This is a genomic window from Blastococcus saxobsidens, assembly GCF_010682065.1.
In the GTDB taxonomy this organism is placed as follows: domain Bacteria; phylum Actinomycetota; class Actinomycetes; order Mycobacteriales; family Geodermatophilaceae; genus Blastococcus; species Blastococcus saxobsidens_B.
In genome coordinates, this window is record NZ_JAAGWG010000008.1 from 1 (window position 1) to 193,805 (window position 193,805).

Annotated in this window: 181 protein-coding genes, 4 tRNA genes and 2 pseudogenes; 101 read left to right on the forward strand and 86 right to left on the reverse strand. The window is 74.0% G+C overall.

Annotated features, from left to right (window positions below):
- Positions 1-108: 108 nt before the first annotated feature.
- Complete coding sequence (locus GCU60_RS06360; protein WP_163203364.1) at positions 109-876, reverse strand: endonuclease/exonuclease/phosphatase family protein; 768 nt, start codon at positions 874-876, stop codon at positions 109-111.
- Between the two features lie 81 nt (positions 877-957).
- Between GCU60_RS06360 and GCU60_RS06365 the strand changes: the two genes are divergently transcribed.
- The gene (locus GCU60_RS06365) at positions 958-1,524 is read left to right on the forward strand and encodes a nucleotidyltransferase family protein (protein WP_163203366.1); all 567 of its coding nucleotides are present in this window, start codon (positions 958-960) and stop codon (positions 1,522-1,524) included.
- A 10-nt stretch (positions 1,525-1,534) separates the two neighbouring features.
- Here the strand turns inward: GCU60_RS06365 and GCU60_RS06370 are convergent, their stop codons facing one another.
- A complete protein-coding gene (locus GCU60_RS06370) occupies positions 1,535-1,852 on the reverse strand; it encodes a DUF202 domain-containing protein (protein WP_345770428.1) in 318 nt (105 codons plus the stop codon).
- Entirely contained in the window at positions 1,849-2,208 is a 360-nt protein-coding gene (locus GCU60_RS06375) for a DUF202 domain-containing protein (protein ID WP_163203368.1), read from the reverse strand. The genes GCU60_RS06370 and GCU60_RS06375 overlap by 4 nt, the downstream gene beginning before the upstream one ends.
- Before the next feature lie 139 nt (positions 2,209-2,347).
- Here GCU60_RS06375 and GCU60_RS22050 point away from each other — a divergent pair, with 139 nt between their 5' ends.
- A complete protein-coding gene (locus GCU60_RS22050; protein ID WP_163203370.1) occupies positions 2,348-2,740 on the forward strand; it encodes a cold-shock protein in 393 nt (130 codons plus the stop codon).
- Positions 2,741-2,752: 12 nt separating this feature from the next.
- Here the strand turns inward: GCU60_RS22050 and GCU60_RS06385 are convergent, their stop codons facing one another.
- Entirely contained in the window at positions 2,753-3,202 is a 450-nt protein-coding gene (locus tag GCU60_RS06385; protein WP_345770429.1) for a DUF2771 family protein, read from the reverse strand.
- Entirely contained in the window at positions 3,199-4,785 is a 1,587-nt protein-coding gene (locus GCU60_RS06390; RefSeq protein WP_163203374.1) for an MFS transporter, read from the reverse strand. Before GCU60_RS06390 ends, GCU60_RS06385 begins: the two co-directional genes overlap by 4 nt.
- A gap of 107 nt (positions 4,786-4,892) precedes the next feature.
- On the opposite strand from GCU60_RS06390, the gene GCU60_RS06395 reads away from it, so the two are divergent.
- On the forward strand, positions 4,893-5,708 hold the full coding sequence (locus GCU60_RS06395; RefSeq protein ID WP_345770430.1) for a DUF3027 domain-containing protein: 816 nt from the start codon (positions 4,893-4,895) through the stop codon (positions 5,706-5,708).
- 12 nt (positions 5,709-5,720) lie between these two features.
- Here the strand turns inward: GCU60_RS06395 and GCU60_RS06400 are convergent, their stop codons facing one another.
- A complete protein-coding gene (locus GCU60_RS06400; protein ID WP_163203376.1) occupies positions 5,721-5,948 on the reverse strand; it encodes a DUF2530 domain-containing protein in 228 nt (75 codons plus the stop codon).
- A gap of 145 nt (positions 5,949-6,093) precedes the next feature.
- Here GCU60_RS06400 and GCU60_RS06405 point away from each other — a divergent pair, with 145 nt between their 5' ends.
- From GCU60_RS06405 to thpR, 5 genes are read left to right on the forward strand one after another with little or no spacing between them, the layout of a single operon-like run.
- Positions 6,094-7,647: an NCS2 family permease gene (locus tag GCU60_RS06405; protein WP_163203378.1), complete on the forward strand. Its 1,554-nt coding sequence runs from the start codon at positions 6,094-6,096 to the stop codon at positions 7,645-7,647.
- 27 nt (positions 7,648-7,674) lie between these two features.
- Positions 7,675-8,109, forward strand: a complete 435-nt coding sequence (locus GCU60_RS06410) for a MarR family transcriptional regulator (RefSeq protein WP_163203381.1) — start codon at positions 7,675-7,677, stop codon at positions 8,107-8,109.
- A gap of 44 nt (positions 8,110-8,153) precedes the next feature.
- Positions 8,154-9,488 carry an MFS transporter gene (locus GCU60_RS06415; protein WP_163203383.1) on the forward strand — a complete coding sequence of 445 codons (1,335 nt, stop codon included), beginning with the start codon at positions 8,154-8,156 and terminating at the stop codon, positions 9,486-9,488.
- 56 nt (positions 9,489-9,544) lie between these two features.
- Positions 9,545-9,928: a hypothetical protein gene (locus tag GCU60_RS06420; protein ID WP_163203385.1), complete on the forward strand. Its 384-nt coding sequence runs from the start codon at positions 9,545-9,547 to the stop codon at positions 9,926-9,928.
- Entirely contained in the window at positions 9,844-10,500 is a 657-nt protein-coding gene (gene thpR / locus GCU60_RS06425; protein ID WP_345770431.1) for an RNA 2',3'-cyclic phosphodiesterase, read from the forward strand. Before GCU60_RS06420 ends, thpR begins: the two co-directional genes overlap by 85 nt.
- Positions 10,501-10,516: 16 nt before the next feature.
- Here thpR and GCU60_RS06430 read toward each other — a convergent pair whose 3' ends face one another.
- Positions 10,517-11,485, reverse strand: a complete 969-nt coding sequence (locus GCU60_RS06430) for an aldo/keto reductase (RefSeq protein WP_163203387.1) — start codon at positions 11,483-11,485, stop codon at positions 10,517-10,519.
- On the opposite strand from GCU60_RS06430, the gene GCU60_RS06435 reads away from it, so the two are divergent.
- The gene (locus tag GCU60_RS06435) at positions 11,484-12,335 is read left to right on the forward strand and encodes an acyl-CoA thioesterase (protein ID WP_204261567.1); all 852 of its coding nucleotides are present in this window, start codon (positions 11,484-11,486) and stop codon (positions 12,333-12,335) included. The genes GCU60_RS06430 and GCU60_RS06435 overlap by 2 nt on opposite strands.
- Here the strand turns inward: GCU60_RS06435 and GCU60_RS06440 are convergent.
- The 4 genes from GCU60_RS06440 to GCU60_RS06455 form a co-directional block, all read right to left on the reverse strand.
- On the reverse strand, positions 12,332-13,033 hold the full coding sequence (locus GCU60_RS06440) for a TetR family transcriptional regulator (RefSeq protein ID WP_345770432.1): 702 nt from the start codon (positions 13,031-13,033) through the stop codon (positions 12,332-12,334). The genes GCU60_RS06435 and GCU60_RS06440 overlap by 4 nt on opposite strands.
- Positions 12,949-13,722 (reverse strand): ABC transporter permease, encoded by a 774-nt coding sequence (locus GCU60_RS06445; RefSeq protein ID WP_163203389.1) that lies wholly within the window; start codon positions 13,720-13,722, stop codon positions 12,949-12,951. The genes GCU60_RS06440 and GCU60_RS06445 overlap by 85 nt, the downstream gene beginning before the upstream one ends.
- The gene (locus tag GCU60_RS06450; protein ID WP_163203391.1) at positions 13,719-14,438 is read right to left on the reverse strand and encodes an ABC transporter ATP-binding protein; all 720 of its coding nucleotides are present in this window, start codon (positions 14,436-14,438) and stop codon (positions 13,719-13,721) included. The genes GCU60_RS06445 and GCU60_RS06450 overlap by 4 nt, the downstream gene beginning before the upstream one ends.
- 151 nt (positions 14,439-14,589) lie before the next feature.
- Positions 14,590-16,683 carry an EAL domain-containing protein gene (locus tag GCU60_RS06455; RefSeq protein ID WP_163203393.1) on the reverse strand — a complete coding sequence of 698 codons (2,094 nt, stop codon included), beginning with the start codon at positions 16,681-16,683 and terminating at the stop codon, positions 14,590-14,592.
- Between GCU60_RS06455 and GCU60_RS06460 the strand changes: the two genes are divergently transcribed.
- Positions 16,675-17,586, forward strand: a complete 912-nt coding sequence (locus GCU60_RS06460; protein WP_345770433.1) for a TrmH family RNA methyltransferase — start codon at positions 16,675-16,677, stop codon at positions 17,584-17,586. The two genes, GCU60_RS06455 and GCU60_RS06460, sit on opposite strands and share 9 nt — an antisense overlap.
- A gap of 21 nt (positions 17,587-17,607) precedes the next feature.
- On the opposite strand, the gene GCU60_RS06465 is transcribed toward GCU60_RS06460, so the two are convergent.
- The 4 genes from GCU60_RS06465 to sepH form a co-directional block, all read right to left on the reverse strand.
- On the reverse strand, positions 17,608-18,081 hold the full coding sequence (locus GCU60_RS06465) for a general stress protein (RefSeq protein WP_163203395.1): 474 nt from the start codon (positions 18,079-18,081) through the stop codon (positions 17,608-17,610).
- 36 nt (positions 18,082-18,117) lie between these two features.
- The gene (locus tag GCU60_RS06470; RefSeq protein ID WP_163203397.1) at positions 18,118-19,950 is read right to left on the reverse strand and encodes an ABC transporter ATP-binding protein; all 1,833 of its coding nucleotides are present in this window, start codon (positions 19,948-19,950) and stop codon (positions 18,118-18,120) included.
- The gene (locus tag GCU60_RS06475; protein ID WP_204261568.1) at positions 19,947-21,731 is read right to left on the reverse strand and encodes an ABC transporter ATP-binding protein; all 1,785 of its coding nucleotides are present in this window, start codon (positions 21,729-21,731) and stop codon (positions 19,947-19,949) included. Before GCU60_RS06475 ends, GCU60_RS06470 begins: the two co-directional genes overlap by 4 nt.
- A 74-nt stretch (positions 21,732-21,805) precedes the next feature.
- Complete coding sequence (gene sepH / locus GCU60_RS06480) at positions 21,806-22,720, reverse strand: septation protein SepH (protein WP_163203401.1); 915 nt, start codon at positions 22,718-22,720, stop codon at positions 21,806-21,808.
- Between the two features lie 247 nt (positions 22,721-22,967).
- On the opposite strand from sepH, the gene GCU60_RS06485 reads away from it, so the two are divergent.
- Both GCU60_RS06485 and GCU60_RS06490 read left to right on the forward strand, forming a co-directional pair.
- Positions 22,968-24,896 carry a prolyl oligopeptidase family serine peptidase gene (locus tag GCU60_RS06485; protein ID WP_163203403.1) on the forward strand — a complete coding sequence of 643 codons (1,929 nt, stop codon included), beginning with the start codon at positions 22,968-22,970 and terminating at the stop codon, positions 24,894-24,896.
- On the forward strand, positions 24,893-26,368 hold the full coding sequence (locus tag GCU60_RS06490; RefSeq protein ID WP_163203405.1) for a circularly permuted type 2 ATP-grasp protein: 1,476 nt from the start codon (positions 24,893-24,895) through the stop codon (positions 26,366-26,368). Before GCU60_RS06485 ends, GCU60_RS06490 begins: the two co-directional genes overlap by 4 nt.
- A 7-nt stretch (positions 26,369-26,375) precedes the next feature.
- On the opposite strand, the gene GCU60_RS06495 is transcribed toward GCU60_RS06490, so the two are convergent.
- From GCU60_RS06495 to GCU60_RS06505, 3 genes are all read right to left on the reverse strand, one after another.
- A complete protein-coding gene (locus GCU60_RS06495) occupies positions 26,376-29,072 on the reverse strand; it encodes an ATP-binding protein (protein WP_345770434.1) in 2,697 nt (898 codons plus the stop codon).
- Positions 29,073-29,177: 105 nt separating this feature from the next.
- Positions 29,178-30,290: a phosphoserine transaminase gene (gene serC / locus GCU60_RS06500; RefSeq protein WP_163203407.1), complete on the reverse strand. Its 1,113-nt coding sequence runs from the start codon at positions 30,288-30,290 to the stop codon at positions 29,178-29,180.
- 95 nt (positions 30,291-30,385) lie between these two features.
- Positions 30,386-31,504 carry a citrate synthase 2 gene (locus tag GCU60_RS06505; protein ID WP_163203409.1) on the reverse strand — a complete coding sequence of 373 codons (1,119 nt, stop codon included), beginning with the start codon at positions 31,502-31,504 and terminating at the stop codon, positions 30,386-30,388.
- Between the two features lie 162 nt (positions 31,505-31,666).
- On the opposite strand from GCU60_RS06505, the gene pdxH reads away from it, so the two are divergent.
- Together pdxH and GCU60_RS06515 are read left to right on the forward strand one after the other, a co-directional pair.
- Positions 31,667-32,320: a pyridoxamine 5'-phosphate oxidase gene (gene pdxH / locus GCU60_RS06510; RefSeq protein WP_163203411.1), complete on the forward strand. Its 654-nt coding sequence runs from the start codon at positions 31,667-31,669 to the stop codon at positions 32,318-32,320.
- Positions 32,321-32,396: 76 nt separating this feature from the next.
- Positions 32,397-33,749 (forward strand): MFS transporter, encoded by a 1,353-nt coding sequence (locus GCU60_RS06515; protein ID WP_163203413.1) that lies wholly within the window; start codon positions 32,397-32,399, stop codon positions 33,747-33,749.
- Positions 33,750-33,757: 8 nt separating this feature from the next.
- On the opposite strand, the gene GCU60_RS20155 is transcribed toward GCU60_RS06515, so the two are convergent.
- Positions 33,758-33,937, reverse strand: a complete 180-nt coding sequence (locus GCU60_RS20155) for a hypothetical protein (RefSeq protein WP_239520542.1) — start codon at positions 33,935-33,937, stop codon at positions 33,758-33,760.
- A 32-nt stretch (positions 33,938-33,969) separates the two neighbouring features.
- Positions 33,970-34,104 (reverse strand): annotated as a pseudogene (locus GCU60_RS21520) (uracil-DNA glycosylase family protein); the annotation flags it as partial.
- Positions 34,105-34,224: 120 nt separating this feature from the next.
- Here GCU60_RS21520 and GCU60_RS06525 point away from each other — a divergent pair.
- Complete coding sequence (locus GCU60_RS06525; RefSeq protein WP_163203415.1) at positions 34,225-35,499, forward strand: ATP-binding protein; 1,275 nt, start codon at positions 34,225-34,227, stop codon at positions 35,497-35,499.
- Between the two features lie 119 nt (positions 35,500-35,618).
- A complete protein-coding gene (locus tag GCU60_RS06530; protein ID WP_163203417.1) occupies positions 35,619-36,377 on the forward strand; it encodes an HNH endonuclease in 759 nt (252 codons plus the stop codon).
- 26 nt (positions 36,378-36,403) lie between these two features.
- Here GCU60_RS06530 and GCU60_RS06535 read toward each other — a convergent pair whose 3' ends face one another.
- Positions 36,404-37,087 (reverse strand): UdgX family uracil-DNA binding protein, encoded by a 684-nt coding sequence (locus GCU60_RS06535; protein WP_163203419.1) that lies wholly within the window; start codon positions 37,085-37,087, stop codon positions 36,404-36,406.
- 171 nt (positions 37,088-37,258) lie between these two features.
- Here GCU60_RS06535 and GCU60_RS21525 point away from each other — a divergent pair, with 171 nt between their 5' ends.
- The 7 genes from GCU60_RS21525 (at position 37,259) to GCU60_RS06565 (ending at position 45,345) form a co-directional block, all read left to right on the forward strand.
- On the forward strand, positions 37,259-38,176 hold the full coding sequence (locus tag GCU60_RS21525; RefSeq protein WP_163203421.1) for an ATP-binding cassette domain-containing protein: 918 nt from the start codon (positions 37,259-37,261) through the stop codon (positions 38,174-38,176).
- Complete coding sequence (locus GCU60_RS06545; protein WP_163203423.1) at positions 38,173-39,372, forward strand: ABC transporter permease; 1,200 nt, start codon at positions 38,173-38,175, stop codon at positions 39,370-39,372. Before GCU60_RS21525 ends, GCU60_RS06545 begins: the two co-directional genes overlap by 4 nt.
- Before the next feature lie 38 nt (positions 39,373-39,410).
- Complete coding sequence (locus GCU60_RS06550; RefSeq protein ID WP_163203425.1) at positions 39,411-40,391, forward strand: TIGR03557 family F420-dependent LLM class oxidoreductase; 981 nt, start codon at positions 39,411-39,413, stop codon at positions 40,389-40,391.
- Positions 40,392-40,519: 128 nt separating this feature from the next.
- Positions 40,520-41,380: a tetratricopeptide repeat protein gene (locus GCU60_RS06555; RefSeq protein WP_163203427.1), complete on the forward strand. Its 861-nt coding sequence runs from the start codon at positions 40,520-40,522 to the stop codon at positions 41,378-41,380.
- A gap of 55 nt (positions 41,381-41,435) precedes the next feature.
- The gene (locus GCU60_RS20165) at positions 41,436-41,696 is read left to right on the forward strand and encodes a hypothetical protein (protein ID WP_239520543.1); all 261 of its coding nucleotides are present in this window, start codon (positions 41,436-41,438) and stop codon (positions 41,694-41,696) included.
- A 60-nt stretch (positions 41,697-41,756) separates the two neighbouring features.
- A complete protein-coding gene (ppc, locus tag GCU60_RS06560) occupies positions 41,757-44,243 on the forward strand; it encodes a phosphoenolpyruvate carboxylase (RefSeq protein WP_345770456.1) in 2,487 nt (828 codons plus the stop codon).
- A complete protein-coding gene (locus tag GCU60_RS06565) occupies positions 44,236-45,345 on the forward strand; it encodes an inositol monophosphatase family protein (protein ID WP_163203429.1) in 1,110 nt (369 codons plus the stop codon). Before ppc ends, GCU60_RS06565 begins: the two co-directional genes overlap by 8 nt.
- 21 nt (positions 45,346-45,366) lie before the next feature.
- On the opposite strand, the gene GCU60_RS06570 is transcribed toward GCU60_RS06565, so the two are convergent.
- The gene (locus tag GCU60_RS06570; protein WP_345770435.1) at positions 45,367-46,773 is read right to left on the reverse strand and encodes an NADP oxidoreductase; all 1,407 of its coding nucleotides are present in this window, start codon (positions 46,771-46,773) and stop codon (positions 45,367-45,369) included.
- Between the two features lie 83 nt (positions 46,774-46,856).
- Here GCU60_RS06570 and GCU60_RS06575 point away from each other — a divergent pair, with 83 nt between their 5' ends.
- Positions 46,857-47,165 (forward strand): antibiotic biosynthesis monooxygenase, encoded by a 309-nt coding sequence (locus GCU60_RS06575; RefSeq protein WP_163203433.1) that lies wholly within the window; start codon positions 46,857-46,859, stop codon positions 47,163-47,165.
- A gap of 18 nt (positions 47,166-47,183) precedes the next feature.
- On the opposite strand, the gene GCU60_RS06580 is transcribed toward GCU60_RS06575, so the two are convergent.
- Genes GCU60_RS06580 through GCU60_RS06590 form a run of 3 tightly spaced genes read right to left on the reverse strand, consistent with a single transcriptional unit; the run spans position 47,184 to position 49,241 of the window.
- Positions 47,184-48,017, reverse strand: a complete 834-nt coding sequence (locus GCU60_RS06580; RefSeq protein ID WP_163203435.1) for a hypothetical protein — start codon at positions 48,015-48,017, stop codon at positions 47,184-47,186.
- Positions 48,018-48,075: 58 nt separating this feature from the next.
- On the reverse strand, positions 48,076-48,885 hold the full coding sequence (locus GCU60_RS06585) for an Fpg/Nei family DNA glycosylase (protein ID WP_163203437.1): 810 nt from the start codon (positions 48,883-48,885) through the stop codon (positions 48,076-48,078).
- A 35-nt stretch (positions 48,886-48,920) separates the two neighbouring features.
- Positions 48,921-49,241 (reverse strand): GNAT family N-acetyltransferase, encoded by a 321-nt coding sequence (locus GCU60_RS06590; protein ID WP_163203439.1) that lies wholly within the window; start codon positions 49,239-49,241, stop codon positions 48,921-48,923.
- A gap of 183 nt (positions 49,242-49,424) precedes the next feature.
- On the opposite strand from GCU60_RS06590, the gene GCU60_RS06595 reads away from it, so the two are divergent.
- The 9 genes from GCU60_RS06595 to GCU60_RS06635 all read left to right on the forward strand — a co-directional run bounded on the left by GCU60_RS06595 (position 49,425) and on the right by GCU60_RS06635 (position 57,051).
- Positions 49,425-49,500, forward strand: a tRNA-Arg gene (locus tag GCU60_RS06595).
- 180 nt (positions 49,501-49,680) lie between these two features.
- The gene (locus GCU60_RS06600; RefSeq protein WP_163203442.1) at positions 49,681-51,087 is read left to right on the forward strand and encodes a CNNM domain-containing protein; all 1,407 of its coding nucleotides are present in this window, start codon (positions 49,681-49,683) and stop codon (positions 51,085-51,087) included.
- Positions 51,084-52,115 carry a hemolysin family protein gene (locus GCU60_RS06605; protein WP_163203444.1) on the forward strand — a complete coding sequence of 344 codons (1,032 nt, stop codon included), beginning with the start codon at positions 51,084-51,086 and terminating at the stop codon, positions 52,113-52,115. Before GCU60_RS06600 ends, GCU60_RS06605 begins: the two co-directional genes overlap by 4 nt.
- An 80-nt stretch (positions 52,116-52,195) precedes the next feature.
- Positions 52,196-52,867, forward strand: coding sequence for a DNA alkylation repair protein (locus tag GCU60_RS06610; RefSeq protein ID WP_345770436.1), 672 nt, complete (start codon positions 52,196-52,198; stop codon positions 52,865-52,867).
- 113 nt (positions 52,868-52,980) lie between these two features.
- Positions 52,981-53,862, forward strand: coding sequence for a S1 family peptidase (locus tag GCU60_RS06615; protein WP_163203446.1), 882 nt, complete (start codon positions 52,981-52,983; stop codon positions 53,860-53,862).
- 221 nt (positions 53,863-54,083) lie between these two features.
- The gene (locus tag GCU60_RS06620) at positions 54,084-54,794 is read left to right on the forward strand and encodes a LuxR C-terminal-related transcriptional regulator (RefSeq protein ID WP_163203448.1); all 711 of its coding nucleotides are present in this window, start codon (positions 54,084-54,086) and stop codon (positions 54,792-54,794) included.
- Positions 54,795-54,952: 158 nt separating this feature from the next.
- Entirely contained in the window at positions 54,953-55,810 is an 858-nt protein-coding gene (locus GCU60_RS06625) for an NAD-dependent protein deacetylase (protein ID WP_163203450.1), read from the forward strand.
- Positions 55,807-56,106: a biopolymer transporter Tol gene (locus GCU60_RS06630; RefSeq protein ID WP_163203452.1), complete on the forward strand. Its 300-nt coding sequence runs from the start codon at positions 55,807-55,809 to the stop codon at positions 56,104-56,106. Before GCU60_RS06625 ends, GCU60_RS06630 begins: the two co-directional genes overlap by 4 nt.
- A 30-nt stretch (positions 56,107-56,136) precedes the next feature.
- Positions 56,137-57,051: an MSMEG_6728 family protein gene (locus tag GCU60_RS06635; protein WP_163203454.1), complete on the forward strand. Its 915-nt coding sequence runs from the start codon at positions 56,137-56,139 to the stop codon at positions 57,049-57,051.
- Here GCU60_RS06635 and GCU60_RS06640 read toward each other — a convergent pair.
- A complete protein-coding gene (locus tag GCU60_RS06640; protein ID WP_345770437.1) occupies positions 57,048-57,461 on the reverse strand; it encodes a PaaI family thioesterase in 414 nt (137 codons plus the stop codon). The two genes, GCU60_RS06635 and GCU60_RS06640, sit on opposite strands and share 4 nt — an antisense overlap.
- Positions 57,458-57,817: a VOC family protein gene (locus GCU60_RS06645; RefSeq protein WP_204261569.1), complete on the reverse strand. Its 360-nt coding sequence runs from the start codon at positions 57,815-57,817 to the stop codon at positions 57,458-57,460. The genes GCU60_RS06640 and GCU60_RS06645 overlap by 4 nt, the downstream gene beginning before the upstream one ends.
- Before the next feature lie 117 nt (positions 57,818-57,934).
- Between GCU60_RS06645 and GCU60_RS06650 the strand changes: the two genes are divergently transcribed.
- Positions 57,935-58,639, forward strand: a complete 705-nt coding sequence (locus GCU60_RS06650) for a YbaK/EbsC family protein (RefSeq protein ID WP_163203458.1) — start codon at positions 57,935-57,937, stop codon at positions 58,637-58,639.
- 10 nt (positions 58,640-58,649) lie between these two features.
- Here GCU60_RS06650 and mscL read toward each other — a convergent pair whose 3' ends face one another.
- The 7 genes from mscL to GCU60_RS06685 all read right to left on the reverse strand — a co-directional run bounded on the left by mscL (position 58,650) and on the right by GCU60_RS06685 (position 64,784).
- Positions 58,650-59,084 carry a large conductance mechanosensitive channel protein MscL gene (gene mscL, locus GCU60_RS06655; RefSeq protein ID WP_204261570.1) on the reverse strand — a complete coding sequence of 145 codons (435 nt, stop codon included), beginning with the start codon at positions 59,082-59,084 and terminating at the stop codon, positions 58,650-58,652.
- Positions 59,085-59,121: 37 nt separating this feature from the next.
- On the reverse strand, positions 59,122-59,745 hold the full coding sequence (gene cpaB / locus GCU60_RS06660) for a Flp pilus assembly protein CpaB (RefSeq protein WP_163203460.1): 624 nt from the start codon (positions 59,743-59,745) through the stop codon (positions 59,122-59,124).
- Between the two features lie 95 nt (positions 59,746-59,840).
- Complete coding sequence (locus tag GCU60_RS06665; RefSeq protein ID WP_163203462.1) at positions 59,841-60,161, reverse strand: FmdB family zinc ribbon protein; 321 nt, start codon at positions 60,159-60,161, stop codon at positions 59,841-59,843.
- A gap of 126 nt (positions 60,162-60,287) precedes the next feature.
- Positions 60,288-60,587: a hypothetical protein gene (locus GCU60_RS06670; RefSeq protein WP_163203464.1), complete on the reverse strand. Its 300-nt coding sequence runs from the start codon at positions 60,585-60,587 to the stop codon at positions 60,288-60,290.
- Positions 60,588-60,700: 113 nt separating this feature from the next.
- Positions 60,701-62,230 carry a carboxyl transferase domain-containing protein gene (locus GCU60_RS06675; protein WP_163203466.1) on the reverse strand — a complete coding sequence of 510 codons (1,530 nt, stop codon included), beginning with the start codon at positions 62,228-62,230 and terminating at the stop codon, positions 60,701-60,703.
- Positions 62,227-63,432: a CaiB/BaiF CoA transferase family protein gene (locus GCU60_RS06680; protein WP_163203468.1), complete on the reverse strand. Its 1,206-nt coding sequence runs from the start codon at positions 63,430-63,432 to the stop codon at positions 62,227-62,229. The genes GCU60_RS06675 and GCU60_RS06680 overlap by 4 nt, the downstream gene beginning before the upstream one ends.
- Before the next feature lie 14 nt (positions 63,433-63,446).
- Positions 63,447-64,784, reverse strand: a complete 1,338-nt coding sequence (locus GCU60_RS06685) for an SLC13 family permease (protein WP_163203470.1) — start codon at positions 64,782-64,784, stop codon at positions 63,447-63,449.
- 138 nt (positions 64,785-64,922) lie between these two features.
- Here GCU60_RS06685 and galU point away from each other — a divergent pair, with 138 nt between their 5' ends.
- The 5 genes from galU (at position 64,923) to GCU60_RS06710 (ending at position 69,086) form a co-directional block, all read left to right on the forward strand.
- Positions 64,923-65,843, forward strand: a complete 921-nt coding sequence (galU, locus tag GCU60_RS06690; protein ID WP_163203472.1) for a UTP--glucose-1-phosphate uridylyltransferase GalU — start codon at positions 64,923-64,925, stop codon at positions 65,841-65,843.
- Between the two features lie 115 nt (positions 65,844-65,958).
- Positions 65,959-67,407 carry a molybdotransferase-like divisome protein Glp gene (glp, locus tag GCU60_RS06695; protein ID WP_204261572.1) on the forward strand — a complete coding sequence of 483 codons (1,449 nt, stop codon included), beginning with the start codon at positions 65,959-65,961 and terminating at the stop codon, positions 67,405-67,407.
- A gap of 10 nt (positions 67,408-67,417) precedes the next feature.
- Complete coding sequence (locus tag GCU60_RS06700; RefSeq protein WP_345770438.1) at positions 67,418-68,050, forward strand: GNAT family N-acetyltransferase; 633 nt, start codon at positions 67,418-67,420, stop codon at positions 68,048-68,050.
- Between the two features lie 190 nt (positions 68,051-68,240).
- A complete protein-coding gene (locus tag GCU60_RS06705; RefSeq protein WP_163203474.1) occupies positions 68,241-68,942 on the forward strand; it encodes a hypothetical protein in 702 nt (233 codons plus the stop codon).
- 70 nt (positions 68,943-69,012) lie between these two features.
- Positions 69,013-69,086: transfer RNA gene (locus tag GCU60_RS06710), tRNA-Ala, on the forward strand.
- Positions 69,087-69,147: 61 nt separating this feature from the next.
- Here GCU60_RS06710 and GCU60_RS20170 read toward each other — a convergent pair.
- From GCU60_RS20170 to GCU60_RS06720, 3 genes and pseudogenes are all read right to left on the reverse strand, one after another.
- Positions 69,148-69,612 (reverse strand): enoyl-CoA hydratase-related protein, encoded by a 465-nt coding sequence (locus GCU60_RS20170; protein ID WP_345770439.1) that lies wholly within the window; start codon positions 69,610-69,612, stop codon positions 69,148-69,150.
- 58 nt (positions 69,613-69,670) lie between these two features.
- Positions 69,671-69,943, reverse strand: a pseudogene (locus tag GCU60_RS20175) (enoyl-CoA hydratase-related protein); the annotation flags it as partial.
- A 79-nt stretch (positions 69,944-70,022) separates the two neighbouring features.
- Positions 70,023-71,552 carry a dolichyl-phosphate-mannose--protein mannosyltransferase gene (locus GCU60_RS06720; RefSeq protein ID WP_163203476.1) on the reverse strand — a complete coding sequence of 510 codons (1,530 nt, stop codon included), beginning with the start codon at positions 71,550-71,552 and terminating at the stop codon, positions 70,023-70,025.
- A gap of 52 nt (positions 71,553-71,604) precedes the next feature.
- Here GCU60_RS06720 and rsmI point away from each other — a divergent pair, with 52 nt between their 5' ends.
- Entirely contained in the window at positions 71,605-72,444 is an 840-nt protein-coding gene (rsmI, locus tag GCU60_RS06725) for a 16S rRNA (cytidine(1402)-2'-O)-methyltransferase (RefSeq protein ID WP_163203478.1), read from the forward strand.
- 78 nt (positions 72,445-72,522) lie between these two features.
- Here the strand turns inward: rsmI and GCU60_RS06730 are convergent, their stop codons facing one another.
- Both GCU60_RS06730 and corA read right to left on the reverse strand, forming a co-directional pair.
- On the reverse strand, positions 72,523-73,395 hold the full coding sequence (locus GCU60_RS06730; protein WP_163203480.1) for a DUF559 domain-containing protein: 873 nt from the start codon (positions 73,393-73,395) through the stop codon (positions 72,523-72,525).
- A 127-nt stretch (positions 73,396-73,522) separates the two neighbouring features.
- Positions 73,523-74,644 (reverse strand): magnesium/cobalt transporter CorA, encoded by a 1,122-nt coding sequence (corA, locus tag GCU60_RS06735; RefSeq protein ID WP_163203482.1) that lies wholly within the window; start codon positions 74,642-74,644, stop codon positions 73,523-73,525.
- Between the two features lie 193 nt (positions 74,645-74,837).
- Between corA and GCU60_RS06740 the strand changes: the two genes are divergently transcribed.
- The 7 genes from GCU60_RS06740 (at position 74,838) to GCU60_RS06770 (ending at position 82,554) form a co-directional block, all read left to right on the forward strand.
- Positions 74,838-75,515, forward strand: a complete 678-nt coding sequence (locus GCU60_RS06740; protein ID WP_163203484.1) for a hypothetical protein — start codon at positions 74,838-74,840, stop codon at positions 75,513-75,515.
- Positions 75,516-75,659: 144 nt separating this feature from the next.
- Positions 75,660-77,459: a methionine--tRNA ligase gene (gene metG / locus GCU60_RS06745; RefSeq protein ID WP_163203486.1), complete on the forward strand. Its 1,800-nt coding sequence runs from the start codon at positions 75,660-75,662 to the stop codon at positions 77,457-77,459.
- Positions 77,456-78,346: a TatD family hydrolase gene (locus GCU60_RS06750; protein ID WP_163203488.1), complete on the forward strand. Its 891-nt coding sequence runs from the start codon at positions 77,456-77,458 to the stop codon at positions 78,344-78,346. The genes metG and GCU60_RS06750 overlap by 4 nt, the downstream gene beginning before the upstream one ends.
- A gap of 106 nt (positions 78,347-78,452) precedes the next feature.
- Entirely contained in the window at positions 78,453-79,292 is an 840-nt protein-coding gene (locus GCU60_RS06755; RefSeq protein WP_163203490.1) for a hypothetical protein, read from the forward strand.
- Between the two features lie 361 nt (positions 79,293-79,653).
- Positions 79,654-80,745, forward strand: coding sequence for a ubiquitin-like domain-containing protein (locus GCU60_RS06760; protein WP_163203492.1), 1,092 nt, complete (start codon positions 79,654-79,656; stop codon positions 80,743-80,745).
- Complete coding sequence (gene rsmA / locus GCU60_RS06765) at positions 80,675-81,622, forward strand: 16S rRNA (adenine(1518)-N(6)/adenine(1519)-N(6))-dimethyltransferase RsmA (protein WP_345770440.1); 948 nt, start codon at positions 80,675-80,677, stop codon at positions 81,620-81,622. Before GCU60_RS06760 ends, rsmA begins: the two co-directional genes overlap by 71 nt.
- Positions 81,619-82,554 (forward strand): 4-(cytidine 5'-diphospho)-2-C-methyl-D-erythritol kinase, encoded by a 936-nt coding sequence (locus tag GCU60_RS06770; RefSeq protein ID WP_163203494.1) that lies wholly within the window; start codon positions 81,619-81,621, stop codon positions 82,552-82,554. Before rsmA ends, GCU60_RS06770 begins: the two co-directional genes overlap by 4 nt.
- A gap of 3 nt (positions 82,555-82,557) precedes the next feature.
- Here the strand turns inward: GCU60_RS06770 and GCU60_RS06775 are convergent, their stop codons facing one another.
- Complete coding sequence (locus tag GCU60_RS06775) at positions 82,558-83,166, reverse strand: TetR/AcrR family transcriptional regulator (RefSeq protein ID WP_163203496.1); 609 nt, start codon at positions 83,164-83,166, stop codon at positions 82,558-82,560.
- A 74-nt stretch (positions 83,167-83,240) separates the two neighbouring features.
- Positions 83,241-84,233: an acyl-CoA desaturase gene (locus GCU60_RS06780; protein WP_239520545.1), complete on the reverse strand. Its 993-nt coding sequence runs from the start codon at positions 84,231-84,233 to the stop codon at positions 83,241-83,243.
- 207 nt (positions 84,234-84,440) lie between these two features.
- On the opposite strand from GCU60_RS06780, the gene GCU60_RS06785 reads away from it, so the two are divergent.
- The 15 genes from GCU60_RS06785 to GCU60_RS06855 all read left to right on the forward strand — a co-directional run bounded on the left by GCU60_RS06785 (position 84,441) and on the right by GCU60_RS06855 (position 107,655).
- A tRNA-Gln gene (locus GCU60_RS06785) sits at positions 84,441-84,513 on the forward strand.
- A 31-nt stretch (positions 84,514-84,544) separates the two neighbouring features.
- A complete protein-coding gene (glmU, locus tag GCU60_RS06790) occupies positions 84,545-86,056 on the forward strand; it encodes a bifunctional UDP-N-acetylglucosamine diphosphorylase/glucosamine-1-phosphate N-acetyltransferase GlmU (RefSeq protein ID WP_345770441.1) in 1,512 nt (503 codons plus the stop codon).
- Between the two features lie 14 nt (positions 86,057-86,070).
- Positions 86,071-87,051, forward strand: a complete 981-nt coding sequence (locus GCU60_RS06795; protein ID WP_163203500.1) for a ribose-phosphate diphosphokinase — start codon at positions 86,071-86,073, stop codon at positions 87,049-87,051.
- 332 nt (positions 87,052-87,383) lie between these two features.
- The gene (locus GCU60_RS06800; RefSeq protein ID WP_163203502.1) at positions 87,384-88,097 is read left to right on the forward strand and encodes a 50S ribosomal protein L25/general stress protein Ctc; all 714 of its coding nucleotides are present in this window, start codon (positions 87,384-87,386) and stop codon (positions 88,095-88,097) included.
- A 56-nt stretch (positions 88,098-88,153) separates the two neighbouring features.
- Complete coding sequence (gene pth / locus GCU60_RS06805) at positions 88,154-88,753, forward strand: aminoacyl-tRNA hydrolase (protein ID WP_163203504.1); 600 nt, start codon at positions 88,154-88,156, stop codon at positions 88,751-88,753.
- A 324-nt stretch (positions 88,754-89,077) separates the two neighbouring features.
- Positions 89,078-90,460 carry a sugar transferase gene (locus GCU60_RS06810; RefSeq protein WP_345770442.1) on the forward strand — a complete coding sequence of 461 codons (1,383 nt, stop codon included), beginning with the start codon at positions 89,078-89,080 and terminating at the stop codon, positions 90,458-90,460.
- 157 nt (positions 90,461-90,617) lie between these two features.
- Positions 90,618-91,862 (forward strand): DUF1972 domain-containing protein, encoded by a 1,245-nt coding sequence (locus GCU60_RS06815; protein WP_163203508.1) that lies wholly within the window; start codon positions 90,618-90,620, stop codon positions 91,860-91,862.
- Between the two features lie 83 nt (positions 91,863-91,945).
- Positions 91,946-92,590 carry a hypothetical protein gene (locus GCU60_RS06820; protein ID WP_163203510.1) on the forward strand — a complete coding sequence of 215 codons (645 nt, stop codon included), beginning with the start codon at positions 91,946-91,948 and terminating at the stop codon, positions 92,588-92,590.
- A gap of 293 nt (positions 92,591-92,883) precedes the next feature.
- The gene (locus GCU60_RS06825; RefSeq protein WP_239520547.1) at positions 92,884-97,380 is read left to right on the forward strand and encodes a PKD domain-containing protein; all 4,497 of its coding nucleotides are present in this window, start codon (positions 92,884-92,886) and stop codon (positions 97,378-97,380) included.
- A gap of 237 nt (positions 97,381-97,617) precedes the next feature.
- Complete coding sequence (locus GCU60_RS06830; RefSeq protein ID WP_163203512.1) at positions 97,618-102,129, forward strand: PKD domain-containing protein; 4,512 nt, start codon at positions 97,618-97,620, stop codon at positions 102,127-102,129.
- 283 nt (positions 102,130-102,412) lie between these two features.
- Complete coding sequence (locus GCU60_RS06835) at positions 102,413-103,174, forward strand: CDP-alcohol phosphatidyltransferase family protein (RefSeq protein ID WP_163203514.1); 762 nt, start codon at positions 102,413-102,415, stop codon at positions 103,172-103,174.
- The gene (locus tag GCU60_RS06840; protein ID WP_163203516.1) at positions 103,171-104,385 is read left to right on the forward strand and encodes a glycosyltransferase family 4 protein; all 1,215 of its coding nucleotides are present in this window, start codon (positions 103,171-103,173) and stop codon (positions 104,383-104,385) included. The genes GCU60_RS06835 and GCU60_RS06840 overlap by 4 nt, the downstream gene beginning before the upstream one ends.
- Complete coding sequence (locus GCU60_RS06845; RefSeq protein WP_163203518.1) at positions 104,382-105,125, forward strand: polysaccharide deacetylase family protein; 744 nt, start codon at positions 104,382-104,384, stop codon at positions 105,123-105,125. The genes GCU60_RS06840 and GCU60_RS06845 overlap by 4 nt, the downstream gene beginning before the upstream one ends.
- 14 nt (positions 105,126-105,139) lie before the next feature.
- Positions 105,140-106,411, forward strand: coding sequence for a hypothetical protein (locus GCU60_RS06850; protein ID WP_163203520.1), 1,272 nt, complete (start codon positions 105,140-105,142; stop codon positions 106,409-106,411).
- Positions 106,408-107,655: an O-antigen ligase family protein gene (locus GCU60_RS06855; protein WP_163203522.1), complete on the forward strand. Its 1,248-nt coding sequence runs from the start codon at positions 106,408-106,410 to the stop codon at positions 107,653-107,655. The genes GCU60_RS06850 and GCU60_RS06855 overlap by 4 nt, the downstream gene beginning before the upstream one ends.
- A 619-nt stretch (positions 107,656-108,274) precedes the next feature.
- Here GCU60_RS06855 and GCU60_RS06860 read toward each other — a convergent pair.
- Positions 108,275-109,474 carry a YveK family protein gene (locus GCU60_RS06860; RefSeq protein WP_163203524.1) on the reverse strand — a complete coding sequence of 400 codons (1,200 nt, stop codon included), beginning with the start codon at positions 109,472-109,474 and terminating at the stop codon, positions 108,275-108,277.
- A gap of 341 nt (positions 109,475-109,815) precedes the next feature.
- Here GCU60_RS06860 and GCU60_RS06865 point away from each other — a divergent pair, with 341 nt between their 5' ends.
- The 10 genes from GCU60_RS06865 to GCU60_RS06910 all read left to right on the forward strand — a co-directional run bounded on the left by GCU60_RS06865 (position 109,816) and on the right by GCU60_RS06910 (position 121,014).
- On the forward strand, positions 109,816-110,274 hold the full coding sequence (locus GCU60_RS06865) for an adenylyltransferase/cytidyltransferase family protein (protein ID WP_163203526.1): 459 nt from the start codon (positions 109,816-109,818) through the stop codon (positions 110,272-110,274).
- Between the two features lie 102 nt (positions 110,275-110,376).
- Positions 110,377-113,946 (forward strand): transcription-repair coupling factor, encoded by a 3,570-nt coding sequence (gene mfd, locus GCU60_RS06870; protein ID WP_345770443.1) that lies wholly within the window; start codon positions 110,377-110,379, stop codon positions 113,944-113,946.
- A gap of 85 nt (positions 113,947-114,031) precedes the next feature.
- Positions 114,032-115,018: a peptidylprolyl isomerase gene (locus GCU60_RS06875; protein WP_239520613.1), complete on the forward strand. Its 987-nt coding sequence runs from the start codon at positions 114,032-114,034 to the stop codon at positions 115,016-115,018.
- Complete coding sequence (locus GCU60_RS06880; RefSeq protein ID WP_163203530.1) at positions 115,015-115,230, forward strand: hypothetical protein; 216 nt, start codon at positions 115,015-115,017, stop codon at positions 115,228-115,230. The genes GCU60_RS06875 and GCU60_RS06880 overlap by 4 nt, the downstream gene beginning before the upstream one ends.
- 81 nt (positions 115,231-115,311) lie before the next feature.
- A complete protein-coding gene (locus tag GCU60_RS06885) occupies positions 115,312-116,226 on the forward strand; it encodes a MazG nucleotide pyrophosphohydrolase domain-containing protein (RefSeq protein ID WP_163203532.1) in 915 nt (304 codons plus the stop codon).
- Between the two features lie 79 nt (positions 116,227-116,305).
- Entirely contained in the window at positions 116,306-117,589 is a 1,284-nt protein-coding gene (locus GCU60_RS06890) for a mechanosensitive ion channel family protein (protein ID WP_345770444.1), read from the forward strand.
- 33 nt (positions 117,590-117,622) lie between these two features.
- Positions 117,623-118,900 (forward strand): phosphopyruvate hydratase, encoded by a 1,278-nt coding sequence (gene eno / locus GCU60_RS06895; protein WP_163203534.1) that lies wholly within the window; start codon positions 117,623-117,625, stop codon positions 118,898-118,900.
- Between the two features lie 10 nt (positions 118,901-118,910).
- On the forward strand, positions 118,911-119,540 hold the full coding sequence (locus GCU60_RS06900) for a septum formation initiator family protein (RefSeq protein WP_163203536.1): 630 nt from the start codon (positions 118,911-118,913) through the stop codon (positions 119,538-119,540).
- Entirely contained in the window at positions 119,537-120,067 is a 531-nt protein-coding gene (locus GCU60_RS06905; RefSeq protein WP_163203538.1) for a DUF501 domain-containing protein, read from the forward strand. Before GCU60_RS06900 ends, GCU60_RS06905 begins: the two co-directional genes overlap by 4 nt.
- Positions 120,064-121,014, forward strand: a complete 951-nt coding sequence (locus tag GCU60_RS06910) for a Ppx/GppA phosphatase family protein (protein ID WP_163203540.1) — start codon at positions 120,064-120,066, stop codon at positions 121,012-121,014. Before GCU60_RS06905 ends, GCU60_RS06910 begins: the two co-directional genes overlap by 4 nt.
- A gap of 30 nt (positions 121,015-121,044) precedes the next feature.
- On the opposite strand, the gene GCU60_RS06915 is transcribed toward GCU60_RS06910, so the two are convergent.
- Positions 121,045-122,229 (reverse strand): GNAT family N-acetyltransferase, encoded by a 1,185-nt coding sequence (locus tag GCU60_RS06915; RefSeq protein ID WP_163203543.1) that lies wholly within the window; start codon positions 122,227-122,229, stop codon positions 121,045-121,047.
- 195 nt (positions 122,230-122,424) lie between these two features.
- Here GCU60_RS06915 and GCU60_RS06920 point away from each other — a divergent pair, with 195 nt between their 5' ends.
- The gene (locus GCU60_RS06920) at positions 122,425-123,246 is read left to right on the forward strand and encodes a uracil-DNA glycosylase (RefSeq protein WP_239520551.1); all 822 of its coding nucleotides are present in this window, start codon (positions 122,425-122,427) and stop codon (positions 123,244-123,246) included.
- Positions 123,247-123,250: 4 nt separating this feature from the next.
- Here the strand turns inward: GCU60_RS06920 and GCU60_RS06925 are convergent, their stop codons facing one another.
- A complete protein-coding gene (locus tag GCU60_RS06925) occupies positions 123,251-124,156 on the reverse strand; it encodes an alpha/beta hydrolase fold domain-containing protein (RefSeq protein WP_204261574.1) in 906 nt (301 codons plus the stop codon).
- Positions 124,157-124,300: 144 nt separating this feature from the next.
- Between GCU60_RS06925 and GCU60_RS06930 the strand changes: the two genes are divergently transcribed.
- From GCU60_RS06930 to GCU60_RS06950, 5 genes are all read left to right on the forward strand, one after another.
- Positions 124,301-124,374 (forward strand) — tRNA-Leu (locus GCU60_RS06930).
- 84 nt (positions 124,375-124,458) lie between these two features.
- Positions 124,459-125,055: a TetR family transcriptional regulator gene (locus GCU60_RS06935; protein ID WP_163203545.1), complete on the forward strand. Its 597-nt coding sequence runs from the start codon at positions 124,459-124,461 to the stop codon at positions 125,053-125,055.
- Between the two features lie 5 nt (positions 125,056-125,060).
- Positions 125,061-127,247 (forward strand): MMPL family transporter, encoded by a 2,187-nt coding sequence (locus GCU60_RS06940; RefSeq protein ID WP_163203547.1) that lies wholly within the window; start codon positions 125,061-125,063, stop codon positions 127,245-127,247.
- Between the two features lie 51 nt (positions 127,248-127,298).
- Positions 127,299-127,589, forward strand: coding sequence for a hypothetical protein (locus GCU60_RS06945; protein WP_163203549.1), 291 nt, complete (start codon positions 127,299-127,301; stop codon positions 127,587-127,589).
- Between the two features lie 147 nt (positions 127,590-127,736).
- A complete protein-coding gene (locus tag GCU60_RS06950; protein WP_239520559.1) occupies positions 127,737-128,597 on the forward strand; it encodes a Bax inhibitor-1/YccA family protein in 861 nt (286 codons plus the stop codon).
- Positions 128,598-128,893: 296 nt separating this feature from the next.
- On the opposite strand, the gene GCU60_RS06955 is transcribed toward GCU60_RS06950, so the two are convergent.
- The 3 genes from GCU60_RS06955 to GCU60_RS06965 all read right to left on the reverse strand — a co-directional run bounded on the left by GCU60_RS06955 (position 128,894) and on the right by GCU60_RS06965 (position 132,908).
- Positions 128,894-130,414 carry an HNH endonuclease signature motif containing protein gene (locus tag GCU60_RS06955; RefSeq protein ID WP_163203550.1) on the reverse strand — a complete coding sequence of 507 codons (1,521 nt, stop codon included), beginning with the start codon at positions 130,412-130,414 and terminating at the stop codon, positions 128,894-128,896.
- 104 nt (positions 130,415-130,518) lie between these two features.
- On the reverse strand, positions 130,519-131,739 hold the full coding sequence (locus tag GCU60_RS06960; protein ID WP_163203552.1) for an acetyl-CoA C-acetyltransferase: 1,221 nt from the start codon (positions 131,737-131,739) through the stop codon (positions 130,519-130,521).
- A 134-nt stretch (positions 131,740-131,873) separates the two neighbouring features.
- The gene (locus GCU60_RS06965; RefSeq protein WP_239520561.1) at positions 131,874-132,908 is read right to left on the reverse strand and encodes an SGNH/GDSL hydrolase family protein; all 1,035 of its coding nucleotides are present in this window, start codon (positions 132,906-132,908) and stop codon (positions 131,874-131,876) included.
- Positions 132,909-132,997: 89 nt separating this feature from the next.
- On the opposite strand from GCU60_RS06965, the gene GCU60_RS06970 reads away from it, so the two are divergent.
- On the forward strand, positions 132,998-134,350 hold the full coding sequence (locus GCU60_RS06970; RefSeq protein ID WP_345770445.1) for a DUF2252 domain-containing protein: 1,353 nt from the start codon (positions 132,998-133,000) through the stop codon (positions 134,348-134,350).
- On the opposite strand, the gene GCU60_RS06975 is transcribed toward GCU60_RS06970, so the two are convergent.
- From GCU60_RS06975 to GCU60_RS06985, 3 genes are read right to left on the reverse strand one after another with little or no spacing between them, the layout of a single operon-like run.
- Positions 134,304-134,768, reverse strand: a complete 465-nt coding sequence (locus GCU60_RS06975; RefSeq protein ID WP_345770446.1) for a GNAT family N-acetyltransferase — start codon at positions 134,766-134,768, stop codon at positions 134,304-134,306. The genes GCU60_RS06970 and GCU60_RS06975 overlap by 47 nt on opposite strands.
- A 14-nt stretch (positions 134,769-134,782) precedes the next feature.
- A complete protein-coding gene (locus GCU60_RS20955; protein ID WP_163203557.1) occupies positions 134,783-136,765 on the reverse strand; it encodes a VWA domain-containing protein in 1,983 nt (660 codons plus the stop codon).
- A gap of 26 nt (positions 136,766-136,791) precedes the next feature.
- On the reverse strand, positions 136,792-138,270 hold the full coding sequence (locus tag GCU60_RS06985) for a sigma 54-interacting transcriptional regulator (protein ID WP_163203559.1): 1,479 nt from the start codon (positions 138,268-138,270) through the stop codon (positions 136,792-136,794).
- Positions 138,271-138,341: 71 nt separating this feature from the next.
- On the opposite strand from GCU60_RS06985, the gene ilvA reads away from it, so the two are divergent.
- From ilvA to GCU60_RS07005, 4 genes are all read left to right on the forward strand, one after another.
- Positions 138,342-139,568, forward strand: coding sequence for a threonine ammonia-lyase (gene ilvA, locus GCU60_RS06990; protein WP_345770447.1), 1,227 nt, complete (start codon positions 138,342-138,344; stop codon positions 139,566-139,568).
- A gap of 130 nt (positions 139,569-139,698) precedes the next feature.
- A complete protein-coding gene (locus GCU60_RS06995; protein ID WP_163203561.1) occupies positions 139,699-140,700 on the forward strand; it encodes an ATP-binding cassette domain-containing protein in 1,002 nt (333 codons plus the stop codon).
- Entirely contained in the window at positions 140,697-141,503 is an 807-nt protein-coding gene (locus GCU60_RS07000; RefSeq protein WP_163203563.1) for an ABC transporter permease, read from the forward strand. The genes GCU60_RS06995 and GCU60_RS07000 overlap by 4 nt, the downstream gene beginning before the upstream one ends.
- 146 nt (positions 141,504-141,649) lie before the next feature.
- Positions 141,650-143,707, forward strand: coding sequence for a M3 family metallopeptidase (locus tag GCU60_RS07005; protein WP_163203565.1), 2,058 nt, complete (start codon positions 141,650-141,652; stop codon positions 143,705-143,707).
- A gap of 174 nt (positions 143,708-143,881) precedes the next feature.
- On the opposite strand, the gene GCU60_RS07010 is transcribed toward GCU60_RS07005, so the two are convergent.
- Both GCU60_RS07010 and greA read right to left on the reverse strand, forming a co-directional pair.
- Positions 143,882-144,214: an RNHCP domain-containing protein gene (locus GCU60_RS07010; protein WP_345770448.1), complete on the reverse strand. Its 333-nt coding sequence runs from the start codon at positions 144,212-144,214 to the stop codon at positions 143,882-143,884.
- A 7-nt stretch (positions 144,215-144,221) separates the two neighbouring features.
- The gene (gene greA, locus GCU60_RS07015) at positions 144,222-144,725 is read right to left on the reverse strand and encodes a transcription elongation factor GreA (protein WP_163203567.1); all 504 of its coding nucleotides are present in this window, start codon (positions 144,723-144,725) and stop codon (positions 144,222-144,224) included.
- Positions 144,726-144,968: 243 nt separating this feature from the next.
- On the opposite strand from greA, the gene mca reads away from it, so the two are divergent.
- Both mca and GCU60_RS07025 read left to right on the forward strand, forming a co-directional pair.
- The gene (mca, locus tag GCU60_RS07020) at positions 144,969-145,856 is read left to right on the forward strand and encodes a mycothiol conjugate amidase Mca (RefSeq protein WP_163203569.1); all 888 of its coding nucleotides are present in this window, start codon (positions 144,969-144,971) and stop codon (positions 145,854-145,856) included.
- Complete coding sequence (locus tag GCU60_RS07025; protein ID WP_163203571.1) at positions 145,853-146,191, forward strand: hypothetical protein; 339 nt, start codon at positions 145,853-145,855, stop codon at positions 146,189-146,191. The genes mca and GCU60_RS07025 overlap by 4 nt, the downstream gene beginning before the upstream one ends.
- A gap of 27 nt (positions 146,192-146,218) precedes the next feature.
- Here the strand turns inward: GCU60_RS07025 and GCU60_RS07030 are convergent, their stop codons facing one another.
- Positions 146,219-146,785, reverse strand: a complete 567-nt coding sequence (locus GCU60_RS07030) for an AMIN-like domain-containing (lipo)protein (protein WP_163203573.1) — start codon at positions 146,783-146,785, stop codon at positions 146,219-146,221.
- A gap of 307 nt (positions 146,786-147,092) precedes the next feature.
- Between GCU60_RS07030 and GCU60_RS07035 the strand changes: the two genes are divergently transcribed.
- Complete coding sequence (locus tag GCU60_RS07035) at positions 147,093-147,704, forward strand: hypothetical protein (RefSeq protein WP_163203575.1); 612 nt, start codon at positions 147,093-147,095, stop codon at positions 147,702-147,704.
- 41 nt (positions 147,705-147,745) lie between these two features.
- A complete protein-coding gene (locus tag GCU60_RS07040; RefSeq protein ID WP_345770449.1) occupies positions 147,746-148,996 on the forward strand; it encodes a geranylgeranyl reductase family protein in 1,251 nt (416 codons plus the stop codon).
- A gap of 199 nt (positions 148,997-149,195) precedes the next feature.
- Here GCU60_RS07040 and trhA read toward each other — a convergent pair whose 3' ends face one another.
- On the reverse strand, positions 149,196-150,008 hold the full coding sequence (gene trhA / locus GCU60_RS07045; protein ID WP_204261575.1) for a PAQR family membrane homeostasis protein TrhA: 813 nt from the start codon (positions 150,006-150,008) through the stop codon (positions 149,196-149,198).
- 136 nt (positions 150,009-150,144) lie between these two features.
- Between trhA and GCU60_RS07050 the strand changes: the two genes are divergently transcribed.
- From GCU60_RS07050 to GCU60_RS07080, 7 genes are all read left to right on the forward strand, one after another.
- Positions 150,145-150,921, forward strand: coding sequence for an isoprenyl transferase (locus GCU60_RS07050; RefSeq protein ID WP_163203577.1), 777 nt, complete (start codon positions 150,145-150,147; stop codon positions 150,919-150,921).
- 22 nt (positions 150,922-150,943) lie between these two features.
- Positions 150,944-152,161: a DUF885 domain-containing protein gene (locus tag GCU60_RS07055; RefSeq protein ID WP_163203579.1), complete on the forward strand. Its 1,218-nt coding sequence runs from the start codon at positions 150,944-150,946 to the stop codon at positions 152,159-152,161.
- A gap of 3 nt (positions 152,162-152,164) precedes the next feature.
- The gene (locus GCU60_RS07060; RefSeq protein ID WP_163203362.1) at positions 152,165-152,593 is read left to right on the forward strand and encodes a hypothetical protein; all 429 of its coding nucleotides are present in this window, start codon (positions 152,165-152,167) and stop codon (positions 152,591-152,593) included.
- A 69-nt stretch (positions 152,594-152,662) separates the two neighbouring features.
- Positions 152,663-153,658 carry an ATP-binding cassette domain-containing protein gene (locus GCU60_RS07065; protein WP_163203581.1) on the forward strand — a complete coding sequence of 332 codons (996 nt, stop codon included), beginning with the start codon at positions 152,663-152,665 and terminating at the stop codon, positions 153,656-153,658.
- Positions 153,655-154,413 (forward strand): ABC transporter permease, encoded by a 759-nt coding sequence (locus GCU60_RS07070; protein WP_163203583.1) that lies wholly within the window; start codon positions 153,655-153,657, stop codon positions 154,411-154,413. The genes GCU60_RS07065 and GCU60_RS07070 overlap by 4 nt, the downstream gene beginning before the upstream one ends.
- A gap of 276 nt (positions 154,414-154,689) precedes the next feature.
- Positions 154,690-155,988 (forward strand): PhoH family protein, encoded by a 1,299-nt coding sequence (locus GCU60_RS07075; RefSeq protein WP_345770451.1) that lies wholly within the window; start codon positions 154,690-154,692, stop codon positions 155,986-155,988.
- A 162-nt stretch (positions 155,989-156,150) separates the two neighbouring features.
- A complete protein-coding gene (locus GCU60_RS07080; RefSeq protein ID WP_163203585.1) occupies positions 156,151-157,086 on the forward strand; it encodes a type IV toxin-antitoxin system AbiEi family antitoxin domain-containing protein in 936 nt (311 codons plus the stop codon).
- Between the two features lie 74 nt (positions 157,087-157,160).
- On the opposite strand, the gene GCU60_RS07085 is transcribed toward GCU60_RS07080, so the two are convergent.
- From GCU60_RS07085 to GCU60_RS07240, 32 genes are all read right to left on the reverse strand, one after another.
- Complete coding sequence (locus GCU60_RS07085) at positions 157,161-157,427, reverse strand: hypothetical protein (protein WP_163203587.1); 267 nt, start codon at positions 157,425-157,427, stop codon at positions 157,161-157,163.
- Positions 157,424-160,708 (reverse strand): hypothetical protein, encoded by a 3,285-nt coding sequence (locus GCU60_RS07090; protein WP_163203589.1) that lies wholly within the window; start codon positions 160,706-160,708, stop codon positions 157,424-157,426. The genes GCU60_RS07085 and GCU60_RS07090 overlap by 4 nt, the downstream gene beginning before the upstream one ends.
- A complete protein-coding gene (flhA, locus tag GCU60_RS07095) occupies positions 160,689-162,734 on the reverse strand; it encodes a flagellar biosynthesis protein FlhA (RefSeq protein ID WP_163203591.1) in 2,046 nt (681 codons plus the stop codon). The genes GCU60_RS07090 and flhA overlap by 20 nt, the downstream gene beginning before the upstream one ends.
- A 120-nt stretch (positions 162,735-162,854) precedes the next feature.
- Positions 162,855-164,003, reverse strand: coding sequence for an EscU/YscU/HrcU family type III secretion system export apparatus switch protein (locus GCU60_RS07100; RefSeq protein WP_163203593.1), 1,149 nt, complete (start codon positions 164,001-164,003; stop codon positions 162,855-162,857).
- 22 nt (positions 164,004-164,025) lie between these two features.
- Entirely contained in the window at positions 164,026-164,790 is a 765-nt protein-coding gene (gene fliR, locus GCU60_RS07105) for a flagellar biosynthetic protein FliR (RefSeq protein ID WP_163203595.1), read from the reverse strand.
- 5 nt (positions 164,791-164,795) lie between these two features.
- Positions 164,796-165,071 carry a flagellar biosynthesis protein FliQ gene (fliQ, locus tag GCU60_RS07110; RefSeq protein WP_163203597.1) on the reverse strand — a complete coding sequence of 92 codons (276 nt, stop codon included), beginning with the start codon at positions 165,069-165,071 and terminating at the stop codon, positions 164,796-164,798.
- Positions 165,072-165,073: 2 nt separating this feature from the next.
- Complete coding sequence (fliP, locus tag GCU60_RS07115) at positions 165,074-165,919, reverse strand: flagellar type III secretion system pore protein FliP (RefSeq protein WP_163203599.1); 846 nt, start codon at positions 165,917-165,919, stop codon at positions 165,074-165,076.
- Positions 165,916-166,365 carry a FliO/MopB family protein gene (locus GCU60_RS07120; protein WP_204261577.1) on the reverse strand — a complete coding sequence of 150 codons (450 nt, stop codon included), beginning with the start codon at positions 166,363-166,365 and terminating at the stop codon, positions 165,916-165,918. The genes fliP and GCU60_RS07120 overlap by 4 nt, the downstream gene beginning before the upstream one ends.
- The gene (gene fliN, locus GCU60_RS07125) at positions 166,362-167,108 is read right to left on the reverse strand and encodes a flagellar motor switch protein FliN (RefSeq protein WP_163203601.1); all 747 of its coding nucleotides are present in this window, start codon (positions 167,106-167,108) and stop codon (positions 166,362-166,364) included. The genes GCU60_RS07120 and fliN overlap by 4 nt, the downstream gene beginning before the upstream one ends.
- Positions 167,105-168,157, reverse strand: coding sequence for a FliM/FliN family flagellar motor switch protein (locus GCU60_RS07130; protein WP_163203603.1), 1,053 nt, complete (start codon positions 168,155-168,157; stop codon positions 167,105-167,107). Before GCU60_RS07130 ends, fliN begins: the two co-directional genes overlap by 4 nt.
- 150 nt (positions 168,158-168,307) lie before the next feature.
- Complete coding sequence (locus tag GCU60_RS07135) at positions 168,308-168,796, reverse strand: flagellar basal body-associated FliL family protein (RefSeq protein WP_163203605.1); 489 nt, start codon at positions 168,794-168,796, stop codon at positions 168,308-168,310.
- On the reverse strand, positions 168,793-169,695 hold the full coding sequence (locus tag GCU60_RS07140; protein WP_163203607.1) for a flagellar motor protein MotB: 903 nt from the start codon (positions 169,693-169,695) through the stop codon (positions 168,793-168,795). The genes GCU60_RS07135 and GCU60_RS07140 overlap by 4 nt, the downstream gene beginning before the upstream one ends.
- Positions 169,696-169,699: 4 nt before the next feature.
- The gene (locus GCU60_RS07145) at positions 169,700-170,470 is read right to left on the reverse strand and encodes a MotA/TolQ/ExbB proton channel family protein (protein ID WP_163203609.1); all 771 of its coding nucleotides are present in this window, start codon (positions 170,468-170,470) and stop codon (positions 169,700-169,702) included.
- A gap of 3 nt (positions 170,471-170,473) precedes the next feature.
- Positions 170,474-170,755 carry a flagellar FlbD family protein gene (locus GCU60_RS07150; protein WP_163203611.1) on the reverse strand — a complete coding sequence of 94 codons (282 nt, stop codon included), beginning with the start codon at positions 170,753-170,755 and terminating at the stop codon, positions 170,474-170,476.
- A gap of 218 nt (positions 170,756-170,973) precedes the next feature.
- A complete protein-coding gene (locus tag GCU60_RS07155) occupies positions 170,974-172,194 on the reverse strand; it encodes a flagellar hook protein FlgE (RefSeq protein WP_239520563.1) in 1,221 nt (406 codons plus the stop codon).
- Between the two features lie 57 nt (positions 172,195-172,251).
- Positions 172,252-172,689 carry a flagellar hook assembly protein FlgD gene (locus GCU60_RS07160; RefSeq protein WP_204261580.1) on the reverse strand — a complete coding sequence of 146 codons (438 nt, stop codon included), beginning with the start codon at positions 172,687-172,689 and terminating at the stop codon, positions 172,252-172,254.
- Positions 172,690-172,707: 18 nt separating this feature from the next.
- Positions 172,708-174,144 (reverse strand): flagellar hook-length control protein FliK, encoded by a 1,437-nt coding sequence (locus GCU60_RS07165; RefSeq protein ID WP_163203615.1) that lies wholly within the window; start codon positions 174,142-174,144, stop codon positions 172,708-172,710.
- The gene (locus GCU60_RS07170; protein ID WP_163203617.1) at positions 174,141-175,088 is read right to left on the reverse strand and encodes a transglycosylase SLT domain-containing protein; all 948 of its coding nucleotides are present in this window, start codon (positions 175,086-175,088) and stop codon (positions 174,141-174,143) included. Before GCU60_RS07170 ends, GCU60_RS07165 begins: the two co-directional genes overlap by 4 nt.
- The gene (locus GCU60_RS07175; RefSeq protein ID WP_163203619.1) at positions 175,076-175,531 is read right to left on the reverse strand and encodes a flagellar FliJ family protein; all 456 of its coding nucleotides are present in this window, start codon (positions 175,529-175,531) and stop codon (positions 175,076-175,078) included. The genes GCU60_RS07170 and GCU60_RS07175 overlap by 13 nt, the downstream gene beginning before the upstream one ends.
- Complete coding sequence (locus GCU60_RS07180) at positions 175,528-176,838, reverse strand: FliI/YscN family ATPase (protein ID WP_345770452.1); 1,311 nt, start codon at positions 176,836-176,838, stop codon at positions 175,528-175,530. The genes GCU60_RS07175 and GCU60_RS07180 overlap by 4 nt, the downstream gene beginning before the upstream one ends.
- Positions 176,835-177,674, reverse strand: coding sequence for a FliH/SctL family protein (locus GCU60_RS07185; protein ID WP_163203621.1), 840 nt, complete (start codon positions 177,672-177,674; stop codon positions 176,835-176,837). The genes GCU60_RS07180 and GCU60_RS07185 overlap by 4 nt, the downstream gene beginning before the upstream one ends.
- A gap of 223 nt (positions 177,675-177,897) precedes the next feature.
- The gene (gene fliG, locus GCU60_RS07190) at positions 177,898-178,947 is read right to left on the reverse strand and encodes a flagellar motor switch protein FliG (protein WP_163203623.1); all 1,050 of its coding nucleotides are present in this window, start codon (positions 178,945-178,947) and stop codon (positions 177,898-177,900) included.
- Positions 178,948-179,020: 73 nt separating this feature from the next.
- Entirely contained in the window at positions 179,021-180,616 is a 1,596-nt protein-coding gene (gene fliF, locus GCU60_RS07195) for a flagellar basal-body MS-ring/collar protein FliF (protein ID WP_163203625.1), read from the reverse strand.
- Positions 180,616-180,930 (reverse strand): flagellar hook-basal body complex protein FliE, encoded by a 315-nt coding sequence (locus GCU60_RS07200; protein ID WP_163203627.1) that lies wholly within the window; start codon positions 180,928-180,930, stop codon positions 180,616-180,618. The genes fliF and GCU60_RS07200 overlap by 1 nt, the downstream gene beginning before the upstream one ends.
- Positions 180,930-181,334, reverse strand: coding sequence for a flagellar basal body rod protein FlgC (gene flgC / locus GCU60_RS07205; protein WP_163203629.1), 405 nt, complete (start codon positions 181,332-181,334; stop codon positions 180,930-180,932). Before flgC ends, GCU60_RS07200 begins: the two co-directional genes overlap by 1 nt.
- A 2-nt stretch (positions 181,335-181,336) precedes the next feature.
- Entirely contained in the window at positions 181,337-181,684 is a 348-nt protein-coding gene (locus tag GCU60_RS07210) for a flagellar basal body rod protein FlgB (RefSeq protein WP_163203631.1), read from the reverse strand.
- A gap of 463 nt (positions 181,685-182,147) precedes the next feature.
- Positions 182,148-182,504: a hypothetical protein gene (locus GCU60_RS07215; protein ID WP_239520565.1), complete on the reverse strand. Its 357-nt coding sequence runs from the start codon at positions 182,502-182,504 to the stop codon at positions 182,148-182,150.
- Positions 182,501-182,887 carry a flagellar export chaperone FliS gene (fliS, locus tag GCU60_RS07220; RefSeq protein ID WP_163203633.1) on the reverse strand — a complete coding sequence of 129 codons (387 nt, stop codon included), beginning with the start codon at positions 182,885-182,887 and terminating at the stop codon, positions 182,501-182,503. The genes GCU60_RS07215 and fliS overlap by 4 nt, the downstream gene beginning before the upstream one ends.
- Before the next feature lie 43 nt (positions 182,888-182,930).
- The gene (gene fliD, locus GCU60_RS07225; protein ID WP_163203635.1) at positions 182,931-184,334 is read right to left on the reverse strand and encodes a flagellar filament capping protein FliD; all 1,404 of its coding nucleotides are present in this window, start codon (positions 184,332-184,334) and stop codon (positions 182,931-182,933) included.
- A 110-nt stretch (positions 184,335-184,444) separates the two neighbouring features.
- Positions 184,445-185,626, reverse strand: coding sequence for a flagellin (locus GCU60_RS20965; RefSeq protein WP_163203637.1), 1,182 nt, complete (start codon positions 185,624-185,626; stop codon positions 184,445-184,447).
- 152 nt (positions 185,627-185,778) lie between these two features.
- Entirely contained in the window at positions 185,779-186,852 is a 1,074-nt protein-coding gene (locus GCU60_RS07235; protein ID WP_163203639.1) for a glycosyltransferase family protein, read from the reverse strand.
- Between the two features lie 66 nt (positions 186,853-186,918).
- Positions 186,919-187,812 (reverse strand): sigma-70 family RNA polymerase sigma factor, encoded by an 894-nt coding sequence (locus GCU60_RS07240; protein WP_345770454.1) that lies wholly within the window; start codon positions 187,810-187,812, stop codon positions 186,919-186,921.
- A gap of 334 nt (positions 187,813-188,146) precedes the next feature.
- Here GCU60_RS07240 and GCU60_RS07245 point away from each other — a divergent pair, with 334 nt between their 5' ends.
- The 7 genes from GCU60_RS07245 to GCU60_RS07275 all read left to right on the forward strand — a co-directional run bounded on the left by GCU60_RS07245 (position 188,147) and on the right by GCU60_RS07275 (position 193,738).
- Positions 188,147-188,641, forward strand: coding sequence for a flagellar protein FlgN (locus GCU60_RS07245; RefSeq protein WP_345770455.1), 495 nt, complete (start codon positions 188,147-188,149; stop codon positions 188,639-188,641).
- A gap of 73 nt (positions 188,642-188,714) precedes the next feature.
- A complete protein-coding gene (gene flgK, locus GCU60_RS07250) occupies positions 188,715-190,112 on the forward strand; it encodes a flagellar hook-associated protein FlgK (RefSeq protein WP_163203643.1) in 1,398 nt (465 codons plus the stop codon).
- Positions 190,113-190,117: 5 nt separating this feature from the next.
- The gene (flgL, locus tag GCU60_RS07255) at positions 190,118-191,008 is read left to right on the forward strand and encodes a flagellar hook-associated protein FlgL (RefSeq protein WP_163203646.1); all 891 of its coding nucleotides are present in this window, start codon (positions 190,118-190,120) and stop codon (positions 191,006-191,008) included.
- Positions 191,008-191,457, forward strand: coding sequence for a flagellar assembly protein FliW (gene fliW / locus GCU60_RS07260; RefSeq protein WP_163203648.1), 450 nt, complete (start codon positions 191,008-191,010; stop codon positions 191,455-191,457). The genes flgL and fliW overlap by 1 nt, the downstream gene beginning before the upstream one ends.
- Before the next feature lie 87 nt (positions 191,458-191,544).
- Entirely contained in the window at positions 191,545-191,856 is a 312-nt protein-coding gene (csrA, locus tag GCU60_RS22055; protein ID WP_430537410.1) for a carbon storage regulator CsrA, read from the forward strand.
- A 201-nt stretch (positions 191,857-192,057) separates the two neighbouring features.
- Positions 192,058-192,564: a hypothetical protein gene (locus tag GCU60_RS07270; RefSeq protein ID WP_163203650.1), complete on the forward strand. Its 507-nt coding sequence runs from the start codon at positions 192,058-192,060 to the stop codon at positions 192,562-192,564.
- 70 nt (positions 192,565-192,634) lie between these two features.
- Positions 192,635-193,738, forward strand: coding sequence for a flagellar biosynthesis protein FliA (locus GCU60_RS07275; RefSeq protein ID WP_163203652.1), 1,104 nt, complete (start codon positions 192,635-192,637; stop codon positions 193,736-193,738).
- Positions 193,739-193,805: the final 67 nt, after the last annotated feature.

The following is a 193,805-nucleotide window of genomic DNA, read 5'->3' on the forward strand; positions in this document are numbered from 1 at the left end:
CCTCACTCGGAGGTCTTCCTCATGTCATCGACCCACGCCGTCCGCCGTCACCAACGTCCGTGGTCAGTACACCTAGCCGGGCGTGGTTCGCGAGTCGTCCGGTCACACTCAGGTCGGCTCGACGCGCACGGCCAGCGCCCGGTGGTCCGACAGCGGCAGCTGCACCGCCTCGGCCGCGCCGGACGCGCGCAGGCCGCCGCGGACGAGCACGTGGTCGAGCTGACGGCTGGGTCGCGGGGCCGGGAAGGTCGCCGCGGTGGCGATCGGCTGCAGGCCGCTGTGCCGCGCGGCGGCCCGCTGCTGCATGTTGAGGTCGCCCATCAGCACCAGCGGCTCCCGCGTCCCCTCCAGCGAGCGCACCAGCGTGCGCAGCTGCCGGGTGTTCCACCGCGGGATGAACGACAGGTGCGTGTTGCACACGGTGAACTGCCCGAACGGCCCGTCGATCACGGCGGCGACGGCGACCCGCGGCTCGTCCCGGGCCAGGAACGGCCGTCGGGAGTCCGGCGACCAGAGCGGCACGCTGGCCCGCAGCGGCGCCAGGCGGACGACCCGCCAGGAGAGGACCGGGTAGCGGGAGAGCAGCGAGATCCCGTAGCTCGCCGACCCCGGCTGCTCGTCCCCGGTCGCGGCCATCCAGGTCCCGCCCGGGGTCCCAGCCAGGGCGGCCACGAACTGGGAGTCGACCGCGCCCATCGCCTCCGCGGCGACGGCGGTGAGGTCGGCCCCCTGCGAGCGGGGCTGGTCCCGGTCCACCTCCTGGAGGCCGAGCACGTCGGCGTCCAGGGTCTTCACCGCCGCGGCCAGCCGGTCGACGTCGACCCGGCCGTCCTCGAGGGAGCGTCCGTGCAGGATGTTGAAGCTCGCGATGCGCACGTCAGCCCTGTGCCCCGGTCGGGAACGGAACTACCGCCGACCGCATGCGTGCGCGCGCTACCGGCGGGTAGCGAGGCCCCCGTGCAGCCCTCCCCCCGCGACCAGGTGCGCGACCTGCTCAAGCGCACCGCCGTCGCGCTCAAGCAGGGGGAGGTGCCCTTCGCGCTCTGCGGCGGCTACGCGGCCTGGGTGCGCGGTGCCCCGGAGCCCGACCACGACGCCGACTTCCTCGTCCCTGCGGCGGAGGCCGAGCGGGCGGCGAAGGCGCTGGCCGACGCCGGCCTGCAGGTGGTCGATCCCGCCGAGGACTGGCTGCTGAAGGTGGAGCGGGACGACGTCTTCGTCGACGTGCTGTGGCGGACCTGCGGGCGCCCCGCGGAGATCGACATGGTGGAGCGGGCTGCGGTGCTGCCGGTGCTGTCGGTGCAGATGCCGGTGATGGACCCGACCGACATCCTGGTGACCAAGCTGATGGCGCTGGACGAGCACTACTGCGACTTCGCGCGGATGCTGCCGGTGGCCCGGGCGCTGCGCGAGCAGGTGGACTGGGCCGAGGTGGCCCGGCAGGTGGCGGACAACGACTTCGCCGTCGTCTTCCTCGTCCTGCTCGAGCGGCTCGCGATCATCACCCAGGCCGAGGCCGCCTGACGGCGCGGGATCAGACGAGCGCGACGGCGGCGGCCGCGGCGAGCGCCGTGAGCACCACGACGCCGGTCGCGGCCCGCGCCGCCCACGGGTCGCAGACCGCGCTGCCGTGGGCCACCCGCCGCTGGACCTGCCGGTTTCGCAGCGGGGCCAGGGCACCGAGCACGGCCAGCCCGAGCAGGGCGGCGAGGCCGGCGGCCACCAGCATCGCCGGCCGGTCGGTGTGCAGTGCCCGGTGCCCGAGCAGCCCGGCCACGGCCAGGACGCCCAGACCGGTGCGCTGCCAGGCCAGCGCGGTCCGCTCGGGCTGGGTCTCCACCGGCGGCGTCACCCCCGCATCACCTCGACGCCCACCAGCACGCCGACCACGACGACGACCGCGGCCACCCCCGCGGCCACCGCCGGCACCAGCACGCTCGACGGCAGGGCCCGCCCGGCCTCGATCGCCGCCTCGTTCGCCCGCCAGCGGCGGTACCCGGCCAGGGCGGTGAGCAGCCCGATCAGGACGAGCGCGAGGGCGACGGCGGCGCTGCCCCAGCGGACCCCCAGGTCGGGCGCGTAGGTGGCGACGGCGACCCCGCCGGCCACCAGTGCCAGCCCGGTGCGCAGCCACGCCAGCAGGGTGCGCTCGTTGGCCAGGGTGAACCGGTAGTCCGGGTGGTCGGGCGACTCCGGGGATGCGGGCACCCGGCCAGGGTAGGGACGCGCGCGAATCGCCGGGCCGGTCGGTGACCACGGACGGTTAACCTGTGCATCGAGCGGTCCCGTGCCGCAGTCGTCGTTCCCCGGCGCGAGCCGCGTCACACCGAGAACTGAGGGATCCACCGTGCCCACCGGCAGAGTGAAGTGGTTCAACGCGGAGAAGGGCTTCGGCTTCCTGTCCCGCGAGGACGGGCCGGACGTCTTCGTGCACAAGGACGCCCTCCCCGCCGGAACCGACCTCAAGCCCGGCCAGCGCGTGGAGTTCGGCATCGTCGCCGGCCGCCGGGGCGACCAGGCCCTGCAGGTGCGGCTGCTCGACCCACTGCCCTCTGTCGCGGCCACCGTCGCGGCCGCCAGCCGCAAGAAGCCCGACGAGCTGGTCCCGATCATCGAGGACCTGATCAAGCTGCTCGACGACGTCTCCGAGGGCCTGCGGCACGGCCGGTACCCCGACCGGGGCCACGCCCGCAAGGTCGCCTCGGTGCTGCGCGCCGTGGCCGGCGACCTCGAGGGCTGACGCCGGCGCCGCTCAGCCGCCGGCGCGCAGGAAACCGACCGGCCACGCGCCGGTCCACTCGCCGCAGTCGCCGCCCTTGTCCTCGACCACCACGAGGTAGAAGGCGGGCGGCACGACGTCGGAGGAGTTGATCCCGTCGAACGTCGTCGTCCCCTCCGGGACGTCGACCTCGCCGAGAACCTCCTGCAGCTGGTCGTCGAACACCTGCACCTGCCACCCGCGCTCGGCGATCACCTCGGGCACGGTGAGGCTGATCGCCGTGTCGGGGGAGACCTCGACGATCGGCGGGGTGGTCTCGTAGAGCTGCGGTTCGCCGTCCACGCAGTACTGGGTCGGCCGGGCGGTGACGTCCTGGACGCCGGTCTCCGCACGGACGTTCCCGGGCCCCTCGGTCCCGCCGGCGCACCCGGCCAGGGACGCGGGGAGAGCGAGGGCGAGCAGGGCGACGGCGGGCGTTCTCACGACCACGACGGTCCCACCGGCGCCGTCGGCGGTTCCGGGGCCCCCGTCGCGGAGGCCGGCCGGCGGCCCCGGTGCAGGGTCCACAGCACCAGGCCGACGGCGAGGGCCAGCAGCGCCGCGGCGACGGTGAACCCCAGCCAGCCGGTGGGCGGCAGCGAGATCCCGAGCGCGCCGCCGGCCACCCAGGACAGCTGGAGCATCGTCTCGGAGCGGGCGAACGCCGAGGCGCGCAACCGCTCGGGCAGCTCCCGCTGGAGGATCGCGTCCAGCGACACCTTGCCGATGGCGTTGGCGACGGCGGCGACGCCGGCGACCAGCACCGCCATCCAGAACCCGTAGAAGACCGCCGCGACCACGGTCACCCCGGCGGCCGTCGCGGCGGCGTAGAGCACCAGCCGGTCGGGCGCGGCGGTGTGCAGCCGGGAGCCGACCGCCGTGCCGACGAAGCTGCCGATGCCGGCCGCGGCCGCGATCGCGCCCAGGGCGAGGGTGGCGTCCCAGCCGTCGGCGAAGGTCGCCTGCACGAGGAACGCCGAGAAGATGGTGAGGAAGCCGCCGAGCCCGCGCAGCGCGGCGTTGGCCCGCAGCGCCAGCACCACGTGCGGGCTCACCCGGCGGCGCCGGCCGGGCACGCGGATCTCGGTGGTGCTGAGCACGTCGGCCGGTTCCTCGCCGGTCGGCACGTCCACGTGCGCGGGCAGCCGGACGGCGAGCACCCCGCCGGCGACGAACACCGCGGCGGTGGCCCACAGCTCCCAGTCGAAGCCGAGGACGGCGGCGATGCCGGCGGCCAGCCCACCGGCCACACCGGCCGTCGCCAGGCCGAAGACCGACAGCCGGGCGTTCGCCGAGGTCAGCGACATCGCGGCGGGCAGGACCCGCGGGACCACCGCCGCGCGGAGCACGTTGTGCGCCTTGGACAGCACGAGCACGCCCAGGGCCGCGGGGTAGAGCCACAGGTCGTCGAAGTGGGCCGCCATCACCAGCGCGAGCACCGCCCGGCCGATCAGCGAGGTGGCCATCGCCCACCGCCGGCCGCGCTGCAGCCGGTCCAGGGCCGGGCCGATCACCGGCGCCAGCAGGGCGAACGGGGCCATCGTCACCAGCAGGTAGAGGGCGACGTTGCCCCGCTGCGCGTCGGTGGTCGCCGCGAAGAACAGGGTGCCGGCCAGGGAGACGGCGATCATCGCGTCCCCGGCCATGTGCAGGGCGTTCACCCACAGCAGGTGGGACAGCCCGCTCTCCTCGGCGCCGTCGGCCCGGCTGGCGGCGCGCACCCGGCGGGCCGCGGCGACGGTGAGCTCCCGGCTGCGGGCGGCGGCCACGCGGGTGACGGTCACCTTGGGCCGGCCCGGCAGCGCAGGTGGTGGCAGCGCGGCGGGCGGGACGGGGTCGGGCGCCGGGATCGACGTCGTGGGCCGGTCGTCGCCCGGGGGCTGGGCGGCCGCGGCCGGCAGAGGCCGTGTCTGCGGCCGGGGGACGGCGACCGGGGTGGTGTCCCAGCGGTCCGGCGGGGGCGGGGCCGCGCGCCGGGACAGCCAGGAGCGCCGGGGTGCTCCGGGCGGACGGCGGTCGGCGGACACGTGACCATGGTGCCGCACCGACCTGGCAGTCCGGTCCCGGCGCCCGGCGCCGCGGCCCGGGGGATGCGCTGTCCCCCCGTCGGCCCGGCGTCCGCCACAATGGGGGAGTGTCCGATCCCCTCGCCGCAGTCCGGCCCGCATCCGCCCCGGACGACGCGCTGAACGCCGCGGTCGAGCAGGCCCGCGCGGCCGCGGTCGAGACGGCCGGTTCCGCCGATCTGGTGGGCGAGCACCTGGGCTCCGGCCCGGAGCAGGTGGCCGCCGCCGACGGTTCGGCCGCCGAGCTCGGCGACGTGCTCACCCACACGTTCGCCAGCCGGCTGCCCGGCTACGTCGGCTGGCACTGGGCGGTCACGCTGGCCCGCGTCCCGGGGGAGGAGCAGGTCACCGTCGACGAGGTGGTGCTGCTGCCCGGCGAGCAGGCGCTGCTGGCCCCCGCGTGGGTGCCCTGGCACGAGCGGCTGCGGCCCGGTGACCTCTCCGTCGGCGACGTCCTGCCCTCGACGGAGGACGACGTCCGGCTGGCGCCGGCGTACACGGTGGACGACGACTCGGCCGACGACCCGGAAGGGCGGATCGTCGCCGGCGAGCTGGGTCTCGGCCGCGAGCGCGTGATGTCGCGGGAGGGGCGGACCGACGCGGTGGGCCGCTGGACCGCCGGCGAGTTCGGTCCGTCCGCGCCGATGGCCCGCCAGGCACCCGGCTCCTGCGTCACCTGCGGTTTCTACCTGCCCCTGGCCGGCTCGCTGCGCCAGATGGTGGGCGCGTGCGGCAACGCCTACGCCCCGGCCGACGGGCGGGTCGTGACCGCGGACTACGGCTGCGGCGCGCACAGCCAGGCGACGCTGGTCCCGCTCGACGAGACCGAGGTCGTCACCTCCGCCCGCTACGACACCTCGGACTACGACGTCCTCGGCGACTGATCGCCGGGGCCGTCACCGGTCGTCGCGCGAGCGTCCCTGGCCCTGCCAGCGCATGATGCCCAGGCCCAGCGTGGCCAGGGCGAGGGCGGCCACGCAGGTCCAGGTCCACAGCCGGTCCACCCGGTCGCCGAGCAGCAGCAGGACGACCAGGGCCACCGCCCACAACGCCATCCCGGCCAGCACCACGCGAGCGGTGTCGATCTGCAGCGGGGGCGGGGCCTGCTTCTGGGGACCGGGCACGAGGGCACCCTAGATTGCGGGTCGGTCACGGGGGGAGCTGCCCGGCCGGGGCGTGTGGCACGCTGTCGCCGCTCGTTGCCTCCTCGGCCGGGCGCGGGCAGGGCCGCCCGCCACGTCCCGCAGCCTCGTCACCGAAAGAGACCGCATGCCCGACAAGTCCCACCCGTCCGCGGACGCCTCCGCTACCGCCGTCGGGGACACCCCTGCTGACGTCGCGGCCGGCACGCCCACGCCGCGCCGCAGCGAGGGCCCCCGCACCAGGCCGAAGAACGGGCTGGACCGGTACTTCGAGATCAGTGCCCGTCGCTCGACGATGAGCCGTGAGGTCCGCGGCGGCCTGACCACCTTCTTCACGATGGCCTACATCGTGGTGCTCAACCCGATCATCCTGACCAGCATCGTCGGCCCCGACGGCGTCCAGGGTGCCGACGTCGAGGGCACCGTCCTGCCCTTCGAGTCGATCGCCGCGGTCACGGCCCTCCTGGCCGGCGTCCTCACGATCCTGATGGGCGTCGTCGGCCGGTACCCGTTCGCGCTCGCGACCGGTCTGGGCATCAACGCGATCGTCGCCGTCTTCGCGGCCACCCAGCTGTCCTGGCCGGAGATCATGGGCCTGATCGTGCTCGAGGGCCTGCTGATCACCGTCCTCGTGCTCACCGGCTTCCGCCGCGCCGTCTTCGAGGCCATCCCCGCCCAGCTGAAGACGGCGATCGCCGTCGGCATCGGCTTCTTCCTCACCATCATCGGGCTGGCCGACGCCGGGATCGTCCGGGCTGGGCAGGGCACGCCGATCAGCTTCGGCGACCAGGGGCAGCTGGCCGGCTGGCCGATGCTCGTGTTCGTCGTCGGCCTGCTGCTCAGCGCGGTGCTCGTCGTCCGCAAGGTCAAGGGCGCGCTGCTCATCGGCATCGTGGCGACGACGGCGCTCGCCATCGTCGTCGAGGCGATCGCCGACGTCGGACCGCGCTTCAGCGAGGACGGCGAGAACGCGCGCGGCTGGTGGCTGCAGGCGCCCGTGCTGCCCGAGGACGTCGTCAGCAGCCCGGACTTCTCCCTCCTGGGCAACTTCTCGCTGTTCGGGGGCTTCGAGCGCATCGGCATCATCGCCGCGCTGCTCATCGTCTTCTCGATCATGATCGCCGACTTCTTCGACACCGTCGGCACCGTGACCGCCGTCGGCGCCGAGGGCGACATGCTCGACGGGAAGCGCAATCTGCCCAAGTCGCAGCCGGTGCTGCTCGTCGACTCGCTCGCCGCGGCGGCCGGTGGCGCCGGGAGCGTCTCGTCCAACACGACCTACATCGAGAGCACCGCCGGCGTCGCCGACGGCGCCCGCACGGGCCTGGCCAGCATCGTCACGGGTGTGCTGTTCCTCGTGGCGGTCTTCTTCACGCCGCTGGTCGGCGTGGTCCCGGCGGAGGCCGCCGCGCCGGCGCTGGTGATCGTCGGTGCCCTCATGATCACCCAGATCCGGTACCTGGCCTGGGACGACATGTCGCTGGTCATCCCGGCGTTCCTGACGATCGCGCTGATGCCGTTCACCTACTCGATCACCAACGGCATCGGGGCCGGCGTGGTCAGCTTCGTGCTGCTCCGCCTGGTCGTCGGGCGGCGCAGGGACGTCCACCCGCTGATGTGGATCATCGCGGTGATGTTCGTCGTCTACTTCGCGCTGGAGCCCCTGCAGCAGCTGTTCTGACCCGACTACTGAGTTAGGCTAAGCATCGTGAGCCGGACGACGCTGGACACCGCCGCGCTCGCCCATGACCTCCGCCTGGCGGTCATGCGGTTCTCGCGCCGGCTCCGCAACCAGCGGGTCGACACCTCGGTCACGCTGACCCACCTGGCGGCGCTCTCCACGCTCAAGCGGCACGGGCCGATGAGCCCCGGGGAGCTCGCCGGCCACGAGCGGGTGCAGCCGCCGTCGATGACCCGTGTCGTCGTCGCGCTCGAGGGGATGGGTCTGGTCACCCGCACCCCGCACCCGACCGACGGGCGGCAGGTGGTCATCGAGCTCACGCCCGCGGCCGAGGAGATGCTCTCGGCCGAGGCCCAGGCGCGAGAGGCCTGGCTCGCCGGGCAGCTCCAGGAGCTCACGCCCGAGGAGCGCACGGTGCTGCGCGAGGCGGCGGAGATCATCGACAAGCTGGCCAGTGGGTGACCTGAACGAGCACTGACCAGTCGACTCCCGATCCCGGCAACGGGATGTTCCGCGCCCTCCGGGTGCGGAACTTCCGCCGCTACGCCTCGGCGAACCTCTTCAGCCTGACCGGCACCTGGATCCAGCGGATCGGCCAGGACTGGCTGGTGCTCCAGCTGTCCGACGACAGCGGCGTCGCGCTCGGGCTGATCACCGCCCTGCAGTTCGGGCCGTCCCTGCTGCTGAGCATGTACGGCGGCGTCCTGGCCGACCGCTACTCCAAGCGCCGCATGCTGTTGATCACCCAGGCCTGCATGGGTCTGCTGTCGCTGGTGCTGGGCCTGCTCGTCGTCACCGACGTGGTGGCCCTCTGGCACGTGTTCGTCCTGGCCGGGGCGCTCGGCGCCGTCTCGGCGATCGACGCGCCGGTGCGCCAGGCGTTCGTGTCGGAGATGGTCGGGCCCGCGCTGCTGACCAACGCCGTCAGCCTCAACTCGACGATCTTCAACGGCGCCCGGCTGGTCGGCCCCGCGGTCGCCGGGCTGCTCATCGGGGCGGCGTCGGGCAACACGGCACCGGCGTTCCTGCTCAACGCGGCCAGCTTCGCCTTCACCATCACCGCGCTGGCCGGCATGCGCACCGACGAGCTGCAACCGAGCCCACCGGTGGCGCGAGGCCGCGGGCAGCTGCGCGCCGGGCTGGCCTACACCTGGGCGCACCCCGACCTGGTGCTGGCGATGACGCTCGCCTTCGTGCTGGGCACCTTCGGGTTCAACTACCAGGTGACCATCGCGCTGATGGCCCGCGAGACCTTCGACCTCGGGGCGCAGGCCTTCGGTCTGCTCTCCACCTGCTTCGCCGTGGGCTCGCTGTCGGGCGCGCTGCTCTCCACCCGGCGCAGCGTGCGGCCGCGGCAGCGCTTCCTGGTCGGCTCGGCGGTGCTGTTCGGCCTGCTCACCGTGGTCGCCGGCCTCATGCCGACGTACGTCACCTTCGCCCTGATGCTGGTGCCCACCGGAGCGGCGGGGCTGATGTTCAGCGTGGCCGCCAACAGCTTCGTCCAGCTCGGCGTCGAGCCGCAGATGCGCGGCCGGGTGATGGCGCTGTACTTCATGTGCTTCATGGGTGGCACGCCGGTCGGCGCGCCCCTGGTCGGCTGGATCTCCGAGCACCTCGGCGCGCCCTGGGGGCTGATCCTCGGCGGCGCCGTCTGCGTGGTCGCCGGCCTGGCGGCCGCCGCCTGGCTGGCGCGACGCCGCACCGTACGGCTGGAGCTGAGCCGCGCGCCGCTGCGCCTCCGCCTGCGGGTGGGGCCGCAGCGCGCCGCCGTCCCGTCCCCGCAGCTGCGGGCCGAGGAGGAGAAGATGGCCGAGAAGGCGCCGGGCCAGCAGTCGCTCTGACCGGGCCCGTGCGCGTACGGTCGGCTCCACCGGTTCCGCTCGCGCAGGGGCATCCCATGGCCGCACTGATCCAGCTCGTCGCGCTGCTCGCCGCCTTCGCCGGGGTGATCGTCGGCTTCGGCCCGCTCACCCGGTGGCTGGAGCTCCGGGCGGCCCGCCGGTCCGCGGCGCGGGGCCCCGCTCCCTCGGGCCGCCCGCTGGAGCGCGTGGCCGCCGACCTGCGTCGGCTCGGGCGCCAGGTGGATCTGGTGCCGGCCGGGGCTCCCATGGCCCGGCGCCGAGGGCTCCTCGCCGCCTACGACGACGTCCTGCTCGAGGCCGCCGGCATGCTCGGCGTCCCGACGTCGCTGACCTCGTGTCCCGAGGGCCGGGCGCGCGAGGTCGAGCGGTTGCGGCTGGTCGCCGAGCTGCGGGGGGCCGGCCTGCGGGTGCCGGTCTGAGCCCCGCACCGACCCGGCGGCTGTTCTTCGCCGTCGACCCACCGCCGCCCGTCCGCGAGGACCTCGACCGCGCTCTCGCCCCGCTCCGGAACGCCCCGGGCGCGCCGCGGTGGAGCACCCCGGAGCGGTGGCACCTGACGCTGCTGTTCCTCGGCCGGGTGCCCGAGGCGCAGCTGCCCGCGCTCGTGGCCGCCGCGGAGCCGGCCGTGGCCGCGACCCCGCCGCTGACGCTCCGGCTGGCCGATGGTGGGCGGTTCGGGTCGATCCGCCGTCCGCAGGTGGCGTGGGCGGGACTCGACGGCGACGTCGACCTGCTGGTGGCGCTGGCCGGTCGGCTGTCCGTCGTCGCACGGGAGCTCGGCCTGCCGGTGGAGGAGCGCCCCTTCCGCCCGCACCTGACGCTGGGCCGGTGGCGCCCCGGCCGGCCCGGCGACGGCTCGCTGACCGACCGGCTCGCGGGCTACCGCGGGCCGGAGTGGCGCGTGTCCGAGGTCCGGCTGGAGGAGAGCCGGCTGGGGCAGGCGCCCACCTACGAGGTCGTGGGCTCCTGGCCGCTCGCCGACGGGCCATAGTGGCGATTTCGGCCCGTCACCAGGCGTACTCCATAGGGGCCGCCCGGTAGCCGGGGAAGATCTCGTCGAGCCTGGTCAGGGCGGCGTCGTCGAGGTCCACGGTGAGCGCGGTCAGCGCGCCCTCGAGCTGTTCCATCGTGCGGGGCCCGACGATCGGCGCGGTGACGGCGGGCTGGTGCAGCAGCCAGGCCAGCCCGACGTCGGCCGGCGCGTGCCCGAGGTCGCGGCAGAGCTTCTCGTAGGCCTCCAGCGCGGGCCGGTGCTGCTCCACCCGCTTCTGCTGGCGCTCCTCGTGGCGGCGTCCGCCCTCGCCCTTCGCCAGGACCCCGGCGAGCAGACCGCCGGCCAGTGGGCTCCACGGCAGGATGCCGACCCCGGAGTGCTGCGCGGCCGGCAGCACCTCGAGCTCCACGTGCCGGGTGAGCAGGTTGTAGTGGGACTGCTCGCTGACCAGGCCGGTGAAGCTCCGGCGGGCGGCCACGGCGTTGGCCTCGACGATCTGCCAGGCGGCGTGGTTGGACGAGCCGACGTAGAGCACCTTGCCCTGGGCGACGAGCGTCTCGCAGGCCTGCCAGATCTCGTCCCACGGCGTCTCCAGGTCGACGTGGTGGAACTGGTAGAGGTCGATCCAGTCGGTGCCCATCCGGCGCAGCGACCCCTCGCAGGCGCGCACGATGTTGCGGGCGGAGAGGAACGTGTCGTTGGGCCAGTCGGACATGCCGCCGTAGACCTTGGTGGCCAGCACCGTCTTCTCCCGGCGGTCCCCGCCCTGGGCGAACCAGCTGCCCAGCACCTCCTCGGTGCGGCCCTTGCCGGCGTCGAAGCCGTAGACGTTGGCGGTGTCGAAGAAGTTGACCCCCTCGGCCAGTGCCCGGTCCATGACCGCGTGGGAGTCGGCCTCCTCGGTCTTCCAGCCGAAGTTCATGGTGCCCAGGCACAAGCGGGAGACCCGCAGACCGCTGCGACCGAGGTGCGTGTACTCCATGGAGGACCACCCTGGCACCCTGTTCGCCGTGCCGCAGAACGATCACTCGAGCGCCTTCGACGTCGCCACCGCCGTCCGCCGGTCCGAGGGGGGTGGGCTCGTCGCCGAGCTCGACCCGGGATGGGACGTCGGCGGCGGGATCCTCAACGGCGGCTACCTGCTGTCGGTGGCCGGGCGGGCGGCGGTGCTGGAGAGCCCGCACGAGCACCCCGTCGCCATGTCGGCCAGCTACCTGCGGGCCGGGGCCGGCGGGCCGGCGACCCTCGCGGTGACGCCGGGCCCGGCCGGGCGGACGCTCGCCCACTCGATGGTCACGCTCGCCGACGACGGCGGCCCGCTGATCACCGTGCAGGCGACGACGGCGACGCTCACCGACGCGCCGTCGGAGTACTCGCGGCCCATGCCGGAGGTTCCCTCGCCCGACGAGTGCCTCGACATGGCGGCCAACGCGCACCTCGCCGCGGTGCCGATCCAGCTGCCGGGGCTGACCCAGCACGTGGACAGCAGGCTGGACCCTGCGACGGCGATGTGGGCGCTGGGGCAGCCCTCGGAGGAGCCGGTGCTGCGCGCCTGGGTGCGCCTGGCCGACGGGCGCCGGGCCGACCCGCTGTCGCTGCTGCTGTTCGCCGACGTGCTGCCGCCGACCAGTTTCGCCACCGGCCGGATGGGCTGGGCGCCGACCGTGCAGCTGCAGGTCCTCGTCCGGGCGATCCCGGCGCCGGGGTGGTGCCTGGTGGAGGCCCGGGCCAGCGAGGTCGCGGGCGGCTGGAGCGACGAGGACTACCGGATCTGGGACTCCACCGGCCGCCTGGTCGCGCAGAGCCGGCAGCTCGCCCGGACCGCCCGCTAGCGAGGCGGGAGTGCGACGTCGCCGGTGAGGTAGCGCTGCACCGTCGGCCCGATCGCGGCGACCAGGGCCTCGGGGGAGCTGCCCGCCAGCGGCTCGATGCGCAGGACGTACCGCCCCATCACCAGGCCGATGAGCTGCGAGGCGACCAGCGCGCCGCGGACCTCCGCCTCGTGCCGCGGCAGGTCCAGGGTGCCGACGACGCGGCGCAGGACCTGGGTCACCAGGAACTCCCGCAGCAGCTTGGCGCCCCACTCGTTGCCGACGGCCGAGCGCACGAGCGCCAGCCCGGCGGGCTGCATCGGACCGTCCCACACGGTCAGCAGCAGCCGGACGACGCCCTCGCCCAGCCCGTCCCGGCCGCCGGCCAGCAGCTCGGGGAGCAGCTCCGCCGGGTCGGCCGGCGCCTCGATCGCGGCCAGGAACAGCTGGTCCTTGCTGCCGAAGTAGTGGTGCACCAGCGCCGGGTCGACGCCGGCCGCCGTGGCGATCTGGCGGATCGTGGCGCCGTCGAACCCGCGCTCGGCGAACGCGGCGCGGGCGGCGGCCAGGACGGCGTCCCGGGTGTCGGGGCTCCCCGGACGCCGTCCGGTCCGCCGACGGGGTTCCTCGGTGCTCAGTCGGTCCTCCTCCGCAGGGTGGCCGCCGCCAGCGCGAGGGCGAGCAGGGCCGCGCCGGAGACGATGCCGACGTCGGTCCACATCGTGCCCGTCGCCTCCACCGAGCGCCCGACCTCCCGCAGCGCCTCGACCGCGTAGGTCAGCGGCAGGGCGTCGCTGATCGCCTGCAGCCAGCCGGCCATCTGCTCGCGCGGCACCAGCAGGCCGCAGAGGAAGAAATGCGGCAGCACGACGACGGGCATGAGCTGCACGGCCTGGAACTCGCTGCGGGCGAAGGCGCTGGCCAGCAGTCCGAGCGCGACGCCCAGCACCGCGTCGACGACGGCGATCAGCACGACCAGCCACAGCGACCCGGCGACGTCCAGGTCGTAGAGCGTCGTGGCCACCGTGACGGTCCCGATCGCCTGGAGCGCGGCGGCCAGCCCGAAGGCCAGGCCGTAGCCGAGCAGCAGGTCCAGGCGCGACAGGGGAGTGGTGAGCAGCCGCTCCAGCGTGCCGGAGGTGCGCTCCCGGAGCATCGCGATGCTCGTGACCAGGAACATCACGACGAACGGGAAGACGCCGAGCATCGTCAGCCCGACCCGGTCGAAGGTGTCCGGCTGCCCCGGGACGGTCGGCACGTCCCGCCACAGCAGGTACAGCAGCCCGAGCAGCAGGCTCGGCAGCACCAGCATCATCGCGATGGTGCGGTGGTCGTGCCGCAGCTGGCGCAGCACCCGGGTGGTGGTCGCGAGCGTGAGCCCCGCGGTGAGGTGCCGGGTGGCGCTCATGCCGGCACCCCTTCGCGGGCGCGGACGACGTTCAGGAACGCCTCCTCCAGGTCGTGCGAGCGGCCGTCGCTGCGCAGCTGCGCCGGGGTGGTGTCGGCGAGCAGGGCGCCGTCGCGCAGGAGGAGGAGCCGGTCGCACCGGGCGGCCTCGTCCATCACGTGGCTGGAGACGACGAGGGTGGTGCCCGCGCGGGCCAGGGCGTGGAACATGTCCCAGAGCTCGACCCGCAGCACCGGGTCGAGGCCGACCGTCGGTTCGTCGAGCACGAGCACCTCGGGTGCGCCCACCAGGGCGCAGGCCAGGGACGCCCGCCCGCGCTGGCCGCCGGAGAGGTCGGCCACCAGCTGGCCGGCCGCCTCGCGGAGCCCCACGTCGGCGACCGCGGCGTCGGCCTCCCCGGTGCCGCGCCCGTACAGCGCGGCGAAGTAGCGGGCGTTCTCCCGCACCGTCAGGTCGCCGTAGACGCTGGGCGCCTGGGTCACGTAGCCGACGCGTGAGCGCAGGGCGGGGGAGCCGGCCGGGTGGCCGAGGACGTCGACGGTGCCGGAACGGACGCGCTGGACGCCGACGATGGCGCGCATCAGCGTGCTCTTCCCGCTGCCGCTGGGTCCGAGCAGGCCGGTCACCTGCCCCTCCGGGACGGCGAAGGTGAGACCGGGGAGCACGCGGCGTTTCCCGCGGTCGACGACGAGGTCGGTGACGGTGACGGCGTCCATGACGCGCTCCTCAGAACTCAACGGCTGATGAACTCAACGCTAGATGAGTTAACCAGCCGCGGTCAACGGGGCGGTCGACGAATCGACGAGTCGCCGTGTCGGGATGTCGACACCGGCCCCCGGCCGACGGTCCGGCGCGGCCGGTCGCGGATCAGCGCCGGGCGCCGGCGGAGCTCGCCCGGCGGTCGATCAGCCAGGCGGTGAGCTCGGCCGCGGGCGCCGGCCGGCCGAAGAACCATCCCTGGCCGACGTCGCACCGCAGCTCGGTCAGGGCCGCCACGGTGCCGGGCTCCTCGACCCCCTCGGCGACCACGGTGAGCCCCAGCTCGTGTCCCAGGCGGATGACCGACCGCACCATCGCGGCGTCCTCGGCGCAGGCGGTCATCGCGGCCGTGTAGCTCCGGTCGATCTTCACCTCGTCGACCGGGAGGTTCCGGATGCGGCCGATCGAGGAGTAGCCGGTACCGAAGTCGTCGATCGACAGGCCGATCCCGGCGGCGTGCAGCCGGCCGAGCACGTCGCGGGCGGGTCCGGGTTCGGCGACCAGAGCGCTCTCGGTCAGTTCCAGCCGGAGCATGCGGGCACCGACCCCGTGCTTGGCCAGTGCGGAGAGCACCCGGTCGGGAAGGTCGGGGCGGTGCACCGACCGCGCCGACAGGTTGACCGCCACCGGAACGTCGATCCCCTGCTCCGTCCACGCCCGGACCTGGGCGAGTGCAAGGTCCAGGACGCGGTCGGTCAGCGGCTCGATCAGTCCGGTCTGCTCGACGGCGGGGACGAAATCGCACGGCATGAGCAGGCCCCGGGTCGGGTGCACCCAGCGGACGAGGGCCTCCACCCCGACCACCTCGCCGGTGTGCAGCGAGACCTTGGGTTGGTAGTGCAGCGTCAGGTGGCCTTCGGCCAGACCGCGCCGGAACTCCGAGAGCAGCATCAGCCGCCCGCGGTCGTGGCCGTCCAGGGCGGGGTCGTACAGCTCCACCCCGCTCTGCCGCTCCTTGGCGGTGTACATCGCGATGTCGGCCTGCCGCAGCAGCGAGTCGATCTGCACCGGACCGTCGGCGGAGACGGCCACGCCGATGCTGACGTCGACGTCCAGTGCCAGGCCGTCGACCAGGAACGGCTCATTCAGCGCCGCCCGGGCGCGGACGGCGGCCGCGTGCGCGCCCTCCAGGGTGACGTCGGGCAGCAGGAGCAGGAACTCGTCGCCACCCAGCCGGGCGACGACGTCGACGTCCCGCACGTGCGGGCGCAGCCGTGGGCCGATCTGCGCGAGCAGCCGGTCGCCGTAGCCGTGCCCGAGGGTGTCGTTGATCTCCTTGAACCGGTCGAGGTCGAGCAGCAGCACGGCGACGCGCTCCGTCCCGCGACGCCCGGCCAGGAGCTCGGCGCCCCGGGCGAGGACGGCGGCCCGGTTGGGCAGGGCGGTCAGCTCGTCGTGCGTCGCCTGGTGGACCAGGCGTTCCTGCAGCTCGATCCGGTCGGTGACGTCACGGGCGGTGAGCAGCAGGCCGCCGATCAGCGGGTCCGCGCGCCGGTCCGAGGTGGTCATCTCCAGGTGCCGCCACGTCCCGTCGCGGTGCAGCACCCGCATCAGGAAGACGTCGGGCAGGTGGGCGACGACGTCCGGGTGCCCGACCGGCAGGCCCTTGCCGAGGCGCTGCTGGTCGGCGGGGTGGACCAGGTCGCGGGCGACGTTGCCGAGCAGCTCGTGCGGGGAGCGGCCGAGCAGGCCGACGACGGAGTCGGAGACGAACGAGATCTGGCCGGTGGCGTCGACGAGGAAGATGACGTCGCTGGTCGCGTGCACCACCGACCGGAAGCGGCGCTCCCGGTCCAGCGCGGCCAGCATGGCGTTGAAGGCCGCGGCAGTCCGGCCGAGGTCGTCGGCGGCACCGACCGGCAGCGTCAGGTCCGCCCCGCGCGTGCCGGGTGCGCCGGAGGTGCCCAGCGGTGTGTCCACGGCCTCGGCCACGTCGGTCAGCCGGGTCGCCAGGACCTGGAGCCGGCGGCCGATCACCCGCCGCGCCAGCAGCCAGTTGGCGGCGCCGAGCGCGATGCCGGCGGCCAGGCAGGCGAGCCGGAACGTGACGGCACGGGAGTGCACCGTCGGGACACCGAGGAGCTCGGCGAACCAGGGGAAGATCGCGCCGACGGCCACGCCGAGCGCGGCCATGCCCAGGGCGAGCCGGGGGAACGCTCCCCACCGGGGCCGGCCGCTGCCGGGCGTTGCGCTGTGGATCACCTCCGCAGCATCGGCACGGCGCGGGACCTGCTGAATGCCTTCCCGGAGGACTCCCTCCCGCGGGTGGCCGGGGTGGACCAGGCAGAATCGACGTCCGTGCCGGAACCCGTCGTCATCACCGATCCGGCCGACCCGCGGGTGGCCGACTTCCGCGACCTCAAGGCCGGCGACCGGCCGGAGGGGACCCCCCGGTGGGGCGGCCCGGTGATCGTCGAGGGCGTCTCCGCCGTCGAGCGGCTGCTCGCCTCGCCCTACCGGGTGCGTGCCGTGTTCGGGGTGCCGGGTCGCGTCGCGGCCCTCGACCTGCCGGACGACGTCGCCGCCTACGAGGCGGACAAGTGGGTGCTGTCGGAGGTCATCGGTTTCCGGCTCACCCGCGGGGTGATCGCCTCGGCGGACCGCTCGTCGCCGGCCGACCTCGACGCGCTGCTGGCCGGGCCCGATCCGTCGGCGCCGCGCCGCCTGGCCGTCCTGGAAGGCCTCAACGACGCGGAGAACCTGGGCTCGATCGCACGCTCCGCGCTCGCGCTGGGCATCGACGGACTGCTGCTCGACCCGCGCTGCGCCGACCCGTTCTACCGGCGGTCGGTGCGGGTCTCCATGGGGCACGTCCTGGCGTTGCCGTTCACCCGCCTGATGGACTGGCCGGCCGACCTCGCCCGGGTGCACGAGGCCGGCTACCTGACGGTCGCGCTGACCCCGGCGGACGACGCGGTGGACCTCAGCGACGTCGACCCGCGGGAACACCCGCGCACCGCGGTGCTGCTGGGCGCCGAGGGCCCGGGGCTGACGCCCGAGGCGCAGCAGGCGGCCACGGTGCGTGCCCGCATCCCGATGCGCGCCGGCGTCGACTCGCTGGGGGTGGCGGCCGCCGCCGCGGTCGCCTTCGCCACCCTCCGCTGAGCCCGTCCCCGGAAGGGACGGTCAGCCGCGCAGCGAGAAGCGGGCGAGGATCGCCCGCGCCTCCTCGGCCTGGGCGGGGTTGCACATCACGTCGTAACGGCTGGCCGTGATCTTGCTCGTGCTGGTGAAGTCCCGCCGGCCCTGCGTCGCCGCGTACCCCATCCCGCCGAAGGCGGCGCCGAACGCCAGACCGATGAGCAGACCGGTCAGCACCGAGCCGAACCAGTTGCTGCCGTCCTCGGCGAAGATGCCCAGGAGCAGCCCGACGAACAGACCCCACCACGCACCACCGGCGGCACCGGCCGCCACGGCCCGGCCCGTCGTCATCCGGCCGGTCACCTTCTCGACCATCCGCAGGTCGGTGCCGATGATGGTCACGTTCTCGACCGGGAACTTCTCGTCGGAGAGGTGGTCGACGGCGGCCTGCGCCCGCTCGTAGCTGTCGTAGGAACCCACCTGGACGCCGCCCAGGGGCATCGACACTGAAGCACTCATGCCTGGTCAACGACCTGCCCGACCGGGCTGTTCCGCTCAGACCAGGCTGTCGGCCCAGGCGCGGTGCAGCCCGGCGAACCGCCCCGTGCCGCCGACCAGCTCGGCGGGCGTGCCGTCCTCGACGATCCGGCCGTCCTCCATGACCAGCACCCGGTCGGCGATCTCCACGGTGGAGAGCCGGTGGGCGATGATCAGCGCCGTCCGGTCGGCCAGGAGCGTGCGCAGGGCGCGCTGCACCAGCCGCTCGCTGGGCACGTCGAGCGAGCTGGTCGCCTCGTCGAGGACCAGCACCGCCGGGTCGGCGAGGAACGCCCGGGCGAAGCTCACCAGCTGGCGCTGCCCGGCCGAGAGCCGCCCCCCGCGCCGGTGGACGTCGGTGTCGTACCCCTCGGGCAGCGCGGCGATGAACTCGTGCGCCCCGATGGCCCGGGCGGCGGCCTCCACCTCGTCGCGGCCGGCCTCGGGTCGGCCGAAGGCGATGTTGTCGGCGATGGTGCCGGAGAACAGGAAGCTCTCCTGGGTCACCATCACCACCGCGCGGCGCAGGTCGGCGTCCGACAGCCGGTCCAGCGGCACCCCGTCCAGCCTCACCTCCCCGGCGGTCGGGTCGTAGAACCGGGCCACCAGCCGGGCGAGCGTGGACTTGCCGGCGCCGGTCGCCCCCACGAGCGCCACCGTCTGCCCGGCCGGGACGGTCAGCCGCAGCTCCGGCAGCACGACCCGGTCGGTGTAGCCGAACCGGACACCGTCGAGGACGAGCTCACCGGCGGCCCGCGGGTGGGGCGCCGGGTCCACGGGCTCGGCGACGGTGGGCTCCTCCTCGAGCACCCCCGACAGCTTCTCCAGCGCCGCGGTCGCCGACTGGTAGGAGTTGTAGAACATCGCGACGTCCTGCAGCGGGTCGAAGAACCGGCGCAGGTACAGCAGGAAGGCCACGAGGGTGCCGACGGCCAGCCCGCCGTCGATGACCCGTGCCGCCCCGATGCCGAGGACGGCGACGGTGACCAGGTTGCCGATCAGGGTCACGGCCGGGATGAACACGGCGATCAGCCAGAACGCCCGGTGGTGGGCGCGCCGGTTGTCCTCGTCCAGCGCGGCGTACAGGACGTCGTTGCGCGGCTCCCGGCGGAAGGCCTGCACCGCCCGGATGCCGCCGAAGGTCTCGGTGAACTGGACGATCAGCGCGGCGATCGTCTCCCGGGTGCGCCGGTAGGCGGCGGTGGAGTGCCGCTGGAACCAGCGCGCGACGAAGAACAGCGCCGGGAAGCCGAGCAGTGCGACCAGGCCCAGCGGCAGATCGAGCACGAGCAGGACGACGCCGATCGTGAACACGCTGAACAGCGCGGTCACCAGGCTGTCCAGCCCCTCGTCCAGCAGCTCGGCGAGGGCCTCGACGTCGCTGGTCAGCCGGCTGATGGTCTTGCCCGAGGTGTAGCGCTCGTGGAAGGACAGCGGCAGCCGCTGCACGTGCCGGAACACCTGCCGCCGCAGGGCCAGCAGGACCGCCTGCCCCATGCGCCCGGAGCGGGTGAGGAACACGTAGCGCAGGCCGGTGTCGACCAGCGCGGCGGCGACCATCGCCCCGGCGATCCAGACCAGCGGCCAGGGGTCGGACTCCTCGACGAGCGCGGGGACGGCGACGTCGATGCCGATCCCGATGAGCAGCGGGCCGGCCAGCCAGGCGGCGTTCTGCACCACGATGGTCAGCAGCAGGCTCCACAGCGTCCGCCGGTGCGGGCGCAGCAGCTCACCGAGCAGGCGGCGGGAGCGGGCGCGCAGGAAGACGCCGGCCCCGGCCGACAGCTCCTCGGTGTCCTCGGTGGCGACGCCGCGCCACTGCTGGGCCGGCGGGGGAGCGGCGGTGGTCATCGGGCCGTCTCCGTCAGCTCGCTGTCCTGCGCGAGCAGGTCGCGGTAGGCGGGCACGCCGGCGAGCAGCTCGCTGTGCGTGCCGACGGCGACGATGCAGCCACCGGCCAGCAGCGCCACCCGGTCGGCGAGCAGGACCGTGGAGGCGCGGTGCGCGACCACCAGGGCGGTCGTGTCGGCCAGCACCTCGCGCAGGGCCCGCTCGACGAGGGCCTCGGTGTGCACGTCCAGCGCGGAGAGCGGGTCGTCGAGCACGAGCACCGACGGGCGGCCGAGCACCGCGCGGGCCAGCGCCAGCCGCTGCCGCTGCCCGCCGGACAGGGACAGCCCCTGCTCGCCGATGCGGGTGTCCAGGCCCCACGGCAGGTCGTGCACGAACTGCGCCTGCGCCACCCGCAGCGCCTCGGCGACCTCGTCGTCCCCGGCCTCGGGCCGGCCCAGGGTGAGGTTCTCCCGGACGCTCATCGAGAACAGCGTGGCGTCCTCGAAGGCGGTGGCCACGACGCTGCGCAGCTGCGCCAGCGGCATCTCGCGGACGTCGGTGCCGTCGAGGGTGATCCGGCCGCCGGTGACGTCGTGCAGGCGGGGGACCAGCGCGGTCAGGGTGGTCTTGCCCGATCCCGTCGCCCCGACCAGCGCGACCGTCTCGCCGGGCCGCAGGTCCAGGTCGACGCCGTCGAGCACCGGCTCGGCCGAGCCCGGGTAGCCGAAGCGCACGCCCTCGAAGCGCAGCCGGGCCGGGGTGCCGACGACGGCGGGCCGCACGCCCGGGCGGTCGCCGACGGTCACGGGCGCGTCCAGCAGCTCGCCGATGCGGTCGCAGGCGCTCGCCGTCTCCTGGGCGAAGGCGAACAGGAAGCCCAGCGACAGGATCGGCCAGAGCAGCACGGTGAACAGCGCGACGAAGGCGACCAGCCCGCCGATGGTCAGCGCGCCGCTGCTGACGGCCAGCGAGCCGCCGACGAGGATCATCGCCAGGGTGAGCTGCGGGTGCAGCTCGAACAGGCACCACAGCAGCGCGAGCGTGCGCACCTTGTCCAGCTCCAGCCGGCGCAGCCGCGTGGCCTTGGCGTCGTAGCGGTCGAAGACCAGGCCGCTGCGGCCGAGCGACTTCACCACCCGGATGCCCTGGACGGCCTCCTCGACGTCGGTGGTCAGCTCGCCGTGGGCGTCCTGCACCCGCCGCGACTCGGTGTTGTACCGGCGCTCCCACCGCATCCCCAGCACGGTGAGCGGGACGGTGGTGGCCGCCACGGCCAGCCCGAGCGGCCAGTAGGTGACCAGCAGCAGGACCAGGACGACGACGCAGGTGATCAGGTTGACCACCAGGAACACCGCGGCGAAGCCGACGAACCGGCGGATGGTCGACATGTCCGTCGTGGCCCGGGACAGCAGCTGGCCGGAGGCCCAGCGGTCGTGGAAGCCCACCGGCAGCCGTTGCAGGCGCTGGTACAGGGCGTCGCGCAGGTCGCGCTCCAGCTGCAGGCAGCTGCGGTTCATGGCCACGCGCCGGACGAAGAACAGCGCCGCCTCCGCCACCCCGAACAGCAGGGCGAGCCCCAGCAGGGGGAACAGTGCCGACCGATCGCCCTCGGCGATGGGGCCGTCGACGACGGCAGCGGTGATCAGCGGCAGGGCCAGCTGGGCCAGGGTGGCCAGCAGGGCGGCGCCGAAGGTGAGCGCGATCAGCCCCCGGTAGGGCCGGGCGAAGGGCCACAGGCGGGCGAGCGCGGAGAGCTTCCCCGCGGGGGGTGGACCGGGGGAGTGCGCGGCGTCGTCCATGGCACCGCTCACGCTAGAGGCAGGTAGTGACCGAGGCGAACGAGTTTCGCCCCACGGGTGGGCCGGCCCGCGGCTCAGCGGTTGCGGCGGACCCCGAACACGATGTCCTCCCACGCCGGGATGCGGGCGCGCGGGTCCTCGTCGTCGCCCTCGCCGCCGTTGCGGCCCAGGACGACGGTGTCGTGCTCGGCCACCTCGTCGAGCAGGGCGGTCATCGCGTCGTCGTCCGGCGTGCCGTCGGGGGCGTGCACGTCGCGGACGTGCTCGTCGGCCGGCTCGGCCAGGGCGTGCGGCACGGGGGAGTGCGGCTCGGCGGCCGGCTCCGGCGTGGGCGCGGGGTCGGGGACGACCTGCACCGGGCGGCTGCGGGGCGCGGGGGTCACCTCCGGGACCACGCGGACCAGGCGGGTTCCCTCGGCGAAGTCGGTGGTCGCCGCGTCGGACGGGGTGACCGTGCGCGAGGGCAGGTCGAAGCGCCACCGGGTGGTGCCCGACTTCGCGCCGGCCCGCCAGGCGCCGGTGACGACCCAGGAGCCGTCGTCGCCACGGAAGGCGTCCCAGCGCACGGCGTCGATGTCGGTGTCGATCAGCCGGAGCCGCTCCACCATGAACTGCTGCAGCGCCACACCCGGGGCGCTCTCCGACAGCCGCACCCGGGCCTCGCGGGCCTGGTCGGCCACCCGCTCGCGCTCCTGCAGCACGGGGTGGGCGAACCGCATGATCCGCTCGACGCGCGTGCCCGAGGACGCGGCCACCTGCTCCGGGGTCTCGCCGGCCCGGATGCGGGACTGGATCACCCGCGGCGGCAGCTCGGTGCCCATGTCGACGTCGATCTGGATCAGCCGGCGGGCGTCTCCCCGGGCGGCCGCGCGGACGCGGTCGTCGACGGGGAGCTCGAACTTCTCGCCGTCGGCACCGTCGGGGCCGTCGGCCATCAGGATCAGGTTCTTCCCGTCCTCGGAGAGGGCCACGAGGCGCAACATGCGCATGGGGGCATCCTCCTGCAGGCGTCGGGGCGGGCTGATCGCCGAGCCCGGCCACCGAGGCTATCCGGGGACGGCGGGCAGCGCCCGCAGGCCGCCCGGCGTGGCGCGGCCGGAGCAGTGGCGCAGCTCCCTCCCGTGGGGGGTGTCGATCCCGGCTTTGCACGCCGATGACAGGGCTGACACACGACCGCAACGAGCGCCCTGCACGGTGGGAGGCTCAGCGGACCGACACCCGAGCCGAGGAGGCGCGATGGCCAGCCCGGTGACCTCCCGGCGGACGGCCGTGCCCGCAGTGCTCGCCGTCGGCGCCCCCGGGACGGCGATGCCCGCGCTCGAGGCGCTGGCGCCGCCCGAGGCGCTGCCCGCGCACGTCCGCGCCGCCGTCTCCGCCATCGGCGGTGCGACCGGCGCCTGGTGCCCCGCCCCCGCCCCGGACGGCCGGCGGATCGCCTACGTCTCCGACCGGTCGGGGCTGCCCCGCCTCGAGGTCGCCGACCTCGGCGGGGCCCTCCCGCCGGCTGTTCTCTCCGACCCCGACCAGGAGGTCATCTCCGTCACCTGGTCGCCCGACGGCGCGTGGCTGGCCTACCTGGTGAGCCCGGGCGGCTCGATCTGCGCCGAGCTCCACGTGGTCCGCCCCGACGGCACCGGTCACCGCGTCGTCGCCGGCCCCGATCCCCGGGCCACCGTCTTCGCCGGCTGCTGGGCCGGACCGCGGCACTACGCCTGCTCGATCGCACCGGGGAACGGCCCGGACGCCGACGTGGTCCTCGTCGACGTCGTCACCGGTGAGCTGCGCACGCTGGCCTCCGGCGGCTTCCTGTCGGTCACTGCCGTCTCCGCCGACCACCGCACCGTGCTCGCCCGCCGCGGACCGCGCGCCTTCCGGCACGTCGTCGTCATCGACGTCGCCACCGGGATCCAGCGCCGGGTTCTCCGGCTGGACGCGCCCGGCGGCATCGCCTCGGAGGACGGCCGGTTCACCCCCGACGGGCGAGCCGTGCTGGTCCGCGCGGCGATGCCGGGGCCGCCCGGCACCGACCGGGCCGGGCTGGTCGAGGTCCCCGTGGACGGCGACGGCGTGCCCTCGGCCGGCCGCCGCGTCCTGTACCGGCCCGACGCCGACCTCGACGGGTACGCGCTGCGCCCGGACGGCACCGTGCTCGCGCTGTGGAACGCCGGCGGGGTCAGCCGGCTGTGGCTGCACGCCTTCTCCGACGGTGCGCTCGTGCGGGAGGTGGAGCTGCCCGAGCCGGTGCTGTCGGCGTGGGCGCCGCTGCCCGGCGGCGACGCGGTCGTCGCCGAGCTCAGCGGACCACGGGCCCCCCGCGGGCTCTGGCGGGTCCCGCTGGACGGCGCCGGTGCCCCCGAGCTGCTGGCCTGCACCCCGCCCCGGCCCGACCCGGGTCTCCTCGTCGAGCCGGTGCTGCACGAGTACGTGGCCCCCGACGGCCTGCCGTTGTCCGGCTGGCTGTACACCCCGCCCGGCGTGCCGGGCCCCAACCGCACGGTGGTCAGCTTCCACGGCGGGCCGGAGGGTCAGGAGCGCCCGTCCTGGTCCCCGGTGACCCAGTCGATGGTCGCCGCGGGCCTGACGGTGTTCGCGCCGAACGTCCGCGGCTCCGGTGGCTTCGGCCGCGCCTTCATGACCGCCGACGACGGCCCGGCGCGGGAGGCGTCCTTCGCCGACGTCCGCACCACGGTCGACGAGCTGGTGACCGCCGGGGTCGCCGCCCCGGGGCGGATCGGCGCCCACGGCTGGTCCTACGGCGGCTACCTGACGCTGGTGGCGCTCACCCGCTGGCCCGAGCTGTTCGCCGCGGGGGCCTCGCTGGCCGGCATGAGCGACCTGCGGACCTTCTTCGCCGGCACCGAGCCGTGGATGGCCGCGGCCTCGGTGACCGAGTACGGCGACCCGGTCACCGACCGGGACATGCTGGCCGAGATCTCGCCGATGACGGCGCTGGACCGGCTCACCGCGCCGGTGCTGCTGGCCCACGGGGACCGGGACACCAACGTGCCGGTCGCCGAGTCGGTGCAGGCCCACCAGGCCCTGCAGGCCCGCGGCGCGTGCAGCGACCTGCTGCTGTTCGCCGGGGAGGGCCACGCCGTCGTCGGCCGCGAGCACGTGGTCGAGCTGGGCGGGCGACTGGCCGCCTGGTTCGATCGGTGGCTGTGAGCGGGGACCTCTTCGCCGGATACCCACCTGTGCGCACCGACGAGGCCGTCGGTCCGGACGGCCGGCTGCGCAGTGGGTGGGTGTCCCTGGCGGCTGCCCTGGAACGGACCGGCCGTGACGGGCTGACCGAGGCCGCCGAGCGCCTGGCGGCGCGCCGCCAGGCGCTCGGCGTGGCCACGTCCTCCTGGGTGGACGGCCGGCAGCAGCTGCGTCCGGTCCCCATGGACCCGGTCCCGCGGCTGATCGGGGCGCGGAGCTGGGCGACGCTGTCGGCCGGCGTCGTGCAGCGCCACCGCGCGCTGGACGCCTTCCTCGCCGACGCCTACCGCCCGGCCGGCCGGCGCAGGGGCGACAGCGACCGCGCCGCGGAGATCGTGCGGGCCGGCGTCCTGCCGGAGTGGGCGGTCGCGCACAGCCCGGGGCGGGACCCGGAGTCGGTCTCCCGCGCCTGGCCGGGGCAGCGACGCGCGACCCTGGCCGCCACCGACGTGGTCCGCACCACCGACGGCCGCTGGGTCGTGGTCCGGGACAACCTGCAGGTCCCGTCCGGCATCGGCTACGCGCTGGCCAACCGGGACAGCGCCCGCACGGCGGCGCCGGAGCTGTTCGGTGCCGCCGGGCGGCCCGTCGCCGACCCGGGCGAGGCGATCCCGCTGCTGGCCCGCGCCCTGGCCGACGCCGCGCCTCCCGGGCTCCCGGGGCCGCCGCGGATCGCGGTGCTGACCCAGGGCGAGAGCGACGGCGCCTGGTTCGAGCACCAGGTGCTCGCCGCCGCCCTCGACGTGCCGCTGGTCCGCGCCGGTGATCTCTGGCCGCGGGGGGACGGCGGCCTCGAGGCCGCCGTCGGCGGGCAGCGGGTGCCGGTGGACGTGTTGTACCGGCGCTTCGCCGACGCCACGTTCGGCGCGTACCGGATCGGGGCGGACGTGCCGCTGGACCTGGCCCTCACCGAGGCGGTGCGGTCCGGACGGCTCGGGCTGGCCAACGTGCCGGGCAACGGGGTGGCCGACGACGCCGCCGGCTACGCCTGGGTGCCGGCGATGATCCGGTTCTACCTGGACGAGGAGCCGCTGCTGGACTCCGTCCCGACGTGGGTGCTGGCCGACCCCGCGGCGTGGGACGAGGTGCGCGACCGGGTGCACGAGCTCGACGTCGAGGAGGTCGCCGGGTACGGCGGCCGGCGGATCGTGCACGGCGCGGCCTGCTCCGCCGTGGAGCTCGAGGCGCTGCGCCGCGAGATCGCGGCGGCCCCGCACCGCTTCGTGGCCCGGGAGCCGGTGGAGCCCTCGACCGTCCCCACCCTGGTCGAGGGGGCGCTGCGCCCCCGCCCGGTCGACCTGCGGATGTTCTCGGTGGCGGGCGCGACGACGACCGTCCTGCCGCTGGCGCTCACCCGGGTCGCTCCCGACGGTGGACCGGGACGGCCCGGCGTGCCGGGTGGCGGCAGCAAGGACACCTGGCTGCTGCGCTGACGGCGGCTCAGCCGGCGGGGCGCCTGCGCAACCGGGGTGAGCGGATGCGGACCACGGTGCCTTCGGGGCTGGGCGTCGCCGTCACGTCGGCGAACGCGCTCATCAGGGTCGAGCCGCGGCCGCGGTCCATGCTGGGCACGCGCTCGCGCCACTGACCGTGGTCGCGCACCGTGATCTCGACCTGCTCCTCGCTCACCCGCGCCGCGACGTCGATCACCGGCTCCGTCGGGTCTTGGGCGTGCTCGATGGCGTTGCTGGCCGCCTCGCAGGCCGCCAGCAGCAGGTCGTAGGACTGGTCCGGGTCGACGCCGGCCCGCTCGAGCAGCGCGCGCAGCCGGCGGCGGACCAGGGTGGTGGACTCGAGCTCGGCGGGCAGCCGCCACTCCGCGGCGTGCGGGTCCCCGGCCGGCGGCGCGGGCGCCGCCACGGGCTCGGCCACGGGCTCCGGCCGGGCGACGGTCAGGGCCGGCAGGGGCACCGTGGGCAGCGACACGGCCGGCGGCGGCGGGACCGGCGCGGGTGCGGGCTCCGGCCGCGGCTCCGGAGGCGCGAGGGCCCGGCCGGCGGCGCGGTCCAGCACGACGCGGACGCGGGCCAGCAGCTCGGCGGCCCGGAACGGCTTGGCCAGGTAGTCGTCCGCGCCGGCCTCCAGCCCCTCGACCGAGGCCTCCTGGCCGGCCCGGGCGGTCAGCATGATGACCGGGATCGGACGGGTGGCCGGGTCCGTGCGCAGTGCCCGCAGCAGCTCGAAGCCGTCGACGCGCGGCATCATCACGTCGGTCAGCACCAGGTCCGGTGGCCGGGTGGCGACGGCGGCCAGCGCCTCCTCCCCGTTGGCGGTGGTGCGCACCGAGTAGTGCGGCGCCAGCAGGCGGGTCAGGTACGCCCGCATGTCGGCGTTGTCGTCGACCACCAGCACGGCGGCGCCGCCGGCACCGCCGGCCACCTCGCCCTCGGGCCGGGCGGTGTCCTCCTCCCAGCTGGCCGCCTCGCCGCGGGCGGCCTCCGAGGGGACCGCCGTCGGGCCGGACGCCTCGGCGTCGGGCGCGCCGAAGGGCAGGGTGACCGTGAAGGTGCTGCCCCGGCCCGGCTCGCTCACGACGGAGACGGAACCGCCGTGCAGCGCGGTGAGCTCGTGCACCATCGCCAGGCCGATGCCCGAGCCCTCGCGGGTGCGGGCCGCGGCGCCGCCGACGCGGTGGAAGCGCTGGAAGAGGTTCGGCAGCTCCTCGGCCACGATGCCGACGCCGGTGTCGGAGACGGCCAGGGAGAACGAGTCGCCCTCGGCCCGCAGGGTCACGTCGATGCCGCCGACGAAGGTGTACTTCACCGCGTTGGCCAGCAGGTTGACGACGATCTTCTCCCACATGCGGGGATCGACGTGGGCGGGCCGCTCCAGCGGGGGGCAGTCGACCGTCAGCCGCAGACCGGCGCGTTCGGCGGCGGAACGGAAGATGCCGGCGAGCTCGGCGGTGAACGAGGTGAGGTCCGTCCGCACCCGGACCGGGGTCACCCGGCCCGCCTCGATGCTGGCGAAGTCCAGCAGGTCGTTGACCAGCCGCTGCAGCCGCTGGCCGTTGCGCATGGCCAGCTCCAGCTGGTCCCGCACGTCGGCGGGCAGCGGTTCGGTGCTGCTCTCCAGGACGTCGCCGATCGGGCCCAGGAGCAGGGTCAGCGGGGTGCGTAGCTCGTGGCTGACGTCGGAGAAGAAGGTCGTCTTCGCCCGGTCGAGCTCGGCCAGGGACTCGGCCCGCCGCCGCTCGTCCGCGAACGCCCGGATGTTCACCACGACACCTGCGAACTGCCCGGCCACGAGCTCGTAGAAGGACCGGTACTCGTCGTCCAGCGCGCGGTTGGGGCTCCTGCCCGCGAGCAGCAGGCCCAGCGGCTCGCCGTTGCGCGCGGCGGTCAGCGGGAGGACCACCGTGTCGGTCACCCTGTCGCCGAACGGGCCGCCGGTGACGTCGAGCCCGCCGACGACGCCGGCCAGTTCGTCCTCGCTGCCGGCCGTCTCCGGCAGGAGGCCGGGGTCGCAGCCCACCGTCGCGGTGCGGCGGAACCCCGGCTCACCGGGCGCCGACAGGTAGACGGCGGCGAAGGGGACGTCCAGCGCGTCGCCCCCGAGCGCGCGGCACATCGCCGCCACCGTCTGCCGTTCGTCGTCGAGCTGGCTGCCGACCGTCGCCAGCTCGTGCAGGAGCCGTTGCCGCCGCTCGCCGAGGACCTGGCCGGTCACCTCGGTGCAGACGCCGTGCATGCCCGCGACCCGGCCCTCGTCGTCGAACGCCGGTGCGTGCGAGACGGTGAAGTAGGTCTCCTCGACGTACCCGGAGCGCTCCAGCCGGAGGAGCAGGCCGGGCAGCCACGAGGCCTCGAGCGTCTCCATCGCGTGGGCGATGGGCGGGCCGAGCGCGTCCCAGCCCTCGGCGAGGGTGACGCGGATGTCCTCGCCGATCGCCGGGTGCTTCGCGCCGATGAAGGGTGCGTACGCGTCGTTGTAGAACTGGGTGAAGTGGGGGCCCCAGGTGAGGACCATGGGGAACTTGGACACCAGGACGGTCCGGACGGCGTGGCAGAGCCCGGCCGGCCAGGAGGCGACCGGCCCGACGGGGCTGCGGGCCCAGTCGTGGGCCGCCATCAGCCGGCCGGCCTCCCCGCCGGCGGCGAACAGGTCGGTGACGGAGGCGGACGCGTCGGGGGACACGCTCACCTCCTACCGATCGACTGAACCTGACCACACGAGCTGCGCGCTCGGCCTCGTCCCGGGCCCGCCTGAGCTCGCGAAGGGTGGGGAGGACGAGGTCCTTCTTCAGAGACGCTCGACCACGTGGTCGATGCAGGCGGTCAGCGCGCTCACGTCGTCCGGGTCGACGGCCGGGAACATGCCCACCCGCAACTGGTTGCGGCCCAGCTTGCGGTAGGGCTCGACGTCGACGATGCCGTTGGCGCGCAGCGTGGTGGCGAGGGCGGCGGCGTCCACCGACTCGGCGAAGTCGATGGTGCCGACGACCAGGCTGCGGTGGTCGGGGTTCGCGACGAACGGCGTCGCGTACCCCGAATTCTCCGCCCAGCCGTAGAGCCGGCCCGAGGAGTCGCGGCTGCGGGCGACGGCGCCGGACAGCCCGCCGAGGCCGAGCATCCAGTCGATCTGGTCGGCGAGCAGGAAGAGCGTGGCGACGGCGGGGGTGTTGTAGGTCTGGTCCTTCGCCGAGTTGTCCACCGCGATCGAGAGGTCCAGGAAGCCGGGCACCCAGCGCCCCGAGGCCTTGATCTCGGCGATCCGCTGCAGCGCGTCGGCCGACATCAGGGCCACCCACAGCCCGCCGTCGGCGGCGAAGGACTTCTGCGGCGCGAAGTAGTAGACGTCGGTCTGCGAGACGTCGACCGGCAGGCCACCGGCGCCGCTCGTCGCGTCGACGAGCACCAGCGCGTCCTCGGTGCCCGACGGTCGGGCGATCGGCGCCATGACACCGGTCGAGGTCTCGTTGTGCGCCCAGGCGTAGGTGTCGACGCCGGGGGTCGCCGTCGGCAGGGCGAGTGAGCCCGGCTCGGCCGTGACGACCACCGGCTCGCCCAGGAAGGGGGCCTCCTTGGCGCCGGAGGCGAACTTGGCCGAGAACTCCCCGTAGGTGCCGAAGGCCGCGCGGTCGCGGATCAGACCGAACAGGGCGGCGTCCCAGAAGGCCGTCGTCCCACCGTTGCCCAGCACGACCTCGTAGCCGTCGGGCAGGTCGAACAGCTGCGTCAGGCCCTCCCGGACCCGGCGCACCAGGTTCTTGACCGGGGCCTGGCGATGCGAGGTGCCCATGAGCTCCGCGCCGTCGCCGGCCAGTGCCCGCAGCGCCTCGGGGCGGACCTTGGACGGACCGCACCCGAACCGGCCGTCGGCGGGCAGGAGCTCGGCGGGGATGGTGATGCTCATCCGGGGGGATGCCTTCCAGTGGGTGTGCGTGGAACGACCCCGCTGCAGGGCCCCACCGCGAGCCTGCGAGCGGTGGGGGGCAGCGGGGTCCTTCTTCAGATCGAGGCGGCCTGGTGGTTGATGGTGTCCCAGCCCTCGACGGCCTCGGGCTTGCGGGAGTCGGGGCCGACGTAGCGGGCCGACGGTCGCACGAGGCGGCCGGTCTCCTTCTGCTCGAGGATGTGCGCGCACCAGCCGGCGGTGCGGGCGCAGGTGAACATCGAGGTGAACATGTGGCTGGGCACCTCGGCGAAGTCGAGGACGATCGCCGCCCAGAACTCCACGTTGGTCTCGACCGGCCGGTCCGGACGCCGCTCGCGCAGCTCCTTGAGGGCGGCCTGCTCCAGGGCGAGGGCGGCGTCGAAGCGCGGGGCGCCGAGCTCCTGGGCGGAGCGGCGCAGCACGCGGGCGCGGGGGTCCTCGGCCCGGTAGACCCGGTGGCCGAAGCCCATCAGCCGTTCCTTGCGGTCCAGCAGGTCCTTCACGTACTTCTCGGCGTCGCCGGTCTTCTCGACCTCGTCGAGCATGTGCAGCACCCGGGAGGGGGCGCCGCCGTGCAGCGGGCCGGACATGGCGCCGATGGCCCCGGACATGGCGGCGGCGACGTCGGCGCCGGTGGAGGCGATGACGCGGGCGGTGAACGTGGAGGCGTTCATGCCGTGCTCGGCGGCCGAGGTCCAGTAGGCGTCGACCGCGGCGACGTGGCGCGGGTCGGGCTCGCCGCGCCAGCGGACCATGAAGCGCTCGACGATGGTGGAGGCCTCGTCGATCCGCTTCTGCGGGACGGCGGGGGTGCCGATGCCGCGGGCGGACTGGGCCACGTAGGACAGCGCCATGACCGCGGCGCGGGCCAGCTGGTCGCGGGCCTCCTCGGCGGAGATGTCCAGCAGCGGGCGGTAGCCCCAGAACGGCGCGAGCATGGCCAGCGCGGCCTGCACGTCGACGCGGACGTCACCGCTGTGCACCGGGATGGGGAACGGCTCGGCCGGGGGGAGGCCGGGGCCGAACTTGCCGTCGACGAGCAGGGCCCACACGTTGCCGAAGGTCACCTTGCCGACGAGGTCCTCGATGTCGACGCCGCGATAGCGCAGCGAACCGCCGTCCTTGTCGGGTTCGGCGATCTCCGTCTCGAAGGCGATGACGCCTTCCAGGCCGGGTACGAAGTCGTCGGCCATCTCGCATGCTCCTCTGCGCACGGACCTGCACACGCCCGTAGGGGCGCACGATTGCCTGCCGACCCTAGGCCGTCGTCCGCCGCGCGGCACACGGGGGGCTGCGCGACGTCCCGGCGGGGGCCCTCCCGAGCCGCCGGCGCCGGCCGGTGTCAGCATGGCGGCGTGCCCGACCTCGCCCGCATGCGCCGTGACTACGACGCCGGCCGCTTCTCCGAGCAGGACCTCGCGTCCACGTGGCACGAGCAGTTCGACCGCTGGTTCGCCGACTCCGTCGCCGCGGAGCTCCCGGAGCCCAACGCCGTCGTCGTCGCCACCGCCGACGCCGACGGCGCACCCGACGCCCGCATCGTGCTGATGAAGGGGTACGACGCCTCGGGGTTCGTGTTCGGCACCAGCTACGCCTCGGCCAAGGGCGCGCAGCTGGCGGTGAACCCGCGGGCGGCGCTGGTCTTCCCGTGGCACGCCCTGCAGCGCCAGGTGCGGGTGGCCGGCCGGGTGGAGCGGATCGGCGAGACGGCGTCCGACGGGCTGTGGGACCCGCGGCCGCGCGGCGCCCAGCTGGCGGCCGCCGCCTCGGTCCAGTCCACCGTCGTCGACTCCCGCGAGGAGCTCGCCGGGCGGGTGCGGCTGCTCGACGAGCAGACGCCGGATGGGCCGCTGCCCCGGCCGGCGACCTGGGGCGGGTACCGGGTCGTCCCGGAGCGGGTGGAGTTCTGGCAGGGCGGTGGTGACCGGCTGCACGACCGGCTGCGGTTCGTGCTCGACGAGGCCGAGGCCGAGGGCGGGGGCTGGATCGTCCAGCGGCTCGCGCCGTGAGCGAGCAGGAGCGTGAGCATCGCAGCGAGGAACGAGCGAGGAGCGGAGCGGTCCGCGGGAGCGAACCGATGACACCGTGAGCTCCCCGCAGGACCCGCTGGATCCGGTCGACCCGGTCGAGGGCGGCCGCGCGATCGAGGAGCCGGTCCCCGAGCCGGTGCACCGGCGCCGCGGCTGGGCGGTGGACACCACCCCGCTGCAGATCCCGGCCTACCGCCGGCTGTTCGGCGGCGTGGCGCTGACGATGATCGGCCAGCAGATGACGCTGGTCGCCGTCCCGTTCCAGGTCTACGCGCTCACCCGCGACAGCTTCTTCGTCGGCGTGACGTCGCTGGTGGCGCTCGTCCCGCTGATCGTGTTCGGGCTGCTCGGCGGCGCGATCGCCGACGTCATGGACCGGCGGCGGCTGATGCTGATCACCTCGACCGGTGCAGCGGTCACCAGCGCGCTGCTCGCCGTCCAGGCGCTGCTGCCCGGCGGCGGGAACCTGGCGCTGCTGTGGGTGCTCACCGCGTTCGTGTCCGGGTTCGCCGCGGTGAACCAGCCGGCCCGCAGCGCCGCGATCCCCGCGGTCGTCGGGATCCCGCTCGTGCCGGCGGCCAACGCGCTGGCGATGACGGTGCGCCAGGTCGGCGTGATCGCCGGGCCGCTGCTGGCCGGCGTCCTGATCGCCAGCGGGGAGCTGTTCCTCACCTACGTGATCGACGCGGTCGGCTTCCTCGTCGCGGCGCTGCTCCTCCGGGGGCTGCCGCCCCTCCCGCCCGGGGGCCGGGCAGGGGTGGTGCGGCTGGGCGCCGCGGTGCGCGGCGTGGGCGAGGGCTTCGCCTTCCTGCGCACCCAGCCGGTGCTGCTCATGACGTTCGTCGTCGACATCATCGCGATGCTCTTCGCCTGGCCGCAGGCCGTCTTCCCGGAGCTGGAGGCCACCCGGTTCGAGGGCTCGCCGAACGCCCTGGGCTGGTTGTTCGCCGGGATCTCGATCGGCGCGCTGGCCATGGGGCTGACGTCGGGCTGGGTGTCGCGGATCGACCGGCAGGGCGCCGCCGTCCTCGTCGCCATCGTGGTGTGGGGCGTGGCGATCATCGGGTTCGGCTACGCGGACTCGCTGTGGCTGGCGGTGCTCTTCCTCGCGGTCGCCGGCGCGGGCGACATGGTGAGCGCCGTGCTGCGCTCGTCGATGCTGCAGCTGGCCGCCCCCGACGACATGCGCGGGCGGATGCAGGGCGTCTTCCTCGTCGTCGTCGCCGGTGGCCCGCGGCTGGGCGACCTGCGGGCCGGTGCCCTGGCCAGCGCGGCCGGGGTGACCGTGGCGATGGTGTCCGGCGGCGTCGTGGTCGTGCTGTCGATGGTCGTCGTCGCGCTGCTGGTGCCCTCGTTCTGGTTCTTCCGCGCCTCGCGGTCGACGGTGGAGACCGACCCGGCCCGCTGACCCCGCCCTCAGGCGAGGGCGTGCGCGACCAACCGGAGGTCGGCGACCAGGGCGGCGTAGGCGGCGTCGCGGGCCTCGTCCGGCGTGCGCAGGATCGCCGACGGGTGCGTGGTGGCCAGGATCCAGGTCTGGTGCGGGGCGTCCTCGTCGTCGTCCTCCGCGGGGTCCGGCGCGCCGGGCGGGGCCACGGCATCAGCCGGCCGTGGTCCCGGGTGATCCGGAACGACGGCGAGATCAGCGCCTTTGCCGCCGTCGCGCCCAGGGCCACGACCACCTCCGGCTGCAGGACGGCGAACTCCGCCTCCAGCCACGGCCGGCAGGCCCGCAGCTGCTCCGGCCGCGGCGTCTGGTGGATGCGCCGCTTGCCCTCGAGCGTGTGGCCGAGGTGCTTGACCGAGCAAGTCCTAGTAGGCGTGCGTCCTCGGAGGTCGCCAGTAGCTCCTGCCTGCCGCCGTCAGCACCTAGAGTCACCCCCATGGCCGAGCGGTATCTGACCCGGAACGTGTTCGTCGCCGGCGGAGAGCCCGAGGTGACGTACAACCCGCGGGACGAGTTCAAGCTGGAGCAGGAGGTCCGGGAGTACCTGGACCAGTCTGGGAAGGCTCTCTCGATCTCTGGCCCCAGCAAGTCAGGGAAGACGGTGCTCATCGGGCGCGTCCTCCCCAAGGCGGAGGCGATCTGGATCTACGGCCAGGACCTCACGTCTGTGGACGTCTTCTGGGAGTCCATCGTCGACTGGCTCGGTCTGTACGACGAGGTGGAGATGACCGACGGAGTCCAGAACCAGGGCTCCGCCCAGATCGGTATGGAAGTCGGCTTCGCAGGCTTCGGTAAGGCCACGGGCAGCGGCACCGTCGGCGGTGCAACAACGCACGGGCGGCGGTTCGCCCGCCAGCGGTCGATCGCCGATGTCGCACGTGGTGGTCTGGCTACGCTCGCCGTCCCGATCGTGATCGATGACTTTCACTACGTGGACGACGCGGTCAAGCGCGACATCGCGCGGGCGATCAAGAGCCTGCTCCCGACCACTCACGTGATCATGATCGCCGTGCCTCATGAGGCGTTCCAGATCGTCCGCGAGGAGCCCGACATGGGTGGGCGCGTCTGGCACCAGCAGATCCGGCACTGGGACGAGGATGAGCTCCGGTTCATCGCGCGGATGGGCTTCGAGGCGCTCGGCATCATCGATGACGGCGAGGTGGTCGCCGCCAAGCTGGCGGAGAACAGCTTCGGCGCCCCCTTCCTTATGCAGCAGCTCTGCTACGACTTGACAGTGGGGCAGCACATCCAGCAGACGCAGGACGAGCCCGTGGCGCTCACCGAACCGCCCAGCGGGTGGGACGACTTCTTCAAGCGCATCGCCATGCGGACCGCTCCGCCCATCTTCGAGAAGGTGCGCCGGGGCCCCAAGGTGCGCGGCCAGGAGCGCATGGAACGGCAGCTGAAGGATGGATCGGCGACGGACATCTACCCAGCCCTCCTGATGGCCATCGCGCACACGGGCCCGCAGACCGTCCTCACGCAGCCCCAGATCATGAAGTCCCTGGACGGCATCCTGGTGGAGAACCCGCGCGGGCGTGACGTGGCCTCGTCGCTCTCCAGCATGGCCGACATCGCGGAAGAGGAGCGTGGTACCGCGGACCCGGCGCTGGTGTACAAGAACGACGAGCTCCACATCCTCGACCCGTTCCTATGCTTCTTCATGCGCTGGGGAACCTGGGCCACGGACAGCTACACAGGTACCCGCTGACGACCTGGCCTGCTGCAATCTTGAGGTAGTCACCGTTTTCAGGCCTGCAGTCCTGCAGTCCTCGTCAGAAAGTCGACTCAACTCTCGGCCTTGGCACAGGAGGCGATGAGGACATGGGCATGAGTGACGAGGAGATGGTTCGGCTCCGCGATGCCCTACAGTTTGTCGACCCCGATTCGACCTACTTCGCCCTCACGTTCACGGCTTCCGATGATGGCCGCATCGAGTGGTCAATGGAGACCGGTCTAGTGGGTGCCGGGTCCAAGCCCTACTGGGAATTGCGGGCCCCCGTGCCCGTGCGTGCTGAAGTGATGCGACGCATTTGGATCGATCTAGGGCAAACGTGCGTCGTTGTGAACGATAATGAGACGCTCTTCTACTTTCTGCGACTCGGTGGTAACGGACTGATCGAAGAGTCGATAGCCAAGCGGCGGTTTCCTCAGTTCTTTGACCCTGTGGAATGCGTCCCGACATGGTGGGGTGTCCGTCAAGCTCACACTCTTCCCTCCAAGGCCTTACAGCATGCGCCTACGCGCAAGTTGCGGATGGAGGTACTGAGACGCGATGACTTTCGTTGCCGCTCTTGCGGTCGTCGGGCATCGGACTACGTGGACATCGAACTACACGTGCATCACATCTTGCCGCACGGAAAGGGTGGCTTAACCGAGGCGGGTAACCTCATCACCTTGTGTCACACGTGTCATCAAGGTCTCGATCCCCATCTTGAGTTGAAACTGTTCGAGATGGTTCCTGGGGGAATTCCCGGGCCTGATGTAGATATTGAACGTGATGCTGAAGACTACAGGCGAGGGGTGAAAAACTACCGGATCATTTCGGAGCGCCAGATTGAGATGTTGAGGTTGCGACGGAAGGCGTGATCTCCATCTGAGATCCAAGAAGGCTTCTAAGCCAAGGCGTCGCGCACGACAGTCAGGTCGGCGACCAGGGCGGCGTAGGCGGCGTCGCGTGCCTCGTCCGGCGTGCGCAGGATCGCCGAGGGGTGGGTGGTCGCGAGGATCCAGGTCTGGTGCGGGGCGTCCTCGTCCTGGTCGGCCTCCGGCAGCGCGGCCTCGGCGGCGCGCACGCCGGGCGGGGTCCACGGCATCAGCTGCCCGTGGTCCCGGGTGATCCGGAACGACGGGGAGATCAGCGACTTCGCCGCCGTCGCGCCGAGCGCCACGACCACCTCGGGCTGCAGGACGGCGAACTCCGCCTCCAGCCACGGCCGGCAGGCCCGCAGGTGCTCGGCCCCCGGCGTCTGGTGGATGCGGCGCTTGCCCTTCAGCGTGTGGCCGAAGTGCTTCACCGCATTCGTCACGTACGCCGTCGCCCGATCGATCCCGGCGTCGTCGAGCGCCTTGTCCAGCAGCCGCCCCGCCGGGCCGACGAACGGCTCGCCCTTCCGGTCCTCCTGGTCGCCGGGCTGCTCGCCGACGAACACGACGCGGGCCGTCCCGGGTCCCTCGCCGAAGACGGTCTGCGTCGTGTCCTGCCACAGCTCGCACGCCCGGCACCCCGCCGCGGCACCGCGCAGCTGCTCCAGGCCGACGCCGGTGGGCGGCTGCGCCACGCCGTTGCGCTCGCTCATGCCTCGATGACACCGCACCCGGGCGGCCCCCGCGAGGCGGGCGTCCACCCTCCGTTCACCTGCGTCCGGCAGCGTCCGCGCGGGCGGCGCGCCCACCGCGCGGAACCGGTACGTCAGAGGTCCTGAGCACCGCTACGGTTTCCGCGACGGACGACGACGGCAGGAGGACAGGTGCTCGAGTTCGACGGGCTCCGCAAGAGCTACGGCGCGAACCAGGTGCTCGACGACGTCGGCTTCGCCGTGCGGCCGGGCTCGATGTTCGGGTTCTGCGGCTCCAACGGCGCGGGCAAGACCACGACGATGCGCATCGCCATGGGACTCGTGATCCCCGACGCCGGCGAGGTGCGCTGGCAAGGCCGCCCGCTGGACCAGCAGACCCGGCGCCGGGTCGGCTACATGCCGGAGGAGCGCGGGCTCTACCCGAAGATGAAGGTCGGCGAGCAGATCACCTACTTCGCCCGGCTGCACGGCCTGGACGCCGCCGCCGCCGCGCGGGCGTCGGCCGAGTGGGTGGAGCGGCTGGGGCTCGGTGCCCGCCGCGGCGACGCCGTCGAGAAGCTGTCGCTGGGCAACCAGCAGCGCGTCCAGCTGGCCGCCGCGCTGGTCAGCCGGCCCGAGGTGCTCATCCTCGACGAGCCGTTCTCCGGCCTGGACCCGGTCGGCGTCGACTCGCTCGCCGAGGCGCTGCTGGGCCAGGTCCGCACCGGCGTCCCGGTGGTCTTCTCCAGCCACCAGCTGGACCTGGTGGAGCGGTTGTGCGACTCCGTCGGCATCCTCGCCCGGGGCCGCATGGTCGCGACCGGGACCGTCGAGGAGCTGCGCCGCCGCGAGGCCGGCCGGCTGCTGCGGGTGGTCGTCCCCGACGCCGCCCCCGGCTGGGCCGCCGCGCTGCCGGGTGCCCGCGTCGTCTCCGAGCAGGCGGGGGACACGCTCCTGGAGCTCGCCGACGGCGCCGACGACCAGGCCGTGCTGGCCGCCGCGCTGCGTACCGGCCGGGTGGCGCACTTCGCCTGGCGCGAGCCCAGCCTGGTCGAGCTCTTCCGCGGCGCGGTCGCGGCCCCCAGCACCGACGAGGAGGTGGCGGCGTGAGCGCGCCGAACAGCACCGGGCGCGCCCCGGGCAGCAGCGAGCTCGTCCGGCTCGTCGCCGGCCGGGAGATCTCCACGCGGCTGCGGGACAAGAACTTCCTCGTCGGGCTGGGCGTCACCATCCTGCTGCTGGTCGGGCTGATGGCCTTCCAGATCGCCACGGCGTCCGGCGGCGACGAGGGCCGGCTGGGCATCGTCGGGGACAGCTCCGCGCTCGGCCCCGCCGTCCAGGCGCAGGGGGAAGCGGTCGGCATCGACGTCACGGTCGTCGAGCTCGACGACGAGGACGCCGCCCGTGCCGCCGTGGAGGCCGAGGACGTCGACGGCGCGCTGCTGGCGACCGGATCGGCCCCCGAGCTGCTCGTCCTGGACCGCGACTCGACGATGGAGGCGGTGGTGAACGCCGCCGTCGCCGGTGTCGCGGTCACCGAGCAGCTGGCCGAGGCCGGCGTCGAGCTCACGGCCGTGCCCGAGGTCGAGGTCACCGCGCTGAGCGGCGAGGACGACGCGGCCGAGCAGGAGCAGGTCCTCGTCGCGATCATCGGCGTCGTCCTGCTCTACGGCCTGCTGATCATGTTCGGCCAGTTCATCGCGCAGGGCGTGGTGGAGGAGAAGTCCAGCCGGGTCGTCGAGCTGCTGCTCGCGACCATGCGCCCCTGGCAGCTGCTCGCCGGGAAGATCATCGGCCTGGGCGTCCTCGGGCTCGCCCAGATCGTGATCATCGGCGTCATCAGCGTCGCGGGGGCGCTCGCCTTCGACCTGGTCGCGGTGCCGGGGGACCTCGTCGGCACGGTGATCTCGGTGGTCCTCTGGTTCGTGCTGGGCTACGCGTTCTACGCGGCGATCTTCGCCATGGCGGCGTCGCTGGTCAGCCGGCAGGAGGACCTGGGCAGCGTGCTCACCCCGATGATCCTGCTGCTGGTCGTCGGCTTCTTCATCGGCCTGCAGGCCGCCTCGGAGCCGGCCGGCACGATGGCCGTGGTCACCTCCTACGTGCCGGGGCTCTCGCCGCTGGTCATGCCGGTGCGGCAGGCCGCCGGAGAGGTCGCGGTCTGGGAGATCGCCGTCGCCGTCGTGATCATGATCGTGGCGATCGTCGCCGCGGTGCGGCTCGGCGGGCGGATCTACGCCGGCGCGCTGCTGCGCACCAGCGGCAAGACCAAGCTCCGGGAGGCGCTCCGGGCCGAGCGCGGCTGACCCGGTTGGGCACGATCGACCGGGGGTAGCCGGGCCGCATGGGCATGCAGCTGGGCTACACGATGATGACCGAGCAGGCGGGGCCGAAGGACCTCGTCGGCCACGTGGTGGGGGCGGAGGAGGTCGGGTTCGACTTCGCCGTCAGCAGCGACCACTACTTCCCGTGGCTGAACGAGATGGGCCACTCCCCGAACGCGTGGGTGACCCTCGGGGCGGCGGCGCAGGCCACCAGCCGCATCCCGCTGATGACGTACGTGACCTGCCCGATCTTCCGGTACCACCCGGCCGTGGTGGCCCAGCAGGCCGCGACGCTGCAGATCCTGTCCGGCGGCCGGTTCACCCTGGGCCTCGGCGCGGGCGAGAACCTCAACGAGCACGTCGTCGGCGCCGGCTGGCCGCCGGCCGACGTCCGGCACGAGATGATCATGGAGGCCCTCCAGATCATCCGGGACCTGTTCGACGGCGAGGGCTACACGAACTTCCGCGGCGAGCACTTCGACGTCGAGTCGGCCAAGCTCTGGGACCTGCCGGAGAAGCGGGTGCCGATCGGCTTCGCGGCCGGCGGGAAGCAGGCGGCGACGATCGCCGGTGAGCTGGCCGACGTGCTGGTCGCGACCGATCCGATGTCCGAGCTCGTCGAGGCGTTCGAGGCCGCCGGTGGCGCCGGCAAGCCGAAGATCGCCCAGATGCCGATCAGCTACGGCACGGACAAGGCGGCCGCGGTGACCCGCGCCCACACCCTGTTCCGCTGGTTCGGTCTCGGCTGGAAGGTCAACGCCGAGCTGCCCGGACCCAGCGCCTTCGACGCGGCCAGCCAGTTCGTCCGCGAGGACGACGTCGAGAGCAGCATCCCGTGCGGGGACGACGTCGAGGCCGTGATCGAGGGCGCCAAGGCGTACGCCGACGCCGGCTTCACCCACCTGGCCCTCGTGCAGATCGGCGGGGACCAGCAGCAGCCCTACCTGGAGTGGACGAAGGACCGGCTGCTGCCGGCCTGGCGCGAGGCGTTCGGGAGCTGACACCACGCGCCGTCGCCGGTCCCGGGACAGTCGATCGGGTGACCGATCGGCCCCGGGGCGCTCCCTTGGGGTGAGGCGGGGCCGCAGGGGGGCGCGCAGGGGGCCCCGCGGCCCCGATCATCGGCGGCATGACCGAGGACCTGGACGTGCGGCTGCAGCGGCTGCTCGCCTCCGATGACGCCGATGCGCTCATCGACCTCGGCTGCGATCTGGCCGACGCCGGCCGGCAGGCCGACGCCGAGGCGTGCTTCCGGCGCGCGTTCGACCTGGGCGACACCGTCGGGGCCTACAACCTCGGCAACTCGCTGGCCGCGCAGGACCGCTGGGAAGAGGCGGTCGACGCCTACGAGGTCGCCCTGCGCGGCGGCGAGGCCGACGCGTGGCGCAACCTCGGGCTGGTGCTGGAGGACCTCGGCGACCTGGCTGGCGCGATGCGGGCCTACCGGGGCGCGGCGGCCGCCGGCGACATCGAGGGTGGGCTGCAGCTGGCCTTCCTGCTGCGCGACCAGGGGGAGCGGGAGCAGGCCATGGCGGTGGCCGAGGAGTTCGCCGCCGCCGGTGACCTGGAGGCCGCCGCCGTCGTCGCCTGCTGGCGCTGGTGCTCGACCCTCGACCCCTCGCTCGAGGAGGACCTGCGCGCCGGCCAGCACCACTTCCCGGCCGCCCGCGCCGACCTCGCCCACCTGCTGCGCGAGACCGGCCGCTCGGTCGAGGCCCGCTCGGTCCTGGAGCGCGGCGCGAAGCTCGGCGAGCAGGTGGCCTGGCTGCCGCTGGGCAACCTCTACCGCGAGGAGCTGGGCGACGAGGAGGCCGCCGAGGAGGCCTACCGCAGCGGCATCGCCGCCGGTGACCCGTACTGCCACCAGAACCTGGCGGTGCTGCTGGCCGACCGCGGTGACCTCGAGGGCGCCGTCGAGCAGTTCCGGCTCGGGGCGGCGGCCGGCGACCAGCTGGCGGCCCAGTGCCTGCAGGAGCTCGAGCGCGAGTGAGCGGCCGGGGCGGACCGGACACGAGTTCGTAACCGCCCTGCCGGATACTCCATGTGTGTCCGAAGCCACAGTCGACGTCGCCGACCTCCGCCACCACGCCGACGGCCCCCAGGCCGACGAACGCGCCGACGAGCTACCGCTGCGCGAGGACATCCGCCTGCTGGGCCGGGTCCTCGGTGAGGTGATCGGCGAGCAGGCCGGCGCCGACGTGCTCGACCTCGTCGAGTCCACCCGCGTGGAGGCGTTCCGCATCCGCCGCTCGGAGGTCGACCGGGTCGAGCTGGCCCGCCGGCTGGCCGAGGTCGACGTCCGGTAGGCCAACCACGTCATCCGCGCGTTCAGCCACTTCTCGCTGCTGGCCAACCTGGCCGAGGACATCCACCACGAGCGACGCCGCCGGCACCACCGCCGCGCGGGTTCCCCGCCGCAGCAGGGCAGCCTGGCGGCGACCTTCGCGCTGCTGGACCAGGCAGACCTCGATGCGGACGACGTCGCCCGCGAGCTGGCCGGGGCGCTGGTCTGCCCGGTGGTCCCCGCGCATCCCACCGAGGTCCGCCGCAAGACGGTCTTCCAGGTGCAGCGCCAGGTCACCGAGCTGATCCGGCAGCGCGACCGCGCGGGCGACGGCGACGTCGACGACGCGTGGTCGGCGCAGCTGTGGCGCTCGGTGCTCACCCTCTGGCAGACGGCGCTGCTGCGGCTGTCCCGGCTGCGGCTGACCGACGAGATCGACGAGGCGCTGCGCTACTACGAGCTGTCGCTGTTCGACGTCGTGCCGGCGATCAACGCGGAGCTGCGCCGGGCGGTGGAGGAGCGCTGGCCCGGGGCGGGATTGCTGCGCCGGCCGATGCTCCTGCCGGGGTCCTGGATCGGCGGTGACCGCGACGGCAACCCGTTCGTCACCGCCGAGGCGCTGCGGCGGGCCACGACGCGGCAGGCGGAGACGGCGCTGGGCCACCACCTGGCGGAGCTGGCCGAGCTGCGCAACGAGCTGTCGATGTCCGACCGGCTGGTCACCCCCACCCCGGAGCTGTACGCGCTGGCCGACGCCTCGCGGGACGACTCCGCGTTCCGGGCCGACGAGCCCTACCGCCGGGCGCTGACCGGCATCTCCGCACGGCTGGCGGCGACGGCCGCCCAGGTGCTGGGCTCCGTGCCGGGCGGCGGCGAGCCGGCGCCGGCCCTGCCGCCCCACGACAGCCCCGACGAGCTGCGGGCCGACCTCGACCTCGTCGACGCCTCGCTGCGCAGCCACGGCGCCGGGCCGCTCGCCGACGACCGGCTGCTGCGGCTGCGGGAGGCCGTGGAGGTGTTCGGCTTCCACCTGTGCGGGCTGGACCTGCGGCAGAACTCCTCGGTGCACGAGCAGGTCGTCGGCGAGCTGCTGGCCTGGGCCGGGGTGTGCGAGGACTACGCGGCCCTGGACGAGGCGGCCCGGGTGGAGCTGCTGGCCGGGGAGCTGACCCTGCGCCGTCCGCTGGTGCGCCCCGACGCGGAGCTGTCGGAGGAGACCCGCAAGGAGCTCGACGTCCTCCTCGCCGCCGCCGAGCAGGTGGCGCTGCTGGGCCCGCGGACGATCCCGAACTACGTCATCAGCATGTGCGAGTCGGTCAGCGACGTGCTGGAGGTCGCCGTCCTGCTCAAGGAGGTGGGCCTGCTGGACCCGGCGGCGGCCGACGGCCCGACGTGCCCGGTGGGCATCTCGCCGCTGTTCGAGACGATCGGGGACCTGCAGGGCGCGGCCACCACGCTCGGTGCGGTGCTCGACCAGCCGCTCTACCGGGCGCTGCTGGCCGACCGGGGCGACGTGCAGGAGGTCATGCTCGGCTACTCCGACAGCAACAAGGACGGCGGCTACCTCGCCGCCAACTGGGCGCTGTACCGGGCGGAGCTCGAGCTGGTGGAGCTCTCCCGCCGGGAGGGGGTGCGGCTGCGGCTCTTCCACGGCCGCGGCGGCACCGTCGGCCGCGGGGGCGGGCCCAGCTACGACGCCATCCGGGCGCAGCCGCCCGGTGCGGTGGCCGGCGCGCTGCGGATCACCGAGCAGGGCGAGGTCATCGCGGCCAAGTACGCCGACCCCGACCTGGCCCGCCGGAACCTGGAGGCGCTGGTCGCGGCCACCCTGGAGTCCACGCTGCTCGACGTCGAGGGGCTCGGCGACGACGCCGAGGACGCCTACGCGCTGCTCGACGAGCTGGCGGCGGGAGCGCAGCGGGCCTACCGGGAGCTGGTGCACGAGACGCCGGGCTTCGTCGAGTGGTTCCGGGCCGCCACCCCCATCGGCGAGCTGGCCGAGCTGAACATCGGCAGTCGCCCGCCGTCGCGCAAGGCCGGGAACTCGATCACCGACCTGCGGGCGATCCCGTGGGTGTTCAGCTGGTCGCAGACGCGGATCATGCTGCCCGGCTGGTACGGCACCGGATCGGCGCTGGAGGAGTGGGTGGGTGACTCCGACGAGCGGCTGGAGCGGCTGCGCGACCTGCACCGGCGCTGGCCGTTCTTCCGCACGATCCTGTCCAACATGGGCATGGTGCTGGCCAAGACCGATCTGGGGCTGGCCGCGCGCTACGCCGAGCTGGTGCCCGACGAGGAGCTGCGCGCGCGGGTGTTCGACCGGATCACCGCCGAGCACGAGCGCACCTGCCGGATGACCCTCGCCGTCACCGGGGACGACCACCTGCTGGCCGACAACCCGTCGCTGGCGCGGTCGATCCGCAACCGCTTCCCCTACCTGGAGCCGCTGCACCACCTGCAGGTCGAGATGCTGCGGCGTCGCCGGAACGGCGAGGACGACGAGCTGACCAGCCGCAACATCCAGCTCACGATCAACGGCATCGCGACCGCACTGCGCAACAGTGGCTGAGCACTGGTTCCTCCGGCGCCGGCCCGTGCCCGACGGCGAGCTGCGGGTGGCGGTCAGCGGCGCGGACGTGCGGAGGGCTGCGCTGTCGCTCGGGATGCCGCCCGAGGCGCTGGCCCCGGCCGTGCACGACCCGCGGCTGCGGGTGCTGGTGGACGGTGGGCAGGCCGCGGCGCTCGTGCGCCGGCAGTGGCACCCCGAGGGCTTCGCCGAGGCCGTGGTGCTGCGGCGGGCCGGCGTGCCGCTGGAGCACCCGGCCGTGCGCGCGCTGGCCGTGGGCTGGGGCTGCGCGCAGGTGCGGCACGGCAGCACCGACCGGTCGCGTGCCGTCGCCGGCCCGGGGGAGGGGTCCGCGCTCGCCGACCGGTTCCGGCACCTGGCGGCGCTGGCGGCCAGCCGGGTGGAGATCGCCATCGGGCTGGCCCGCGACATCGGCGTGGAGCGGATCAAGGACGACGGCAGCCCGTCGCTGGCCGCCGACGAGGCCGCGCACGCCGCCGCGGTGGACGTGCTGGGGGCGCTCGGGGTGACCGTGCTCAGCGAGGAGCGCCGGGACAGCCCCGTCGGCGCGTCCGCGCCGTGGATCGTGCTCGACCCCCTGGACGGCACCGGCAACTTCTCCGCTGGCCTGCCGCCGTGGGCGTTCTCGGCGGCGCTGGTCCAGGACGGGGTGCCCGTGGCGGGTCTGGTCGCCGACCTCGCCTCGGGCCGGCGGTGGACCGGCGTGCACGGCATCGGGGCCGAGCGGGACGGGGTGCCGATCACCCCGCGGCCGGGCAGCACCGTCGTCGTCCCGAGCGGTCCGGGGGGTGGTGCGGTCGCCGTCCCGTCCACGGTGCGGCGGGTGCGGGTGACCGGCTGCACCGCGATCGACCTGTGCCTGGTGGCCGACGGCGCGGCCGCGGCGTGGCACGACCTGGACCGCAGCGGCACGCACGTGCACGACGTCGCCGGCGGGCTCGGGGTGCTGCTGGCCGCCGGCGGTGCCGCGCTGGACGCCGACGGCCGCCCGCTGCGGCTGGAGCCGGACACCGTGGCGAGGATCCGGTTCGTCGCGGCGTCCTCGGCGACCGACGCCGAGGAGCTGATCCGCGCGGTCGGCTAGCTGCCGCCCGCCCGCGGCCGGCTAGCTCTGCGCAGCGGCGGCGGCGCGGGCCGCGGCCAGGAGCGCCTCCCGCTCGTGCATCGTGGTGCGGGCCCGCCCGCGGGTGGCGCCGAGCGACTGCTCGGCGGCGTCGATGGCCCGCCAGTTCTCCAGCAGCACCGGCTCCGCGCCGCCGGCCTGCAGCGTCTCCACGAGGTCGTCGACCGGCCCGCGCACCCGCAGCGTCCCGTCCGCGGCGTCGGCCAGCAGCCCCGCGATCGTCTCGCGGGCGTCGTGCTTGTTGTGCCCGACCACCCCGGTCGGGCCGCGCTTGATCCAGCCGGCCACGTACTCGCCGGGCGAGGGGCGGCCGTCGCGCAGCACCCGGCCGGCCTCGTGGGGGACCGTCCCCGAGCGCTCGTCCACGGGCAGCCCGGGCAGTGGCGTGCCCCGGTAGCCGACCGAGCGCACCACGAGGTCGGCGGGGACCACCTCCAGCTCGCCGGTGCCCATCGCCCGGCCGTCGCCGTCGACGGCGGTGCGCTCCACCTCGACGCCGGTCACCCGGTCGGTGCCCAGCAGCCGCACCGGCCGGCGGAAGAAGCGCAGCCGCAGCCGCACGCGGCCGGCCGTGGCGGAGTGGTCGGTCCAGCCGCGGAGGACGGCGAGGTTGCGGCTGACGTTGCGGTCCGCGGCGGCGCGCTCCTCGCTGCCCGGGTCCAGCTCCAGCTCGGCCGGGTCCACCAGCACGGTCGCGTCGGCCAGCCCGTCGAGCTCGCGCAGCTCCTGCGTGGTGAAGGTGGCCTGGGCCGGGCCGCGCCGGCCGAGCACCGTGACCTCCTCGATCGGGGCCGCGGCCAGCGCGTCGAGCACGTGCTGCGGCATGTCGGTGGGCTCCAGCTCCTCGGCCGTGCGGGCCAGCACCCGGCCGACGTCGAGGGCGACGTTGCCGACGCCGACCACCACCGCGGAGCGGGCGCCGGCCAGCGCCGACTCCACCCGCTCGCGGTCGGCGTCGGGATGGCCGCAGTACCAGGAGACGAACTCGGTGGCGGCGAGGCTGCCGGGCAGGTCCTCGCCCTCGATGCCCAGCTGCCGGTCCAGCGCCGCGCCGTAGGTGTAGACGACGGCGTCGACGTGCCGGCGGAGCTCGTCGAGGGTGATGTCGGTGCCGATCTCGACGTTGCCGACGAAGCGGACCAGCGGGTGGTCGAGGCTGCGGTGCAGCGTGTCCCGGATGGCGCGCATCTTCGGGTGGTCCGGCGCGATGCCGTGGCGCACCAGCCCGAAGGGGGTGGGGAGCCGGTCGATGAGGTCGATCGCGACCGGGACGTCGCTCTGCCGCGTCAGCGCGTCGGCGGCGAAGATCCCCGCCGGCCCGGCGCCGATGACGGCCACGCGCAGCGGGGAGGCGGCCGAGGGGGGAGGGGGAGTTCCGTCGTCGGCCACGACTGGCATCCTGGCCTCGCCGGGGCCGCTCCACCAGACCTGGCGCCCGCGCACCCCGATCCCCGTCGCTCCAGGAGGCCCCCGTGTCCGTCGTCGTCGTCGCCACGATCACCCCGCGCCCGGACGCGGTGGACGCCGTCCGGGAGGCCATCCTGGCCGCCGTGCCGAAGGTGCATGCCGAGCCCGGCTGCGAGCTCTACGCCCTGCACGAGGGCGACGGGGTGTTCGTCATGGTCGAGCGGTGGGAGAGCCCGGACGCGCTGCGGGTGCACGGCAAGGCCGAGGCGCTGAGCACGCTGGGTGCGGCGCTGGCCGACAAGCTGGCCGCTCCGCTGGACGTGCGCCGGCTCTCGGCGCTGCCGGCCGGTGACCCGGACAAGGGCGCCGTCTGACCTGGCGCCCCGCCGCGCTCAGCGGCAGGCGTGGTTGCGGTCGAGGTCGTCCGGGACGTACTGGGTGAGCTCGACCTCGCCGTCGGGCACCAGCGGCGCCCGGTCGCACGCCGCGACGGCGCCGGTCAGGGAGGTGGCGCCGGCGAGCCAGCTGGGCAGCCCCGCCAGCGGGCTGTCGTCGGGGACGTCGCCGACGATCCGGCCCCACTGGTAGCCCGTCGAGTACAGCCCCACCCGGCCGTCCTCGTCGGTCAGGTACTCGGTCATGCCCTCGAGGGTCGCCCGGTTGCGGGCGCGGGCGTCGGCGGAGCCGGTCTGCCAGGTGTTCATGGTCTCGACGTCCAGCCACCAGGTGTAGTGGTCCGGCCGGCTGTCCAGCCGCGCCGCCCGCGCCGCGGGGCGGAAGAACGCCTCGACGCTGGTGCGTGCCCGTTCCCAGCCGTACTGCCACGAGCAGGCCATCGAGTTGCCGCCGTCGCACCGGCCGTAGGGCGTCTGGCCCGCCGACGGCCAGGTGGAGACCTGGTCGCGCAGCTCACCGGGGTTGGCGGTGTTCAGGTAGAGCTGCAGCGCGGGCTGGCCGGGGATCACGCCGGACGAGCCGGCGGCCCACTCCAGCTGGTCGGCCAGGCACGGGTTGGTCCGGGTGGCCAGGCCCCCGTTCACGCCGACGACGGCGAACGCGGCGTCGTCGGGCAGGTCCGTGCCGCACTGCGGGTGCGAGACGTCGTAGCCGGCGGTCCGCAGGAACCCGGAGGTCTCCACGGGCGCCGCGGCAGCGGTCGCCGGGGCACCGAGCAGAGCGGTGCCGACGGCGAGAGCGGCGACGACCCACCGTGATGCCTGTCTCATCGGCCGCGAACGTACACGCCGCGGCTGTGCGGCCCCCGCGGGCGGTGAGCCGGCCCGGTCACACCGCCTGGCAGACCGGGCACCAGTACAGGTTGCGGCCCACCAGCACCTGCGTCCGCACCTCGGTGCCGCAGATCCGGCAGGGGAGGCCGGTCCGCCGGTACACGTAGTGCGCGTCCTCGCGCCGGACCGCGCCGCTGCGCCGCGACCGGTCCTCGGGCCGGGTGGTGACGATGCGGCCCATCCGGACCCCGGCGCGCAGCAGGACGACCAGGTCGGCCCACATGGCGGCCCACAGCTCGGCGTCGATCTGCCGGCCCGGGCGGAACGGCGAGACGCGGTGCCGGAAGAGGATCTCCGCCCGGTAGACGTTCCCGACGCCGGCCAGCACCGACTGGTCCATGAGCAGCGCGCCGATCGCCGTCCGGCTGCCGGAGATGCGGCGCAGGGCCGCGGCGCCGTCGGCGCGGGGGCGCAGCGGGTCGGGGCCGAGGCGGTCGAGGATGCGGTCCACCTCGGGGGCGGGGAGCACCTCGCAGGCGGTGGGGCCGCGCAGGTCGGTCCAGACGCCGGCGCCGTCGGAACCGTCGGCCTCCCAGCGCATGCGGAGCGCGCCCTTGGCGGGTGGGGGAGTGCCGGCCCCGGTGGTGAAGGTGCCGTACAGGCCCAGGTGCACGTGCAGGTGGTCGCCGCCGAACCGGGCGAACAGGTGCTTGCCGTAGGAGAACACCTCGTCCAGCACGCGGCCGTCGAGCAGGGCGGCGCCGGCGTCGAACCGCCCCTGCGGGCTGGTGACGTGCACCGGCCGGCCGGCGAACAGGATCGACTGCTCCCGCGCCAGGCGGAACAGGGTGTGGCCCTCGGGCATCCGCGCAGCCTAGGTGGCCGCCGGGAGGGGCCCGGTCAGCGGTCGGCGGTCGCCAGGCCGAAGTGCGGCCGGTCGGCCGGGGCCACGAGGTCGGTCGTCTCGGGATGCTGCTGGATGTAGTGCCGGACGAACGAGCAGTAGGGCAGCACGGTCAGACCTCGCTCGCGGGCGGCGGTGAGCACGCCGGCGACCAGCGCCTTGCCGAGGCCCTGTCCGCCCAGCGACGGATCGACCTCGGTGTGCGGGAGCGTCATCTGGCCGTTCTCGACGTGGTAACTGGCCAGGCCGACGACTCGCTCGCCCTGCCGGACCTCGAAGCGCCCCTTCTCCGGGACGTCGACCACCGTCGTCTCCATGCTGCGATCCACCTTCCGTCATCCCCGGCGTCGTTGCCGGAGCGCGACGTTCGCCTGAGCACCGTAACCCTGGGAAACAGCGTCGTCGCTCTCCTGCACCGACGAGTCGGGTCCCGCGAGGGTTCCCGGGCGGCCACCCGATAGCCTTCCCGGCGTCGGTCGAGGCGCGTCCACAGCGCCCAGGCCCCCGTAGCTCAGGGGATAGAGCATCGGTTTCCTAAACCGTGTGTCGCAGGTTCGAATCCTGCCGGGGGCACCAGCAGTGCCTGACCACGCCCGTCAGCAGCCGGGCCACCTCGGGTGGAACGTCGCCACCCGCTCGTGCGTTCAGCGAGGGGCAGCGCGTCCGCGCCGGCCCACCCGCGTCGAAGAGAGCCATGAGCACAAGTCACAGTCCCCAGGCCGCGCATCCCAGCTCCGGTGAGCAGGTGCGCGGCCGGTGACGGAACTGCTCACCCTGCTGCTGGGCGTGCTGGTGGTCCTGGCGATCACCGTGGTGACCGCGTACTTCGTGGCCCAGGAGTTCGCCTACATGGCGGTCGACCGCTCCGCGCTGGCCGTCGGCGCCCAGGCCGGTGACACCGCGTCCGAGCGAGCTCTGGCGGTCACCCGTCGCACCTCGTTCATGCTGTCCGGCGCCCAGCTGGGCATCACCGTCACCGGGTTGCTGGTCGGCTACGTCGCCGAACCGCTGATCGGGCGGTCCCTCGGCGCGATGCTGGGCGGCGTGGGCGTCCCGACCGCCGTGAGCGTCGGCATCGGGGCGGTGCTGGCGCTGCTGTTCTCCACGGTCGTGCAGATGCTGTTCGGGGAGCTCTTCCCGAAGAACCTGGCCATCTCCCGGCCGGAGCCGGTCGCCCGCCGGCTGGCCGCGTCCACCACCGTGTACCTGAAGGTCTTCGGCTGGCTGATCCGGGTCTTCGACCAGTCGTCGAACGTGCTGCTGCGGGCGCTGCGGATCGAGCCGGTGCACGACGTCGAGCACGCGGCGACCGCCCGCGACCTGGAGCACATCGTCGAGGAGTCACGGGAGCGCGGGGACCTCCCCGCCGAGCTGTCGATGATGCTCGACCGCATCCTCGACTTCCCCAACCGCGACGTCGGGCACGCGATGATCCCCAGACCCCGGGTCGGCACCGTCGCCGACACCGACACCATCGACCACCTGCGCGAGCTGATGACCTCCGGGCACTCCCGCTACCCGGTGCTCGAGACCGGGACGGGCGACGTCGTCGGGGTCGTCCACCTGGCCGACGTCCTGACCACCCGGCAGCCGGGGACGGCTCCGGTGACGGCCATCGCCCGCGAGTGCCTGGTCGTCTCCACGTTCACCCCGCTGCCCGACGCGCTGAGCCAGCTCGCCGGGTCGGACAACCAGATGGCCTGCGTGATCGACGAGTACGGCGGCTTCGCCGGCGTCATCACGCTGGAGGACCTCGCCGAGGAACTGGTCGGGGAGATCACCGACGAGCACGACGCCGAGCACCCCGAGTACGTGCCCGTCGAGGGCGACGGGGTGTGGGAGATGCCCGGCGACGTGCACGTGGACGAGGTCGAGCGCGCCCTCGGGGTCGACCTGCCGCGAGGGGACTTCGAGACCGTCGCCGGCCTGGTCATCGCCGTCGCCGGGACGCTGCCCGAGCCCGGTTCGACGGTGACCGTGGAGCTGCCACCCGATCCCGGCGACCTGGTCCACGAGAACGCCCCCGCCGCGCACCTGCTGCACGTGCAGGTCCTCGCCGTCGAGCGCCACGTGCCGTCCCGCGTGCGACTCGAGCTCCCCGACCGCATGGGGGTGCCGGGCCGGTCCGGCGCCGCCCCGGCGCTCGAGGAGGGCGACCGATGAGCGAGAGCCCGTGGGTGGTCGTCGTCGCCACCGTGGTCATCGTGGCCCTGAGCGCGTTCTTCGTCGCCGTGGAGTTCGCCGCGCTGGCTGCCAAGCGGCACCGGCTGGAGGAGGCCGCCCCGACCAGCCGGTCCGCCCGCGCGGCGCTGCGCAACTCCTCGGAGCTGACGCTGCTGCTGGCCGGCTCCCAGCTCGGCATCACCGCGGCCACCCTGGCGCTCGGTGCGATCAGCAAGCCGGCGGTGCACCACTGGCTCACGCCGCTGTTCGAGACCTGGGGACTGCCGCTGGTCGCCGCGGACGTCGTCGGCTTCGTCCTGGCGCTGCTGGTGGTGACGTTCATCCACCTGGTGGTCGGCGAGATGGCCCCCAAGTCGTGGGCGATCGCGCACCCGGAGCGCTCGGCCACCCTGCTGGCGACACCCATGCGGGCATTCATGGCGGTGTTCCGGCCGCTGCTGCGGGCGCTCAACGCGGCGGCCAACGCCCTCCTCCGCCGGGTCGGCGTCGAACCGTCCGACGAGCTCGCCGTCGGGCACAGCCCCGCCGCGCTGCGCCACCTGGTCGAGCACTCGGCCAACGTCGGTGCTCTGGACGCGAGCTTCTCCGAGCAGATCTCCGTCGCCCTCGAACTGGAGCGGCTCACCGTCCGGGAACTGCTCGGCTCCGTCTCCCGCCCGACCGGCGTCCGCGCCGACGCGACCGTCGGGGAGGTGCGGGCGCACACCCAGCGCTCGGGTCACCTGCGGATCCTGCTGGGCGCGGCCGACGGGGAGCAGATCACCGGCGTCGTGCACGTCCGCGACACCCTCACCGCACCCGACGACGCGCCGGCGGCCCCCTTCGCCCGCCCGGTGTTCGCCCTGCCCGCCGACACCACCGTGCACGTGGCGCTCAAGGCGATGCGCGAGACCCGCAACCACCTCGCCGTCGTCACCGACCGCGAGGCGGGTCCGGTCGTCGGCGTCGTCACGCTGTCCGACGTGCTCCGCCGGCTGTTCCCCCAGCAGGCCGCTCCAGCGGCCTGACCGGACGGCACGGCCGGGCCCGGGCCGTTCGTCCCGGCCTTCTCCTAGGCTCCCGGCACCGAGGTGCGAAGGGGGCGGACGTGGCCGGGACGACGGTGACCGAGGTGATGGCCGAGCTGGCCGCGCTCGAGGACCCGAAGGCGCGTGCGGTCAACGAGCGGCACGGCGACGACCACGGGGTGAACCTCGGCCGCCTGCGCGCGCTGGCCAAGGAGCTGAAGACGCAGCAGGAGCTCGCGCGCGGGCTGTGGGGGACCGGCGACACCGCGGCGCGACTGCTGGCCCTGCTGATCTGCCGTCCGAAGGCGTTCGAGCGCGACGAGCTGGACGCCATGCTGCGCCAGGCGCGCGTGCCCAAGGTGCACGACTGGCTCGTCAACTACGTCGTGAAGAAGAGCCCGCACGCCGAAGCCCTGCGCATGGCGTGGACGGGCGACCCGGACCCGGTGGTCGCCAGTGCCGGCTGGGCGCTGACCACCGAGCGCGTGGCGAAGAGCCCCGACGGCCTCGACCTCGCCGGGCTCCTCGACGTGATCGAGGCGGAGATGAAGGACGCCCCGGACCGCCTCCAGTGGGCGATGAACCACTGCCTGGCCCAGATCGGGATCGAGCACGCCGAGCACCGCGCCCGCGCGCTCGAGATCGGTGAGCGCCTGCAGGTGCTGCGCGACCACCCGACCCCGCCGAACTGCACGTCCCCGTTCGCGCCGGTCTGGATCACCGAGATGGTCCGCCGGAAGCAGGACGCCTGACCCTCTCCGGGCGGGGGTCGAGCCGGTGGCGGGAGGGCGCCCGGCTCGAGTTTCGGGCGTGTGAGGAGGCCGCTACGTTGAGCCGACTCCACCCGCTCTCGAGAGGACAACGGATGCGCAAGCGCGTGCAGGCGGTGCTCGTCGGAATGGTCGCGATGCTGGGTGTGGGGCTGGTCGCCCCCGCGCCGGCCGGCGCGATCACCGGCGGCCAGGTGGACTCGGCGAACGAGTTCGCCAACGTCGGGATCATCGCGTTCTACGACGCGACCGGCCGCTACCGGTGCTCGGCCACCCTCGTGACCCCGACCGTGCTCCTGACCGCGGCGCACTGCACCGCCGGCACCGTCGGCGACACGCTCGTGAACTTCAACTGGTTCATCGACGACGAGGCCCCGTCCGACCTGCCGCGGGCGGCGGACGACACCGGCGACGGCATCTCGACCTCCGGGTACGCCGGCTCCCAGGGGCAGTGGCTCGCCGGCACCGCCCACACCCACCCGCAGTACTCGGACTTCACCGACCTGAAGAACTGGAACGACGTCGGCGTCGTCGTCCTCGACGAGCCGGTCACCGGCATCACCCCCGCTGAGCTGGCGCCGCGCGACCAGCTGGAGCAGTACCGCCAGCCGAAGCTGAACAAGACCCTCTTCACCGTGGTCGGCTACGGCACCGAGGTGCGGCAGGCCACCGAGGGCCCGCAGAAGCCCACGCCGCAGAGCTACCCGATCGTCCGCCGGTACACCGACGTGGTCGGCCAGAAGCTGACCCCGCAGATCCTGCAGGCCAACGGCAACGAGCACGACAACCGCGGTGGCGGCGGCAGCTGCTTCGGTGACTCCGGTGGTCCCTCGTTCGACCCGCAGGGCTACCTGGTGACCGTGACCAGCTACGGCTACACGAGCAACTGCCGCTACATCGACGGTCTCCAGCGCGTCGACATCGCGGTCGTGCAGGACTGGCTGGCCGGGTTCGGCGTCCACCCCGCTGCCGCCTGACCTCCCCGTCCGCACACGGGCCCCGCTCCTCTCCGGGAGCGGGGCCCGTGTGCGTCCGCCACCGCGTCGTCTCGCCTGCGCGGACGGGCGGCGACCCCTGTCACCCACACCGGTGAAGCGGCCACGCCGAGAAAGCGCTGCGTAATCGCTCAAGCTGGGCGTTCACCCGGTCGATGGAGTGCAGGTCAGCACGTCGTCGAACGGAAAGCAGAGCCGCCACCGTGTCCAGCCCGATGCCCGGCACCACCCGCGGAGCGATCCGCGTCCTGATCCTCGCCGACGCGCCCGTCCTGCGTCGCGGCCTGGTCGGCATGGTGAACGAGACCGCTGGACTCCAGGCGGTCGGGGCCCCCGGTGAGCCGCGGCGCGCGCTCACGCTGGCCGAGTCCGCCCGTCCGGACGCCGTCATCGTCGAGCTGGGCTCCGGCCGCGCCGCCACCCTCAGCGCCTGCCGCGACCTGCGCCGCCGCTACCCGACGCTGGCGATCGTCGCCGTCGCCGTGTCCGCCGACCCCGCCGTCGTCAACGAGGCGCTCGCCGCCGGTGTGCGCGGCTACCTGCTCATGAACACCTCGTCCACGCTGCTGGGCTGGGCGGTCCTCGCCGCCCGCGCCGGCCGCACCGTCGTCGACCCGCAGATCCGCCGGGGCGAGACCGACGGCGTGCCGGAGTCGCGCGAGCTGGTCCTGGAGGTGCCGCTGACCCGCCGGGAATCCGACGTGCTCGACGAGCTGGTCAAGGGCCAGTCCAACCGCACGATCGGCGAGAACCTGTTCATCTCCGAGGACACCGTGAAGTCCCACGTCAAGGCGATCCTGCGCAAGCTGGGCGCCCGCGACCGGTCGCACGCCGTGTCCCTGGTGCTCAAGGCCCGCGGTCCGGCCTGCACCTGCGGCGCGCACGCGCCGGCCGAGGTGCCCGCCGAGGTCTGAGCAGGACGACGACCTCCTCGCGCTCCACCCACGGGCGGGCACGTTCCCGCGGGAACGCGGACAAGCCACCTGCCTTGACCACGTTCCCGCGGGAACGCCTGGCCCGTATGTGACCCGGGGCCCGTGCCGGTCGGTGCTCCGAGGGGGACCATGGGGGCGTGACCCTCGCACCTCCCGCCACCCCGGGGACCGGTGCCGCGCTCGACGCGCTGGCCCACCTCGTGGCCGACGGCGACGTCGTGGTGCTCTCCGGCGCCGGGCTCTCGACCGACTCGGGGATCCCCGACTACCGGGGCGCCACCGGCAGCCTCCGCCGGCACACCCCGATGACCTACCAGACCTTCACCCGTGACCCCCGCGGGCGGCACCGGTACTGGGCGCGCAGCTTCGTCGGCTGGCGGCAGATGCGCGCCGCCCGGCCCAACGACGGACACCGCGCGGTGGCGCAGCTGCAGTCGGCCGGGTTGCTCAGGGGCGTCATCACGCAGAACGTCGACGGCCTGCACCAGGCCGGCGGCGCCCGGGACGTCGTCGAGCTGCACGGCGGGCTGGACCGCACGGTCTGCCTGGGCTGCGGCGACGTCGCCGACCGCGGGGCGCTCGACGAGCGGCTGCAGGCGGTCAACCCCGACTTCGGCCCGCGGGTCGAGGAGATCAACCCCGACGGCGACGCCGAGCTGCCCGACGCGGTGCTCGACGGGTTCGTGATGGTCGACTGCCTGGCCTGCGGTGCCGGGCCGCTCAAGCCCGACGTCGTCTTCTTCGGCGAGACGGTGCCGCGCGACCGCGTCGACTCCTGCTTCGCCCTGGTGGAGGAGGCCGGCGGCCTGCTCGTGCTGGGCTCCTCCCTCTCGGTCATGAGCGGCTACCGGTTCGTGCTGCGCGCGGCCAAGCTCGGCATCCCGGTGGGGATCGTCAACGTCGGCCCGACGCGGGGCGACGGCAAGGCCGACGTGCGCGTCGACGCCCCGCTCGGCGAGGTGCTGCCGGCGCTCGCGGCCCACCTGGCCGGATGAGCCGGGAGGTCGAGCGGACCGACGACGGCCGCTACGTCGTCGTCGACGGCCGCCGCTGGCGGACCGCCGACCCCGCGCTGCCCGACGACGTGCGGACCCGGCTGCTGCACCACCTGGGCGTGGCCCGGTCGGCCGTGCGCAGCGCCAAGGGGGACGACGACGCCGTGGCCGCCGCGCGCGCTCGTGTGCAGCTGGCCAAGACCGGGCTGGGGGAGCGAGGCCCGGCGTGGTGGGACCAGGACGACGACGCCCGGCGGGCCCGCTGGGAGGCGGCGCTGCGCGAGCTCGGGGGTTAGCGGCCGCCGGTCCGGGCAGGAACCCCGGCGATGCAGACCTTCGTGCCCGTGCCCGACTTCACCGACAGCGCGCGGCTGCTGGACTCCCCGCGCCTGGGCAAGCAGCGGGTGGAGACCCTGCAGATCCTGCGGGCGCTGGAGCTCCCCGACTACGGCTGGGCGAGCCATCCCGCCGTCCTCATGTGGAGGGGGCGGACCCCGGCGCTGGTCGCCTACGGGCTGGCCATGGCCCGGGTGTGGCGCGAGCGGGGCTTCGCCGACAGCACGGAGGCGCAGATCGGCGAGTTCGCGCCCGAGGTGATCGGTCGCCCGCAGCAGGAGCTGGCGGCGGCCGGCTTGCTCCCGTCCTGGATCGGCAACGAGGAGCTGCACCGCTCGCACCGGTCCAACCTCGTCGCCAAGGACCCGGAGTTCTACCGCGGCCGCTTCGCCGAGCTGTTCGGCCCCGAGCCCGACGACCTGCCCTACCTCTGGCCGGGCCCGGACGACGTGCCGCCGACCCCAGAACCCGAGGGCGTGCGGGTCTGGGTCGCGCGGCCTCGCAACCACAACGAGCTGGGCGCCTGCCTGGCCGCCGGGGTGGTCGGGCTCGGGACGCAGTCGGGGATCGACGTCGACGCCACCGGGATGGACCCCGCCGAGCTGCGGGCGCTGTCCAAGGAGATCTCCGGCCGCCGGCCGGCCAAGGACCTCCGCCAGCTGTCGGCCTTCCTCGACGAGCTGGAGCCCGGTGACCGGATCGGTCTGCCGATCGAGCACGGTGCCGGGCTGCTGCTGGGCGAGGTGGTGGGCGACTACCTCTTCCAGGGGCGGGAGCTGCTGCCGCACCGCCGCCCGGCGCGCTGGCACCGCGTGGTGCCGCGGGCGGCCGCCCGGCCGCCCGCGACCCTGCAGGACCCGCGCGCGCTGTTCCAGGTCACCCTCGACCCGGCGGTGCTGGACTAGCCGGGCAGCGGCACGTTCTGCAGCCGCACCTGGCCGCGGGCCACGAGCTTCCCGTCCTCGGCGCGGGTGAGCTGCACCTGCCACAGCTGCTGGGTCCGGCCCTGCTGGACCGGCTCGGCCACGACGTCGAGCCGGCCGCTGGTCATGCTGCGGATAAAGTCGGTGTTGTTGTTGACGCCGACGGCGAACTGGCCGTGCTCCTGCACGGCCAGGCTGGCGCCGATGCTGGCGGCGGACTCGACGACGGAGCAGTACAGACCGCCGTGGACGACGCCCCAGGGCGTGTGCTGCTCGGGGCCGACGTCGACGTGCCCGCTCACCCGGGTGCCGCTCACCTCGGCGACCTGGAACCCCATCGCCGTGACGAACGCCCCGCCCGCCCTCAGGTCGACGGGAGGACGCTCGCTCACGAGTCCCAGACCAGGCAGAAGGGGTGACCGACCGGGTCGGCGTAGACGCGGAAGTCGCCGCCGCCCCCCGGGAGCTTGCGCGCGCCCAGCGCCAGGACCTTCGGCTCGGCCTCCTCGATGTCGGCGACCCGCACGTCGAGGTGGAACTGCTGCGGCCGGTCGGGATCGGGCCAGTCCGGCGGCTGCAGGTCGGGGGCCTGCTGGAAGGCCAGCCGGTAGCCGGCGCCGGTGACGACCACCCAGTCGTCGCCGGGGCCGCCCTTGCTGATCTCCATGCCGAGCAGGCCGGCGTAGAAGCCGGCCAGGGCGTGCGCGTCGGGCGCGTCGATCACGACGGAGTGCAGTTGACCGATCATGCCGCTCATCCTTCCCCGGCTGGCCGACGGCCGACAGCCCGAGCCCGGCACGGGACCGCAGCGATCCGGCCAGTCCCCGGCCTGCGCCGGGGCGAGGGCGTGCCGCAGGATCGGGGCATGCCCGACCCCTCCGCGCCCGCCCTCGGCTCGCTGACCTGGCTGCCCGCCGCCGACCGCCCGGACCTGCTCGCCGCCCCGGTGGCCGCTGCGCTGGCCGACCTCGACGGCCCGGCGTGGGTGGCGCAGATCGACGACGACCTGGCCGACACCGCCGCCTTCACCGAGGCCTACGGGGTCCCGCTGGACGCCTCGGCCAACTGCGTCGTGGTCGCCGCCCGCCGCGCGGGGGAGACGACGCTGGCCGCCTGCCTGGTGCTCGCGACCACGCGGGCGGACGTCAACGGGCTGGTGCGCCGGCACCTGGGTGCGCGGAAGGCGTCGTTCGCGCCGCAGGACGTCGCGGTCGCCGAGAGCGGCATGGCCTACGGCGGCATCACCCCGGTCGGCCTGCCGGCGTCCTGGCCGCTGCTGGTCGACGCCGCCGTCGCCGCGGCCGACCTGGTGGTCGTCGGCTCGGGGCTGCGCGGCAGCAAGATCGCGGTGCCCGGCTCCCTGCTGGCCGGCCTCCCGGCGGCCGAGGTGCTGGACGGCCTCGGGCAGCCGGTGCCGGCGGAGCCCCCGACGCCCCCGCCGGCCCAGCCGCTCCGGGTGCGCCGGGCACCGGACGACAGCGACGTCGGCTGGGGCGAGCGGCCCGCCGACACCTCCGACGACGACCGTCGCTACCTCGAGGACCGCCCGCCGCACTGGGGGAGCGACTGACCCGGCCCGGTCAGACCGGCGGCGTGGGCCGTGCGGCGTCGGGACCGGCCGGGCCGAGGTCCTGCTGGGCGCGCAGCAGGTCGCGGATCTCTGCCAGGAGCTCGACCTCGGTGGGCGCGACCGGACCGGGCTCCTCACCATGCACCCGTCGCTCCAGCAGCCGGTGCAGGGGCATGACGACGAGGAAGTAGAGCACCGCCGCGGTCAGCACGAAGGTGATCAGCTGGCTGACGAACGCGCCCCAGGTGAACGTCTGCCCGTTCACCTCGAACGTCCCGCCCAGCTCCCCGCCGCCGCCCAGCACCCCGATGAGCGGGGTGAGGAACGACTCGGCGAACCCGTTCACCAGCATCGTGAACGCCGAGCCGATGACGACCGCGACGGCGAGGTCCACGACGTTGCCGCGGAACAGGAAGTCCTTGAAGCCCTTCAGCACGCCGACCATCCAGCCACACCCGTGCGGGGCCCGCTCGGCCGGGCGGTCAGGGCGGGGGCAGGCTGATGGTCAGGGTCGCCCCGGCCGACGCCGCGGCCAGGCGGGCGGCGGTCCCGTCGTCCACGGCCAGCAGCAGCAGACCGGCGCCGGCAGCCTCGTCGTCGGACCCGCCCGGGGCGGCCAGCACGAGCGCGCCGGCGGCGACGCGCTCGGCCACGCCGGTGCCACCCGCGGTGGCCAGCACGTCCACCCGGTCACCGGCGCGGACCAGCGCGGTCACCGCGAGATCGGCCAGCCGCACGGGGGCGGCGACCTGCCCCTCCGGCAGCAGCGTGGTGAGCCCGGCGCCGACGAGCCGGGCGTCGGTCAGCGGCTCGCCCCGGCGCACGCCCGCGGCCAGGACCCGGTGCTGGAGCAGCTCCGTGCGCTCCACCACACCGTCGGGCACGGCCTCGGGCGGCACCGCCACCACGGTCAGGTCCCCAGCGCCCAGCCGCGTGCCGGCCGGGAGGTCGGCGGCGGCGACCACCACCGGGACGGCGGGTGCACGTGCCCCGGCCGGGGCGGGGTCCGGCCGGAACGCCAGCACCAGGGCCAGCACGGCGAGGAGCGCGGCGCCCGCGCGGCGGGCGAGGTGGACGGGTGACCGGGACCGGCGCAGACGCGGCATGCGACGACCCTGCCCGGCGCGGCTGCGCGGACAGGGTCGTCGGGAGGATCTGTGGACCGGAGCGGGCCCTGTGGACGGGCGCGCTCAGCCGAGCGTCAGTTGGCGGCCTTGGCGGTGCTGCCGGACGTCGACGACGGCGTGCTGCTGGACGAGGAGCTGCTGTCCTTGGCGGCCGCGGGCGCGGAGGTCGCGGGCGTCGAGGAGCTGCTCGGGGTGTCCGAGGAGCTGCTGCTCTTGCGGCTGTCGGTGCGGTAGAAACCCGAGCCCTTGAAGACCACGCCCACCGAGCCGTAGACCTTGCGCACCGCGGCGCCGCACTCGGGGCACTCGGCGACCGGCTCGTCGGTGAAGGACTGCACGACCTCGAACTGGTGCTTGGTCTCGGGGTTGGTGCAGGCGTACTGATAGGTGGGCACTGCGGCGGTCTCCCTGGTCGAGCGGAGGAAATCGGGGCTGGCACTCGACCCCGTCGACTGCCAATGATGCGTCATCGGCACAAGGTCCGTCACGTGTGTCGGCGCGCAAGGGCGTGCCGACACCGGTCATCGCCCGTCCGAGGACCGCCGGCGCGCCCGCTCCACGAGGAACAACGTGCCCGCGAGGACGGCACCGAAGCCGCCGGAGAGTGCCACCTGCCACCCGGTCGGCAGGCCGGAACCGGTGGCCGTCTGGAAGACGAACAACCCCACGGCGCCGGCCACGGACAGCCCCGCGATCACCGTCGGCGTCAGCCGCCGGCGCTGCATGACGCCCGAATCCGGTCGGGTCAGCTGGAAGTACAGACCGGCGGCGCCCACGAGCACCACCGCGACGACGATCAGACCGGCGACGACGTCGTTCACGGCAGCTCCTCGGCCAGGTCGGGTCAGCCACTTCCCGCCGAGCATCGCCGGTCGCGGCGTGCACCCGAAGGGGCGCCGCCCGGTCGGGTGACACGCCGGCGCCGTCGGGCGGGTCAGCGACCGAGGTGCCGGTAGCGGTGCAGCCGGGTGCGGAAGCGCTCGGTGTCGTCGCGGCCCAGCAACCCGGCCAGCTCCTCCCCGAGCACCCGGCCCAGCCGCAGGCAGAACTCGCCTGCCTCGTCGGCGGCATCGGGTCGCTCGGGCACCACGCGGTCGACGATCCCCGCCCGCCACAGGTCGGTGGCCCGCACACCCTGCTCCGCCGCCATCTCGCCGGCCCGGTCGACGGTCCGGTGCACGATCGCCGAGGCGCCCTCAGGGGGCAGCGGGCCCAGCCAGCCGTTGGCCGCGGCCAGCACCCGGTCGGCCGGCACGAGCGCCAGCGCGCCACCGCCGGTGCCCTGGCCGAGCAGCACCGCCAGGGTCGGTGCCTTGAGCACCACGAGGTCGTGCAGGCAGCGCGCGATCTCCCCGGCCAGCCCGCCCTCCTCCGCCTCCCGGGAGAGCGCGGCGCCGGGGGTGTCGATCAGCGTCACGAGCGGCAGTCGCAGCTCCTCGGCCAGGTGCATCCCGCGCCGGGCCTCCCGCAGCGCGGCCGGGCCGAGCGGCGCGGACATCGACTGGCCGCGCCGGTCCTGGCCCAGCACGACGCAGGGGGCGCCACCGAAGCGCGCCAGCGCCAGCAGCAGCCCGGGGTCCTTCTCGCCGGCGCCGGTGCCCGACAGCCCCACGACGTCGGTGGCCGCCGTCCGCAGCAGCCGCCGCACGCCCGGCCGGTCCTCCCGCCGCGACGCGGTGACGACGTCCCACGCGCTGCGCCCGTCCTCCGGGTCGTCGGCGTCGCTGCCGTCCTCCGCGGTCGGCTTCTCCGCGCCGGCGACGTCCACGTGCCACGTCTGCCGGGCGGCCAGCACGCGCAGCGCCCGGTCGGCGAGGTCGGCCACCTCCTCGTGCGGGACGACGGCGTCGATCAGCCCCTGGTCGGCCATGTGCTCGGCGGTCTGCACGCCCTCGGGGAACGGCTCGCCGTACAGCGCCTCGAACACCCGTGGTCCGAGGAAACCGATCGAGGCGCCCGGCTCGGCGATGGTGACGTGGCCGAGCGAACCCCAGGAGGCCAGCACACCGCCGAAGGTGGGGTTGCGCAGGTAGACCAGGTAGGGCAGCCCGGCCTCCTTGTGCCGGGCGATCGCCGCGGTGATGCCGATCATCTGCAGGAAGGCGACCGTGCCCTCCTGCATCCGGGTGCCACCGGACACCGGGGCGGCCAGCAGCGGCAGGCCCTCCTCGGTCGCCCGCTCGACGGCGGTGATGAGCCGCTCGGCGGCCGCCACCCCGATGGAGCCGGCCAGGAAGCCGAACTCCCCGGCGACGACGGCGACGCGGCGGCCGCGCAGCAGCCCCTCGCCGGTGATGATCGACTCGTCCTGCCGGGTCTTCTCCGCCGCCCGGGCGAGCTCGCGGGCGTAGTCGGCGCCGACCTGCCGGGGCCCGACGGGGGAGTCCCACGACTGCCAGGAGCCGTCGTCGAGGACCAGGTCGCGCAGGGCGCGGGCGTCCAGGCGGGCGGGGCGGTCGCTCACGAGCCGGAGCCGTCCAGCCAGGCGCGGATCGCCTCGCCGTCGGCGCCGAGGACCGGGGGAGCGGTGTGCTCCCGCGGGGTGGTCTCGGTCTCGCCGTCGGCCGACGGGGTGAAGAAGCGCAGCGGCGGCCCGGGCAGCCGGAGCCGGCCGAGGGTGGCGTGGTCGACGTCGACCAGCAGGCCCTGGGACAGGGTCTGGTCCCAGCCGTAGACCTCGTCGACGGTGCGGACCTTGCCGGCGGGGATGCCCGCGGCGTCCAGCCGGGCGAGCAGGTCCTCGGCGGTGATGTCGGCGAACGCGTCCTCGAGCAGGGCGATCACCCGGTCGCGGTTCTCCACCCGCTCGCCGTTGGTCTCCAGCCCCGGCGCGGCGGGGTCCAGGCCGAACTCCATGCACAGCCGCCGCCACAGCGACTCCGAGCCGCAGGACAGCTGGACGCTGCCGCCGGAGCAGCGGAACAGCCCGTAGGGGGCGATCGAGGGGTGGTGGTTGCCCTGCGCGTGCCCGACCTTGCCGGCCACCGTCCACGCCGTCCCCTGGAAGGCGTGCACGCCGACGATCGCCGCGAGCAGCGAGGTGCGCACCACCTGGCCGCGGCCGGTCCGCTCCCGCTCGTGCAGCGCCGCGAGCACCCCGTAGGCGCCGTACATGCCGGCCAGCAGGTCGCCGATCGGGACGCCGACCCGCTGCGGGTCCTCCGGGCCGGCCCCGGTGAGCGACATCAGCCCGGCCTCGCCCTGCGCGATCTGGTCGTAGCCGGCGCGGCCGCCCTCGGGCCCGTCGTGGCCGAAGCCGCTGATCGACAGCTGGACCAGACGCGGGTTGAGCTCGGCCAGCACGTCGGTGCCGAAGCCGAGGCGGGCCAGCGTGCCGGGGCGGAAGTTCTCCAGCAGGACGTCGGCCCGGCGCAGCAGCTCGGTCAGCACGGCGGTGTCCGCCTCGTCCTTGAGGTCGAGGGTGATCGACTCCTTGTTGCGGTTCGCCGACAGGAAGTACGTGGACTCCCGCTGCGCCTGGCCACCCTCCCCGCCGCCCTGTGGCTGCACGAACGGCGGACCCCACCCGCGGGTGTCGTCCCCGGTGCCCGGGTTCTCCACCTTGATGACCCGCGCGCCGAGGTCCCCGAGCATCATCGCCGCGTGCGGTCCGGCGAGGGCCCGGGTCAGGTCGACGACGAGGACGCCGTCCAGTGGTCCGCTCATGGGGGGATCCTCGCTCACAGCCAGCCGGGCACGGCGAACACCAGCCACGCGAGCAGCGGTCCGACGGCCACGACGATCGCCGAGTAGCCGAGGATCTGCTTGTAGAAGCGGTCCCGGTCGACGTCCTGCGCGTTGGCCAGCACCAGCGCGCCGTTCGTGGAGAACGGGCTCACGTCGACGATGGTCGAGGCCACGGACAGGGCGACCACCACGCCCACGGCGCTGATCTCCCCGGCCTCCAGGAACGGCACCGCCAGCAGGATGGCGACGCCGATGATCGCCGTCGACGACGCGAACGCCGACACGATCCCGCCGATGTAGCAGAGGAGGAGGGCGATCAGCAGGGGCACACCGAGCCCGATGACCGCGTCGCCGACGTAGTCGATCGTGCCGGCCTCCTGCAGAACGAAGACGTAGGTCAGCACGCCGGCGATGAGCAGGATGGTCGACCAGCTGATCTGGGTGACCGCTCCCTTGTGCTTCTGCGCGGAGAACAGCGCCAGGACGACGGCGACCGTGATGGCGACGAAACCGATGTCCAGGTCGAAGGCCAGCGCCAGGACGGCGACGACGACCAGGCCGATCAGCGTGAGGATCTGCTCGAAGCGCACCGGCTGCGGCACGTCGGGGTGCACGTGCTCGTCGTCGTCCCCGCCGACCGCGGGTCCGGGCGCCGCGCCGTGCCCGCGGACGAGGGTGCCGTGCGCGTGCTCGGTGTGCGCCAGCGGCTCGGCGGCCACCTTGCGGCCGATCAGCTTGCGGCCGCCGAGGACGAAGAACAGCACGACGGCGATGGCCAGGTTGAAGAACAGCGCACCCAGGAAGACCGCGATCGGGCTGCTCGGCAGGCCCTCGCCCTCGACGATCGTGTTCACCGTGACGCCGTAGACGCTGATCGGCGAGAAGCCGCCGCCCTGCGCGCCGTGGATGACCATCATGCCCATCAGCAGCGGGCTGATCCCGTGCCGCGCGGCGAACGTCAGCGCGATCGGGGCGATGATCGCCACCGCCGCCGGGGAGAGCGCGCCGATGGCCGTGAGCAGCCCGGTCACGAAGAACATGACCCACGGGATCGCGGCCACGTGCCCGCCGACCATCTTCACCGCCCCGCGGACCAGCAGGTCGACGGTGCCGTTGTTCTGGGCTATCGCGAACAGGTAGGTGACGCCGATCAGCGTCAGCACCAGCCCGGCCGGAAAGCCGCCGATGATGTCGTCGGTGGTCAGCCCCACCGACAACGTGCCGACGACGAAGGCGGCGACGAAGGCCAGCGCGCCCATGTTGATCGGCAGGAACGTCGCGATCGCGAAGATCACGACGAGCGCCAGGATGGTGACGATCTCAGCGGACACGGTTCCTCCCACGGCACCGGGGGACGAGGCGGGTCCACTGTGTCAGTGACCCGCGGGTAGCGCCTGCCAGTCGCGCGGATGACATCCGGCCCGCGCCCTGGACCGGCTGCTGATCGGCCCGCTGGCTAGGCTGCCGCCATGCCGACCCCCAGCACCCGACCGGCGCGGAAGGCGGTCATCCCCGTGGCGGGGATGGGCACGCGGTTCCTGCCGGCGACCAAGGCCGTGCCCAAGGAATTGCTCCCGGTCGTCGACCGGCCGGCGCTGCAGTACATCGTCGAGGAGGCCGCACGCGCCGGCCTGCCCGAGGTGCTGATGGTCACCGGCCGGAACAAGGCCGCCATCGAGGACTTCTTCGACCGCACGCCGGAGCTGGAGGCGGCGCTGGAGAAGAAGGGCGACGCCGGCCGGCTGGCCGCCGTGCAGGAGTCCACCGACGTGGCGCAGGTGCACTTCGTCCGCCAGGGCGAGGCCCGCGGCCTCGGTCACGCCGTCCTCCAGGCCGCCGCCTTCGTCGGCGACGAGCCGTTCGCCGTCCTCCTGGGCGACGACCTGATCGACGCCCGCGACCACCTGCTGGAGCAGATGCTCGCCGTCCAGGCCGAGCACGGCGGATCGGTCATCGCCCTGCTGGACGTCGGCATGGAGAACATCGACAAGTACGGCGCCGTGGCGATCGACCCCAGCACCGAGGGCAGCGACGTCGTCGCGATCAGCGGCCTGGTGGAGAAGCCGCCGGTCGAGGAGGCCCCGAGCAGCCTGGCCATCATCGGCCGGTACGTGCTGGCCCCCGAGATCTTCGCCGTGCTCCGGGAGACCGCCCCCGGCCGGGGCGACGAGATCCAGCTGACCGACGCCCTGGCCACCCTGGTCGAGCGTGGCGAGCCCGTCCACGGCGTCGTCTTCGGCGGCCGCCGCTACGACACCGGCGACAAGCTGGACTACCTCAAGGCCGTCGTCCGGCTGGCCGTCGAGCGCGACGACCTGGGCCCGGCGCTGCGCGCCTGGCTGAGTGACTTCGTGGCCGAGCTGCCCGCGGAGGGCGCGTCGCCGTCCTGACCGGCGCCGGGAAGGGCACGATCGGACGGCGGCGCGCAGCCGGGGCCTTCCGGGCACCGGCGGCGCCGCGAGAGCCGGCGCCGGACAGCGGCCCGGCGGGACGACGGTGGTGAGGATGTCCGGGTACGACGACGGCAACGGCGGGAGCGGGAGTTCCCGGGTGAACCGGGACACCACGCAGGTCGACATGCCGATGGCACCGCCGCGCCCGGCGGGGCCCCCCGGCCCGCGGGACGCCCGCACCGGACCGCTGCCCGCTGTCGGGCAGGTGCCGGCGCAGCGGTCGCTCACGGGACCGGTCCCGCTGCCGGCCGACGGCCGGTCCGACGCCTCGCCGATGGTGCGCACCGTCGAACGCCACCTCGACGAGATCCTGGCCGCCGTCCCGCAGCCGGACCCGATCGAGCTGGCGGTGCTCGACGCGCAGGGACTGCTGTGCGCCGAGGACGTCGTCAGCTCCCGGGCGCTGCCCGCGTTCGACCAGGCGGCCCTGGACGGGTACGCCGCCCGCGCCGAGGACATCGCCGCCGCCACCGTCGCGCGGCCTGTCGAGCTGGCGGTCGTGGGGGAGAGCGTCGCCGGGGCGAGCACGCCGACCGCCATCGGTCCGGGGCTGACGGTCAAGGTCGCCGCGGGCGCGATGCTGCCCGCCGGGGCGGACGTCGTCGTCCCCGGCGTGTGGACCGACCAGGGCGCGGCCCGGGTCGCGGTGCAGGCCGGCCCGCCCGCCGGCAGCTACGTGCGGCGCACCGGGGACGACGTCGCCCCCGGGGACCCCGCGGTGCACGTCGGCACCCCCATCGGGCCGGCCCAGATCAGCCTGCTCGCGGCCGTCGGGCGCGACCGGGTGCTCGTCCGCCCGCGCCCCCGGGTGGTGGTGCTGAGCGCCGGCACCGAGCTGGTCGAGGTGAGCGCCACCCCCGCGCCCGGCCAGGTGGTCGACGTCAACAGCTACGCGCTGACCGCGGCGGCGCGCGACGCGGGTGCCGACGCCTACCGGTGGGGCATCCTGCCCACCGACCCCCGCCGGCTGACCGAGGTGCTGGAGAGCCAGCTGCTGCGCAGCGACCTCGTGCTCGTCTCCGGGACGTTCACCAGCAGCGGCTTCGACGCCGTCCAGGAGGCGCTCGCCGGCCTGGGCGACATGCGCTTCCGGCAGGTGGCCATGCACCCGGGTCCCGCGCAGGGCTTCGGCCGGCTGGGCCGGGACGAGGTGCCGGTCATCTGCGTCCCCGGGGAGCCGGTGTCGGCCCTGGTGGCCTTCGAGGTGTTCGTCCGGCCGGCGATCCGGCTCATGCTGGGCAAGCGCCAGCTGTTCCGCCGGACGGTGCAGGCCATCGCCGGCCAGCAGCTGCTCTCGCCGCTCGGCTACCGCCAGTACCTGCACGGCACCGTCATGCGCCACCCCGACGGCGGCTACGTCGTCGAGCCGGTGGGGGAGGCGACCGACGCGCTGCTGGCCCGGATGGCGCGGGCCAACTGCCTCATCGTCATCGACGAGGACGTCACCGAGGTGGCCGCCGGCGGGCTGGTCACCGTCATGCCGCTGCTGCTCGGCGGCTGAGCCCCGTCCCGTGACCGAGCCGCTCCTGCACCCCGGCTGGCCGGCCCAGCTCACCTCCGGGCCGGTCGAGCTGCACCCCCTCCGGCGGCGCGACGCGGCGGAGTGGAGCAGGGTCCGGCTGGCCAACGAGAGCTGGCTGAGCCCCTGGGAGCCGACGTCGCCGGTGCCGTGGAGCGCCCGGCACGCGCCGGCGGCCTACCGGGCGATGCGGCGGGCCGTCGCCCGCCGCGCGCGGCTGGGCACCTCGCTCCCGTTCGCCGTCCGGGTGGACGGCCGGCTGGCCGGGCAGGTGACCGTCGACAACATCGTGCGTGGCGCGCTGCGGTCGGGGTCCCTCGGTTACTGGATCGACCGGGCGGTCGCGGGGCGGGGAGTCGCGTCGCTGGCCGTGGCCCTGGTCTGCGACCACGCGTTCGGGCCGGTGGGCCTGCACCGGCTGCAGGCCGACATCAGGCCGGAGAACCTGCCCAGCCAGCGGCTCGTCGAGCGGCTCGGGTTCCAGCGCGAGGGCCTGCTCCGGCGGTACCTCGACATCGACGGCGCCTGGCGCGACCACCTGGCGTACGCGCTGCTCCCCGAGGACGTCCCCGGCGGTGTCCTGGCCCGGTGGCAACGGATGTCGCCAGGTCGACCGGTCGACTGATCGGCTCGCCGACATAGCACGGGCACCGACCGCCGTCCGGGTGGTCGCGGACGACACGCCGTCTCCTGTCACACCGGTCCCACACCGATCAGCGACACGCCCGCGCGCCTCCCCGACGACGGCCCTCCCGGTGCTTAGCCTCGCCTGGCGAGTGACTGATGTGACAGGTGGTGTTCCTATGGGTTCGGGCGTGCTCTTGGCCGCTCTGGTCGTGCTGTGGTTCGTCGTGCTGGTCCCCATGGTGGTGACCCGCGGCGACGCGGACGGCCGGGTAGAGGCTGCCGACGCTGGCCGGACGCTGCAGCGGCGCAGGTCGGTCGACACCGTCCGGCATGCGGCGACCGAGCGGGTCGAGATCGACCGCGAGGTGCTGCGCACCACCGGTGAGCTGAAGGTGGACGTGCACGCGCTGCGTCGCCGGGCCCTCGGGGGGCTGGTGCTGCTGACGCTGGCGTCCCTGATGGGTGCGCTGCTGCTGACGCCGTGGCTGTGGATCGCCCAGGCGTTCTTCGGAGTCGCCACCGTGGGCTACGTGCTCGTGCTGCGGAAGGTGGCCCGCCGCGAGCGGATGGCCGCGCGCCGTGCCGCCCGGGCCGCCGCCCGTCAGGCGATGCGGGCTCCCGCTCACCCCGTGGCCGCCCCGGCGCCCGCCCAGCGGACCGCTCCGCCGGCCGTGGTGCACGAGACGGTCGCCCAGGGCGGCCTGCCGAGCCTGCCGCACCCGAGCGTGCCGCTGGCCGCGGTGCACACGCTGCGCCCGGGCCGCGTCGTCGCCGCCCGGACTCCGGCGCCGGTGGGCTGGCAGAACAGCGCCGTCGTCGGCCTGGACGACGACGACATCGGTTTCGCCGACATCGACGTGTACCAGCCGGCGCGGGCCGCCAACGCCTGACGTCTCGCCCGCTCCCCGACGCCCCGGTGGTGGCGTCGGGGAGCGGGACCGCTAAACTCTGTTCTCGCCAGGGGCTGTGGCGCAGTCCGGTAGCGCACCTCGTTCGCATCGAGGGGGTCAGGGGTTCAACTCCCCTCAGCTCCACCCTGAAGACCGAAGGCCGGACCCGAACGGGTCCGGCCTTCGTCGTTCGTCCCGCGCCCGGTCAGCGGGCGTTGCGGAAGTCCGGCGGCCGCTTCTCGACGAACGCGCGGACGCCCTCCCGGCCCTCCGGGTCGCCGGCCGACTCCGCGATCAGCCGTGCCTCCTCGTCCAGCTGCTCCTCGAACGAGCGGGTGGCGGCGCGGCGCACGAGCCCCCGGGTGCGCACCATCGCCCGGATCGGCCCAGCGGCGACGGCGTGGGCCGTGGCCACCGTGACGTCGCGCAGCTCCTCGTCCTCGACGAGCCGGGCCACCAGGCCGGTGGCGTGCGCCTCGGCGGCCGTCAGGGACGTGTTGGTGAGCATCAGGTCCAGCGCGCGGGGTGCTCCGAGCGCGCGGGCCAGGGCCCAGGAGGTGCCGCCGTCGGGGGAGAAGCCGAGCGCGCCGTAGGCGGGCCGGATCTTCGTGGCGCGAGCGCAGACGACGATGTCGCACGCGCCCATCAGCCCGATGGCGGCGCCCGCCACCGCCCCCCTGCACGCCCGCGATCACCGGCACGGGGCAGTGCAGCACCCGCCGGACCACCGCGTGCCAGTCGTCGGCGAGCCCGCCGACCAGCGCCTGCGGGTCCTCGGCGGCCGCGAAGGACTGGACGTCGCCGCCGACGCAGAAGCGCGGGCCGTTCGCCAGGATCAGCACCGCCCGGGTCGCCTCCGGGCGGGCGTCCAGCGCGTCGGCGAACGCGGCTGCGAGCTCCGGGGTGAGCGCGTTGCCCGTCTCCGGCCGGTCGAGGGTGATCCGCCAGACGTCGCCGTCGGTCCCGGTGAGCACGTACGGCCGCTGTTGCGTCCCGGTCATCGTCGTCCTTCCGGAAGGGGGACCTCCGTGCTCACCGTAGGGGCGGACGACGTGGCCGCGCTCCGGATCGGAACCGGGATCAGAACCAGGAGGGGAACCACATCCGCTGCAGCCACTCGCCGTGGGACAACGGGCTGCCGGTCAGGACGGGCCAGAAGAAGGCGAAGGTGTCCACGACGAGCCCGACGTAGAGGCACGCGGCGCCCAGCCCCACGCGGCGCCGCCACTCCGACGCCCCCGGCCGGCCGACGACGTCCTGCAGCGCCAGGGCGACCGCCAGCACGAAGAACGGCACGGCGGGGGCGATGTAGAAGATGAACATCGTCCGGTCCAGGTTGACGAACCAGGTGAGCCACCCGGCCGCGACGCCCACGGCCACCGGCACCGCGGCGGGATCCCGGCGGGCGGCGATCCGCCAGACCAGCCACAGCAGGGCCGGGGCGAACGCCAGCCACAGCGTCGGCGTCCCCACCATGAGGATGTAGCGCACGACCTGCCCGCCCTGCTCGTCGACGAGCCCCTGCGGGTTCCACAGCAGGATGGGCCGGCCGTTGACCAGCCAGGACCACGGCCCGGACTCCCAGGGGTGCGGCGAGGAGAGCCCGTTGTGGAAGCGCAGCCACTCCGCGTGCTGGTGCCACAGCGAGCGCACCGCGTCCGGCACCCACGGAAACGCCGTCTCCGGGTTCTGCTGCGCCCAGGCCCTGCCCTGCGACGTCTCGCCGAGGAACCAGCCGGTGAAGGTGGCGACGTAGGTGAGCACGGGGACGGCCCCCAGCGCCCAGGCGGCGCCCGGCAGGCCGCGGCGCGCCGCCGTGCGGGTCGGCCGGGGCACCCCCGCCTCGCGCCAGGCGGCGCGGTCCCAGAACAGGGAGAGGATCGCGAAGAACGCGAGGAACCACACGCCGCTCCACTTCACCGCGCAGGCGGCGCCGAAGAGCACGCCGGCGGCGATCCGCCACCCGCGCGGCCCCAGCCGGAAGCCGGCGTTCCCCACGGCCCCGGCGGCCCGGACCCGGGCGCGGACGACGTCGCGGTCGACCACCAGGCAGCTGACCGCGGCCAGCACCAGCACCTGCAGGAAGACGTCGAGCAGGCCGATCCGCGAGAGCGTGAACGCGAAGCCGTCGGCCAGCAGCAGCAGGCCGGCGAACAGGCCGACGAGCGTGGAGCCGCTCAGCCGGCGGGCCAGCCGGAAGAGCAGGACCACCGAGACCGCGCCGGCCACCGCCGAGGGGAACCGCCAGCCGAAGGAGTTGTAGCCGAACGCCTGCTCGCCCAGCGCGATGAACCACTTGCCCAGCGGCGGGTGGACGATGAACGTGTACCCGCGGTTGTACTCGAATCCCCAGGTGAGCAGCTCGTCGGCCTCGGGCGGGTAGTACGCCTCGTCGAAGAGCAGGTTCCGCGGGTAGCCGATGCCCCACAGCCGGATCGTGAGGGCGAGGACGCCGAGGACCGCCGCGACGATCCAGCCGGTGCGGCGGTCGCGTGGTGGCTGCACGGCGTCGGTGCGCGGGCGGGGCGCCGGCAGGCGGGGCGCCCGCAGGCCCGGGCGCGGCGGATCCTGCGGGTCCCGCTCGGCCCGTTCGGGAGCCAGCACCGCCATGCCGTCAGGGTATGTGGACCGGCCGGGACACCCGCCGTGACAGGCTCGACGGATGAGCGGACGGCTGGTGCTGGGCGGGGCGCCCCTGGGGCAGCCCGGTGACGTCGGTCCGCGGTTGCGCGCGGTGATGGCCACGGCCGACGTCCTGGCCGTCGAGGACACCCGCCGCCTGCACCGGCTGGCCGCCGACCTGGAGGTCACCTTCACCGGCCGCGTCGTCACCTTCCACGAGTCGGTGGAGCAGGCGCGGCTGCCCGGGCTGATGGCCGCTCTCGCCGACGGCGCGACGGTGCTGCTGCTGACCGACGCCGGCATGCCCTCGGTGTCCGACCCCGGCTACACCCTCGTGCGGGCCGCCATCGAGGCCGGCGTCGACATCACGTCGGTGCCGGGGCCCTCGGCGGTGACCACCGCGCTGGCGGTCTCCGGGCTGCCGGTGGACCGGTTCTGCTTCGAGGGCTTCCTGCCGCGCAAGGCGGGGGAGCGGCGGTCCACCTTCGCCGCGCTGGCCGACGAGCGCCGGACGATGGTGTTCTTCGAGTCGCCGCACCGGCTGGCCGACGCGCTGGCCGACGCGGCGGCGGTGCTGGGCGAGGACCGCGAGGCCGCCGTCTGCCGGGAGCTGACCAAGACCTACGAGGAGATCCGCCGCGGCGGGCTGGCCGAGCTCGCGGCCTGGGCGGCCGAGGGCGTCAAGGGCGAGATCACCCTGGTCGTCGCCGGGGCGCCGGAGCGGGTGGTGGAGCTCAGCGGTGCCGAGCTCGCCGCGGCCGTGGCCGCCGAGGAGGCCGCCGGGGCGACCCGCAAGGAGGCGATCCGCGCCGTCGTCACCCGGACCGGCCTGCCCAAGCGCACCGTCTTCGACGCCGTCGTCGCCGCCAAGACCCCCTGACGGTGCCGCCGGCGGCGCCGGTGTGCGCAGATCCACCTGTCACGCGCGCCATCAGGTGGACTCCTGCACACCCGCGCCTCACGAGCTGAGCGCGAAGGCGATCCGGGCGATCAGTGCCACCGGATCCCGAAGATCAGCGGCGGTCACGAACACCACCCGCCATCCAGCCGCCTGGAGCCGGTTGAGCCGCTGTCGATCCCGCGCGAACTGCCCGGCCTCCGCGTGCCACAGCCCGTCGTACTCGACGGCGACCTTGTGCTCGGGCCAGGCGAAGTCGACGCGGGCCACGAACCGGTCGCCGTTCCGCACCGGGTACTGGGCGACGGGTGGCGGGAGGGAGCTGCGGCCGATGAGCAGGCGCACGCGGGTCTCCTGGGGCGATTCCGCCAGCCCGTCGGCCAGGGCGGCCACCCTGCGTGCGCGGGCCGAGCCAGGGCCCCGTGCAGCCCCGGCGAACCGGCGCAGGTCGCCGAGTTCGGTGAGCCCGGCCCTGATCAGCTGGTCGGCCGCCGCGACCGCATCGTCCGCGGGCAGCAGTCCGGCCAGCCGGGTGGCCGTCGCCTCGGGCGTGGTGACGCGCAGCCCGCGACGTGTGCGGACGTGGGCGGTTGCGATCGTGGAACGGCGGACGCGGACCCCGGTGATCCGCACCGGGTCGCTGGTGCGGGGGAGGGTCAGCTCGACGTCGTCTCCGGCTCGGGCCAGGTCCAGGCCCCAGAGCACGGCGGCGCTGCGCCCGGTGACGACGGCGGCCGGTACGAGCAGCACGGCGGCGCGCGTCCGGAGCTCGTGGGTGACCGGTTGGTCGCGGTGCACGTAGACACCGCGCAGGACGGCGCGCCAGGTCGGGCCCTCCAGTTGGCGGCGGGTCAGCAGGCCGGCCGCGACCGCCGTCCGGGCGAGGAAGACATCGGCCCGGAGCGCGTCGGGCACGGCGGCGAGCGGAGGCACCGGCGCACCTTGCCGCACTCGCCGCGGGTGCAGCCCGCGTCATCCACAGGCCGCCACGGATGTGCGCGAGTCCACCTGTAGCGCGGTGGGTCAGGTGGACGTGCGCACACCCGCGCCGCGGGGAGGGCTAGAGCCAGCCGTTGCGCTTGAAGCCGCGGTAGAGCAGCACGATCGCGGCGAGGATGACCAGCAGGACGGCCGGGTAGCCCCACCGCTCGTCCAGCTCGGGCATGTACTCGAAGTTCATCCCGTAGATCCCGGCGATGGCGGTGGGGACGGCGATGATGCCGGCGTAGGCCGAGATCTTGCGCATGTCCTCGTTGTCGGCCATCTGCGTCCGGGCCAGCGACGCCTGCAGGATCGACGTCAGCAGCTCGTCGAGCCCGGCCACCTGGTCGCGCACCCGGATGGCGTGATCGAACACGTCCCGGAAGTACGAGCGCATCGCCTCGGGGACGACGTCGACCGGCCGCTCGGCGAGCTTCTGCAGCGGCACCTCCAGCGGGGAGACGGCCCGCCGCAGCGACATGAGCTCGCGCTTGAGCTGGTAGAGGCGGCCGACGTCGTCGGTGCGCTCGGGGCTGAACACCGATGCCTCGAGCTCCTCGACGTCCTCCTCGACTGCGCCGGCGACGTCGACGAAGGTGTCCACCACCAGGTCGGCGACGGCGTAGAGCACTGCGGCCGAGCCCAGGCACAGCAGGTCGCGCTGGTCCTCGAGTCGCTGCCGCAGCTCGGCCAGGCTGCTGTGCTCCCCGTGCCGCACGGTGATCACGTACCGCTCCGCGAGGAAGACCATCACCTCGCCGGTGTCCACGACCTCGCTGGTCGCGGTCAGCTCCTCGTGCTCGATGTAGGTGGCCGTCTTCAGCACCATGAAGAGGGCGTCGTCGTAGCGCTCGAGCTTCGGCCGCTGGTGGGCGTAGACGGCGTCCTCGACCGCCAGGGGGTGCAGGTCGTACTCCTCGGCGATGGCGCCGAGCTCGTCCCCGGTGGGCGCGTAGAGCCCCAGCCAGACGAACCCGCCGCGGTCCTCGGCCATCCGCAGCGCGTCCTGCGGCTGCACCGGCTCCTGGCGCCGGCCGTCGACGTACACCGCGCAGTCGACGACGGCGGCGGTCCCGGCGGGCCGGCTGGAGGTGCGGCGGGGCCGTCCGGCGGGCCGGGGGCGCAGGGTCGGCGGGGAGCCCGGCGGCGTCTCCGACGGCAGCTCGAGCGGCGCGACGTGCGGCGTCTCACCGGTGGTCATCGCGGTGCCTCCTCGGGGCCTCGGGCGGGTAGCAGCGTAGGCCTGCGCCGCGCGCCGGCCTGCCGGTACGGCCGTCCGGGGGACCGTGGCAGCTCACTCCTTCGAGGGAGATCCGCGGTGTGCCCCTCCAGCCCGCGCAGCGGCGCGCCGTCCAGACCGGAGACAGCGTCCACCGGTCTAGGAGATCAGCTTCGTGGCGATCAGCGTCCTCGACGTCCGCGACACCCTCGCCCCGGCGCACGTCCGCGTGCCGCGGGCCGGCGGGGCGGCGGACGGGACGGCGACCGCCGACCTGCGCTGGGTGCCCGTTCCCGCGCTGGTGGCCGGGCTGCTGGCCGTGCTCCAGGCGGTGGGTCTGCTCGCCGTCGGCCTGACCCGGATCGACACCGTGCTGTCCTCGCCGCAGCGCCCGCCGGGCCTGGTGATCGTCGCCGGGCTGGTCGCGCTCGCGGGCTGGATCGTGCTCTCCGCCGGTGGCGGCGCGGCGCTCATCGACGGCGTGAGCCGCCGTCTGGTGGTGCGCACCTCCGCCGTCGAGCTGGTCGCCGTGACCCTCGTCGGGGCGGCCGCGGTCGTCCTGCCGGTGCCGGCGGCCCTGAACCCCGGGCTGCCGCTGCCGATCGTCTTCGCCGTCGCGATCTCCCTGCCGGTGACCAAGCTGCTGCTCGCCGGCTCCGCGTCTGCGCGCCGCTGGGTCGCCCAGGCCCCGCGGGTCCCCGTCCGCCGCCGGCCCGATCCCGTCGCCCGGCACCGGGTGCTGTGCACCCTCACGCTGGGCGTCATCGCCCTCGGCCTGGGCGGGCTGGCGCTGGCCACCCCGGTCCAGAACCCCGCGGACGTGCCGGCGTCCAGCGTCGTCTACCACCCCTGACCGACGCACCGTCGGCCCGCACGGGTGGCGCCGCTGCAACTCGCTCGGCTCCTCCGCCGCTCCGCTCCTCGGTCGCTGGCGCTCCTCGGTCGCTGGCGCTCCCTGCGATGCTCACGATTCCGTCGCCTTCACTAGGCTCCCCCCGTGAGTGATCGGCACATCCTGACCGCAGTCGCCTGGCCCTACGCGAACGGGCCGCGGCACATCGGCCACGTCTCCGGGTTCGGCGTCCCCTCCGACGTCTTCAGCCGCTACCACCGCATGGCCGGGGACAAGGTCCTCATGGTCAGCGGCACCGACGAGCACGGCACCCCGATCACGGTGGCCGCCGACGCCGAGGGCATCACGCCCCGGCAGATCGCCGACCGCAACAACCGGATCATCGTCGACGACCTGCAGTCGCTCGGGCTGAGCTACGACCTCTTCACCCGGACGACGACGGCCAACCACGCCGCCGTCAGCCAGGAGATCTTCCTCGGGCTGCTGAAGAACGGCTACGTCTTCCCGAAGACGACGCTCGGCGCGATCAGCCCGTCGACCGGCCGCACGCTGCCCGACCGCTACATCGAGGGCACCTGCCCGATCTGCGGTTACGACGGCGCTCGCGGCGACCAGTGCGACAACTGCGGCAACCAGCTCGACCCGATCGAGCTGATCAATCCGGTCAGCAAGATCAACGGCGAGACGCCGAAGTTCGTCGAGGAGGAGCACTACTTCCTCGACCTGCCGGCGTTCACCCGCGCGCTGGGGGACTGGCTGGCCACCCGCAAGAGCTGGCGGCCCAACGTCCTGAACTTCAGCGTCAACCTGCTGGAGGACCTCAAGCCGCGCAGCTACACCCGCGACATCGACTGGGGCGTCCCGGTGCCGCTCGACGGCTGGCGGGACCGCAACGACAAGCGCATCTACGTGTGGTTCGACGCGGTCGTGGGCTACCTGTCGGCGTCCATCGAGTGGGCCCGCCGCTCCGGGGAGCCGGACGCCTGGCGGCAGTGGTGGCAGACGCCGGACGCGGATGCCTACTACTTCATGGGCAAGGACAACATCGTCTTCCACTCCGAGATCTGGCCCGCCCAGCTGCTCGGCTACAACGGCGAGGGCGATAAGGGCGGCACGAACGGCTCGCTGGGACGGCTGAACCTGCCCACCGAGGTGGTCTCCAGCGAGTTCCTCACGATGGAGGGCCGCAAGTTCTCCAGCAGCCGCCAGATCGTCATCTACGTGCGCGACTTCCTCGCCCGCTACGACGCCGACGCGCTGCGCTACTTCATCGCCGTCGCCGGGCCGGAGAACCAGGACACCGACTTCACCTGGGCGGAGTTCCGGCGCCGCAACAACGACGAGCTGGTCGCCGGCTGGGGCAACCTGGTCAACCGCAGCGTCTCGATGGCGGCCAAGAACGTCGGCGCGGTGCCCACGCCGGGCGAGCTCACCGACGACGACCGGGCGCTGCTGGCCACCACGTCGGGCGCGTTCGGCCCGGTCGGCGACCTGCTGTCCCGCAACCGGCAGAAGGCCGCGATCGGCGAGGCGATGCGCGTCGTCAGCGAGGCGAACAAGTACCTGTCGGACCAGGCGCCGTGGAAGCTCAAGGAGGACCCGGCCCGCCGGGACACCGTGCTGCACACCGCGCTGCAGGCGATCAAGGACTGCAACGCCCTGCTCACGCCGTTCCTCCCGCACTCCGCGCAGCAGGTGCACGAGCTGCTCGGCGGCACGGGGACGTGGTCGGTGGCACCGCGGATCGACGAGGTGACCGACCTGGACGACGGCTCGCCGTACCCGATCATCACCGGCGACTACGCGCAGGGCCAGGCCGTCTGGGCGTCCACGCCGCTCGCCGCGCCCGGCACGCCGCTGGCGCCGCCGAAGCCGATCTTCACCAAGCTGGACGAGTCGGTCCTGGAGGAGGAGATCCGGCGGCTGGAGGACGGCGGCGCATGAGCCGGTCGGCCTCCTCCCGAGCCAACCGCCGGGGCGAGCCGCCGCCGTCCCCGGAGCCGCTGCCGGGGCCCGCGCTGGACAGCCACACGCACCTGGACATCGTGCTGGGCGAGCGGCCGGCGGACGGGGAGCACGGCGAGTGGGCGTCCGAGGACGCCGTCGACGCGGAGATCGCCGCGGCGGAGGCGGTCGGGATCCCGCGGCTGGTCCAGGTCGGTGTCGACGTCGCCTCCTCCCGGTGGTCGGCCGGGCTGGCCGCCCGGCACCCGAACGTGCTGGCCGCGGTCGCCCTGCACCCCAACGAGGCCGGGGACGGCCGGGCGACCGATGACGCGCTGGCCGAGATCGACCGGCTGGCCGCGCTGCCGCGGGTGCGGGCGGTGGGGGAGACCGGGCTCGACCGCTTCCGCACCGGACCCGAGGGGTGGGCCGCGCAGGAGGCGTCGTTCCGGTCGCACATCCGCATCGCCAAGGAGCACGGCGTCGCGCTGGTCATCCACGACCGGGACGCCCACGAGGAGATCCTCCGCGTGCTGGAGGACGAGGGCGCTCCCGAGCACACGGTCTTCCACTGCTTCTCCGGCGACGCGGTGTTCGCCAAGGCGTGCATCGAGCGCGGCTACGTCCTGTCCTTCGCCGGCACCCTGACGTTCGGCAACGCCGGCTACCTGCGGGAGGCCGCGGCGCTCACTCCCGTCGGTCAGCTGCTGGTCGAGACGGACTCGCCCTTCCTCACCCCGGTCCCGCACCGGGGTCGCCCGAACGCCTCCCGGCTCGTGCCGCACACGGTCCGCGCGCTGGCCGAGGTCACCGGGGTGGAGCTCATCGAGCTCTGCTCCACGCTCACCGCCACCGCCGAGCGGGTCTTCGGCCCCTGGGCCCCGTGATCCGGCGTCCGGCTCGGGGGGCCGCCGGCGCGAAATAGGTCGCGCTCAACGGAAATCCTCGTCCGCACGTGGCCGCGAGGTCCTCGCAGGGACGACAATCAGCACCGTGGGTCGCCTCATCGCCGTCGTCCTCTTCGTCGCACTCCTCGTGCCCGGGGTGCTGCTGGGCCGCGCCTGGGGTCTGGCGTCCGGGCAGCGGACCGTCGCCGCGGGCGCCGTGGAGCTCGCCGAGCCGACGCCGGAGGGCCTCGCCGTCCTGCGGCGTCAGGCGGCGCACGGGAAGCGTCTGCGCCTGCTCGGTCTGCTGCTCGGCGTCGCCGGGATCCTGGCCAGCGTGGTGCTCCTGGCCGAGGCCTCGGTCTTCCTGTGGGTGCCGGTCCTCACCGTCGGCCTGCTGGCCGGTGTGCTGCTGGGCGAGGCGACCCGGCCGCGTCCCCGGTGGGCGCTCAGCTCTCCGCCGCGACGGCCGCGGCTGGGGGAGCTGGTGTCCGGCTGGCTCGTCTGGACCATGCGGGGCGTCGTGCTCGCCGAGCTGGTCACCGCCGGCGCGATGTGGCGCGAGGGCGATCTGGGCGGGACCGTGTTCTGGGCCGTCGCCGGGGTGCCGCTGGCAGCCTGGCTGACGGCGGAGGTGGCGCTGCTCCGGGTGCTGGTCCGGCCGCTCCCCGCCGACGGCGCGGACGTCCCGGTGGACGAGGCCCTGCGCACCTGGACGGCGCACCTGGTGACCGCCGCGGCGAGCGTGACCGCGCTCCTGCCGTTCGGCACGCTGCTGCTGCGTGCCGGCCTGGACCTCGGGGACCGGGTCACCGAGGGGATCGACGTCACCCCCGTGGCCCTGGTGGCCGGCGGCTTCTCGGCGCTGGCCGCCGGGCTCGCCGTGGGCGTCTTCCTGTTCGGCTGGCTGCGGCCGGTGCGGTCCACCGCGCCGGCGCTGGCGGGCTGATCGGCGGGGCGCCGTCCGTGCCCCGTCCGCCGGTCCGTCACCCCGTGTGCTTGGTCACGCGGGCGCCCCGGTGCATTCTGTCGTCACACCAGCCCCACCCGGCACGGCGGTGACACTGCGCACCGGCGCGCCCACGATCCGCGGTCTTCGAGCTCTGCTTCACTCGTCGTGCACCGTTGCCAAGCACTACGTGTTCGTTATCGTGTCGTGATCGACAGCCGGGGTGGAGGACGACCCGGGTGGCTCTTCCCGGTCCGGAGCTCACGCTCCGCCGGAGGCCGCCCGAGGCGCTTCCCGTGACCGGGCCGCTCCGGCGGCCGGGTCGCTCTCCTGCCCGGAACCCGGAACCCCTGGAAGTGCCGTGCGCCGCTCCCTGCAGTTCAGCCTCTTCGCCCTCGTGCTCCTCGGACTCGTGGGCGGGACGCTCGCCTACTTCATCGCCCAGAAGTCCGTGACGCTGACCGTCGACGGGCAGACCCGCACCGTCGGCACCTACGCCGACACCGTGGGCGAGGTGCTGGAGGACGAGGGGCTGGCCCTCGCCGCGCACGACGTGGTCCTCCCGTCGGCCGACGCGGCGGTGGGCGACGGCGACGCCGTCGTGCTGAACCGGGCCCGCCCGCTGGAGCTCACCGTCGACGGCGTCTCGCGCGAGGTGTACGTCACCGCGCTCTCGGTCGAGGAGGCGCTGGACCAGCTCGGTATGCGCGCCGACGGCCTGGTGCTCTCGGCCAGCCGCGGTGAGCGCCTGCCGCTCGAGGGCATGGCGCTCACCGTCAGCACCCCCAAGGACGTCGTGCTGGTCGTCGACGGCCAGGAGCGCGTCGTCACCACGACCGCCGGCACGGCCGGCGACCTGCTGGCCGAGCAGGGCATCGCGCTCAGCGAGACCGACCGCACGAGCCTGCGGCTGGAGCAGGGCCTGCTCGACCGCATGCGGCTGCAGGTCTTCCGCGTGCAGGTATCGGAGGTCACCGAGACCAGCGCCGTCCCGCACGGCCGGGTCGAGACCAAGGACGACGCCGCCTTCCAGGGCGAGGAGAAGGTCACCGTGAAGGGCGTGGACGGCGAGCAGCGGACCACCTTCCGCGTGACCGTCGTCGACGGCCAGGAGACCGCTCGCGAGACGCTGTCCACGACCGTGACCCGTGAACCCGTCGCCGAGCAGGTGACCGTGGGCACCAAGGCCCGCCCCGCCAACAAGCCGGCCGCCGACGGCCTCAACTGGGGCGCGCTGGCCGCGTGCGAGTCGGGCGGCCGGCCGAACGCGGTCAGCGCGAGCGGCAAGTACCGGGGCATGTACCAGTTCTCCACGAGCACCTGGGCCGCCGTCGGTGGCACCGGCGACCCGGCCGCGGCCTCGGCCGAGGAGCAGACGTACCGTGCGCAGCAGCTGTACCAGCGCTCCGGCGCCGGCCAGTGGCCGCACTGCGGGCCCCGCCTGTTCAACTGATCGGATCCCCCTGAGCACCACACCCGAGCAGACCGACGGGCTGCTGGGCCCCGCCGCCATCCGCGAGCTGGCCCAGCAGCTCGATCTGCGTCCCACGAAGACGCTCGGGCAGAACTTCCTGCACGACGCCAACACGATCCGCCGGATCGTGCGCACGGCCGAGGTCCGCCCGGACGACGTGGTGCTGGAGATCGGCCCCGGGCTGGGGTCCCTCACCCTCGGCCTGCTCCCGGCCGCCGCCCGGGTGACCGCGGTGGAGATCGACCCACGCCTGGCCGCGCTGCTGCCGTCGACGGTCGCCGCCCGCCGTCCCGACCTCGCCGACCGGCTCACCGTCGTCGAGGCCGACGCCCTGCGGGTGACCGAGCTGCCCGGCCCGCCGCCGACGGCGCTGGTGGCGAACCTGCCCTACAACATCGCCGTCCCCGTGCTGCTGAACATGCTCGAGCTGCTGCCGACGCTCGACCGGGCGCTGGTCCTGGTCCAGGCCGAGGTCGCCGAGCGGCTGGCGGCGGCGCCGGGGGCGCCGGCCTACGGCATCCCGTCGGTCAAGGCCGCCTGGTACGGCGACGTGCGCCGCGCCGGCAACGTCGGCCGCCGGGTGTTCTGGCCCGAGCCCAACGTCGACTCCGGGCTCGTCGCGCTGGTCCGTCGTCCGCCGCCGCCGGGCGACCGGCGGGCCACGTTCGCCGCTGCCGACGCCGCCTTCGCCATGCGCCGCAAGGGCCTGCGGGCCGCCCTGGCCCGCTGGGCGGGGAGCCCGGCGGCCGCCGAGGCGCGGCTGCGGGCCGCGGGGATCGAGCCGTCCACGCGCGGCGAGCAGCTCTCCGTCGAGGACTTCGCCCGGCTGGCGGCCACCGCGCCGGTGGACCGGTGACCACGCCGGATCCGGTCGCCGCCCGCGCGCCGGCCAAGGTCAACGTGCACCTCGGCGTCGGGCCGCTGCGCGCGGACGGCTTCCACGAGCTGCACACCGTCTACCTGGCGGTCTCGCTGTTCGACACGGTCACCGTCGGGCCCGGGGACGGGCTGTCGCTCAGCGTCTCCGGCGAGGGCACCGGCACCGGGAGCGGGCCGGGGCTGGTGCCGGGGGACCGGACCAACCTGGTGTGGCGCGCCGCCGAGCTGCTGGCCCGGCACGCGGGTGTGCCCGCGGACGCCTCGCTCGCCGTCACCAAGACCATCCCGGTCGCCGCCGGCCTGGCCGGCGGGAGCGCCGACGCAGCCGCCACGCTGGTCGCGCTGGACGCGTTCTGGGGCACCCGGGCGCGGCGCGAGGACCTGCTCGACCTGGCTGCCCGGCTCGGCAGCGACGTGCCGTTCAGCCTGGTCGGGGGCGTCGCCCTCGGGACCGGGCGCGGCGAGCAGGTGACGCCGGTCCTCGCGGCGGGGGCGACGCACTGGGTGCTGGGCATCGCGGGGGAGGGGTTGTCGACGCCGGCGGTCTACGGCGAGCTCGACCGCATGCGTGCCGCGGGACGGCTGCCCGACCCCGCCGGCCCGGTACCCGCCGAGGCGGTGCTCGCGGCGCTGCGGGGCGGAGCGGCCGCCGACCTCGGCGCCGCGCTCGTGAACGACCTGCAGGCGCCGGCGTGCAGCCTGCGCCCGGACCTGCGCCGTGCGCTGCGCGCCGCCGCCGACGCCGGCGCGACCGCGGTCCTGGTGAGCGGCTCGGGGCCGACCGTCGCGGCGCTGGCCGCCGACGAGGGAGCCGCGGTCCGGATGGCCGCCGAGCTGGCCGGGGTGGGGGTCTTCCGCACCGTCCGCGCCGTCACCGGCCCGGTGCCCGGCGCCCGGCTCCTCGCGTAGCGGTCAGCCGGTGCCCGGGCGGCCGCTGCCGTCGTTCCCCGAGCGCAGGTGGGACAGCCCGTCGTAGGCGAGGGCGACCAGGTGGGCGGCCACCTCGTGCTTGCCCGGGGACCGGGTGTCCAGCCACCACTGGCCCGTCTGCGCGACCATGCCGACGAGCGCCTGGCTGTAGAGGCCGGCCAGCTCCGGGGCGTAGCCGCGGTCGGCGAACTGAGCGCCGAGGATGTGCTCCACCTTGCGGGCGACCTCGCCCAGCAGGGAGCCGAAGGGGCCGGCGCCGCTGGTGGCCGGGGCGTCACGCAGCAGCACCCGGAAGCCGTCGGTGTCCTCCTCGATGTAGTCCAGCAGGACCAGGGCGGCGCGCTCCAGCAGGTCCCGCGGGTGCCCGGGAGCCGACAGCGCCGTCGTGGCGCGCTCCAGCAGGCGGTGCATCTCGCGGTCGACGACGTCGGCGTGCAGGCGCTCCTTGCCCCCGAAGTGCTCGTACACGACCGGCTTGCTGACCTGCGCCCGGGCGGCGATCTCCTCCACCGAGGTGCCGTCGAAGCCCTTCCGGGCGAAGACCTCGCGGCCCACGTCCAGCAGCTGCCGACGCCGCTCGGGCGCCGACATGCGCACGCGCGAGCGGCCGGCGACCCGTGCCGTGGGGGCGCGGGTCCCCGGCCGCTCGGGGAGTGGTGCGATGGTCAGCTGCCGGCCGGGGCGGGCTGGCGGCGCTTGGCCGCGAGCCGCACCGGGTCGGGCCACTTGACGTTCCAGGCCCAGCCGAGCTTCTCGAACATCCAGATCACCCGGGCGCTGAGGTCGATCTGCCCGCGCAGCACGCCGTGCCGGGCGCAGGTCGGGTCGGCGTGGTGCAGGTTGTGCCAGGACTCGCCCGCGCTGAGGATCGCCAGCGGCCAGAAGTTCGTGGCGCGGTCCCGGCCCGGGGAGACGAACGGCCGGTCGCCGACGACGTGGCAGACCGAGTTGATCGACCAGGTGACGTGGTGCAGCACCGCGATGCGCACCAGGCCGGCCCAGAAGAACGCCGACAGCGCGCCCGCCCAGCTCATGGTCACCAGGCCGCCGATGACGGCGGGGAGGAAGAGGCTGGTCCCGGCCCAGACGACGAACATCCGGTCGGTGCGGACCAGGGCGGAGTCCTTCAGCAGGTCCGGCGCGTAGCGCTCCATGCTGGTCTTGCGCCGCTCGAACAGCCATCCCAGGTGGGCGTGGAACATGCCCTTGAGCAGCGAGCGCAGATCCGTGCCGTACCGCCACGGCGAGTGCGGGTCGCCGTCGCGGTCGGAGAAGGCGTGGTGCCGGCGGTGGTCGGCCACCCACTGGACCACGGGACCCTGGATCGCCATGGAACCGGCGACGGCCAGGCCCAGGCGCAGCGGGCGCTTGGCCTTGAACGAGCCGTGCGTGAAGTAGCGGTGGTAGCCCACCGTCACGCCGAGCAGGGTGAAGAAGTAGAAGCCGATCGCGAGGCCGACGTCGAGCCAGGACAGGCCCCAGCCCCACACGGCCGGCACGATCGCCGCCAGGGCGAGGAACGGCACGATCACGATGACGTACAGGGTCACGATCTCCAGCACGCTCTTGCGCCGGCCGATCGCGTTCGCGGGCAACCCTTCGTGGGGCGCGGCGACGCGGGGTGGAGCCAGGGGCCGGGTGCGGGCGGGAGCGGACAAGGGGCCTCCGAGGGCGACCGAGGGGAGAGACATCGGGCGCACGACGGGCCCGGCTACGTGTCCGTAACCTACGCCACCGTAGGCGGGGCGGCGACCCGAGCGGATGACCCGGTGGCGCCGGGCACGTGCCCGCGTGGGCCCGCGGGCCCTAGGCTCCGGGGTGCGCCGGTGCGGCCGGTGCGTCCCGGCCGGCTCCCGGCCCCGGGATGGGGGATGGGGTAATCGGCAGCCCGCCGGCCTTTGGAGCCGTGCAGTCTCGGTTCGAGTCCGAGTCCCCCAGCGAAGCAGTCCGCCGCCGACCGAGGAGTTCCGTGACCCACGCCCAGCCGGCCCCCGCCCCCGACACCGCTCCGACGGTGGCCGCCGTCGTGGTCCTCGCCGCCGGGCAGGGCACGCGCATGCGCTCGTCCACGCCCAAGGTGCTGCACACCCTCGGGGGGCGCAGCCTCGTGGGCCACGTGCTGGCCGCCGCCGAGCCGCTGGCCGCGGGCACCACGGTCGTGGTGGTGGGCTCCGGTCGCGAGCAGGTCGAGCAGCACCTCGCGGAGGTCGCGCCCACCGCGCTGCCCGTCGTCCAGGAGGAGCAGCTGGGATCGGGGCACGCGGCCGCCGTCGCCCTGGCCGCGGTGCCCGACCTCGAGGGCTCGGTCCTCGTCGTCAACGGCGACTCTCCCTTGCTCACGAGCCGCACCCTGGCCGCGCTGGTGACGGCGCACGACGCGGCCGGCAGCGTCTTCACCGTGCTGACCGCCGAGGTCGCGGACCCGACGGGGCTCGGCCGGATCGTCCGCGACGGGAGCGGCGCGCCGCGGGCCATCGTCGAGGAGCGCGACGCCACCGACGAGCAGCGGGCGATCCGCGAGGTCAACGCCGGTGTCTACGTCGCGAACGCCGGGACGCTGCGCCGCGTGCTGTCGGGGCTGGCGACCGACAACGCCCAGGGCGAGCAGTACCTCACCGACGCGCTGGCCCCCCTGGTGGCCGGTGGGGCGCCCACCGCCGCCGTCCGCGCCGACGACCCGGACGACGTGCTCGGCTGCAACGACCGGGTGGAGCTCGCCGCCCGCCGCCGCACCCTCAACGACCGGGTGCTCGACGGCCTCATGCGCAGCGGCGTCACCGTCGTCGACCCCCTCACCACCTGGGTGGACGCGACCGTCACCGTCGGGCGGGACGCCGTCCTGGAGCCCGGTACCCACCTCCGTGGGGGAACGGCCGTGGGTGACGGTGCCCACGTGGGCCCGGACACGTCGCTGACCGACACGCAGGTGGGGGAGCGGGCCACCGTGGTGCGCACCCACGCGGTCGGCGCGCGCATCGGGGACGACGTGCAGGTCGGCCCGTTCGCCTACCTGCGGCCCGGGACCGACCTCGGCGCCGGCGCCAAGGTCGGCACCTTCGTGGAGACGAAGAACGCGCAGGTCGGTGAGGGGTCGAAGATCCCGCACCTGTCCTACGTGGGGGACGCGACGATCGGGCGCGGCACCAACATCGGCGCCGCCACGGTGTTCGTGAACTACGACGGCGTGGCCAAGCACCACACGACGATCGGCGACCACGCCCGCACCGGCGCCGACAACATGTTCGTGGCGCCGGTCACGGTGGGGGACGGCGCGTACACCGCCGCGGGCTCGGTCATCACCTCCGACGTGCCCCCCGGTGCCATGGCCGTCGCGCGGGCGCCCCAGCGCAATGTGGCAGGCTGGGTGCGACGCCGACGGTCCGGGACGCCCGCCGCGGAGGCCGCGGCAGCGGCTGAGAGCCGGGCCGAGGCACCCCGGGAGGACCCGTCCGGGCCCTCCCGCGTGGACCACGACAGCTAGGGACAGCGAAGCCGATGAGTGCGATCCGGCAGACCACGAACAAGAGCCTGATGCTCTTCTCCGGCCGGGCATACCCCGCGCTGACCGACGAGATCGCCGGCCACCTCGGCGTCACGCCGACGCCCACGGCGTCGTACGAGTTCGCCAACGGCGAGCTGTTCGTGCGGTTCGAGGAGTCGGTGCGCGGCTGCGACGCGTTCGTCGTGCAGAGCCACACGGCGCCCATCAACACCTGGCTCATGGAGCAGCTGATCATGGTCGACGCGCTCAAGCGCGCCTCGGCCAAGCGGATCACCGTCGTCGCCCCGTTCTTCCCCTACGCCCGGCAGGACAAGAAGCACCGCGGCCGCGAGCCCATCTCGGCGCGCCTGGTGGCCGACCTGTTCAAGACCGCCGGCGCCGACCGGCTCATGGCCGTCGACCTGCACACCGCGCAGATCCAGGGCTTCTTCGACGGGCCCGTCGACCACCTCTTCGCCATGGACCTCCTGGTCGACGAGGTGAAGCGGAAGTGGGGCCACTGCGCCCTCACCGTGGTCTCGCCCGACGCCGGCCGCGTCCGCGTCTCCGAGCGCTGGAGCGACAAGCTCGGCGGGACGCCGCTGGCCTTCATCCACAAGACGCGTGACGTCTCCCGGCCCAACGAGGTCGTGGCCAACCGCGTCGTCGGTGAGGTCGAGGGCCGGGTCTGCATCCTGGTCGACGACATGATCGACACCGGCGGCACGATCGTGAAGGCCGCCGACACCCTCTTCGCCCAGGGCGCGGCCGACGTGATCATCGCCGCCACCCACGGCGTGCTCTCCGGCCCCGCCGTCGACCGGCTCAAGAACAGCCGGGTCAGCGAGGTGCTGGTCACCAACACGCTGCCCATCGACGAGGCCCGCCGGTTCGACAAGCTCACCGTGCTCTCCATCGCGCCGCTGCTCGCGCAGGCGATCAAGGCGGTGTTCGAGGACGGCTCGGTGACGAGCCTCTTCGGCGGGGAGTCGTGACATCGTCGTCCTCCGGACGACGACCGCGTCCAGGAGTCGTCCCCGGCCTGCGCTGAGCCGTTTCCCGCCGTGGCTCGGGGAGCCTCCGGCCCCCGCTCGCCCCGACGGCCTCGTGGGGCGGGTCGCGTTCCAGCGTCTCCGGCTCGCGTCTTGTCGCACCTCGGGGGACCCTCCGGGCCCCCGCTCCATGCGACCGGCGGGTCCGGGTACAGTGTCACAGTTGCCCGGCGAGGGAGCTCCTGCTCCGTGATCGACGTGCGTGTGCCCCGCGGGGTGCGTTGCGCCCGGTCGCCGGCACGCACGCAGACCCTCTTCGCTAGGAGCACACCACCGTGGCTGACTTCCGCCTCGACGCCGAGACCCGCACCGAGTTCGGCAAGGGCAGCGCCCGTCGCACCCGTCGTGCCGGCCGCGTGCCCGCCGTCCTCTACGGGCACGGCCAGGACGTCGTCCACCTGTCGCTGCCGGCCCGCGAGTTCGCCGCGGCCCTGCGCAACGGCGGCACCAACGTCCTGCTCACCATCGTCCTGGAGGGCAAGGAGCAGCTCGCGCTGACCAAGGCCGTGCAGCGCGACCCGCTCACCCGCACGCACGAGCACGTCGACCTGCTCCTCGTCCGTCGTGGTGAGAAGACCACCGTCGACGTGCCGATCGTCGTCGTCGGTGAGCCCGGGCCGGACTCGATCCCGAACCACCAGCTCAACACCGTCTCCATCGAGGCCGACGCCACCAGGCTGCCCGAGAGCATCGAGGTCGACGTCACCGGCCGCACCGCCGGTCAGAACATCACCGCGGCCGACCTCGTGCTGCCCGCGGGCTCGACCCTCATCACCGACCCGGAGGCGCTGGTCATCGGCTTCCTGGGTGCGCCCACGGCCGAGGCCCTCGAGGCGGAGCTCGCCGAGGCCGAGGCCGAGGCCGGCATCGAGCGCGAGGAGTCCGACGAGGCCAAGGCCGAGGGCGAGGGCGACGTCGTCCCCGAGCCGCAGGACCAGGGCAGCGGCGAGTCGATGGACTCGGCGGAGAAGTCCGCCGACAACGGCTGAGCGATCCGCTGAGCGAGAGCACGTCCCACAGGGGCGCCGGCACGGCCGGCGCCCCTGTGGCGTCCCCTGCGCCGGACGGCCCGTTCGTCGTCGTCGGGCTGGGCAACCCCGGACCGGGGTACGCCGGCAACCGGCACAACGTGGGCGCCATGGTCCTGGCCGAGCTGGCCCGGCGGGCGGGCGTCAAGCTGGCCGCCGGCAAGGGTGCCCGTGCGCGGGCGCTCGCCGGCGAGGGGCGGCTGGCCGGCCGCCGGGTCGTGCTCGCCCAGCCGCTCACGTACATGAACGAGTCGGGGAGCCCCGTGCGCGGGCTGCTCGACTACCACAAGCTCCCGCCCGAGCAGCTGGTCGTGGTCCACGACGAGCTGGACATCCCGTTCGCCTCCGTGCGGCTCAAGCGCGGCGGTGGCGAGGGCGGGCACAACGGTCTGCGCTCCATCACCCGGTCCACCGGGACCAAGGAGTACCTGCGCGTCCGGGTCGGCATCGGCCGTCCGCCGGGGCGGCAGGAACCGGCCGACTACGTGCTCAAGGACTTCTCCGCCACCGAGCGCAAGGAACTCGACCTGCTGCTGGTCGAGGCCGCCGACGCCACGGAGCTCCTCCTGACCGCGGGCCTCGAGGCCGCGCAGAACCAGGTGCACCCCCGCGGCTGACCGCGCCTTCCCCCTCCGAGCGACACCAGCCGGTCCGATCGGGTGAAGCACGCCCGCCCGCATTGACCCTTGCCATGACTCTCTGTGAGTGTTGCGCCCGGATCGCACCAAGGCGCGATGCGAAGCCGCAGCTCACAGGCCATGTCCTCGGACTGATGTGTTCATGCGACTACGCAGCGTGATAGTCGTTCGGGGGGACGCATGCTTCTGGATCAGCAGCAGTCGAGTGCAGGGGCGGTCATCCTGCCGGGTGCGCCCGCAGGGTCGGCCGCCGCCGGTGTGTCGCGTCCCCGAGCGCTGCCCCGTCGGACGTCGCCCGCGTGGGTGCGGTCCTACACCGTGTCGCTGGTCCTGGTGGAGAGCCTCCTGGCTGCCGCCGCCGGCGCCGTCGTCCTCCTCCGCACCGGCCAGTCCTACCTCGCCGGGACCGCGCTGTCCTGGGCCGCGCTGGCCGTCCTGGTCGCCTGGCCGGTGCTGCTCGGCGCGACCGGCGCCTACTCGGAGCGCGCCTACGGCACGGGCAGCGACGAGTACCGGCGGGTGGGTCGCGCCGGCTTCCTGCTGCTGGCCGGCGCGAGCTTCCTGTCCTACATCGCGGCGCTCGACCTCAGCCGCGCCCTCGTCGTCGTCGCCATCCCCGCCCTGACCGGCGTCACCCTCCTGGGCCGGTACGCCGCCCGCTCGCGGCTGCACCGGCTGCGAGCCCAGGGCCGCTGCACGAAGCGGGTCGTCGTCGTGGGCCGCGGTGGCGCGGTCCTCGAGCTGGTCACCCGGCTGCAGCGCGAGCAGCACGCCGGGCTCGACGTCGTCGCCACGGCGGTGACGCCGGCCGACCGCACGCGCGTCGGCCAGCGGACCGGGCTGCCGGTCGGCGGACTCGACGACGTGCTCGCCCTCGCCGCCGAGCACGCTGCGGACACCATCGCCGTGACGTCGGCCAGCGAGACGGCCGCACAGTACCTGCGGCAGCTGTCCTGGCAGCTGGAGGGCAGCGGCATCGAGCTCCTGGTCGCCCCCGGCCTGATCGAGGTGGCGGGCCCCCGGCTGCACATCCGCCCGTTCGAGGGGCTGCCGCTGCTCTCGGTCGAGCAGCCGTCCTTCGAGGGCTGGCGCCGGGTGGTCAAGGGGGCCGTCGACCGGCTCGTCGCCGCCGTGGCGCTGGTGCTGCTCGCGCCGGTGCTCCTGACCCTGGCCGCCGCCGTCGGCCTGACCAGCCCCGGGCCGGTGCTCTACCGCCAGGAGCGGGTGGGTCTGGGCGGCCGCACGTTCACCATGCTGAAGTTCCGGAGCATGGTCGTCGACGCCGACCGGCAGCTGGACGCGCTCCGCGCGGACAACATCTCCGACGGCCTGCTGTTCAAGATGCGCACCGATCCCCGGGTCACGCCCGTGGGCCGCTTCCTGCGCCGGCTCTCGCTCGACGAGCTGCCCCAGCTGTTCAACGTGCTCGGTGGCTCGATGTCCATGGTGGGTCCGCGCCCGCCGCTGCCGGCCGAGGTGCTGCGCTACGACACCTCCGTCAGCCGCCGGCTGCTGGTCAAGCCGGGCCTGACCGGCCTGTGGCAGATCTCGGGCCGCAGCGACCTGTCGTGGGAGGAGTCGGTGCGCCTCGACCTGCGGTACGTGGAGAACTGGTCGCTGACCCTCGACGTGCTGATCCTCTGGAAGACCGGGCGAGCCGTCCTGTCCCGCTCCGGGGCCTACTGACCTCCCTCGTCCGGGCGTCACTCTCAGGAGTCACGCGGTGACCCCGAACCGTCCTCCCGGGTCCCTCCATCGGTGAAGCTGCTGGTCGACAGGCGTCGATACGGCGGCCATCAGGTGCTCGCCGGTACGGGAGCGCCGGGACACGGACGGAGGGACCATGCGGATCGCCATGGTCGGCACGCGCGGGGTACCTGCTCGGTACGGCGGCTTCGAGACCGCCGTCGAGGAGGTCGGTCGCCGACTGGCCGACCGGGGGCACCGGGTGGTCGTGTACTGCCGGACCACCCCGGGTGAGGACGAGCGGCCCAGCCGGTACCTCGGCATGGAGCTGGTCCACCTGCCCGCCGCCCGCAAGCGGTCCCTGGAGACGCTGAGCCACTCGGCGCTCTCGGTGGCCCACCTGCTGGCCCGCCGCACGGACGCGGCGTTCGTCTTCAACGCCGCCAACGCGCCGCTGCTCCCGGCGCTGCGCGCCGCCCGCATCCCGGTGGCCACGCACGTGGACGGGCTGGAGTGGAAGCGGGCCAAGTGGGGCCCGATCGGCCAGCGGTACTACCGCCTCGCCGAGTCGCTGGCCGTCCGCTGGTCCGACGCGCTCATCGCCGACGCCCAGGGCATCGCCGACTACTACCGGTCGGAGTTCGGGGCGCCGACGACGCTGCTGACCTACGGTGCGCCGCGGATCGCTCCGGGCACCGACAAGCTGGCCGAGCTCGGCCTGACCCCCGGCGGCTACCACCTGCTCGTCGCCCGCTTCGAGCCGGAGAACCACGTCGACGTGATCGTCGACGGGTACCGCCGCAGCGGGGCCACCAAGCCGCTGGTCGTGGTCGGCTCGGCGCCCTACTCCGACGCCTACACAGCCCGGGTGCACGGCCTGGCCGACGAGCGGGTGCGTTTCCTGGGCGGGGTCTGGGACCAGGACCAGCTGGACCAGCTGTACGCCCACTCCTACACCTACCTGCACGGGCACTCGGTCGGCGGCACCAACCCCTCGCTGCTGCGGGCCATCGGTGCCGGCGCCGCCGTCCTGGCCTACGACGTCGACTTCAACCGCGAAGTGGTCGAGGACGCCGGTCGGTTCTTCGCCAGCCCCGCCGACGTCGCCGCGCTCGTCGACGCCGCCGAGGCCGACCCGGCCATGGTCGGCAGGGCGGGCGTGCGGGCCCGCGAGCTGGCGAAGGGCTACGACTGGGACGACGTCGCCGCCGGGTACGAGCAGCTCGCCCGCCGGCTGGCCGGGCGGAACGTGCCGAGCCGGCGGCCCTCCGGCCGGCGCTTCCCGGCTCACTCGTCCGTCCCCGCGCCCGTGCCCTTCCCGCGTCCGGCCCCGGACGTCGGTGCCCGCGAGCCGATCGCCGCCCGTTCCGCCGTGATCTCGTTCCCCGGGGCCCAGCAGTGAGCCGCTGGAGTCGCGGGCGCGACGGCGTCGAGGCCACCCGCGAGGGGGGACGGACGAAGGGGGTCCCGAGGTCGCCGGCGGAGATGGACGGCGCGCTGCCCGCGCCGCGGCGCCGTCAGCAGGTCGTGCTCGGTGCGGCGGTGCTCGTGGCGCTGCTCGCCCTGGTGGCGTTCCTGGTCACCCGCCCCGGGAACGGGGACGGCGCGGCTGCCGCCGACGACTCGAGGGCCGCCGCCACCTCGGGCGCGCCCGAGGGCTCGACGGCCCCGGCCCCCATGCCGCCCACGCCCACACCCACCGGACCCACCGAGGACGTCGACGAACCGCCGCCGTCCCTGCCGGAGGTGGCGATCGACGCCGCTGCCGCGGTCGGCAACGGGATCGTCGCCACGATCGCCTCCGTGGAGGCGATCGAGGGTACGGCGGTCGGCCCGGGGAACATCGCCGGACCGGCGCTGCGGGTGACGGTGCGCATCGAGAACGGCACGGCCGAGGCCGTGTCGCTCGACGGTGTCGCGGTCAACCTCGCCTACGGCGCCGACCGGACGCCGGCCTCCCCTCTGGACGATCCCTCGCGGCGACCCTTCACCGGGATGGTCGACCCCGACCGGAGCGGCGAGGGCGTCTACGTCTTCAGCGTGCCGACCGACGTCCGGGACCTCGTCACCGTCGAGGTGGGCTACCAGGCCGGGGCTCCACTCCTGCTGTTCACCGGCCGGGCGGGCTGAACCTGCCGCGAACGCTGCTCCCGACGACCCGCCACCGCACCCGCGGTGGCGGGTCGTCGTGCGTCGGGGGGCGTCACCGCGGTCGCCGACCCGGACATGTCCCGTCACTGTCAGTGACGACACCTCCCCATTGTGGGTGAGAAACTGCAGGTCGTCACCGTATCGAGTGGGTGATTCACCCCTGCCGCAGCGCCTCTCGTCACGCTTAGTGTCTGTCGACCGGTCCAACGGAACGGGTCTGTATGGAAACTTGAGCGGGGGCTCGCATGATGGTTGTGGGAACAGGCGCGCGCATGCGCGCCGTGGCGGCGATGGCCGTACTGGCGGTCGCCGTCGGGAGTTCGGCACTGACGCCGCCCGGCGCGGCACGGGCCGACTCCGCGCCCATGACGGTGACGCCCACCGACCCCGTCACCGTGTCGGCGGACGGGCTGCCCACGGTGCAGATCAACGGCGTGGTCTGGTCGCAGGTCGTCGTCGGCAACACGGTGTACGCCGGCGGGAAGTTCGGCCTCGCCCGCCCGGCGGGCTCGCCCGCCGGCACGAACGAGACCGTGCGGAACAACCTGCTGGCCTATGACATCCGGACCGGCCAGCTGATCTCGTCCTTCGCGCCGGACCTCAACGGCCAGGTGATGGCGGTGGTGGCGTCTCCCGACGGGACGCGGCTGTACGTCGGCGGGGACTTCACCGTCGCCAACGGGCAGCCCCGCAACCGGATCGCCGCCTACGACACCCGTACCGGCGCGCTGGTCGACACGTTCCGGCCCAGCGTCAACGGGCAGGTCGCGGCCATCGCCGCGACCGACTCGACGGTCTACCTCGGGGGCAGCGTCAGCGCGGTCGGCGGCGTGAGCCGCTCCCGGCTGGCCGCGGTCCGCGCGTCCGACGGCGGCCTGCTGTCCTGGGCGCCGGTGCCGGGCACCGGGCCCACGTCGGGCAACCGCAACCCGACCAACCCGTCCCTGCCGGGGACCACCGCGACGAGCAACAGCGTCATGGCGCTGGTGGTCACCGGCGGTGGAAGCCAGGTCGTGGCCGCCGGGCGCTTCGACACCATGAACGGGGTCAAGGCCACCGGCGTGACCGCGCTGGACCCGACCACCGGCGCGACCCGCACCTTCGAGATCAACCGGCTCATCACGAACCAGGGGGTCAACTCCGCCGTCTGGAGCCTCTCCACCGACGGCTCCGTCGTCTACGGCACCGGGTACGACTACTACGGCCCGGGCAACCTCGAGGGGTCCTTCGCCGTCGACGCCTCCAACGGCCGGGTGCGCTGGATCGCCGACTGCCGCGGTGACAGCTACTCGAGCTTCCCCGCAAACGGCGTGGTCTACATCGCGTCGCACGCGCACAGCTGCGTGAACATCGGCGGCTACCCGGAGCAGAACCCGAAGGTCGAGAAGCGGGCCACGGCGATGAGCGCCGCCGCGAGCGGCCGGGTGGGCCCGAGCACCCAGGCCAACCGGAACTTCACCGGGCAGCCGACGTCCGCGTTGCTCAACTGGTTCCCGCTGCTCTCCCAGGGGAGCTTCACCGGCCAGTACCAGGCGGGCTGGAGCGTCACGGGCAACGGGCAGTACGTCGTCTACGGCGGCGAGTTCCCGCGGGTGAACAGCAAGGCGCAGCAGGGGCTGGTCCGTTTCGCCGTTCCCTCGATCGCGCCGAACGCCATCGGTCCCGAGGTCACCCCGGGGGTGGGCGTCACCGCCACCAGCGGGGGACTGCGCGTGAGCTGGCAGGGCAGCACCGACCAGGACAACCGCGTGCTCACCTACCGGGTGTACCGGGACAACGGTGCCCAGCCGGTGGCCACCTTCGCCCGGTCCTCGCTGTGGTGGCAGGCGGCACCCGTCGCGTGGACCGACCGCACGGCAGCCGCCGGCGCGCACACCTACCGGGTCACCGTCAGCGACCCCTTCGGCAACGAGGCGACCATCGGCACGGGGACGGGCACCTCGTCCGGGCCCACGCCGGCCCGGGCCTACGCCTCGGCGGTGGCCGCGGACGGGGCCACGAACCACTGGTCGCTCGGCGAGCGCTCCGGCACCGCCGGCTCCGACCTGACCGGCGTCGACGACCTGGTCGGCAGCGGCGGCCTCGGCCGCGGCTGGGCCGGTGCGCTGCGGGGCGACGCGGACACCTCCACGTGGTTCGACGGCGTGGGTGGCTACTTCGCGACGCAGACCCCGCGCCGTGGCCCGCACACCTTCTCGGTGGAGGCGTGGTTCGAGACCCGCAGCACGGCCGGTGGCCGGATCGTCGGCTTCGGCGACCAGCGCACCGGGCTGAGCAACAACCACGACCGGATGATCTTCCTGGACCCGTCCGGCAAGCTGCACTTCGGTGTGTACCCCGGATCCGGCGTCGAGCTGATCACGCCCACCGCGTACAACAACGGGCAGTGGCACCACGTCGTGGCCACCCTCGGCACGACGGGGATGCAGCTGTTCGTCGACGGCCGCCTGGTGGCCAGCCGGACGGACGCCGTCATGGCGCAGGACTACCTCACCGGCTACTGGCGGATCGGTGGCGACCGCACGTGGTCCGGGGCGCCCTACTTCAACGGTCTCATCGACGAGGTCGCCGTCTACCCCACCATCCTCAGCGCCGAGCAGGTGGCCCGTCACCACGCGATCGGCACGACCGGCACGGGCACGAACATCGCCCCGACGGCGTCGTTCAGCTCGAGCGTCCAGGGACTGACCGGGTCGTTCGACGGCCGGCTCTCCGCCGATCCCGACGGCGGTTCCCTCAGCCGGTACGCGTGGGACTTCGGTGACGGCACCACGGGTACCGGCCCGACCGCGACCCACGCCTACGACCGGGCGGGCACGTACACCGTCCGCCTCACGGTCGCCGACGCCTCGGGGGCGACGGGCAGCACGGTGCAGCAGGTGACGGTCTCCGCCCCGGCGAACAAGCCGCCGGCCGCGTCGTTCACCTCGACGGCATCGGGTCTGGTGGCCACGGTCGACGGGCGCGGCTCGACCGACGCCGACGGCAGCGTCTCCAGGTACGCCTGGGCGTGGGGTGACTCGACGCCGGACGGCTCGGGTGCCACGGCCTCGCACACCTACGCGAAGCCCGGGACCTACCAGGTGACGCTCACGGTCACCGACGACGACGGAGCCACGGCCTCGGTGACCCGAGGGGTCGCGGTGACCGAGCCGGGAGCGGCGCAGCCGCTGGCAGGCGACCGGTTCGAGCGGTCGACCACCGGCGGACTCGGCACCGCCGACCTCGGTGGCCGGTGGACCGCCGCGGTGGGCGCGGCCCGGCAGGCGGTGACCGGCGGCGGTGCGGTGCTGACCGTGGGTCCGGGCAACAACGCCGGCTCCTACCTGGGCGAGGTCTCGGCGACCGACGTCGACGTGCGGACGACGCTGTCGTTCTCGCGGACGCCGGCGAACGGCACCGGGGCCTACGCCTTCGTGACCGGCCGTCGGGTCGGGACGGCGCAGTACAACGCCAGGGTGCGGGTCCTTCCGGGCGGTGAGGTCGGCGTCTCCCTGGTCCGTGAGGTCGGCGGTGTGGAGACCACGCTGGGCTCCACCACGCTCGCCGGCGTCACGTACACCGACGCCGCACCGCTGCAGGTGCACCTCCGGGTGACCGGCGCCGGGACGACCGGTCTGGAGCTGACCGTGTGGCCGGCCGGCAGGGCCGAGCCGACCACGCCCACGCTGGCGCGCACCGATACGACCGCAGCGCTGCAGGCGCCCGGCGGGGTGGGCGTGGCCGCGTACCTCTCGGGCAGCTCGTCCAGCCCGGTTGCCGTCCGCTTCGACGACCTGGCGGTCACCGCGGCCGGCGTGCCGTCGGAGCCCCAGCCGGAGCCGGAGCCGGAGCCCGAGCCCGAGCCGGAGGCGCCGGCCAACCAGCCGCCGACGGCGGCCTTCACCGCGCAGGCCTCGGACCTGTCGGTGGCGGTGGACGGGCGCGGCTCGGCCGACGCGGACGGATCGGTCGCGTCCCATGCCTGGAACTGGGGTGACGGGACCGCGGCGGGGTCGGGTGCCACGGCGACGCACAGCTACGCGGCGGCGGGCTCGTACACGGTGACGCTGACGGTGACCGACGACGACGGAGCAGCGGCGAGCACGACGCGCGCGGTGACGGTGACCGCGCCCGTTGGTCCGGCGCAGCCGCAGGTGCTGGCCGCCGACGCGTTCGAGCGGTCGGTCAGCGGCGGCCTGGGTACGGCGGACGCCGGGGGCCTGTGGACCGTCCTGGTCGGGGCGACCCGGCAGGCGGCCGCAGGCGGCGGCGCGGTGCTGACCGTGGGTCCGGGCAACAACGCCGGCTCGCACCTGGGTGGGGTCTCGGCCACCGACGTGGACGTGCGGACGGCGCTGTCGTTCTCGCGGACGCCGGCGAACGGCACCGGGGCCTACGCCTTCGTGACCGGCCGCCGGGTCGGGACGGCGCAGTACAACGCGCGGGTACGGGTGCTTCCGGCCGGTGAGGTCGGAGTCTCCCTGGTCCGCGAGGTCGGCGGCGTGGAGACCACGCTGGGCTCCACCACGCTCGCCGGCGTCACGTACACCGCGGACCTGCCGCTGCAGGTGCACCTCCGGGTGACCGGCACCGGGACGACCAACCTGGAGCTGACCGTCTGGCGGGCAGGCGAAACCCAGCCGGGCACGCCGACGCTGGTCCGCACCGACGGCACCGCGGCGCTGCAGGCGCGGGGATCGGTGGGTCTGTCGGCCTACCTCTCCGGCAGCTCGACCAGCCCGGTCGCCGTCCGCTTCGACGACCTGCAGGTCACCGCCGTCCAGTGAGCCGCGTCGGGGCCGGACCCGGGTGGGGCCGGCCCTGACGTCCGGTGATCAGCGCGGTGCAGTCGCGCCGTCACACCTGGTGACCGACCTCACCACGACGAGGTAGGTCCGCCCGCTCGATCACCGGATCAGGTGATCGTCAGGGCCGTCACTGACTGTCATGGTCACTGTCGGTACTCGACGACGGCATCCAGGGGGAGGCCGCCGCTCTCGGGTCCTGGCACACGGGGGAACCGCATGTCCACGTCTTCGAACGCGCCTCGGCGCGCGCCCGTCCGCGTCGTCGCGGGCACCGTCAGCCTCCTGCTGGCGGCCGGCAGCCTGGCGCTCCTGCCCGGCGTCGCCAACGCCGACTCCGCGCCGCTCACCCCGTCGGCGGCCACGCCGACGACGGTCGCCGCCGACGCGCTGCCCACCGTGCAGATCAACGGCGTCGCGTGGGCGCAGGCCGTCGTCGGCAACACCGTCTACGTGGGTGGCTCGTTCACCAGTGCCCGGCCCGCGGGGGCGCCCGCCGGGACCGGCGAGACGCCGCGCAGCCACCTGCTCGCCTACGACATCCGCACCGGCGAGCTGATCACGTCCTTCGCGCACGACCTCAACGGCCAGGTCCTCGCCGTCGCGGCCTCGCCCGACGGTTCGCGGGTGTACGTCGCCGGCGACTTCACCGCGGTCGACGGGCAGACCCGCCGCCGCGTCGCCGCGTTCGACACCGCCACCGGCGCCCTCCTCCCGGGCTTCGCCCCGGCCGTGCAGAGCCAGGTCGCCGCCCTCGCGGTCACGAACGACACCGTCTACATGGGCGGCAGCATCACCGCCGTCGGCAGCGTCAGCCGCAGCCGGCTCGCCGCGGTGAGCGCCGCCGACGGAAGCCTGCTGCCCTGGGCGCCGGTTCCCGGCGTGGGCTCCACCGCCGGGAACCGGCTGCCGAACAACCCGGCCGGCAACGCCAAGACCAGCGACGCGGTCCTCGCCCTCACCGTCGCCGGCACCGGACAGGTCATCGCCGGCGGCCGGTTCGACTCGATGAACGGCGTCAAGGCCACGGGCGTCGCGGCTCTCGACCCCGCCACCGGCGCGACCAGGCCGTTCGCGATCAACCAGCGGTTGACCAACCAGGGCGTCAACTCCGCCGTCTACAGCCTGAGCACCTCCGGTGACCTCGTCATCGGCACGGCCTACGACTACTACGGCCCCGGCAACCTCGAGGGCTCCTTCGTCGTCGAGGCCGACGGCGGCGCCGTCGTCGCGATCAACGACTGCCGCGGCGACTCCTACTCCAACTACGCCACCGGCGGCGTCCTCTACGTGGCCAGCCACAGCCACGACTGCAGCCAGATCGGCGGCTTCCCGGAGCAGAACCCGCGCACGCACCGCTTCGGTGTCGCCTTCACGCTGGGCGCCACGGGCACCGTCGGGACGAAGACCCTGACCAACGCGAACTTCCGCGGGCAGCCCGCGCCGTCGCTGCTGCCGTGGTTCCCGACGATGACGCCGGGCGACTACACCAAGCAGTACCAGGCCGGCTGGTCGGTCACCGGCAACGACAAGTACGTCGTCTACGGCGGCGAGTTCCCCCGGGTGAACGGGGTGGGCCAGCAGGGCCTGGTCCGCTTCGCGCTGCCGGACGCCGCGCCCAACCGGGTCGCCCCGTCGACGGACGGCTTCACGGCCACCGCCACCTCGCCGGCCCCGGGCCGGGTCTCGGTCACCTGGACCGCGACGTCCGACCAGGACAACGCCAACCTCGTCTACCGCGTCGAGCGGGAGGGCCAGGCCCTCCCCGTCGCCGAGACCGTGCAGGCCTCCACCTGGTGGAACCGGCCGGCCATGTCGGCCGCCGACGCCGGGGTCAGTGGTGACCTGCGCTACCGCGTCACCGCGACCGACCCCTTCGGCAACACCGTCGCCACCCCGTGGGTGGGCGTCTCGGTCGCCGCCGCGACCGGTGGCCAGACCCGGCCCTACGCCGACACGGTCCGTGCCGACGGGGCGTCCAACCACTGGCGGCTGGGTGAGGCCACCGGCAACGCCGCCGACTCGATCGGCACCCGGCCCTTGACCGTCGGCGCGGGGGTCACCCGCGACCAGGCGGGCGCCATCGACGGCAACACGGCCTACTCCTTCAACGGCAGCTCGACGGCGTCCCTGGCCACGACCGGCGCCACCGCGGCACCGAACACCTTCACCCAGGAGGCGTGGATCCAGACCTCGTCGACCTCGGGCGGCCGGATCATGGGCTTCGCCAACCGGGCCACCGGCACCAGCACCACCTTCGACCGCCAGGTGTACCTGCAGTCCAACGGGCGGATCTCCTTCGCCGTCAAGGTCCCGACCTGGTTCGGGCTGTCGAGCGAGACGCGCGCGGTCACCAGCACCGCCTCGTTCAACGACGGCAAGTGGCACCACGTGGCCGCGACGATGAGCCGCTCGGGCATCGCCCTCCACGTGGACGGCGTCCTCGTCGGCTCGCGCACCGACGCGACCACCGGGCAGTCCTACAACGGCTACTTCCGGGTCGGCGCCGACAAGGCGATCGCCGGTGCGAGCACGTTCACCGGCCGGATCGACGAGGTCGCGCTCTACCCGACCGCCCTGACCGCCGCGCAGATCGCGGCGCACGCGGCGGGCGGAGGCATCGCCGTCCCGGTCGCGAACATGCCGCCGACGGCACGCATCTCCGCGACGCCCACCGGGCTGACCGCGGCGCTGGACGCCCGCGCCTCGGCCGACAGCGACGGCACCGTGGCCTCCTACGCCTGGGACTTCGGGAACGGGCAGAAGGGCTCCGGCGCGACGGCGACGCACACCTACGCCACCGCGGGCAGCTACGTCGTCACGCTGGCCGTGACCGACGACAAGGGCGCCACCACCACCGCGAAGACGCTGGTCACGGTCGCCCCGGTGCGGGTCAACCAGGCCCCGACGGCGGCCTTCACCGCCACCGGCCGCGACCTGGCCGTGTCGGTCGACGGAGCCGCCAGCGACGATGCCGACGGCACGGTGGCCGCCTACTCCTGGAACTGGGGGGACGGCTCGCCGGTCGCCGACGGCGTCACCGCGACGCACACCTATGCCGCTGCCGGCACGTACACCGTCACGCTGACGGTCGCCGACGACGAGGGTGCGACGGGGACGGCCTCCCAGGAGGTCACGGTCACCGCGCCGATCCCGACCGCCCCGATCGCCAAGGACACCTTCGGCCGCTCGGCCACCGGTGGGCTGGGCACCGCGGACGTCGGTGGCGACTGGACCGTGGGCGTGGGTGGCCCGCGGCAGTCGGTCAGCGACGGCGTGGCCGAGCTGGCGCTGCCGGGTGCGGGCAACAACACGGGCTCGTACCTGGGTTCGGTCAGCACCACGAACGCCGACATCCGGAGCTCCTTCACCCTCTCCTCGGTGCCCACCGGTAGCGGCACGTCGGTCTACGTCGTGGCCCGCCGGACGGCGACCGGGGACGAGTACCGGGTGCGGTTCCGGGTCGACGCCGACGGCGTCGTCTGGATGGCGCTCTACCGCTCCGTCGCAGGGGCCGAGGCGTTCCCCGGCGGTGAGCAGCGGGTGTCGGGGCTGACGTGGAAGCCGGGCACCACGCTGGCGACCCGGGTCCAGGTCTCGGGCACCGGGACGACCACGGTCACCGCCTCGGCGTGGGTGGCCGGTGAGGCCGAGCCGGCCACGCCGCAGCTCACGCGCACCGACACCACCGGGGCCCTGCAGGCCGCCGGCTCGGTGGGCCTGGCGGCCTACCGGCCCAGCAGCGCCACCGCGCCCACGGCCGTGCGGTTCAGCGCCCTCCGGGTCGGTCTCGTGGGTGCTGGTGCGCACACGAACGTCGCGCCGGACGCCGCCTTCACGGCGGCTGCCACGGAGCTCTCGGTCGCTGTCGACGCCACCGGCTCGACCGACTCCGACGGCCGGGTCGCCCGGGCGGACTGGGCCTTCGGGGACGGCACCACGGGCACCGGGCCCACGGCCACGCACACCTACGCGGCGGCCGGCACGTACACCGTCCGGCTCACCGTGACCGACGACGAGGGCGCCACGGCGACCACCACCCGCTCGGTCACCGTGACCGCGCCGCCGGCCCCGCCGGTCGAGGAGCCGGCGGAGCAGATCGCCGCGGACGCCTTCGACCGTGCGGAGACCGGCCGGCTGGGCACCGCCGACCTCGGCGGCGCCTGGACCTCGGCGGCGGGTGCCTCCCGGCAGTCGGTCGCCGACGGCGCAGCGATCCTCGCGGTCAACCCGGGCAACAACACCGGGTCCTACCTGGGGGGCGTGACGGCCACCGACGTCGAGGTCCGCACGACGGTGTCCTTCTCGGCGGTGCCGACCAGCGGCACGGGCGCCTACGCCTTCGTGACGGGGCGCCGCGTGGGGACGGCGCAGTACAACGCCCGGATCCGGGTGCTGCCCGACGGCAGCGTCGGGGTGGGCCTCGTCCGCGAGGTCGCCGGGGTGGAGACCATCCTCGGCCCGGTGACGACGCTGGCCGGCGTCACGTACACCCCCGGCGCCCCGCTGGAGATCCGGTTCCGCGTGACCGGCAGCGGCGCGACGGACCTGGCGCTCACGGTCTGGCAGGCCGGCACCGCCGAGCCCGCCGCCCCGACGCTGGTCCGCACCGACGGCGCCGCGGAGCTCCAGGCGGCCGGCGGGATCGGGATCGCCGCCTACCTCTCCGGTAGCGCGACCGGGCCGGTCGCCGTGCGGTTCGAGGGCATCACCGTCACCGCGGTGCGCTGAGGGGACCGCAGTGAGCCCGGATGCCGGGCCGGCCCACGAGGGCCGGCCCGGCATCCGGCCGTCCCCGGCACACCGGAGGGCGACGCCCGACCGGGTGACCCGTGGGGGTGAGGGGATCCCGCCAGCACTCCCCATGCCCTCCCGGCGCGTAGATCCTGATCGGAGCGACGACAGCGATCGAGCGTCCGCGGCCCCGCGTCGCAGAACCGGTCCGGCAAGCACGGGAGGCCACAGTGGCAGGCACGGGGAACGCCCTCCGCAACGTCGGGGAGGCGGTCCGGCGATGACCACGGTCGCCGAACGCAGCGCGGGGGACAGCCCGCCGCTGGGCCTGCGCGCGACGCTGGACCGGCTCGCGACCGCGCAGAAGGGCTCGGCCGGCGCGCCGCTGTACTCGCGCTTCGTCAACCGGCCGCTCGGCCGGGTCTTCGCCGCGCTCGCGTTCGGCGCGGGGCTCTCCCCCAACGCGGTGACCGCCGTCAGCGCCGTCTTCACCGCCACCGGCGTCGCGATGCTCGCGCTCGTCCCGCCGTCGGTGCCGATGGGGCTGGCCGTCGCCGCCTGCCTGGCCCTCGGCTACGGCCTCGACGCCGCGGACGGCCAGCTCGCCCGGCTGCGCGGCGGCGGCTCGCCGGCGGGGGAGTGGCTGGACCACATGGTCGATGCCGCCAAGGTCGTCGGTCTGCACCTGGCCGTGGCGATCGGCCTGTACCGCTTCACCGACGTCGACCCGGCCGTGCTGCTCGTCCCGCTCGGGTTCTGCTTCGTCGACGTCGTGATCTTCTTCGCGATGATGCTGAACGAGGCACTGCGCGCCCAGCACGGCGCCGCCACTCGCGCCCAGGGCCCCACGCAGCAGGTCGGCATCGCCCGCTCCGTCCTGGCGCTGCCGACCGACTACGGCGTCCTCGCGCTCTCCTTCGCGTTCTTCGGGGCGACGTCGGTCTTCGTGCCGGTCTACGCCGCCCTCGGCCTGGCCGAGGGGCTCTTCCTCGCACTCGCGCTGGTCAAGTGGTTCCGCGAGATGGACCGGTTGCCCCGATGACCGGTCACGAGGACCGCCCGTCGCTGCTCGTGGTGCACCCCGGGTCGGAGCTGTACGGGGCCGACCGGATGCTGCTGGAGTCGGTGATCGCGCTGGCCGGCCGCTTCACGGTCACGGTCGCCCTGCCCGGCCCCGGCCCGCTGGTCGACGCGATCGAGTCGCACGGGGTGGCCGTCGAGCTGTGCCCCATGCCCGTCCTCCGCAACTCCGCCCTGCGGCCGAGCGGTGCGCTCCGGCTGCTCGCCGACGCCGTCCGCGGCCTGGTGCCCGCGCTGCGGCTGCTGCGCCGGCACGCCGCGGCCGGCGTGTACGTCAGCACCCTGACCCTGCCGTCGTGGCCGCTGCTGGCCCGGCTGGCCGGCCGGCGGTCGGTCTGCCACGTGCACGAGGCCGAGCAGTCCGCCCCGCGCATGCTGCGCCGTGGCATGGCGCTGTGCCCGGCGCTGTCCGACCGCGTCGTGGCCAACAGCCGGTTCACCCTCGACGTCCTCACCGAGGTGGCGCCGCGGCTGAGCCGGCGCGCCACGGTGGTGCACAACGCCGTCCGCGGCCCCGCCGAGGTGGTTCCGGCCCGGCCGCGGTTGGACGGTCCGCTGCGCCTGCTGTTCGTCGGCCGGCTCAACCCGCGCAAGGGCCCGCAGGTCGCCCTCGCCGCACTGGCCGAACTGGTGCGCCGCGGCGTGGACGCCCGCCTCACCGTCGTCGGCGACGTCTTCCCCGGGTACGAGTGGTTCGTCGACGAGCTGCGCGCGACCGTGGCCGACGCCGGCCTGGGCGACCGGGTCGAGTTCCTGGGCTTCCACGCCGACGTCTGGCCCCAGCTGGCCGGCGCCGACGTGGCGCTCGTGCCTGCGGTGGGCGACGAGTCCTTCGGCAACACCGCGGTGGAGGCGGTCCTCGCCGCCCGGCCGCTCGTGGTCAGCGACCACAGCGGCCTGCGCGAGGCCGCGGCCGGCTACACCGGCGCGCAGGCGGTCCCGGCCGGCGACGCCCGGGCCTGGGCCGACGCGATCGCCCGGGTGGCCGCCGACTGGCCCCGGTTCCGGGAGGCCGCCCTCGCCGACGCCGCCCTCGCGCGGGAGCGGTCGGCGCCCGAGCGGTACGCCGCCGAGCTGGTGGAGGCCGTCGCTGCTCTGGGCCCGGCCGGCCCCGCACGGCGGGAGCTCGCCGCCCCGGCGGGGCAGGTCACCGGATCGGGGGCCGCGGCATGACCGCCGCCGTCGGCCGGGTCACCGCCCCGGCCGTGCTGATGTACCACTCGATCAGCGCCTCGACCGAGCCCGATCCGCACCGGATCCGCGTGCACCCCGACCGGCTCGACCGGCACCTGGGGCTGCTGCGCCGGCTGGGCCTGCGCGGCGTCTCCCAGACCGAGCTGGTGCACGCCGTCGACCGGGGGGAGGCCGTGGGGCTGGTCGGCCTGACCTTCGACGACGGCTTCGAGGACTTCCTCACCACCGCCGTCCCGGTCCTGGCACGGCACGGCATGACGGCGACCGTCTACGTCGTGGCCGGCCACATGGGCGCCACCAACTCGTGGGACACCGGCCCCCAGTTCCCGATCATGACCGCCGCCCAGGTGCGCGCGGCCGCGGCCGCCGGGCACGAGGTCGGCAGCCACACGATGACCCACGCCCGCCTCTCCGGCGCCGACCCGGGGGTGCTCGCCGCCGAGGTGGGCGACAGCCGGCGCCTGCTCGAGGACGTGCTGCAGGCCGAGGTGCCGGGGTTCTGCTACCCGTACGGGGCCTACGACGCCGCGGCCGCCGACGCCGTGCGCGGAGCCGGGTACGACAACGCCTGCGTCACCGGGGACTACGCCCCGGGCGACCGGCACACCCTGCCGCGCTGCTACGTGAGCCCCCGCGACACCCGCGCGCACATCTCCGCGCGCCTGATCCGGCACGCCGCCCGCATCCGCCGCCCCCTGCCCGCCGCTCCCGGTCGCTGACGGGCGGACCGGCCATGCGTTCCGTGCTCCCGTCCCTGACCGGCCTGCTGCGCCGGCGGGCGACCACCGCCGTCGTCGGCCAGGCGATGATGGCGCTGGCCGGCCTGGCCCTCCAGGTCGCCGCCGCCCGGCTGCTCGGGGCGGGTGGGCTGGCCGTCTTCTCGCTCGTCTACGGCGCGCTCGTGCTCGTGACGGCCGTCGCCAGCGGGATGGTCGGTGACTCGCTCACGGTGCTCGACCGGCACGACCGTTCGGTGCGGGCCGGCCTGCACGTCTGGACCGCGCTGGTGTCGGCCGCCGCCGGCCTGGCCGGAGCGCTCGCCGCGCTGGCGAGCGACCTGGTCCCGGTGTGGGCCGGGCTGCTGCTCGCCCCGGCGTGCGCTGCGTTCGTCGTCGAGGACACCCTGCGCCGGCTGCTCATGGCCACCGGCCGCTACACCGCGCTGCCCGTCGTCGACGGCACCAGCCTGGTGGGCGCACTGGCCGTCCTCGGGCTGACCGGCCTGACCACGGAGATCACGCTCAGCACGTTCGTCGTGGCGCTGCTGGTGGGGCAGGTCTCGGCCGCCGTGGTCGCCTGGTGGCTGGTGCCCACCGCCGAGCGGCCGGCCGGGCCGTGGCGTCGTCCCGGCCTGCGCACCGTCGCCGACTTCGGCGTGTGGCGGGCGGCCGCGCAGACGGTCCGTCCGGGGTCGCTCACGCTGCTGCGGCTGCTGCTCGTGGGAACGGTCGGCGCGGTGGCCTACGGGCCGCTGGAGGCCGCCCGCGTGTACACCGCGCCGATGCTGACGCTCGTCGCAGGCATCGCCTCGTTCCTGCTGCCGCACTTCGTCGGGCTGCGCGACCGGCCACTGTTCCTCAGCCTGCGGGTGGCCGACCGGGCGTCCCTCGGCCTGGTGGTGGGCATCGGCGCCCTGGGGGTGGCCGCGCTGGCCGCGTTGCCATGGCTCGGGCCCGCGCTCACCGGTGGCGGCTACGAGGTGCCCGTGGTCGCCGTCGTCGGCTGGACGGTGTACGCCGCGTGCGCGGCGCTCCTGTTGCCCTACGCCTCGCTGGCCTCGGTGCACGGCAGGCAGCGCCGCGTCCTCGTTCTCCGCGCCGTCGAGCTGCTCTCCCTGGTCGGCGTCGCCGCGCTGGTGGTCCTCGCGCCGCACGCGGTGGCGTGGGCACCGTTCGTCCTCGCCGCCGGTCCGGCGCTGACCGCGCTGGCCGTCCGCCGGTCGGTCGTCGTCCCGCTGGTCCGCGCGGGTGCGCTCGGTCCCGCGCGGGAGGGGGTGCCGGCATGACCGCAGGGGTCCGGGCGGTGCGGGATCCGGCGGTGCCGGCCCGCCTGATGCTGTGCATGACGCTGCTGGTCCTCACCACGGTGGGCTGGCGTCGCGGCACGTACTTCACCGGCTCGCTGGACCCGGTCGTCGTCGCCAAGGGCCTGCTGAGCGTCGCGGCCCTCGGGCTGGCGTTCTTCGGCACCCGCCGCGCCGCTCTCCGGGTGGGCACCGGCACGCTCTGGGCGCTGGGAGCGCTGCTGGCCGCATCGGTGTTCGGAGCACTGACCCACGGGCCGCTGGTCGCCGGCGCGATCATCGCCGTCCGCGTGACCATCGTCGCGCTGACCGTCGTGCTGCTGCTGCGCTGCTACACCGGCCCCCAGTTCTTCGCCGGCCTGGCGTACGCCGCTGCGGGGATCGGCGGGGTGGCCGCGGTCACCGGTTCGTCCTCCCTCTCCTCGGGCCGGCTCGCAGGGGGCTTCCCGCAACTGGCCCCCAACGAGCTCGCCCTGCTCGCGTGCCTCGTGGTGCTCTACGCCGCGTGGCGGATCGCGGTGGCGGACGGAGGGGTCCCCATGGCCGGGATCGGCGCCGTGGCGCTCGGCATCCTGTGGGCCACCGGCTCCCGGACGGCGCTGCTCATGCTGGGACCCGCCCTGGTGATCATGGCGCTGCACGTGCGGCGTCCCCGTGTCGGGCTGGTCGTCAGCGGGCTGGTGATGGCGGCGCTGGCGACCGTCGCGGCGGCCGCCACCGATGCGCTGGCCGGTTTCCTCGAGCGCGGCGGTGACGGCACCAGCACGGTGGAGTCCCGGTTCATCGCCTGGGACGCCGCCACCACGTGGGCCGACGACGCGTGGCAGCTCGCCTTCGGCGGCGGCATGTCGGTGAAGATCATCCCGGTCAAGGGTCAGTACTGGGACGAGCAGCCGCTGGACAGCAGCTGGGTCTCCCTCCTCGTGCAGGTCGGGCTGGTGGGCCTCCTGGTGGCCGGGATCTGGGCACTGTGGGCGGTGCGGGGAGCGCTCCTGGCCCCGCGCGAGTCCCGGGCCCTGTTCCTCGGGGTGCTGGTCTTCCTGCTCGGCCGCAGCGTGCTGGAGAGCGGATTGTTCGACGCGACCCCCGACTTCCTCGCCTTCCTGGCCGTCTCGCTGCTGGCCGAGGGCGGCTCCCGTCGCCGCCTCACCGAGGCGCCTCGAGCGGGCAGTGCCGAGCCGGCGCTACCCGACGCCGGCGCCCGGTCAGCTGCGCTGACCCGCTGACCCGCTGACCCGCTGACCCGCTGACCCGCTGACCCGCTGACCCGCTGACCCGCCGGCCGCCGCCACCCTCGGGGTGCGGGCCGGCACGTCCGGACGATCGGACCGAGGCGGCCACCGAGCAGGGGTCGGACCTGACCGGGTAGATCAGCGGGTACGTCCCTCGTCGACGTCAGCCGCCCCGAGCGCGCCTCCACCGGCGGCGGACGTGTCTCCCCGAGTGCCCGTTCAGGCACGCCACGAGTCCTGGGAGTCAGCGCTGTCCGGGGGCAGCTCACCCCGACGACCCGCGTGCATCCGGGCAAGCCATCGGCGTGCTGGTGGAGTGCTCGAGAGGAGCAGGCCGATGAAGCCGCCCGGGATGGGGCTCTCCGCCGACCAGACGTTGCCGGGACCGATCCATTCGGCCACGCCTACGAGGACGACGGCCGTGACCACGTGGACGACCACGGTGGGGATCCACTGCCCGGGACGAGGGAGGTCGACCCGAGGGCCGTCCCCGCGGGAGCGCGACCGCAGCCTCCTCCGTCGACAGCGGGGTCCTGCTCCGCCGGCGTCGGACTGCCCGCGTCGTGGGCGTTCCGGCCCGACCGGCCGTCAGCTACGTCCTTGCCGGGTACACCTAGCCGCGCGGGGAACCGTTCAAGGCGGCCTGCTTGCCGGTCGCGGGCACCGGCTTGGGCGCCGGTGGCACCGGCTGCGTGCCTACCGCCTCCTCGGGGGTGGTCAGCGGCGCGCCGGGACCGCGGGGCACCAGGGCGACGGCGAGCGGGTCGATCCCTGCCGAGGCCAGGATCGTGCGCATCTCGCGCAGCTCCTGGTCGTCGACCCGGCCGCTCGGCACGACCAGCACGACGCCGTCGTGATGCTCGGCCACGTGCTTCCAGACCCGCAGCGGCACCAGCGGGTCGGCGACGTCCAGGCGGACCCGCGGGCCGTCGTCCCCGGCCGGGGCGGTGAGGGAACCGGTCACGGCGGTCCGCACGCCGCGGCCGGCCAGCACCTCGCTCACCTGCTCGGCGAAGGCGCGGGTGGCCGGCTCCTCCGACGGCGCGGGCGACAGGACGGTGACCCGCACCGGGCGCTTCTCGGCGCGCAGCTCCAGCCGCCGGGCGAGCGTGCCGGCCGCCTGGCCGGTCAGGGCGCTGCGCCGGGCGCGGCCGGAGGGCTGGACGAGGAACTCGGTGTCCCCGGCGGAGTCGCCCCAGGCGCGGCGCAGGTCGTCCTCGGTGTGCAGCGTGGTGTCCATCCGGCTCCGCACGACGGCGGCCGCAAGGCCCAGGAACAGTCCGGTGAGCAGCCCGAGCGTCAGCAGGTAGAGCAGCACGGGCGACGACGGCGAGGTGGGGGCCACGGCCGGGTCGACGACGGTGAGGTTCACCGGCTCGTCACCCGAGGACGGCGTCTCCAGCGTCTCGACCACGTCGGTGAAGAGGTCGGCCACCGCGTTGGCGATCGCCGCCGCCTCGGCCGGGTCGGACCCGCTCACCGTGACGTGCAGCTGCGTGGTGTCCGCCGGGTTCGTCGCCGCCACCCGGGTCCGGAGCTCGGCCAGCGGCACGTCGAGGGAGAGTTCTTCCCGGACCGGGGCCAGCACGGCCTCGCTGGTCACGATCTCCGGGTAGCTCTTCACCCGCTGCTGCACGAACGAGGCGCTGTTGGGGATCGAGGGGGACACCGAGACGAAGACGGTGGAGGTCGCCTCGTAGGTCTTCGGGGTCACGGCGAAGACGAGGAGCCCGGCGAGCGCGCCGGCCAGCGCGGCCCCGATCCAGATCACCCAGTGTCGCCGCAGCGCGGCGAGGTAGTCCTTCAGTTCCATGTCGTCCCCTGCCTGCCCGCGCGACCGTGCAGGCGCCGGCAGGGCGTCCGCACGGCGCGTCCCCCGTCGGAGTGTCGACGATATCCGCAGGTCAGCGCGCCGAGGCTGGTGCGGAGGGAGGCCTCACCCCTCCGAGGGGAGCCCTCCGGGCCGCGGTCCGCGGCCGCCTGCCCCCGAAGGGGTGAAGATCTCGACGGCGCTCACCAAGCGTGACGGTTCTCGGCTAGCTTTCTCGACGTCATCGCTGTCGAGCGCCACGGACGCCGCTCCTGCGTGACTCAGCGTGACAGGCGAACGCTCCCGACCGGGGAGGGCGCGCCACGGGAGGATCGGGGGATCCCATGACGGTCATCGGCTATGCGCCGGGTGCCTACGACCTGTTCCACGTCGGGCACCTGAACATCCTCCGGCACGCCGCCCAGCACTGCGACCGCCTGATCGCCGGCGTCGTCTCCGACGAGATGCTGCTGCTCACCAAGGGTCGCGCACCGGTGATCCCGCTGGCCGAGCGCATGGAGATCGTGAGCAACCTGCGGTTCGTGGACGCCGTCCACGCCGAGGTGGTCCCGGACAAGATCGACACCTGGCGCGAGGTCGGCTTCGACGTCATCTTCAAGGGCGACGACTGGCGGGGCACGCCCAAGGGCGACGCCCTCGAGCGCGACTTCGGCGCCGTGGGCGTCCGGGTGCACTACTTCCCGTACACGATGCACACCTCGAGCACGATGCTGCGCCGGGCGCTGGCGGCCATCGAGGCCGGCGAGCCCGTCGGCCGGAAGGTCCGCGCCCTCACCTCCTGAGCTCGGCGGCGGCCTGCGGGCGCGCCGTCTAGCCTGGGGTCCGGCCCCGGCCGCACTCGGCGGCACGTGCGAGGCCTCCAGAACTCCGGGAGAAGAAGAAGCGTGACCCTGCGCGGCGTGCTCGACGTCGTCCTGACCGATCCCGGCATGGCCCGCGTGGTGGCCGCGGCCGGCCGGGCGCAGCTCGCGGTCACGGCCCCGCCGACGGTGCAGCCCCTGGTCGCCGCGGCGCTGGCCGGCGGCGGGCGCAGCGCAGGGCAGGACGAGCGCGCCGGTGTGCCGGTCCTGCTGGTCACCGCCGGGGAGCGGGACGCCGACGCCGCCGCCGATCTGCTGCGCTGCTTCCTCCCCGATCGCCGGGTGGAGACGTTCCCCGCGTGGGAGACGCTGCCCCACGAGCGGCTGAGCCCCCGCGCCGACACCGTCGGCCGCCGGCTGGCCGTGCTGCGCGACCTGGTCCACCCGGGCGCCAACGGCACCATCGACGTGCTGGTCGCCCCGGTGCGCAGCGTCCTGCAGCCGCTGGCCCCCGGGCTCGGTGACCTCACCCCGGTCGAGCTGGCGGCCGGGGACTCCGCCGAGCTCGAGGTGGTGGCCCGTGCGCTGGCCGACGCCGCCTACACCCGCGTCGAGCTGGTGGAGAAGCGCGGTGAGTTCGCCGTCCGCGGCGGCCTGCTCGACGTCTTCCCGCCCACCGAGCCGCACCCGGTGCGGGTCGAGTTCTGGGGCGACGAGGTCGACGAGCTGCGCTACTTCTCCGCCGCCGACCAGCGCTCCCTCGACGAGCGGCCGGACCGGCTGTGGGCGCCGCCGTGCCGCGAGCTGCTGCTGACCGAGGAGGTGCGGGCCCGCGCCGCGGCGCTGGCCCAGCAGCACCCCGCGCTGATCGAGGTGCTGGGCAAGGTCGCCGAGGGGATCGCCGTCGAGGGCATGGAGTCGCTGACCCCGGCCCTCATCGGCGACGAGGCCATGCAACTGCTCACCGACCTGCTCCCGGCCGGCACCCACGTCCTGGTCGCGGACCCGGAGCGGGTGCGCAGCCGCGCCGCCGACCTGGTGCGCACCGCCGAGGAGTTCCTCGCCGCGTCCTGGGCGACGGCCGGCGAGGCGGGGGAGGCGCCCCTGGACCTCGGGGCGTCGTCGTTCCGCGACCTCGCCGACGTCGAGGACGCCGCCCGCGGCCGCGGGCTGCCGTGGTGGACCACCGGGCAGTTCACGCTGGCCGCCGACGACACGGTGGACGACGACGTCATCAACCTCGACGCGACGAGCGTCGAGCGCTTCCACGGTGACCAGGTCGCCGCCGTGCGCAGCATGCGCCAGTGGCACCGTCAGGGCTGGCGGGTCGTCGTCACCTTCGCCGGTCCCGGCCCAGCCCAGCGGGCCGCCGACCAGTTCATGGAGGCCGAGCTCGGGGCCCGGCTGGTGCCCGACATCGACCGGGCACCGGACGCCGGCCTGACCCACGTGACCCAGGGCAGCATCGAGGCCGGCTTCGCCTTCCCCGGTGTGGGCCTGGCGCTGCTCACCGAGCAGGACTTGACCGGGCAGCGCGGCACGTCGATGCGCGACGCGGCCAAGATGCCGGCCCGCCGCCGCAACGCCGTCGACCTGGTGCAGCTGCAGCCCGGTGACCTCGTGGTCCACGAGCAGCACGGCATCGGCCGCTACATCGAGATGATCAGCCGCACGGTCAACGGCGGCCAGCGCGACTACCTGATCGTCGAGTACGCCCCGTCGCGGCGGAACCAGCCGCCGGACCGGCTGTTCGTGCCCACCGACGCCCTCGACCAGCTGACCCGCTACGTCGGCGGCGAGGCCCCGGCGCTGTCCAAGCTCGGCGGCGCCGACTGGCAGAAGACGAAGAGCAACGCCCGCAAGGCGGTCAAGCAGATCGCCGGTGAGCTCATCCGGCTGTACTCGGCGCGGATGGCCACCAAGGGGCACGCCTTCGGTCCCGACACCGTCTGGCAGCGCGAGCTCGAGGACGCCTTCCCGTTCCAGGAGACGCCCGACCAGCTCGCCGCCATCGACGAGGTCAAGGGCGACATGCAGAACCCGGTCCCGATGGACCGGATCATCTGCGGCGACGTCGGCTACGGGAAGACCGAGATCGCGGTGCGCGCGGCGTTCAAGGCGGTGCAGGACGGCAAGCAGGTCGCCGTCCTGGTGCCGACGACGCTGCTGGCCAACCAGCACTTCAAGACCTTCTCCGAGCGGGTCGCCCAGTTCCCGGTGACGGTGAAGGTGCTGTCCCGCTTCCAGTCCGACCGCGAGACGACCGAGATCCTCCGCCAGCTCGCCGCCGGTGAGGTCGACATCCTGGTCGGCACCCACCGGCTGCTGCAGCCGACCACCCGGTGGAAGGACCTCGGGCTGGTCATCGTCGACGAGGAGCAGCGCTTCGGCGTCGAGCACAAGGAGTACCTGAAGACGATGCGGACGGCGGTCGACGTGCTGTCGATGTCCGCGACGCCGATCCCGCGCACCCTGGAGATGAGCCTCACCGGCATCCGCGAGATGTCGACGATCCTCACCCCGCCGGAGGAGCGGCACCCGGTGCTCACCTACGTGGGCGCCTGGAGCGACAAGCAGATGGCCGCCGCGATCCGCCGGGAGCTGCTGCGCGACGGGCAGGTGTTCGTCATCCACAACCGGGTGCAGTCGATCGACAAGGCGGCGGCGAAGATCCGCTCCCTGGTGCCCGAGGCCCGCATCGCCGTCGGCCACGGGCAGATGAAGGAGCACGAGCTCGAGCGGATCATGGTCGGCTTCTGGGAGAAGGAGTACGACGTCCTGGTGGCGACGACGATCGTCGAGTCCGGCCTGGACATCCCCAACGCCAACACCCTGATCGTCGACCGCGCCGACACCTTCGGCCTCTCGCAGCTGCACCAGATCCGGGGCCGCGTGGGCCGAGGACGTGAGCGCGCCTACGCCTACTTCACCTACGACCCGGCCCGCACGCTCACCGAGACCTCGGTCGACCGGCTGACGACGATCGCCAACAACACCGACCTCGGCGCCGGCATGGCGGTGGCGATGAAGGACCTGGAGATCCGCGGCTCGGGCAACCTGCTCGGCGGCGAGCAGTCCGGGCACATCGCCGGCGTCGGCTTCGACCTCTACGTCCGCCTGGTGGGGGAGGCCGTGGCCGACTACCGGGCGCAGGTCACCGGCGAGGAGGCCCCCGCCGAGCCGGTCGAGGTCCGGGTGGACCTGCCGGTGGACGCCCACCTGCCGCACGACTACGTGCCCGGCGAGCGGCTGCGCATGGAGGCCTACCGCAAGGTGGCCTCGATCTCCGAGGACGACCAGGCGCAGGCCGTGCTCGACGAGCTCACCGACCGGTACGGCGCCCCGCCGGCGCCGGTGCTCAACCTGCTGGCCGTGGCCCGGTTCCGGGTCGCGATGCGGGCACTGGGGATCACCGAGGTGTCGCTGCAGGGCCGCAACATCCGGGTCGGCCCGGTGGACCTGCCGGAGTCCAAGCAGATGCGCCTGGCCCGGCTGGCCGACGGGGCCTCCTACAAGGCCGCGGTGCAGACGATCGTGCTGAAGGTGCCGGTGGGCCCCGACCGCCGCACTCCGCTGCGGGACGTCGCGCTGCTGGAGAACCTGCACTCGGTGCTCCGCGCCGTCCTGGACCAGCCGGTTCTCGCCGCGTCCTGACTCGCGCCCCTCGGCCCGGGACGGGGCCGACGGGGGCGTCCTGCGACGTCGGTCACAGCGGGTGTGGGAGTCTCGCGGCGTGCTGATGCGTCGAGCTGCCCGCGCGCGTGCTGCCGTGGTCCTCGTGGCCGTCGCCCTGCCGGTCCTCGCGGGGTGCCGGTCCGATCCCGGCGTCGCGGCGTACGTGGGCGACGAGCAGATCACCGTGGCGGAGCTGGACGCCGCCGTCGACGAGCGGCTGGCCGACGAGCGGATCGCCGAGTACGCGGCCGGAGGCGAGGACGAGTTCACCCGGCGGGTGCTCGACGGGCTGGTCGCGCGGGAGGTGCACGCCGCCGCGGCGGAGCGCTACGGCGTCCGCGTCGGCGAGGAGGAGGTCGGCGACCGCATCGAGGAGTTGCTGGCGGAGGAGGACCCCGAAGCGGTCTACGCCCAGCTGGCCCAGCAGGGCATCGGCCGGGCCGACGTGCGGGAGACGATCCGCCAGCAGCTCCTCCGGCGTGAGATCGCCGAGGCCGAGGGGCAGGCCGGTTCGCTCGACGAGGCGGCCCTGCGGGAGCGCTACGACGAGGTGCGCGAGAGCCTGGCAGAGGTCGAGTTCGGCTACGTGACCGTGCCCGACCAGGCGATCGCCGACCAGCTGGTGGCCGACCTGACGGCGGAGCCGGGCCGGTACGCCGAGTTCGCCGCGCTCTTCGCCGGGCCGTTCACGCTCGCGGAGCTGCAGCGGCAGCCGGCCGGGGAGCTCCCGCCGGCGTTCGCCGAGCGGCTGGACACGACGGCTCCCGGGACAGCCTTCGCCGTGCCGGTGCCCGACGCCGGCGGCGTCGTCGTCGGGTTCCTGGGCAGCACCGTCTACCCGCCGTTCGAGGAGGTCCGGCCGCAGCTGGAGGACGAGGCGGCAGCCGGGGTGGAGGCCACCGGGGCCGAGCTGGTCGACGGCGTGCGGGAGGACCTCGACGTGACCGTGAACCCCCGCTACGGGGTGCTGCGGGAGGGCCGGCTGGTGCCCGGGGACGGCGTGGTCGACCTGCTCGAGGACGACGCGGCGGCCACGCCGCCGGCCGAGTGACACCCCGCGGGACACGGTGGAAGGGCGCACCCTGGAGCTACGAGCCCCGGCCCGAGACGATCACCGTCGACCCGGAGATCCGCGCGCGCGTGCTCGAGCGCGCGGCCGGGGACGTGGTGGGGGCCGTGCGTCTCCTCCGCGAGGAGACCGGACTGCCGCTGAGGTTCTCGGTGCTGCTCGTCGACGCGTGGCTGGCGGGGCGGCCCTCCTGAGACCCGCGCGGGACCACCGGTACGGCCGCCGCGGCACCTCCCGGCCCGCTGCCGCCTCCCGGGGTCGCGGACACTGACCGGGTGCCCGTCACCGCCGTTCCCGTCAGCACCCGACTGCCCGGCCTGCTCAGCCCCGCCGGGTGGCGGGCGGTCTCCGCCGGCCGCCCGCTGGCCGCCCTCCCCGGCGCTGCCGGCACCGCCGACGTGCTGCGCGGCGAGGGGATGACGGTCGCCGAGGTGCCCGATCTCGCCGCCGCCGCCGAGCTGGAGGGCGACGTCGTCCTGCTCGTCCCGGCCGGTGAGCCCGTGCCCGGCGTGGAGACGGTGGACGGCGCACCCGAGCCGCCGGGCGCGCGGTTGCTCGACGTCGTCGCCGTCATGGACCGGCTGCGCTCGCCGGGCGGCTGCCCGTGGGACGCCGAGCAGACGCACGCCTCGCTGCGCGGCTACCTGCTCGAGGAGGCGCACGAGGCCTACGACGCGATCGTCGACGACGACCCCGTCGGCATGCGGGAGGAGCTGGGCGACGTGCTGCTGCAGGTCGTCTTCCACGCCCGCGTCGCCGCCGAGGCCGGAGCGGGCCGCCGGTTCGACGTGGACGACGTCGCCGGCGACCTGGTCGACAAGCTGGTCCGCCGGCACCCGCACGTGTTCGGCGACGCCGGCCCGCGCGACGTCCAGCAGGTCGAGGTCGGCTGGGAGGAGATCAAGAAGGCCGAGAAGCAGCGGCGCTCGCCCACCGAGGGGGTCTCCCGCTCCCAGCCGGCGGCCTCGTGGGGGGCTGCCCTGGTCCGCCGGGCCGGCCGGGCCGCGTTGCCGACGCCGGCACCGGCGGAGCTGACGGTGGGCAGCCCCGAGGAGCTGGGGGAGCGGCTGCTCGCCGTCGTGGCGGCGGCGGAGGCCCGCGGCTGGGACGCCGAGGACGCGCTGCGCGAGGCGGTCCGTCGCTACGCCGGCGAGCTGGACGCCGCAGCGGAGGAGCGCGCCCGGGGCTGAGCGCCCGGCCCGCTGCCCTAGCGTGGGACCGCGAGATCTCCTCGGCAGCGCCCACGCCCGACCCGGAAGGAGCCCCGCGGTGTTCCGCGAACCCCTGGCCGCATCGTCGTCGGCCGTCGACGAGGTGGACGGCCTCGTGCCGGACGAGGCCTGGCAGGTCCTGCTCCTGGTCGCCGCCGCAGCTCTCGGCGCCTGGCTGGTCGGCGTGGTGATCGGGATCCTCGTGCGCCGGCTGGCCCGCCGGTCCCCGGTGGCCGCCGACCTCTCCCGCCGCGGCCGCACGCCGCTGCGGACGCTGCTCGTCCTCATCGCCGTCACGGTGGTCCTCGACGCCGGTCCCGCGCTGGGCGGCTGGCGGGACCCGGTGGTGCGCGGGCTCGGCCTGGCGCTGGTCGCCACGGTCGGCTGGCTGCTGGCGGTCGCCGTGCACGTGGTCGCGGACATGGCGCTGGCCCGGTACGACGTGGACGTCGTCGACAACCGGCACGCCCGCCGCGTGCGCACGCAGATCTCGCTGCTCCGCCGGCTGGCGGTCGTCGTGGTGGGCCTGCTGACGGTCGCAGCCATGCTGCTGACCTTCCCCAGTGCCCGGGCGGCGGGGGCCAGCATCCTGGCCAGCGCCGGGGTCATCTCGATCGTCGCCGGCCTCGCCGCGCAGACCTCCCTGGCCAACGTCTTCGCCGGCCTCCAGCTGGCCTTCACCGACGCCATCCGGGTCGACGACGTCGTCGTGGTGGAGGAGGAGTGGGGGCGGATCGAGGAGATCACGCTGACCTACGTCGTCGTCCACCTGTGGGACGACCGCCGGTTGGTGCTGCCCTCGACGTACTTCACGACCACCCCGTTCGAGAACTGGACCCGCAAGGAGTCCGCCGTCCTGGGCTCGGTGGAGCTCGACGTGGACTGGACGACGCCGTTCGACGACATGCGCGCCGAGCTGCACCGCCTGCTGGAGGACGAGGGCGGCCGGGGGCCGGAGCTGTGGGACGGCCGGGTGGGCGTGCTGCAGGTGACCGACGCGGTGGGCTCGGTGGTGCGGGCGCGGGTGCTGGTCAGCGCGCAGGACGCCGGGACGCTGTTCGACCTGCGCTGCCACGTCCGCGAGCAGCTGGTGGGCTGGCTGCAGCGCGAGCACCCCGGAGGGCTGCCGCGGGTGCGGGTCGAGGGGGCCGCCCCCACGACGACGGCCCGGGCGGAGCGGCGGCCCACCGCCCCGTCGGTCACCGACAGCTCGCTGTTCACCGGCAGCACCGAGGCGCTGGAGCGCTCCCGGGCCTTCGCCGGGCCCAACCAGGAGGAGGTCGCCGACCGCGACACGACCCCCGGACCTCCGGAGGACGACCACGCGCCACGCGGCAGCTGAGCCCGGCTGGCGCGGCTGGTTAGGCTGTCCGGCGTGCCGAGCATCGATGCCGTAGGCGCGCGGGAGATCCTGGACTCGCGCGGAAACCCCACCGTTGAGGTCGAGGTCGCCCTCGACGACGGGACGATCGCCCGCGCCGCGGTGCCCAGCGGCGCCTCCACGGGCGCGTTCGAGGCGGTCGAGCTGCGCGACGGGGGTGAGCGGTACGGCGGCAAGGGCGTGACCAAGGCCGTCGACGGCGTCCTCGACGTCATCGGCCCGGAGCTGGTCGGCTACGAGGCGACCGAGCAGCGGCTGGTCGACCAGCGGCTGATCGACCTCGACGGCACGCCGGACAAGTCGCGGCTGGGCGCCAACGCCATCCTCGGCGTCAGCCTCGCCGTCGCCCGGGCCGCCGCGGACTCCACCGGCCTGCCGCTGTTCCGCTACGTCGGTGGCCCGTCGGCCCACCTGCTCCCGGTGCCGATGATGAACATCCTCAACGGTGGCGCCCACGCCGACAGCAACGTCGACGTCCAGGAGTTCATGATCGCCCCGATCGGCGCCGCCACCTTCGCCGAGGCGCTGGCCATGGGCACCGAGACCTACCACGCGCTCAAGGCCGTCCTGAAGAAGGAGGGCCTTGCCACGGGCCTGGGCGACGAGGGCGGCTTCGCGCCCAACCTGTCGAGCAACCGGGCCGCCCTGGACCTCATCACCCGAGCGGTCGAGCAGGCCGGCTACGCCGTCGGCACCGACATCGCCTTCGCGCTGGACGTCGCCGCCACCGAGTTCCACTCCGGCGGCTCCTACACCTTCGAGGGCAAGCAGCTCTCGGCGGCCGACATGGCCGAGTACTACACCGGCCTGGTCGACGCCTACCCGATCGTCTCGATCGAGGACCCGCTGGACGAGGAGGACTGGGACGGCTGGATCGCGCTGACCCAGGCCCTCGGCGACCGGGTGCAGCTCGTCGGCGACGACCTGTTCGTCACCAACCCGACGCGCCTCGCCGACGGCATCGACCGGGGCGCGGCCAACGCGCTGCTGGTCAAGGTGAACCAGATCGGCACGCTGACCGAGACCCTCGACGCGGTCAACCTGGCCCACCGCAGCGGCTACCGCTCGATGATGAGCCACCGCTCCGGGGAGACCGAGGACACCACGATCGCCGACCTCGCCGTCGCCACCGACTGCGGGCAGATCAAGACCGGTGCCCCCGCCCGCAGCGAGCGCGTCGCCAAGTACAACCAGCTGCTGCGCATCGAGGAGGAGCTCGACGACGCCGCCCGCTACGCCGGCGCCGCTGCCTTCCCCCGGCTGAAGGACTGAGCAGGGGCGGATGAGCAGCGTTCGGGGCCGGCGGGGCGCCTCGCCGGCCGACGGACACCGCGGCAGCGGCCGGACGTCCCGCGCCACCGGCCGGGTGCCACGGGTGCACACCACCCGTCCGGTGCGCACCGGTCTGCGGTCGGGCGCGTCCAGCCGGCCCGGGCAGCGGCGCACCGACCGCCGTCCCGAGCGGCGGCCGTCGGGCCCGTCGGTCCGCCGGCGGCCGCTGTTCACCGGGCGCGCCGTCCTGCTGGTCGGGCTGCTCCTGCTGCTCGCGCTCACCCTCGCCGGCCCGATCCGCCAGTACCTCGCCGGTCAGGCGGAGCTGGCGCAGCTGGCCGCCGAGGGTCGCGAGCTGGACCAGCGGGCCGCCGACCTGGAGGCCCAGCTGGACCGCCAGTCCGACCCGGCGTACGCCGAGCGGCAGGCGCGGGAGCGGCTGGCCTACGTCCTGCCCGGTGACCGGCTGGTGATCGTGGTCGACGGCGAGGCGGTCGAGGGCGACGCCGGGACACTGGCGGCGGCGGCCGGTACGCCGGAGCCGCGCTCCTGGTACGAGGGGCTGATGGAGTCGGTGGCCATCGCCGACGGGGACGACGAGGCGGCCGGCGAGCCGCGCGACGGAGGAGCGGGCGAGTGAGCGAGCCGGTCACCCCGGAGGACCGCGAGGTCGTCGCCCGGCAGCTCGGCCGCCCCCCGCGGGCGCTGGTCGCCGTCGCGCACCGCTGCCCGTGCGGGCAGCCCGACGTCGTGGAGACCGCCCCGCGGCTGGAGGACGGCACCCCGTTCCCGACGATGTACTACCTGACCTGCCCGCGGGCGTCGGCCGCGGCGAGCCGGCTGGAGTCCGCCGGGCGCATGCGGGAGTGGCAGGAGGAGCTCGGCACCGATCCGGAGCTGGCGGCCGGCTACCGCGCCGCGCACGAGGCGTACCTGGCCGACCGCGACGCCAAGGACGTGCTGCCCACCCGCGCCACCGCCGGCGGCATGCCCGACCGGGTCAAGTGCCTGCACGCGCTGGCAGGGCACGCGCTGGCGGCCGGCCCCGGCGTGAACCCGATCGGCGACCGCGCGGTCGACGGGATGGGGGAGTGGTGGGCCAAGGGGCCCTGCGCCCTCCCCGATGGGCCCGGTGCCCTTCCCGAGGGGCCAGAGGACCGGGCATGACCCGCGTCGCGGCCATCGACTGCGGCACCAACTCGATCCGGCTCCTGGTCGCCGACGTGCCCGCCGAGGGCGGGCACACCGACCTGCTGCGCCGCATGGAGGTGGTGCGCCTGGGCCAGGGGGTCGACGCGACCGGCCGGCTGGCGCCCGAGGCCATCGAGCGCACGCGGGTGGTGCTGGCCGAGTACGCCGCGGCCGCCCGCGACCTGGGCGCCTCCGACGTCCGGATGGTGGCCACCAGCGCCACCCGGGACGCGGCCAACCGGGCCGACTTCGAGGGCATGGTCCGCAGCACCCTCGGCCGGACGCCCGACGTCGTGACCGGCCGGGAGGAGGCCGATCTCTCCTTCCTCGGCGCCACCGGCTCCGTCGACGCCGCGGCCGCCACCCACGGGCTACGGCCGCCGGACGCCCCCTACCTGGTGGTCGACATCGGCGGCGGGTCGACCGAGTTCGTCCTCGGTGACGCCGGGGGCGTGACCGCCGCGCGGTCGGTCGACATCGGCTGCGTCCGGCTCACCGAGCGGCACCTGACCGACGACCCGCCGACCCCCGAGCAGGTCGCGCTCGCCGAACGGGACATCCGCGCGGCGCTGGCCGACGTCGCCGCCGAGGTGCCGGTCGGGCAGGCGGCGAGCCTGGTCGGGCTGGCCGGGTCGGTGACCACGGTGGCCGCGCTCGCCCTTGGCCTGCCGACCTACGACTCCGACGCCATCCACGGCTCCCGGATCCCGGTCGGCGACGTCCGGCGCATCTCGGCGGACCTGCTGGCCGCCACCCGTGCCCGCCGGGCCGCGTCGCCGGTGATGCACCCTGGCCGGGTCGACGTCATCGGTGCCGGCGCGCTGATCCTGCGGGTGCTCATGGCCGAGTTCGGGCTGGCCGAGGTGACGGTCAGCGAGCACGACATCCTCGACGGCATCGCGCTGCGGCTCGCCCGCGGCTGACCGCCTCCGGGCGGTCCGCAGGGGCGGGGCTCAGCGACCCGCCCGCACCTGCCGGATCCGGTGCATCGCGGTGCGGGCGAGCTCACGGGCGCGGCCGCCCAGTGCCCGACGGGCGAAGGCCATGACCGCCGAGGCGGCAGCGGTCGCTGGGAGGTACCCGGCGGAGCCGAGGAGCCCCGGACGCGCGAGCAGGACGCGCTCGGCGATCACGTGGTCAGGCCGCCACCGGAGCTTGTAGTCCTCGTCCCCCCGGAGGAACGAGTACTCGGCCCGGTCCAGCCGGTGCGCGAGGTCCAGGGCGCCGGTGACCAGCAGCACCGAGGTGTCGATGTGCTCTCGGAGGCCGGGGTCGATCCCAGCGAGGTAGTAGGCGAGCTGCCGGTGGCCGAGGAGGTCCACCTCGCTGGCCATCAGCCGGCCGTCCAAGCGGTACTCCACGACGACCGCCTGGCCGCGGTCGACCATCGACTCCAGGGCCTGGACGAGGAATGTCCGGAACCGATCGGTGAGGTGCTCGGGATTGCCCCGTCGCCCGGCCCACTGGGCCTCGTGCAGCTGGATCAGGCCATCGACGGCCTCCGGGACGGCCGCCCGGGTGAGCTCGGTCCGCTCGATGGCCAGCTGGTCGACCTTCTTGATCTTCCGCCGCAGCGTGCTCGCCGTTCGCGACGGGAGCCGCGCGAGCACGTCGGCCTGCGGCAGCACCGGCAGCTGGAGGTTGAGCGAGGAGGGTGTGCGGCGGACCCGGCCCGGCCACGTCCGCGCCCACTCCTGCGCAGCCGCGCCGGGCAGCACCTCCGGCAGGTCGAGGACGCGCCACCCCGGGACCTGGGCGAGCGCGCGGACGAGCCGGGGACCGGCGTCGGGCACACGGGGGTCCAGCAGGACGTCGGTGGAGTCGCTCAGCGGGCCGCCGAGGGGGGCCAGCACCGACACCGCTCCGCGGCGCTGCCGGTGCAGCGGCGCCGCCGCGACGAGCACGTCGCCGTCCCACACGGTGACCGTGGCCAGCCGGCCGGCCGGGACGTACGCCCGGGCCCAGGCGGCGTTCCACGCATGCGCCTGGAAGGCGGTGGCGGCGGGGCTGCGTCGCCAGAGGTCGTCCCAGGCGTCGGTCAGGGCGTCGAGGTCCTCGTGTGCGGAGACGACGGTCGCGCCGGGCACGCCGTGCAGGGCCCGGCCGACCGCGACCCCACCGGTCCGGGGCGGTGGCACCGGCACCGGGGTCCGTGCGCCGGGCCCGACCACCTCGGTCGGCCCGATCCTCGAGACATCCGCCGTAGCGCTCATCCGGGCACACCCCTCATCCGTGCGGCGCCTCCCGCCGTCCGGCTGGGTCGCTGGTCCGTTCGAGGTTATGCAGCGGGCGATCCGCGCGAACCCCCACGAAGGGGGAATCTCGGCGCGGAGATGCGGACGACCACCTCGGGTGCGGGCGCGGTCGGGGTGGTCCACTGGGCCGTGCCCTCCGACGACGAGCCCCGGTTCCCGGTCACCCGCACACCGGCCGGGGTGGCCCGCAGCGCCCGCGGCGTGCGGGAGCTGCCGGTCCTGGACGCCCGCATCTCCGGCTGCTTCGCCTGCCCGCGCCTCGTCACGTGGCGGGAGGAGGTCGCGCGGGTCAAGCGCGCCTCGTTCCGGGACGAGGACTACTGGGGCCGGCCGGTGCCGGGTCTGGGGCCGGCGGACGCACGGATCGCCGTGGTGGGACTCGCGCCCGCCGCGCACGGCGGGAACCGGACCGGGCGCGTCTTCACCGGGGACCGCAGCGGTGACTGGATCTTCGCCGCTCTGTGGCGGGCGGGCCTGGCCAACCAGCCGACCTCCACGCACATCGGGGACGGCCTCGAGCTCACCGACGTCCGGGTCGCTGCGGCGGTGCGCTGTGCGCCGCCGGCGAACGCCCCGACCCCGGAGGAGCGGGACACCTGCTCCCCGTGGCTGGCGCGCGAGCTGGAGCTCCTGCCGCGGCTGCGCGTGGTCGTCGTGCTCGGCGGCTTCGGCTGGACGGCGCTGTGGCCGGTGCTGGCCGCGGCCGGGTACGCGCTGCCGCGGCCCCGCCCGACCTTCGGGCACGGCGTGGAGGTGGCGCTGGAGGGCCCGCGGGGGCCGTTGACCCTGCTGGGCAGCTACCACGTCAGCCAGCAGAACACCTTCACCGGCAGGCTCACCGAGCCGATGCTCGACGCCGTGCTCACCCGCGCCACCGAGCTGGCGGCTCCGGTCGGCTGACCGATCAGCCCGCCGCTCCGAGGTGCGTGGCCAGCGCCGCACCCAGCGCGTCGACGGCGGCGGTGGACTCCCGGACCGAGCCGGCCGAGACCTGGAAGACGTGCCACATGCCGTCGAACCGGCGCAGGTCGACCGGCACGCCGGCGTCGCGGGCGCGTTCGGCCAGCCGCACGGACTCCTCGAAGAGGATCTCCTCGCTGCCCACCTGCACGACCAGCGGCGGCAGGCCGGCGAGGTCGGCGGCGAGCGGGGCCAGCTCGGGGTTGCGCAGATCCCGGCCGGGGGCGAAGGCGGCCGCGCAGCGGGCCATCCACGCCGGCTGCAGCATCGGATCCACCCGGTCGTCCCGCCGGTCGGCACCCGAGAGGTCCAGCCACGGGGAGACCAGGCCGAGCGCCGCCGGCAGCGGGCTGCCCTCGTCGCGCAGCCGCAGGGCCACGGTGAGGGCGAGCCAGCCACCCGCGGAGTCGCCGGCCAGCACCGTGCGCTCGGGCCGGTCGACCCGCTCGCGCAGCTCGCGGTATGCGGCGAGCGCGTCGTCCAGGCCGGCGGGGAACGGGTGCTCGGGAGCCAGGCGGTAGTCGAGCAGGTGCACCACCGCGCCGGAGGCGGCGGCGAGGTGGGTGGCCAGGGTGCGGTGCGTGGCCGCCGAGCCCGTGGTGAAACCGCCGCCGTGCAGGTACAGGACCTCGCCGGTCGTCGGCGTCGCGGCGGGGACCATCACCTCGGTCGGCCGGCCACCCAGCTCACCGACCCGGACGTCGACCCCGGATGCCGGCGGGGTCGTCCCGCTGACCACGTCCAGCCAGCGGCGCTGCACCGCCACCGGCACGCGGGGGCCGAGCACCGGCCGCACGAGCGTGCGGACGACGGTGCGCATGACGCCGGCGGGCACCTGCGGGCGGTTCACCGGGTGGCCCGGGAAGCGGTCGGGAGAGCGGTGCGGGGAGCAGCGGTGGTCGCCAACGGGTCCTCCGGTCCGGGAACGGGCAGCCCGGACACCGTACGGGCGGCGCCTCCGGGGCGGCGTCGGCCCCGCTAGCGTTCTCCCGACGCCCCCGTAGCCCAATCGGCAGAGGCAGGCCCCTTAAAAGGGTCCGAGTGTCGGTTCGAGTCCGACCGGGGGCACCTCGGATGCCGCTGTGAGGAACGGCACCGACCTTTTCGTGCGGAAAACCGACCGAATCGGTCGGTCGCTCGTACGGTGGACGCGTGGCGAGACCGTTCCGGCAGCAGATCGACGAGGGGATCCTCGATCGAGCCGCCGCGCTGTTCGCCCGCCGTGGCTTCGCGAAGACGTCGCTGCAGGACGTCGCCGACGCCGTGGGGCTGTCCAAGGCCGGGCTGCTGCACCACTTCCCGAGCAAGGACGCCCTGCACGAGGCAGTGCTGGCGCAGGCCGAGGCCCAGGCCCGAGGGGTGCTCGACGAGGTCGGCTCGATGCCGCTCGGCGCGGCCCGCGACCGCCGGGCCGTGGAGGTCGTCGTCGACGTCGCCCTCGCCCACCCCGGCCTGGTGGCGCTGATGCTCGCCCCGGTGCTGCAGGCCGACGCCGAGCCCGTCCCGGGTGCCGGGACCTCGGGTGCGGCCGCGCTCGAGGCCTTCGGGGTGGACCTGGAGACGTCCGACGCCGAGCGCCTGGTGCGGGTGCTGGGTGCCCTCGGTGCCCTCGCCGTCCTGTCGCTGGCGGCCCACCATGAGAACCAGACCACCACGTGGCGGGCGCACGTCGCCGCCACCTGCTTCGACGCGCTCGGTCACCGCCGTCCCGGCGCCGCTCTTCCCAGCTCCGACCAGGTGGAGGCCTGATCTGCATGGCTCTTGTGTTGTCCCGACTCGGTGCCTTCTCCCACCGGCACCGCCTGGCGGTCGTCGCCGTCTGGCTGCTCGTCCTCATCGGTGGCGGCGTCGGCGCGGCCACCCTCGCCGGTGAGACGTCCAGCAGCTTCTCCATCCCCGGGCAGGAGTCGACGACCGCGCTGGAGCGGATCGACGAGGAGTTCGGCCGCGGCGGCGGCGCCACCGCCCGTGTGGTCGTCCAGGCCCCCGAGGGCCAGACGCTGACCACCCCGGAGAACGTGCCCGCGATCGCCGAGCTGGTGCAGACCCTGTCGGCGCTGCCCGGCGTGGAGAGCGCCACCAACCCGCTGGACCCGGCGGCGCCGTCGGTCAACGCCGCCCAGGACATCGCCTACAGCACGGTGACCTACTCGGTCGGCCCCGGCGAGGTCCCCCTGGAGCAGCAGGACGCGCTGCTCGAGGCCGTGGACGACGCTCGCCAGGGTGGTCTGACCGTCGAGGTCGGCGGTCAGGCCACCGAGAACGTGCCCGCCATCGGCGGCATCTCCGAGGTCGCCGGCGTGGTGATCGCCCTGCTGGTCCTCGCGGTCACCTACGGCTCCCTGGTCGTCGCCGGCATGAACCTGCTGACCGCGATCGTGGGCGTCGGCATCGGCGTCGCGGGCATCACCATCGCCACGGGCTTCGTCGACCTCTCCTCGACCACGCCCATCCTCGCCGCCATGCTCGGCCTGGCCGTCGGCATCGACTACACGCTGTTCATCGTCACCCGGTTCCGCCAGGAGCTGCGCAGCGGCCGCGACGTCGGGGACGCCGTCCGCATCGCCGTCGGCACGGCCGGGTCCGCGGTCGTGACCGCCGGCCTCACCGTGGTCATCGCGCTGGTGGGCCTGTCGGTGGTCGGGATCCCGTTCCTCACCCAGATGGGCCTCGCCGCGGCCGCGACGATCGTCGTCGCCGTCCTGGTGGCGATCACCCTGGTGCCGGCCGTGCTGGGCTTCCTCGGCCGCCGCACCCTGCCCCGGCGGCAGCGCGCCGCTGCGACCGACGGATCGCCGGCGGTGCCCGCCGGGCGCGGCTTCCTGGCCGGCTGGGTCGCCACCGTCACCCGCTACCGCGTGCTCTCCCTGCTGGTGACCGTGGCGGCGCTCGCCGTCGTCTCCATCCCGTTCTTCTCCATGCAGACGACGCTGGTGCAGATGCCGCCGGAGGACAGCACCCAGGCCCGGGCGCAGGAGCTCCTCGCCGACGGCTTCGGTGCCGGCTTCAACGGCCCGCTGGTGGTCCTCTTCGAGGGCGACGGCGCCGCCGCGACCGCCGGGGAGCTCAGCGGCGCGATCAGCGAGCTCGACGACGTCGCGCTGGTCACCCCGCCGACGCCGAACGCCGACGGCAGTGCCGCCCAGCTCGTCGTCATCCCCGAGTCCGGCCCCACCGACCCCGCGACCGAGCAGCTCGTCGAGGACATGCGCGATCTGCTGGGCAGCACGGACGGTGTGGACGCCTCGGTCACCGGCGCCACCGCGGTGAGCGTGGACGTGGCGGCCAGCCTCAACGCCGCGCTGCCGGTCTACCTGGCGCTGGTCGTGGGTCTGGCGCTGGTCCTGCTGGTGCTGGTCTTCCGCGCGCTGCTGGTGCCGCTGGTCGGCGTGCTCGGCTTCGTCCTCACCGTCGGCGCCTCGCTCGGCGCCACCGTCGCGGTGTTCCAGTGGGGCTGGCTGGCCGACGCGGTGAACCTCGAGGGCACCGGGCCGCTGATCAGCCTCACGCCGATCCTGGTCATCGGCATCCTGTTCGGGCTGGCGATGGACTACCAGATCTTCCTGGTCTCCCGGATGCACGAGGCGCACAGCCACGGCGCGAAGCCGGTCGACGCCATCCGCACCGGGTTCCGTCAGGCGGCGCCCGTGGTGGTGGCCGCCGCGCTGATCATGTTCTCGGTGTTCGCCGGGTTCGTGCCCGCGGGTGAGGCGACCATCAAGTCGATCGCGTTCGCGCTGGCGGCGGGCATCCTCTTCGACGCCTTCGTCGTGCGGATGGTGCTGGTCCCCGCCGCCCTCGCGCTGCTGGGGGAGCGGGCCTGGTGGCTGCCCCGCTGGCTGCGCTGGCTGCCCGTCCTGGACGTCGAGGGCGCCGCGCTGGAGAAGGGGTCGGGCCGGCACGCGGCGCCGGCGGACCTGGTCGGCGCGTCCGACCGCTGACCCGCCCCGGCCGTCGGTTAGTTCGGGCGCCGCACCGGGCACGGGGGGCCGGTGGCGGCGGCGCGGGTGGCGGCGAGCGGGCAGTGGACCGACCCCGAGGACGGGATCCGGTACCCGGCCGGTGAGGTGCACGGCTGGGGGCCCGGGCGCAACGAGACGGTGTGCGGGCTATCGGTGAGCAGGTCGGGGCTGACCCGCTTCCCGCACGTGTCGTGGGCCGACGTCCAGCCGGAGTCCGGCCGGCACGCCGAGGAGGTGCAGTCGGTCTGCCGGCGCTGCCGAGCGGGTCTCGGTGGCCGCAGGGACGACCGCGGCTGGCAGCGCACCGACCCGCGTCCCTGACCGCGCGCATGGTGAGTGCCGCCGGTCCGCGCCACCCGCGCGGGGGATCGATGTGGCCCCGTGGAACGCTTCGGGCGTGTCGGGCGTTGACCTGACCGAGTGGAGTGCAGGAAGTTGACTCCACGACCGACGAGTCACCTCGAGGAGATGACGATGCCCAGTAAGAACCCGGCGTTCAGCCGAGGCTTCGGCAACAACGCGGGCCCCGGCCAGCCGTACGCGGGTTGGGGCAACGCTCCGCAGCAGCAGTACGGGGCCCCGCAGTACGGTGCGCCCCAGTACGGCGCGCCCGCCCCGCAGCAGGACCAGTACGCCGCTCCGTCCCCGTACGGGACCACGCCGGACACGCGGTACATGACGATGGACGACGTCGTCACCAAGACGGGGCTCTCGTTCCTGGTGACCGTCGCGACCGCGGCCGCTGTCTGGGCGATGCCCGGCAACGCTGCCTGGGGCTTCGCGCTCCCGGCGGTCCTGGTCGCGTTCGTCCTCGGCCTGGTGATCAGCTTCAAGCAGATCGCCAGCCCGATCGCGACGCTGTCCTACGGCGCCCTGTACGGCGTCGCGCTCGGCGCGATCAGCGAGGCCTTCAACGACCGGTTCGACGGCATCGTCATGCAGGCGCTGATCGGCACCTTCGGTGTCTTCGCCGGCATGCTGGTGGTCTACAAGACCGGCGCCATCCGCGTCACGCCGAAGTTCACCCGCTGGATGATGGCGGCGCTGATCGGTGTCCTGGTGCTGATGGTGGCCAACCTGGTCGCCGGCTTCTTCACCGACGGCGGTCTCGGCCTGCGTGACGGTGGCCCGCTGGCCATCATCTTCAGCCTGGTCGTGATCGGTGTGGCGGCGTTCTCGCTGCTGCTCGACTTCGACATGGCCGACGAGGCGATCCGTCGCGGTGCCCCCGCGAAGTTCGCCTGGTACATCGCCTTCGGTCTGCTCGTGACCGTCGTCTGGCTGTACCTGGAGATCCTGCGGCTCCTGAGCTACCTCCAGGACGACTGAGCACCACCCCGCACCACATGACAGTGGCCCGGTCCCCGCGAGGGGGCCGGGCCACTGTCATGTCCGGGTGGGCTCCGCGACGTGCGCACCGGTGCCTGCGAGCCCCCTGCCGACCAGGCACGGCCCCCCGGACCCTCCCGTGGCACCCGCACAGTGCGGCACCCCGGAAGCGCCGCACCCCGGCAGCGCCGCACCCCGGCAGCGCCGCACCCCGGAAGCGCCGCACGCCGGCAGCGCCGCACTCGGCGCCCTCACACCGCGGCACCTGAGCACCCCGGCATCGAGGCAGGGGGCGATCATAACGGTGGCGGATCGTCGTCAGCGGCAGGGCCGGACGGGCTCCGCTCCGCCGGCTTCTCCGGGTTCGGTGGCCCCGGTGACAGTGGCCGCAGGCCGGGCGGGTGCATGCCCGGTGGGCGGGTGGTGCGGGTGACCCCGGACGGGGTGGTGACGTGGAGCGTGCCGTCGTCGTCCATCACGAACAGCCAGCCGCGGGCGAGGGTCTTCAGCCGGTGGTGGCTGCGGCACAGGCAGCAGAGGTTGGCGCAGTCGGTGGCGCCGCCGGCGGCATGCGGGACGACGTGGTCGCGGTCGGTCCAGCCCACGCGCTGCCCGCAGTGGGGGAAGCGGCAGCCCCGGTCGCGGGTGACGACGAACGCGTCCTGCGCGCCGGTGGGGGTGTAGGTGTCGGTCGCCGGCGGCCGGGACAGCAGCGGGCAGTCGCACGTCGCCTCGGGGTGGTCCCGGCAGCCTCGGCGGGCTACTCCCGCGAGCTGCTCCGGGGTGGTGGCCGCCAGCAGCCTCCCGTCGGGATCGGTGAGGGCGAGAGCCAGCGAGCCGCCTTCGGGACGCTGCAGGCCCAGGGCTGCGATGCGCCGGAGCAGCTCGCGCACGTGCGCCGCTGTGATCGGCAGCCCGCCGACCGAGCCCGGGGCGGCCGAAGCCCCCTCCACCGCGTCGAGGGCGGCGGTGACCGTGACCTGAGCGGAGACCGCGGGCAGGCCGTGGTCGGCGGGGCGGCGGACGAGCAGCGAGAAGACCTCCGCCCGGATCTGTCCGATCGGCCGTGGATCGCCGTCGGCCTTCGCCATGGCGGCCAGCTGGTCGATCAGGGCGTACGCCTCGGCGACCTCGTCGGCGGGCAGCTCGGCCGCGAGGGTTGCCATGCCCTCCAGGTGCGAGGGGTAGCTGCGCACGTCGGCCTGCCGCTCTGCGTCCTCCCGGCGGGCGTCGACGGCGTCCGCGTCGAGCGCGACGAGCAGCTCGAGCGCCCGGGCGCGCAGCCGGGTCCTGGACAGTTCACCGGCCTCGGGCAGCAGGCGGGACTCGACCTGCCGGGCGATGTCCGGCGAGGTGTGCTGCAGCACGTCGGCGAGCACCGCGGCGCGGCCCTCGTCGAGGGCGCCCCCGGTGAGCGCCGCCCAGGTGGCCGGCAGGTTCTCCCGGTAGGTCCACGCTCGCCGCGCACGGTGCGAGGCGGTGGCGCGACCGCAGTTCAGCACCACCGCCAGCTCGCTGGAGAAGAACTGCGAGACGCCGGGCAGCTCGGTGTCGGGCGCCCACGCACCCTTCCGCGCGCCCGGGTGGTCCGCCGACGGATCCAGGGTGTCGGGTGTGTCCTCGGCCAGGCCGAGGATCAGCTCGGCCTCGTAGGCGGCGTCCATGGCCCTGCGGACCTGCAGCCGCTGCAGCTCGGCGGCCTTCTCCTCCTTGGTCAGCACACCCACGGGCAGCCGTGCGCTGGTCGGTGGCCGCTCGAGCAGCAGGGCGACGAGCCCGGCCTCGAGCGGCGAGCGCACGGAGCCGACTGCCGACATGAGGCGAACATAGGTTCGAGGTACGACAGTTTGGCGCTCCGACCGAGACGACGATGGCCCGGCCCCCCGAGGGGGAACCGGGCCACGGTCGTGCCGGGGCTACCTCAGGAGAGGCGCTCCAGGACCATCGCCATGCCCATGCCGCCACCGACGCACATGGTCTCCAGGCCGAAGGTCTTGTCCCGGGTCTGCAGACCGTTGATCAGCGTGCCGGTGATGCGGGCACCGGTGCTGCCGAACGGGTGCCCGACGGCGATGGCGCCACCGTGCACGTTCAGCTTGTCGATGTCGATGTTCAGGTCGCGGTAGCTGGGGATGACCTGGGCGGCGAACGCCTCGTTGATCTCGACGAGGTCGATGTCGTCGATGGTCATGCCCGCCCGCTGGAGGGCCAGGCGCGAGGCGTCGACCGGGCCGTAGCCCATGATCTCCGGCGAGAGGCCGGTGACCGCGGTGGAGACCACGCGGGCCAGCGGGGTGAGGCCCAGCTGGGCGGCCTTGGTGTCGCTCATGATGACCACGGCGGAGGCGCCGTCGTTGAGCGGGCAGGCGTTGCCGGCGGTGACCCGGCCGTCGGGGCGGAAGACCGGCTTGAGCGCGGAGATGCCCTCCAGGGTGGTTCCGGGGCGCGGGCCGTCGTCCTTGGTGACCACGGTGCCGTCCGGCGTGGTGATCGGGACGATCTCGCGGTCCCAGAAGCCGTTGTCGATGGACTCCTCGGCGAGGTTCTGGCTGCGCACGGCGAACTCGTCCATCTCCTGGCGGGAGACGCCCTTGAGCAGCGCCAGGTTCTCGGCGGTCTGCCCCATGGCGATGTAGACGTCGGGGACATCGCCGTTCTCGCGCGGGTCGGTCCAGGAGTCCGCACCGCTCTCGGCGACCTTGGCCACCCGGGCCTGGGCGTCGCCGAACACCGGGTTCTGGGTGTCGGGCAGCGCGTCGCTGTTGCCCTTCACGAAGCGGGACACCGTCTCCACACCGGCGGAGATGAAGACGTCGCCCTCGCCGGCCTTGATGGCGTGCAGCGCCATGCGGGTGGTCTGCAGCGACGAGGAGCAGTACCGGGTGATCGTGGTGCCGGGCAGGTGGTCCATGCCGAGCAGCACGCTGACCACGCGGCCCATGTTGTAGCCCTGCTCGCCGCCGGGCAGGCCGCAGCCGAGCATCAGGTCGTCGATGTCGTGCGGGTCGAGCGAGGGCACCTTGTCCAGGGCGGCGCGGACGACGGCGGCGGCCAGGTCGTCGGGCCGCATGTCCTTCAGCGACCCCTTGAACGCGCGGCCGATGGGCGAGCGCGCGGTCGCGACGATGACGGCTTCGGGCATGGGGGTCCTCCACGATGAGGCGGGTCCGGGCGCGGGTCGCCGGACGTCGGTCAATTACGGAAACTACCCCGGTCCGCCCGCGAGGCGTCCTGCCGTCGGGCCGCGATCGCCCGTTGTGGCTCGCGTCACGCCGATCAGCCGGAGGTGGAGGCCTCCGCCTCGATCTCGGCGCGCTCGGCCTCCTCGGGGGTGGGCACCTCCGCCGGGCGGGGGCGGCGCAGCAGCGCCCAGGGCCCGCGGGGACCGGTGTCCGAGCCGGCGACCTCGGTGCCCTGGACCTCGGTACCCGGCCGGTTCGCGGCCCGGGCGGCGGCCATGGCCACCGGGCGCACCGACTCCCGGCGCAGCGCGCGCAGCCCCCGGCCGGAGCCGGTCGGCCACACACCGACGGAGTCGGCCACCGCGGGCAGCAGGACGGCGGCGGCCGCGGCGTACCCGGCGGCGCTGGGGTGGAACTGGTCGTTGCTGAACATGCCGTGGTCGGAGGCGAAGGCCGGCCCGAGCAGCGAGCCCAGGGACACCGTCCGCCCGCCCGCCTCGACGACGGCGACGGTCTGCGCGGCGGCCATCTGCCGGCTCCACCGTCGGGCCAGGGTGCGCAGCGGCTGGGCGATCGGCCGGATCGTGCCCAGGTCGGGGCAGGTGCCGACGACGACCTCGCAGCCGACGGCGGTCAGTCGGCGCACCGCGTCGGTGAGGTGGGCGACGGAGACCGACGTCGGGGTCCGGCTGGTGACGTCGTTGGCGCCGATCATGATCAGGGCGACGGTGGGGCGCTCCTCGAGAGCGCGGTCGACCTGCGCGTCGAGGTCGCGGGCCCGGGCGCCGGAGACGGCGAGCCGGACCAGCCGCACCGGGCGCTCGGCGAGCTCGGTCAGGCCCGCGGCCACGAGCACCCCGGGGGTCTGGGACGCGCGGGTGACGCCCAGCCCGACGGCGCTGGAGTCGCCCAGCACCGTGAAGACGATCGGCCTGGCGCGGCCGCGGCCGTAGACGCCGTCGCCCGACGGCGGGTCGGTCTTGTCCGTGCGGGCCTCGACCTTGCGGCGGGCGCTGCGGGCCTCCTCCCGCAGGAGGGCGACCAGGGCGGCACCGGCGATGGTCACGCTGCCCCCGCCGTAGGCGGCGTAGGGCGCGAGTCGTCGGGCGGTGTCGGTACGCATCATCATCGTGCCTCCGTCCCTGCTCGGCGCCGTCGTGGCACCACTGACGTTATCGGCCGCCTACGGTGCAACCTGTGGCCTCCTCCCTCGCTGGTGTGACCCGTCCCACAGACGACGACCGCACGCGGCAGATCGTCGACGTCCTCGTCGAGGCGTTCGGCGACCTGATGGACGCCGACGCGGACGCTTTCCGCACCAAGTTCCGGAAGATGGCGGCCGATCCGTTCGCCTTCTACCGGGGCAGTGCGCCCCTGTTCTACGCGGACATGGCGACGCTGGAGGACCGCTGGTGCGACGAACGGACGTCGCGCGTGTGGATCCAGGGTGACCTGCACGCGGAGAACTTCGGCACCTACATGGACAGCGCCGGCCGGATCGTCTTCGACGTCAACGACTTCGACGAGGCGTACCTGGGTCACGTGAGCTGGGACCTCCGCCGGTTCGCCGCCAGCTTCGCCCTGCTGGCCTGGCGCAAGGCGCTGGGCGACGAGGTCATCTCCGAGCTGCTCGGCGGCTACCTGCGGGCCTACCTCGACCAGGTGGAGGCGTTCACCCACTCCGACGAGGACCGTTCGTTCGCGCTGCGCGCCGACAACACCGAGGGCGCGGTGCGCGAGGTCATCCACGAGACCACCACCCGCACCCGGCTCGGGCTGCTGGAGCGCATGACGGTGATCGAGGGCTTCCACCGCCGGTTCGCCGACCGCCCGCGCAACCGGCGGCTCGAGGACGACGAGCGCGAGCGCGTGCTGGCCGCGCTGGAGCGCTACCGCGAGACCGTGCCCAAGGGGCAGCGACGCCGGGAGGTCACCTACGACGTCAAGGACGTCATCGCCACCGGCGGGTTCGGCATCGGCAGCGCGGGGCTCCCGGCGTACAACGTGCTGCTCGAGGGGTACGACCAGGCGCTGGAGAACGACGTCGTCCTGTCGCTGAAGCAGGGCAACGTGCCCGCCCCCAGCCGGGTGGTCACCGATCCCGGCATCCGGGCGTACTTCGAGAACGAGGGGCACCGGACGGCGCTCAGCCAGCGGGCCCTGCAGGCCAACGCGTCGCAGTTCCTCGGCTACACCGAGATCGGCGGCCGCGGGTTCATCGTCGCCGAGCTCTCGCCCTACGAGCTGGACCTGGACTGGGAGGACCTGACCGAGCCCGAGGACATCGCGCCGGTCATGGTCCAGCTGGGGCGGGCCACCGCGAAGCTGCACTGCGTGGGCGACGCCGACAGCGACCACACGCTCGTGCCGTTCCAGACCGAGGAGGCCATCGCCGAGATGGTCGGCGACCGGCGGGACGAGTTCGTCGCCGACCTGGTCGACTTCGCGCACTCCTACGCACGGCGGACCCAGCAGGACTTCCGGCTGTTCGTCGACGCGTTCCGCGCCGGGCAGATCCCGGGGATCAGCTCGAGCGGCTCGCACCCGCTGCCCGCGGACCGACGACGCTGAGCATGCCGACGTGCCGGCCGACGTCCGGCTTGTCGAACTCCTCGCCGACGACGCGGAACCCCGTGCGCTCGTAGAACCCGACGGCGCTCGTGCGGGCGTCGCACCAGACCAGGTCGGCGCCCAGGTCGGCGAGCCGGGCGAGGCCGTGCTCGACCAGGGCCCGCCCGACGCCGGTGCCACGAACGGCGGGGTCCGTCGCCATGCCGCGCAGCTGCCAGGGCGCCCGGCTACCCGGGCGGTACGGACAGGGAGCCGGGGAGAACCGGACGACGCCGATCACCGCACCGTCCAGACGGGCGGCGAGGTGGACGGTGTCGGGATGCTCGTCGCCCGCCCGGGTGATCGCCCCGCCGTCCGGCCGCAGCACGGCGGCCCGGAGCGCGTAGGTGGTCTCGGGCGGCACCTCGTGGACGTCCACGCCGGCAGTGTCGGTCAGCGGGCCCGGCGGCCGCGTCGGGTCCGCAGGTAGTCGGCGACGACGTACTCGCCCAGCCGGTCGGCGTCGGGCTGGAACACCCGGCCACCGGCCCGCTGGGTGAGGTCGTGCACGAAGTGGACCAGCCCGGGGTCGGGGTCGAGGGCGAACACGTTCACCGTCGCGCCGGACCGGGCGACCCGCTCGACCTCGGCCACGGTGCGGGCGATCGTCTCGGGCATCGGCGGCCAGCAGAAGAACGGCGTCCCGTCGTCCTCGAGGTGGGCGGTGGGCTCGCCGTCGGTCACCACGAGCACCACCGGCTCCGCGTCCCGGTGCCGGGCGAGGAAGCGCCGGGCCAGCATCAGCCCGTGCTGCAGGTTGGTGCCCTGCAGCGTGTCCACGCTCAACTCGGCGAGCGTCTCGGGCCGCAGCACCTGGGCGGTGGAGGAGAAGCCGATGATCTCGATCGCGTCCTGCGGGAACTTCGTGGTCACCAGGGAGTGCAACGCCATCGCCGTGGACTTCGCCGCACCCCACGTGCCGCGCAGCGCCATGGAGTAGGAGAGGTCGACCAGCAGGGCGACGGCGGCCCCCGTGCGCCGCTCGGTCTCCACCACCTCGAAGTCGTCGACGGCGATGCGCACCCGCCGCTGGTTCCCGCCGCGCGGCTCGTGGGCCGTCCGGAGGACGGCGTTCTTCACCGTGCGGACGACGTCCAGCGGCTGCTCGTCGCCGAACCGCCACTCCCGCGAGCTGCCGGTGAGCTCCCCGGCGGCGCCGGCGTCGGCGACGTCGTGCTCGCCGCGGCCGGTGGCGTCGAGGCTGGCGAACACCCGGCGCAGCGCCGTCGCGCCCAGCCGCCGGACCGCCTTGGGGGAGAGCTCCAGCCTGCCGTCGGTCCGGTTGAGGAAGCCCTGGCGTTCCAGCTCCCGCTCCAGCCGGCGCAGCGCCGCCAGGTCGTCGGCGGCCGAGCGGCCCAGCGCCCGCTCCAGCAGCTCCTCGTCCACGTCGGCGAGCGACGCGCCGGCGTAGCCCTGGGAGAGCTGGTTGGACAGCGCCTCCAGGTCGGCCAGCTCCGCCACGGCGCTGGTGGCGTCACCGAGGCCGAGGGGCGCGTCGCCGTCGGGGACCTGCCCGCGCTGGCCCCACGACAGGTCGGGGCGGGCCTGGCGCAGCGCGTCGGAGAGGTGCGCCATCTCGCTGGCCAGCCCCATGTCCTCCATGGTCTGGGCCATCAGCTCGCCCAGCTCGGCCCGCTGCTCGGGGGAGAGGCCGGCCATCATCCGCTCCTGGGCGGCGGCGCGGCGGGCCAGGGAGTCGATGAGCTCCTCGACCGACTGCGGGTCGTCGGGGAAGAACTGGCCGTGCCGGTCCATGAAGTCGGCGAACTGCTGGTCGGTGTCCTCGCCGCGGTTGTGCGCGTCGACCAGCCGGGACAGGTCGGCGACCATGTCCTTGACCGCCTGCATGTCCTGCTCGGTCGCGTTCTCCAGCGACTGCTTCATGGAGGCGAAGGAGCTGTCGAGCACCTCCCGCCGCAGCAGGTCCTGGATCCGGTCGTAGGCCTGCCGGGCCTCCTCCGACCGCCAGGACCAGTCCTTCAGCGCCCGCACGGCGCCGGCGGTGTCCTCGGGCAGCGCGTCCAGTTCCGCCTCGGCCAGCCGGGCGGCGTCGTCCGGATCGGGGAACAGCTGGCGCCGTTCGGCCTCCAGCGCCCGGTCCAGGAGCTCCCGGACCTCCTGGAGGGTGCCGTCCAGCCGGCCGGCGCTGCGCGCCTTGCGCAGCCGGTCGCGCACGGACCGGCGCAGCTCGTCCAGACCGCGGCGGCCCTCGGTGCCGCGTCGCAGCAGCTCGCGCAACGCCTCCCGGACACCGCTGCCGCCCAGCACCGAGTCGCCGATCTCGTCGACGGCGTTGCCCAGGTCGTAGGGCGCGGCGAGCGGGTCGGGCCCGCCGTGCCACTCGCCGTACCGGTAGCCCCTGCCGGGCCGTCTCATGGCCTTCTCCCGCCCGTCCCGCCCACTCAGGCCCCGTAGACCGTGCGGCCGCCGTCGGTGTCCTTGGCCAGCCGGCGGGTCAGGTACAGGCCCTCCAGCGCGAACTCCACCGCGGCGGCGGCCTGCTCGGCGGACTGGTCGCCCTCGGGCACGCCGAGCCGGCCGAGCAGCTCGGCGAGCTTGGGGATGGTGCCGAGCTGGCCGAGCAGCGCCGGTGCGGGCACCAGCTCGCCGGACTCGACGGTCTCCCCGCCGGTGAAGTGCTCCTGGAGACCGGTGAGGTCCAGGCCGGCGCACCGGGCCCGGAAGGTCTGCGCGGTGGCCTGCCGGAGCAGGTGCTCGAGGAGCTCCAGCTCGCGGTCGTCGTCGGGGTCGGCGCCGGCGTCGGCGAACTCGACCTTGCCGCGGCTGGCCGGGACGATGCTCGGCAGGTCCACGACCCGGGCCACCGGCCGGGACTCGCCGGCGACGGCGGCCCGGCGGACGGCGGAGGCGGCGACGGTCTCCAGGCCCGCGATGGCGAACCGGGCGCTGACGCCGGAGCGCTGGTCCACGTGGCTGGACTCGCGCACCAGCCGGGTGAACCGGGCGACGATCTCGACCAGGTGCGCGGGGATGACGGGTGTGGCGAGGGCGGCGTCCCCCGCCCGTACGGCGCCGTCGGCACCGACCCAGCTGGTGTGCGCCTCCTGCTGGAGCAGCCGGATCTCGTCGGCGAGCTCGATCGGGTAGTGCGTGCGCACCTCGGCGCCGAACCGGTCCTTGAGCGGGGTGATGATCCGCCCGCGGTTCGTGTAGTCCTCGGGGTTGGCGCTGGCGACCAGCAGCAGGTCCAGCGGCAGCCGCACGCGGTAGCCGCGGATCTGGATGTCGCGCTCCTCGAGCACGTTGAGCAGCGCCACCTGGATGCGCTCGGCGAGGTCGGGCAGCTCGTTGACGCTGAAGACGCCGCGGTTGGTGCGCGGCACCAGGCCGTAGTGCACCGTCTCGGGATCGCCCAGGGTGCGGCCCTCGGCGACCTTGATCGGGTCGACGTCGCCGATCAGGTCGCCGACGCTGGTGTCGGGGGTCGCCAGCTTCTCGCCGAAGCGCTCGCTGCGGTGCAGCCAGCCGACCGGGGTGGCGTCGCCGTGCTCGGCGATCTGCCGGTGCGCCCAGACGCTGATCGGGGCGAGCGGGTGCTCGTTGAGCTCGCTGCCGACGAGCACCGGCGTCCACTCGTCCAGCAGGCCGACGAGCGTGCGGATGAGCCGGGTCTTGCCCTGGCCGCGCTCACCGAGCAGCACGAGGTCGTGGCCGGCGATGAGGGCGCGCTCGACCTCGGGGAGGACGGTGTCCTCGAACCCGACCATGCCGGGCAGGGTGGGCTCGCCGGCGGCGAGGCGGGCCAGCAGGTTGGCCCGGATCTCGGCCTTGACCGGGACGGGCGTGGCGCCCGTGGCGCGGAGGTCGCCGAGCGTGGTGGGGGCGGGGGAGGGGGAGGCCGGTGCGGGGCTGTCCGTCACCCCCGCCACGGTACGACGGTCGTGCGCGTCCTGGCCGGTCGTCGGGCACGGGGACTGCCAGGATCGGAGGCGTGGTCGATGCCGGCAGCGTTCCCCTGGTCAGCGGTGCGGACGTCGAGGCCGCGGCGGAGCTCCTCGCGGGCGTCGTCCGGCGCACCCCGCTGGAGCACTCCCGGGGGCTCGCCGACCGGGTGGGCGGACCGGTCTGGCTCAAGTGCGAGAACCTGCAGCGCACCGGCTCCTTCAAGATCCGCGGCGCCTACACCCGCATCGCCCGGCTGACCGACGCCGAGCGGGCCCGCGGCGTCGTGGCCGCCAGCGCCGGCAACCACGCGCAGGGAGTGGCGCTGGCCGCGCGCCTGCTGGGCACGCGGGCGACGGTCTACATGCCCGAGAGCGCGCCGCTGCCCAAGGTCGCGGCGACCGAGGCCTACGGCGCCCGGATCGAGATGTTCGGCCAGACGCTGGCCGAGCCGCTGCTCGCCGCCGCCGAGCACGCGCAGCGCACCGGTGCGGTCTTCATCCACCCGTTCGACCACCCCGACGTCATCGCCGGGCAGGGCACCGTCGGGCTCGAGGTGCTCGAGCAGTGCCCCGAGGTCGCGACGGTGCTGGTCTGCGCCGGCGGCGGGGGACTGGTGGCGGGCATGGCCGCGGCGGTGAAGGCCCGCCGTCCCGACGTCCGCGTGGTCGCGGTGCAGGCGGCGGAGGCGGCGGCGTTCCCCGGGTCGCTGGCCGCGGGCCGGCCGGTGGCGCTGGAGTCCATGTCGACGATGGCCGACGGGATCGCCGTCCCCCGGCCCACCGACCTCACCTTCGCCCACGTGCAGGGCCTGGTCGACGAGGTGCGCACGGTCAGCGAGGAGGAGCTCTCCCGGGCGCTGCTGTTCTGCCTCGAGCGCGCCAAGCTCGTCGTCGAGCCGGCCGGGGTGGCGGCGGTGGCGGCGGTCCTGGCCGACCCGGCGGCCTTCGCGCCGCCGGTGGTCGCGGTGCTCTCCGGCGGCAACATCGACCCGGTGCTGCTGCTGAAGGTCGTGCAGCACGGCATGGCCGCGGCGGGCCGGTACCTGTCGCTGCGGTTGCAGGTCCCCGACCGCCCGGGCTCGCTGGCCGCCGTCCTGGCGGAGCTGGCCGCCGTCGGCGCCAACGTGCTGGAGGTCGAGCACGAGCGCACCACGACCCGGCTGGGCGTCGGCGAGGTCGAGGTGTTCGTCGTGCTGGAGACCCGGGGCCCGGTGCACGCCGGGGAGGTCATCGCGGCGCTGCGCCGCGGGGGCTACGCCGTCACGACCGAATGAGGCTTCCTGGGCGCCGATGAGTTCCGGTCGCCGCGGGCGTCCTGGCTACCGTGGATCTTCGGCGAGAAGTTGTGGAGCCGGCCAGAAGAGCGGTCGGGAACTGTCACCGTCCAGCCCTAGCGTGGGCGTCATGACCGACGCGATCGTGGTCGAGGGGCTGGAGAAGCGCTTCGGCGCCACCACCGCCCTCGACGGGGTGGACCTGACCGTGGCCGAGGGCTCGGTGCTCGGGCTCCTCGGCCCGAACGGCGCGGGGAAGACGACGGTGGTGCGGATCCTCACCACGTTGCTCCTCGCCGACGCGGGGCGGGCGGAGGTGGTGGGGCTCGACGTGGTGCGCGACGCCGATGCGGTGCGCGCGGCGATCGGGCTCACCGGCCAGTACGCGGCCGTGGACGAGTACCTGACCGGCTTCGAGAACCTGGAGATGGTGGGCCGCCTCTACCACCTGCCCAAGGCGGAGGCGCGGTCCCGGGCCGGGGAGCTGCTGGAGCGGTTCGACCTGTCCGGCGCCGCCGACCGGCCGGCCAAGACCTACTCCGGCGGGATGCGGAGGCGGCTGGACATCGCCGCCTCGCTGATCAACCGCCCGCGCATCCTCTTCCTCGACGAGCCGACGACCGGGCTGGACCCGCGCAGCCGGCTGGCCATGTGGGAGTTCATCGCCGAGCTCGCCGACGGCGGGACGACGATCCTGCTCACCACCCAGTACCTGGAGGAGGCCGACCGGCTGGCCGACCGGATGGTCGTCATCGACCGCGGCCGGGTCATCGCCAGGGGCACCGGCGACGACCTCAAGGCGCAGGTCGGTGGGCAGCGCCTGGAGTTCACGCTGAGCCGGGCCGTGGACCTGCCCGAGGTGGCACGGCGGCTGCGGCCCCTGGCCTTCGAGGACGCGCGGACCGACGAGCAGACGCGGCGGCTGAGCCTGCCGGTGCACGGCGGCACCGAGGTGCTCGCCGAGGCGCTGCGGCTGCTGGAGGGCGTCGGGATCGAGGTGCTCGACGTCGGCCTGCGCCGGCCCGACCTCGACGACGTGTTCCTCACCCTGACCGGTCACTCCGCCGACGACGCGGCGACCGGCGACGACACCCAGGCCGAGCCGGTGCCGGCCGCAGGAGGAGCCCGATGACGACGCTCGCCATGGCCGTCTCCGACAGCCTGACCATCACCCGGCGCAATCTGATCAAGGTCAAGCGCGTCCCCGACCTGATCGTCTTCGCGACCCTGTCGCCGATCATGTTCGTGCTGCTGTTCCGCTACGTCTTCGGCAGCGCGATCCCCATCCCCGACGGGCTGAACTACGCCGAGTTCCTGCTGCCCGGCATCTTCGCCCAGACGGTGATCTTCGGGAGCACGATCACCGGCGCGAGCCTGGCCGAGGACCTGCAGAAGGGGCTCATCGACAGGTTCCGCTCACTGCCCATGGCCCGGTCCGCGGTGCTGATCGGGCGCACCGTCGCCGATCTCCTGCTGAACGTCCTGACCATCGCCGTCATGATGATCACCGGCTTCGTGGTCGGGTGGCGGATCCACACCTCGATCGGCGAGGCGATCCTCGGGGTGCTCCTGCTGCTGACCTTCGCCTATGCGATGTCGTGGGTGATGGCGTTCGTCGGGTTGCTGGTGCGCACCCCGGAGGTCGTCAACAACGCCAGCTTCATCGTGATCTTCCCGATCACCTTCATCGCGAACACGTTCGTGCCGATCGACAACTTCCCGGCCGTCCTCAAGGCGTTCGCGGAGTGGAACCCGGTGTCGGCGGTGGTCCAGGGCGCCCGGGAGCTCTTCGGCAACGTCGTCCCGGGCGCGCCGGAGCCGAACGGGTGGGCGCTGCAGAACCCGGTGCTCTACGTGTTCATCTGGGTGGCGATCTTCCTCGCCGTCTTCGTGCCGCTGGCCGTGCGGACCTACCGCCGGACCGCCGGCCGCTGAGGGATGCCTCCCCGACCCAGCGGTGCCTGGTCGCACCGAACGGGGCCCGGAGGGCTCCGTGCAGGTGCGACGACGGGGCTCCGCGCGGCTCGGGGACGGCTCCTGGGCGCGGTGTGATCCGGAGGATCACGGTGTAATGGACGGCGATGACTGCTGACGACGCCACCACGATGTCCGTCGACAACCCGCTGGCGCGGCCGTCGGAGTTGCCGTTCCGGCTGCCGCCGTTCGCCGGGATCACCCTCGAGCACTGCCGCGAGGCCCTGCTGGCCGGCATGGCCGAGCACCGGCGGGAGGTGGCCGCCATGGTGGCCGACCCCGCACCGCCCACGTTCGAGAACACGATCGTGGTGCTGGAGCGCGCCGGTGCGCTGCTCGACCGGGCCTGGGCGGTGTTCGGGAACCTCTCCTCGTCGGTGGCCACGCCCCGGCTGCGGGAGATCGAGCGGGAGATCGCCCCGCTGGCGGCGGCGCACGACGACGCGCTCCGGCTCGACCCCGCCGTCTTCGCCCGCGTCGACGCGGTGCACGCCGGCCGGCACGAGGCCGGGCTGGACCCCGAGGGGCTGCGGCTGGCCGAGCGCTACCACCTCGACTTCGTGCTGGCCGGTGCCCGGCTGGACGACGCCGGGCGGGCCAGGCTCAGCGAGCTGAACCAGGAGCTGTCGGAGCTGTCGACGACGTTCGGCCAGAACCTGCAGCTGGCCACCGAGGCCGCTGCGGTGCACGTCGCCGACGCCCCGGAGCTGGCCGGTCTGGGGGAGGAGGAGGTGGCGGCCGCCGCCCGGGCGGCCACCGATCGCGGCCTCGACGGGTACCTGCTGACCCTGGTGCTGCCCACCGGGCAGCCGGTGCTGAGCAAGCTCCGGAACCGCGAACTGCGCCGCCGGGTGTTCGAGGCCTCCGCCGGCCGCGCCTCGTCCGGCGCGCACGACAACGGCCCGGTGGCCGAGCGCATCGCCCGGGTGCGGGCAGAACGTGCCCGGCTGCTGGGTTTCGGCACCCACGCCGACCTCGTGCTGGCCGACCAGACCGCCGCGACGACCGAGGCGGTGGACCGGATGCTCGGGTCGATGGTGCCGGCGTCGGTGGCCAACGCCGAGGCCGAGGCGGAGATCCTGCGCGCCGCGGCGGAACGGGACGGCGTGCAGCTGGCCGCCTGGGACTGGGCGTTCTACAGCGAGCGGGTGCGGGCCGAGCGCTACGCCGTCGACACCACTGCCCTGCGGCCGTGGTTCGAGCTGGACCGGGTGCTGGTCGACGGCGTCTTCCACGCGGCTGAACTGCTCTACGGCCTCCGGTTCACCCTTCGGCCCGACCTGGCCGGCTACCACCCCGACGTCCGGGTCTGGGAGGTCACCGATGCCGACGGCGCGGAGGTCGGCCTGTACCTGGGTGACTTCTTCGCCCGCGACGGCAAGCGGGGCGGGGCGTGGATGAGCTCTTTCGTCCGCCAGTCGGCGCTGCTCGGGACGACGCCCGTGGTGGTGAACAACCTCAACGTGTCACGGGCACCGGAGGGCCGGCCGACGCTGCTCACCCTCGACGAGGTGAACACGCTGTTCCACGAGTTCGGGCACGCGCTGCACGGGCTCAGCTCCGCCGTCACCTACCCGCGGTTCTCCGGCACCAGCGTGCCGCGGGACTTCGTCGAGTTCCCGAGCCAGGTCAACGAGATGTGGGCCCTCTGGCCGGAGGTGCTCGGCAACTACGCCCGCCACGTGGAGACCGGTGAGCCGCTGCCCGGCGAGGTGGTCGAGGCGATCGACGCCGCCCAGCTGTGGGGCGAGGGCTTCGGAACGCTGGAGTACCTGGCCGCGACGCTGCTTGACCAAGCGTGGCACCGGATCACACCGGAGACCGAGGTAGGGGACCCGGTCGAGTTCGAGCGGGCCGCGCTCGCGGCCGCCGGGGTCGCCTCGGAGCTGGTGCCGCCCCGCTACCGGACGACGTACTTCCAGCACGTCTTCGCCGGCGGCTACTCGGCCGGGTACTACTCCTACATCTGGTCGGAGGTGCTCGACGCCGACACCGTGGAGTGGTTCAAGGAGAACGGCGGGCTCAGCCGGGAGAACGGAGACGTGTTCCGGCAGCGGCTGCTCGCCGTCGGCGGCTCGATCGACCCGCTGGACGCCTTCCGCGCCGTCCGCGGCCGCGACGCCGACCCCGACCCGCTGCTCAGGAGACGAGGCCTGGCTGGGTGAGGAGGCTCGCTCAGCCGGGACGATCGGCGGCCGGAGTGGACCTGTCGCGGGGCCCGGAGGGCTCCCGACAGGAACATGGGCAACGGCTCAGCGGCGACGGGGGACGGCTCCTGGCCGCGGTGCGGTCCGCAGGACCGCCATGTCATCGTGGTGCGACCCGGAGGGATCGCGATGTCACAGCCAGGGAAGGCTGAGCACCAGGTCCAGGTCGTCGGGCGCGTCGCCGTCCCGGACGAGCCGGTTGGGCTGGCGGTGGCCGCACGCCGTGCAACGGTGCACCACCTGCCAGCCCTTGCCCGACTTCTCCACCAGCCCGATCGGCTCCATCGGCTGCCGGCACTCGCTCGCGCGGTCGCCGGGCAGGTCGTCGACGTGCAGCGACCACAGGCAGTACGGGCAGTGGTTGCGGTAGTGCCCGTCGGTGTTGGCGGGCACCGGTGCGGCGCAGTGCACGCACGGGAAGCCGGTGTTCTCCGCCCGGCGAGAGCGGGCGCGCGGCGCGGTCACCGGACGATCAGGGGACGAACGGCTCGATGCCGACGACCTCGACGGTGATGTCCCGGCCGTTGGGCGCCTGGTAGGTGACCTTCTTGCCGGGCTTGGCGCCCATGATCGCCGCGCCGAGCGCGGACTCCGGCGAGTACACCGTCAGGTCGGTGGTGCCGGCGATCTCGCGGGAGCCGAGCAGGAACTTCTCGGTGTCGTCGTCGCCCTCGAAGCGGATGGTGATCACGGTGCCGGTGGCGGCGTGGGTCACCTTCGTCGGCGGCTCGCCCACGGTGGCCTTGCGCAGCAGGTCGGTGAGCTGCCGGATCCGGCCCTCCTGCTTGCCCTGCTCGTCCTTCGCGGCGTGGTAGCCGCCGTTCTCCTTGAGGTCGCCCTCCTCGCGGCGGGCGTTGATCTCGGCGGCCATGGCCGGGCGGTTCGCCACCAGCTGGTCGAGCTCGGCCTTCAGCCGGTCGTAGGCGTCCTGGGTCAGCCAGATGCCCTGGTCCTGCTCGTCAGTGGGGGTGGACACGTGGAGGAACTCCTGGAACTCGGGAAGGCCGCCCGGGCGGGCGACCGTGGTCGATCCGCCAAGCTAACACCGCGAATCCGCGCGACGCAGCCACGCAGCGCGCTGCGCCGGATACGAGACGCAAGGGTATCCGGTGCGTGCCGGAGCTTCCGGGACGCCCGTCCGGGTGGCTCCGGGAGAGGTGTCGGCCACACCTGCCCGGGGTTCCGTCGTCCGCCGGGCGGGGCGAGGGACACTGTGCGGGTGACCCCAACCGATCAGCTGCGGCTGCTCGCCGTGCACGCACATCCGGACGACGAGTCGAGCAAGGGCGCCGCCACGATGGCGAAGTACGTCGCCGAGGGTGTCCGCGTCATGGTGGCGACCGCCACCGGCGGTGAGCGCGGCTCGGTGCTGAACCCGGCCATGGACCGCCCCGAGGTGTGGGAGCGGCTGCCGCAGATCCGTGTCGAGGAGATGGCCAGGGCCCGCGAGATCCTCGGGATCGAGCAGGAGTTCCTCGGCTTCGTGGACTCCGGGCTGCCCGAGGGCGACCCCCTGCCGCCGCTGCCCGAGGGCTGCTTCGCGCTGGTCCCGGTGGAGGAGGCCGCGGCCCCGCTGGTCGCGCTGATCCGCCGGTTCAGGCCCCAGGTGATCACCACCTACGACGAGCGCGGCGGGTATCCGCACCCGGACCACATCAAGACCCACGAGATCTCGGTGCACGCGTTCGAGGCCGCCGGGGATCCCGACCGCTACCCCGACCTGGGCGAGCCCTGGCAGCCGAGCAAGCTCTACTACCACATGAGCTTCACGCTGCCCCGGACCAAGGCGCTGCACGAGGCGATCCTGGCCACGGGGTCGGAGTCGCCCTACACCGAGTGGCTGGCCAACTGGGATCCGGCGCACGACATCTCCCACCGCGTCACCACCCGCGTCGCCTGCTCGGAGTACTTCCCGGTGCGCGACGCGGCGCTGATCGCGCACGCCACCCAGATCGACCCGCTGGGCCGCTGGTTCGCCTGCCCGGTGGAGACCCAGCAGCAGGTGTGGCCCACCGAGGACTACGAGCTGGCCCGCTCCGTGGTCGACACGACGACGCCCGAGGACGACCTGTTCGCGGGCATCCGCAGCGAGGTGACCGTCCGATGAGCACGCCCGTGACCGATCTGCTCTCCGCCGCCGTCAACCAGGCACCCGAGGACGTCGGCAAGGCCGGCCCCCTCGGCCTGCTCCTCCTGGTCGTGCTGCTGATCGCCGCCGCCCTGCTGGTGCGCTCGATGACCACGCACCTCAAGCGGCTGCCGCGCAGCTTCGACCCGGCCGACCAGGAGCCGCAGGTCCACGTGCCCGACGACCTCTCGGAGCTCGACGAGCCCCGCCCGGGTCAGGAGCTGCTGGACACGCTCCGCCGCGCGCCGCTGGCGATCGAGCCACCGCGCAGGGACGGCGACGACGACCGGACGGGCCCCGACGAGCGCGGGTGACCCGTCCGGCCGTCGCCGGGTGATCGCCTACCAGCGGTGGGCGACGTCGATCACCATGCGCGGCCCCTGGCCGGACGCCGCGACGCCCGGCAGCACGAACACGCGGAACGGCAGTCGGGCGCGCACCCCGAGGGCGAGCGTCGTCCGACCCTCGAAGGAGCCCGCCCACGCGACCTGCCGGAAGGTCGTGTAGCCGGAGACGTCCACGACCTCGGTGCGGCTCGGCGGCTGGTAGGTCGCGTTGCCGTACCGGTCGTAGGCGGGTGCGCCCACGACGACCTGCAGGTCGGCGGCGCCGCGGACCGGCACCGGCCGGCCGGAGCCGTCCTGGTGGACGGCGGCCACGTAGCGGACGTCGTAGGTGGCGAACCGGGTGTCCTCGCCGCCCAGGTCGATGACGAGGCGGTCGAAGCAGGCGTGCCTGCCGGACCGGACGTCGTGGACCATCTCGCGGTCCCCGGTCGCTGCGGACTTCCCCGTGGAACCCCACGAGATCCCGCAGTACGGCGCGGCCTGCGCCGTGGCAGGGGCCATCACGGCGGCGACCGCCGCGATGACGAGGGCGAGGATCGGGCGGTGGAAGGAACGGGTCATGGCGGCCTCCCTGGCGCGCTGTGGACGCGGCTGCGTCAACCGGAAGAGTCCGCCGACACGCCGGATTACCACCATGGGTGCCGAGGCCCAGATATTGACGATCGTTCGGCGTGTCGGTCGTGCACAGCTGTGGCTGTCGGCGGGTTCCTCACCGTCGGTGGTCGGCGCATGTCGCCCAGATCGCGTCGCGGGCTCGACGGCCGACGTGGAGTCCGTTCGCCGAGAGCGCAGGGCGGGGAGTCCCCGTGACCGCGAGGAGACGCTTACGCTGTAACCGTGTAATCAACGCGCGCTCCGGGAGGTCGCCATGCACGGTTCTCGATTCGCAGAGGCAGCGTTCGGATCCGGTTTCGGGTCGGGACGGGGAGGTCGCGGCCGTGGCGGTCGCGGGCGAGGTCCGGAGGCGGCTCCGCCGGTCGACCGCACGGAGGTCGCCGGCTGGTTCGCGGGCCGGCTCCCCGACGGCTGGTTCACCGGGCCCGTCGAGCTCACCATCGACCGCGACGAGATCACCGTCGTCGGCACGCTGGCCGAACCCGACGCCGGTGCGGGGGACGCCGGCGCCGCGAGCGTCGGTCGTGTCGAGCGCTTCCGGGAGGAGACCCGCGGCGAGCGCATGGCGATCGCCGACGCGGCTCAGGAGCGCTACGGCCGTTCGGTGGCCTGGGGTGCGGCCTGCGGCACGACGCGGCGCCTGTTCACGCACTCCTCGGTGCCGGTCATGACGCGACTGAGGCAACCCGAGCGGCTGGTCCTGGACACGCTCGTCGACGCGGGTGTGGCGCGGTCGCGGTCGGAAGCGCTCGCCTGGGCGGTCCGGTTGGTCGGCCGGAACGCCGACGACTGGCTCAGCGAGCTGCGGGCGGCGATGGCGGCGGTCGAGGAGGTCCGCGGGCGGGGGCCGGGCTCCGACTCCTGAGCGGTGCGCGCCCCGTCGCCGCGACCAGGGACACTGGGCCGGTGACCTCCGTGCCCGTGCCCTCCGCGACCGACGTCCTCGTGGTCGGGGCGGGACCGGCCGGCTCCTCGGCCGCCGCGTGGGCGGCCCGCGCCGGGCACGACGTGGTCCTCGCCGACGCGGCGGTGTTCCCCCGGGACAAGACCTGCGGCGACGGGCTGACCCCGCGGGCCATCGCGGAGCTGGACCTGCTGGGGCTCGGCGACTGGTCGCGCTCCAAGGCCCGGAACCGGGGTCTGCGGGCCGCCGGTTTCGGCCGGCAGTGGGAGCTCCCGTGGCCCGGGGGCGAGTTCCCCGACCACGGCAGCGCCGTGCCGCGGACCGAGCTCGACGCCCGTATCCGCCAGGTGGCGCTGGAGTCGGGTGCGATCCCCTTCGACGGCGCCCGCGCGGTCGACGTCGAGCGCGACGGCGACCGGGTGACCGGGGTGGTCTTCGAGCTGGGCGACGACAGCCGGGTGACCGTCGGCTGCCGGCGGCTGGTGGTCGCCGACGGCGTCCGCTCGCCGCTGGGCCGGGTGCTCGGGCGGGAGTGGCACCGCGACACCGCCTACGGGGTCGCCGCGCGCAGCTACGTCCGTTCCGGTCGCGCCGACGACGAGTGGATCAGCTCGCACCTGGAGCTCCGCGGCACCGAGGGGGAGCTGCTCTCCGGCTACGGCTGGGTCTTCCCGCTGGGGCGCGAGGCCGGTGAGGTCAACCTCGGCGTCGGGACCCTCGCCACCGCGCGGCGTCCCGCGGGGGTGCAGCTGAAGTCGCTGCTGGAGTTCTACGCGGAGAGCCGCCGCGAGGAGTGGCAGCTCGACGGTCCGGTGCGGGACGTCACCTCGGCGCTGCTGCCCATGGGCGGCGCGGTGTCCGGGGTCGCCGGCCGCAACTGGGCGTTGGTCGGTGACGCCGCCGGCTGCGTGAACCCGCTCAACGGCGAGGGCATCGACTACGGCCTGGAGACCGGCCGCACGCTGGCTGGGATGCTCGACGAGGACGACTGGACGACGTCGTGGCCGGCCGTCCTGCGCCGCCACTACGGCGAGGCCTTCTCCATCGCCCGTCGGCTGGCCGGGCTGCTGACGGTGCCGCGTTTCCTGCCGGCCGCCGGGCCGGTCGGCATGCGGTCCCGGCCGCTGATGACCGTGGCGCTGCGGGTGATGGGCAACCTGGTGACCGACGAGGACCGGGACGTCGTCGCCCGGGCATGGCGCACCGCCGGCAAGCTCTCCGTGAAGCTCGACGACCGCGCGCCCTTCAGCTGATAGCCCGGCCGAGCGGGGCCCGGAGGGTCCCCGAGGGCGGGTGGGAGTCGTCGGTCGTCAGGAGTGGGGGGCCGGAGGCTCCCCCGAGTGGCGACGGGCCACGCTCAGCGCGACCGGGGTGCGGCACGTGGCCGCGGTGCGATCCGGAGGATCGCGATGTCACGGGACGGCACCTGGCCGCGGTGACGTCCGGAGGACGTCAGGCGAACGGAGAGTTGTAGACCGCGAAGTAGACGGCGATGTAGTGGCAGATCGCCGCGACGACGGTCATCGCGTGGAAGACCTCGTGGTACCCGAAGGTGCCGGGCCAGGGGTTGGGCTTCTTGATGCCGTAGGCGATGCCGCCGACGGTGTAGAGCACCCCGCCGACGGCGAGCAGCACGAGCGAGGCGACGCCGGCGATGTGCAGGATGTCGGTGAGGATGAAGACCGCGACCCAGCCGAGGCCGATGTAGAGCGGCACGCCGACCCAGCGGGGCGCCGTCGGCCAGGTCATCTTGAGGCTGACGCCGGCCAGCGCCCCGGCCCAGACGCCGGCGAGGATCCAGAACCCGGTCGGCTGGTCGACCGCGAGCAGCGCGAACGGCGTGTACGTGCCGGCGATGAACAGGAAGATCATCGAGTGGTCCAGCCGCTTCATGACCTTCCACCCGCGCGGTGACCAGCGCCGACGGTGGTAGAGCGCGCTGATGCCGAACAGGCCGCAGATGGTCAGGCAGTAGACCGCGACCGACCAGCCGGCCCGGGCGCCCTGCGCCGCGGCCAGCGGCACGAGGACGGCGCCGGCGATGATCGCGCCGAAGAAGGAGAACAGGTGGATCCAGCCTCGGGCGCGCGGGCGGGTGTCGGGGTGGTCCCAGTCGTCGTCGCCGAAGTCCGCTGCGGTCCAGGCGCGCTCGATCTGCTCGCCCTCGGCGGCGACGGTGGCCACCGCCTCCGCGGCCGGGGCCTCGATCTCGGCGCCGTCGGCCTCCACACGGACGTCTGCGCGGTCGTGCGGAGCGGGGGTCATGCACCGAGGCTACGGAGCCGTAGGTAACTCGTCATCCGGTGGCGCCTGTGAGGTTGCTGCCAGCGCGCCGGCATGGTGGGCGCGGCGGGCCGGACGGCTCCCGGCCGGTCGGCGCCCCGAGGCCTAGGGTGGGCCCGTGGGGGTGCGTCGGCGGGTCCGGGACGCGTTGATCCAGGTGTACGAGCGGCGGCTGGCCCGGGCGCTCGAGGACGCCGACGTCCCACGGCACGTCGGCGTGATCATGGACGGCAACCGGCGTTGGGCGCGGGCGATCGGCGAGGACGCGGCGCACGGACACCGCCGTGGCGCGGACAAGATCGTGGACCTCCTGGCCTGGTGCGACGACGCCGGCGTCCAGGTGGTGACCCTGTTCATGCTGTCGACCGACAACCTGCGTCGTCCCGACGACGAGATCCGCGCCCTCATGCAGATCTTCGAGGAGGTCGCGGTCGACCTCTCCCGCCCCGGCCGCCGGTGGAAGGTGCGGCAGATGGGGGCCGCGGAGGTTCTGCCCGCCGAGACGGTGGCCGTGCTCAAGCAGGCGGAGGCCGACACGTGCGACCGCGAGGGGGCCACCGTCAACCTGGCCGTCGGCTACGGCGGGCGGCGGGAGATCGCCGACGCGGTGCGCTCGCTGCTGGCCGACCACGCGGCACGGGGGACCTCGCTGGAGGAGCTGGTCGAGTCCCTCGAGGTCGAGCACATCGCCGAGCACCTGTACACGCGGGGCCAGCCCGATCCGGACCTGGTGATCCGCACCAGCGGCGAGCAGCGGTTGTCCGGCTTCCTGCTGTGGCAGACGGCGAACGCCGAGTTCCACTTCACCGACGTCTACTGGCCGGACTTCCGCCGGATCGACTTCCTGCGCGCCCTGCGCGACTACTCCGCCCGGCACCGCCGCTTCGGCGAGTGACCGCGGCTGCGAAACTGCGTCCATGACCGCCGGTGCCCTCGACCTCGCCCTGGAGTACGTGCGGCTGGGGCTGCGCTTCGACCGGCTGGAGCCCGGTTTCGTCGACGCGTACACCGGCGATCCGCGGATCCGGGCCCAGGTGCAGGACGAGCCGGCCCCGACACCGCGGCAGCTGCGGGACCGGGCGCGGGAGCTGCTGCGCGAGCTGGATGCCGCCGGGCTGCCGGAGGACCGCGCCGACTTCCTCCGGGGTCAGCTCACCGGCCTGGAGTGCAGCGCCCGCAAGATGAGCGGGGAGCCGGTCGGGTTCGTCGAGGAGGTGCGCTCCTACTTCGAGGTCGACGTCGAGCTCGGCGACGAGTCGGCCTACGCGGCCGCGCACGCCGAGCTGGACGCGCTGCTGCCGGGGGACGGCTCCCTGGCGGAGCGGTACGCCGCGCACCGCCGTCGCGAGGAGTGCCCGCCGGCCCGCCTGGAGGTCGCGGTGCAGGCGCTGTCGAGCGCCCTGCGGGACCGCGTGCGCGGCCAGTACGGCCTGCCGGAGGTCGAGACGGTCCGCTACGAGGTGGTCACCGACAAGCCGTGGTCGGGCTTCAACTACTACGAGGGCGGCTACCGGTCGCGCGTCGCGATCAACGCCGACCTGCCGCACCGGCTGTCGCAGCTGCCGCACCTGGTGGCGCACGAGTCCTACCCGGGGCACCACACGGAGCACTGCCGCAAGGAGAGCGGACTGGTGGAGCGCAGCGGCCGGCTGGAGCACACCGTGTTCCTCGTGAACACCCCGGAGTGCCTCATGGCCGAGGGCCTGGCCGACCTCGGCGTGCAGGCCGCCATCGGGGACGGCTGGGGGACCTGGTCCGCCGACGTCCTCGGCGACCTGGGCCTGCGGTTCGACGGCGTGCTGGCCGAGAAGATCGCGGCGGCGGCCGGTCCGCTGAACCGGGTCCGGCAGGACGCCGCGGTGCTGCTGCACGACCGCGGTGCCGACGCCGAGGAGGTCAGCGCCTTCCTGCAGCGCTGGTCGATGGTCAGCCCGGACCGCGCACGCCAGCAGATCCGCTTCCTGACCGATCCCCTGTGGCGGGCCTACACCTCCACCTACGTGGAGGGGTTCGCGCTGCTGTCGCGCTGGCTGGCCGACCGGCCGGCCGAGCAGCCCGTGGCCGACCGCTTCCTCCGGCTCCTCGACGAGCCGCTCACGCCCCGCCGGGTCGCCGCCGAGCTCCGGGCCGCCTGAGCCGTGCGTCCCCGGACACCTGCCCGGAAGCGGTTCCTCGGTCTGTGGACCGCGGGCTGGCTCGGGCTGCTGCTGGTCCTGGCCATGCTGCGGTTCGGGGACCCGGCGGTGCAGTGGCCCGTGCTGCTGGTGCCGGCGCTGTGGGCGCTGGTCGCGCTGCGGCCACGGCGCCGGTCGGGTCGGGCCGGGGCGCGCCGGGCGGCGCGGGAGCCGGAGACGCTCGAGGCGGAGTTGTTCCCCGACGACGGTCAGGACGACGACCCCCGCTACGACGACGCCCGGTACGACGACTCGCGCTACGACGACGCCCGGTACGGCGACGCCCGGTACGACGACGATCCGCCGACGCCGCCGCCGGGCATGCGCACCGACACCGTGGAGCGGCCCGCGCTGCGCGGTCCCTCCGACGACCGCGACGACGACCGGTGGTGACCGTCGCGCGCTGACGCCCTCGGCGAAACCGGTGGATCGTTGTCGGTGGTCTGCTGGATGCTGTCGCGCGTGATCCACGCCCGCGGTCTGGCCCGCACGTTCCGCAAGCGCAAGCAGGAGGTCCACGCCGTCGTCGGGGTGGACCTCGACGTCGCCGAGGGGGAGATCGTCGGCTTCCTCGGCCCGAACGGCGCCGGCAAGACCACGACGCTGCGCATGCTCACCACCCTGCTGGAGCCCACCGCGGGGACGGCGACCGTGGCGGGGTGCGACCTGCGCGTGGACCCGGTCGGCGTCCGGCGCCGGATCGGCTACGTCTCGCAGAGCGGCTCCACCGCGCCCGAGGCGCGGGCGGGGGAGGAGGTGGTCGACCACGCGCGCCTGTACGGCATGAGCACGGCCGAGGCGGTCGAGCGGGGGCAGCGGCTGTTCGGCGAGCTGGACCTCGACGGGCTGTGGGAGCGCCAGCCCAAGGCCATGTCCGGCGGGCAGCGGCGGCGGCTGGACATCGCCATGGGCCTGATCCACCAGCCCGGTCTGGTGTTCCTCGACGAGCCTACCACCGGCCTCGACCCGCAGGCCCGCGCCAACCTGTGGCAGCACATCCGCGCGCTGCGCGAGGAGCGGGGGACGACGGTCTTCCTCACCACCCACTACCTGGACGAGGCCGACGCGCTCTGCGACCGGATCCTGGTCATCGACCACGGCTCGATCGTCGCCGAGGGCACCCCCGACGAGCTGAAGTCGCAGGTGGGCGGCGACGTGCTGACCGTGACCGTGGAACGCCCGGAGCAGGCGCCGCAGGTGGCGGAGCTGATCGGCCGGCTGCCCGGTGCCGAACCGGCCCAGCTGCTGGGCGACCGCGTGGTCGGCCGTGTGCCCCACGGCGGCCGGGCCCTGGTGGAGCTGGTCCGCGCGCTCGACGCGGCGGGTGTCGTCGTCAGCGGCATCGAGAGCCGGCGGCCCAGCCTGGACGACGTCTTCCTCGGCCTCACCGGCCGTTCCCTGCGGGAGTCCGGCGCCGCCGGCCCCGCCGCACCGGCCCCGGAGGTGGCCGTCCGATGAGCACCCTGCTGCGTGACACCGGCATCGTCTTCAGCCGCGCCATGCGCATGTCGCTGCGCAACCCGGCCTGGCTGGTCATCAGCCTGATGCAGCCGATCCTCTACATCCTGCTGTTCGGGCCGCTCCTGGAGCCGCTGTCCGGGCAGCTGGGTCCGGGCAACGCCTACCAGATCTTCGTGCCCGGCATCCTGGTCCAGCTGGGCATGTTCGGGGCGCTGTTCGTCGGCTTCGGCCTGATCGCCGAGTGGCGGGCCGGCGTCATCGAGAGCCAGCGGGTCACGCCCGCCAGCCGCACGGCCCTGCTGCTCGGCCGGGTGCTGCGAGACGTCGTCGTCCTGCTCGTGCAGGGGACCCTGCTGGTCGTCGTGTCCATCCCGCTCGGGCTGCGGGCGCCCGTGCTCGGCGTCGTGCTGACGCTGGTCGTGGTCGCCCTGCTCGGTGCGGCGCTGGCCGCGGTCTCCTACGCGCTGGCGCTGACCCTCAAGAGCGAGGACGCGTTCGCGCCGCTGCTCAACGCCGTCGTCTTCCCGGTGGTGCTGCTGTCGGGGATCCTGCTGCCGATGAGCCTGGCGCCGGGCTGGCTGCAGGCGATCAGTGACGTCAACCCGTTCAAGCACGTGGTCGAGGCAGCGCGCGAGTTCTTCGTCGGCGGCTACGGCACGTCCACCGCCTGGTGGGGTGTGGCGATGACCCTGCTGCTCGTCGTCCTCGGCTGGGCGTTCGGCGTGCGGCGCTTCCGGCGCGAGTCGGCCTGAGCCTCCTGCCAACGGGTGGGACGGCTGTGACTCCGGTTACCCCTCCGGGTGAACAACGCGTTGCGAACCGGGTCGTGGCGGCGCTCTTGTCGGCAGGCGGGCATAGCGTCCGAGGTGAACGACGGGGAGCTGCCCCCGTCGTTCACGGGAGGCCCGGATGGTGCTGACGAGTTCGTCGACCAGGGGGGCCGGCGCCCGGCCCTCGAGCCGGGGCCCGGCCACCTTCGAACAGGGGTGCGCCTCGTCCGCGAGGTCCCACCCCACGGGAGTCGACTCGTGACCATCGCCCGCCGCACGTTCGTCCTCGACACCTCCGTCCTGCTCTCCGACCCGGGGGCGCTGCTGCGCTTCGGCGACGCCGACGTGGTCCTGCCGCTCGTCGTCATCGGAGAGCTCGAGGACAAGCGCAACCACCCCGAGCTCGGCTGGTTCGCCCGGCAGACGCTGCGCAGGCTGGACGACCTGCGGGTCGCCCACGGTCGGCTCGACGCCCCCGTCCCCATCGGCGAGTCCGGCGGGACGCTGCACGTGGAGCTCAACCACAGCGACCCCTCGGTGCTCCCGGCCGGGTTCCGCAACGACAGCAACGACTCGCGGATCATGGTGGTGGCGCTCAACCTGCGGGCGGAGGGGCGCGCGGTCTGCCTGATCACCAAGGACGTGCCGTTGCGGGTGAAGGCCGCCGCGGTGGGCCTGGACACCGACGAGTACCGCGCCCACGACGTCGTCGACGCCGGCTGGACGGGCATGGCCGAGATCTCGGTCGACGACACGGAGATCGACGCGCTGTACGAGGCGGGGGAGGCCTTCCTGCCGGCCGCCGCCGAGCTGCCCACGCACACCGGGCTGGTGCTGCTCTCCTCGCGGGGCTCGGCGCTGGGACGGGTGACGCCGGACAAGCAGGTGCGCCTGGTGCGGGGGGACCGCGAGGCCTTCGGACTGCACGGCCGGTCCGCCGAGCAGCGCATCGCCCTGGACCTGCTGCTGGACCCCGAGATCGGCATCGTGTCCCTCGGCGGCCGGGCGGGCACCGGCAAGTCGGCGCTGGCGCTGTGCGCGGGGCTGGAGTCGGTGATGGAGCGGCGGGCGCACAAGAAGGTGGTCATCTTCCGGCCGCTGTACGCCGTCGGCGGCCAGGAGCTCGGGTACCTGCCGGGTGGCGAGGGCGAGAAGATGTCGCCCTGGGCGCAGGCCGTGTACGACACGCTGGGTGCCCTGGTCTCCAAGGAGGTCCTGGACGAGATCGCCGCCCGCGACCTGATCGAGGTCCTGCCGCTGACCCACATCCGCGGTCGGTCGCTGCACGACTCGTTCGTGATCGTCGACGAGGCGCAGTCGCTCGAGCGCGGTGTGCTGCTCACCGTGCTGTCCCGGCTGGGCACCAACTCCCGGGTCGTCCTCACCCACGACGTCGCCCAGCGGGACAACCTGCGGGTCGGTCGGCACGACGGCGTCACCGCCGTCATCGAGAAGCTGAAGGGGCACGTGCTCTTCGCGCACACGACCCTCACGCGCTCCGAGCGGTCGCCCATCGCGGCCCTAGTCACCGAGATGCTGGAGGACCTGCCGATCTGACCGCCCCGCGCCGCTCCGGGGGTGTTCCTGACGCTGTGCGGGCCCTGCGGGCCCCCCCAGCGTCAGCAACACCCCCAGAGCCGGCCGTCCACAGCGCGGATCCCTGTCCACCGATCCGCCGAGGGCCTGGCTGCGCGGGGGCGGCCCCTTGACGGTCGGTGCATGACCGAACCGCCTGTCGACCCACCCGTCCGCCTCCGCCGGGACGCCCTCGCCACCGGCTGGTCCGACGCCGAACTGGCACGCGCGCTCCGCGCCGGGGAGTTGACGCGGCTGCGCCGGGGCGCCTACGTGGACGGTGCTCTCCCCACGGCGCCGGCTGCCCGGCACGCGCAGCTGGTCGAGGCGACGGTGTCGCTGCTGCGGCGACCAGCGGTGGTCGGCCACCAGTCGGCAGCGGTCCTCCTCGGGCTGCCGTTGTGGGACGTCCCGCTGGAGCGCGTCCACGTGACACGGCCGCCGGGCTCCTGGACCGACCGGAGCGCCGTGCTCTGCTGCCACGTGGCTCGCATCCGCGAGGACGAGGTGGTCGAGGTCGCCGGGATGCGGGTCACCGACCCGGTCCGCACGATGCTGGACCTGGCGCGTTCGCTGCCGCACGAGACGGCCGTGGTGGCCCTCGACGCAGCCCTCAACAAGAGGCTCCTCGAGCACGAGCAGATCCGTGCGCGGCTGTTCGACATCGTCGGATCGCCCGGGGCGCGGAGCGCGGCGAGGGTCGTCGCCGCGGCCGACGCCCGGAGTGAGAGCGTCGGGGAGAGCCGTAGCCGGGTGATCCTGCAGCGGTGGCAGCTGGCGCCTTCCGACCTGCAGTTCGAGGTGAGGTCCGGATCAGCGGCCCTGGTCGCCCGAGCGGATTTCGTCTGGGAGGGAGCCCGCCTCGTGGGGGAGTTCGACGGCCGGGTGAAGTACGGAAGGTTGCTTCGGCCGGGTCAGGAACCGGGGGATGCCGTCTTCGCCGAGAAGCGTAGGGAGGACGCCGTCAGAGACGAGCAGTGGGGCGTGGTGCGGTGGGTCTGGGCGGAGCTGGCCGCGCCGCACCGGCTGGCCGCGAAGGTGCGCAGGGCCAAGGAGCGGGCCGGCCGCCGCGCGGGGTGACGGCTCTGGGGGCCCTGCACACGCTGTCCGGGTCCTGCAGGGCGGGGACAGCGGCAGTTGAGCTCCCAGACGCCTCAGGCGGTGGCGGGCTCGTCCTCGGCCTCGGCCTCGGCCTCGGCGGCCGGACGGCGGGCGGCGGGCCGGCGTCTGCGCTGCGGTTCCGGCTTCGGCGGGGCCGCCACGGCGCGGACCAGCGCGACGGCGGCCCAGCCGGCCAGCAGGCACCAGGGCAGCCGGTTCACCATCTCCTCGGTCGTGAAGTCGCCGCGCAGCCCGAGCGCGAGCACCGGCAGGGCCAGCACGAACCCGACGAGGAGGACGTCCCAGCGGAACGGGCTCATGCCTGCGGGCTGTCCAGGCGCTCGCAGAGCAGCGAGGCCCAGCGGTGCGGGGTGGCGCGGACGCCGTCGAGGAGGGCCACGGGCACGGTCAGGCGCTGCAGGACCGCGGCCGGGTCGGCGCTCAGGTCGGTGTCCTGCACGGCCAGCGCGTCCACCCGCGGCAGCCCGTCCAGCCACAGCTCGAGGTCCTCGGGCTTGCGGGTCGCCTCCACGACGGCCCACACCGCGGCCGGCGACCAGATCGCCAGCATCTGGGCCATCCAGTACGCGTCGCTGCGCAGCGGCGCGTCGACCGCGACGATGGTCAGCGTGCCGGAGTTCGCGGCCTCCTGGCGGCGGTCGAGGGCCGCGTCGATGGTGGTCATGCGGCTGGCCTTCGGGGCGAGCCCGGCCAGGTCGCCGCGGGTGGCCCACTGCACCCGGTCGGGGTCCAGTCGCAGGGCCGCGGCCAGGGAGCGGGCGGCGCGCAGCGTCTCGACGCCCGGACCCACGACGAACAGCACCTCACCGGCACCGGTCGGCAGCACCGGCACCTCCGGCAGGCTGGTGGCCAGCGCCTGGGTCAGGGCGGCGTAGGTGCCGTCCGCGGCGACCGCGGCGGTGAAGCCGGCACCCAGCAGCTGCTCGGGGAGGCCGAGCGCGACGAGTCCGGCCACCACCTCCTGCGGCGTGCTCGGGACGGTCCGGGGGGCCGGCTGCGGGGCAGCGGTCTCGGGCTCGGAGTCGTCCAGCTCGGGCATCTCGGGCAGGTCGGGGCCGGCCATCAGCGGGGCCACGGGCAGCCGGGTGACGGTCGCCAGGGTGCGCGGCGCCGGTGCGCCGGCGCGCGACCCCTCGGCGACGACGGGCTTCTCCGTGGCGACGGGCTTCTCGGTGGCGGGCTTCTCGGTGGCGACGGGCTTCTCGACGGCGGGCAGCTCGGCGGCCGCCGTCTCCTCGCGCTCCTCGGCCTCGGTGGTCTCCGGTGCCTCGGCCGTCGTGGCGCGCCGCGACGGCGGCACCGCCGGGCGACCGGACGCCGGCGGGACCGGGGGCAGGCCGCGGCCGCGGCTGCCGGGCCGGGCGGGCAGCAGGGAGATGCGCGGCATGACGGTGGTCGCATCGAGCGACATCGTCATGGGCGCCGGGTCGCTGGCCGTGCGGGCGAGCATCGGGGCCAGCTCGGCGACGGCCTCGGCGACGGGCAGGGACTCGTCGTGGGCGCCGGCGACCTCGGCGGCGGCCGGGCGTGCCCGCACGGCCGGCTCCACCGGAGCGGGCGCGACCTCCTCGACGGCGGGCTCGGGGGCGGACACCGGAGCCTCGGCGACCAGCTGCGCCGGGGTGGGCTCCGGGTGGACGAACGCTTCCTCGACAGGGGTGGCGACGTCCCGCGCGGCGGCCGGCTCGGGCACCTCGACAGCGACCGGCTCGACGGCAGCGAGCTGCACGGCGACGGGCGCGACGGCGACCGTCTCGACAGCGGGGGACTCGACGGCGACGGGCTCGACGACGGCGGGCTCGACGACGGGGGCCGACGCGGGGTCGGGGCGGACGACCTCGGCCCAGATCGGCGCGTCGGCGCCGTGGGCGGGGACGGGCTCCTCGGCGACCGGTTCCCCCCACAGCGGGGTGGAGGCGACAGCCGGCGCGGCGACGGGGAGGTCCCAGCCGAGGTCGCTGGTGAGCGGCGCGGCGGTGGACGTCCCGAACAGGGAGTGGCTCGACGAGCGGAGGTCCCACCCGGCGGCGACCTCGGCGATGAGCGGGGCAGGGGCAGGGGCAGCCTGGACGACCGGCTCGACGACCCGCTCGACGACCGGAGCGGTCACCGGCGCGGGGGCCGGCTCGTGCGCCACGGTGGGGGTCGCGACGGTGGGCGGCGCGACGACCGGAGCAGCGACGACGGGCTCGGTCGGCGCGGCCGGGCGCTCGACGACGACAGCGGCGGGCGGCTCGGCGGCGGGCGGCTCCGCGATGGCCTCCCGCGGGGAGTTCCCGGCGAGCATCTTGCGTAGGATCCCGGCCAGTGCCTCGTCGGAGTGGCCCTGCGCCAGGGCCGACCGCAGCGCCTCGGCGATCTCCTCCTGACGGGAGGAGGCGGCGGGGGCGACGGTCTCCTGCGAAGCGGCCCAGGTGGGCACGTCCACCGGGCCGGCCGTGCTCGTGGAGGGCGGCGTGACGACCTGTTCTCCCACCGTTGTCTCCTCCTGGTGCACGGTCGTGGACCGCATAGACGTGTCTGCTGAACGGATGGCCGCGGCCAGGGACGGACGCGGGGCCGGGGTGTCCGGCACCAGCTGGTCCTGGCGTGGACGCCGGGCCGGCTCCTCGACGCGACGGGCGAGCGGCTCCTCGACGGGGCGGGCGACCGGCTCCTCGACGGGGCGGAAGGCCGGCACGTCGACGTGCCGATCCGCCGGCTCCTCCAGGGCCTGCGCGACCGCGTGGCGCACGTCGCGGTCCCCGGCCACCATGCGCGCCAGCGCGGCGGTGAACGGTGAGGGGGCGTCCGAGGCCTCGGCGGCCGCGAGCGCGGCGGCGAAGGGTGATCCGGTCGGGACGGCCTTCTCGGCGGGAGCGCCGATCGACGTCGGCCCGGCCGGCGCGCTGTCCCGCGACGGGGCGGAGGGGCGGCTGGTCCGGGGGAAGGCCGCCCGCGGGAAGGCGGTCCCGTCGGTGGCCGGACCGGCAGCCGGAGCGGTCACCGGGGCAGCGGCCGGAGCGGTGGCCGGCCGGGCCGGGGCCGCGCCCTGACGCGCCGGAGTCGCGAAATCGCGGGCCGGAGCCGCGACCTGACGGACCGGAGCAGCGACCTGGCGGGCCGGAGCAGCGACCTGGCGGGCCGGTGCAGCGGTCGGCCGGGCGGCGGGGGTGGCGCCGAGCAGGCCGGCGAGCTCGTCCAGGCGCTCGTCGTCGTCGGAGGGGAGCGTGGGCCGGGCGGCGGGCCGCGGTCCGGTGCCGGGGGTGCGCTCGCCGCCGGGCCGGGCGGCTTCGGCTGCCCAGGCGGCGGCACCGTTCCGGGCCGGCGCTGCCGCGCGAGCGGGGGAGGCCGACGCCAGCGGGGAGTCGTAGGACGCGACGGGGGCGGCGGGCGCGGGGCCGCTCGACGGCGTGGGCAGGCCGGGGCGGCCGATCTGGTCGGCGACCTCGGCGACGTACCGCTCGGTGGCGAAGAACCCGAGCACCCCGCCGGAACGCACCCGGCGCACACCCACCACACGCGCGTGGGGGCCGAACTGCTCGCGTGCCGCGGCGATCGCGTCGTCGCGGGTGGCGGCCTCAACGGATCGCAACGGCACCGCTCACCACTCCCAGCGACTCGATCTGCGCTGTCCGGGACACCTCCGCGTAGGAGATGACGGGCAGCCGGGGAAGAATCTGGCGCATCAGGCGCGACAGGGCGGCGCGGACCTGGGGCGAGCAGACGAGGACCGGGGACAGCCCCGACCGCTCGGCCTCCTCGAGCAGCCCGCTGCAGCCGGAGACGAGGGCGTCGACCGCGCCGGCGTCGAGGGCCAGGACGGCCCCCATGTCGGACTGGCGGACGGCCTCGAGCAGGCGCTGCTCGAAGCCGGGCTCCAGCGTGAAGACGTGCAGCCGCTCGTCCGGGGTGACGTAGGGCTGGCTGATCGCCGAGCCGAGTGCCGCCCGGGCCGCCTCGACGAGACCGTCGAGTTCGGTCGAGGACTTCGCACGTACAGAGAGTGCCTCGAAGATGCGGACCAGGTCCCGGATCGACACACCCTCGGCGAGCAACGCGTGCAACACGCGTTGCACCTCTCCCAGGGTGAGCAGGGTGGGGGTCAGTTCCTCGACGACGACGGGGTGCGAGCGCCGCACCATCTCCACGAGGAGGCGCACGTCCTCCCGGCCGAGGAGGTCCGCGGCGTTCTGCCGCACGACCTCGGCCAGGTGGGTGGTGATCACCGAGGAGCGGTCGACGACGGTCGCGCCGGCCATCTCCGCGGCCCGCTGCAGCTCCGCCGGCACCCACTTGGCGGCGAGCCCGAACACCGGCTCGCGGGTGGGCTTGCCGGGCAGGCCGTCCAGCCCGTCGCCGATGGCGAGCACCGTGCCGGCGGGGGAGCTGCCCTTGGCCACGGGGACGCCGTTGAGCCAGATGACGTACTGCGACGACGGCAGGTCGAGGTTGTCGCGGGTGCGCACGAGCGGGATGACCAGGCCGGTCTCCATGGCGACCTTCCGGCGCAGCGCCTTCACCCGGTCCAGGAGGTCACCGCCGCGCGAGGCGTCGACCAGGTCGACCAGGTCGAAGGCCACCTCGAGCTCGAGCGGGTCGACCCGCATCTTCTCGGCGATCGCCTCGGGGGAGTCAGGTGCCGGCTCCAGCTCGGCCGCCGCGGCCGCGGCCTCGGCCTCCTCGTCGGGCTCCTCGACGTCGGTCATCCGGCTGGCGATGATCAGGAACAGCCCGCCGACGAGCAGGAAGGGCAGCTTGGGCAGGCCGGGGATCAGGCAGAGCGCGAGGGCCGCGCCGCCGGCGATGCGCACGGACTGCTTGAAGCGGCCGAGCTGGGCGAGCAGGTCGGTGCCCATGTCGCCCTCGGTGGCCGACCGGGTCACGATGATGCCGGTCGCGGTGGACATCAGCAGGGCCGGGATCATCGAGACCAGGCCGTCGCCGACGGTCAGCAGCGAGAAGGTCGAGACCGCCTCGCCGGGAGCCATGCCCCGCTGCATGACGCCGATCGCGAAGCCACCGATGAGGTTCACCAGCGTGACGACGATGCCGGCGATGGCGTCGCCCTTCACGAACTTCGAGGCGCCGTCCATCGAGCCGTAGAAGTCCGCTTCGGCGGTGACCTCCTGGCGGCGCTTGCGGGCCTGCTTCTCGTTGATGAGGCCGGCGTTGAGGTCGGCGTCGATGGCCATCTGCTTGCCGGGCATGGCGTCGAGGGTGAAGCGGGCCCCGACCTCGGCCACGCGGCCGGCACCGTTGGTGATGACCACGAACTGCACGATGGTCAGGATCAGGAAGATGACCATGCCGACGATCAGCGAGCCGCCGATGACGATGTGGCCGAACGCCTCGATCACCTTGCCGGCGTAGCCGTCGGTGAGCACCAGGCGGGTCGAGGAGACGTTGAGCGAGAGCCGGAACAGCGTCGCGACCAGGAGCAGCGACGGGAAGACCGCGAAGTCCAGCGGCTTCTTGATCTGCATCGCGACCAGCAGGACCAGCAGCGAGACCGCGAGGTTGACCCCGATGAGCAGGTCCATCATCGCCGCGGGGAGGGGCACCACCAGCATGAGCACGATGGCGACGACGCCGATCGGGACGGCGGCCTTGCCCAGCCCCTTCACTGGCCCGCTCCGGGCGCTGACGACGGCTGACTCACCCCTGCTTCATCGGCAGGCGGGCGGGACGCCGGTACGGCGGGGGAGTGGTCGGCGGGCGGGGGGAGCCCACCCGTCACTCCCGTTTCAGGCGGCCGTGGGGGCCCGACGGCGGCCGGCCTTGGGCAGGTCGGTGACCTCCGGGGGCTCGAAGCCGGGCCGGTGGAAGCCGCCGCGCACGCCGCGGGCGCCCAGGTGCATGACGAAGGCCAGCACCCGCGCGACGGCGTTGAACAGCTGCGGCGGCACCTCCTGGCCGATCTCGCAGGAGGCGTGCAGCGCCCGGGCGAGCGGGATGTCCTGGACCAGCGGGACCCGGGCCTCGGCGGCGCGCTCGCGCAGCTTCGCCGCGACCTCGCCGGCACCCTTGGCCACGACCCGCGGAGCGCCCTTGTCGGCCTCGTACTTCAGCGCCACCGCGACGTGCGTGGGGTTGACCAGCAGGACGTCGGCCTCGGCGACCTCGGCCATCATCCGGTTCCGGGACATCTGCATCTGGACGCCGCGGCGGTGCGCCTTCATGTAGGGGTCACCCTCGGCCTGCTTGTGCTCCTGCGTGATCTCGTACTTGCTCATCTTCAGCTGTTTCATCATCTTCTTGCGCACGACGACGTAGTCGGCGACGGCGATGACCAGGCCGGTGACGGCGACGACGCGGAACATCAGGACGGCGGAGTCGGCGAAGGTGGCCGCGACCGCCGAGAGCGGCAGCGCGCCGGCCGACGAGACCAGCGCCTGCGCCCGGTCGCTGGTCACGATGACCACCGTGCCGAGGGCGGCGGTCTTGATCAGCGCCTTCGACGTCTCCCACAGGCCCTGGGTGCCGAACATGCGCTTGAACCCGGGGAACGGGTTGAACTTCTTGAGCGTCGGCTTCATCGGCTTGCCCGCGAAGTGCACGCCGCCCTGCGCGGCCGACGCCGCGACGCCGACCACCAGGAGCGCGACGGCGGTGGGCAGCAGCGTCGTCAGGAACGCGATGAGCGCCTGGCCGAGCAGCTCCGTGACCGACTCGATCTCCGGGTTCTTCGCCACCCGGCCGACGTGCACGAACAGCTGCTGCACGGCGTCGAACGCGTTGCCCACCATCATCGGCAGCAGCGCGCTGGCCGCCGCCACCCCGAGCCAGGTGCCCAGCTCCTGGGTCCTCGGGATCTGCCCCTCTTTGCGCGCCTTCTTCAGGCGCTGAGGAGTTGGTGCCTCGGTCTTCTCACCGCCCGGGCCGTCCTTCGCCATCAGGCGTCCGTCCGCGCGGCCATCAGCCGCTGCGCAGGGAGATCATGGCGCGGACACCGTTCTCGAGGAGGGTGTCCAGGGCCGGCGGGAGCAGCGGGAAGGTGAGCCCGAGCATCGTCAGGGTGAGCATGATCTTCACCGGGAAGCCGAGCGTGAAGACGTTGAGCGCAGGGGCCGCCCGGCTCAGCAGCGCCAGGGCGACGTCGGCCAGCAGCAGGACGGCCACCATCGGCCCGGCGATCTGCAGCGCGGCCAGGAACATCATCGAGAACGCGGTGATGAGCACCGAGGCGAGCTGGTCGGTCGGGACGTCACCGCCCACCGGCAGCCCCTGGTAGGAGGTGGCGAACCCCTTCACCATCAGCAGGTGCCCGCCGCTGGTGAACAGCAGGGTGGAGGCCAGCAGGTAGTGCAGCTTGCCCAGCGAGCTGTTCTGGGTCATTGCCATGGGGTCGTAGCCGGGCTGCAGCGAGAAACCGCCGGCGACGTCGAGGATGTCGCCGGCCATCTGCACCGCGGTGAACAGCACCTGGACGACGAAGCCGAGGGCTGCGCCGATGATGACCTCGGTGACGGCGGTGACCACCAGGAAGCCGGCGGTGGGCGTCGGCAGCGTCGGCGCGATCTGCGTCGACAGCAGCACCGACAGCGCCAGGGCGAGCGCGCCCTTGACCGCGCCGGGGATGACCCGCGAGTTGAACGGCGGCGCCAGCAGGACGAAGCCGGCGGCACGCGCCGTCCCCAGGAGCAGGGCCGCGAGCGTGACCGCCGGGACCGAGAGGTCCATGGCGGCTACGTCCGGTCGAGGAGCGCCGGCAGCTGGTCGAACAGGGTCTGGGTGAAGCTCACCAGCTCGGAGAGGACCCAGTTCCCGGTCACCAGGAGGGCGATGGCGACGGCGATCATCTTCGGCACGAAGGAGAGCGTGGCCTCCTGGATCTGGGTGGCCGCCTGGAACAGCGAGATGAGGAAGCCCACCAGCAGGGCGGTCAGCAGGATCGGGGCGGCGACCTTGGCGGCGACCATCATGGTCTGGGCCGCGATGTCGGTGACGTCGGCGTCGCTCATGACTACCCGGTCCCCCCGTACGAGCCCACCAGCGCGGTGGTGATCAACGCCCAGCCGTCGACGACGACGAAGAGCAGCAGCTTGAAGGGCAGGGAGACGATGGTCGGCGGGACCATCATCATGCCGAGCGCCATGAGGGCGGCGCTGACGAGCATGTCGAGCACCAGGAACGGGATGAAGATGACCAGCCCGATGATGAAGGCGCTCTTCAGCTCCGAGAGCACGAACGCCGGGATCAGCGTGGTCATGCTGACCGCGGTGGCGTCGGCCGGCTTCTCCTCGCCGGACAGGTCGATCATCAGCGCGAGCTCGTCCTCGCGGGTGTTGTCCAGCAGGAACTCGCGCAGCGGCACGACGCCGCTGTCGTAGGCCTGCGAGACCGTGATCGCGCCCTCCATGTAGGGCTGGACGGCGACCTCGTTGATGTCGGAGAAGACCGGCCCCATCACGAACAGGGTCAGGAACAGCGCGATGCCGGTGAGCACCTGGTTCGGCGGCGAGGTCGCCATGCCGAGCGCGTTCCGGGTCAGGCCCAGCACCACGATGATCTTGGTGAACGAGGTGGCGAGGAGCAGCACCGACGGCGCGACGGACAGCACCGTGATCGCCAGGATCAGCGTGATGGAGCTGCTCGGCGAGCCGTCGCCGATGGAGATGTCCACGGTGCCGTCGACCGCGGGGGCCGTCGGCGCCACGGGGGCGGTGGGCGCGGTCGGCGCGGCCGCCGCTGGGTCGGCGAGCAGGACCGCGGCGACGCCGGCGAGGAGCACCAGCAGGAGGACCACGGCGCCGTTGCGCCAGGTCCGCGGGCTGCCGAGAAGCGGCAGCGGGCGCACCGGGGCGGTCATGACCGGCGCACCGTCCGCTCACGGAGCTCGTCGACCAGGGTGCCCCAGCCGTTGCGGTCCAGCACCGAGCCGACCAGCACGCCGTCGGAGGAGGCGCGCGCCGCGACCAGCGAGGGCGCGGGGCGGGGGGCCGGCACCTCGACGTCCTCGGCCTCGGCCACGCGGGCCCGGGCGGGCCGCCGGTCGGCCAGGGCGTCCTCGACAGCGTCGGGGTCGACCTCGGCCAGGAGGGTCACCTGCTCCTCGGTGGCACCGATGACCAGCACCAGGTCGGCGATGCGGACGACGTTGACCGAGCTGGTCCGGCCCATGCGCTGCCGGGCGATGACCTCGATGAGGCCGTTGCCCTGCCCGAGGCCCTTCTTCTTGGCCAGCCGGGCGGCGAACCAGAGCACACCGCCGATGAGGGCGAGGGAGAGGAAGAGGCGGATGATCATCCAGGTCATGCGCTGGCACCCAGTTCCGCCGCGGCCGCGTCGGTCACGATCTCGCTGATCCGCAGGCCGAAGTCCTCGTCGACGACGACGACCTCACCGCGGGCGATCAGCGTGCCGTTCACCAGCAGGTCGGCCGGCGCGCTGGCGGCGCGGTCGAGCTCGACCACCTCGCCGGGGTGCAGGGAGAGCAGCTCCTGCACCGTCATCCGGGTGCGGCCGATCTCCACGGTGACCTCCATGGCCACGTGGCGGAGCAGCTCCAGGCTGCCGCGCTGCTCACGACCGGCGGTGGGCAGGGTGACCTGCAGGGCGAAGGTGGCCTGGTGCTCGCCGTCGGCCATGAGCGGGACGGCGACGAACATGCCCTTGTCGCGCAGCCCGTCCAGGGCGGCGACCGGTTCCTCGGTGCGCTCGGAGGCGACGCGGACGCGGCCCAGGCTGGCGGCGGCGGCCTCGAGCGCCGGGCGCAGCGCGGCGGAGACGTCCATCTGACCCACGGGGGAGTTCTGCAGGGCGTCGACGACCTCCCCGGAGAGCACCAGCACGACGTCGCCGGACACCTCGCCGGACAGCCCGGCGGTGACCGCCAGGGCGGCGGTCGGGGGGAGCGGGACGGTGTCCGGGTCGCTCACCGGCGCGCCGGGCACGAGCGCGGAGGTCGAGGGGACCAGCGACGCGGCGGCCCGCGCTGCGGCGACGACGACCGCCGTCACGGTCTGGGAGTCCTGCGAGTCGGTGCGGGGCGCGGTCATGCGGAGTCCTTCGCGGCGTGCGGAGCGTGCGGGGTGGGGACGATCGAGGCGGCCAGGCGGCGCCGGTGGTTGCTGGCGATCGCGTAGGCGAACGTCACGTCGTTGGTGGTGACCTCCAGGGGGCTGTCACGCGGATGGCGCAGCAGCAGGACGTCGTCCACGGCGAGGGAGAGCAGGTCGGAGGAGGAGACGGTCAGCGGTGCGAAGCGGACGCTGACGTCGACCGGCACCAGGTTGAGCCGGGCGGCCAGGGCCTCGCGGGCGCGGGCCCGCTTGCGCAGGGCCTGCTCCGACAGCTGCGGGGACGCGGCGTTGTTGAGCGACTGGGCGAACGAGGAGAACGGCAGCACGACGGTCGCCTCGCCCTCGCGGGCCCCGACGGCCATCTCGAACGTGGCCACCATGACGGTGTCCGAGCCGGCGGCGGCCTGCGCGAGCTGCGGGTTGTACTCCCGCCCGACGAGCACCGGCTGGATCTCGGTGATCGGCTGCAGCGACCGGGCGAACTCCTCGAACAACCGCTCCAGGAGGTGGTTGGTGATGCTGGTCTCCATGCCGGTCATCGGCCGGTTGGGCTGCGCCGCGTTCCCGGAGCCGCCCAGCATGTGGTCGACCATCGACATGGCGATGTCCAGCGGGAACGCCAGCATCCCCTTGCCCGCCAGCGGCTCCATCGTGAAGGTGGAGATGAAGGAGGGGTTGGGCAGCAGACCGATGTAGTCGTCGTAGGAGAACTGCTCGATGCCGACGAGCTCGAGCCGGGCGCCGGCCCGCAGGAACGTGGTCAGGATCGTGGTGGCCTGGCGGGCGAAGTTCTCCTGCGCGATCTGCATGACCCGCACGTGCTCGCGGGAGAGCTTGGTCGGCCGCCGGAAGTCGTAGGTCCGGGGGGCCCCGCGCCGCCCGCGGCTGGCGGGGGAGGAGGCGGGAGCCGCTGCCGCGGCGGCCGCGGTGGGAGCGGTCTCCGGGGCCTCGGTCGGAGCGGCATCCGGGGCCGCGTCCGGGGCCGGCGCGGCGGCCGGGGCCGGTCCGGTCTCGGGGGTGGTCACGAAGTCCCTCATCGGCGGGTGCCGGGGGGACCCTGACCGGGCGGCGGAGCGGTGCGGTGACGCCCGTGGTGGCGGTGGCCGGTGGGACCCGTGGGACACCGCAGGGGTGCCCTCCGTGACCGGAGGACACCCCTGCGTGGTTGGCGCTGGTTACTGCGTGACGTACTCGGTGTAGTAGATGCCCATGACGGCCTTGACGCCGTCGTGGTCGGTGTAGGCCTCGATGATCTTGGCCTCCAGCGACTCCTTGAGGGCGTCCCGGGCGCCGGTCACGTCGGCCGGCTGGGCCTGGGAGAACGTCGAGATGATCAGGTCGGCGGCCTTGGTGCCGTCTACGCCCCCGCCGCCGTGCCCGTCGCCGGCGGCAGCGCCTTCCTCGGTGATCTCGAGGGCCACCCCGATCTTCAGGTAGCCCCCGCCGGCGAGGTTGACCGCCACCGGCTCGAGGGGGAGGTACGTGCCGCTGGACACCAGCTCGACCTCGGCCTCGGCCTCGCCGGAGCTGGCGAACAGGAAGAAGTACGCGGCGCCCGCACCGGCGAGCAGGACCACGGCGAGCATGAGGAAGAGCTTCTTCTTGCCGCCCTTCGCCTCGGTCTCCTCACCCTCGGCGGGTGCGGTCTTGTCCTTCTTGCTCATTCGAGAACTCCCTTGGGGGCAGCGTCGATGCCCGGCAGGAGGGCGTTGGCCTCTGCCGAGGCATCGGACAGGACGACGACGTCGACCCGTCGGTTGACGGAGAGTGCGGTGGGGTCGGACTCGGGCACCAGTGGCCGGGTCGAGGAGTAGCCGGTGGCGGTCAGACGTCCCTCGGGGACGCCGTCGCCGGCCAGGTACCGCACCACGGTCGTGGCGCGGGTCGCCGACAGCTCCCAGTTCGACGGCCAGGGGCCGCCGCGGGTGACCGGCAGGTGGTTGGCGTGCCCCTCGACGCCGAGCTGGTTGGGCAGCCCGGCCAGGGTGGGGGCGACCGCGCTGAGGATGGCCCGCCCCTCGGGTCGGAGCACGGCCTCCTCGGCGTCGAACAGCACCTGGTCGGCGACGATGTGCACCACCAGCCCGCGCTCGTCGATCTCGTACCGGGCCGCGCCGGCGTACCCGGCGGCGGCCAGCGCGGCCTCGATCCGGTCCCGGGCGGCGGCGAGCTCGTCGTAGGCGGCCTTCGCCTCGGCAGCGATGCGCTCGGCCCGTTCGAGCGCGGCCGCGGCCGCGGCCTGGTCGATCTGGGCCTGCTGCACGGTGGGGTCCAGCGGGATGGCGGAGGCGATGTCGATCGCCCCGGGCAGCCCGTCGAGGACCGAGCCCTCGGGCGTGGGCCCCGGCTGCACGGTGATCGGTCCGCCGAAGGCCTCGGACATGCCCTTGGCCAGGGCGGCGAACTTCTGCTCGTCCACCTTGCTCATCGCGAAGAGCACCACGAACAGCACGAACAGCAGGGTCATCATGTCGAAGGCCGACACCAGCCACCGCTCGTGGTTCTCGTGCTCCTCGTGCTCCTCGTGCTTCTTGCCGCGGCGGCGGCCGTGTCCGGTGCTCACGACCTCACGCCGCTTCCTTGGCGGCCGAACCCGGCGGCACGAGCGAGGTCAGCTTGAGCCGGACGGCGCGGGGGCTGGTGCCCGCCTGGATCTCGGTGATGCCCTCGACCAGCAGCTCCATCTGGGCGGCCTGCAGCTCGCTGACCCGGAGGATCTTGGCGCCCATCGGCAGGAACCAGAAGTTGGCCGCCATGACGCCCCACAGCGTGGCGATGAACGCCGCGGAGACCATCGGGCCGAGCGTCTCGGGGTTGTTCAGGTTCCCCATCACGTTCATCAGGCCGACGATGCAGCCCAGGATGCCGATGGTCGGCGCGTAGCCGCCCATGTTGTTCATGAACTTGGCGGCGACCTTGTCCTCGGTCTTCTTCGCCGCGATCTCGCTCTCCAGGACCGCCCGCAGCTCCTCGGGGTCGGTGCCGTCGATGCCCATCTGCAGGCCGCGCCGCAGGAACGGGTCCTCGATCGCCTTGACCTGCGCCTCGAGCGCGAGCAGGCCCTCCTTGCGGGCCTTCTCGGCGAGGCTGACCAGCGTCTGGATCTGCTCGGTCGGCGGCGGCACCTTCGCCGGCATCACGGCCATCTTGAACCAGCCCCCGACCTTCTTCAGGTCGTCCATCGTCTGGCTGGCCGCCGCAGCACCGAAGGTCGCGATGACGACCAGGACGATCGCCGGCAGGAAGATCAGCGCCGTCGGCGAGACGCCCTCGAGGATCATGAAGACGAACAGGGCGACGATGGAGATGGCGAACCCGATCAGGGTGGCGGGATCCACGGGTCAGCGCTCCTCTCGGATCGGGAAGGGCACCACGGAGGAGTCGTTCGACGGCTGCTCGGGCACCACCGTGCGGTAGGTGCCGCGGTCCATCTCGTAGGAGATGGCGAGGATGCCGGCGCGGTACTCCCGGATCTCCTGCAGGACCTCGTCCACGCTCTCGCGCAGCAGGTACTTCGTGCCGTCCACCAGGAAGGCGACCGTGTCGGGGTGCCCCTCGACCTTCTCGATGAGGTCGGGGTTGAGCGCGAACTGGTCGCCGTTCAGGCGCGTCACACGGATCACGGGTGGTTCCTCTTGCTCGGTGTGGGGTGGGCGGGGGTCGGACATGGACGGGCAGGGAACGGCACTGTGGTCTTCGGCCTCTGGAGGTGGTTCCTTGAGCCGAAAGCCCCTGGCCGGGGGCGTGTGCGGGGCATGGAACGGACGGCCCGGTCACCCTGGCGGGGGACCGGGCCGTCGCGTGACGTCCTGGGGCGGCCTCCCCGGAGGGAGGTCCCTCATCAGCGCTTGAGGTTGACCAGGTCCTGGAGGATCTCGTCGGAGGCGCTGATGACCCGGCTGTTGGCCTGGAAACCGCGCTGCGCCACGATCAGCCCGGTGAACTCCTCGCTGAGGTCGACGTTCGACATCTCCAGCGCACCGGCGTTGAGCACACCCCGGCCGCCCTGGCCCGCCAGGCCGACCATGGCCACGCCGGAGTTGTCCCCGATGCGGAAGGTGGAGTTGCCGGCCTTCGCCAGGCCGCCGGGGTTGTTGAACGAGGCGAGGGCGAGCTGGCCCAGCGGCTGGCGCAGGCCGTTGGAGAAGACGCCCATGATCGTGCCGTCGTTGCCGAGGGTGAAGGACTGCAGCGAGCCCAGGGAGTAGCCGTCGGGCTTCGGGGCCGCGAGGGTGTTGGCGCCCCCGAACTGGGTCAGCCCGGCCAGGGTCATGGTCACGGGGTTGGTCCAGCTGTCGTAGCCGACCGGCGTGAACGGGGCCAGCTCGAAGTCGGGGCCGGCGGGCGTGGTCAGGTTGCCCGCCGCGTCGAAGACCAGGCCGGTGGGGTTCATCAGGACGGTGCCGTCGGCGTGCACGACGCTGACGTTCCAGGTGTTGTCGCCGGTCTTCTCGAAGTTGTAGGCGACCTTCTGCAGCACGCCCTGGCTGTCGTACATGTCGGCGCCGAGCTGGTAGTCGGTCCCCACCTCGACGTCGGAGGGCAGGTTGCCCTTGATCGAGGCGGCGGTGGTCGACGTCGGGTTCACCATCTGGCCGTAGGGCACCGACAGCGGGCCGACCGGGCCGTTGGAGTTCACCGTGCCGTCGGGCTGGGCCATCCAGCCCTGCAGGATCGAGCCGTCGGGGGTGACCAGGTTGCCCCTGGCGTCGAAGTCGAAGGATCCGGCGCGGGTGTAGAGCTGCTCACCGCCCGGTCCCTCGACGATGAAGAACCCGTCGCCCTCGATCATGAAGTCCGTCGAGCGGCCGGTGGACTGGGCGGCACCCTGGGTCCAGTTGGTGGTGATGGCGGCCAGCTTCACGCCCAGGCCGATCTGCGCGGGGTTCGTGCCACCGCGGTCCGCGGCCGGCTGGCCGCCGGCGCGCAGCACCTGCGACAGGGTGTCCTGGAAGACGGTCTGGCTGCCCTTGAAGCCGACGGTGTTGACGTTGGCGATGTTGTTGCTGGTGACGTCCATCTTGGTCTGGTGGGCACGCAGACCGGAGATGGCGGAGAACATCGAGCGGAGCATCGGGGGGTTCCCTTCCGGGTGGGGTCGCTGATCGGGGGCGCGGGGTCAGCCCGCGGTGGTCTGGGCCTTGCCGACGTGGGTGATGCGGCCGAGGGGGACCAGGCGGCCGTCGACGTTGGCCACCGCCTCGACCTTGTCGGAGCCGAGGCGCACCGAGGAGACGACGCCGGTCGTCGCCGCGCCCGAGTCGTCGGTGTAGGTGATGGTCTGGCCGACCATCGCGCCGGCGGCGCTGGAGCGCTGCAGCGCCAGCATCGAGGCGTTCTGCTTCGCGATCTCCGACAGCTTCTCCACCTGGGTGAAGGTCGCCGTCTGCGACATCATCTGGTTGGTGTCCGCCGGGTTGCTGGGGTCCTGGAACTTCATCTGCGCGACCAGCAGCTTGAGGAAGGTGTCCTTCCCCATCTGGTCGCCACGGTCCACGCTGGTCTTGGCCGTGTTCGTGGCGACGGTCGGGGCGGTACCGCTCACTGCGTCCGGCATCGGTCGTCGGCCTCCTTCTCAGACGAGGACGTCCACGCCGGACGACGTGGATCGGTTGGTGGGCCGGGTGGGTCCTTCTCCGCTATCGGCAGCCCGACCCCCCGACCGTGACCGTTCGCCGGCCTGGTTCGGCTGGGCGGCGCGGTCACCGGAGTGCTGCTGGGCCTGCTGCTCGGCGGCGTGCTTGGCCAGCCAGGAGCCACCGGTGTCGGCGTCGACCTCCACGCGGGACGGGCTCAGACCGGCCGCCTCGAGGTCGCGGCGCAGCTCGGGCAGGGCCTCCAGCAGGGCGGCGCGGCCCATGTCGTGGGCGCCGCGCAGGTGCAGGTCGAGGCTGCCCTGGTTGACCGTCAGCTGGACCTCGACGGGGCCGAGGTTCTCCGGGGTCAGGACCAGCGTCATGGTGTGCGAGCCGTTGCCGGCGCTGCTGAGCAGGGCCACCTGGCGGGACACCTGGCCGGAGACCGGCTGGCCGGCGCCGGTCCCCGTCGCCGCGTCCGTCCCGGCCACCGCGGCGGTCGGGGTCACCGTGCCGGCGGCCGGCGCGGAGAGGCTGCCGAGGGGTGCGATCGCGGTCTCGGTGTCCGCGATGCGGGCCCCGTCGACAGGGGCGAGGGGGGCGATGACGGCGGGCTCCTGGCCGCTCCGCCCGTTCCCGGCCGCGGTGTCCTGGCCGGCCGTGGGCACGGCGCCGGCCAGGGCAGCAGCAGTCGTGGTCTCGGGGGTGACGGTCGTCCCGGTCGTCGCGGGCGAACCGTCCCCGGAGGTCGCGGGGACGGCGGCGGCGGTGAGCACGGTGAGCTCGGGAGCGCTCTGCGACGACTGAGCGGCCGGCGGCGCGGCGGTGGCAGGACCCGCGCCGAGGGGGGCCGTGCCCGCGGGAACGGCGCCCGGAGCGGGGGCGGCCGCGGTACCGGGCTGCCCGGCTGCGGTGGCCGCAGCCGGGACGCCACCGAGAGCCGCCGGGACGTCGGTGGGTGCGGCGCCGGCGCCCGGTGCGGCGGGCACGGCGGTGGGGGCCGCGGCCTCGCCGGCGGCGACCGTCCCGGCCGCGACGGCACCCGGTGCGACGCTGCCCACGGCCGGGAGGCCCGGCGCGACGGCGCCCGGGATGCCGGGCCCGGCGTCGGCCGCGACGGCGCCCTGGGTGGCCGTCGCACCGCCGGCGAGCGCCAGCGCCCACAGCGTGGCAGCGACGCTCGCCGCGGTGGCGTCGACGGCCGGTGCGGCAGCCACCTCCTCGGGCAGCTGGCCCTCGGTCCCACCGGCCTGCTCCCCGGGGGACTGCTGACCGCCACCGCCGCAGGTGGCGTCACGGACGGGGCCGCGGCCGCCGGCCAGCGCGCCGTCCAGCGCGGAGGCGAACGGTGCGGCGCTGTCGGTGGACGTGGCGCCGGACGTGGCGGCGGGGGTGGCGCGGGCCGCGGGGGCGGCGACGGTCACGGGAGCTGTCATCGGTAGGCCTCTGCCTTGCTCATCACGGAGCGGACGTAGTTCTGGGTCTCGGGGAAGGGCGGGATGCCCCCGTGGCGCGCCACCGTGCCGGGACCGGCGTTGTAGGCCGCCAGCGCCAGGTCGGTGGAGCCGAACTGCTTGGTCAGTGAGCTGAGGTACTTCGCGGCGCCGTCGATGGCCGAACCCGGGTCCATGGGGTTGACGCCGAGGCCCTTCGCGGTGGCCGGCATGAACTGCATGAGCCCCTGCGCCCCGGCGGGCGAGACGGCGGAGGTGTCGAAGTTCGACTCCTGCTTGGCGACGGCGGCCAGCAGCGAGGGATCGACCCCGTGCTTGGTCGCCGCCCGCGTGAACAGGTCGGCGTAGGGGACGCCGGCCAGCGCGCCACCGCTGGCCGCGGCGGCGACGGGAGCGGCGTCGGGCAGGACCCGGCGGATCACCGAGGGGTTGCCGACCGCCTGCACCTTCACCGACTCGCCCGGCTGCGGGGCGGCGACCATCTGGCCGTTGCCGATGTAGATGCCGACGTGGTCGATGCCGGGGCGGTCGCTGGAGTGGTCGAAGAACACCAGGTCGCCGGGGCGGGCGGCGTCCAGGGACGCGACGGCCCTGCCGGCGGTGGCCTGCTGCGAGGAGGTGCGCGGCAGCTCGACACCGAGGTTGCCGTACACGAGCTTGGTGAAGCCGGAGCAGTCCAGCCCCTTGCTGGGATCGGTGCCGCCCCAGACGTAGGGCACGCCGATGTACTTCTGCGCCTCGCTGACCACGGCGCTCTCCGAGGCGGTGCCTCCGGTGCTCGTCGCGTAGCCCGCCGACGACGTGCCGGTCAGCCCCGCGGCGCCGGCGGCCGAGGACCAGGCTGCCGACGTCGCGGTGGTGGCCTGCGCGGTGAAACGGGCCTGGATCTCGCCGATGCGGGCCTGGACCGCGCTCAGTCCGTCCATGCCTGCTCCTCCCCGGTCGAGGACGCGCGCCCTGCGCGTCCGGTGACCAGGTCATCGGCAGCCCGTTCCTCCGCCATGTCCATCGCGTGCTGCTGGGCCTCCCGGTGCCGCTCGGCGAGCCGCTCGAGCGCCTTGGTCCGCTGGGCGGCCGCGGTCCACTCCGCGCGGACCGCCTCCGCCTGCTCGGCCTGGGCGACGGCCCACGACCGGGCCTCGGACGCGTCGGTCGCGGCGGTGCGCAGCAGCACCATGGCCGCGACGAACGTCCCGGCCGGGAGCGCTCGAGGCATGGTCGACGCGCTGAGTGCCGTCTCGTACTCGGTGGCGCGGCGGTCGGCCTCGGCTGCGGCGTTCATGGCGGCGGCGGCCGCGGCGGCCGCGGCGCGCTCCTCGGTGCGGCGCAGCTCGAGGACCGGCTGCAGCCGGAACTTGCCCTGCTTCACGCGGCCCGCACGATCCGCTGGAGCCAGCCCCAGGCCTCGGCGGCCGACGTCGACTCACCGAGCGGCTGCTGCAGGAACGCGTCGATCTGGGGGGCCAGCTGCCGCGCGCGGTCGACCAGCGGGTCGCTGCCGGCCTGGTAGGCGCCGATCTCGATCAGCTCGCGGACGTCGCGCAGGGCGCCCATGAGCCGGCGGATCTCGCGGGCGTCGGTCATCTGGGCCGGTGGCACGACAGCGCCGGCGACGCGCGAGATGGACTCCAGCACGTCGATGGCGGGGAAGTGGCCGACCGTGGCGAGCTTGCGGGTGAGCACGATGTGCCCGTCGAGGATCGAGCGGGCGGTGTCGGCGATCGGCTCGTTGTGGTCGTCGCCCTCGACGAGCACGGTGTAGAGCCCGGTGATGGAGCCGACGGCGCCGGTGCCGGCCTTCTCCAGCAGCTGGGGCATCATCGCGAAGACGCTCGGCGGGTAGCCCCGGGTGGCCGGCGGCTCGCCCGCGGACAGGCCGACCTCGCGCTGGGCCATGGCGGTGCGCGTGATCGAGTCCATGAGGAGCAGCACGTCGCGGCCCTCGTCGCGGAACGCCTCGGCGATGCGGGTGGCGACGAACGCGGCCTTGAGGCGCACCAGCGGCGGCTCGTCGGAGGTGGCGACGACGACGACGGTGCGGGCCATCCCCTCCTCGCCGAGGTTCTCCTCGATGAACTCGCGGACCTCCCGGCCTCGCTCGCCGATCAGCCCGATGACGCGGACGTCGGCGTCGGTGCCCCGGGTGATCTGGGCCATGAGGCTGGACTTGCCGACGCCGGAGCCGGCGAAGATGCCGAGGCGCTGGCCCTTGCCGCACGGCACCAGGGTGTCCAGGGCGCGGACCCCGAAGGTGAGGGGCTCCTCCACGCGGGTGCGGGAGAGGGCGTGGGGGGTCTCGGTGGCCAGGTCGACCCAGGAGACGCGGCTGCCCAGCGGCGGGCCGCCGTCGACGGGACGGCCGAGCCCGTCGAGCACGCGGCCCAGCAGCGCCTCGCCGACCGGCACCTGCAGGGGGCGTCCGGTGGCGCGCACCGGAGCACCGGCGTGCACGCCGGACAGGCCACCGAGCGGCATGCAGGTGAGCCGGTCGCGGCCGACGGCGACCACCTCGGCGAGCAGGGGCGCGTCGGTGGGGTTGACCTCGACGAGGTCGCCCACGGCCGCGCTGACGCCGTCCACGGTGAGGGTCAGCCCCATGGCGCCGGTGACCGAGCCGGTCACCTGCGGGCGGGCCGCCAGGCGGGCGCGCTCGAGCATCGTGGGGGGCACCGTCACGAGCCGAGCACCGCCTGCACGCGCGCCAGTGCCGAGCCGAGCTGGGCGTCGATCCGGCGGGGGCCCGACTCGGCGATCGCGCCGGCCCGCTCGACGGACGGGTCGGCCACGACCCGGACGGAGCCGGGGATCTCGGCGAGCGCCTCGGCGGGCACCTCGGCCAGGTCGTCGGGGTGCAGCCGCACGACGGCGGGGGCGTCGACCGGGCAGAAGGTGAGCGCCCGGCGGACCGCGTCCATGGCCGGGTCCTGGGCCAGCTGCAGCTCCCGGCCGAGCAGGTCCTCGAGAAGGGTCTGCACCGTGCCGATGATCGAGTCGCGGATGTCGTCGGCGACCGGAGCTGCGGTCTCCTCCAGTTGGCGCGCGGCCGCACCGAGGGCGGCCGTGGCCGACACCAGGCGGCGCTCCCAGCGCGCCTGCACCTCGGCCAGCCGCCGCTCGGCGGCGCGCTCGGCCTCGGCCACGACGGCGTCGGCGGCGATCAGGCCCTCGGCGTGGCCGGCGGCGAACCCCTCGGCGTGCGCGCGGGCCCTCAGCCGCTCGAGTTCCTCGGCGTACACGTCGCCGAGCCGGAACGAGGGCCGCCCACCGGCGACCGGCTGGTCCTCGGCGCGGCGGGTGGTGGTGCGGCGCTCGACGGGGGAGACCTGCACCGGGCCGGTGGCGATGGGGCCGATGCCCACGGGGGCGGGGGACGCCGGAGCCGGTGCGGCCGGCGCGGTCGGGGCCGCCGCCAGGGCGGCCGCGAAGGCCGCGGTGGCCGCGACCGGCAGCTCCTCCACCGAGGGCGGGGAGGCCTGCGCCGGCACGGCCGACGCGAGCGCACGCTCGGCCATGACCTCCCGGTAGGGCCGGGCCTGCGCGGCGGAGCCACCGCGCAGGACCGCGCCCTCCCGGGGCGGCCGGTGGCCCGGTTCGGTACCCCGGTCCGCTCCCCGCGCGTCCCGCACCGCGATGCTCCCGCGGCCGGCGGCGTCAGGCGCCGTCCTCTGGCGCGACTCCGCGCGCCGGTCCGCTCCTCGCTCGCTGGCGCTCACTGCGATGCTCCCGGCGCTGTCGTCACGCGACGAACTCATCGTCGCCACCGCGCGAGATGGTCAGGACACCCTGCTCCTCGAGGGTGCGGATGACACCCACGACCTTGGCCTGCGCCTCCTCGACCGTGCGGGTGCGCACCGGGCCGAGCATCTCGATCTCCTCGGCGAGGTTCTCGGCGGCACGCTCGGAGAGGTTCCGCTGGACCTTGTCGCGGACGTCGGGCCGGACGCCCTTGAGGGCGGTGGCCAGGTCGTTGGCCTCGACCTCGCGCAGCACCAGCTGCAGGGACCGGTCGTCGATCGTGACGATGTCCTCGAAGACGAACATCTGCGCGCGGACGGCCTCGGCCAGCTCCGGGTCGCTGTTGTCCAGCCATTCCAGGATGGAGCGCTCGGTGGGCCGCGGCGAGCGGTTGATGATCTCGACGAGGGTCTCGACACCGCCCACGGTGGTCATGTCCTGGTGCGCCAGGATCGAGCCCATCCGGCGGCCGAGCTCCTCCTCGACCAGCCGCACCATCTCCGGGGACGTCCGGTCCATGGTGGCGATGCGGTGGGCGACCTCGGCCTGCTGCTCCGGCACGAAGCCGGACAGCACCTCGGCCGACTGCGCCGCCGTGAGGTGGGCGAGCACCAGCGCGATGACCTGCGGGTGCTCGTCCTTGAGGAACGTGACGAGCTGCCGGACGTCGGCGTTGCGGAGCGAGGCGAACGGCACCTCGGTGTAGACGACGTTGAGCCGGGACAGGATGCCCTCGGCCTTGTCCTGGCCGAGGCCGGCGGCGAGGATCTCGCGGGCGAACTCGACACCGCCGCGGCCCACGAACTGCTGGGCGGTCATCAGGCCGTGGAACTCGCGCATGACCTGGTCGACGTCGTCGAGCTCGACGGAGCCGAGCTTCATCAGCTCCCGGGTCAGCGCCTCGACCTCGCGCGGGCGCAGCTGGGCCAGCAGGACGCCGGCCTCCTCCTTGCTCATCTGGGCGAGGAAGACGGCGGCCTTGCGCAGGCCGGGCAGGTCTGGGCGGGGCGGGGCGGCGACGGCGGCGGTGGGGATGCTGGCCAGGGTCATGCGGTCACCTCGCTGGCGCTCGGCGTCCGCATGCCCATGGGTGCTCTGCTCATTCCTGAGCTCGCAAGCTCGTTCACGACTTGTTCTCGCTCAACCAGCCGCGCAGCATGGCCGCGACCTCGTCCGGACGCTCGCTGACCATCGAAGAGATCTCTCCCCGCACCTTCGCGCGCTCGGCTGCCTCGAGTTCCATCGCGGCGTTGTCGACCGCGATCTCCTCGCGGGTGCTGGCCACCCGGAGCCGGTCCAGCTCGGCGAGCATGTCGTCGTCCAGTTCGAGGGGCTCGTAGTCCTCGTCGTCGTCGTCCTCGCGGCGGCGGGAGCGCAGCCACACGATCAGGACGACCAGGGCGATGCCGGCCGCGATGCCGCCGGTGCGGATCATGGACCACATCTGCTCGCTGGCCTCGGCCTCGCGGGCGGCCTCCATGGCGGCGGCCGCCGCGTCGGCCGCGGTGGCGTCGAACGGCATGGCCGCGACGGTGATGTCGTCGCCGCGGGCCGGGTCCAGGCCGACGGCGGTGGTCATCAGGTCGGTCATCTGCTGCTGGTTCAGGTTGCCGGCGACCTCGTCGTTCATCACGACGGAGACGGTGAGCCGCTGGAGCTCGCCCGGGGCGCCCTCGATGACCTCGACGGTCTTCCCGACGGCGTTGTTGGCCGTCGTGGACTCCTTCTCGTAGTTCGACTGGCCGCCGCCGACGTTGTTCGCGGCGTCGGGCATGTTCTCCGGGCCGAGGATGCCGCCGACAGGGGCACCTCCACCGGTGTAGGTCTCGGTGTCCCGCTGCTCGGAGACCGGGGGAGTGCCCTCGTCGTAGTTGTACGTCTCCGAGGTGGTGTTGCGCTTGGAGAGGTCGACGTCGGCGCGCACGGAGACGACGGAGTTGTTGGGGCCCACGACCTGGTCGAGGATCTTCTGGGCGTTGGCGGCCAGCCGGTTCTCGTACTCCTGCTCGACCTGGGACCTGGCGTCGCCCGCCGCGGCGGACATGCCCTCGCCGGCGGCGGAGAGCACCCGCCCGCTGGCATCGGCGACGGTGACCTGGTCGGGGTCCATGCCCTGGATGCTGGAGGAGACCAGGTTGGTGACCGCCTGGATCTGCTCCCCCGACAGCGCGGTGCCGGGGCTGAGCGCGAGCAGCACCGAGGCGGTCGGCTCGGCCTTGTCGGTCACGAAGACCTCGTCCTCGGGCAGTGCCACGTGGACGACGGCGTCGTTGACGCCGGCCAGGGACTCCAGGGTCTTGGAGAGCTCGCCCTCGAGGGCGCGCTGGTAGGTGACCTGCTGCTGGAACTCGCTGGTGGTGATGCCCTGCTGGTCCAGCAGCGCGTACCCGGTGTCCGCACCGGCCGGCAGGCCCTTGCCGCTCATGCTCAGCCGCAGGTCGTAGACCGCGTCCTTGGCGACCATGATCGTGGCCCCGCCGTCGGCGAGCTCGTAGGCGACGCCCTGGGCGTTGAGCTCGTCGACGATCGCGGAGGCGTCGGAGGAGGCGAGGTTGGAGAACAGCGGGGCCTGGGTCGGGGTGGTGATCCAGCTGTAGAAGAAGAACCCGCCGAGACCCAGCCCGGCGAGCAGGAGGCCGATGACGACCTTCTGCCCGAGGCTGATCGTGTCGAACGTGGAGCGGGCACGCTCCAGCGTCCCGGCGAGTGCCGACTTCATCAGATCTGCATCCTCATGATCTCGTTGAAGGCCGCGACGGCCTGGTTCTTGATCGTCACGACCATCTCGGTCGCCAGGCCGGACTCAGCACTGGCGATCATGTAGTCGTGCACGTCCTTCAGGTCGCCGGTGGCGGCCTGGACTGCGAGGTCGGAGGTCACCTTCTGGGTGGCCTGGAGCTTGTCGAAGGTCGTGGCCAGGACGGCGGCGAAGCCGTCCGCGCCCTCGACCGCCGGGGTGCCGCGGGTGCTGCCGGCGACGCCGGTGACGGCGCCGATCCCGACGGGCGTGATGCCGCCGAGGGGGATAGTCATCAGCGCTTCCCGAGCTGGAGGGCAGCCTGGTAGGCGTTGGTGGCCCGCTCCACGACGGCCAGGTTCGCCTGGTAGCCGCGCTGGGCCATCATCATGTGGGTCATCTGGTCGCCCAGGTCGATGTCGGGGTACTTGACGTAGCCCTCGGCGTCGGCCAGCGGATGGTCTGGCTCGTAGACCATGCGGCCCTCGGGGTCCCCGAACTCGGCCCGAGCGACGCGGACGCCGCCCTCGCCGGAGCCGTAGTCCACGGCCTGGGCCACGACGAGCCGCGCCTGGAAGGCGTCCTCGTCGGTGCGCCGCACCGTGTTGATGTTGGCGATGTTGTCGGCGGCGGCGTCGAGCCACTTCCGGTGGGTCATCAGACCGGACTGGGAGATGCTCAGTGCCTGGAACATGCTCATGGTCAGGACGTCCTCAGGGCCGTGCGCATCGAGTTGTACTTGCCGTCGAGCGCGTTGAGTGCCAGCTGGTAGCGCAGGCCGGTCTCGGTGGCGATGACCGTCTCCGCGTCCAGGTTCACGTTGTTGCCGTTGGTGTTGGTCGGCTCCATCGACCGCGCGGTGCTGCCGCCCGAGATCTCCGGGGTGGACCCACTGCGGACGGCGCTGCGGAGCGAGGACTCGAAATCGGTCCGCCCGGCCAGGAAGCCGGGGGTGTTGACGTTCGCGATGTTGTCGGCGGTGACGCGCTGCCGCTGCGCGAGGCCGGCGAGCGCGGCCTTGAGGACCGGCGTGCCGACGTCGCCGATCATCGAGCGGCTCGCCGACGGGTGGAGCAGGACACGATCGACCTCCGGGTAGGCGGAAGAGCACTCGCGAGCGAGTGCGGGGCCGCCGATCCGTGGCGAAGTGTGGTGCTGTCCGTGCAGAACCTTCATCGGCACCGCGCGGAAGCGGGTTGACCCCCGGTCGGTGAAACGGGTGACGGCAGTGGCCCGAGGAGGTCGCCGGGACGTGATCGCACCCGTGTGACTCGTGGTGCCTGGCGCCCGCCGCGGAACTGCAGGTCAGCGGGGTGCGGCCGGTGTGACCCGTGGGGCGCACGTGCCGGCGGCGGGCGTCGGCCCGTCCCGGGCGGACGGGCTCCCGTCCCGGCGGGGGAGGCGGGTCGGTGCGCGGGCCCGGACGAGGGCACGACGGGGCCGGCGCGGACGCGACAGCGCCCCCGCTCCGGGGGGAGCGGGGGCGCTGGGGGAGGTGGGGGAGGTGGGTCGGTCAGAGGGCCCGGTCGATGAACGCGGCCGTGGGGCGGCTCGGCGCGTAGGACATGCGGGCGGCGAGGTCGCGCTGCCGCTGGGACTGCATGATCCGTTCGACGAGCTCCTCGGCCACCGCGAGCTGGTGCTGCAGCAGCCTGGCGGCGCGCTCCCGGAGGTCGTCGGGGAGGGGGCCGAGGCTCGACGGCGGCACCCAGTCCTCGGTGCGGCGGCCCCACGAGGCGATCTCCTCGTGCCGCCCGTGCGCGATGTTCTGCTCCGCGGCGACGACCTCGCCCTCGAGGTGGGTGAGCACCGAGGCCCAGTCCACCGGGCCCGGCGCGCCCCCGTCGGGTGCGGCCGGACTCTGGGTCACGAGACCGCGCCGGCCAGCGAGGCGGCGGCCTGGCGCCACGCGTCGCGCAGGGGCTCGACCACCTGACGGCAGGAGGCGATGCGGTTGGTGTCGAGCTTGATGTTGGCCTGCTGCATCTCGCTGATCAGCCAGTTGTAGAGGGCCGCCAGGCGCGGGCCGCCGTCCCAGACGTCGACGCGCAGGCTGGCGAGCAGCTCGTAGACGATCGCCTGGGCGTGCTGCAGCTGCTCGCTGGCCTCCTGGCGGTCGCCCGCGGCGACGGCGCGCTGCGCGCGCTCGAGGTCGAGGGCCAGGCGGTCGTAGAGCATCACCAGCACCTGCTGCGGCGAAGCGGTCGCGACCGAGTCGCCGAGGTAGCGGGCGCGGAGGGAGGCGGCACTCATCGTGGGATCTCCTGGAACGAGGGGGCGGTGCGAGCGGACGTGATCAGCCCAGCGCGTTGATCTGGCCGGCCAGCCAGGTGGACTGGTTCTTCAGTGAGCTCAGCGCCGTCTCCATGGCGGTGAACTGGCGGGTGAGGGTCTCGCGGCGCTTGTCCAGCCGCAGATCCCACGCGTCGATGCGGGCCTTGAGGTCCTTGGCCTGCGAGTCCTGGCCGTTGGCCAGGGAGACCAGGGTCCCGGTGGTGGAGTCGGAGGCGTTCTTCGCCACCTGCGCGAGGCGCCCGGCGATGCCGGTCACCGCCGCGACGTCGTCGGTCCCGCCGGGCACGCCGTCGGCACCGTTGGAGGCGGGGGTGCCGAGGATGATCCGCTTGGCCAGGTCGGGCTGCTCCTGGAGGGCGGTGACGAACTTCGACTTGTCGAAGCTGACCTTCCCGTCCTTGGTCAGCGAGAGGCCGACCACCGACGGCGCACCGCCGGGCCCGACGGCGGTGGACACCGCGTCGAGCAGCTGGCCGGTGAGCTGGCCGACCGAGAAGTCGCCCCGCAGCGCAGCGGTGCTGCCCTTGGCGTTGTTCGTGTAGTCCTTGACCGTGCTCACGGCGGCGTTCACCGCGTCGACCAGCGCCTGGATCTGCCCGGCGACCGCGTCGTCGTTGTTGCCGACCGAGATGGTGACCGGGGCCGTGGAGTCGGCCTTGGTGACGGTGACCGACAGCCCGGGCATGAGGTCGGTGAAGGTGTTGGTCGAGGAGGAGGCGGTGAAGCCGTCGCCGAACTTGATCGAGGCGTCCTTGCCGGCGGCGAGGGTGGTGAAGCTCGACCCCGCGCTGATGTCGTCCTCGGTCGCGGTCTTCACGTAGAAGCTGCCGTCGGCACCGGATGTGGTGCTGGTCAGCTGCAGGGTGTACTTGTCGGTGCCGAGCTTGACGATGGAGGCGGTGACGCCCTTGCCGGCGTCGTTGATCGCCTTCGCCGCGTCGGTGAGGGTGGCACCCGCGGGGATGTCGATGGTGCCGGCCAGGCTGCCGTCGGAGCTCTTGCGGATCTCGATCGGCCAGGCCGGCTGGGCGGCGGACCGGGCGTCGGCCGTCGGCGAGCTCCAGGTGCTGGAGCTCATCTGAACGTGGGTCGAGGCCAGGCTCTCGACGGTGAAGGTGACCTTGCTGCCCGGGACGGCGGTGGCGGTGGCGGTGGCGGTGGCCGCGGAGCTGCTGCTCGACGCGGTGCGGGCGCTGGCCAGGGCCTCGGGGGTGAGCTTGGCGGCCGCGGTGGTGATCGCCAGGAAGGTCGTGTTGACGGTGCGGTAGGCCGAGGCGGCGTTGTTCGTGGCGGTCAGGCGGGTCTTCAGCGCTGCCTGCGACGCGCCCTCGGCGGAGACGAGCTTGTTGATCAGGTCCGTGGTGCCGAGTCCGGAGACCAGGCCGTCGACGCTCATGCCTGCCATGCGGTTCCTCCTGGTCTGCTTCGGGGGCGGGTGTGAGTGAGGGGGGAGGCCGCAGGGCCTCCCCCCTCACCCGGGTGGTGCTGAGGTCTTCCTCAGCTACTCAGCTGGGATCAGCGGAGCAGCGAGAGGACACCCTGCGAGGCCTGGTTGGCCTGCGCGAGCATCGAGGTACCGGCCTGGGACAGGATCTGGTTCCGGGTGAACTGGACCATCTCCTGCGCCATGTCGGCGTCACGGATGCGGCTCTCCGACGCGGTCAGGTTCTCGACCGAGACGTTGAGGTTGTTGATCGTGTGGTCGAACCGGTTCTGCAGCGCACCCAGGTCGGCGCGCGTGGTCGAGACCGTCTTGATGGCCGCGTCGATGTCCTTCAGAGCCTTGGTGGCACCAGTGCTCTGGGTGAAGGTCAGCTGCTTGGTGGCCAGCTCGTCGGCCGTGAGGCCGTTCCCCGGGGTGGGGCCGGTGAACACGAACGTGCCACCGGTGCCCGAGGCCGCCGTGACGTCCCCACCGAAGGTGTTGGTGAGGGCGGTGTTCAGGGCGGTCATGCGGGCGGCGCTACCGGCGGTGGCGTCGTAGCTGACCGACGACAGGTCCAGGGACTTGCCGTTGAGGGTCAGCGTGCCGTTCAGCTTGGCGAAGTCCTCGGCCAGGCCGGAGTTCGCCGTGGCGGCGGCAACGGTGACCGTGGCCGCGGTGTTGGAGGCCGAGGCCGACGTCGCCGCGACCGTGGTGGCGGTGATGCCCTGCGCGGTCTTGGTGACGTCCACGCCGCTGACACCCAGGCCGGAGGCACCCATGGCGGTGCTGATCTTGACCTGGATCTGCTCGCCGGCGTTGGCGCCGACCTGGAACTTGCCCTCGTACTTGCCGTCGAGCAGCTTGGTGCCGTTGAAGGTCGTCGTGTCCGAGATGCGGGTCAGCTCGTTCTTGAGCTGGCTCATCTCCGACTGGATGTTCTTCTTGGCGTCGGCGTTCAGACCACCGTCGTTGCTGGCCTGGACCGTCAGGTCGCGCATGCGCTGGAGGATGCTGTGCGTCTCGGTGAGCGCACCTTCAGCGGTCTGCACGACCGACACGCCGTCCTGGGTGTTGCGGACGGCGACCTTGAGACCACCGATCTGGGAGCGCAGGCCCTCAGAGATGGCGAGACCGGCGGCGTCGTCGGCCGCGCGGTTGATGCGGAAGCCCGAGGAGAGCTTCTCGAGCGACTTGCTCATCTGGCCATCGGTGATGGACAGGTTGCGGTAAGCGTTGAGCGCCGCGATGTTGTTGTTGACGCGCAGACCCATGGTGATCCTCCTTGGACGGGGTCGTACTGGGGGTTCCCGCTGCATCCGTGCTGCGGGCCGTGCATGGACTACTACGGCCGGGGGCCGGGGGGACTTGAGGCGAACGGGTCAGAAAATGACCCGTGTTCGTCAGATCGGGTGTGTCCCGCGCGTCACGCGTACCGGCGGCGGCTGCCGGCCCGGTTGTCCAGCGCCTGCTGCCAGGCGCCGACCCACAGGTCGACGGTGTGCTCGGTGAGGTGGGAGGCCAGCACCGTCTCGCGGGCGGCGATCGCCTGCTCCGTCCGGCGGTCGCGGTCGCGGATCAGCGAGGTGAGCGCCTTGGCCCAGTCCTTCGGCGACTTCGCGCGCCAGCCGAGGCCGAGCCGCTCGTAGTCGGCGGTGGCGGACCGGACGAACGGCACGCCCCGCGCGGCGTACTCCAGCGCCTTGAGCCAGCTCTTGCAGGTGTTGAACCGGTCGATGCGCAGCGGGGCGAGGCCGAGGTCGAAGTGCTCGCCGATCGCCCGGGTGTAGGCGTCCACGCCCTCCACCCACGGCACCTCGGCAGGCTCCTCGGACAGCCGCAGCCGCTCCCGGGCGTCACCCACCTGGCCGATCACGGTGAACCGGCTGCTCCCGCGAGTGGCGTCGAGCGCCTGCTGCAGGCCCGACCCCATCTCCTGCAGGTCGTAGGGGTGGCTGTACACGCTGCCGGTCCAGCCGACGGTGACGACGCCGGGCTCGCGCTCGTAGGCCGGCGGGAGCTCGGCGACGCGGCGCGGGACGGCGTTGGGCACGACCACACCGCGACGGTGCGGGGCGTACTCCTCCAGCAGCGCGGGCGTCGTCGTCGTCACCAGGTCGGCGGCGCGGGCGCACTCGGCGGCCTTGCGGCCCATGCCCTTGCGGACCAGCGCCTGGTGGGCGAGGTGCCCGTAGGGGACGGCGGAGAGCAGGTCGTCCATCTCGACGACGACGGCGACGCCCTTGGCCTGGAGGACCCGGATCGTCTGCAGCATGGCGTCGGTCTTGGGCAGCTGGAGGACCACGACGTCGGCGTCGCGGGCGTCGGCGTCGTACACCTCCGGCTCGCTGCCGTCGGTCGGCCGGGTCATCGTCGTGGTGATGCCGCGGGCGGTCTCGATCTCGATGCCGAGCCCGGCCTCCCTGATGGCCCGGACGGGCTCCCGGACGCGGTAGTAGTCCTGGGCGTCCTGCCCGTTGTGCATCACTAGGACCTTCATGAAGAGCAGACCTCTCAGGCGGGTGGCCCCTCGAGGGGCTGGAGTTCGTTCGGGAGTGCGGGGCGGTCAGGCGGGGCGGCGGGACGCCTCGTTCTCCGGCGTCAGCCAGCGGGCGCGCTGACGGGGGAGCGGCGGGGCCGTCGGAACGGCGGCCGGGGGAGTGGCAGCGGCCGGGGACGTGGCGGCGGCCGGGGCAGTGGCGGCTCCGGGACGGCCGGTCAGCCGCTCCAGGTAGCTGCGCTGCTGGTTGCGGGCCCGGACCCCGCCGGCGGCCGGCACCGGGGTGCCCTCCCAGATCTCGCCCATCGCGGCGTGCAGCAGGGTCAGCGCCCGCGCACGCATCTGCGAGACGCGCGACAGGGTGACCCCGAGGTCTTCCGCGATGTCGGTCAGGGATTCATCACCGAAGAAATTGCGCTCGATGACCTCGTCCAGGCGATCGGGCAGCGCGCGGATGGCCTCGTGCAGGTGGCGGGCCCGTTCGCCGCGCAGGAGTGCGCGCTCGGGCGACTCGCCGGTGTCGGGCAGGTCGAGGGAGGTGCCGTCCGGCCCGGACTCGGCGTCGATGCTCACCATGACGGCGCGGTGGACGTCGACCTGCAGGTGGTCGAGCTCGCTGCGCGGCACCCCGAGCCGGTCGGCCAGCTCCTCCCGCGTGGGGGGCCGGCCGAGGCTGATGGTCAGCGCGTCGGCGGCGGCGTCGGTGCGCCGCGCGGCCGCCCGCACCGATCGGCTCGCCCAGTCACCGGAGCGCAGCTCGTCGAGCACGGCGCCCTGCAGGCGGGCGAGTGCATAGGTGGCGAAGGAGGCGCCGGCCGTGGGATCGAAGCGGCGGGCGACCTCGACGAGGGCCACGTGCGCGCAGGACAGCAGGTCCTCGCGGCTGACGTGGCTGGGCAGCGAGATGCGCGAGGCCACCGCGTTGACGGCGAAGGCGGCCAGTGGCAGGTGCTCGGTCACGAGCGCATCCACCTCCGCCGGGGACCGCCCCGGGACCGGGGCGGGCACCCGGCCGTTCTGGGGTCGTTCACGCAGCGGCCGGTCGTGCGCGGACCGGTCACGCAGGGAACGCTCGGTCGCGAGGGATCGGACTGGGGTCACGTCCGTATCTCTCGGCGGGCCGGGGCGTGGTCGGCACCACCCGTCGGCAGATTTCCGGGCGAACTTGAGCGCCAGTTCCGCGCTTCGGCTCAACCCCCCTCGAACGGGTGCCGATGGCAGCTCCGACAGCGGTTCCGTGCCCGGCCCTCCGGTCGGGCCGGCCGCGGGACGACGAGCGAGACGACGGAAGGCGGTGGACGGAGTGGACTACCAGCACCTGTCGACGTTGCTGTGGCGGGAGCAGGAGCTCCTGGACCTCCTGCTGTTCAAGGCCGAGGAGAAGCAGTACCTGATCCTCTCCGGCAAGACGCGCTGGCTGCAGCGCATCGCCCACGAGATCGAGGTCGTGCTCGACCAGCTGCGCACCCTCGAGGTGGAGCGCGCGGCGGCCACCGAGATCGTGGCCCAGCACCTGGGCATCGGCACCAACCCCTCGCTGCGGCAGGTGGCCGAGGTGGCTCCCGCCCCGTGGAACGACCTCTACGCCAAGCACCACGAGGCGCTGCTCGTGCTCGTCACCGAGCTGCGCAGCCTCTCCGACGCCAACCGCGAGCTGATCGAGGGTGGCCTGTCGGCCATCGGCGACGCCCTGCTGCAGGTGCGCACCCCCTCGGCCGGCACCTACGGCGCCACCGGCCGTCACTCCGACGGCACCTCCCGCGCCGTGACCCTGGACGGAGCCCTGTGAGCGAGCTCGCGAGGTCACCGATGAGCACAGCAGCCCTGCGAACGCAGACGACGAGCGCCAGTGAGGAGACCAGGTGAGCACCTTCTCCGGACTCAACGCCGCCACCACCGCCCTCTGGGCGAACCGCCGGGGCCTCGACGTCACCGGCCAGAACATCGCCAACGTCAACACCGACGGCTACTCCCGCCAGCGGGTCGACTTCAACGCCATCGGCGGCAGCGCCGTCCCGGCGTTCTTCTCGACCAGCAGCGGCATCGGCCAGGGCGTCAACGCCGACGACGTCATGCGCATCCGGGACGCCTTCCTCGAGGGCCGCGGGCACACCGAGCACGCCAACCACACCCGCCTCGTGGCCGAGACCGACTCCTACGAGCTGATCGAGCAGGCCTTCCGGGAGCCCGGCACCACCGGCATCCAGAAGATGCTCTCCGAGGTGTGGAGCGGCTGGCAGGACGTCGCCAACAACCCCGCCGACACGGCCGCCCGCGGCCAGGTGCTCAAGCGGCTGGAGACGCTGGCCGGCGGCCTGCACTTCAGCCAGGAGCAGCTCGGCGGGCAGTGGACGCAGACGCGGGACAACCTCTCCGTGCTCGTCGACGACGTCAACGCCGCCGCGAACACCATCGCCTCCCTCAACGTGGCGATCCAGCGGGCCACGCAGAGCAACCTGCCCGCCAACGACCTGGCCGACCAGCGCGACGTCCTGGTCATGAAGCTGGCCGACCAGATGGGCGCCACGGTCCGCCACGGCAAGGACGGCCTGCTCGACGTCGTCGTCGGCGGGATGACCCTGGTGTCCGGCGGCTCGGCGACGAAGTTCGAGCTGAAGGGCTCGATCGACCCGGACACGACCGGCACCGACCCGCTGCGGATCACCACCTCCGTCGGAGACTTCAGCGTGCGCGTCGGGGGCACCGCCGGCGGCCAGCTCAATGCCCTGAACACGATCATCCCCGGCTACCGCGGCCAGCTCGACTCGCTCGCGGCCGGCCTGGCGACGGCCATGAACACCGCGCACAGCGAGGGTTACGACCTCACCGGCACGGCCGGCGGGCCGGTGTTCGGCACCGCCGACGGCAGTCCGATCACCGCGGCCAACATCACCGTGATGATCACCAGCGGCGACCGGATCGCCGCGTCCGGCGTGCCGGGGGGCCCGAACCTCGACCGCAAGAACGCCGACAAGCTCGCGCAGCTGGCGACCACGGCCGGCGTCGACGCCGGCTACCGGAAGATGATCGTCGAGCTGGGCGTCCAGTCGGCGGTGTCCCAGCGCAACCTCGACATCCAGGGAAGCATCACCACCACGGTCGACGCCGCGCGCGAGTCCGTCGCCGGCGTCAACCTCGACGAGGAACTCACCAACATGCTCTCCTACCAGCAGGCGTACGCGGCCGCGGGCCGCATGATCACCGCGCTCGACGAGGCGCTCGACGTGCTGATCAACCGCACCGGGCTCGTGGGGCGCTGATCGGGATGCGGATCACCCAGCGCGCCGTCGCGCTCACCAGCCTCCAGGGCCTCAACCGGAACCTGGACTCCCTGGGCAGGCTGCAGGAGCAGCTCACCTCCGGGCGGATGCTCAACGCGCCCTCGGACTCGCCGACCGGCACGAACCGCGCCATGCAGACGCGGGCCGACCAGGACGCGACGGCCCAGTACGCGCGGAACATCTCCGACGGGCAGAGCTGGCTGAACCAGACCGACTCGACGCTGCGCCAGATGCTCGACGTGACCCGCAAGGTCCGCGACCTGACGGTGCAGGGCTCCAACAGCGGTGCCATGTCGGACTCCAGCCGCAAGGCCCTGGCCACCGAGACCGCGGCCCTGCGGGAGAGCCTGCTGGGGCTGGCCAACACCACCGTCGCGGGGCGGCCGATGTTCGGCGGCATCACCGCGGGGCAGCGGGCCTACGACTCCGACACCGGCGCCTACCTGGGCATCGCCGGCCCGGGGACCGAGATGGCGCGCCGGGTGTCCAGCACCGAGTCGGTCCGGGTCGACATCTCCGGTCCGGAGGCCTTCGAGGCGGGTGGGAACGACCTGTTCTCCCTCGTCGCCCGGATCGCCGGCAACCTCGAGAACGCGCCCGACGCGCTGGAGACGGACCTCGCCGACCTCGACCTGGTCATGGACCGGATGAAGTCGGGGGTCGCCGACGTCGGTGCCCGCTCGGCGCGCATCGACCGCGAGGCGCAGATCACCATGGACCAGGGCCTCGCACTGGACTCCCGCCTGGCCGAGGTGGAGAACATCGACCTGCCGAACACGATCATGAAGCTGCAGATGCAGCAGACCGCCTACCAGGCGGCGCTGTCGGCCACGGCCAAGGCGATCAGCCCCACGCTGATGGACTACCTGCGCTGATGTCCGCACCCACCACCACCGCCCCGGTCGCCGGGCCGGCGACGACGACGGCACCGGCTCCGCCCCCGGTCCAGGTGCTGTCCTTCGCCGAGCCGGTGCCGGGCTTCCCCGGCCACCGGGACTACGTCCTGGTCCCCGGGGACACCGCCGGCCTGCTCTTCTGGCTGCAGTCCGTCGCCCCCGACGGCCCGCGGTTCCTGGCGGTGCCGGCCCGGGAGTTCTTCCCGGACTACCGGCCGGTGGTGCCCGCGGCGGTCCGCGCGGAGCTCGGTCTGGACGACGCCTCCCAGGCGCAGATCCTGTGCCTGGTCAGCGTGCCCGGCGGCGATGCCGCCGAGGCCACCGCCAATCTCCGTGCCCCGGTGGTCGTCGCCCCCTCGACGCACCGGGCCCGGCAGGTCGTGCAGACCGACTCGTCCCTTCCTCTTCGGCGGCGCCTGCGCCGATAACCTCTAGAGCGCCGCTCCCGCAGCGGCCCACGCCCGCACCGGCGGGCACTGCCAGGACGGCCATCACACACCCATGGAGGGGTACACGTGCTCACACTCACCCGCAGCGTCGGTGAGACCATCCGCATCGGCGACGACATCGAGATCCACGTCGTCGAGGTGCGGGGCGGAACCGTGCGACTGGGCTTCAAGGCCCCGCGCGAGGTCGCCATCCACCGCGAAGAGGTCTACCGGCAGATCGCCGAGGCGAACCTCCTCGCCGCGCAGGTCACCGCGGACACGCTCGGCGCCCTCGCCGCGTTCGCGCCGACGGCCCCTGCCACGGAGGCCCCGGCGGGCGAGGAGCAGCCGGCCACGGCCGCGGGACAGGACGCACGGACGGCGCGCCGGATCGACTGACAGAACTGCACCAGCACGAGGGGTCATCCCTCGTCATACCGTGCCAAGTTGACGGTCACACCAGCTGACCAGGCTGCGACACAGGCAACTATTGCCGAAGCTTCGGTCTCACAACTGCGTCAGACACAGCGAGTTGTGTGCCGTGTTCGGGCCGTGCATGCGGCAGATTTCTCCCCAAGCAAGTGACAGGGGGCGATCAACATGGCACGCAACGCATTCACTACTTCGGTGGCCGGCGACCAGACCGGTGAGTCGGAGTCCGTGGTGGTCCACGTGCAGCTGCGACCGCGACGCGGCGCCACGCGCAAGTGCCTGGCGGCGCTGGCGACGCTGGCCGCCGAGCACGAGGACGTGGCCGTCACCGTCACCGGGCTGAGCAAGGACGACCGCGTCGTCCGCGTGACCGTGGGCATCGACCTCGGTCCGCGCACCGCGATCGCGAAGTTCTCGCCGCAGGCGCAGGCGGCCTACGCCTTCGTGTCGGCGATGTTCACGTCGCTGTACGACCACATGCCCGTCTACACCGCCGAGCCCAGCGCCGCCGAGCGCGCGGCCGCCACGGCGATGTTCGACCGTCTCGCCGCGGGCACCGCCCGCGTCGAGGACCTCGTCGCCGACCTCGGCGACGCCCTGCCCGGCACGTCGGCACCTGCGGTTCAGGTGCCCACGCCTCGCCTCCCCGGTGCCGGGGAGCGCATCTCGGCCTGACGGCCTCCCGTGCACTACGGGGTTCCGGCTTCCCGGGACCCCTTTCTTCCCCGTACTGCCAGGAGTACCGATGCCCGACCGCTTCCCGTCGGAGATCCCGACGACCGCCGACGACCGATCCCGCATCCGCCAGCCCCTCGTGTTCGGGGGCATCCCGGAGGCCGAGGGGTGGGCGCTCGCGCCCATCACCCCGCGCGACCGGGTGCACTTCCGCACCGACCAGGAGCTGTCCCTCGCGACGTTCCGCAGCGAGCTCCCCGCGGGCGTGACGGTCAGCTACGACCACGGTGACGGCCTCTACCGGGTCGACGGCGCCTGCGGCTCGGCTGCGGTGCTGGCCGACTGGGTGAAGGCCTGGTGCGCCGGCGCGGGTATCACCACGATCGGCCTGCGCGCCGAGACCGACGTCCGTCGCCGGGCTCCCCGGGACCTGCCGCCGGAGTTCCTCGCGGACCTGTGCCGGCACTACGGGCCGGTCAGTCTCAAGCGGCTGCAGCGGAACATGAGCACCATCCGGCTGCACCTCCCGGACCCCGACGACCTCGGTCAGCAGGTCTTCGAGTGGGTCCTCAAGGCTGTCGCGCAGTACGACGAGACCAAGTCGGTGCCGTTCGGGGCCTTCCTGGCCACCCAGCTCTCCAAGTGGGTGCACGACCTGGGTCGCAACGCCCACGGGCGGACGGCCGCGGACACCGAGCACAAGCAGCAGAAGGCGGTCGCGGCCTTCATGGCCGAGCACCAGCGGCGGCCCACCGAGAAGGAGCTGGCCGCCTACATGGGGCAGTCGGTCGCAACCCTGCGGAAGAACTCGCAGACGGTGGCCACGCTCAACGGCCTGCGGAACCTCCAGTCGCTGGACGGCACGCCGGACGCCACCGAGGTGCTGCTGCCCGACTCCTCGGAGGCCCCCGACGAGATCATGGGGGAGGCCGAGCAGACGCTGCTCTCGCACGCCCTCACCGCCGCCTGCGCGCCGGACCCCGAGGCCCGCCGGGACCAGCGCGCCGGGCAGCCCAACGTGCTCGGCTGGGCCACCTGGTACCTGACCACGTGGGGTGGGCAGACCAAGACGCAGCTGTCGTCGGACCTCAACACGTCGGTGCGCAACATGAACGTCTACGCCGACCGGGTGGAGAAGTCCCTCAAGCACCGCCTGGCCGAGCTCGCCGACTGACAGTGAGGATGTAGGCGAGCCCCGCAGCGGTCGTTCCTGACTCAGCGACTGACTGACCTCGGGTCTT

Excerpts from the sequence above, each read along its gene's own strand:
- GCU60_RS06580 (WP_163203435.1), bottom strand. The coding sequence starts at position 48,017 with ATGAGACAGGCATCACGGTGGGTCGTCGCCGCTCTCGCCGTCGGCACC.
- GCU60_RS06995 (WP_163203561.1), top strand. The coding sequence starts at position 139,699 with ATGACCGACGCGATCGTGGTCGAGGGGCTGGAGAAGCGCTTCGGCGCC.
- GCU60_RS06900 (WP_163203536.1), top strand. The coding sequence starts at position 118,911 with ATGAGCAGCGTTCGGGGCCGGCGGGGCGCCTCGCCGGCCGACGGACAC.
- fliW (WP_163203648.1), top strand. The coding sequence starts at position 191,008 with ATGTCCGCACCCACCACCACCGCCCCGGTCGCCGGGCCGGCGACGACG.
- GCU60_RS06795 (WP_163203500.1), top strand. The coding sequence starts at position 86,071 with ATGAGTGCGATCCGGCAGACCACGAACAAGAGCCTGATGCTCTTCTCC.
- GCU60_RS06815 (WP_163203508.1), top strand. The coding sequence starts at position 90,618 with ATGCGGATCGCCATGGTCGGCACGCGCGGGGTACCTGCTCGGTACGGC.
- GCU60_RS06855 (WP_163203522.1), top strand. The coding sequence starts at position 106,408 with ATGACCGCAGGGGTCCGGGCGGTGCGGGATCCGGCGGTGCCGGCCCGC.
- GCU60_RS06635 (WP_163203454.1), top strand. The coding sequence starts at position 56,137 with ATGCAGACCTTCGTGCCCGTGCCCGACTTCACCGACAGCGCGCGGCTG.
- GCU60_RS06965 (WP_239520561.1), bottom strand. The coding sequence starts at position 132,908 with ATGATGATGCGTACCGACACCGCCCGACGACTCGCGCCCTACGCCGCC.
- GCU60_RS06465 (WP_163203395.1), bottom strand. The coding sequence starts at position 18,081 with ATGAGTGCTTCAGTGTCGATGCCCCTGGGCGGCGTCCAGGTGGGTTCC.
- fliP (WP_163203599.1), bottom strand. The coding sequence starts at position 165,919 with ATGACCGCCCCGGTGCGCCCGCTGCCGCTTCTCGGCAGCCCGCGGACC.
- glp (WP_204261572.1), top strand. The coding sequence starts at position 65,959 with ATGTCCGGGTACGACGACGGCAACGGCGGGAGCGGGAGTTCCCGGGTG.
- GCU60_RS06960 (WP_163203552.1), bottom strand. The coding sequence starts at position 131,739 with ATGCCCGAAGCCGTCATCGTCGCGACCGCGCGCTCGCCCATCGGCCGC.
- GCU60_RS06650 (WP_163203458.1), top strand. The coding sequence starts at position 57,935 with ATGCCCGACCCCTCCGCGCCCGCCCTCGGCTCGCTGACCTGGCTGCCC.
- GCU60_RS06720 (WP_163203476.1), bottom strand. The coding sequence starts at position 71,552 with ATGGCGGTGCTGGCTCCCGAACGGGCCGAGCGGGACCCGCAGGATCCG.
- GCU60_RS06845 (WP_163203518.1), top strand. The coding sequence starts at position 104,382 with ATGACCGCCGCCGTCGGCCGGGTCACCGCCCCGGCCGTGCTGATGTAC.
- GCU60_RS06405 (WP_163203378.1), top strand. The coding sequence starts at position 6,094 with ATGCCCGACAAGTCCCACCCGTCCGCGGACGCCTCCGCTACCGCCGTC.
- GCU60_RS06830 (WP_163203512.1), top strand. The coding sequence starts at position 97,618 with ATGTCCACGTCTTCGAACGCGCCTCGGCGCGCGCCCGTCCGCGTCGTC.
- serC (WP_163203407.1), bottom strand. The coding sequence starts at position 30,290 with ATGAGCATCACCATCCCCGCCGAGCTCCTGCCCGCCGACGGCCGGTTC.
- galU (WP_163203472.1), top strand. The coding sequence starts at position 64,923 with ATGCCGACCCCCAGCACCCGACCGGCGCGGAAGGCGGTCATCCCCGTG.
- GCU60_RS06950 (WP_239520559.1), top strand. The coding sequence starts at position 127,737 with ATGACGATGCCCAGTAAGAACCCGGCGTTCAGCCGAGGCTTCGGCAAC.
- GCU60_RS06550 (WP_163203425.1), top strand. The coding sequence starts at position 39,411 with ATGGGCATGCAGCTGGGCTACACGATGATGACCGAGCAGGCGGGGCCG.
- GCU60_RS07210 (WP_163203631.1), bottom strand. The coding sequence starts at position 181,684 with ATGATCGGCGACGTCGGCACGCCGGTCCTCAAGGCCGCGCTCGCCGGC.
- rsmI (WP_163203478.1), top strand. The coding sequence starts at position 71,605 with ATGAGCGGACGGCTGGTGCTGGGCGGGGCGCCCCTGGGGCAGCCCGGT.
- GCU60_RS06615 (WP_163203446.1), top strand. The coding sequence starts at position 52,981 with ATGCGCAAGCGCGTGCAGGCGGTGCTCGTCGGAATGGTCGCGATGCTG.
- GCU60_RS06825 (WP_239520547.1), top strand. The coding sequence starts at position 92,884 with ATGCGCGCCGTGGCGGCGATGGCCGTACTGGCGGTCGCCGTCGGGAGT.
- GCU60_RS07005 (WP_163203565.1), top strand. The coding sequence starts at position 141,650 with ATGACTGCTGACGACGCCACCACGATGTCCGTCGACAACCCGCTGGCG.
- GCU60_RS06585 (WP_163203437.1), bottom strand. The coding sequence starts at position 48,885 with ATGCCCGAGGGCCACACCCTGTTCCGCCTGGCGCGGGAGCAGTCGATC.
- fliD (WP_163203635.1), bottom strand. The coding sequence starts at position 184,334 with ATGGCAGGCATGAGCGTCGACGGCCTGGTCTCCGGACTCGGCACCACG.
- GCU60_RS06680 (WP_163203468.1), bottom strand. The coding sequence starts at position 63,432 with ATGAGCGGACCACTGGACGGCGTCCTCGTCGTCGACCTGACCCGGGCC.
- GCU60_RS06850 (WP_163203520.1), top strand. The coding sequence starts at position 105,140 with ATGCGTTCCGTGCTCCCGTCCCTGACCGGCCTGCTGCGCCGGCGGGCG.
- GCU60_RS06835 (WP_163203514.1), top strand. The coding sequence starts at position 102,413 with ATGACCACGGTCGCCGAACGCAGCGCGGGGGACAGCCCGCCGCTGGGC.
- GCU60_RS07035 (WP_163203575.1), top strand. The coding sequence starts at position 147,093 with ATGCACGGTTCTCGATTCGCAGAGGCAGCGTTCGGATCCGGTTTCGGG.
- flgL (WP_163203646.1), top strand. The coding sequence starts at position 190,118 with ATGCGGATCACCCAGCGCGCCGTCGCGCTCACCAGCCTCCAGGGCCTC.
- GCU60_RS20955 (WP_163203557.1), bottom strand. The coding sequence starts at position 136,765 with ATGAGACGGCCCGGCAGGGGCTACCGGTACGGCGAGTGGCACGGCGGG.
- fliF (WP_163203625.1), bottom strand. The coding sequence starts at position 180,616 with ATGAAGTCGGCACTCGCCGGGACGCTGGAGCGTGCCCGCTCCACGTTC.
- GCU60_RS07085 (WP_163203587.1), bottom strand. The coding sequence starts at position 157,427 with ATGAGCCCGTTCCGCTGGGACGTCCTCCTCGTCGGGTTCGTGCTGGCC.
- GCU60_RS06645 (WP_204261569.1), bottom strand. The coding sequence starts at position 57,817 with ATGATCGGTCAACTGCACTCCGTCGTGATCGACGCGCCCGACGCGCAC.
- GCU60_RS07025 (WP_163203571.1), top strand. The coding sequence starts at position 145,853 with ATGAGCACGCCCGTGACCGATCTGCTCTCCGCCGCCGTCAACCAGGCA.
- GCU60_RS06920 (WP_239520551.1), top strand. The coding sequence starts at position 122,425 with ATGCGGACGACCACCTCGGGTGCGGGCGCGGTCGGGGTGGTCCACTGG.
- GCU60_RS06860 (WP_163203524.1), bottom strand. The coding sequence starts at position 109,474 with ATGGAACTGAAGGACTACCTCGCCGCGCTGCGGCGACACTGGGTGATC.
- GCU60_RS06525 (WP_163203415.1), top strand. The coding sequence starts at position 34,225 with ATGGCCGAGCGGTATCTGACCCGGAACGTGTTCGTCGCCGGCGGAGAG.
- GCU60_RS07170 (WP_163203617.1), bottom strand. The coding sequence starts at position 175,088 with ATGGACGGACTGAGCGCGGTCCAGGCCCGCATCGGCGAGATCCAGGCC.
- GCU60_RS07165 (WP_163203615.1), bottom strand. The coding sequence starts at position 174,144 with ATGACAGCTCCCGTGACCGTCGCCGCCCCCGCGGCCCGCGCCACCCCC.
- GCU60_RS07155 (WP_239520563.1), bottom strand. The coding sequence starts at position 172,194 with ATGTTCTCCGCCATCTCCGGTCTGCGTGCCCACCAGACCAAGATGGAC.
- GCU60_RS06555 (WP_163203427.1), top strand. The coding sequence starts at position 40,520 with ATGACCGAGGACCTGGACGTGCGGCTGCAGCGGCTGCTCGCCTCCGAT.
- GCU60_RS07160 (WP_204261580.1), bottom strand. The coding sequence starts at position 172,689 with ATGCCGGACGCAGTGAGCGGTACCGCCCCGACCGTCGCCACGAACACG.
- trhA (WP_204261575.1), bottom strand. The coding sequence starts at position 150,008 with ATGACCCCCGCTCCGCACGACCGCGCAGACGTCCGTGTGGAGGCCGAC.
- GCU60_RS07270 (WP_163203650.1), top strand. The coding sequence starts at position 192,058 with ATGGCACGCAACGCATTCACTACTTCGGTGGCCGGCGACCAGACCGGT.
- GCU60_RS06590 (WP_163203439.1), bottom strand. The coding sequence starts at position 49,241 with ATGGAGACGACGGTGGTCGACGTCCCGGAGAAGGGGCGCTTCGAGGTC.
- GCU60_RS07120 (WP_204261577.1), bottom strand. The coding sequence starts at position 166,365 with ATGACCTGGATGATCATCCGCCTCTTCCTCTCCCTCGCCCTCATCGGC.
- flgC (WP_163203629.1), bottom strand. The coding sequence starts at position 181,334 with ATGAGCATGTTCCAGGCACTGAGCATCTCCCAGTCCGGTCTGATGACC.
- mscL (WP_204261570.1), bottom strand. The coding sequence starts at position 59,084 with ATGGTCGGCGTGCTGAAGGGCTTCAAGGACTTCCTGTTCCGCGGCAAC.
- GCU60_RS06430 (WP_163203387.1), bottom strand. The coding sequence starts at position 11,485 with ATGGAGTACACGCACCTCGGTCGCAGCGGTCTGCGGGTCTCCCGCTTG.
- GCU60_RS06415 (WP_163203383.1), top strand. The coding sequence starts at position 8,154 with ATGTTCCGCGCCCTCCGGGTGCGGAACTTCCGCCGCTACGCCTCGGCG.
- GCU60_RS06605 (WP_163203444.1), top strand. The coding sequence starts at position 51,084 with ATGAGCGAGAGCCCGTGGGTGGTCGTCGTCGCCACCGTGGTCATCGTG.
- GCU60_RS07235 (WP_163203639.1), bottom strand. The coding sequence starts at position 186,852 with ATGAAGGTCCTAGTGATGCACAACGGGCAGGACGCCCAGGACTACTAC.
- GCU60_RS20965 (WP_163203637.1), bottom strand. The coding sequence starts at position 185,626 with ATGGGTCTGCGCGTCAACAACAACATCGCGGCGCTCAACGCTTACCGC.
- GCU60_RS07100 (WP_163203593.1), bottom strand. The coding sequence starts at position 164,003 with ATGGCGAAGGACGGCCCGGGCGGTGAGAAGACCGAGGCACCAACTCCT.
- GCU60_RS06840 (WP_163203516.1), top strand. The coding sequence starts at position 103,171 with ATGACCGGTCACGAGGACCGCCCGTCGCTGCTCGTGGTGCACCCCGGG.
- fliS (WP_163203633.1), bottom strand. The coding sequence starts at position 182,887 with ATGAGTGCCGCCTCCCTCCGCGCCCGCTACCTCGGCGACTCGGTCGCG.
- GCU60_RS06865 (WP_163203526.1), top strand. The coding sequence starts at position 109,816 with ATGACGGTCATCGGCTATGCGCCGGGTGCCTACGACCTGTTCCACGTC.
- GCU60_RS07275 (WP_163203652.1), top strand. The coding sequence starts at position 192,635 with ATGCCCGACCGCTTCCCGTCGGAGATCCCGACGACCGCCGACGACCGA.
- GCU60_RS07000 (WP_163203563.1), top strand. The coding sequence starts at position 140,697 with ATGACGACGCTCGCCATGGCCGTCTCCGACAGCCTGACCATCACCCGG.
- GCU60_RS07080 (WP_163203585.1), top strand. The coding sequence starts at position 156,151 with ATGACCGAACCGCCTGTCGACCCACCCGTCCGCCTCCGCCGGGACGCC.
- GCU60_RS06475 (WP_204261568.1), bottom strand. The coding sequence starts at position 21,731 with ATGGACGACGCCGCGCACTCCCCCGGTCCACCCCCCGCGGGGAAGCTC.
- sepH (WP_163203401.1), bottom strand. The coding sequence starts at position 22,720 with ATGCGCATGTTGCGCCTCGTGGCCCTCTCCGAGGACGGGAAGAACCTG.
- GCU60_RS06450 (WP_163203391.1), bottom strand. The coding sequence starts at position 14,438 with ATGGACGCCGTCACCGTCACCGACCTCGTCGTCGACCGCGGGAAACGC.
- GCU60_RS07200 (WP_163203627.1), bottom strand. The coding sequence starts at position 180,930 with ATGACTATCCCCCTCGGCGGCATCACGCCCGTCGGGATCGGCGCCGTC.
- GCU60_RS06820 (WP_163203510.1), top strand. The coding sequence starts at position 91,946 with ATGGACGGCGCGCTGCCCGCGCCGCGGCGCCGTCAGCAGGTCGTGCTC.
- fliN (WP_163203601.1), bottom strand. The coding sequence starts at position 167,108 with ATGACCGCGCCCCGCACCGACTCGCAGGACTCCCAGACCGTGACGGCG.
- GCU60_RS06910 (WP_163203540.1), top strand. The coding sequence starts at position 120,064 with ATGACCCGCGTCGCGGCCATCGACTGCGGCACCAACTCGATCCGGCTC.
- GCU60_RS07070 (WP_163203583.1), top strand. The coding sequence starts at position 153,655 with ATGAGCACCCTGCTGCGTGACACCGGCATCGTCTTCAGCCGCGCCATG.
- GCU60_RS06435 (WP_204261567.1), top strand. The coding sequence starts at position 11,484 with ATGGAGGACCACCCTGGCACCCTGTTCGCCGTGCCGCAGAACGATCAC.
- GCU60_RS06505 (WP_163203409.1), bottom strand. The coding sequence starts at position 31,504 with ATGGCCGACGACTTCGTACCCGGCCTGGAAGGCGTCATCGCCTTCGAG.
- GCU60_RS07185 (WP_163203621.1), bottom strand. The coding sequence starts at position 177,674 with ATGGCCGAGCGTGCGCTCGCGTCGGCCGTGCCGGCGCAGGCCTCCCCG.
- GCU60_RS06750 (WP_163203488.1), top strand. The coding sequence starts at position 77,456 with ATGAGCCGGTCGGCCTCCTCCCGAGCCAACCGCCGGGGCGAGCCGCCG.
- GCU60_RS06445 (WP_163203389.1), bottom strand. The coding sequence starts at position 13,722 with ATGAGCGCCACCCGGCACCTCACCGCGGGGCTCACGCTCGCGACCACC.
- GCU60_RS06420 (WP_163203385.1), top strand. The coding sequence starts at position 9,545 with ATGGCCGCACTGATCCAGCTCGTCGCGCTGCTCGCCGCCTTCGCCGGG.
- GCU60_RS06955 (WP_163203550.1), bottom strand. The coding sequence starts at position 130,414 with ATGTCGGCAGTCGGCTCCGTGCGCTCGCCGCTCGAGGCCGGGCTCGTC.
- GCU60_RS07055 (WP_163203579.1), top strand. The coding sequence starts at position 150,944 with ATGACCGCCGGTGCCCTCGACCTCGCCCTGGAGTACGTGCGGCTGGGG.
- GCU60_RS06940 (WP_163203547.1), top strand. The coding sequence starts at position 125,061 with ATGGCTCTTGTGTTGTCCCGACTCGGTGCCTTCTCCCACCGGCACCGC.
- GCU60_RS07030 (WP_163203573.1), bottom strand. The coding sequence starts at position 146,785 with ATGACCCGTTCCTTCCACCGCCCGATCCTCGCCCTCGTCATCGCGGCG.
- GCU60_RS06775 (WP_163203496.1), bottom strand. The coding sequence starts at position 83,166 with ATGTCGGCGCCCGAGCGGCGTCGGCAGCTGCTGGACGTGGGCCGCGAG.
- GCU60_RS06875 (WP_239520613.1), top strand. The coding sequence starts at position 114,032 with ATGCGTCGAGCTGCCCGCGCGCGTGCTGCCGTGGTCCTCGTGGCCGTC.
- corA (WP_163203482.1), bottom strand. The coding sequence starts at position 74,644 with ATGACCACCGGTGAGACGCCGCACGTCGCGCCGCTCGAGCTGCCGTCG.
- GCU60_RS06535 (WP_163203419.1), bottom strand. The coding sequence starts at position 37,087 with ATGAGCGAGCGCAACGGCGTGGCGCAGCCGCCCACCGGCGTCGGCCTG.
- fliQ (WP_163203597.1), bottom strand. The coding sequence starts at position 165,071 with ATGAGCGACGCCGACGTCACCGACATCGCGGCCCAGACCATGATGGTC.
- GCU60_RS06470 (WP_163203397.1), bottom strand. The coding sequence starts at position 19,950 with ATGACCACCGCCGCTCCCCCGCCGGCCCAGCAGTGGCGCGGCGTCGCC.
- GCU60_RS06485 (WP_163203403.1), top strand. The coding sequence starts at position 22,968 with ATGGCCAGCCCGGTGACCTCCCGGCGGACGGCCGTGCCCGCAGTGCTC.
- GCU60_RS07135 (WP_163203605.1), bottom strand. The coding sequence starts at position 168,796 with ATGAGCAAGAAGGACAAGACCGCACCCGCCGAGGGTGAGGAGACCGAG.
- fliR (WP_163203595.1), bottom strand. The coding sequence starts at position 164,790 with ATGGACCTCTCGGTCCCGGCGGTCACGCTCGCGGCCCTGCTCCTGGGG.
- fliG (WP_163203623.1), bottom strand. The coding sequence starts at position 178,947 with ATGACCCTGGCCAGCATCCCCACCGCCGCCGTCGCCGCCCCGCCCCGC.
- GCU60_RS06630 (WP_163203452.1), top strand. The coding sequence starts at position 55,807 with ATGAGCCGGGAGGTCGAGCGGACCGACGACGGCCGCTACGTCGTCGTC.
- GCU60_RS06530 (WP_163203417.1), top strand. The coding sequence starts at position 35,619 with ATGAGTGACGAGGAGATGGTTCGGCTCCGCGATGCCCTACAGTTTGTC.
- cpaB (WP_163203460.1), bottom strand. The coding sequence starts at position 59,745 with ATGCCGCGTCTGCGCCGGTCCCGGTCACCCGTCCACCTCGCCCGCCGC.